Annotated in this window: 230 protein-coding genes, 18 tRNA genes, 9 rRNA genes, 6 pseudogenes, 1 riboswitch and 2 other annotated features (2 of these 266 only partly in view); of the genes and pseudogenes, 215 read left to right on the forward strand and 48 right to left on the reverse strand. The window is 42.1% G+C overall.

Annotated elements, in window-relative coordinates; translation table 11 throughout:
- The 125 genes and pseudogenes from ridA to MKZ05_RS00930 form a co-directional block, all read left to right on the forward strand.
- Positions 1–228 carry the 3' portion of a 2-iminobutanoate/2-iminopropanoate deaminase gene (gene ridA / locus MKZ05_RS00310; protein WP_003217959.1) on the forward strand. Its footprint begins 150 nt before the window's first position, so 228 of the gene's 378 nt are visible here — the last part of the coding sequence; its start codon lies off the left edge, out of view; the stop codon is at positions 226–228.
- Positions 229–452: 224 nt separating this feature from the next.
- A complete protein-coding gene (gene spoVG / locus MKZ05_RS00315; RefSeq protein WP_034324487.1) occupies positions 453–749 on the forward strand; it encodes a septation regulator SpoVG in 297 nt (98 codons plus the stop codon).
- Positions 750–947: 198 nt separating this feature from the next.
- Positions 948–2,318 (forward strand): bifunctional UDP-N-acetylglucosamine diphosphorylase/glucosamine-1-phosphate N-acetyltransferase GlmU, encoded by a 1,371-nt coding sequence (glmU, locus tag MKZ05_RS00320; protein ID WP_003217924.1) that lies wholly within the window; start codon positions 948–950, stop codon positions 2,316–2,318.
- Positions 2,319–2,340: 22 nt separating this feature from the next.
- The gene (locus tag MKZ05_RS00325; protein WP_003217907.1) at positions 2,341–3,294 is read left to right on the forward strand and encodes a ribose-phosphate diphosphokinase; all 954 of its coding nucleotides are present in this window, start codon (positions 2,341–2,343) and stop codon (positions 3,292–3,294) included.
- 134 nt (positions 3,295–3,428) lie between these two features.
- Positions 3,429–4,055 (forward strand): 50S ribosomal protein L25/general stress protein Ctc, encoded by a 627-nt coding sequence (locus MKZ05_RS00330; protein WP_251191529.1) that lies wholly within the window; start codon positions 3,429–3,431, stop codon positions 4,053–4,055.
- Positions 4,056–4,194: 139 nt separating this feature from the next.
- Positions 4,195–4,761, forward strand: coding sequence for an aminoacyl-tRNA hydrolase (gene pth, locus MKZ05_RS00335; protein ID WP_212046561.1), 567 nt, complete (start codon positions 4,195–4,197; stop codon positions 4,759–4,761).
- Between the two features lie 55 nt (positions 4,762–4,816).
- Positions 4,817–5,047, forward strand: coding sequence for an anti-sigma-F factor Fin family protein (locus MKZ05_RS00340; protein ID WP_003217967.1), 231 nt, complete (start codon positions 4,817–4,819; stop codon positions 5,045–5,047).
- 67 nt (positions 5,048–5,114) lie between these two features.
- Positions 5,115–8,648 (forward strand): transcription-repair coupling factor, encoded by a 3,534-nt coding sequence (gene mfd, locus MKZ05_RS00345; RefSeq protein WP_050945793.1) that lies wholly within the window; start codon positions 5,115–5,117, stop codon positions 8,646–8,648.
- 139 nt (positions 8,649–8,787) lie between these two features.
- Complete coding sequence (gene spoVT, locus MKZ05_RS00350) at positions 8,788–9,324, forward strand: stage V sporulation protein T (protein ID WP_003217990.1); 537 nt, start codon at positions 8,788–8,790, stop codon at positions 9,322–9,324.
- Between the two features lie 193 nt (positions 9,325–9,517).
- A complete protein-coding gene (locus MKZ05_RS00355; protein WP_003217981.1) occupies positions 9,518–11,122 on the forward strand; it encodes a polysaccharide biosynthesis protein in 1,605 nt (534 codons plus the stop codon).
- On the forward strand, positions 11,112–12,596 hold the full coding sequence (gene mazG, locus MKZ05_RS00360) for a nucleoside triphosphate pyrophosphohydrolase (protein ID WP_339160919.1): 1,485 nt from the start codon (positions 11,112–11,114) through the stop codon (positions 12,594–12,596). Before MKZ05_RS00355 ends, mazG begins: the two co-directional genes overlap by 11 nt.
- Positions 12,593–12,853, forward strand: a complete 261-nt coding sequence (locus tag MKZ05_RS00365; RefSeq protein WP_003217975.1) for an RNA-binding S4 domain-containing protein — start codon at positions 12,593–12,595, stop codon at positions 12,851–12,853. Before mazG ends, MKZ05_RS00365 begins: the two co-directional genes overlap by 4 nt.
- 74 nt (positions 12,854–12,927) lie before the next feature.
- Positions 12,928–13,236, forward strand: coding sequence for a sporulation protein YabP (gene yabP, locus MKZ05_RS00370; RefSeq protein WP_339160922.1), 309 nt, complete (start codon positions 12,928–12,930; stop codon positions 13,234–13,236).
- On the forward strand, positions 13,233–13,871 hold the full coding sequence (gene yabQ, locus MKZ05_RS00375; RefSeq protein WP_003217942.1) for a spore cortex biosynthesis protein YabQ: 639 nt from the start codon (positions 13,233–13,235) through the stop codon (positions 13,869–13,871). The genes yabP and yabQ overlap by 4 nt, the downstream gene beginning before the upstream one ends.
- Before the next feature lie 18 nt (positions 13,872–13,889).
- Positions 13,890–14,264 (forward strand): septum formation initiator family protein, encoded by a 375-nt coding sequence (locus MKZ05_RS00380; RefSeq protein WP_003217952.1) that lies wholly within the window; start codon positions 13,890–13,892, stop codon positions 14,262–14,264.
- Positions 14,265–14,346: 82 nt separating this feature from the next.
- Positions 14,347–14,745 (forward strand): S1 domain-containing RNA-binding protein, encoded by a 399-nt coding sequence (locus tag MKZ05_RS00385; RefSeq protein WP_003217901.1) that lies wholly within the window; start codon positions 14,347–14,349, stop codon positions 14,743–14,745.
- 177 nt (positions 14,746–14,922) lie between these two features.
- Positions 14,923–14,996, forward strand: a tRNA-Met gene (locus tag MKZ05_RS00390).
- A 26-nt stretch (positions 14,997–15,022) separates the two neighbouring features.
- A tRNA-Glu gene (locus MKZ05_RS00395) sits at positions 15,023–15,094 on the forward strand.
- A 204-nt stretch (positions 15,095–15,298) separates the two neighbouring features.
- Positions 15,299–17,782 carry a stage II sporulation protein E gene (gene spoIIE, locus MKZ05_RS00400; protein ID WP_003217965.1) on the forward strand — a complete coding sequence of 828 codons (2,484 nt, stop codon included), beginning with the start codon at positions 15,299–15,301 and terminating at the stop codon, positions 17,780–17,782.
- A 77-nt stretch (positions 17,783–17,859) separates the two neighbouring features.
- A complete protein-coding gene (locus tag MKZ05_RS00405) occupies positions 17,860–18,594 on the forward strand; it encodes a VWA domain-containing protein (protein WP_003217969.1) in 735 nt (244 codons plus the stop codon).
- The gene (locus MKZ05_RS00410; RefSeq protein ID WP_034665743.1) at positions 18,578–19,585 is read left to right on the forward strand and encodes a serine/threonine protein kinase; all 1,008 of its coding nucleotides are present in this window, start codon (positions 18,578–18,580) and stop codon (positions 19,583–19,585) included. The genes MKZ05_RS00405 and MKZ05_RS00410 overlap by 17 nt, the downstream gene beginning before the upstream one ends.
- 96 nt (positions 19,586–19,681) lie before the next feature.
- Positions 19,682–21,085, forward strand: coding sequence for a tRNA lysidine(34) synthetase TilS (gene tilS / locus MKZ05_RS00415; protein WP_339160927.1), 1,404 nt, complete (start codon positions 19,682–19,684; stop codon positions 21,083–21,085).
- 15 nt (positions 21,086–21,100) lie between these two features.
- The gene (gene hpt, locus MKZ05_RS00420) at positions 21,101–21,640 is read left to right on the forward strand and encodes a hypoxanthine phosphoribosyltransferase (protein ID WP_003217950.1); all 540 of its coding nucleotides are present in this window, start codon (positions 21,101–21,103) and stop codon (positions 21,638–21,640) included.
- 95 nt (positions 21,641–21,735) lie between these two features.
- Positions 21,736–23,640, forward strand: coding sequence for an ATP-dependent zinc metalloprotease FtsH (gene ftsH, locus MKZ05_RS00425; RefSeq protein ID WP_034620893.1), 1,905 nt, complete (start codon positions 21,736–21,738; stop codon positions 23,638–23,640).
- A 162-nt stretch (positions 23,641–23,802) separates the two neighbouring features.
- Positions 23,803–24,579, forward strand: coding sequence for a type III pantothenate kinase (locus MKZ05_RS00430; protein WP_050945788.1), 777 nt, complete (start codon positions 23,803–23,805; stop codon positions 24,577–24,579).
- Positions 24,580–24,594: 15 nt separating this feature from the next.
- Positions 24,595–25,470, forward strand: coding sequence for an Hsp33 family molecular chaperone HslO (gene hslO, locus MKZ05_RS00435; protein WP_212046557.1), 876 nt, complete (start codon positions 24,595–24,597; stop codon positions 25,468–25,470).
- 52 nt (positions 25,471–25,522) lie between these two features.
- Positions 25,523–26,425 carry a peptidyl-prolyl cis-trans isomerase gene (locus MKZ05_RS00440; protein ID WP_223251241.1) on the forward strand — a complete coding sequence of 301 codons (903 nt, stop codon included), beginning with the start codon at positions 25,523–25,525 and terminating at the stop codon, positions 26,423–26,425.
- Positions 26,426–26,502: 77 nt separating this feature from the next.
- The gene (gene cysK, locus MKZ05_RS00445; RefSeq protein ID WP_003217917.1) at positions 26,503–27,426 is read left to right on the forward strand and encodes a cysteine synthase A; all 924 of its coding nucleotides are present in this window, start codon (positions 26,503–26,505) and stop codon (positions 27,424–27,426) included.
- A gap of 124 nt (positions 27,427–27,550) precedes the next feature.
- A complete protein-coding gene (locus tag MKZ05_RS00450) occupies positions 27,551–28,969 on the forward strand; it encodes an anthranilate synthase component I family protein (protein ID WP_339160930.1) in 1,419 nt (472 codons plus the stop codon).
- Positions 28,970–28,982: 13 nt separating this feature from the next.
- The gene (pabA, locus tag MKZ05_RS00455) at positions 28,983–29,576 is read left to right on the forward strand and encodes an aminodeoxychorismate/anthranilate synthase component II (RefSeq protein WP_339160932.1); all 594 of its coding nucleotides are present in this window, start codon (positions 28,983–28,985) and stop codon (positions 29,574–29,576) included.
- The gene (pabC, locus tag MKZ05_RS00460; protein WP_251191522.1) at positions 29,573–30,421 is read left to right on the forward strand and encodes an aminodeoxychorismate lyase; all 849 of its coding nucleotides are present in this window, start codon (positions 29,573–29,575) and stop codon (positions 30,419–30,421) included. The genes pabA and pabC overlap by 4 nt, the downstream gene beginning before the upstream one ends.
- A gap of 9 nt (positions 30,422–30,430) precedes the next feature.
- Positions 30,431–31,288 (forward strand): dihydropteroate synthase, encoded by an 858-nt coding sequence (folP, locus tag MKZ05_RS00465; RefSeq protein WP_044140415.1) that lies wholly within the window; start codon positions 30,431–30,433, stop codon positions 31,286–31,288.
- Complete coding sequence (folB, locus tag MKZ05_RS00470; protein ID WP_034620891.1) at positions 31,281–31,643, forward strand: dihydroneopterin aldolase; 363 nt, start codon at positions 31,281–31,283, stop codon at positions 31,641–31,643. Before folP ends, folB begins: the two co-directional genes overlap by 8 nt.
- On the forward strand, positions 31,640–32,143 hold the full coding sequence (folK, locus tag MKZ05_RS00475) for a 2-amino-4-hydroxy-6-hydroxymethyldihydropteridine diphosphokinase (protein ID WP_137055654.1): 504 nt from the start codon (positions 31,640–31,642) through the stop codon (positions 32,141–32,143). The genes folB and folK overlap by 4 nt, the downstream gene beginning before the upstream one ends.
- Positions 32,095–32,328 (forward strand): helix-turn-helix transcriptional regulator, encoded by a 234-nt coding sequence (locus MKZ05_RS00480; RefSeq protein WP_212046553.1) that lies wholly within the window; start codon positions 32,095–32,097, stop codon positions 32,326–32,328. Before folK ends, MKZ05_RS00480 begins: the two co-directional genes overlap by 49 nt.
- A complete protein-coding gene (gene dusB, locus MKZ05_RS00485; RefSeq protein WP_003217922.1) occupies positions 32,321–33,322 on the forward strand; it encodes a tRNA dihydrouridine synthase DusB in 1,002 nt (333 codons plus the stop codon). Before MKZ05_RS00480 ends, dusB begins: the two co-directional genes overlap by 8 nt.
- A gap of 90 nt (positions 33,323–33,412) precedes the next feature.
- Positions 33,413–34,912 (forward strand): lysine--tRNA ligase, encoded by a 1,500-nt coding sequence (gene lysS / locus MKZ05_RS00490; RefSeq protein ID WP_339160935.1) that lies wholly within the window; start codon positions 33,413–33,415, stop codon positions 34,910–34,912.
- 344 nt (positions 34,913–35,256) lie between these two features.
- Positions 35,257–36,805 (forward strand): 16S ribosomal RNA (locus MKZ05_RS00495).
- A 182-nt stretch (positions 36,806–36,987) separates the two neighbouring features.
- A 23S ribosomal RNA gene (locus MKZ05_RS00500) occupies positions 36,988–39,918 on the forward strand.
- Between the two features lie 61 nt (positions 39,919–39,979).
- Positions 39,980–40,095, forward strand: a 5S ribosomal RNA gene (gene rrf, locus MKZ05_RS00505).
- 794 nt (positions 40,096–40,889) lie between these two features.
- Positions 40,890–40,965, forward strand: a tRNA-Val gene (locus MKZ05_RS00510).
- 33 nt (positions 40,966–40,998) lie between these two features.
- A tRNA-Thr gene (locus tag MKZ05_RS00515) sits at positions 40,999–41,074 on the forward strand.
- A 37-nt stretch (positions 41,075–41,111) separates the two neighbouring features.
- A tRNA-Lys gene (locus tag MKZ05_RS00520) sits at positions 41,112–41,187 on the forward strand.
- A gap of 8 nt (positions 41,188–41,195) precedes the next feature.
- Positions 41,196–41,278 (forward strand) — tRNA-Leu (locus MKZ05_RS00525).
- Between the two features lie 30 nt (positions 41,279–41,308).
- Positions 41,309–41,380 (forward strand) — tRNA-Gly (locus tag MKZ05_RS00530).
- A gap of 12 nt (positions 41,381–41,392) precedes the next feature.
- A tRNA-Leu gene (locus MKZ05_RS00535) sits at positions 41,393–41,478 on the forward strand.
- A gap of 11 nt (positions 41,479–41,489) precedes the next feature.
- Positions 41,490–41,566, forward strand: a tRNA-Arg gene (locus MKZ05_RS00540).
- A gap of 7 nt (positions 41,567–41,573) precedes the next feature.
- A tRNA-Pro gene (locus tag MKZ05_RS00545) sits at positions 41,574–41,650 on the forward strand.
- An 8-nt stretch (positions 41,651–41,658) separates the two neighbouring features.
- Positions 41,659–41,734, forward strand: a tRNA-Ala gene (locus tag MKZ05_RS00550).
- A gap of 126 nt (positions 41,735–41,860) precedes the next feature.
- Positions 41,861–43,409 (forward strand): 16S ribosomal RNA (locus MKZ05_RS00555).
- Positions 43,410–43,591: 182 nt separating this feature from the next.
- Positions 43,592–46,522, forward strand: a 23S ribosomal RNA gene (locus MKZ05_RS00560).
- A 61-nt stretch (positions 46,523–46,583) separates the two neighbouring features.
- Positions 46,584–46,699 (forward strand): 5S ribosomal RNA (gene rrf / locus MKZ05_RS00565).
- The 16S, 23S and 5S rRNA genes sit together here with 9 tRNA genes alongside, the layout of an rRNA operon.
- Before the next feature lie 177 nt (positions 46,700–46,876).
- Positions 46,877–47,341 carry a CtsR family transcriptional regulator gene (locus tag MKZ05_RS00570; RefSeq protein ID WP_003217184.1) on the forward strand — a complete coding sequence of 155 codons (465 nt, stop codon included), beginning with the start codon at positions 46,877–46,879 and terminating at the stop codon, positions 47,339–47,341.
- 14 nt (positions 47,342–47,355) lie between these two features.
- Positions 47,356–47,913 (forward strand): UvrB/UvrC motif-containing protein, encoded by a 558-nt coding sequence (locus MKZ05_RS00575; RefSeq protein ID WP_034620770.1) that lies wholly within the window; start codon positions 47,356–47,358, stop codon positions 47,911–47,913.
- A gap of 4 nt (positions 47,914–47,917) precedes the next feature.
- On the forward strand, positions 47,918–49,009 hold the full coding sequence (locus tag MKZ05_RS00580) for a protein arginine kinase (protein ID WP_003217181.1): 1,092 nt from the start codon (positions 47,918–47,920) through the stop codon (positions 49,007–49,009).
- Positions 49,006–51,441 (forward strand): ATP-dependent protease ATP-binding subunit ClpC, encoded by a 2,436-nt coding sequence (gene clpC / locus MKZ05_RS00585; RefSeq protein ID WP_003216969.1) that lies wholly within the window; start codon positions 49,006–49,008, stop codon positions 51,439–51,441. The genes MKZ05_RS00580 and clpC overlap by 4 nt, the downstream gene beginning before the upstream one ends.
- A 92-nt stretch (positions 51,442–51,533) precedes the next feature.
- On the forward strand, positions 51,534–52,913 hold the full coding sequence (gene radA, locus MKZ05_RS00590; protein WP_034620767.1) for a DNA repair protein RadA: 1,380 nt from the start codon (positions 51,534–51,536) through the stop codon (positions 52,911–52,913).
- A 2-nt stretch (positions 52,914–52,915) separates the two neighbouring features.
- The gene (gene disA, locus MKZ05_RS00595; protein ID WP_050945822.1) at positions 52,916–53,995 is read left to right on the forward strand and encodes a DNA integrity scanning diadenylate cyclase DisA; all 1,080 of its coding nucleotides are present in this window, start codon (positions 52,916–52,918) and stop codon (positions 53,993–53,995) included.
- Positions 53,996–54,148: 153 nt separating this feature from the next.
- Positions 54,149–55,249, forward strand: coding sequence for a PIN/TRAM domain-containing protein (locus MKZ05_RS00600; RefSeq protein ID WP_003217214.1), 1,101 nt, complete (start codon positions 54,149–54,151; stop codon positions 55,247–55,249).
- Between the two features lie 13 nt (positions 55,250–55,262).
- Positions 55,263–55,952 (forward strand): 2-C-methyl-D-erythritol 4-phosphate cytidylyltransferase, encoded by a 690-nt coding sequence (ispD, locus tag MKZ05_RS00605; RefSeq protein ID WP_003217158.1) that lies wholly within the window; start codon positions 55,263–55,265, stop codon positions 55,950–55,952.
- Between the two features lie 3 nt (positions 55,953–55,955).
- Positions 55,956–56,432 carry a 2-C-methyl-D-erythritol 2,4-cyclodiphosphate synthase gene (gene ispF, locus MKZ05_RS00610; protein ID WP_003216928.1) on the forward strand — a complete coding sequence of 159 codons (477 nt, stop codon included), beginning with the start codon at positions 55,956–55,958 and terminating at the stop codon, positions 56,430–56,432.
- A gap of 94 nt (positions 56,433–56,526) precedes the next feature.
- On the forward strand, positions 56,527–57,978 hold the full coding sequence (gene gltX, locus MKZ05_RS00615) for a glutamate--tRNA ligase (RefSeq protein ID WP_003217162.1): 1,452 nt from the start codon (positions 56,527–56,529) through the stop codon (positions 57,976–57,978).
- Positions 57,978–58,209 (forward strand) — a binding site (T-box leader). Its footprint overlaps the gene before it by 1 nt.
- A gap of 81 nt (positions 58,210–58,290) precedes the next feature.
- The gene (gene cysE, locus MKZ05_RS00620; RefSeq protein WP_012008691.1) at positions 58,291–58,944 is read left to right on the forward strand and encodes a serine O-acetyltransferase; all 654 of its coding nucleotides are present in this window, start codon (positions 58,291–58,293) and stop codon (positions 58,942–58,944) included.
- A complete protein-coding gene (gene cysS / locus MKZ05_RS00625; RefSeq protein WP_253621933.1) occupies positions 58,941–60,341 on the forward strand; it encodes a cysteine--tRNA ligase in 1,401 nt (466 codons plus the stop codon). The genes cysE and cysS overlap by 4 nt, the downstream gene beginning before the upstream one ends.
- 3 nt (positions 60,342–60,344) lie before the next feature.
- Complete coding sequence (locus tag MKZ05_RS00630) at positions 60,345–60,776, forward strand: Mini-ribonuclease 3 (RefSeq protein ID WP_003217007.1); 432 nt, start codon at positions 60,345–60,347, stop codon at positions 60,774–60,776.
- On the forward strand, positions 60,760–61,509 hold the full coding sequence (gene rlmB / locus MKZ05_RS00635) for a 23S rRNA (guanosine(2251)-2'-O)-methyltransferase RlmB (RefSeq protein ID WP_003217141.1): 750 nt from the start codon (positions 60,760–60,762) through the stop codon (positions 61,507–61,509). The genes MKZ05_RS00630 and rlmB overlap by 17 nt, the downstream gene beginning before the upstream one ends.
- A 2-nt stretch (positions 61,510–61,511) precedes the next feature.
- Positions 61,512–62,024 carry a ribosome-dependent mRNA decay endonuclease Rae1/YacP gene (gene rae1 / locus MKZ05_RS00640; protein ID WP_003216949.1) on the forward strand — a complete coding sequence of 171 codons (513 nt, stop codon included), beginning with the start codon at positions 61,512–61,514 and terminating at the stop codon, positions 62,022–62,024.
- A gap of 63 nt (positions 62,025–62,087) precedes the next feature.
- Positions 62,088–62,744: an RNA polymerase sporulation sigma factor SigH gene (gene sigH / locus MKZ05_RS00645; RefSeq protein WP_003217132.1), complete on the forward strand. Its 657-nt coding sequence runs from the start codon at positions 62,088–62,090 to the stop codon at positions 62,742–62,744.
- Between the two features lie 76 nt (positions 62,745–62,820).
- Positions 62,821–62,970, forward strand: coding sequence for a 50S ribosomal protein L33 (rpmG, locus tag MKZ05_RS00650; RefSeq protein WP_012008694.1), 150 nt, complete (start codon positions 62,821–62,823; stop codon positions 62,968–62,970).
- Positions 62,971–63,005: 35 nt separating this feature from the next.
- Positions 63,006–63,182 (forward strand): preprotein translocase subunit SecE, encoded by a 177-nt coding sequence (gene secE, locus MKZ05_RS00655; RefSeq protein WP_003216942.1) that lies wholly within the window; start codon positions 63,006–63,008, stop codon positions 63,180–63,182.
- A 170-nt stretch (positions 63,183–63,352) separates the two neighbouring features.
- The gene (gene nusG, locus MKZ05_RS00660; protein WP_034323246.1) at positions 63,353–63,886 is read left to right on the forward strand and encodes a transcription termination/antitermination protein NusG; all 534 of its coding nucleotides are present in this window, start codon (positions 63,353–63,355) and stop codon (positions 63,884–63,886) included.
- 171 nt (positions 63,887–64,057) lie between these two features.
- Entirely contained in the window at positions 64,058–64,483 is a 426-nt protein-coding gene (rplK, locus tag MKZ05_RS00665; RefSeq protein WP_003216956.1) for a 50S ribosomal protein L11, read from the forward strand.
- A 99-nt stretch (positions 64,484–64,582) separates the two neighbouring features.
- Positions 64,583–65,281, forward strand: coding sequence for a 50S ribosomal protein L1 (rplA, locus tag MKZ05_RS00670; RefSeq protein ID WP_003217271.1), 699 nt, complete (start codon positions 64,583–64,585; stop codon positions 65,279–65,281).
- Between the two features lie 48 nt (positions 65,282–65,329).
- Positions 65,330–65,470: a sequence feature (ribosomal protein L10 leader region), on the forward strand.
- A 69-nt stretch (positions 65,471–65,539) separates the two neighbouring features.
- The gene (gene rplJ, locus MKZ05_RS00675) at positions 65,540–66,040 is read left to right on the forward strand and encodes a 50S ribosomal protein L10 (protein WP_003217048.1); all 501 of its coding nucleotides are present in this window, start codon (positions 65,540–65,542) and stop codon (positions 66,038–66,040) included.
- A 41-nt stretch (positions 66,041–66,081) separates the two neighbouring features.
- Entirely contained in the window at positions 66,082–66,447 is a 366-nt protein-coding gene (rplL, locus tag MKZ05_RS00680; protein WP_003216952.1) for a 50S ribosomal protein L7/L12, read from the forward strand.
- A 96-nt stretch (positions 66,448–66,543) separates the two neighbouring features.
- Positions 66,544–67,149 carry a class I SAM-dependent methyltransferase gene (locus tag MKZ05_RS00685; RefSeq protein WP_339160943.1) on the forward strand — a complete coding sequence of 202 codons (606 nt, stop codon included), beginning with the start codon at positions 66,544–66,546 and terminating at the stop codon, positions 67,147–67,149.
- A 255-nt stretch (positions 67,150–67,404) separates the two neighbouring features.
- Complete coding sequence (rpoB, locus tag MKZ05_RS00690; RefSeq protein ID WP_003217223.1) at positions 67,405–70,986, forward strand: DNA-directed RNA polymerase subunit beta; 3,582 nt, start codon at positions 67,405–67,407, stop codon at positions 70,984–70,986.
- Positions 70,987–71,047: 61 nt separating this feature from the next.
- Positions 71,048–74,647, forward strand: coding sequence for a DNA-directed RNA polymerase subunit beta' (rpoC, locus tag MKZ05_RS00695; protein ID WP_050945821.1), 3,600 nt, complete (start codon positions 71,048–71,050; stop codon positions 74,645–74,647).
- Between the two features lie 145 nt (positions 74,648–74,792).
- A complete protein-coding gene (locus MKZ05_RS00700; RefSeq protein ID WP_003216985.1) occupies positions 74,793–75,041 on the forward strand; it encodes a 50S ribosomal protein L7ae-like protein in 249 nt (82 codons plus the stop codon).
- 112 nt (positions 75,042–75,153) lie between these two features.
- Positions 75,154–75,573, forward strand: coding sequence for a 30S ribosomal protein S12 (gene rpsL, locus MKZ05_RS00705; RefSeq protein ID WP_003216962.1), 420 nt, complete (start codon positions 75,154–75,156; stop codon positions 75,571–75,573).
- A gap of 120 nt (positions 75,574–75,693) precedes the next feature.
- Complete coding sequence (rpsG, locus tag MKZ05_RS00710; RefSeq protein WP_003216884.1) at positions 75,694–76,164, forward strand: 30S ribosomal protein S7; 471 nt, start codon at positions 75,694–75,696, stop codon at positions 76,162–76,164.
- 54 nt (positions 76,165–76,218) lie between these two features.
- Positions 76,219–78,297 (forward strand): elongation factor G, encoded by a 2,079-nt coding sequence (fusA, locus tag MKZ05_RS00715; RefSeq protein ID WP_050945820.1) that lies wholly within the window; start codon positions 76,219–76,221, stop codon positions 78,295–78,297.
- 118 nt (positions 78,298–78,415) lie between these two features.
- Positions 78,416–79,606 carry an elongation factor Tu gene (tuf, locus tag MKZ05_RS00720; RefSeq protein WP_003217109.1) on the forward strand — a complete coding sequence of 397 codons (1,191 nt, stop codon included), beginning with the start codon at positions 78,416–78,418 and terminating at the stop codon, positions 79,604–79,606.
- Between the two features lie 109 nt (positions 79,607–79,715).
- On the forward strand, positions 79,716–80,675 hold the full coding sequence (locus MKZ05_RS00725) for an alpha/beta hydrolase (protein ID WP_339160948.1): 960 nt from the start codon (positions 79,716–79,718) through the stop codon (positions 80,673–80,675).
- A gap of 218 nt (positions 80,676–80,893) precedes the next feature.
- A complete protein-coding gene (gene rpsJ, locus MKZ05_RS00730; RefSeq protein WP_003156464.1) occupies positions 80,894–81,202 on the forward strand; it encodes a 30S ribosomal protein S10 in 309 nt (102 codons plus the stop codon).
- A 37-nt stretch (positions 81,203–81,239) separates the two neighbouring features.
- Positions 81,240–81,869 carry a 50S ribosomal protein L3 gene (gene rplC / locus MKZ05_RS00735; protein WP_003217069.1) on the forward strand — a complete coding sequence of 210 codons (630 nt, stop codon included), beginning with the start codon at positions 81,240–81,242 and terminating at the stop codon, positions 81,867–81,869.
- 27 nt (positions 81,870–81,896) lie between these two features.
- Positions 81,897–82,520, forward strand: a complete 624-nt coding sequence (rplD, locus tag MKZ05_RS00740; RefSeq protein WP_003217216.1) for a 50S ribosomal protein L4 — start codon at positions 81,897–81,899, stop codon at positions 82,518–82,520.
- Positions 82,520–82,807: a 50S ribosomal protein L23 gene (gene rplW / locus MKZ05_RS00745; RefSeq protein ID WP_003217016.1), complete on the forward strand. Its 288-nt coding sequence runs from the start codon at positions 82,520–82,522 to the stop codon at positions 82,805–82,807. Before rplD ends, rplW begins: the two co-directional genes overlap by 1 nt.
- A 28-nt stretch (positions 82,808–82,835) precedes the next feature.
- A complete protein-coding gene (gene rplB, locus MKZ05_RS00750; RefSeq protein WP_003217065.1) occupies positions 82,836–83,669 on the forward strand; it encodes a 50S ribosomal protein L2 in 834 nt (277 codons plus the stop codon).
- Between the two features lie 57 nt (positions 83,670–83,726).
- Entirely contained in the window at positions 83,727–84,005 is a 279-nt protein-coding gene (gene rpsS / locus MKZ05_RS00755; RefSeq protein ID WP_003216920.1) for a 30S ribosomal protein S19, read from the forward strand.
- A gap of 17 nt (positions 84,006–84,022) precedes the next feature.
- Positions 84,023–84,364 (forward strand): 50S ribosomal protein L22, encoded by a 342-nt coding sequence (gene rplV / locus MKZ05_RS00760; protein WP_007496316.1) that lies wholly within the window; start codon positions 84,023–84,025, stop codon positions 84,362–84,364.
- Positions 84,365–84,367: 3 nt separating this feature from the next.
- Positions 84,368–85,024 carry a 30S ribosomal protein S3 gene (gene rpsC / locus MKZ05_RS00765; RefSeq protein WP_003217241.1) on the forward strand — a complete coding sequence of 219 codons (657 nt, stop codon included), beginning with the start codon at positions 84,368–84,370 and terminating at the stop codon, positions 85,022–85,024.
- Position 85,025: 1 nt separating this feature from the next.
- Entirely contained in the window at positions 85,026–85,460 is a 435-nt protein-coding gene (gene rplP, locus MKZ05_RS00770) for a 50S ribosomal protein L16 (protein WP_003217039.1), read from the forward strand.
- Positions 85,450–85,650, forward strand: coding sequence for a 50S ribosomal protein L29 (gene rpmC / locus MKZ05_RS00775; RefSeq protein WP_003217155.1), 201 nt, complete (start codon positions 85,450–85,452; stop codon positions 85,648–85,650). Before rplP ends, rpmC begins: the two co-directional genes overlap by 11 nt.
- Before the next feature lie 25 nt (positions 85,651–85,675).
- Entirely contained in the window at positions 85,676–85,939 is a 264-nt protein-coding gene (gene rpsQ, locus MKZ05_RS00780; protein WP_003216906.1) for a 30S ribosomal protein S17, read from the forward strand.
- Between the two features lie 39 nt (positions 85,940–85,978).
- Positions 85,979–86,347 (forward strand): 50S ribosomal protein L14, encoded by a 369-nt coding sequence (gene rplN, locus MKZ05_RS00785; protein ID WP_003216882.1) that lies wholly within the window; start codon positions 85,979–85,981, stop codon positions 86,345–86,347.
- Positions 86,348–86,382: 35 nt separating this feature from the next.
- Positions 86,383–86,694 (forward strand): 50S ribosomal protein L24, encoded by a 312-nt coding sequence (gene rplX / locus MKZ05_RS00790; protein WP_003217151.1) that lies wholly within the window; start codon positions 86,383–86,385, stop codon positions 86,692–86,694.
- A gap of 25 nt (positions 86,695–86,719) precedes the next feature.
- Complete coding sequence (gene rplE, locus MKZ05_RS00795) at positions 86,720–87,259, forward strand: 50S ribosomal protein L5 (RefSeq protein ID WP_003217159.1); 540 nt, start codon at positions 86,720–86,722, stop codon at positions 87,257–87,259.
- A 22-nt stretch (positions 87,260–87,281) separates the two neighbouring features.
- Positions 87,282–87,467: a 30S ribosomal protein S14 gene (rpsN, locus tag MKZ05_RS00800; protein ID WP_008356542.1), complete on the forward strand. Its 186-nt coding sequence runs from the start codon at positions 87,282–87,284 to the stop codon at positions 87,465–87,467.
- A 31-nt stretch (positions 87,468–87,498) separates the two neighbouring features.
- Positions 87,499–87,897, forward strand: a complete 399-nt coding sequence (rpsH, locus tag MKZ05_RS00805) for a 30S ribosomal protein S8 (RefSeq protein WP_003217040.1) — start codon at positions 87,499–87,501, stop codon at positions 87,895–87,897.
- Between the two features lie 31 nt (positions 87,898–87,928).
- Positions 87,929–88,465 carry a 50S ribosomal protein L6 gene (gene rplF / locus MKZ05_RS00810; RefSeq protein ID WP_003217186.1) on the forward strand — a complete coding sequence of 179 codons (537 nt, stop codon included), beginning with the start codon at positions 87,929–87,931 and terminating at the stop codon, positions 88,463–88,465.
- 32 nt (positions 88,466–88,497) lie between these two features.
- Positions 88,498–88,860: a 50S ribosomal protein L18 gene (gene rplR, locus MKZ05_RS00815; protein ID WP_003216951.1), complete on the forward strand. Its 363-nt coding sequence runs from the start codon at positions 88,498–88,500 to the stop codon at positions 88,858–88,860.
- Positions 88,861–88,884: 24 nt separating this feature from the next.
- Positions 88,885–89,385 carry a 30S ribosomal protein S5 gene (gene rpsE / locus MKZ05_RS00820; protein WP_003217179.1) on the forward strand — a complete coding sequence of 167 codons (501 nt, stop codon included), beginning with the start codon at positions 88,885–88,887 and terminating at the stop codon, positions 89,383–89,385.
- A 13-nt stretch (positions 89,386–89,398) separates the two neighbouring features.
- A complete protein-coding gene (gene rpmD / locus MKZ05_RS00825) occupies positions 89,399–89,581 on the forward strand; it encodes a 50S ribosomal protein L30 (RefSeq protein WP_003217067.1) in 183 nt (60 codons plus the stop codon).
- A gap of 30 nt (positions 89,582–89,611) precedes the next feature.
- The gene (rplO, locus tag MKZ05_RS00830) at positions 89,612–90,052 is read left to right on the forward strand and encodes a 50S ribosomal protein L15 (protein WP_003216888.1); all 441 of its coding nucleotides are present in this window, start codon (positions 89,612–89,614) and stop codon (positions 90,050–90,052) included.
- A 1-nt stretch (position 90,053) separates the two neighbouring features.
- Positions 90,054–91,346 carry a preprotein translocase subunit SecY gene (gene secY, locus MKZ05_RS00835; RefSeq protein WP_012008710.1) on the forward strand — a complete coding sequence of 431 codons (1,293 nt, stop codon included), beginning with the start codon at positions 90,054–90,056 and terminating at the stop codon, positions 91,344–91,346.
- 55 nt (positions 91,347–91,401) lie between these two features.
- Positions 91,402–92,055: an adenylate kinase gene (locus MKZ05_RS00840; RefSeq protein ID WP_253621931.1), complete on the forward strand. Its 654-nt coding sequence runs from the start codon at positions 91,402–91,404 to the stop codon at positions 92,053–92,055.
- Positions 92,052–92,798: a type I methionyl aminopeptidase gene (gene map, locus MKZ05_RS00845; protein ID WP_003217210.1), complete on the forward strand. Its 747-nt coding sequence runs from the start codon at positions 92,052–92,054 to the stop codon at positions 92,796–92,798. The genes MKZ05_RS00840 and map overlap by 4 nt, the downstream gene beginning before the upstream one ends.
- Positions 92,799–92,825: 27 nt before the next feature.
- A pseudogene (locus MKZ05_RS00850) lies at positions 92,826–93,133 on the forward strand (RNA-binding protein).
- On the forward strand, positions 93,111–93,329 hold the full coding sequence (gene infA / locus MKZ05_RS00855) for a translation initiation factor IF-1 (RefSeq protein ID WP_003217190.1): 219 nt from the start codon (positions 93,111–93,113) through the stop codon (positions 93,327–93,329). Before MKZ05_RS00850 ends, infA begins: the two are co-directional and overlap by 23 nt.
- 31 nt (positions 93,330–93,360) lie before the next feature.
- Complete coding sequence (gene rpmJ, locus MKZ05_RS00860) at positions 93,361–93,474, forward strand: 50S ribosomal protein L36 (RefSeq protein WP_003156543.1); 114 nt, start codon at positions 93,361–93,363, stop codon at positions 93,472–93,474.
- 21 nt (positions 93,475–93,495) lie between these two features.
- The gene (gene rpsM / locus MKZ05_RS00865) at positions 93,496–93,861 is read left to right on the forward strand and encodes a 30S ribosomal protein S13 (protein ID WP_003217023.1); all 366 of its coding nucleotides are present in this window, start codon (positions 93,496–93,498) and stop codon (positions 93,859–93,861) included.
- Between the two features lie 20 nt (positions 93,862–93,881).
- Positions 93,882–94,277 carry a 30S ribosomal protein S11 gene (gene rpsK, locus MKZ05_RS00870; protein WP_003217231.1) on the forward strand — a complete coding sequence of 132 codons (396 nt, stop codon included), beginning with the start codon at positions 93,882–93,884 and terminating at the stop codon, positions 94,275–94,277.
- Between the two features lie 175 nt (positions 94,278–94,452).
- Entirely contained in the window at positions 94,453–95,397 is a 945-nt protein-coding gene (locus MKZ05_RS00875) for a DNA-directed RNA polymerase subunit alpha (RefSeq protein ID WP_003217009.1), read from the forward strand.
- 76 nt (positions 95,398–95,473) lie between these two features.
- Positions 95,474–95,836 carry a 50S ribosomal protein L17 gene (rplQ, locus tag MKZ05_RS00880; protein WP_003216944.1) on the forward strand — a complete coding sequence of 121 codons (363 nt, stop codon included), beginning with the start codon at positions 95,474–95,476 and terminating at the stop codon, positions 95,834–95,836.
- A 124-nt stretch (positions 95,837–95,960) separates the two neighbouring features.
- Positions 95,961–96,803 (forward strand): energy-coupling factor ABC transporter ATP-binding protein, encoded by an 843-nt coding sequence (locus tag MKZ05_RS00885; protein WP_008356549.1) that lies wholly within the window; start codon positions 95,961–95,963, stop codon positions 96,801–96,803.
- Positions 96,779–97,648, forward strand: coding sequence for an energy-coupling factor ABC transporter ATP-binding protein (locus MKZ05_RS00890; RefSeq protein ID WP_050945817.1), 870 nt, complete (start codon positions 96,779–96,781; stop codon positions 97,646–97,648). The genes MKZ05_RS00885 and MKZ05_RS00890 overlap by 25 nt, the downstream gene beginning before the upstream one ends.
- Positions 97,645–98,442: an energy-coupling factor transporter transmembrane protein EcfT gene (locus MKZ05_RS00895; protein ID WP_044139647.1), complete on the forward strand. Its 798-nt coding sequence runs from the start codon at positions 97,645–97,647 to the stop codon at positions 98,440–98,442. Before MKZ05_RS00890 ends, MKZ05_RS00895 begins: the two co-directional genes overlap by 4 nt.
- Positions 98,443–98,453: 11 nt before the next feature.
- On the forward strand, positions 98,454–99,197 hold the full coding sequence (gene truA / locus MKZ05_RS00900) for a tRNA pseudouridine(38-40) synthase TruA (RefSeq protein WP_050945816.1): 744 nt from the start codon (positions 98,454–98,456) through the stop codon (positions 99,195–99,197).
- A gap of 166 nt (positions 99,198–99,363) precedes the next feature.
- Positions 99,364–99,801, forward strand: coding sequence for a 50S ribosomal protein L13 (gene rplM, locus MKZ05_RS00905; protein ID WP_003217042.1), 438 nt, complete (start codon positions 99,364–99,366; stop codon positions 99,799–99,801).
- A gap of 20 nt (positions 99,802–99,821) precedes the next feature.
- The gene (gene rpsI / locus MKZ05_RS00910) at positions 99,822–100,214 is read left to right on the forward strand and encodes a 30S ribosomal protein S9 (protein ID WP_003217273.1); all 393 of its coding nucleotides are present in this window, start codon (positions 99,822–99,824) and stop codon (positions 100,212–100,214) included.
- 189 nt (positions 100,215–100,403) lie between these two features.
- On the forward strand, positions 100,404–100,919 hold the full coding sequence (locus MKZ05_RS00915; protein WP_335365335.1) for a GNAT family protein: 516 nt from the start codon (positions 100,404–100,406) through the stop codon (positions 100,917–100,919).
- 98 nt (positions 100,920–101,017) lie between these two features.
- Positions 101,018–101,764, forward strand: coding sequence for an amidohydrolase family protein (locus tag MKZ05_RS00920; RefSeq protein ID WP_310027180.1), 747 nt, complete (start codon positions 101,018–101,020; stop codon positions 101,762–101,764).
- 20 nt (positions 101,765–101,784) lie between these two features.
- Positions 101,785–102,258, forward strand: coding sequence for a GNAT family N-acetyltransferase (locus tag MKZ05_RS00925; RefSeq protein WP_339160961.1), 474 nt, complete (start codon positions 101,785–101,787; stop codon positions 102,256–102,258).
- A 112-nt stretch (positions 102,259–102,370) separates the two neighbouring features.
- On the forward strand, positions 102,371–103,369 hold the full coding sequence (locus MKZ05_RS00930; protein WP_339160963.1) for a serine hydrolase: 999 nt from the start codon (positions 102,371–102,373) through the stop codon (positions 103,367–103,369).
- A 37-nt stretch (positions 103,370–103,406) separates the two neighbouring features.
- On the opposite strand, the gene MKZ05_RS00935 is transcribed toward MKZ05_RS00930, so the two are convergent.
- Positions 103,407–103,976 carry a DUF4825 domain-containing protein gene (locus tag MKZ05_RS00935; RefSeq protein WP_050945811.1) on the reverse strand — a complete coding sequence of 190 codons (570 nt, stop codon included), beginning with the start codon at positions 103,974–103,976 and terminating at the stop codon, positions 103,407–103,409.
- Between the two features lie 146 nt (positions 103,977–104,122).
- Here MKZ05_RS00935 and MKZ05_RS00940 point away from each other — a divergent pair, with 146 nt between their 5' ends.
- From MKZ05_RS00940 to MKZ05_RS00950, 3 genes are all read left to right on the forward strand, one after another.
- A complete protein-coding gene (locus MKZ05_RS00940) occupies positions 104,123–104,566 on the forward strand; it encodes a YbaK family protein (protein ID WP_050945810.1) in 444 nt (147 codons plus the stop codon).
- 58 nt (positions 104,567–104,624) lie between these two features.
- On the forward strand, positions 104,625–105,338 hold the full coding sequence (gene cwlD / locus MKZ05_RS00945; protein WP_017359175.1) for an N-acetylmuramoyl-L-alanine amidase CwlD: 714 nt from the start codon (positions 104,625–104,627) through the stop codon (positions 105,336–105,338).
- A gap of 103 nt (positions 105,339–105,441) precedes the next feature.
- On the forward strand, positions 105,442–106,500 hold the full coding sequence (locus MKZ05_RS00950) for a P-loop NTPase (protein ID WP_322000600.1): 1,059 nt from the start codon (positions 105,442–105,444) through the stop codon (positions 106,498–106,500).
- Positions 106,501–106,538: 38 nt separating this feature from the next.
- Here MKZ05_RS00950 and gerD read toward each other — a convergent pair whose 3' ends face one another.
- Positions 106,539–107,123: a spore germination lipoprotein GerD gene (gerD, locus tag MKZ05_RS00955; protein WP_339160966.1), complete on the reverse strand. Its 585-nt coding sequence runs from the start codon at positions 107,121–107,123 to the stop codon at positions 106,539–106,541.
- Positions 107,124–107,213: 90 nt separating this feature from the next.
- Between gerD and MKZ05_RS00960 the strand changes: the two genes are divergently transcribed.
- On the forward strand, positions 107,214–107,816 hold the full coding sequence (locus tag MKZ05_RS00960; protein ID WP_106036292.1) for a KinB-signaling pathway activation protein: 603 nt from the start codon (positions 107,214–107,216) through the stop codon (positions 107,814–107,816).
- Here MKZ05_RS00960 and pdaB read toward each other — a convergent pair.
- Positions 107,809–108,573: a polysaccharide deacetylase family sporulation protein PdaB gene (gene pdaB, locus MKZ05_RS00965; protein ID WP_137055639.1), complete on the reverse strand. Its 765-nt coding sequence runs from the start codon at positions 108,571–108,573 to the stop codon at positions 107,809–107,811. The genes MKZ05_RS00960 and pdaB overlap by 8 nt on opposite strands.
- A 378-nt stretch (positions 108,574–108,951) precedes the next feature.
- Here pdaB and MKZ05_RS00970 point away from each other — a divergent pair.
- The 5 genes from MKZ05_RS00970 (at position 108,952) to MKZ05_RS00990 (ending at position 113,981) form a co-directional block, all read left to right on the forward strand.
- Positions 108,952–110,500 (forward strand): 16S ribosomal RNA (locus MKZ05_RS00970).
- A gap of 182 nt (positions 110,501–110,682) precedes the next feature.
- A 23S ribosomal RNA gene (locus tag MKZ05_RS00975) occupies positions 110,683–113,613 on the forward strand.
- 61 nt (positions 113,614–113,674) lie between these two features.
- A 5S ribosomal RNA gene (gene rrf / locus MKZ05_RS00980) occupies positions 113,675–113,790 on the forward strand.
- A gap of 42 nt (positions 113,791–113,832) precedes the next feature.
- Positions 113,833–113,907 (forward strand) — tRNA-Asn (locus MKZ05_RS00985).
- A gap of 1 nt (position 113,908) precedes the next feature.
- Positions 113,909–113,981: transfer RNA gene (locus MKZ05_RS00990), tRNA-Thr, on the forward strand.
- A 531-nt stretch (positions 113,982–114,512) separates the two neighbouring features.
- On the opposite strand, the gene MKZ05_RS00995 is transcribed toward MKZ05_RS00990, so the two are convergent.
- Positions 114,513–114,635: a hypothetical protein gene (locus MKZ05_RS00995; protein ID WP_267875493.1), complete on the reverse strand. Its 123-nt coding sequence runs from the start codon at positions 114,633–114,635 to the stop codon at positions 114,513–114,515.
- A 212-nt stretch (positions 114,636–114,847) separates the two neighbouring features.
- Here MKZ05_RS00995 and MKZ05_RS01000 point away from each other — a divergent pair, with 212 nt between their 5' ends.
- From MKZ05_RS01000 to MKZ05_RS01015, 4 genes are all read left to right on the forward strand, one after another.
- Entirely contained in the window at positions 114,848–115,015 is a 168-nt protein-coding gene (locus tag MKZ05_RS01000) for a hypothetical protein (RefSeq protein ID WP_212046752.1), read from the forward strand.
- A gap of 6 nt (positions 115,016–115,021) precedes the next feature.
- Positions 115,022–115,987: a flagellin Hag gene (hag, locus tag MKZ05_RS01005; protein ID WP_339160971.1), complete on the forward strand. Its 966-nt coding sequence runs from the start codon at positions 115,022–115,024 to the stop codon at positions 115,985–115,987.
- Positions 115,988–116,023: 36 nt separating this feature from the next.
- Positions 116,024–116,215, forward strand: a complete 192-nt coding sequence (locus MKZ05_RS01010; RefSeq protein WP_339160974.1) for a hypothetical protein — start codon at positions 116,024–116,026, stop codon at positions 116,213–116,215.
- A gap of 61 nt (positions 116,216–116,276) precedes the next feature.
- Entirely contained in the window at positions 116,277–117,242 is a 966-nt protein-coding gene (locus MKZ05_RS01015; protein ID WP_050943457.1) for a bile acid:sodium symporter family protein, read from the forward strand.
- 39 nt (positions 117,243–117,281) lie between these two features.
- Here MKZ05_RS01015 and MKZ05_RS01020 read toward each other — a convergent pair whose 3' ends face one another.
- The 6 genes from MKZ05_RS01020 to murQ are packed head-to-tail and all read right to left on the reverse strand — an operon-like array spanning position 117,282 to position 125,014.
- Positions 117,282–118,529 carry a DUF1343 domain-containing protein gene (locus tag MKZ05_RS01020; RefSeq protein WP_339160976.1) on the reverse strand — a complete coding sequence of 416 codons (1,248 nt, stop codon included), beginning with the start codon at positions 118,527–118,529 and terminating at the stop codon, positions 117,282–117,284.
- An 11-nt stretch (positions 118,530–118,540) separates the two neighbouring features.
- On the reverse strand, positions 118,541–120,460 hold the full coding sequence (locus MKZ05_RS01025) for a glycoside hydrolase family 3 protein (RefSeq protein ID WP_268459835.1): 1,920 nt from the start codon (positions 120,458–120,460) through the stop codon (positions 118,541–118,543).
- A gap of 13 nt (positions 120,461–120,473) precedes the next feature.
- Positions 120,474–121,829, reverse strand: coding sequence for a penicillin binding protein PBP4B (gene pbp4b, locus MKZ05_RS01030; RefSeq protein WP_253621920.1), 1,356 nt, complete (start codon positions 121,827–121,829; stop codon positions 120,474–120,476).
- Between the two features lie 19 nt (positions 121,830–121,848).
- The gene (locus tag MKZ05_RS01035) at positions 121,849–123,222 is read right to left on the reverse strand and encodes a PTS transporter subunit EIIC (RefSeq protein WP_050943451.1); all 1,374 of its coding nucleotides are present in this window, start codon (positions 123,220–123,222) and stop codon (positions 121,849–121,851) included.
- The gene (locus tag MKZ05_RS01040) at positions 123,219–124,088 is read right to left on the reverse strand and encodes a MurR/RpiR family transcriptional regulator (protein WP_050943449.1); all 870 of its coding nucleotides are present in this window, start codon (positions 124,086–124,088) and stop codon (positions 123,219–123,221) included. The genes MKZ05_RS01035 and MKZ05_RS01040 overlap by 4 nt, the downstream gene beginning before the upstream one ends.
- A 14-nt stretch (positions 124,089–124,102) precedes the next feature.
- The gene (murQ, locus tag MKZ05_RS01045) at positions 124,103–125,014 is read right to left on the reverse strand and encodes an N-acetylmuramic acid 6-phosphate etherase (protein WP_226804580.1); all 912 of its coding nucleotides are present in this window, start codon (positions 125,012–125,014) and stop codon (positions 124,103–124,105) included.
- A gap of 221 nt (positions 125,015–125,235) precedes the next feature.
- Between murQ and MKZ05_RS01050 the strand changes: the two genes are divergently transcribed.
- The 12 genes from MKZ05_RS01050 (at position 125,236) to glmS (ending at position 134,280) form a co-directional block, all read left to right on the forward strand.
- A tRNA-Glu gene (locus MKZ05_RS01050) sits at positions 125,236–125,310 on the forward strand.
- A gap of 7 nt (positions 125,311–125,317) precedes the next feature.
- A tRNA-Val gene (locus tag MKZ05_RS01055) sits at positions 125,318–125,393 on the forward strand.
- Positions 125,394–125,396: 3 nt separating this feature from the next.
- Positions 125,397–125,469: transfer RNA gene (locus MKZ05_RS01060), tRNA-Thr, on the forward strand.
- A 28-nt stretch (positions 125,470–125,497) separates the two neighbouring features.
- Positions 125,498–125,582: transfer RNA gene (locus MKZ05_RS01065), tRNA-Tyr, on the forward strand.
- A 4-nt stretch (positions 125,583–125,586) separates the two neighbouring features.
- A tRNA-Gln gene (locus MKZ05_RS01070) sits at positions 125,587–125,658 on the forward strand.
- Between the two features lie 135 nt (positions 125,659–125,793).
- Positions 125,794–126,705 (forward strand): arginase, encoded by a 912-nt coding sequence (rocF, locus tag MKZ05_RS01075; RefSeq protein WP_044139152.1) that lies wholly within the window; start codon positions 125,794–125,796, stop codon positions 126,703–126,705.
- 183 nt (positions 126,706–126,888) lie between these two features.
- Positions 126,889–127,452: an RNA polymerase sigma factor SigW gene (sigW, locus tag MKZ05_RS01080; protein ID WP_034664426.1), complete on the forward strand. Its 564-nt coding sequence runs from the start codon at positions 126,889–126,891 to the stop codon at positions 127,450–127,452.
- Between the two features lie 14 nt (positions 127,453–127,466).
- Positions 127,467–128,093: an anti-sigma-W factor RsiW gene (gene rsiW, locus MKZ05_RS01085; RefSeq protein ID WP_034664492.1), complete on the forward strand. Its 627-nt coding sequence runs from the start codon at positions 127,467–127,469 to the stop codon at positions 128,091–128,093.
- Positions 128,094–128,309: 216 nt separating this feature from the next.
- Complete coding sequence (cdaA, locus tag MKZ05_RS01090) at positions 128,310–129,131, forward strand: diadenylate cyclase CdaA (RefSeq protein WP_003217057.1); 822 nt, start codon at positions 128,310–128,312, stop codon at positions 129,129–129,131.
- The gene (locus MKZ05_RS01095; RefSeq protein WP_137055135.1) at positions 129,124–130,533 is read left to right on the forward strand and encodes a YbbR-like domain-containing protein; all 1,410 of its coding nucleotides are present in this window, start codon (positions 129,124–129,126) and stop codon (positions 130,531–130,533) included. The genes cdaA and MKZ05_RS01095 overlap by 8 nt, the downstream gene beginning before the upstream one ends.
- A gap of 25 nt (positions 130,534–130,558) precedes the next feature.
- A complete protein-coding gene (gene glmM / locus MKZ05_RS01100) occupies positions 130,559–131,905 on the forward strand; it encodes a phosphoglucosamine mutase (protein WP_044139154.1) in 1,347 nt (448 codons plus the stop codon).
- 572 nt (positions 131,906–132,477) lie between these two features.
- The gene (gene glmS, locus MKZ05_RS01105; RefSeq protein WP_339160982.1) at positions 132,478–134,280 is read left to right on the forward strand and encodes a glutamine--fructose-6-phosphate transaminase (isomerizing); all 1,803 of its coding nucleotides are present in this window, start codon (positions 132,478–132,480) and stop codon (positions 134,278–134,280) included.
- 1,448 nt (positions 134,281–135,728) lie between these two features.
- Here the strand turns inward: glmS and MKZ05_RS01110 are convergent.
- Entirely contained in the window at positions 135,729–136,469 is a 741-nt protein-coding gene (locus MKZ05_RS01110; protein WP_034324059.1) for an MBL fold metallo-hydrolase, read from the reverse strand.
- Between the two features lie 272 nt (positions 136,470–136,741).
- Between MKZ05_RS01110 and MKZ05_RS01115 the strand changes: the two genes are divergently transcribed.
- From MKZ05_RS01115 to MKZ05_RS01180, 14 genes and pseudogenes are all read left to right on the forward strand, one after another.
- Entirely contained in the window at positions 136,742–137,542 is an 801-nt protein-coding gene (locus tag MKZ05_RS01115; RefSeq protein ID WP_051691170.1) for an RNA polymerase sigma factor, read from the forward strand.
- Positions 137,543–137,949: 407 nt separating this feature from the next.
- A pseudogene (locus tag MKZ05_RS01120) lies at positions 137,950–138,159 on the forward strand (pentapeptide repeat-containing protein); the annotation flags it as partial.
- Between the two features lie 336 nt (positions 138,160–138,495).
- On the forward strand, positions 138,496–138,855 hold the full coding sequence (locus tag MKZ05_RS01125; protein WP_339160985.1) for a hypothetical protein: 360 nt from the start codon (positions 138,496–138,498) through the stop codon (positions 138,853–138,855).
- Positions 138,842–139,198, forward strand: a complete 357-nt coding sequence (locus tag MKZ05_RS01130; protein WP_034324064.1) for a DUF2200 domain-containing protein — start codon at positions 138,842–138,844, stop codon at positions 139,196–139,198. The genes MKZ05_RS01125 and MKZ05_RS01130 overlap by 14 nt, the downstream gene beginning before the upstream one ends.
- Before the next feature lie 165 nt (positions 139,199–139,363).
- On the forward strand, positions 139,364–139,555 hold the full coding sequence (locus tag MKZ05_RS01135) for a PLD nuclease N-terminal domain-containing protein (RefSeq protein WP_003217265.1): 192 nt from the start codon (positions 139,364–139,366) through the stop codon (positions 139,553–139,555).
- 14 nt (positions 139,556–139,569) lie between these two features.
- Complete coding sequence (locus MKZ05_RS01140; RefSeq protein WP_339160988.1) at positions 139,570–140,487, forward strand: ABC transporter ATP-binding protein; 918 nt, start codon at positions 139,570–139,572, stop codon at positions 140,485–140,487.
- Positions 140,484–141,248 (forward strand): ABC transporter permease subunit, encoded by a 765-nt coding sequence (locus tag MKZ05_RS01145; protein ID WP_339160991.1) that lies wholly within the window; start codon positions 140,484–140,486, stop codon positions 141,246–141,248. The genes MKZ05_RS01140 and MKZ05_RS01145 overlap by 4 nt, the downstream gene beginning before the upstream one ends.
- A 115-nt stretch (positions 141,249–141,363) precedes the next feature.
- The gene (locus MKZ05_RS01150; protein WP_339160995.1) at positions 141,364–141,753 is read left to right on the forward strand and encodes a RidA family protein; all 390 of its coding nucleotides are present in this window, start codon (positions 141,364–141,366) and stop codon (positions 141,751–141,753) included.
- Positions 141,754–141,952: 199 nt separating this feature from the next.
- Complete coding sequence (locus tag MKZ05_RS01155; RefSeq protein WP_050943432.1) at positions 141,953–142,675, forward strand: ABC transporter ATP-binding protein; 723 nt, start codon at positions 141,953–141,955, stop codon at positions 142,673–142,675.
- Positions 142,668–144,089: a sporulation killing factor system integral membrane protein gene (gene skfF / locus MKZ05_RS01160; RefSeq protein ID WP_339160997.1), complete on the forward strand. Its 1,422-nt coding sequence runs from the start codon at positions 142,668–142,670 to the stop codon at positions 144,087–144,089. The genes MKZ05_RS01155 and skfF overlap by 8 nt, the downstream gene beginning before the upstream one ends.
- 19 nt (positions 144,090–144,108) lie before the next feature.
- Complete coding sequence (locus MKZ05_RS01165) at positions 144,109–144,624, forward strand: HEAT repeat domain-containing protein (RefSeq protein WP_106029700.1); 516 nt, start codon at positions 144,109–144,111, stop codon at positions 144,622–144,624.
- A gap of 174 nt (positions 144,625–144,798) precedes the next feature.
- Positions 144,799–144,996, forward strand: a complete 198-nt coding sequence (locus MKZ05_RS01170; RefSeq protein WP_339161000.1) for a hypothetical protein — start codon at positions 144,799–144,801, stop codon at positions 144,994–144,996.
- 335 nt (positions 144,997–145,331) lie between these two features.
- Positions 145,332–146,459 carry a DUF418 domain-containing protein gene (locus MKZ05_RS01175; RefSeq protein ID WP_310027009.1) on the forward strand — a complete coding sequence of 376 codons (1,128 nt, stop codon included), beginning with the start codon at positions 145,332–145,334 and terminating at the stop codon, positions 146,457–146,459.
- A gap of 365 nt (positions 146,460–146,824) precedes the next feature.
- Positions 146,825–148,081, forward strand: coding sequence for an MFS transporter (locus MKZ05_RS01180; RefSeq protein WP_339161003.1), 1,257 nt, complete (start codon positions 146,825–146,827; stop codon positions 148,079–148,081).
- 53 nt (positions 148,082–148,134) lie between these two features.
- Here MKZ05_RS01180 and MKZ05_RS01185 read toward each other — a convergent pair whose 3' ends face one another.
- Complete coding sequence (locus MKZ05_RS01185) at positions 148,135–149,184, reverse strand: TauD/TfdA family dioxygenase (protein WP_339161005.1); 1,050 nt, start codon at positions 149,182–149,184, stop codon at positions 148,135–148,137.
- A 272-nt stretch (positions 149,185–149,456) separates the two neighbouring features.
- Here MKZ05_RS01185 and MKZ05_RS01190 point away from each other — a divergent pair, with 272 nt between their 5' ends.
- From MKZ05_RS01190 to MKZ05_RS01240, 11 genes are all read left to right on the forward strand, one after another.
- Positions 149,457–149,597: a hypothetical protein gene (locus MKZ05_RS01190; protein WP_339161008.1), complete on the forward strand. Its 141-nt coding sequence runs from the start codon at positions 149,457–149,459 to the stop codon at positions 149,595–149,597.
- A 626-nt stretch (positions 149,598–150,223) separates the two neighbouring features.
- Positions 150,224–150,595: a GntR family transcriptional regulator gene (locus MKZ05_RS01195; RefSeq protein ID WP_339161011.1), complete on the forward strand. Its 372-nt coding sequence runs from the start codon at positions 150,224–150,226 to the stop codon at positions 150,593–150,595.
- A 5-nt stretch (positions 150,596–150,600) separates the two neighbouring features.
- On the forward strand, positions 150,601–151,476 hold the full coding sequence (locus MKZ05_RS01200; RefSeq protein ID WP_339161013.1) for an ABC transporter ATP-binding protein: 876 nt from the start codon (positions 150,601–150,603) through the stop codon (positions 151,474–151,476).
- On the forward strand, positions 151,460–152,065 hold the full coding sequence (locus MKZ05_RS01205; RefSeq protein WP_339161015.1) for an ABC-2 transporter permease: 606 nt from the start codon (positions 151,460–151,462) through the stop codon (positions 152,063–152,065). The genes MKZ05_RS01200 and MKZ05_RS01205 overlap by 17 nt, the downstream gene beginning before the upstream one ends.
- 188 nt (positions 152,066–152,253) lie before the next feature.
- Entirely contained in the window at positions 152,254–152,469 is a 216-nt protein-coding gene (locus tag MKZ05_RS01210; RefSeq protein WP_339161017.1) for a helix-turn-helix transcriptional regulator, read from the forward strand.
- Positions 152,469–152,765 (forward strand): hypothetical protein, encoded by a 297-nt coding sequence (locus MKZ05_RS01215; RefSeq protein WP_339161019.1) that lies wholly within the window; start codon positions 152,469–152,471, stop codon positions 152,763–152,765. Before MKZ05_RS01210 ends, MKZ05_RS01215 begins: the two co-directional genes overlap by 1 nt.
- A 55-nt stretch (positions 152,766–152,820) precedes the next feature.
- Positions 152,821–153,768, forward strand: a complete 948-nt coding sequence (locus MKZ05_RS01220) for an alpha/beta hydrolase (RefSeq protein WP_339161021.1) — start codon at positions 152,821–152,823, stop codon at positions 153,766–153,768.
- Positions 153,769–154,054: 286 nt separating this feature from the next.
- Entirely contained in the window at positions 154,055–154,687 is a 633-nt protein-coding gene (locus MKZ05_RS01225) for a TetR/AcrR family transcriptional regulator (protein WP_339162324.1), read from the forward strand.
- Positions 154,688–154,737: 50 nt separating this feature from the next.
- Positions 154,738–155,421 (forward strand): bacitracin ABC transporter permease, encoded by a 684-nt coding sequence (locus tag MKZ05_RS01230; protein ID WP_339161023.1) that lies wholly within the window; start codon positions 154,738–154,740, stop codon positions 155,419–155,421.
- Between the two features lie 24 nt (positions 155,422–155,445).
- Positions 155,446–156,204, forward strand: a complete 759-nt coding sequence (locus MKZ05_RS01235; protein WP_339161026.1) for a DUF4097 family beta strand repeat-containing protein — start codon at positions 155,446–155,448, stop codon at positions 156,202–156,204.
- Between the two features lie 217 nt (positions 156,205–156,421).
- Positions 156,422–157,810 (forward strand): amino acid permease, encoded by a 1,389-nt coding sequence (locus MKZ05_RS01240; RefSeq protein WP_339161028.1) that lies wholly within the window; start codon positions 156,422–156,424, stop codon positions 157,808–157,810.
- Between the two features lie 39 nt (positions 157,811–157,849).
- Here MKZ05_RS01240 and MKZ05_RS01245 read toward each other — a convergent pair whose 3' ends face one another.
- The 12 genes and pseudogenes from MKZ05_RS01245 to fabF form a co-directional block, all read right to left on the reverse strand.
- Complete coding sequence (locus MKZ05_RS01245) at positions 157,850–158,731, reverse strand: glycerophosphodiester phosphodiesterase (protein ID WP_339161031.1); 882 nt, start codon at positions 158,729–158,731, stop codon at positions 157,850–157,852.
- A 92-nt stretch (positions 158,732–158,823) separates the two neighbouring features.
- Positions 158,824–160,158 (reverse strand): glycerol-3-phosphate transporter, encoded by a 1,335-nt coding sequence (gene glpT / locus MKZ05_RS01250; RefSeq protein ID WP_050943401.1) that lies wholly within the window; start codon positions 160,156–160,158, stop codon positions 158,824–158,826.
- A gap of 225 nt (positions 160,159–160,383) precedes the next feature.
- Positions 160,384–161,154, reverse strand: coding sequence for a SurA N-terminal domain-containing protein (locus tag MKZ05_RS01255; RefSeq protein ID WP_284905878.1), 771 nt, complete (start codon positions 161,152–161,154; stop codon positions 160,384–160,386).
- A 152-nt stretch (positions 161,155–161,306) separates the two neighbouring features.
- Complete coding sequence (locus tag MKZ05_RS01260) at positions 161,307–163,190, reverse strand: thioredoxin domain-containing protein (protein WP_339161035.1); 1,884 nt, start codon at positions 163,188–163,190, stop codon at positions 161,307–161,309.
- A gap of 35 nt (positions 163,191–163,225) precedes the next feature.
- Positions 163,226–163,381: pseudogene (locus tag MKZ05_RS01265) on the reverse strand (DUF255 domain-containing protein); the annotation flags it as partial.
- A gap of 701 nt (positions 163,382–164,082) precedes the next feature.
- Positions 164,083–164,766: a hypothetical protein gene (locus MKZ05_RS01270; protein WP_339161036.1), complete on the reverse strand. Its 684-nt coding sequence runs from the start codon at positions 164,764–164,766 to the stop codon at positions 164,083–164,085.
- 147 nt (positions 164,767–164,913) lie between these two features.
- Positions 164,914–166,356 carry a hypothetical protein gene (locus tag MKZ05_RS01275; protein ID WP_339161038.1) on the reverse strand — a complete coding sequence of 481 codons (1,443 nt, stop codon included), beginning with the start codon at positions 166,354–166,356 and terminating at the stop codon, positions 164,914–164,916.
- Positions 166,357–166,750: 394 nt separating this feature from the next.
- A complete protein-coding gene (locus tag MKZ05_RS01280; protein WP_339161041.1) occupies positions 166,751–166,849 on the reverse strand; it encodes a DUF255 domain-containing protein in 99 nt (32 codons plus the stop codon).
- A gap of 34 nt (positions 166,850–166,883) precedes the next feature.
- The gene (locus MKZ05_RS01285; RefSeq protein ID WP_339161043.1) at positions 166,884–167,693 is read right to left on the reverse strand and encodes a hypothetical protein; all 810 of its coding nucleotides are present in this window, start codon (positions 167,691–167,693) and stop codon (positions 166,884–166,886) included.
- 95 nt (positions 167,694–167,788) lie between these two features.
- On the reverse strand, positions 167,789–169,105 hold the full coding sequence (locus MKZ05_RS01290) for a serine/threonine-protein kinase (RefSeq protein WP_339161046.1): 1,317 nt from the start codon (positions 169,103–169,105) through the stop codon (positions 167,789–167,791).
- A gap of 374 nt (positions 169,106–169,479) precedes the next feature.
- Positions 169,480–169,650, reverse strand: a pseudogene (locus tag MKZ05_RS01295) (DUF255 domain-containing protein); the annotation flags it as partial.
- A gap of 150 nt (positions 169,651–169,800) precedes the next feature.
- On the reverse strand, positions 169,801–171,042 hold the full coding sequence (fabF, locus tag MKZ05_RS01300; protein WP_339161048.1) for a beta-ketoacyl-ACP synthase II: 1,242 nt from the start codon (positions 171,040–171,042) through the stop codon (positions 169,801–169,803).
- Between the two features lie 103 nt (positions 171,043–171,145).
- On the opposite strand from fabF, the gene MKZ05_RS01305 reads away from it, so the two are divergent.
- The 8 genes from MKZ05_RS01305 to MKZ05_RS01340 all read left to right on the forward strand — a co-directional run bounded on the left by MKZ05_RS01305 (position 171,146) and on the right by MKZ05_RS01340 (position 176,320).
- On the forward strand, positions 171,146–171,982 hold the full coding sequence (locus MKZ05_RS01305) for a helix-turn-helix transcriptional regulator (RefSeq protein WP_339161051.1): 837 nt from the start codon (positions 171,146–171,148) through the stop codon (positions 171,980–171,982).
- A gap of 253 nt (positions 171,983–172,235) precedes the next feature.
- Positions 172,236–172,496 (forward strand): metal-sensitive transcriptional regulator, encoded by a 261-nt coding sequence (locus tag MKZ05_RS01310; RefSeq protein WP_003217059.1) that lies wholly within the window; start codon positions 172,236–172,238, stop codon positions 172,494–172,496.
- A gap of 124 nt (positions 172,497–172,620) precedes the next feature.
- Positions 172,621–173,103, forward strand: a complete 483-nt coding sequence (locus MKZ05_RS01315) for a DsrE/DsrF/DrsH-like family protein (protein ID WP_003216959.1) — start codon at positions 172,621–172,623, stop codon at positions 173,101–173,103.
- A 14-nt stretch (positions 173,104–173,117) separates the two neighbouring features.
- Positions 173,118–173,471, forward strand: a complete 354-nt coding sequence (locus MKZ05_RS01320) for a rhodanese-like domain-containing protein (protein ID WP_050943388.1) — start codon at positions 173,118–173,120, stop codon at positions 173,469–173,471.
- A 47-nt stretch (positions 173,472–173,518) separates the two neighbouring features.
- Positions 173,519–174,079 (forward strand): sulfurtransferase TusA family protein, encoded by a 561-nt coding sequence (locus MKZ05_RS01325; protein ID WP_050943387.1) that lies wholly within the window; start codon positions 173,519–173,521, stop codon positions 174,077–174,079.
- A gap of 14 nt (positions 174,080–174,093) precedes the next feature.
- Complete coding sequence (locus MKZ05_RS01330) at positions 174,094–175,221, forward strand: MBL fold metallo-hydrolase (RefSeq protein WP_339161054.1); 1,128 nt, start codon at positions 174,094–174,096, stop codon at positions 175,219–175,221.
- Positions 175,222–175,254: 33 nt separating this feature from the next.
- The gene (locus tag MKZ05_RS01335) at positions 175,255–175,485 is read left to right on the forward strand and encodes a sulfurtransferase TusA family protein (RefSeq protein WP_284905863.1); all 231 of its coding nucleotides are present in this window, start codon (positions 175,255–175,257) and stop codon (positions 175,483–175,485) included.
- Between the two features lie 58 nt (positions 175,486–175,543).
- Positions 175,544–176,320 (forward strand): sulfite exporter TauE/SafE family protein, encoded by a 777-nt coding sequence (locus MKZ05_RS01340; RefSeq protein ID WP_339161056.1) that lies wholly within the window; start codon positions 175,544–175,546, stop codon positions 176,318–176,320.
- A 30-nt stretch (positions 176,321–176,350) separates the two neighbouring features.
- Here MKZ05_RS01340 and MKZ05_RS01345 read toward each other — a convergent pair whose 3' ends face one another.
- On the reverse strand, positions 176,351–176,527 hold the full coding sequence (locus MKZ05_RS01345; RefSeq protein ID WP_003216908.1) for a hypothetical protein: 177 nt from the start codon (positions 176,525–176,527) through the stop codon (positions 176,351–176,353).
- A 149-nt stretch (positions 176,528–176,676) separates the two neighbouring features.
- On the opposite strand from MKZ05_RS01345, the pseudogene MKZ05_RS01350 reads away from it, so the two are divergent.
- Positions 176,677–176,979: pseudogene (locus MKZ05_RS01350) on the forward strand (NucA/NucB deoxyribonuclease domain-containing protein); the annotation flags it as partial.
- A gap of 518 nt (positions 176,980–177,497) precedes the next feature.
- The gene (locus tag MKZ05_RS01355) at positions 177,498–177,788 is read left to right on the forward strand and encodes a DUF5839 family protein (RefSeq protein ID WP_034620732.1); all 291 of its coding nucleotides are present in this window, start codon (positions 177,498–177,500) and stop codon (positions 177,786–177,788) included.
- 82 nt (positions 177,789–177,870) lie between these two features.
- Here the strand turns inward: MKZ05_RS01355 and MKZ05_RS01360 are convergent, their stop codons facing one another.
- Positions 177,871–178,608, reverse strand: a complete 738-nt coding sequence (locus MKZ05_RS01360; protein WP_339162327.1) for an AAA family ATPase — start codon at positions 178,606–178,608, stop codon at positions 177,871–177,873.
- A gap of 298 nt (positions 178,609–178,906) precedes the next feature.
- On the opposite strand from MKZ05_RS01360, the gene MKZ05_RS01365 reads away from it, so the two are divergent.
- The 3 genes from MKZ05_RS01365 (at position 178,907) to MKZ05_RS01375 (ending at position 181,198) form a co-directional block, all read left to right on the forward strand.
- On the forward strand, positions 178,907–179,722 hold the full coding sequence (locus MKZ05_RS01365; RefSeq protein WP_003217246.1) for a hypothetical protein: 816 nt from the start codon (positions 178,907–178,909) through the stop codon (positions 179,720–179,722).
- A 66-nt stretch (positions 179,723–179,788) separates the two neighbouring features.
- On the forward strand, positions 179,789–180,904 hold the full coding sequence (locus MKZ05_RS01370; protein WP_003217125.1) for a hypothetical protein: 1,116 nt from the start codon (positions 179,789–179,791) through the stop codon (positions 180,902–180,904).
- Positions 180,905–180,949: 45 nt separating this feature from the next.
- Positions 180,950–181,198, forward strand: coding sequence for a DUF2651 family protein (locus MKZ05_RS01375; RefSeq protein WP_144472471.1), 249 nt, complete (start codon positions 180,950–180,952; stop codon positions 181,196–181,198).
- Between the two features lie 30 nt (positions 181,199–181,228).
- Here MKZ05_RS01375 and MKZ05_RS01380 read toward each other — a convergent pair whose 3' ends face one another.
- The 5 genes and pseudogenes from MKZ05_RS01380 to proS all read right to left on the reverse strand — a co-directional run bounded on the left by MKZ05_RS01380 (position 181,229) and on the right by proS (position 185,192).
- A complete protein-coding gene (locus MKZ05_RS01380; RefSeq protein ID WP_144523908.1) occupies positions 181,229–181,495 on the reverse strand; it encodes a YesK family protein in 267 nt (88 codons plus the stop codon).
- A 144-nt stretch (positions 181,496–181,639) separates the two neighbouring features.
- Positions 181,640–181,786, reverse strand: coding sequence for a hypothetical protein (locus tag MKZ05_RS01385; protein WP_170965961.1), 147 nt, complete (start codon positions 181,784–181,786; stop codon positions 181,640–181,642).
- A complete protein-coding gene (locus MKZ05_RS01390) occupies positions 181,773–182,939 on the reverse strand; it encodes a Rap family tetratricopeptide repeat protein (protein WP_212046263.1) in 1,167 nt (388 codons plus the stop codon). Before MKZ05_RS01390 ends, MKZ05_RS01385 begins: the two co-directional genes overlap by 14 nt.
- A gap of 152 nt (positions 182,940–183,091) precedes the next feature.
- Positions 183,092–183,619: pseudogene (locus MKZ05_RS01395) on the reverse strand (transposase); the annotation flags it as partial.
- Between the two features lie 139 nt (positions 183,620–183,758).
- Positions 183,759–185,192, reverse strand: coding sequence for a proline--tRNA ligase (gene proS / locus MKZ05_RS01400; RefSeq protein WP_339161061.1), 1,434 nt, complete (start codon positions 185,190–185,192; stop codon positions 183,759–183,761).
- A gap of 396 nt (positions 185,193–185,588) precedes the next feature.
- A riboswitch (purine riboswitch) is annotated at positions 185,589–185,688 on the forward strand.
- A gap of 77 nt (positions 185,689–185,765) precedes the next feature.
- On the opposite strand from proS, the gene MKZ05_RS01405 reads away from it, so the two are divergent.
- Positions 185,766–186,938, forward strand: a complete 1,173-nt coding sequence (locus MKZ05_RS01405) for an MFS transporter (protein WP_003217034.1) — start codon at positions 185,766–185,768, stop codon at positions 186,936–186,938.
- Positions 186,939–187,178: 240 nt separating this feature from the next.
- Here the strand turns inward: MKZ05_RS01405 and MKZ05_RS01410 are convergent, their stop codons facing one another.
- Positions 187,179–187,946, reverse strand: a complete 768-nt coding sequence (locus tag MKZ05_RS01410) for a GNAT family N-acetyltransferase (RefSeq protein WP_339161064.1) — start codon at positions 187,944–187,946, stop codon at positions 187,179–187,181.
- A gap of 216 nt (positions 187,947–188,162) precedes the next feature.
- Here MKZ05_RS01410 and MKZ05_RS01415 point away from each other — a divergent pair, with 216 nt between their 5' ends.
- From MKZ05_RS01415 to MKZ05_RS01435, 5 genes are all read left to right on the forward strand, one after another.
- Positions 188,163–188,621: a MarR family transcriptional regulator gene (locus tag MKZ05_RS01415; protein ID WP_050943378.1), complete on the forward strand. Its 459-nt coding sequence runs from the start codon at positions 188,163–188,165 to the stop codon at positions 188,619–188,621.
- Positions 188,622–188,732: 111 nt separating this feature from the next.
- Positions 188,733–188,978 (forward strand): hypothetical protein, encoded by a 246-nt coding sequence (locus MKZ05_RS01420; protein ID WP_106032890.1) that lies wholly within the window; start codon positions 188,733–188,735, stop codon positions 188,976–188,978.
- Positions 188,975–189,436 (forward strand): DUF523 domain-containing protein, encoded by a 462-nt coding sequence (locus MKZ05_RS01425; protein WP_050943375.1) that lies wholly within the window; start codon positions 188,975–188,977, stop codon positions 189,434–189,436. Before MKZ05_RS01420 ends, MKZ05_RS01425 begins: the two co-directional genes overlap by 4 nt.
- A gap of 29 nt (positions 189,437–189,465) precedes the next feature.
- On the forward strand, positions 189,466–189,882 hold the full coding sequence (locus MKZ05_RS01430) for a DUF5301 domain-containing protein (protein ID WP_212046262.1): 417 nt from the start codon (positions 189,466–189,468) through the stop codon (positions 189,880–189,882).
- A gap of 81 nt (positions 189,883–189,963) precedes the next feature.
- Complete coding sequence (locus MKZ05_RS01435) at positions 189,964–190,791, forward strand: aldo/keto reductase (RefSeq protein WP_012008778.1); 828 nt, start codon at positions 189,964–189,966, stop codon at positions 190,789–190,791.
- Positions 190,792–190,839: 48 nt separating this feature from the next.
- On the opposite strand, the gene MKZ05_RS01440 is transcribed toward MKZ05_RS01435, so the two are convergent.
- On the reverse strand, positions 190,840–191,913 hold the full coding sequence (locus MKZ05_RS01440) for an iron-containing alcohol dehydrogenase family protein (RefSeq protein ID WP_226805308.1): 1,074 nt from the start codon (positions 191,911–191,913) through the stop codon (positions 190,840–190,842).
- A gap of 189 nt (positions 191,914–192,102) precedes the next feature.
- On the opposite strand from MKZ05_RS01440, the gene MKZ05_RS01445 reads away from it, so the two are divergent.
- Positions 192,103–193,071 (forward strand): rhodanese-related sulfurtransferase, encoded by a 969-nt coding sequence (locus MKZ05_RS01445; protein ID WP_003217237.1) that lies wholly within the window; start codon positions 192,103–192,105, stop codon positions 193,069–193,071.
- A 344-nt stretch (positions 193,072–193,415) separates the two neighbouring features.
- A complete protein-coding gene (locus MKZ05_RS01450) occupies positions 193,416–195,035 on the forward strand; it encodes an APC family permease (RefSeq protein WP_339161068.1) in 1,620 nt (539 codons plus the stop codon).
- 34 nt (positions 195,036–195,069) lie between these two features.
- On the opposite strand, the gene MKZ05_RS01455 is transcribed toward MKZ05_RS01450, so the two are convergent.
- Positions 195,070–195,270, reverse strand: a complete 201-nt coding sequence (locus tag MKZ05_RS01455) for a hypothetical protein (RefSeq protein WP_050943366.1) — start codon at positions 195,268–195,270, stop codon at positions 195,070–195,072.
- A gap of 185 nt (positions 195,271–195,455) precedes the next feature.
- Here MKZ05_RS01455 and MKZ05_RS01460 point away from each other — a divergent pair, with 185 nt between their 5' ends.
- The 5 genes from MKZ05_RS01460 (at position 195,456) to MKZ05_RS01480 (ending at position 201,161) form a co-directional block, all read left to right on the forward strand.
- Positions 195,456–196,292 carry a PRD domain-containing protein gene (locus MKZ05_RS01460; protein ID WP_003217030.1) on the forward strand — a complete coding sequence of 279 codons (837 nt, stop codon included), beginning with the start codon at positions 195,456–195,458 and terminating at the stop codon, positions 196,290–196,292.
- A 235-nt stretch (positions 196,293–196,527) separates the two neighbouring features.
- Positions 196,528–198,387, forward strand: coding sequence for a beta-glucoside-specific PTS transporter subunit IIABC (locus MKZ05_RS01465; protein WP_339161070.1), 1,860 nt, complete (start codon positions 196,528–196,530; stop codon positions 198,385–198,387).
- A gap of 19 nt (positions 198,388–198,406) precedes the next feature.
- Positions 198,407–199,828 (forward strand): glycoside hydrolase family 1 protein, encoded by a 1,422-nt coding sequence (locus MKZ05_RS01470; protein ID WP_339161074.1) that lies wholly within the window; start codon positions 198,407–198,409, stop codon positions 199,826–199,828.
- 594 nt (positions 199,829–200,422) lie between these two features.
- On the forward strand, positions 200,423–200,875 hold the full coding sequence (locus MKZ05_RS01475) for a hypothetical protein (RefSeq protein ID WP_339161077.1): 453 nt from the start codon (positions 200,423–200,425) through the stop codon (positions 200,873–200,875).
- On the forward strand, positions 200,838–201,161 hold the full coding sequence (locus MKZ05_RS01480) for a hypothetical protein (RefSeq protein WP_339161079.1): 324 nt from the start codon (positions 200,838–200,840) through the stop codon (positions 201,159–201,161). Before MKZ05_RS01475 ends, MKZ05_RS01480 begins: the two co-directional genes overlap by 38 nt.
- 7 nt (positions 201,162–201,168) lie before the next feature.
- Here MKZ05_RS01480 and MKZ05_RS01485 read toward each other — a convergent pair whose 3' ends face one another.
- Complete coding sequence (locus tag MKZ05_RS01485; protein ID WP_223251399.1) at positions 201,169–201,489, reverse strand: hypothetical protein; 321 nt, start codon at positions 201,487–201,489, stop codon at positions 201,169–201,171.
- Positions 201,490–201,926: 437 nt separating this feature from the next.
- Between MKZ05_RS01485 and arr the strand changes: the two genes are divergently transcribed.
- The gene (arr, locus tag MKZ05_RS01490) at positions 201,927–202,343 is read left to right on the forward strand and encodes an NAD(+)--rifampin ADP-ribosyltransferase (RefSeq protein WP_050943360.1); all 417 of its coding nucleotides are present in this window, start codon (positions 201,927–201,929) and stop codon (positions 202,341–202,343) included.
- 58 nt (positions 202,344–202,401) lie between these two features.
- Here the strand turns inward: arr and MKZ05_RS01495 are convergent, their stop codons facing one another.
- The 6 genes from MKZ05_RS01495 to MKZ05_RS01520 are packed head-to-tail and all read right to left on the reverse strand — an operon-like array spanning position 202,402 to position 209,954.
- Complete coding sequence (locus MKZ05_RS01495) at positions 202,402–204,321, reverse strand: BglG family transcription antiterminator (RefSeq protein WP_339161082.1); 1,920 nt, start codon at positions 204,319–204,321, stop codon at positions 202,402–202,404.
- Positions 204,318–205,202, reverse strand: a complete 885-nt coding sequence (locus MKZ05_RS01500) for an ROK family protein (protein WP_284905826.1) — start codon at positions 205,200–205,202, stop codon at positions 204,318–204,320. Before MKZ05_RS01500 ends, MKZ05_RS01495 begins: the two co-directional genes overlap by 4 nt.
- Positions 205,203–205,259: 57 nt before the next feature.
- A complete protein-coding gene (gene mngB / locus MKZ05_RS01505; RefSeq protein ID WP_339161086.1) occupies positions 205,260–207,923 on the reverse strand; it encodes a mannosylglycerate hydrolase in 2,664 nt (887 codons plus the stop codon).
- 28 nt (positions 207,924–207,951) lie between these two features.
- On the reverse strand, positions 207,952–209,070 hold the full coding sequence (locus tag MKZ05_RS01510) for a PTS fructose transporter subunit IIC (protein WP_003217114.1): 1,119 nt from the start codon (positions 209,068–209,070) through the stop codon (positions 207,952–207,954).
- A 36-nt stretch (positions 209,071–209,106) separates the two neighbouring features.
- Positions 209,107–209,436: a fructose PTS transporter subunit IIB gene (locus MKZ05_RS01515; protein ID WP_099726180.1), complete on the reverse strand. Its 330-nt coding sequence runs from the start codon at positions 209,434–209,436 to the stop codon at positions 209,107–209,109.
- A complete protein-coding gene (locus MKZ05_RS01520; protein ID WP_223251400.1) occupies positions 209,433–209,954 on the reverse strand; it encodes a PTS sugar transporter subunit IIA in 522 nt (173 codons plus the stop codon). The genes MKZ05_RS01515 and MKZ05_RS01520 overlap by 4 nt, the downstream gene beginning before the upstream one ends.
- 179 nt (positions 209,955–210,133) lie before the next feature.
- Between MKZ05_RS01520 and MKZ05_RS01525 the strand changes: the two genes are divergently transcribed.
- Positions 210,134–212,803: a S8 family serine peptidase gene (locus tag MKZ05_RS01525; protein ID WP_339161090.1), complete on the forward strand. Its 2,670-nt coding sequence runs from the start codon at positions 210,134–210,136 to the stop codon at positions 212,801–212,803.
- Positions 212,804–212,910: 107 nt separating this feature from the next.
- A complete protein-coding gene (locus MKZ05_RS01530) occupies positions 212,911–213,393 on the forward strand; it encodes a hypothetical protein (RefSeq protein WP_003217020.1) in 483 nt (160 codons plus the stop codon).
- Positions 213,394–213,738: 345 nt separating this feature from the next.
- Here the strand turns inward: MKZ05_RS01530 and MKZ05_RS01535 are convergent, their stop codons facing one another.
- The 3 genes from MKZ05_RS01535 to mmuM form a co-directional block, all read right to left on the reverse strand.
- Entirely contained in the window at positions 213,739–214,359 is a 621-nt protein-coding gene (locus MKZ05_RS01535; protein WP_003216967.1) for a hypothetical protein, read from the reverse strand.
- Positions 214,360–214,482: 123 nt separating this feature from the next.
- A complete protein-coding gene (gene mmuP, locus MKZ05_RS01540) occupies positions 214,483–215,886 on the reverse strand; it encodes an S-methylmethionine permease (protein ID WP_251191186.1) in 1,404 nt (467 codons plus the stop codon).
- A gap of 46 nt (positions 215,887–215,932) precedes the next feature.
- Entirely contained in the window at positions 215,933–216,871 is a 939-nt protein-coding gene (mmuM, locus tag MKZ05_RS01545) for a homocysteine S-methyltransferase (RefSeq protein ID WP_003217053.1), read from the reverse strand.
- A 331-nt stretch (positions 216,872–217,202) separates the two neighbouring features.
- Between mmuM and MKZ05_RS01550 the strand changes: the two genes are divergently transcribed.
- The 4 genes from MKZ05_RS01550 (at position 217,203) to MKZ05_RS01565 (ending at position 219,194) form a co-directional block, all read left to right on the forward strand.
- Positions 217,203–218,033 carry a YitT family protein gene (locus MKZ05_RS01550; RefSeq protein WP_339161093.1) on the forward strand — a complete coding sequence of 277 codons (831 nt, stop codon included), beginning with the start codon at positions 217,203–217,205 and terminating at the stop codon, positions 218,031–218,033.
- A gap of 96 nt (positions 218,034–218,129) precedes the next feature.
- Positions 218,130–218,447 carry a PadR family transcriptional regulator gene (locus tag MKZ05_RS01555; RefSeq protein ID WP_012008800.1) on the forward strand — a complete coding sequence of 106 codons (318 nt, stop codon included), beginning with the start codon at positions 218,130–218,132 and terminating at the stop codon, positions 218,445–218,447.
- Positions 218,440–219,027 carry a DUF1700 domain-containing protein gene (locus MKZ05_RS01560; RefSeq protein WP_050943346.1) on the forward strand — a complete coding sequence of 196 codons (588 nt, stop codon included), beginning with the start codon at positions 218,440–218,442 and terminating at the stop codon, positions 219,025–219,027. The genes MKZ05_RS01555 and MKZ05_RS01560 overlap by 8 nt, the downstream gene beginning before the upstream one ends.
- Positions 219,024–219,194, forward strand: coding sequence for a hypothetical protein (locus tag MKZ05_RS01565; RefSeq protein WP_170966021.1), 171 nt, complete (start codon positions 219,024–219,026; stop codon positions 219,192–219,194). Before MKZ05_RS01560 ends, MKZ05_RS01565 begins: the two co-directional genes overlap by 4 nt.
- 210 nt (positions 219,195–219,404) lie before the next feature.
- Here the strand turns inward: MKZ05_RS01565 and MKZ05_RS01570 are convergent, their stop codons facing one another.
- Positions 219,405–220,619: a multidrug effflux MFS transporter gene (locus MKZ05_RS01570; RefSeq protein WP_339161095.1), complete on the reverse strand. Its 1,215-nt coding sequence runs from the start codon at positions 220,617–220,619 to the stop codon at positions 219,405–219,407.
- A gap of 213 nt (positions 220,620–220,832) precedes the next feature.
- On the opposite strand from MKZ05_RS01570, the gene MKZ05_RS01575 reads away from it, so the two are divergent.
- Entirely contained in the window at positions 220,833–221,381 is a 549-nt protein-coding gene (locus MKZ05_RS01575) for a GNAT family N-acetyltransferase (RefSeq protein WP_335365092.1), read from the forward strand.
- 45 nt (positions 221,382–221,426) lie between these two features.
- Here the strand turns inward: MKZ05_RS01575 and MKZ05_RS01580 are convergent, their stop codons facing one another.
- Positions 221,427–221,630 (reverse strand): hypothetical protein, encoded by a 204-nt coding sequence (locus MKZ05_RS01580; protein ID WP_050943339.1) that lies wholly within the window; start codon positions 221,628–221,630, stop codon positions 221,427–221,429.
- Positions 221,631–221,745: 115 nt separating this feature from the next.
- Here MKZ05_RS01580 and MKZ05_RS01585 point away from each other — a divergent pair, with 115 nt between their 5' ends.
- Positions 221,746–222,285 (forward strand): DUF402 domain-containing protein, encoded by a 540-nt coding sequence (locus tag MKZ05_RS01585; protein WP_170966022.1) that lies wholly within the window; start codon positions 221,746–221,748, stop codon positions 222,283–222,285.
- A gap of 39 nt (positions 222,286–222,324) precedes the next feature.
- Here MKZ05_RS01585 and MKZ05_RS01590 read toward each other — a convergent pair whose 3' ends face one another.
- Positions 222,325–223,938, reverse strand: a complete 1,614-nt coding sequence (locus MKZ05_RS01590; protein WP_240792667.1) for a S8 family peptidase — start codon at positions 223,936–223,938, stop codon at positions 222,325–222,327.
- Between the two features lie 187 nt (positions 223,939–224,125).
- Here MKZ05_RS01590 and MKZ05_RS01595 point away from each other — a divergent pair, with 187 nt between their 5' ends.
- From MKZ05_RS01595 to MKZ05_RS01610, 4 genes are all read left to right on the forward strand, one after another.
- The gene (locus MKZ05_RS01595) at positions 224,126–225,607 is read left to right on the forward strand and encodes an amidase (protein WP_339162328.1); all 1,482 of its coding nucleotides are present in this window, start codon (positions 224,126–224,128) and stop codon (positions 225,605–225,607) included.
- A gap of 37 nt (positions 225,608–225,644) precedes the next feature.
- Positions 225,645–226,208, forward strand: a complete 564-nt coding sequence (locus MKZ05_RS01600; protein WP_268459753.1) for a TetR/AcrR family transcriptional regulator — start codon at positions 225,645–225,647, stop codon at positions 226,206–226,208.
- 80 nt (positions 226,209–226,288) lie between these two features.
- The gene (locus MKZ05_RS01605; protein WP_137055198.1) at positions 226,289–227,311 is read left to right on the forward strand and encodes a quercetin 2,3-dioxygenase; all 1,023 of its coding nucleotides are present in this window, start codon (positions 226,289–226,291) and stop codon (positions 227,309–227,311) included.
- A 149-nt stretch (positions 227,312–227,460) separates the two neighbouring features.
- Positions 227,461–228,594, forward strand: a complete 1,134-nt coding sequence (locus MKZ05_RS01610) for a zinc-dependent alcohol dehydrogenase (RefSeq protein WP_339161098.1) — start codon at positions 227,461–227,463, stop codon at positions 228,592–228,594.
- 165 nt (positions 228,595–228,759) lie between these two features.
- Here MKZ05_RS01610 and MKZ05_RS01615 read toward each other — a convergent pair whose 3' ends face one another.
- Entirely contained in the window at positions 228,760–229,194 is a 435-nt protein-coding gene (locus MKZ05_RS01615; protein ID WP_050943332.1) for a MarR family transcriptional regulator, read from the reverse strand.
- A gap of 261 nt (positions 229,195–229,455) precedes the next feature.
- Here MKZ05_RS01615 and MKZ05_RS01620 point away from each other — a divergent pair, with 261 nt between their 5' ends.
- Positions 229,456–230,686 carry the 5' portion of an AMP-binding protein gene (locus MKZ05_RS01620; protein ID WP_106032908.1) on the forward strand. It continues 278 nt past the right edge of the window, so only the first 1,231 of its 1,509 coding nucleotides appear in the window; its start codon is at positions 229,456–229,458; its stop codon lies off the right edge, out of view.

The following is a 230,686-nucleotide window of genomic DNA, read 5'->3' on the forward strand; positions in this document are numbered from 1 at the left end:
CATCAAGTGTTCCGTAATCTTAAGGCCGTACTTGAAGCAGCAGGTGCTTCCTTTGAAACAGTCGTGAAAGCAACAGTTTTTATCAAAGATATGGAACAATTCGCAGAAGTAAATGAAGTGTACGGTGAGTATTTCCATACACATAAGCCAGCTCGTTCTTGTGTGGAAGTGGCAAGACTTCCTAAGGATGCACTCGTAGAAATTGAAGTGATTGCATTAGTAAAGTAAACAGGCAATCGTAACGAAAGCCGTTTGGTTTCATCATATGCAGGAAAAGACATCATCATGATGTCTTTTTTTCGCGCAGAGAATGTAAGCGTCGTCACGAAAATGACAAAAAATGTATAAATATCCCGATATTTCAAAAAAGTTTTAAAAAAGAGCAGGAGAATCACCACAATCGTTGAATACCTAAGTAATGCTTTTATATTGGGAAAAGGTGGTGAACTACTGTGGAAGTTACTGACGTAAGATTACGCCGCGTGAATACCGATGGTCGCATGAGGGCGATTGCATCCATCACGCTGGACCACGAATTTGTTGTTCATGATATTCGTGTGATTGATGGAAACAATGGCTTGTTTGTTGCAATGCCTAGCAAACGCACGCCTGATGGAGAGTTTCGCGACATTGCACATCCAATTAATTCAGGTACTCGGGGAAAAATCCAAGATGCTGTATTAAATGAATATCATCGCTTAGGCGAAGAGGAAGAGACAATTGAATATGAAGAAGCTGGAGCTTCTTAATGATACGTTAACCTAAAAAGGCAGCTTTAAGAGAAAATGGATGTTTTCTTTTAAATGCTGTCTTTTTTGCGTTTTTCCTCATGTGTCTTATATGTTTCATCCGTTAGAAAAATATTGTACTTCCTCATGTATCCTTGAAATCAGTCCTTATTTAGGATATATTTTTCTATGGATAATAGGGATATTGGAGGCCAATCAATGGATAAGCGGTTCGCAGTGATTTTAGCAGCGGGAAAAGGAACGAGAATGAAGTCAAAGCTATACAAAGTACTTCATCCAGTTTGCGGAAAGCCAATGGTCGAGCATGTGGCAGATGAAGCGTTAAAGCTTTCTTTAGCCAAGCTAGTGACGATTGTCGGTCATGGAGCAGAGAACGTCAAAGAGCAGCTTGGAGACAGAAGTGAGTATGCACTTCAAGAAGAACAGCTGGGAACAGCACATGCCGTCAAGCAAGCAAAGTCGTTCCTTGCGCAGGAAAAGGGAACAACCATTGTCATTTGTGGTGATACGCCATTATTGACAGCGGAAACAATGGAAGCTATGTTGAGCGAGCATCAAAAACATCAAGCGAAAGTCACTATTTTAACAGCACATGCGGATGACCCGACAGGTTATGGTCGTATTATTCGTGACGAAACTGGTGCTGTCGTGAAAATTGTGGAGCATAAAGATGCGAATGATGCGGAACGTCAAGTGAATGAAATTAATACAGGGACTTATTGTTTTTCAAATGAAGATCTCTTCCGTGTGATTGAGCAAGTGTCGAATGAAAATGCACAGGGCGAATACTATTTGCCAGATGTCATTGAAATTTTAAAGAATGAAGGACAAACGGTTGCAGCATATCAAACACCGCATTTTGAAGAAACACTTGGAGTCAATGATCGTATCGCTCTATCACAAGCAGAGCAATTCATGAAGCGACGTATTAATCATCAGCATATGAAGAATGGTGTGACCTTGATTGATCCTGAGAACACGTATATTTCACCTGATGCAGTGATCGGTGAAGATACAATGATTTATCCTGGGACGGTCATCAAAGGGAATGTGAAAATCGGTGCAGACGCCACTATTGGGCCAAACACTGAAATTGTTGACAGCATCATCGGAGACCGCACAGTGATTAAGCAATCTGTCGTCTGCGATAGTGAGGTTGGAGTCGATGTGACAATTGGGCCGTTTGCTCATATTCGCCCGTTGTCGAAAATTGGCGATGAAGTGAAGATCGGGAATTTTGTCGAAATCAAGAAAACGGTTTTCGGTGACCGCAGCAAAGCATCTCATCTAAGCTATATTGGAGATGCAGAGGTCGGAACTGATGTAAACCTTGGCTGTGGATCTATTACAGTCAACTATGATGGGAAGAACAAATTCTTAACGAAGATTGAAGATGGCGCTTTTATTGGCTGTAATTCTAATCTCGTGGCACCAGTCACTGTCGGAAAAGGGGCATATGTTGCAGCTGGTTCAACGGTTACAGAAGATGTACCGCAGGATGCATTGTCTATTGCTAGAGCAAGACAAGTCAATAAAGAAGATTATGTGAAAAATATTCATAAAAAATAATCCAAATACCCGGAGGTTTACCATGTCTAATCGTTATGCTGATGCGAATTTAAAGATATTCTCTTTGAATTCAAACCCTGAACTTGCGAAAGAAATTGCCGATCGTATCGGAGTTGATGTAGGAAAGAGCTCTGTTAAACGCTTTAGTGACGGTGAAGTCCAAATCAATATTGAAGAAAGTATCCGCGGCTGTGATTGTTATGTCATTCAATCCACTAGTGCGCCAGTGAATGAGCACATTATGGAGCTGCTCATTATGGTAGACGCACTAAAACGCGCTTCTGCGAAAACGGTCAATATTGTGATCCCTTATTACGGATATGCACGTCAAGATCGTAAGGCAAAACCTCGTGAGCCGATCACTGCGAAGCTTTTTGCGAACTTACTTGAAACAGCAGGTGCTACACGTGTCATTGCACTTGATCTTCATGCGCCGCAAATCCAAGGTTTCTTTGATATTCCAATCGATAACTTAATGGCTGTGCCAATCTTAACAAACTATTTCGAACAGAAAAACTTGAATGATATCGTCGTTGTGTCTCCTGACCACGGTGGTGTAACACGTGCGCGTAAAATGGCAGATCGCCTGAAAGCGCCAATCGCAATTATCGACAAACGTCGTCCAAAGCCAAACGTTGCTGAAGTGATGAACATCATTGGTAACATTGAAGGCAAAACGGCGATTCTCATCGATGATATCATTGATACAGCTGGTACCATTACACTTGCTGCAAATGCACTTGTGGAAAATGGAGCGGCTGAAGTCTATGCTTGCTGTACTCACCCAGTATTGTCTGGACCAGCAGTAGAACGTATCACAAATTCTAAAATTAAAGAATTAGTTGTGACAAACAGTATTCACTTAACAGATGACAAGAAAGTTGGAAAATTCATTCCACTTTCAGTTGGGCCTTTGCTTGCAGAAGCCATCATCCGTGTACATGAAGAAGAATCTGTGAGCTACCTTTTCAGCTAATTTTCTGATTAAAAAAGGCCCTAGGCATCCGCTTGGGGTCTTTTTGCTATCATTCACAGTAAATAGGTTTAAAATGATTCGGTTATGGGTAATTATGAGAGTAGTGACAAAAATGAAATAGGATGGTGCTGAATATGGCAACTTTAAAAGCAAATAAAAGAACTGATTTCAAACGTTCCACACTGCAAAAAATCCGTCATTCAGGACACGTTCCTGGTGTCATATACGGAAAAAATACAGACAACCTGGCTGTTTCACTAGACAGCATCGATTTATTAAAGACCTTACGTGATGAAGGGAAGAATACAATCATCACACTAGACGTGAACGGTGAAACAAAATCTGTGATGGTCACAGAATTACAAACAGACCCGCTGAAAAATGAGCTTGTCCATGCAGATTTCCAAGTGGTCGATTTACAGCGTGAAATTGAAGCGGATGTACCTGTTCAACTGATTGGCGAATCTAAAGGAGTTAAAGATGGCGGTGTGCTTCAGCAGCCACTATTTGAACTATCCATTACAGCGAAACCAAAAGACATCCCTCAGCATATAGAAGCAGATATTACAAACTTAGAAGTGAATGATGTCCTAACAGTCGCTGATTTGTCTGTTCAGTCATCATATCAAGTGAATAACGATCCAGAAGAAGTCGTGGCATCCATTTTACCGCCTCAGCAATCAGAGGTTCCTGAACCAGATAGCACAGAGGAACCAAAAGAACCTGAGGCCATTAAAGAAAAGGATAACGATGGAGAATAACTGGTCATTTAGAGACGTAACCCTCCCGCGGTTGCGTCTTTTGTGCTAGAATGAAAAGAATTCATACGTTTTACATGAGGCAATCCTATTGGCTCATTTTTTAGGCGTGTGCTTTGTGACAAAGGAGGTTATTGGTTTCATGCTTGCATTCGTTGGATTAGGTAATCCAGGAAAAGAATATGAAAAAACAAGACATAATGTCGGGTTTATGACAATAGATGAATTATCGAAAAAATGGGACATCCCTTTAAATCAGTCAAAATTCAATGGACTGTTTGGAACAGGGTTTGTTTCAGGGCAAAAGGTTCTACTTGTAAAGCCGCTTACATATATGAACTTATCAGGAGAATGCGTGCGTCCGCTAATGGATTACTATGATATTCCTCTTGAACATTTGAAAGTCATCTATGATGATCTTGATTTGCCAACTGGCCGGATTCGTTTGCGTACAAAAGGAAGTGCTGGCGGGCATAATGGAATCAAATCGTTGATTCAGCATTTAGGGTCACCTGAGTTTGATCGATTCCGTATTGGCATTGGACGCCCTCAAAATGGCATGAAGGTCGTCGATTACGTGCTAGGACGCTTTTCAGAAGAGGAGCAGCCTGACATTGCATCAGCCATTCAGGCGTCTGTCGAAGCTTGTGAGGCGGCTTTAACTAAGCCATTTTTAGAAGTGATGAATGATTTTAACAAAAAGGTATAAGAATGATAAGCAAAGCACATACTGATCATAAAATCTCAGCATGGGAGGATCACGTATGGCTTTGCATTATTACTGCCGGCACTGTGGTGTAAAGGTTGGCAGTCTAGATGAATCCGCTGTTCAAAGTGAAGCACTTGGATTTCATCACTTAACAAATGAGGAAAGAAACGATATGATTTCTTATAGGGAAAATGGTGATTTACATGTACAAACCATTTGTGAGGATTGCCAAGAGGCGCTCGAAAGAAATCCTGATTACCATCAGTATCATACCTTTATTCAATAAAAAGCTTTGGTGTAGATAATAGACCAAAGCGTTTTTCTGTTTTAAACAAGCAGGGAGGAGGAGCCAAATGAAAAATATACAATCATTTATCAAACAAAGTGATGATTTTCAGTCCATTTTTAATGGGCTAAAGGAAGGGTTAAAAGAACAGCTGCTCGCCGGACTATCAGGCTCCGTCAGATCTTTATTTACAGCCGCTATATCAGACGAACTTAAGCGGCCAATGTTTATTGTGACTCACAACTTGTATCAAGCGCAGAAGGTAACAGATGATCTTGCCAGTGTGATGTCAGATCGCTCGGTCCTTCTTTATCCTGTGAATGAACTCATTGCTTCAGAAATTGCCGTTGCAAGCCCTGAGCTCAGAGCACAGCGTCTAGATGTTCTGAACCGGCTGGCGAATGGAGAAAACCCCATTATCGTCACCCCGGCTGCTGCGGTGCGTCGAATGCTTCCGCCAGTTGAGCTCTGGAAGGAGAGTCAGATCCATTTAAAGCTTGGTGAAGAAATTGATTTGGAGGCGTTTTCAAAACAGCTTGTACAAATCGGTTATGACCGGACGTCAATGGTTGCTGCGCCCGGAGATTTTAGTGTGCGCGGAGGAATCATTGATATTTATTCGTTAACGGAAGATCACCCAATTCGTATTGAGCTGTTTGATACAGAAGTAGACTCAATTCGAACATTCCACTCGGATACACAGCGTTCATTAGAAACACTTCAAGAAATTAAAATCGGTCCCGCAAAAGAGCTGATTGTGAGAGGGCCTGAACGAGTAAGAGCCATTGAACAGCTTGATCAAGGACTTGCGAAGAGCTTAAAGAAATTCAACTCGGACCAGCAAAAAGAATTGCTGCATCAACATATTTCTGCTGATCGAGAGAAGCTGCTAGAGGGTATCGTGACACAGGAAATGACGAAGTACCTGTCCTATTTCTATGAAAAACCTGCTAGTTTGCTAGATTACACTTCACAGGATACGATTATTATTTTAGATGAAATTAGCAGGATTCAGGAGATGGAAGAACAGCTTGAGCAGGAAGAAGCCGATTGGACAATTAGCCTGCTTGAAGAAGGCAATATTCTTCATGATTTATCCCTTTCTTTCCCGTTCCAACAACTGATCAATCAGCAATCGCGGTCGATTCTGTACTACTCCTTGTTCCTGAGACATGTCCAGCAGACAAATCCGCAAAATATCGTCAATGTATCTAGTAAGCAAATGCAGAATTTCCACGGGCAGATGAATGTGCTTGCAAGTGAAATTGAACGCTACAAAAAACAACAATATACAGTTGTCTTCTTAGGTGCGGATGAAGAGCGGACAGACAAACTGTCTTCTGTCTTACATGATTATGACATTGAAGCCGCTCTTGCCAAGCCGGACGCAGAGCTTGTAAGCGGGCAGGTTTATATTTTACAAGGTGAGCTGCAAACAGGCTTTGAACTGCCGTTATCGAAAATTGCCGTGATCACAGAAGGCGAGCTCTTCAAGAAACGTGTGAAGAAGCAGGCGCGTAAGCAAAAGCTGACCAATGCAGAGCGAATTAAGAGCTATTCAGAGCTTCAAGTCGGCGATTACGTGGTGCACATTAACCACGGGATCGGTAAGTATTTAGGAATTGAAACGCTTGAAATCGGCGGCATTCATAAAGATTATTTAAATATTCATTATCAAGGAAGCGACAAGCTTTATGTACCGGTTGAACAAATTGATCAGGTACAGAAATATGTTGGATCAGAAGGTAAAGAACCAAAGCTGTACAAACTAGGCGGCAGCGATTGGAAACGTGTGAAGAAAAAAGTAGAGTCCTCTGTACAGGACATCGCAGATGATCTCATTAAGCTGTACGCAGAGCGTGAGGCAAGCAAAGGGTATGCCTTCTCGCCTGATCATGAGATGCAGCACCAGTTTGAATCAGCGTTCCCTTACCAGGAAACAGATGATCAAATCCGTTCGATTCATGAAATCAAACAAGACATGGAGCGGGAGCGTCCAATGGACCGCCTGCTTTGTGGAGATGTGGGATACGGAAAAACAGAAGTGGCGATTCGAGCCGCCTTCAAAGCGATTGCTGACGGGAAGCAAGTTGCTCTACTCGTGCCGACAACCATCTTAGCGCAGCAGCATTTTGACACGATTATGGACCGATTCCAAGACTATCCGGTCAAAATTGCTCAGCTGAGCCGTTTCCGTACAAGAAAAGAAACAACCGAAACGTTAAAAGGGTTGAAAAATGGAACGATTGATATGGTTATTGGTACACACCGTTTGCTTTCTAAAGATATTGTCTATAAAGACTTAGGTTTGTTGATTATTGATGAAGAGCAGCGTTTTGGTGTGACCCATAAAGAGAAAATTAAACAGATGAAAGCCAATATCGATGTACTGACATTAACGGCTACGCCAATTCCGCGTACGCTGCATATGTCTATGCTTGGCGTACGGGATTTATCGGTTATTGAAACACCGCCTGAAAACCGTTTCCCTGTTCAAACCTATGTGGTCGAGTACAATGGCGCTTTAGTCAGAGAAGCGATTGAGCGAGAACTAGCACGCGGTGGTCAAGTGTACTTCCTGTACAACCGTGTCGAGGATATTGAACGAAAAGCAGATGAAATCTCTATGTTAGTTCCAGATGCGAAAGTCAGCTATGCACATGGGAAAATGAGTGAGAACGAGCTGGAATCAGTGATGATCAATTTCCTTGAAGGTGAATCAGATGTATTGGTCAGTACCACCATCATTGAAACGGGAGTCGACATTCCAAATGTGAACACGCTCATCGTCCACGATGCGGATAAAATGGGGCTTTCTCAGCTGTACCAGCTAAGAGGACGAGTAGGACGCTCGAATCGTGTCGCATATGCTTATTTCACGTATCGAAAAGATAAAGTTCTTTCTGAAGTAGCAGAGAAGAGACTTCAAGCTATTAAAGAATTCACAGAGCTCGGATCAGGATTTAAAATTGCGATGCGTGATTTAACTATTCGAGGAGCAGGAAATTTACTTGGTGCACAGCAGCATGGATTCATTGATTCTGTTGGATTCGACCTCTATTCTCAAATGCTGAAAGAAGCCATTGAGGAAAGAAGAGGCGATACAACGGCTCAAGATAAATTCGAACCGGAAATCGATCTGCAAATCGATGCTTACATCCCGGACACTTACATTTCGGATGGGAAGCAAAAGATCGAGATGTATAAACAGTTCAGAGCGATTGGATCAATTGAAGAGCGAAAAGAGCTTCAAGATGAGATGATCGACCGATTCGGTGAATATCCGCAAGAAGTGGCGGACTTGTTCACGATTGCGACGATGAAAGTATACGCAGTGCAGGAACGTGTCGAACTGATCAAGATGGAGAAAGGCATTGTCAGGCTCACCCTTGAAGAGCAATCAAGCAGTGAAATCGACGGTCAAAAATTATTTGCCCTCGGCAGTAAATATGGCCGTGATATTGGCTTAGGAATGGAAGGCAGCAAGCTAATTATTTCTGTCCAAACGAAAGGCAAGAAGACAGGGGAATGGCTTGAAATCGTTCTGAATATGCTTCGGGGTCTTCAAGATGTGAAAAAAGAAACCATTCCATCTTCATAAAAATTTGTTTGTCTCTCGTGTATATTACGGTTGATGTGACGGATACTAATCTCAGGGTCAAGTGGTGAATGTTGCATAAAGTGGACGCTTTTGCTCCATTCACCCAACACATCATCAAACGAAAGAGAGGCAGCAGTGAATGAAAGCAACTGGAATTGTACGCCGCATCGATGATCTAGGTAGAGTGGTTATTCCGAAGGAGATTCGCAGAACATTGCGCATCCGGGAAGGAGATCCGCTTGAGATTTTCGTCGACCGCGATGGAGAAGTCATTTTGAAGAAGTATTCGCCGATTAGTGAGCTAGGAGACTTTGCGAAGGAATATGCTGATGCATTATTCGACAGTTTGGGTCATTCCATCCTGATTTGTGATCGAGATACGTATATTGCTGTATCCGGCAGTTCGAAAAAAGAGTACTTAAACAAATCCATCAGTGATTTACTTGAACGAACAATGGACCAGCGCAATTCTGTATTAGAAGAAAGCAAAAAAGAAATTCAACTTGTCGATGGTATTGATGATGACGTATCTGCTTATACCATTGCACCTATTGTTGCAAACGGAGATCCGATTGGCGCCGTCGTCTTATTTTCTAAAGAGCGTTCAATGGGGGAAGTGGAGCATAAAGCGGCAGAAACAGCAGCTGGCTTCCTAGCCCGTCAAATGGAACACTAGGTCTAATAATTCTATATCATTTTGATGAAACGAAAGAATGCCGATGAAATCATTTGATTTTGTCGGCGTTTTTTATATGGAATGAAACAAAACGAGAAATGTGCCGTCTACTCCTTAGAAAGAAACGGCTTTTCATTCACGTATGATATAATGAGTGCGTTTAACTGTAGATCTATTTTTAAAGGAGTCATCCATGAAAAATGCTGTGAATCAGCCGCATTGGCTTTTCCAGGGTGCGGTGATTTTGACCATCGCAGGCTTGTTATCAAAGGTACTAAGTGCCGTTTATCGTGTTCCGTTCCAGAACATCGTAGGAGACACAGGGTTTTATATTTATCAGCAAGTGTACCCCTTCCTAGGTATTGCGATCATGCTCGGCACCACAGGGTTTCCTGTCATGGTGTCCAAGCTTTTGAGTGAGCATGGGGAGGAGAATCGACGAATTATTACAAGGGTATCCTTGGTCTATATCACTTTACTGAGCCTGGTCTTATTTCTTTGTCTTTACATAGGAGCAGGCAGTATTGCGAGCCTTATGGCGGACAGTCAATTAATCCTGCTCATCCAAATGAGTGCTTTCGTGTTTTTATTTCTGCCGCTTACCGTGATGCTGAGAGGCGTTTTTCAGAGTGACGGTATGATGCTTCCAACAGCTGTTTCTCAATTGGTTGAGCAGCTCATCAGGGTAGGCGTCCTGCTTGTTTTATCCTTCTATTTCGTCAGGCACGGCTATTCGCTTTATGAAACAGGGGCGGGTGCAGTCTTCTCCTCCATAGCGGGAAGCGCGGCCTCGCTTATACTGCTTCTTTTCCTTTGGCTGACTTACCGAAAACAGTCTTCTGCACCTATGACAGTCAAGCGGGCGACACTTCGGAAAAAGGATGTTTTGAAGAGTTTGGTGCTGTATACATTCACGATTTGTGTCAGCGGATTGCTCATTTTATGGATGCAAATGATTGATGCCTTTCATCTGTATGCGTTGCTGCGCAGTGAGGGACTGAGTGAAGCCGCGGCAAAGGCGGCAAAAGGTGTGTATGACCGAGGGCAGCCGTTTTTACAGCTAGGGACAGTGTTTGCCATTAGCATCGGGACCTCTCTTGTGCCATTTTTATCTGCTGCCATGAGGAATGGAGAGCATGAAGCGATCAGGCAAAAAGTACGTACATCGTTTAAAACCACGTCAGTTTTAGGGATTGGTTCCGCAGTTGGGCTGATTTGTATTCTTTCGTCAGTCAATACCATGCTTTTTCGTAATGATTTAGGTACCGATGCGCTGCAAATATTCTGTATTTCCATCGCATTTACATCGATTGCGATTACGCAAGCAGCTTTACTTCAAGGGCTTGGGCATACTGTGTATCCGGCTGTTGTGGTGCTTCTCAGTGTGCTAGTGAAATGGATACTCACGCTTGCACTTGTGCCGCTATTTGGCATCTACGGTGCCGCATGGTCAACCGTGTGCGGTTTTCTCGCTGCCGCTCTGCTCAATGCCGTTTATTTGAGGCATAAAGGATGGATTTCGTTGAGAGAGCTGTTTCCAGTGAAAATTCTTTTATCGGCCGCTTTCATGGCCATTGTCTTAATAGGGTATCAGGCACTGTTTTCTTGGGTCATTCCCTTTGAAAAACGTCCTTTTTCCGTTTTAGAGAGCCTGACGTCAGTTTTTATTGGTGGTTTCGCCTTTTTATATAGTATTCTTAAGCTAGAAGTATTTACGGACGAGGAATGGAGACTCATTCCATTAGGAGAAAAGATTTTATATTTTAAACAGATGAGAGGGAATCAAAATGGCAGGTAAGATTACCGTCGTCGGTCTTGGGGCAGGCGACATGGATCAGCTGACGCTCGGTGTATACAAGCAGCTGAAGCAGGCGAAAGAAGTATTTATGAGAACGCAGGACCACCCGCTTACCGCAGAGTTGATGCAGGAGGTTCCATCGCTGACCTTTTTTGATGAGATTTATGAAAAGCACGATCAGTTTGATTCGGTCTATCAGGATATCACGGAAATTTTATTTACAGAGGCTGCGGAAAAGGAGATTGTGTACGCAGTACCAGGTCACCCATTTGTCGCTGAAAAGACCGTCCAGCTATTAGTTTCTCAGCAGCAAGAGCGCGGGATTGAGGTGTCCGTTGCTGGTGGACAAAGCTTTTTGGATGCGACGTTTAACTCCCTGCAGATCGACCCCATCGAGGGATTCCAATTCGTTGATGCAGGAGATATGAGAGCGGACGATCTGAAATTGACCCAGCATGTCCTCATTTGTCAGGTATATGATCAGCTCACCGCTTCGAATGTGAAACTCACGCTGATGGAAAAGCTTCCAGACGATTATGAAGTCTATATTGTGACTGCGGCTGGAAGCAGCTTGGAACAGATTACTGCCGTTCCTTTATTTGAACTTGATCGAGATGTGTCGATAAATAACTTAACGAGTGTTTATGTGCCTCCGATTCAAGATGAAAAGCTGCTTTACCAACAATTTGACACCTTCCGTGACGTCATCCGTACATTAAGAGGTCCGGGCGGCTGTCCATGGGATCAAAAACAAACCAATGAGTCACTTAAACCCTATTTAATTGAAGAATGCTATGAACTGCTTGAAGCGATAGATGAAGATGATCCAGACCACATGGTGGAAGAGCTCGGAGATGTGATGCTGCAGGTGTTACTTCATGCTCAAATTGGTGAAGATGACGGCTTTTTCTCAATTGATGACGTCATCCAGCATGTCACAGAAAAAATGATTCGTAGACATCCCCATGTGTTTGGCGACACAAATGTTTCTGAAGCAGAAGAAGTGGTCGTCAACTGGGAAAAAATCAAGCAGCAGGAGAAGCCGGAGCGGGCAGCCTCTATGTTGCAATCCATCCCGGCGACGCTTCCAGCACTAACAAAGGCATATAAGCTCCAAAAGAAAGCCGCCAAAGTAGGCTTTGATTGGACAGATGTGAAAGATATTTGGAACAAATACGAAGAAGAAAAGCAGGAATTTCTCGTTGAAGTGGCAGAGAAGCCGGACGAAAGTGCAACGAAGCAGATGAAAGACGAATTTGGAGATCTTTTGTTTGTTCTCGTCAACATTGGAAGGTTCTATCAGCTAGAGCCTGAAACGGCGCTCGCTTCCGCCAACACAAAATTCATGCGTCGCTTTCAGCATATCGAACAAAAAGCAAAGGACATGGGACGTTCATTAGAGGACTTAACGCTAGAGGAAATGGACGATCTATGGAACGATGCCAAACGTATAGAAAGAGGTGAGCATACATGAGATTAGATAAATTTTTAAAAGTGTCCCGTTTAATCAAAAGAAGAACATTGGCAAAAGAAGTCGCTGATCAAGGCAGAATTTCGATTAACGGCACACAGGCGAAAGCCAGCTCTGATGTGAAAGAAGGAGACGAGCTTAAAATCCGTTTTGGTCAAAAACTAGTGACGGTTCAAGTCAACGAGTTAAAGGACACAACGAAAAAAGAAGAAGCCGCTGGCATGTATACTGTGCTAAAAGAAGAAAAAACAGCAGAATAGGGCTTGTTCTAAATGATCCTCCTGTCACATACAATGCAGTAACAATGCAAGTATGAGATATGGGGGATGTATAAATGAATCAATATTATAATCAACCTCAAGGCACGAAGCTGTCATCAGAAGCGGAACACAATATCACAATGCGAAACAGAAAGCATTTAGATATTACCGGCGTCAAACAGGTGGAAAGCTTTGATAATGAAGAATTTCTGCTTGAGACGGTCATGGGGATTCTCGCTATCCGTGGAGAAAATCTGCAAATGAAAAACCTAGACGTCGAAAAAGGCGTTGTGTCGATTAAAGGACGTGTCTTTGACATAATTTATGTAGATGAGCAGCACGGGGAGAAAGCTAAAGGATTTTTTAGCAAGCTGTTTAAATGACGCTGACAGTCCAGTTTTATACGATGCTTTCGATGGTAGCGATGGGCATCTGGCTGGGCGCATCGCTTGATACGTACAAGCTGTTTGTGAATCGGGAAAAGACAGCAAAATGGCTTTTGATTATACACGATCTCCTTTTTTGGCTGGTACAGGGTCTCTTATTCTTTTATGTTCTGCTGCTGACAAATGAGGGAGAATTCAGGCTTTATATCTTTCTAGCCGTTGCACTAGGGTTCTCGATGTATCAGGCATTGATGAAACAGCTGTATATGAACATTCTCAAATTTATCACGATGTGTATTTATCAAACCGTTCTCATCCTTAAAAGGCTGGTCATGTCGATCGTCTTCCAGCCGATCCGTTGGATTGTCACAATGGTCATAAGTGTTATACTGTTCTTGTTCCACTCGCTCTTACGTCTTGTTCGTTTTACGTTTCGGCTCGTGTGGAAGGTGCTGTCCATTGTTTGTTATCCGCTCATCTGGTTACTTAATGTGACCATTATTCATCGGATTCCCGAAAAATGGCGAACATCAATGAGATTGTTTTTCTCTAAAGGAGCAGGAATTTTACAAGGGACCAAGAAATTATCTGGTACCATCAAAACGAAATGGAAACAATTCTGGACAAAGTAAGAGAGGAGGCCTTCAACCTTGAACAAGAGAAAAAGAAATATCGCACAAATTCAAAATGATTACCAAAAACAAATGGAACAGCAAGCACAACGCTTAAAACGCAAACGCCGTGGACTCCTTAGAAGGCTTACCGTGTTTGGTGTGATCGTGCTCATGTTTGCTGTCTTGGTGACAAGTGCCCTCTGGTCGCAATCGTCCTCATTAAAGGAAAAAGAAGAGAAGAAGGTTGCGCTCGAAAAAGAATTAAAGCAATTACAAACAAAGCAGGAAGATATTTCTGATGAAATTAAAAAGCTGAAAAGCAAGGAATACGTACTCGAACTGGCACGACGAGACTATTATATGTCCAAAAAAGGCGAAAAAATCTTTGATGTGGGCAATAAGAGCGATTAGCCTTGTTGACACTTAAAATTCAGTTTATGTATAATTGAACAAATGAGATTTTTTTATAAGTCTAAGGAGGAGCACTTTTTTTATGTCGATTGAAGTTGGCAGCAAGTTACAAGGGAAAGTTACGGGCATTACAAATTTTGGAGCTTTTGTGGAGTTGCCAGGCGGTTCAACTGGTCTCGTTCATATCAGTGAGGTAGCCGATAACTATGTAAAAGATATTAATGAGCATTTAAAAGTCGGTGAACAAGTTGAAGTGAAAGTGATTAACGTTGAAAAAGACGGTAAAATCGGCTTGTCCATTAAAAAAGCAAAAGATCGTCCTCAACAACAACAATCAAGACCGAGCAGAAATGATTTCCGTCCGAAGGAATCGTTTGAGCAAAAAATGAACAAATTCTTAAAAGATAGTGAAGACCGCTTAACATCTTTAAAACGTAACACGGAATCAAAACGTGGGGGACGCGGAGCAAGAAGAGGTTAACTTGTTGCTGCTTTCTATATATCTTTCACAACAAAGCACCTGCTGTCCGCAGGTGCTTTTTTTCTTGATCCATACGACATTTTTTGAGATTTCGTCATTTAATTTAAAACTTCCTATTGACGGACAAGCGATTCCTTTGTATTATAGATCTTGTGCTTCTTAGCGCATTTTTATTATGGCGGTGTAGCTCAGCTGGCTAGAGCGTACGGTTCATACCCGTGAGGTCGGGGGTTCGATCCCCTCCGCCGCTATCCTTTTTATTAGAACATAAAAGCAAGGCCCGTTGGTCAAGCGGTTAAGACACCGCCCTTTCACGGCGGTAACACGGGTTCGAATCCCGTACGGGTCATCTTCGAAAACAGCTTTCTTTAGGAAAGCTGTTTTTTTGTGTCTTCGTAAAATTCTGATGAAAGACATCGACTTTCATGAAAGTATGCCTTTTTGACGAATAAAGCGTCGAACGTTTTATGGAAACGACAACTTCTTTTGACAAAATTTCTTTTTCACCTTCGCTATAATGACAAGCAACGAATATCAGGTGGGGGATGAAAAGATGGAAAAACTAGAAAGAAGAACTGATTTAACAGGAGCGGGGTTTGAAAGAATCAGTGCAGGGTTAAAAAAGATGAAAAACCTGTTTCTTCATCATACGCATTCTCTTTTTTTCTATAAAGGGTTTATTTATGTCGTTCTTGGTTTTTTATTAGGACGAGCCTTTATATTATCTGAAATTATGCCGTTTGCTCTGCCTTTCTTTGGCTCGATGCTACTTATCAAAAGAGATAAGTCCATGCTTGCTTGTCTCGCTTTACTTGCTGGAGCCATGACGATATCACCTCAAAATGCATTGTTTGTGTTTGCGTCGCTGATCGTATTCCTTCTTATGTCCAAGGTGGTTTCTTTCATCATCAAAGACCCAGTGAAAACATTGCCGGTTGTCATTGTGCTGTCAATGCTGATCACCAGAGGAGCGTTTGTTTACCTAGAGCAAGGTGCTGTGCAAAGCTACGATTACGTCATGGCGGGTGTCGAAGCAGGACTTGCCTTCATTTTGACACTGATTTTCCTTCAAAGCCTGCCGATTTTTACAGTCAGGAAAATCAAACACTCCTTAAAGGTTGAAGAAATTATTTGCTTTATGATTTTGATTGCCTCAGTTTTAACAGGTCTGGCAGGCATCACATTTCAAGGAATGCAGGCAGAGCATATTTTGTCACGATATGTAGTGCTGAGCTTTGCCTTTATTGGAGGAGCGAGTATTGGTTGTACAGTGGGTGTCGTGACTGGATTAATTCTCGGTCTCGCTAACATCGGAAACCTTTATCAGATGAGTCTTCTTGCCTTTTCAGGTTTATTAGGGGGATTGCTGAAAGAGGGGAAGAAAGCAGGTGCAGCCATTGGCTTAATTGTGGGTTCCTTACTTATTTCCTTGTACGGAGAAGGATCAGCAGGACTCATAACCACGCTATATGAATCATTGATTGCGGTTGCGCTCTTCTTGCTCACGCCACAATCAGTGACCTCTAAGGTAGCGAAATATATTCCTGGTACGGTAGAGCATGTACAGGAACAGCAACAATACGCCCGGAAAGTACGAGATGTGACAGCAAAAAAGGTAGACCAATTTTCTAACGTATTTCATGCGCTGTCTGAGAGTTTTGCGACATTTTACGATTCCATTCCTGAAGAAAAGAAACAGGAAGAGGATGTAGATCTTTTTTTAAGTACGATCACAGAACGATCCTGTCAAACGTGCTATAAGAAAAATAAATGCTGGGTGCAGAACTTTGATACAACCTATGAACTGATGAAACAAGTTATGCATGAATCTGATGAAAAAACCTACGAGCAAAACCGGAAATTGAAGAAGAAATTTAGCCAGCACTGCTCAAAATCAAAACATGTCGAGGAATTGATTGAAGAGGAGATCGCTTACTATAAAGCCAACCAGACTCTGAAGAAAAAAGTCCAAGACAGCAGACGACTGGTAGCTGAACAGCTGATGGGTGTCTCACAAGTGATGGAGGATTTTTCCCGGGAAATAAAACGGGAAAGAGAACAGCATTTTATTCAAGAAGAGCAGATGATAGAAGCACTGCAGCACTTTGGAATTGAAATTCAGCAAGTAGAAATTTATAGCTTGGAGCAGGGGAATGTCGATATTGAAATGAGAATCCCATATTGCCAGGGCCATGGTGAATGTGAAAAAATCATCGCCCCTATGCTCTCAGATATTTTAGAAGAACAGATTTTAGTCAAAGCAGAGCAGTGTGCAGAGCACCCAACAGGCTATTGCCACGTTGTATTTGGCTCTGCAAAATCATATCGAGTGGCTACAGGCGTAGCGCATGCAGCAAAAGGCGGAGGATTAGTGTCTGGAGACAGCTACAGCATGATGGAGCTGGGTGCGGGCAAATATGCCGCGGCTATTAGTGATGGAATGGGCAATGGAGCAAGGGCTCATTTTGAAAGCAATGAAACGATTAAGCTGTTAGAAAAAATATTGGCATCAGGCATCAATGAAAAAGTGGCGATTAAAACCATTAATAGTATTTTATCTTTACGAACGACAGATGAAATCTATTCAACGTTAGATTTGTCCATTATTGATTTACAGGATGCGAGCTGTAAATTCCTTAAGATCGGTTCAACACCCAGCTTTATTAAACGGGGTGATCAGGTGATGAAGGTACAAGCGAGCAACTTACCGATTGGGATTATTGATGAATTTGAAGTGGAGGTTGTGAGTGAACAGATGAAGGCAGGAGATCTGCTGATTATGATGAGTGATGGCATTTTCGAAGGACCAAAGCATATTGAAAATCATGATCTCTGGGTGAAACGCAAAATGAAAAGCTTTAAAACAGAAGATCCGCAAGAGATTGCTGATTTATTAATGGAAGAGGTCATTCGAACAAGATCGGGTCAAATTGATGACGATATGACGGTTGTTGTCATCAGGCTTGATCACAATACGCCTAAATGGGCATCCATTCCGACTGGTACATTCTATCTTGAGAAACAAGAGATTTCTTGAAATATCGTATAATATGAATTTCTTCTGGCGATGATGGGGATATAAAGCATTCAGTTACGATCCCAGGAGGAATGAAGATGCGAAAAGGTCACGTAAACCAAATCTTATTGATTACAGATGGCTGCTCAAATCACGGGGAAGATCCACTTGCGATTGCCTCATTGGCAAAGGAACAAGGGATTACAGTCAATGTCATTGGCATTATGGAGGAAAACAGACACGATCATGAAGCAATGAAAGAAGTTGAGGGGATTGCTCTAGCAGGCGGAGGCATTCATCAAGTTGTCTACGTCCAGCAGTTATCTCAAACGGTACAAATGGTTACAAAAAAAGCGATGACACAAACCTTGCAAGGTGTTGTGAATAAAGAATTGCAGCAAATCCTTGGTAAGGACACTGAAATAGAAGAGCTTCCGCCTGATAAGCGCGGGGAAGTGATGGAAGTAGTCGATGAGTTAGGAGAGACGGTTCACCTTCAAGTACTTGTGCTTGTTGATACAAGTGCAAGTATGAAACCGAAGCTGCCGACCGTTAAAGAAGCACTCATTGACCTCTCCATTAGTTTAAATTCAAGAATTGGTGAAAATCAGTTTGGAATGTGTATATTTCCCGGGAAAAACTCAGATGCTGAAATTGTGTTGAATTGGACGCCTCGATTCGATTCACTGTCATCTATTTTCCCGAAACTGACCACGGGAGGAATTACTCCAACTGGACCAGCGCTTCGAGAAGCACTCCAGCATTTCAAATCAGTTCGTTCACGTAAAGGGCTGCTTGAAGCAAAGGAAGAGCATGATGAATTCGGCTTCTAACATTCCGTTAGGCACGGTGATTCAAGGGAAATGGCATCACCATCATTACCGCATCGTAAAAGAGCTAGGAAAAGGGGCGAACGGTATTGTCTATCTAGCCGAATCGCCAAATGGTCAAGTAGCCCTTAAAGTGAGTGATGACAGTATGCTCATTGCATCTGAAGTCAATGTGTTAAAATCCTTTTCTAAGGCTCCTGTGAAAACCATGGGGCCTTCTTTTTATGATATGGATGATGCGATTTATCCCGGCATGCTTCAAAAGCGTTCCTTTTATGTGATGGAGTATGTCAGAGGCCCATTACTACTTGAATTTGTAAAACAAAAAGGTGATGAGTGGATCGTTGTTTTAATGGTTCAACTTTTATCTAACCTGGCTCATTTACATCAAGAAGGCTGGATTTTTGGTGACTTGAAGCCAGATAATCTCATCGTGTCAGGTCCCCCGGCAGCGATCCGGTGCATTGATGTAGGGGGAACGACAAAAGCAGGCAGGGCAATCAAGGAGTATACCGAGTTTTTTGATCGAGGCTATTGGGGATTCGGCACAAGAAAGGCAGAGCCATCCTATGATCTGTTTGCCTTAAGTATGGTGATGGTGAACTGTGCGTATAAGAAAGAATTCAAAAAAGGAGCAGAACCGGAAAAGCAGCTTTACAGAGCCATTGAAGGACATCCTTTATTAAAGCGTTATGAGCGGGTGTTAAAGGCTGCTCTACAAGGTAAATACCAATCAGCGGCGGCTATGAAGAGTGCAATGCTGAAAGAAGGACAGCTGATCGCTTCAAGAAAAGCGAGTCAAAAGAAGCAGCAGCAAAAAAACGGGCAAAAGCCCGCTGTTCAACAAAATCAACAGGTGACTTCACGATCGAGAGTTGCAGCAGCAAAAAGAACACCAGTACGCAAAAAATCAGGCGGGCTTTTTGAAACTGTTCTTATCGTGTGCAGTGTACTTGCTCTTTACTGTGCATATGTAGTTTTGTTCCTGCTATAGACCTGTAAAAAAGCAGGCTTCATCTTTGCTTGGAGCTACTGAAAGTGATAGGATATGTATATCTTTAAATTACCTGCTCTTTGTGAGGAGGAAGTTGTGAATAGAATTGAATCATTTTTGAAAAAACATGATGTTTACCTTGAAAATACGACAGTCATTGTCGGGGTTTCTGGCGGACCAGATTCCATGCTTTTACTGCACGAACTAAACAAACGTCGAAAAGGTTCCTTTCAGCTGATTGCAGCCCATGTAGATCACATGTTCAGAGGAGAAGAATCCTTTGCTGATTTGGCATTTGTTGAGGCATACTGCAAGGAGCAAGGAATTCCTTTTGAATCGGCCCGCATACAAGTTGCCCAATATGCAAAAGAAAACCACTTAAACAAACAGGCAGCTGCAAGAGAGTGCAGATATGCTTTCTTTCGTCAATTGATGGAGCAATACAACGCTCAATTTCTAGCGCTTGCACATCATGGAGACGACCAAGTAGAAACAATGATGATGAGGCTTGTGAGAGGGACAGTTGGAATAGGACTCGCAGGTATCCAAGCAAAACGTCCTTATCAAGATGGATGGCTGATTCGGCCGCTCATTGGATATTCCAAGGATGACGTGCTGACCGCTTGTGAAAAAGAACATATTCCCTATGTCATTGATCAAAGCAATCACACAGATGACTACTTGAGAAACCGGATAAGAAGACACATTCTTCCCGTGTTAAAAGAAGAGGCACCTCATGTACATGAAAGCTTTCAGTTTGTAAGTGACATGCTGACTGAAGATGAGCAATATTTGCAGGCATTAACAAAGGAACAAATGAACCAAGTGATAACGAATCAATCGCCTAAGCAAATTAAGATCAAAACGAAGCCTTTGCTTGACCTGCCTTTGCCTTTACAAAGAAGAGGCATTCAACTAATATTAAACTATCTTTATGAAAACACTCAATCAGCGTTTTCAAACCAGCATATTCTAGGGACTTTGGACTGGTTATCTCATACCGAACAACCGTCTGGATCATTAGATTTGCCAAAAGGTTTACAAGCTGTCAAGTCTTATGATTACTGTATGTTTACCTTTGAACGATCGCTTGTACTAGACCAGACTTATGCTCTTCACTTAAAGGGTGAGCTTGGAGAGAAGCTTTTCCTTCCAAATGGGCAGTCTATCGTGGTATCAAATCATATTCCGAAGGATGCACGGAACGGAAACCATTTTTTCTTGCTTCAAAAAGATCAAGTTCGTTTCCCTTTGATCATTCGCTCACGAAAAAATGGTGATCGAATGAAACTTAAAGGGATGAATGGATCAAAAAAGGTGAAGGATATATTTATTGATAAAAAAGTGCCTCTTGCAGAAAGAGACAGCTGGCCGATCGTCACTGACTCGGATCATCAAATCATCTGGATCCCAGGTCTGAAAAAATCCGTTTTTGAAGAAATTGATATGACAAACAGCGATCTCATTGTATTACAATATAGACAGCATGAAAATTTGTAGGGGGCAAGCAAAAGCATGAAACAAGATATTGAAAAGGTTTTGATCTCAGAAGAAGAGATCCAGCAAAAAGTGAAGGAACTGGGTGCAACATTAACCAGCGATTATGATGGTAAATTTCCCCTGGCTATTGGTGTTTTGAAAGGGGCTCTTCCATTTATGGCAGACCTGATCAAACACATTGATACATATTTAGAACTTGATTTTATGGATGTATCTAGCTACGGAAAATCTACCGTATCTTCAGGAGAAGTAAAGATCATAAAAGATCTAGATACTTCTGTTGAAGGAAGAGATATTTTAATTATGGAAGATATCATCGACAGTGGGTTAACTTTGAGCTATCTGGTAGAGCTTTTCCGATACCGTAAAGCAAACTCCATAAAAATTGTGACATTGCTTGATAAACCAAGCGGTCGTAAAGCAGACATCAAAGCAGATTATGTTGGATTTGAAGTGCCAGATGCATTTGTTGTCGGCTATGGATTGGATTTCGCTGAACGTTACCGAAACCTCCCGTATATTGGAGTGTTAAAACCATCTGTTTACGAAGGCTAATCAGCATACGTATACATGAGGTTATTGGTTGTATTGGAATGATTTTCTATGATACTATTGAACATAGTTGTGCTTACTGTGGGAGGAGGTAAGGAATGAATCGGGTTTTTCGTAATACGATTTTTTATATACTTATTTTATTACTTGTGATAGGGGTAGTCAGTTGGTTAGGATCCCCTAATCAAAAGCCTGAGAACATGTCTTACAGCAAATTTTCGCAAAATCTAAGTGCGGGAAAAGTGGAGAGTATCTCCATTCAGCCTGTAAGAGGGGTTTATGAAATTCGTGGTCAATTAGATGGCGCGAAGAAAGATGAATACTTCATTACCCATGTTCCAGATGGTCAAGGTGTTGACCAGATTTACAGTGCACTAAAGAATACAGATGTAAAAGTAGAACCAGCACCTGAAACAAATGGATGGCTGCAAGTTCTGACAACCATCATTCCGTTCATCATCATCTTTATCCTGTTCTTCTTCTTACTGAACCAAGCTCAGGGCGGTGGAAGCCGTGTTATGAACTTTGGTAAGAGTAAGGCGAAGCTTTACACAGAAGAGAAGAAACGTGTGAAATTTAAAGATGTTGCCGGTGCAGATGAAGAAAAGCAAGAGCTTGTAGAAGTGGTAGAATTCCTGAAGGACCCACGTAAATTCGCAGAGCTTGGCGCAAGAATTCCTAAAGGGGTTTTACTAGTAGGACCTCCAGGTACAGGTAAAACATTGCTTGCGAGAGCATCTGCAGGAGAAGCAGGCGTTCCTTTCTTCAGCATCAGTGGTTCTGACTTCGTCGAGATGTTCGTCGGTGTCGGTGCATCACGTGTACGTGATTTATTCGAAAATGCGAAAAAGAATGCACCATGCTTAATCTTTATTGATGAGATTGATGCAGTGGGTCGTCAGCGTGGAGCCGGTCTAGGCGGTGGTCATGACGAGCGTGAACAAACGCTTAACCAGCTTCTTGTTGAAATGGATGGTTTTAGTGCGAACGAAGGTATTATTATCATCGCTGCAACGAACCGTGCAGATATCCTAGATCCTGCATTGCTGCGTCCGGGACGTTTTGACCGTCAAATTACGGTTGACCGCCCAGATGTCATTGGCCGTGAAGAAGTACTGAAGGTTCATGCGAAAAACAAACCGCTTGATGATACAGTGAATTTGAAAGCCATTGCAAGCAGAACACCTGGGTTCTCTGGAGCAGATCTTGAGAACTTACTAAACGAAGCAGCACTTGTTGCTGCCCGTCATAACAAAAAGAAAATTGATATGCGTGATATCGACGAAGCGACTGACCGTGTCATCGCTGGGCCGGCGAAGAAAAGCCGCGTCATTTCGAAGAAAGAACGTAATATCGTGGCTTACCATGAAGCAGGTCATACCGTCATTGGTCTTATCCTAGACGAAGCGGACATGGTGCATAAAGTAACGATCGTTCCTCGTGGTCAGGCAGGCGGATATGCGGTCATGCTTCCAAGAGAAGACCGTTATTTCCAAACGAAGCCAGAGCTTCTTGATAAAATTGTCGGCTTGCTCGGCGGTCGTGTTGCAGAGGAAATTACGTTTGGTGAAGTAAGTACAGGTGCTCACAACGACTTCCAGCGTGCAACTGGCATTGCAAGAAAAATGGTTACAGAGTTCGGTATGTCTGATAAACTTGGTCCACTTCAATTCGGTCAAGCACAAGGAGGTCAAGTATTCCTTGGCCGTGACTTTAACAACGAGCCGAATTATAGTGAAGCGATCGCTTACGAAATTGACCAAGAAATTCAGCGTTTCATCAAGGACAGCTACGAACGTGCGAAACAAATTCTCACTGAGAATAAAGATAAGCTAGAAATCATCGCACAAGCTCTTCTAGAAGTTGAAACATTAGATGCTGAGCAAATTAAATCTCTTTACGAAACTGGAAAGCTTCCAGAGCGTGTATACGCAGATGACGAAGAGAAAAACGATGATGTGAAAGTGAACATCAAGAAAAAAGAAGAAGATGAGGAGATCTAATCTCCTTCTGTGAAAGCTGCCGGGATCATCGGCAGCTTTTTTTATTTCGATTCCTGAATGGATCGGTTTCGAATTGTTTACAAATGGAACTCAATTCGTGTATGGTATGATAGAAAGTCGAAAAATGCTCTTTTTGAGAAACTATTCAAAGTGGTGATGAAGTTGTTACTCGTGATAGATGTAGGGAACACAAATACCGTTTTAGGTGTTTATCATAATGGCGATCTAAACTACCATTGGCGAATTGAAACAAGCCGTCATAAAACAGAAGATGAATTTGGTATGGCCATCAGGTCTTTATTTGATTATGTCGGGCTGATGTTTGACCAAATAGAAGGAATTATCATCTCGTCTGTTGTCCCGCCAATGATGTTTGCATTAGAAAGAATGTGCGAGAAGTACTTTCACATAACTCCCCAAATTGTAGGGCCTGGGATGAAGACTGGATTAAACATTATGTGTGACAATCCAAAGGAAGTCGGGGCTGATCGAATTGTGAATGCAGTAGCGGCGATTCATCTATATGGAGCACCTCTCATTGTCGTAGACTTTGGCACAGCGACAACCTACTGCTTTATCAATGAACAAAAACAATACATGGGTGGGGCAATTGCACCTGGTATTACCATCTCAACAGAGGCTTTATATACAAGAGCGGCGAAGCTGCCGAGAATTGAAATTGTCCGTCCAGATCACATTGTTGGAAAAAACACCATCAGTGCGATGCAATCCGGCATCCTTTATGGATATGTTGGGCAAGTCGAGGGAATAGTGAAACGGATGAAGCAGCAAGCGAAACAAACACCGAAAGTCATTGCAACAGGCGGTTTGTCCACATTGATTGGAAATGAATCAGACTGCATTGATATTGTTGATCCGTTCTTAACATTAAAAGGACTTCAACTCATTTATGAACGTAATCGTGTCGGTGTACTATAGGAGGTTTAAAATCGAATGGACTACTTAGTTAAAGCGTTAGCATATGACGGAAAAGTCCGAGCATATGCTGCAAACACAACAGATACAATCAACGAAGCACAAAGAAGACACCATACATGGCCAACAGCATCAGCAGCGATTGGCAGAACAATGACAGCTACAGTCATGATGGGTGCTATGCTGAAAGGTGAAAATAAGCTAACGGTCAAAATTGAAGGCGGTGGACCAATCGGTGCCATCATTGCTGATGGAAACGCAAAGGGCCAGGTGCGCGGATATGTCTCAAACCCACAAGTCCATTTTGACTTAAATGAACATGGCAAGCTGGATGTTAGACGTGCAGTCGGGACATCTGGAACGTTAAGTGTTGTTAAAGATATCGGGCTGAAAGATCACTTTACAGGACAAACGGAGATCGTTTCAGGTGAAATTGGAGATGACTTCACTTATTACCTTGTCTCTTCTGAGCAAGTGCCTTCCTCTGTAGGTGTAGGGGTTTTGGTCAATCCAGATAACTCGATCCTTGCAGCAGGCGGTTTCATCATTCAATTACTGCCTGGAACAGAAGATGCTGTCATTGAAAGATTAGAAAAGCGGCTCTCAACCATTGAACCCATTTCTAAACTCATTGAAAAAGGGATGGCACCAGAAGAAATTTTAGAAGAAGTACTCGGAGAAAAACCTCAAATTTTAGAAACTGTACCTGTCGAATTCTCTTGTAACTGCTCAAAAGAACGTTTTTCTAATGGCATTATCAGCCTAGGAAAAGCCGAAATTGAAGACATGATTGAACAAGACGGACAAGCAGAAGCTCAATGCCATTTTTGTAACGAAACGTATGTATTTACAAAAGAAGAGCTAGAAGAGCTACGTGAAGAAATAACCCGCTAAGCTCTAAGCAGCGGGTTTTCTTTTTAGAATGGAAAGGAGACGAAAGATGAGACTGAAAGCAAGAGTGGTATGGACATTTATTCTCGTGTTGCTTATGATCAATGCCGTTGTCATTGCATATGTATTAACAAAGTCGCAAATGTCACAGGCTTCTTCAAACGGGAAGAGCGGTGAAGAAATTGCGTCGATTGGAAAAGAGAAGGTGACACGTCAAGAATGGTTAAAGAAGATGGAAGACCGCTATGGAAAGGCAACACTTGAGCAAATGATTAATCAGAAGGTGGTCGATCAGCTTGCGAAAGAAAACAAGCTTGAGGTGTCCTCAAAAGAAATCAATCGTGAATTGCTGATGCTTAAAGCGGTATCAAATAATTTCTACGAAGATGGACATACGAGTGAAAAGGACTGGACAGAACAGATTCGTTATCAAATATTATTAGAGCAGCTTTTAACGAGAGATGCTGTCGTTTCTGAAAAAGAAGCGAAATCCTTTTATGAAAAAAACAAGGACTTATATCAATATGATGATTCATACCGTATTCGTCATATCGTCGTGAAGACAAAGGGCGAAGCTGAAAATGTATTGAAGGATCTAAAAGGCGGATCTAGCTTCGAAGCGGTGGCAGCTGAACGCTCCATTGACCGCTACACCTCTCCATATGGCGGAGATCTTGGGTTTGTCACAGAAGAACAAGAAAGTATCCCAGCCCTATACATACAGGAAGCTCAAAAGCTTCAGCCAGATCAATGGACAAAAGAACCGATCGAGACCAAAAACGGGTATGCCATTATTCAATTGAAAGAAAAATTAGATGGTCGCTCCTTCTCGTATGAAGAAGTCAAAAATCAGATCAAAAGGCAGATTGCCATGGAAGATCTAGGTGAAAAGGCGAATGTTAAAACCCTGTGGAAAGAAGCAAAAGTCACATGGTTTTACGATGGCGAGCAGGACTAAAAGCATTGACAAAATTTTTTGAAATTGATAATTTAATATTAATACAATAAAATTACTCGGAGATAGAGGTGTTAGTGATGGCTCGTATTGCAAATTCAGTTTTTGAACTAATAGGAAATACACCAGTCGTTAAATTAAACCGTTTAGTAGATGAAGACAGTGCGGATGTCTACTTGAAACTTGAATATATGAACCCGGGCAGCAGTGTAAAAGATCGTATTGCGTTAGCGATGATCGAAGATGCTGAAGCGAAAGGTACTTTAAAAGCCGGCGACACGCTCATCGAACCAACAAGCGGAAACACAGGGATCGGTCTTGCAATGGTAGCGGCAGCTAAAGGAATTAACGCAATTCTAGTGATGCCAGACACAATGAGTCAGGAGCGTCGCAACCTTTTACGCGCTTATGGTGCAGAGCTTGTATTAACACCAGGTGCAGAAGGAATGAAAGGTGCCATCAAAAAGGCAGAAGAATTGGCAGAAGAGCACGGTTACTTCATGCCTCAGCAATTTAACAACGAAGCCAATGCGGAGATTCACCGTCGTACTACAGGAAAAGAAATTCTTGAACAGTTCGACGGCGAGCTTGATGCATTTATTGCAGGTGTTGGTACGGGCGGCACAATTACGGGTGCTGGTGAAGTCCTCAAAGAAGCCATCCCATCGATTCAGCTTTATGCGGTAGAGCCGACAGATTCTCCTGTATTATCAGGCGGAAAGCCAGGCCCGCATAAAATCCAAGGGATTGGGGCAGGTTTTATCCCTTCCATCTTGAACACGGAAGTATATGATGGCATTATCCAAGTGAAAAACGAAGATGCATTTGAGCTTGCAAGAAAAGCAGCGAAAGAGGAAGGAATCCTTGGCGGTATTTCTTCAGGAGCAGCTATTTACGCAGCACTTCAAACAGCGAAGAAGCTTGGTAAAGGGAAAAAGGTTCTCGCAATCATCCCAAGTAATGGGGAGCGTTACCTCAGCACACCTCTTTATCAATTCGATTAAACTGATTACCCCAGCATTTGCTGGGGTTTTTTTATGAAATCTGTAGATGGAAAGCAAATACTATTTTCTAAATAAATTGGATTGCATTACAATAAGATTAATGAAAATGAAAAAGGATGATAACATGACACAACGCAGGCCGATTGGCATCAAAATTCCTTTTACGAAAGATGCATTCTTGAAAAGATACGAACAATTAACTGCTGGCGAAACACACCATGTTCTACTTGAAAGTGCTCGCGGCGGTTCATACAGCATTGCTGGCATTCACCCAATCGCTAAAGCGAAGGGAAAAGACGGGATGACAACCATCCATTATCAAGATGAGGTGCTGTTCAAAGAAGGCGATCCATTTAGAGCGTTTACGGATTGGTTCCAAACCCTTCGAACCGAAACGAATGAGGAATACCCTGATTTTCAAGGTGGGGCGATTGGATTTTTAAGCTATGATTATGCTAGATATATCGAGCATTTTAAGATGCTGTCCATTGATGACCTGAAAACACCTGACCTTTATTTTCTTGTGTTTAATGATGTTGCAGTCTTTGATCATGAAGAAAACGTGCTGTGGCTGATCACTCACACAGAGGGAGCGGAATCTGTGAGTGTCACTCATCAAAGACTTGAAGATTCGAAGCAAAAGTGGACAAGCTCTGCAAAAGAATCAGCGCAATCACCTGTTCATGAACCTTCTGTAGAATGTGTACCAGCAGCACCTTTTACCGAAGAAACCTTTGGAGAAGCAGTAGAGAAGATTAAGCAATATATCGCAAGCGGTGATGTGTTCCAAGTGAATTTGTCCATCAGACAAGATGAACAGCTCCACACCCACCCTTATGATTTATACAAAACGTTACGTCAAGTCAATCCATCTCCTTATATGTCTTATCTGCACACGCCTGATTTCCAAATTGTTTGTGGATCTCCAGAGCTGCTGATTAAGAAAAAGGGGACTCAATTAGAAACAAGACCGATTGCGGGTACAAGATCAAGAGGCAAAGACGATGCTGAGGATCAAGCGCTGGCAAAAGAGCTCATTGAAAATGAAAAAGAACGCGCGGAGCATGTGATGCTCGTGGATCTTGAGCGGAATGACCTTGGACGCGTGTCCACTTATGGCTCAGTAAGAGTGAACGAATTTATGGCGATTGAGAAATATTCACACGTGATGCACATTGTATCCAACGTACAAGGGGAACTGCGTGATGATTGTGATGCAGTAGATGTCATGAGAGCTGTATTCCCAGGCGGCACAATTACAGGTGCTCCAAAGGTGAGAACAATGGAAATCATAGAAGAGCTTGAGCCGACAAGGCGTGGGCTTTATACTGGATCTATAGGCTGGTTTGGATTCAATCAAGATATGCACTTTAACATCGTCATTCGTACGGCGTACTGCACTGAAGGCAAAGCATTTATGCAATCGGGTGCTGGGATCGTCATCGATTCTGTACCAAAGCACGAATACAAAGAATCGATTAAAAAAGCCTATGCAGTAAAAAAAGCATTACAGTTGAGCAAAGAAGAGACTATTTTGAGTTAGAGGTGAGCAGAGCATGATATTAATGATTGATAATTATGATTCATTTACGTACAACCTGGTCCAGTATTTAGGTGAGCTTGGAGAAGAATTGATTGTGAAACGGAATGATCAAGTAACCATTCAAGAAATCGAAGAACTCGAGCCAGATTTTCTCATGATTTCTCCAGGGCCATGCAGTCCTGATGAAGCGGGAATTAGTATGGAGGCAATCAAGCACTTTGCGGGAAGTATTCCGATCTTCGGTGTGTGCCTGGGGCATCAATCCATTGCGCAAGTCTTTGGAGGGGATGTCGTTCGTGCTGAGCGCTTAATGCATGGTAAAACGTCAGAGATTGCTCATGACGGAAAAGGTGTCTTCACTGGACTCCAAAATCCGCTCGTCGCAACGAGATATCATTCATTAATTGTCAAAAACGAGACGCTGCCGGAGTGCTTTGTCGCAACAGCCAGCACAAAGGAAGGCGAGCTCATGGCCATTCGCCATAAAGAGCTACCAATTGAAAGTGTACAGTTTCATCCTGAATCGATTATGACGTCCTTCGGAAAAGAAATGCTGAAAAATTTCATTGAAACCTATCGTAAAAAGGGGCATGAAGTAAACGCATGATCATTTATCTGAACGGTCAGTATATAGAGGAGAAAGACGCCACTCTTTCTCCTTTTGATCATGGTTTTCTATATGGCATCGGTGTATTCGAAACATTTACCAGCCTGGCAGGACAAGTCTTTCTGTTAGATTGGCACCTTGAAAGGCTCAATCAATCATTGCGTGACCTTTGCATCGAATCCACAATAGAGAAACCATTTGTACTCGACATCATTCATACCTTACTAAATAAAAACGAAATAGCCGGTGGTCATGCGAGAATTCGCTTCAATGTTTCTGCAGGCAGAGGCAATGGATTTTCTGCAGATCCTTATGAAGAGCCTGTCGTGTTTGTCATGATCTCTCCATTCCGGCCCGAATCTATTTTAGATGAGAAGCAGGGAGTCATTCTTCAAACGAGAAGAAATACGCCGGAAGGTTCAAGGCGCCTCAAGTCTCATCATTATATGAACAACCTGCTGGCTAAAAGAGAAGTGGGGAATGATCCGTCGTTAGAAGGCATCTTTTTAACAAAAGAAAATGATGTGGCAGAAGGCATTACCTCCAATGTATTTTGGCGAAAAGGCGATGTGATTTATACACCGTCACTTGATACAGGCATTTTAAATGGGGTCACTCGTCGATATTGTATCGAAACACTCCAAGCGATGGAGGCGTCGCTAAAAGTAGGGCGATACCCGGTCTCCCATTTGCTATCAGCTGATGAGGCATGGATGACCAATTCTGTTCAAGGGATTGTGCCTTTCGGAAGTATAGGGGAAATCTCCTTGCACCAAAACAGCCGGATCATCTCAACGAAATTGAGAACACAATATACTAAAGAACGTCTAGAACATAAAGAGTAGGTGGACACAATGACACAACAAGTGATAAAACAGCCTAAAATCATACAAGCCAAGCACCACACCCTTAGTTATGAAGAAAAGACATTGGTCATGGGCATTTTAAATGTCACACCTGACTCTTTTTCAGATGGAGGAAAGTTTAATCAAGTGGATAAAGCGCTGGCTCATGCAGCGCAGCTGATAGAGGACGGGGCACATATCATTGATATAGGCGGAGAATCGACTCGTCCTGGAGCGGCGTTTGTCTCAGAACAAGAGGAGCTTTCAAGAGTCATTCCCGTCATTGAAAAGATCACAAAAGAATTGGATGTACCGATTTCCATTGATACGTATAAAGCCCATGTGGCAGATGAAGCAGTGAAAGCCGGAGCTTCCATCATCAATGATGTATGGGGAGCGAAGGCAGATCCTCAAATGGCGCATGTGGCAGCGAAGCACAATGTGCCGATTATTTTAATGCACAATCGGCCAGAGCGAAACTATACACATCTAATTTCAGATATGATCGCAGATTTGAAAGAAAGTGTTCAAATTGCGAAACAAGCGGGTGTCCGTGATGACATGATCATATTAGACCCAGGTGTAGGGTTTGCGAAAAATAAAGAGGACAACCTGATGGTCATGAATGAACTCGAACATTTTTGTCACCTTGGGTATCCACTGCTCTTAGCTACATCTCGAAAACGATTCATCGGAGCTGTCTTAGACCTGCCACCGGAAGAACGTACTGAAGGAACGGGGGCTACGGTCTGCCTTGGGATTCAAAAAGGCAGTGCGATGGTTCGTGTACATGATGTAAAAGAAATCGCAAGAATGGCAAAAATGATGGATGCCATGTTGAATAAAGGAGGCGCTTATCATCGATAAAGTATATGTAAATGGAATGGAATTTTACGGCTACCATGGCGTATTTGCAGAAGAAAATAAATTAGGACAGCGGTTCCGTGTGGATTTAACAGCTTCACTTGATTTAAGTAAAGCCGGACAAACGGATGACCTCAATGAGACGATCAATTATGCAGAGCTCTACCATATCTGCAAAAGCATTGTAGAGGGTGAATCAGTCAACCTCGTTGAAACACTGACAGAAAGAATTGCGAGCCAAGTGTTAAAGGACTTCCCGACAGTTCAGGAATGTACAGTGAAGGTGATCAAACCAGATCCGCCAATTCCAGGACACTATCAGTCCGTTGCCATTGAAATGACGAGATCGCGCGCATGAACAATACCGCATACATCGCTTTAGGTTCGAACATAGGGAAAAAGGAAACCTATTTAAAAGAAGCCGTCAAAAAACTGCACGAACATCCAGAGGTTCAAGTAGAATCAATCTCATCTATATATGAAACAACACCTGTAGGTTACGAAAACCAAGATGACTTTTTAAATATGGCTGTGAAAATTTCCACCTCGCTTCGTCCGCATGAACTACTGACACTTACTCAGAAAATCGAGCAAGAGTTAGGCAGAACAAGAGAAGTGAGATGGGGACCGCGAACGGCTGACCTTGACATTTTACTTTATAATCGTGAAAATATTGAAACAGAACAGCTTGTAGTGCCACATCCTAGAATGTACGAACGTTTATTCGTTCTCGTTCCGATGAGTGAGATTTGCCCAGAAATCGGCGAAGTACAAATAAATGCCGTAACAGACCAAGAAGGTGTAAGCATATGGAAAAAGATATGTGGGGTAGAAGAATTCGTGCATACCGAAAGCTAAAAGGGTATACTCAGGAAGGGTTCGCGAAAAGACTGGGCATCTCTGTCTCTGTCTTAGGAGAAATTGAGCGAGGCAATCGATTACCAACAAACCAATTGGTTGATCAAATAGCAGATGCTTTAAATATAACGGTGGAAGAACTTTCGCCAATTCTTGAAGAAGAAAGGAGGGGAAATGATGTTTAAAATCGGAGATATCGACATTAAAAACAAAGTGGTGCTCGCACCTATGGCTGGTGTGTGCAACTCTGCCTTCAGACTGACAGTGAAAGAGTTTGGAGCAGGTTTAGTCTGCGCTGAAATGATCAGTGACAAGGCGATCCTGATCAACAATGCAAGAACAATGGGTATGCTATACATTGATGAACGGGAAAAGCCTTTGAGCCTTCAGATATTTGGAGGTGAAAAAGACACTCTCGTTGAAGCAGCAAAGTTTGTAGACCAGAATACCACAGCGGACATTATCGATATCAACATGGGCTGTCCTGTACCGAAGATTACGAAATGTGATGCAGGAGCGAAATGGCTGCTTGATCCAAACAAGATTTATGAAATGGTCTCTGCTGTTGTAGATGCTGTAGATAAACCTGTTACGGTGAAAATGAGAATGGGCTGGGACGAAGATCATATCTTCGCTATTGACAATGCCCGTGCTGTTGAACGAGCAGGTGGACAAGCGGTTGCGCTTCACGGACGGACACGTGTGCAGATGTACGAAGGAACAGCGAATTGGGATATTATAAAAGAGGTCAAACAATCTGTTTCCATTCCTGTCATCGGCAATGGAGATGTTAAAACCCCTCAAGATGCAAAACGTATGCTTGATGAAACGGGTGTAGATGCTGTCATGATCGGAAGAGCCGCACTAGGAAACCCGTGGATGATCTATCGAACGGTTCATTATTTAGAAACGGGTGAACTGAAAGAAGAGCCAAATGTACGTGAGAAGATGTCAGTGTGCAAGCTTCACTTAGACAGACTCATTGATCTAAAAGGCGAGCATGTGGCTGTCAGAGAAATGAGAAAGCACGCAGCATGGTACTTAAAAGGTGTCCGAGGCAATGCGGACGTGAGAAATCAAATCAATCAAAGTGAAACGAGAGCGGAGCTTGTACAAGTTCTTGATGACTTTACGATCGAAGCCGAGGCAAAAGAGCTTCAAAGTATAAAAGTAGGATAAGACTATCTTTCTTTTTGTAGCTCACTGCTAGTGCATGTACTGGCAGTTTTTCTGCTTTTCTCTGCAAAATACATTATTGGAGTGATATAAATGAGTAATGAAGGGCTTAATAACGAAGAATTAAATGACCAATTCCAGGTCAGACGTGACAAAATGAATAAAATGAGAGAAGAGGGTATCGATCCATTCGGTGAACGATATGACCGTTCTCATCAATCTGCACAAATTATTGCAGAATACGATGAGTTTTCTAAAGAAGACTTAGAAGAAAAGTCTGCCCAAGTGACAATCGCTGGACGTATGATGACAAAGCGTGGAAAAGGGAAAGCTGGCTTTGCGCATATACAAGACTTAGAAGGACAAATCCAAATATACGTTCGTAAAGATAGTGTAGGAGAAGAAGCTTACGAGTTATTCAAAAGCTCAGACCTAGGCGATATCATCGGTGTAACAGGAACGGTGTTTAAAACGAATGTAGGAGAACTTTCTATTAAAGCAACTAGCTTTGAGGTTCTTACGAAAGCACTTCGCCCGCTTCCTGATAAATATCATGGATTAAAAGATGTTGAACAACGCTATCGTCAACGCTACCTTGACCTAATTGTAAATCCAGAAAGTAAGCAGACGTTCATTATGCGAAGCAAGATCATTCAATCCATGAGAAGATACTTAGATTCTAAAGGATATTTAGAAGTTGAAACACCAACGATGCACAGCATCCCTGGTGGTGCATCAGCACGTCCTTTCATTACTCATCATAATGCACTGGATATGCCGCTCTATATGCGTATTGCGATTGAATTGCACTTAAAACGCCTCATTGTCGGTGGCCTAGAGAAAGTATATGAGATTGGCCGTGTATTCCGTAACGAAGGTGTATCAACTCGTCATAACCCAGAATTCACTATGATCGAGCTGTACGAAGCTTACGCAGATTACAAAGACATCATGAACCTAACTGAAAACCTGATTGCTCATATTGCCGAAGAGGTACTAGGGACAACCACGATTCAATATGGAGAAGATGAAATTGATCTCAAGCCTGAATGGAAAAGACTCCATATGGTTGAAGCGGTCAAAGAAGCAACTGGTGTAGACTTCTGGCAGGAGATGTCTATAGAAGAAGCGAAACAGCATGCAGCTGATCACGGAATTGAAATTACGAAAAACATGACAGTAGGTCATATCATCAATGAGTTCTTCGAGCAAAAAGTTGAAGAAACATTGGTGCAGCCTACCTTTATTTACGGACACCCAGTGGAGATTTCTCCATTAGCTAAGAAAAATCCTGAAGATCCTCGCTTCACTGATCGCTTTGAGCTATTTATCGTACGCCGTGAACATGCTAATGCATTCACAGAGCTAAACGATCCAATCGATCAACGAGAACGATTCGAAGCTCAATTAAAAGAACGTGAAGAAGGAAATGACGAAGCGCATCTAATGGATGACGATTTTGTTGAAGCATTAGAATATGGTATGCCTCCAACAGGCGGACTAGGAATCGGTATCGACCGGTTAATCATGCTATTAACAAATTCTCCATCAATCAGAGATGTACTGCTTTTCCCACAAATGAGAAACCGCTAATACATCAATTAAAGCGCCATTTTAACTATGGCGCTTTTTATTTTTCATAAAATGAAACTTTTTTTAAAAAAACTATTGCAAGGAAAGAATCAAGGTGGTATATTATTATTCGTTGCCGCAAAACAGCAACGAGGTTAAAAAAAGAAATTGAAAAAACTTCTTGACTTTAACCAATACGAAATGTTAAGATATTAAAGTCGCTTACGAGTGATAACGAAAATGATCTTTGAAAACTAAACAAGACAAAACGTACCTGTTAATTCGAGTTTTTATAAAAAAATCCTATGTTATATCATAGGTAGTCAGTCAAACGCTGACGAAAAACAAAACTTCGGTTTTGTACTTTTTCGGAGAGTTTGATCCTGGCTCAGGACGAACGCTGGCGGCGTGCCTAATACATGCAAGTCGAGCGAACAGAAGGGAGCTTGCTCCCGGATGTTAGCGGCGGACGGGTGAGTAACACGTGGGTAACCTGCCTGTAAGACTGGGATAACTCCGGGAAACCGGAGCTAATACCGGATAGTTCCTTGAACCGCATGGTTCAAGGATGAAAGACGGTTTCGGCTGTCACTTACAGATGGACCCGCGGCGCATTAGCTAGTTGGTGGGGTAATGGCTCACCAAGGCGACGATGCGTAGCCGACCTGAGAGGGTGATCGGCCACACTGGGACTGAGACACGGCCCAGACTCCTACGGGAGGCAGCAGTAGGGAATCTTCCGCAATGGACGAAAGTCTGACGGAGCAACGCCGCGTGAGTGATGAAGGTTTTCGGATCGTAAAGCTCTGTTGTTAGGGAAGAACAAGTGCGAGAGTAACTGCTCGCACCTTGACGGTACCTAACCAGAAAGCCACGGCTAACTACGTGCCAGCAGCCGCGGTAATACGTAGGTGGCAAGCGTTGTCCGGAATTATTGGGCGTAAAGGGCTCGCAGGCGGTTTCTTAAGTCTGATGTGAAAGCCCCCGGCTCAACCGGGGAGGGTCATTGGAAACTGGGAAACTTGAGTGCAGAAGAGGAGAGTGGAATTCCACGTGTAGCGGTGAAATGCGTAGAGATGTGGAGGAACACCAGTGGCGAAGGCGACTCTCTGGTCTGTAACTGACGCTGAGGAGCGAAAGCGTGGGGAGCGAACAGGATTAGATACCCTGGTAGTCCACGCCGTAAACGATGAGTGCTAAGTGTTAGGGGGTTTCCGCCCCTTAGTGCTGCAGCTAACGCATTAAGCACTCCGCCTGGGGAGTACGGTCGCAAGACTGAAACTCAAAGGAATTGACGGGGGCCCGCACAAGCGGTGGAGCATGTGGTTTAATTCGAAGCAACGCGAAGAACCTTACCAGGTCTTGACATCCTCTGACAACCCTAGAGATAGGGCTTTCCCTTCGGGGACAGAGTGACAGGTGGTGCATGGTTGTCGTCAGCTCGTGTCGTGAGATGTTGGGTTAAGTCCCGCAACGAGCGCAACCCTTGATCTTAGTTGCCAGCATTTAGTTGGGCACTCTAAGGTGACTGCCGGTGACAAACCGGAGGAAGGTGGGGATGACGTCAAATCATCATGCCCCTTATGACCTGGGCTACACACGTGCTACAATGGACAGAACAAAGGGCTGCGAGACCGCAAGGTTTAGCCAATCCCATAAATCTGTTCTCAGTTCGGATCGCAGTCTGCAACTCGACTGCGTGAAGCTGGAATCGCTAGTAATCGCGGATCAGCATGCCGCGGTGAATACGTTCCCGGGCCTTGTACACACCGCCCGTCACACCACGAGAGTTTGCAACACCCGAAGTCGGTGAGGTAACCTTTATGGAGCCAGCCGCCGAAGGTGGGGCAGATGATTGGGGTGAAGTCGTAACAAGGTAGCCGTATCGGAAGGTGCGGCTGGATCACCTCCTTTCTAAGGATATATGGAGCAGTGTGCGTTTTCGTCTTGTTTAGTTTTGAAGGATCATTCCTTCAAGACATGTCTCTAGCGAGACAGGATTGTTCTTTGAAAACTAGATAACAATAAGTAATACATTCACATTGAATGCAATGCAAAGTTCATCACACATAGTGATTCTTTCTAAAGTAAGAAATGGTTAAGTTAGAAAGGGCGCACGGTGGATGCCTTGGCACTAGGAGCCGATGAAGGACGGGACGAACACCGATATGCTTCGGGGAGCTGTAAGCAAGCTTTGATCCGGAGATTTCCGAATGGGGAAACCCACTGCTCGTAATGGAGTAGTATCCATACTTGAATACATAGAGTATGAGAAGGCATACCCGGGGAACTGAAACATCTAAGTACCCGGAGGAAGAGAAAGCAAATGCGATTCCCTGAGTAGCGGCGAGCGAAACGGGAACAGCCCAAACCAAGAGGCTTGCCTCTTGGGGTTGTAGGACACTCTATACGGAGTTACAAAGGAACGATATAAGCGAAGAGGTCTGGAAAGGCCCGCCAAAGAAGGTAACAGCCCTGTAACTGAAATGTTGTTCTCTCCAGAGTGGATCCTGAGTACGGCGGAACACGTGAAATTCCGTCGGAATCCGGGAGGACCATCTCCCAAGGCTAAATACTCCCTAGTGACCGATAGTGAACCAGTACCGTGAGGGAAAGGTGAAAAGCACCCCGGAAGGGGAGTGAAATAGATCCTGAAACCGTGTGCCTACAAGTAGTCAGAGCCCGTTAAAGGGTGATGGCGTGCCTTTTGTAGAATGAACCGGCGAGTTACGATCCCGTGCAAGGTTAAGCAGAAGATGCGGAGCCGCAGCGAAAGCGAGTCTGAATAGGGCGCATGAGTACGTGGTCGTAGACCCGAAACCAGGTGATCTACCCATGTCCAGGGTGAAGTTCAGGTAACACTGAATGGAGGCCCGAACCCACGCACGTTGAAAAGTGCGGGGATGAGGTGTGGGTAGGGGTGAAATGCCAATCGAACCTGGAGATAGCTGGTTCTCTCCGAAATAGCTTTAGGGCTAGCCTCAAGGTAAGAGTCTCGGAGGTAGAGCACTGATTGGACTAGGGGCCCCTACCGGGTTACCGAATTCAGTCAAACTCCGAATGCCGATGACTTATCCTTGGGAGTCAGACTGCGAGTGATAAGATCCGTAGTCGAAAGGGAAACAGCCCAGACCGCCAGCTAAGGTCCCAAAGTATACGTTAAGTGGAAAAGGATGTGGAGTTGCTTAGACAACCAGGATGTTGGCTTAGAAGCAGCCACCATTTAAAGAGTGCGTAATAGCTCACTGGTCGAGTGACTCTGCGCCGAAAATGTACCGGGGCTAAACGTATCACCGAAGCTGCGGACTGTTCTTACGAACAGTGGTAGGAGAGCGTTCTAAGTGCTGTGAAGTCAGACCGGAAGGACTGGTGGAGCGCTTAGAAGTGAGAATGCCGGTATGAGTAGCGAAAGACGGGTGAGAATCCCGTCCACCGAATGCCTAAGGTTTCCTGAGGAAGGCTCGTCCGCTCAGGGTTAGTCGGGACCTAAGCCGAGGCCGAAAGGCGTAGGCGATGGACAACAGGTTGATATTCCTGTACCACCTCCTCACCATTTGAGCAATGGGGGGACGCAGGAGGATAGGGTAAGCGCGGTATTGGATATCCGCGTCCAAGCAGTTAGGCTGGGAAATAGGCAAATCCGTTTCCCGTAAAGGCTGAGCTGTGATGGCGAGCGAAATTTAGTAGCGAAGTTCCTGATTCCACACTGCCAAGAAAAGCCTCTAGCGAGGTGAGAGGTGCCCGTACCGCAAACCGACACAGGTAGGCGAGGAGAGAATCCTAAGGTGATCGAGAGAACTCTCGTTAAGGAACTCGGCAAAATGACCCCGTAACTTCGGGAGAAGGGGTGCTTCTTAGGGTGTTAAAGCCCCGAGAAGCCGCAGTGAATAGGCCCAGGCGACTGTTTAGCAAAAACACAGGTCTCTGCGAAGCCGTAAGGCGAAGTATAGGGGCTGACGCCTGCCCGGTGCTGGAAGGTTAAGAGGAGCGCTTAGCGTAAGCGAAGGTGCGAATTGAAGCCCCAGTAAACGGCGGCCGTAACTATAACGGTCCTAAGGTAGCGAAATTCCTTGTCGGGTAAGTTCCGACCCGCACGAAAGGCGCAACGATCTGGGCACTGTCTCAACGAGAGACTCGGTGAAATTATAGTACCTGTGAAGATGCAGGTTACCCGCGACAGGACGGAAAGACCCCGTGGAGCTTTACTGCAGCCTGATATTGAATGTTGGTACAGCTTGTACAGGATAGGTAGGAGCCTTGGAAACCGGAGCGCTAGCTTCGGTGGAGGCATCGGTGGGATACTACCCTGGCTGTATTGACCTTCTAACCCGCTGCCCTTATCGGGCAGGGAGACAGTGTCAGGTGGGCAGTTTGACTGGGGCGGTCGCCTCCTAAAATGTAACGGAGGCGCCCAAAGGTTCCCTCAGAATGGTTGGAAATCATTCGCAGAGTGTAAAGGCACAAGGGAGCTTGACTGCGAGACCTACAAGTCGAGCAGGGACGAAAGTCGGGCTTAGTGATCCGGTGGTTCCGCATGGAAGGGCCATCGCTCAACGGATAAAAGCTACCCCGGGGATAACAGGCTTATCTCCCCCAAGAGTCCACATCGACGGGGAGGTTTGGCACCTCGATGTCGGCTCATCGCATCCTGGGGCTGTAGTCGGTCCCAAGGGTTGGGCTGTTCGCCCATTAAAGCGGTACGCGAGCTGGGTTCAGAACGTCGTGAGACAGTTCGGTCCCTATCCGTCGCGGGCGCAGGAAATTTGAGAGGAGCTGTCCTTAGTACGAGAGGACCGGGATGGACGCACCGCTGGTGTACCAGTTGTTCTGCCAAGGGCATCGCTGGGTAGCTATGTGCGGACGGGATAAGTGCTGAAAGCATCTAAGCATGAAGCCCCCCTCAAGATGAGATTTCCCATTCCGCAAGGAAGTAAGATCCCTGAAAGATGATCAGGTTGATAGGTCTGAGGTGGAAGCGTGGTGACACGTGGAGCTGACAGATACTAATAGATCGAGGACTTAACCTATATTCTAATGTGAAGCTTGAACATTGTTATCTAGTTTTGAGAGAACATTCTCTCCATCAGGTTTGGTGGCGATAGCGAAGAGGTCACACCCGTTCCCATACCGAACACGGAAGTTAAGCTCTTCAGCGCCGATGGTAGTTGGGGGTCTCCCCCTGTGAGAGTAGGACGCCGCCAAGCTTGTATAAGGATCAGTTCCATACGGAACTGGTCTTTTTTGTGTTTTTGAAAAAATTACTTCTATTAAATCACTTTGTAAAGTGAGAAGTGATGATGTAGTAAGCCTCATCGATCAATTAATTTTTCTGTTCGTCTCACTTTCATGTATTCTCATTGAACAACGCAGCTGTTGTGTGGATCGGTCGTTCAATTTGTTTAGGATGAAGATCAAAAGCATAGAAAGCAGCCAATAAGAATTTTCTTTGGCAACCAGATACAGAGGGCTGTTTAGAGACACACTAGATAACTGAGTATTGCCAAAGAACATATAGCACCTTCAGTCAATTTTTTCGCCCGCTCTAAGTAAGAACAAGAAAGAATCAATAACTAACTTGTTAACCAAGATAACACTTTAATATTGAAGATGGTAAAGAACAGCATCATTTACGGATATTTTTGCATGAAAATGATTTCTCAGAAAAATAAAATAATAAAAGAATCCCTTCTCTAGATGATTTGTATGAGAAGATATATTGAAGAAAACAAGCATATAAAAAGCATGAAAAGGGTCATTTCACACTAATAAAGCTTTATTAGAGCGCTTTTTAACAAAAAAACATAAAAAAAATGAAAAAAAGACTTTTAAAATGATGAGACAAGTGGTAAACTTCTTTAGGTGCCTTAACGAAAAGATGAAAAAAACAACGTTAAAATAAATTCAAAAATTATTTTAAAAAAGTCTTTACAAACAATATCTTATCGTTATATAATACTACTTGTCGGATCGAGAGACATTCGAAATGACAACACAATATGGAGGATTAGCTCAGCTGGGAGAGCATCTGCCTTACAAGCAGAGGGTCGGCGGTTCGAGCCCGTCATCCTCCACCATATTTATTCTTACATAATGTTAGGATAGATAAAGCCGGTGTAGCTCAACTGGTAGAGCAACTGACTTGTAATCAGTAGGTTGGGGGTTCAAGTCCTCTTGCCGGCACCAGTTTCATATGGTAAGATAGACAAGTCGCTTTTAAAGCGAGCCATTAGCTCAGTTGGTAGAGCATCTGACTTTTAATCAGAGGGTCGAAGGTTCGAGTCCTTCATGGCTCACCATGTTTCATGCGGGTGTGGCGGAATTGGCAGACGCGCTAGACTTAGGATCTAGTGTCTTTATGACGTGGGGGTTCAAGTCCCTTCACCCGCATTGCCAAATAAAATGAAGAAATCCTGTAATGCGGAAGTAGTTCAGTGGTAGAACACCACCTTGCCAAGGTGGGGGTCGCGGGTTCGAATCCCGTCTTCCGCTTATACCATCCACGCCGGGGTGGTGGAATTGGCAGACACACAGGACTTAAAATCCTGCGGTAGGTGACTACCGTGCCGGTTCAAGTCCGGCCCTCGGCATTATACAATAAGCGCCCGTAGCTCAATTGGATAGAGCGTTTGACTACGGATCAAAAGGTTAGGGGTTCGACTCCTCTCGGGCGCGCCATTAAGATCGGGAAGTAGCTCAGCTTGGTAGAGCACTTGGTTTGGGACCAAGGGGTCGCAGGTTCGAATCCTGTCTTCCCGACCATCTTTTATGGGGCCTTAGCTCAGCTGGGAGAGCGCCTGCCTTGCACGCAGGAGGTCAGCGGTTCGATCCCGCTAGGCTCCACCAATATGATCTTTGAAAACTAAACAAGACAAAACGTACCTGTTAATTCGAGTTTTTATAAAAAATCCTATGTTATATCATAGGTAGTCAGTCAAACGCTGACGAAAAACAAAACTTCGGTTTTGTACTTTTTCGGAGAGTTTGATCCTGGCTCAGGACGAACGCTGGCGGCGTGCCTAATACATGCAAGTCGAGCGAACAGAAGGGAGCTTGCTCCCGGATGTTAGCGGCGGACGGGTGAGTAACACGTGGGTAACCTGCCTGTAAGACTGGGATAACTCCGGGAAACCGGAGCTAATACCGGATAGTTCCTTGAACCGCATGGTTCAAGGATGAAAGACGGTTTCGGCTGTCACTTACAGATGGACCCGCGGCGCATTAGCTAGTTGGTGGGGTAATGGCTCACCAAGGCGACGATGCGTAGCCGACCTGAGAGGGTGATCGGCCACACTGGGACTGAGACACGGCCCAGACTCCTACGGGAGGCAGCAGTAGGGAATCTTCCGCAATGGACGAAAGTCTGACGGAGCAACGCCGCGTGAGTGATGAAGGTTTTCGGATCGTAAAGCTCTGTTGTTAGGGAAGAACAAGTGCGAGAGTAACTGCTCGCACCTTGACGGTACCTAACCAGAAAGCCACGGCTAACTACGTGCCAGCAGCCGCGGTAATACGTAGGTGGCAAGCGTTGTCCGGAATTATTGGGCGTAAAGGGCTCGCAGGCGGTTTCTTAAGTCTGATGTGAAAGCCCCCGGCTCAACCGGGGAGGGTCATTGGAAACTGGGAAACTTGAGTGCAGAAGAGGAGAGTGGAATTCCACGTGTAGCGGTGAAATGCGTAGAGATGTGGAGGAACACCAGTGGCGAAGGCGACTCTCTGGTCTGTAACTGACGCTGAGGAGCGAAAGCGTGGGGAGCGAACAGGATTAGATACCCTGGTAGTCCACGCCGTAAACGATGAGTGCTAAGTGTTAGGGGGTTTCCGCCCCTTAGTGCTGCAGCTAACGCATTAAGCACTCCGCCTGGGGAGTACGGTCGCAAGACTGAAACTCAAAGGAATTGACGGGGGCCCGCACAAGCGGTGGAGCATGTGGTTTAATTCGAAGCAACGCGAAGAACCTTACCAGGTCTTGACATCCTCTGACAACCCTAGAGATAGGGCTTTCCCTTCGGGGACAGAGTGACAGGTGGTGCATGGTTGTCGTCAGCTCGTGTCGTGAGATGTTGGGTTAAGTCCCGCAACGAGCGCAACCCTTGATCTTAGTTGCCAGCATTTAGTTGGGCACTCTAAGGTGACTGCCGGTGACAAACCGGAGGAAGGTGGGGATGACGTCAAATCATCATGCCCCTTATGACCTGGGCTACACACGTGCTACAATGGACAGAACAAAGGGCTGCGAGACCGCAAGGTTTAGCCAATCCCATAAATCTGTTCTCAGTTCGGATCGCAGTCTGCAACTCGACTGCGTGAAGCTGGAATCGCTAGTAATCGCGGATCAGCATGCCGCGGTGAATACGTTCCCGGGCCTTGTACACACCGCCCGTCACACCACGAGAGTTTGCAACACCCGAAGTCGGTGAGGTAACCTTTATGGAGCCAGCCGCCGAAGGTGGGGCAGATGATTGGGGTGAAGTCGTAACAAGGTAGCCGTATCGGAAGGTGCGGCTGGATCACCTCCTTTCTAAGGATATATGGAGCAGCGTGCGTTTTCGTCTTGTTTAGTTTTGAAGGATCATTCCTTCAAGACATGTCTCTAGCGAGACAGGATTGTTCTTTGAAAACTAGATAACAATAAGTAATACATTCACATTGAATGCAATGCAAAGTTCATCACACATAGTGATTCTTTCTAAAGTAAGAAATGGTTAAGTTAGAAAGGGCGCACGGTGGATGCCTTGGCACTAGGAGCCGATGAAGGACGGGACGAACACCGATATGCTTCGGGGAGCTGTAAGCAAGCTTTGATCCGGAGATTTCCGAATGGGGAAACCCACTGCTCGTAATGGAGTAGTATCCATACTTGAATACATAGAGTATGAGAAGGCATACCCGGGGAACTGAAACATCTAAGTACCCGGAGGAAGAGAAAGCAAATGCGATTCCCTGAGTAGCGGCGAGCGAAACGGGAACAGCCCAAACCAAGAGGCTTGCCTCTTGGGGTTGTAGGACACTCTATACGGAGTTACAAAGGAACGATATAAGCGAAGAGGTCTGGAAAGGCCCGCCAAAGAAGGTAACAGCCCTGTAACTGAAATGTTGTTCTCTCCAGAGTGGATCCTGAGTACGGCGGAACACGTGAAATTCCGTCGGAATCCGGGAGGACCATCTCCCAAGGCTAAATACTCCCTAGTGACCGATAGTGAACCAGTACCGTGAGGGAAAGGTGAAAAGCACCCCGGAAGGGGAGTGAAATAGATCCTGAAACCGTGTGCCTACAAGTAGTCAGAGCCCGTTAAAGGGTGATGGCGTGCCTTTTGTAGAATGAACCGGCGAGTTACGATCCCGTGCAAGGTTAAGCAGAAGATGCGGAGCCGCAGCGAAAGCGAGTCTGAATAGGGCGCATGAGTACGTGGTCGTAGACCCGAAACCAGGTGATCTACCCATGTCCAGGGTGAAGTTCAGGTAACACTGAATGGAGGCCCGAACCCACGCACGTTGAAAAGTGCGGGGATGAGGTGTGGGTAGGGGTGAAATGCCAATCGAACCTGGAGATAGCTGGTTCTCTCCGAAATAGCTTTAGGGCTAGCCTCAAGGTAAGAGTCTCGGAGGTAGAGCACTGATTGGACTAGGGGCCCCTACCGGGTTACCGAATTCAGTCAAACTCCGAATGCCGATGACTTATCCTTGGGAGTCAGACTGCGAGTGATAAGATCCGTAGTCGAAAGGGAAACAGCCCAGACCGCCAGCTAAGGTCCCAAAGTATACGTTAAGTGGAAAAGGATGTGGAGTTGCTTAGACAACCAGGATGTTGGCTTAGAAGCAGCCACCATTTAAAGAGTGCGTAATAGCTCACTGGTCGAGTGACTCTGCGCCGAAAATGTACCGGGGCTAAACGTATCACCGAAGCTGCGGACTGTTCTTACGAACAGTGGTAGGAGAGCGTTCTAAGTGCTGTGAAGTCAGACCGGAAGGACTGGTGGAGCGCTTAGAAGTGAGAATGCCGGTATGAGTAGCGAAAGACGGGTGAGAATCCCGTCCACCGAATGCCTAAGGTTTCCTGAGGAAGGCTCGTCCGCTCAGGGTTAGTCGGGACCTAAGCCGAGGCCGAAAGGCGTAGGCGATGGACAACAGGTTGATATTCCTGTACCACCTCCTCACCATTTGAGCAATGGGGGGACGCAGGAGGATAGGGTAAGCGCGGTATTGGATATCCGCGTCCAAGCAGTTAGGCTGGGAAATAGGCAAATCCGTTTCCCGTAAAGGCTGAGCTGTGATGGCGAGCGAAATTTAGTAGCGAAGTTCCTGATTCCACACTGCCAAGAAAAGCCTCTAGCGAGGTGAGAGGTGCCCGTACCGCAAACCGACACAGGTAGGCGAGGAGAGAATCCTAAGGTGATCGAGAGAACTCTCGTTAAGGAACTCGGCAAAATGACCCCGTAACTTCGGGAGAAGGGGTGCTTCTTAGGGTGTTAAAGCCCCGAGAAGCCGCAGTGAATAGGCCCAGGCGACTGTTTAGCAAAAACACAGGTCTCTGCGAAGCCGTAAGGCGAAGTATAGGGGCTGACGCCTGCCCGGTGCTGGAAGGTTAAGAGGAGCGCTTAGCGTAAGCGAAGGTGCGAATTGAAGCCCCAGTAAACGGCGGCCGTAACTATAACGGTCCTAAGGTAGCGAAATTCCTTGTCGGGTAAGTTCCGACCCGCACGAAAGGCGCAACGATCTGGGCACTGTCTCAACGAGAGACTCGGTGAAATTATAGTACCTGTGAAGATGCAGGTTACCCGCGACAGGACGGAAAGACCCCGTGGAGCTTTACTGCAGCCTGATATTGAATGTTGGTACAGCTTGTACAGGATAGGTAGGAGCCTTGGAAACCGGAGCGCTAGCTTCGGTGGAGGCATCGGTGGGATACTACCCTGGCTGTATTGACCTTCTAACCCGCTGCCCTTATCGGGCAGGGAGACAGTGTCAGGTGGGCAGTTTGACTGGGGCGGTCGCCTCCTAAAATGTAACGGAGGCGCCCAAAGGTTCCCTCAGAATGGTTGGAAATCATTCGCAGAGTGTAAAGGCACAAGGGAGCTTGACTGCGAGACCTACAAGTCGAGCAGGGACGAAAGTCGGGCTTAGTGATCCGGTGGTTCCGCATGGAAGGGCCATCGCTCAACGGATAAAAGCTACCCCGGGGATAACAGGCTTATCTCCCCCAAGAGTCCACATCGACGGGGAGGTTTGGCACCTCGATGTCGGCTCATCGCATCCTGGGGCTGTAGTCGGTCCCAAGGGTTGGGCTGTTCGCCCATTAAAGCGGTACGCGAGCTGGGTTCAGAACGTCGTGAGACAGTTCGGTCCCTATCCGTCGCGGGCGCAGGAAATTTGAGAGGAGCTGTCCTTAGTACGAGAGGACCGGGATGGACGCACCGCTGGTGTACCAGTTGTTCTGCCAAGGGCATCGCTGGGTAGCTATGTGCGGACGGGATAAGTGCTGAAAGCATCTAAGCATGAAGCCCCCCTCAAGATGAGATTTCCCATTCCGCAAGGAAGTAAGATCCCTGAAAGATGATCAGGTTGATAGGTCTGAGGTGGAAGCGTGGTGACACGTGGAGCTGACAGATACTAATAGATCGAGGACTTAACCTATATTCTAATGTGAAGCTTGAACATTGTTATCTAGTTTTGAGAGAACATTCTCTCCATCAGGTTTGGTGGCGATAGCGAAGAGGTCACACCCGTTCCCATACCGAACACGGAAGTTAAGCTCTTCAGCGCCGATGGTAGTTGGGGGTCTCCCCCTGTGAGAGTAGGACGCCGCCAAGCTTGTATAAGGATCAGTTCCATACGGAACTGGTCTTTTTTGTGTTTTTGAGAGGTTTGACACCATATAAATGTGGAAATAATATTCTTAGTTGAGCGATTATCTTGAAAAATCGACCGAAAAAATTTATAGTAAGATTAAAGTCAAATATAGTCAAAGTCAATGGAGGAGGAGGCGGAGTGGCACAAAATATTTCTGATATCATCGAGCAGTATTTGAAAGAAGTCTTGGATCAGAATGGTCGAGAAATATTAGAAATTAAGCGCAATGAAATTGCAGATAAGTTTCAATGCGTACCTTCACAAATTAACTATGTTATCAATACACGCTTTACGAGCGAGAGAGGCTATATCGTTGAAAGTAAGCGTGGCGGCGGTGGCTATATCCGCATCATTAAAGTCAAAATGAATGATGAAGTCGACTTATTGAACAATATTATTTCCCAAATATATCATCGTTTATCACAGGCTGCCTCTGATCATATCATCATGCGTCTTGTCGAAAATAACATTTTATCTGAAAGAGAAGCAAAGATGATGATCAGTGTCATGGACCGTTCTGTTTTGCACATTGATTTACCTGAACGGGATGAATTGCGGGCTCGGATGATGAAAGCGATGTTAAATGCTTTGAAATTAAAGTAAAGCGGGTGAAAAGATTGATTTGTCAAGAATGCAATGAGAGACCAGCCACTTTTCACTTTACGAAAGTTATAAATGGAGAAAAACAGGAAATGCACATATGTGAACAATGTGCAAAAGAAAACAGTGATTCATATGCTATGAGTGGAAACCAAGGTTTCTCGATTCACAACTTATTATCGGGTTTATTGAATATTGATCCTAGCTTTACCACAAGTGCGAATAAGGGATCATCTATTTTTCAAGAAGCGAGAGAAGTCGATCAATGTCCTAAATGTGGCTTAACCTTTCAACAATTCAGAAAAACAGGCCGTTTTGGCTGTGCAGAATGCTATCGTTCATTTGATCAGTATCTAAACCCTGTTTTACGGAAAGTCCATAGTGGAAATACAGTCCATCATGGAAAAGTGCCTAAACGGATTGCCGGCAGTCTTCATGTGCGCCGGAAACTTGAGTTGATGCAGCAAGAGCTGAAGCAGTTAATTGAACAAGAAGAGTTTGAAAAAGCAGCGGAAGTTCGAGATCAAATTCGTGCTTTAGAGCATGAGCAATCTCAGCAGAGGGAGGGAGATTAACAATATGTCGCTCCAGCATTTTATTCAAGACGCTTTAAGTCAATGGATGAAACAAAAAGGACCCGAAAGTGACATTGTTCTAAGCAGTCGAATTAGGCTAGCGCGCAATCTAGAGCATGTTCGTTTCCCAACTCAGTTTTCTCAGGAAGAGGCTGAAGCTGTTCTCCAGCAATTCGAGCAAAAGTTTGCTAGCCAGGAAGTGAAGGACATCGGAAACTTTGTTCTGATTCGAATGAATGAAACACAGCCTTTAGCAAAGAGGGTACTTGTTGAAAAGCATTTGATCAGCCCAAACTTAGCAGAATCAAGATTTGGCGGTTGTTTGCTTTCTGAAAATGAAGAAATCAGTGTGATGCTGAATGAAGAAGACCATATTCGGATCCAATGCTTATTTCCAGGATTCCAACTAGCCAATGCACTGAAAGCAGCTAACCAGATAGATGACTGGATTGAAGAGCAAGTGGATTATGCGTTTTCTGAAAAGCGAGGATACTTAACAAGCTGTCCAACGAATGTAGGAACAGGTATTAGGGCTTCGGTCATGATGCATTTACCAGCTTTAGCTCTCACAAGACAAATGAATCGGATTATTCCGGCGATTAATCAATTAGGTCTTGTAGTCAGAGGGATTTATGGTGAAGGCAGCGAAGCAATAGGGAACATCTTTCAAATTTCAAATCAAATGACACTTGGTCAATCAGAAGAAGACATTGTAGATGATTTAAATAGTGTGACCGCTCAGCTCATTGAACAAGAGCGATCTGCACGAAAAGCGTTATATCAAACATCTAAAATTGAACTTGAGGACAGAGTGTATCGTTCGTTAGGGATTTTGTCCAATTGTCGTATGATTGAATCAAAGGAAACAGCAAAGTGTTTGTCAGATGTGCGCCTTGGAATTGATTTAGGTATCATTAAGGGGCTTTCAAGTAATATACTGAATGAACTCATGATTTTGACACAGCCTGGCTTTCTTCAACAATATTCAGGAGGAGCTCTGGAGCCAAATGAACGAGATATAAAACGAGCAGCGATTATTAGAGAAAGGCTGCGTTTAGAAATGCATAGGAATGGACAGGAGGATGAAACGATATGATGTTTGGAAGATTCACTGAAAGAGCTCAAAAGGTATTAGCACTTGCACAAGAAGAAGCCATTCGCCTAGGCCATAAGAACATTGGTACTGAACACATTTTACTTGGTCTAGTTCGTGAGGGTGAGGGCATCGCCGCAAAAGCGTTAGAAGCACTGGGCCTTGTTTCAGATAAAATCCAAAAAGAAGTCGAAAGCTTGATTGGAAGAGGGCAAGAGGTGTCTCAAGCTATTCCTCATTATACGCCTAGAGCGAAGAAGGTCACTGAGCTTTCAATGGATGAAGCAAGAAAGCTAGGTCATTCCTATGTAGGGACAGAACATATTCTATTAGGTCTTATTCGCGAGGGAGAGGGTGTAGCTGCCCGCGTGTTAAATAACCTCGGAGTGAGCTTAAATAAAGCACGTCAGCAAGTCCTACAGCTGCTTGGCAGCAATGAAACAGGTGCATCTGCCGCTGGCTCTAACAGCAATGCAAATACACCAACATTAGATAGCTTGGCAAGAGATTTAACAGCGATTGCGAAAGAAGATAGCTTGGACCCTGTCATTGGACGAAGCAAAGAAATTCAGCGTGTCATCGAGGTTCTAAGCAGAAGAACAAAGAATAACCCTGTGCTGATTGGTGAGCCTGGTGTTGGTAAAACAGCCATTGCTGAAGGTCTGGCACAGCAAATTATTCATAATGAAGTGCCTGAAATCCTGCGCGATAAACGAGTGATGACGCTTGATATGGGAACTGTTGTAGCGGGAACGAAATATCGTGGTGAATTTGAGGATCGCTTGAAAAAAGTCATGGACGAAATTCGTCAGGCAGGAAATATCATTCTCTTCATTGATGAGCTTCATACATTGATTGGTGCTGGTGGAGCAGAGGGTGCGATTGACGCATCTAATATTCTCAAACCATCCTTAGCACGTGGAGAGCTTCAATGTATTGGGGCGACAACGTTAGATGAGTACCGTAAATATATTGAAAAGGATGCTGCGCTTGAACGACGTTTCCAGCCAATTCAAGTAGATCAGCCATCTGTTGATGAAAGTATTCAAATTTTAAGAGGACTTAGAGATCGTTATGAGGCACATCACCGTGTGTCCATTACAGATGAAGCGATTGAGGCGGCGGTGAAGTTATCTGACCGTTATATATCTGATCGTTTCCTTCCAGATAAGGCGATTGATTTAATTGATGAGGCAGGGTCGAAAGTCCGCTTACGTTCTTTCACAACACCGCCTAACCTAAAAGAACTAGAACAAAAGCTAGACGAAGTACGCAAGGAAAAGGATGCGGCTGTTCAAAGTCAGGAATTTGAAAAAGCAGCTTCTCTTCGCGATACAGAGCAGCGTTTGCGTGAAAAAGTAGAAGTCACAAAGAAATCTTGGAAAGAAAAGCAAGGTCAGGAGAATTCAGAGGTATCAGTGGATGATATCGCAATGGTTGTCTCTAGCTGGACAGGAGTGCCTGTTTCAAAAATTGCCCAAACCGAAACAGATAAGCTTCTAAATATGGAACAATTACTCCATTCTCGTGTAATTGGGCAGGATGAAGCAGTTGTCGCTGTAGCAAAAGCTGTGAGACGTGCGCGTGCTGGCTTAAAAGATCCAAAACGTCCAATCGGCTCATTTATCTTCTTAGGCCCAACAGGAGTTGGTAAAACGGAGCTTGCAAGAGCACTCGCAGAGTCTATTTTCGGTGATGAAGAAGCGATGATCCGTATCGATATGTCTGAATACATGGAGAAACACTCTACATCTAGACTTGTTGGGTCACCTCCAGGCTATGTTGGCTATGAAGAAGGCGGACAACTGACTGAAAAAGTGAGAAGAAAACCTTATTCTGTTGTGCTTTTAGATGAGATTGAAAAGGCGCATCCAGATGTATTCAACATCTTACTGCAAGTGTTAGAGGATGGTCGTCTGACTGATTCTAAAGGGCGTACTGTTGACTTTAGAAACACGATTTTAATCATGACATCCAACGTTGGAGCTAGTGAACTGAAGCGAAATAAATATGTTGGCTTTAATGTGCAGGATGAAGGTCAAAATTACAAGGATATGAAAGGCAAAGTGATGGGCGAGTTGAAACGTGCGTTTAGACCAGAATTCATCAACCGTATTGATGAAATCATTGTCTTCCATTCTCTTGAAAAGAAACATCTAAAAGAGATCGTGTCTCTCATGTCTGATCAATTGACGAAACGATTAAAAGAACAAGACCTTTCAATCGAATTGACAGAAGCAGCAAAAGCGAAGATTGCCGACGAAGGTGTAGACCTTGAGTACGGTGCGCGTCCGTTAAGAAGAGCGATTCAAAAGCATGTGGAAGATCGACTTTCTGAGGAGCTTCTGAAGGGCAATATTGAAAAAGGTCAACAAATCGTATTAGATGTGGAAGATGGAGAAATTGTCGTAAAAACGACGGCTGCTACGAACTAATATAGTAAGAAAAAAGTGTGAGGCATACCAGTCAGGTGTATGCCTCCCTTTACTTATTTCTGACCATTATAAGGAGTTGTATTCTTCAATCTATGGCTAAGACAAAATCAAAATTTATATGCCAATCGTGCGGTTATGAGTCAGCCAAATGGATGGGGAAATGTCCAGGCTGCGGCACGTGGAACAGTATGACAGAAGAGGTCGTTCGCAAAGAGCCGGCAAACCGTCGAAGTGCTTTTAATCATTCTGTTCAAACCATTCAAAAACCTTCACCTATATCTGCAATTGAAACATCTGATGAACCCCGAATCAAAACGAATTTAGAAGAATTTAACCGAGTATTAGGAAGTGGAATTGTCAAAGGCTCTCTTGTTCTCATTGGCGGAGATCCTGGGATTGGGAAGTCCACATTATTATTACAAGTATCAGCACAGCTCTCAGACAAAAATCAGAATGTATTATACATATCTGGTGAGGAGTCCATTAAACAAACGAAGCTAAGAGCGGACCGCCTTGGCATAAAAAGCACCTCTTTACATGTTTTGGCTGAAACCGATATGGAGTATATAACGTCTGCTATACAAGAGATGAAACCCGCTTTTGTCGTGGTGGATTCGATTCAAACCGTTTATCAAAGCGATATTACGTCAGCTCCTGGGTCTGTATCTCAAGTGAGAGAATGTACAGCACAGCTGATGAAAATTGCCAAGACAAATGGGATTCCAATATTTATCGTTGGTCACGTGACCAAAGAAGGCTCGATCGCAGGTCCACGCCTTTTAGAGCATATGGTGGACACGGTTCTTTATTTTGAAGGCGAGCGTCATCATACGTTTCGTATCTTGCGTGCGGTGAAAAATCGATTTGGTTCGACGAATGAACTAGGGATTTTTGAAATGAGAGAGGAAGGGCTCACGGAAGTATTAAACCCATCCGAAATTTTCTTAGAAGAACGTTCGGCAGGTGTATCTGGTTCGTGTGTTGTTGCCTCAATGGAAGGAACAAGACCTGTTCTTGTCGAGATACAAGCATTAATTTCACCGACAAGCTTTGGGAATCCGCGTAGAATGGCCACTGGTCTTGATCATAATCGAGTGTCACTGCTCATGGCGGTTTTAGAAAAACGTGTCGGACTGCTGCTGCAAAACCAGGATGCGTATTTAAAGGTCGCAGGCGGTGTGAAGCTTGACGAACCGGCGATTGACTTGGCCATTGCGGTCAGTATTGCATCAAGCTTTAAAGACGCAGCGCCGCATCAAGCGGATTGTTTTATAGGAGAGGTCGGTCTGACGGGAGAAGTCAGAAGAGTATCAAGAATTGAACAGCGTGTGCAGGAAGCTGCGAAACTTGGATTTAAGCGAATGTTTATTCCTCAGGCGAATATAGATGGATGGAAAAAGCCGAGAGGGATTGAGTTAGTCGGTGTAGAAAATGTAGCGGAGGCACTTCGAATTTCACTAGGGGGATCATAGAAATGGAAAAAGAGAAAAAAGGAGCGAAAGAACTCGATCTCTTAGATATCGTACAGTTTGTGGCACCAGGGACACCTCTTCGGGCTGGGATTGAAAATGTCCTGAGGGCAAATACTGGCGGGCTCATTGTTGTTGGTTATAACGACAAAGTAAAGAGTGTTGTAGATGGAGGGTTTCATATTAACTCTGCCTTCTCTCCAGCACATTTATATGAATTGGCTAAGATGGACGGGGCCATTATTTTAAGCGATTCTGGTCAAAAAATCTTGTATGCGAATACACAGCTCATGCCAGATGCAACGATCCATTCATCGGAAACGGGCATGAGGCACCGTACAGCTGAACGTGTAGCGAAGCAGACAGGCTGCTTAATCATTGCGATATCTGAACGGAGGAACGTCATTACCTTATACCAAGGGAATCGTCGTTATACGCTGAAAGATATTGGCTTTATTTTAACGAAGGCCAACCAAGCGATACAAACACTTGAGAAATATAAAACCATTTTAGATCACGCCATTTCTACGCTAAGCGCCCTAGAATTTGAAGAGCTTGTGACCTTTGGTGATGTATTATCCGTGCTCCATCGTTACGAGATGGTGCTCAGAATCAAAAATGAAATCAATATGTATATCAAAGAGCTCGGAACAGAAGGGCATTTGATCCGTCTGCAAGTCAATGAATTGATTACAGATATGGAGCAGGAAGCGGCTTTATTTATTAAAGATTATGTGAAAGAAAAGATTAAAGATCCATATGTTCTGCTTAAGCAGCTCCAAGATATGTCGAGCTTTGAGCTTTTAGATGATTCCATTCTGTACAAGTTACTTGGCTATCCAGTTTCTACAAATATTGACGAATATGTGTACACAAGAGGTTACAGACTGCTTCACAAAATCCCTAGACTGCCTATGCCAATCGTCGAAAACGTGGTTGAAGCGTTCGGTGTGTTAGATCGAATTATGGAAGCGGATGTACAAGATTTGGATGAAGTAGAAGGAATTGGAGAAGTAAGAGCGAAAAAGATAAAAAAAGGATTAAAAAGGCTGCAAGAAAAACATTATATCGACCGACAGCTGTAAGAAGAGAAATTTTTCTTAAACACGGTTAAAAATGGATGAATATGGGTATATTAATGATGCTTTTGTTTTCTATTGATTATGATAGGAAACTTAAACATATATCAATGTCAGGTGAGGGTGGATTGACAGATGAAAAATAAAGGAGGTGAAGGTATGTTAAAAAGAATCGTTCAGGCGTTTTTTATCATTTTTGGTGCAGTTGTAGGGATTTTTATCATTCCAGAGTTATTTCTGCTGTTAAATGTAAAGGACATACCTTTCATAACAAATGCTTACTCTTCAGCACTAATAGGAGCCGCTGTGTTCTTTATCATCGGCAAATGGTGCACAGGCTATGTGGTTAATTGGGTGAAATGGATCGAGGATTCTCTATTAAAGGCGCCTCTTCCTGATCTTATTTCTGGAAGTTTCGGATTAGTATTTGGACTTATTCTAGCATATCTTATTGTAAACGTGATCCCGCTAAACAATATCCCATATCATATTTTTGGTACCATTATTCCGATTTTCCTGGCTTTCTTTTTAGGATACCTTGGATTTCAGGTAGGCTTTAAGAAGAAGGATGAAATGATGGGGCTGTTCTCCCGATCTGCAAAGGTCACCAAGAAAAAAGGAGCAGCCGATGATGAACCTGAAATAGAAGATAAAAAGCTGAAAATTTTAGACACAAGTGTTATCATTGATGGAAGAATCGCAGATATTTGTCAAACTGGATTCTTAGAAGGCGTCATGGTCATTCCTCAATTTGTGCTCGAGGAATTACAGCATATTGCAGACTCTTCTGATGTATTAAAGAGAAATAGAGGCCGAAGAGGTCTTGATATTTTAAATCGTATTCAAAAAGAATTAGATATCAAAGTTGAAATTTACGAAGGTGACTTTGAAGACATTCAAGAGGTTGATAGCAAGCTTGTGAAGCTCGCTAAATTAACTTCAGGTGTTGTTGTGACAAATGATTTTAATTTAAATAAAGTATGCGAACTTCAAAAAGTAGCAGTGTTAAACATCAATGATCTAGCCAATGCGGTGAAACCGGTTGTGCTGCCTGGGGAAGAAATGAAGGTACAGGTCATTAAAGATGGGAAAGAGCATAACCAAGGTGTTGCGTACTTAGATGACGGTACGATGATTGTGGTCGAAGAAGGACGCAATTACATTGGAAAAGACATCGATGTGCTCGTCACAAGTGTGCTGCAGACTGCTGCTGGAAGAATGATTTTTGCGAAGCCAAAACTTCTGGAGAAGGCGCTCTAAAGGGAGAACGAACATGTATTATGAAGTAGTTATTCCGGCTGCGGGGCAGGGGAAACGAATGAAGGCCGGCCGCAATAAGCTTTTTATTGAGCTGAAAAGAATGCCGGTTATTATTCATACACTAAAGGTGTTTGACGCTCATGCTCAATGCAAACGCATGATCCTAGCGATCAATGAAGAGGAGCGTCAAGACTTTGAAAGGCTACTCAAGGTACACGCTTTTCAAACGCCTGTTTCACTTGTCACTGGCGGCGAAGAACGTCAGCAAAGTGTATACGAAGGATTAAAGGCTGTGAAAGATGCGGACATCGTGCTTGTTCATGATGGGGCAAGGCCTTTTATTAAGCATACACAGATTGACTTGCTCGTTAAAGCAGCGATTGAAAAAGGCTCCGCAGTTGTAGCGGTACCAGTGAAAGACACAATCAAACGCGTTCAAGAAGGCAAAGTGGAACAAACCATTGAACGTCAGAGCTTGTGGGCAGTCCAGACCCCACAAGCTTTTCGTCATTCTATTTTAAAAGAGGCGCATGAATATGCAGAGCGGACCGGTTTCCTTGGAACAGACGACGCCAGTCTTGTGGAACAATTACATGGTGAAAACGTGTATATTGTCCAAGGAGATTACACCAATATTAAGCTGACGACACCGGATGATTTATTGGTTGCCAAGGCAATTATGGATGCGGAAAGAGGGTACTAGATCATGTTGAGAATAGGACAAGGCTTTGATGTACATCAATTAACAGAGGGAAGACCTTTGATTATTGGCGGGGTCACCATCCCTTATGAAAAGGGGCTGCTTGGGCATTCAGACGCTGATGTACTGCTTCACACAGTGGCAGATGCCTGCCTAGGTGCGATTGCTGAAGGAGATATCGGCAGACATTTCCCAGACACAGATCCTGAGTTTAAGGATGCGGATTCTTTTAAATTACTGCAACATGTGTGGGCACTAGTAAAGGAAAAAGGCTACACACTTGTGAATATTGATTGCACCATCATGGCGCAAAAGCCCAAAATGGCACCTTACATTCAACCGATGTGTGAGAAGATTGCAGAAGCGCTTGAGGCAGATGTCACACAGGTGAATGTGAAAGCAACAACGACAGAGAAACTCGGATTTACAGGAAGAGGCGAAGGAATTGCCTCTCAGGCAACTGTTCTTCTTCAGAAAAAGTAAAACTCATTTTGATGAGAATGGGATTTGATGATAAAATACGTTTATAAAAAATTGGTGTCAGACAACATGATGCAGATGAAAGGAAGTTAAACTCATGGGAAATGAAGTGCGTGTTCGTTATGCACCGAGTCCAACTGGTCATTTACATATTGGGAATGCTAGAACGGCTCTTTTCAACTATTTGTTCGCACGCAGTCAAGGCGGCAAATTTATTATTCGAATCGAAGATACGGATCAAAAGCGCAATGTAGAGGGCGGAGAAGAAAGCCAGCTTCGCCACCTGCAATGGCTCGGTATTGATTGGGATGAGAGCATTGATAAAGATGGCGGCTACGGCCCTTACAGACAATCAGAGCGTAATGATATTTATAAAAAGTATTATGATGAGCTGCTAGAGAAGGACTTGGCGTATAAGTGCTATTGTACGGCTGAAGAGCTAGAGGAAGAGCGTGAAGCACAAATCGCCCGCAGTGAAATGCCTCGATATTCTGGTAAATGCAGTCATTTATCAAAAGAAGAAGAGGACAAGCTGATTGCTGAAGGAAGAGAGCCAAGCATCCGCTTCCGAGTGCCAAAAGGAGAAATTATCAAATTTGACGACATGGTCAAAGGCGATATTTCATTTGAGACAGACGGCATCGGTGACTTTGTCATTGTGAAGAAAGATGGTACGCCAACTTATAACTTCGCTGTAGCAGTGGATGATTATTTGATGAAAATGACTCACATTCTCCGCGGAGAGGATCACATTTCGAATACGCCTAAACAAATCATGATCTTCAATGCATTCGGCTGGGATGTTCCGCTATTCGGACATATGACGCTGATTGTGAACGAGAACCGCAAGAAATTAAGCAAGCGTGATGAATCCATTATTCAATTCATCGAGCAATATAAAAACTTGGGCTATTTACCAGAAGCCCTATTCAACTTCATTGCACTACTTGGATGGTCTCCAGTGGGCGAAGAAGAACTGTTTACAAAAGAGCAATTCATCGACATTTTCGATGTAAACCGACTTTCTAAGTCACCAGCTCTATTCGATATGCATAAACTAAAATGGGTGAATAACCAATACGTGAAGGCACTTGATCTTGATCAGGTTGTTGCGTTAACGCTTCCGCATCTTCAAAAGGCAGGCAAGGTAAGCGAGCAGCTGTCAGACGAAGAAAACACGTGGGTACGCAAGCTGATTGCTCTGTATCATGAACAATTAAGCTATGGAGCAGAAATTGTTGAGTTAACAGAGTTGTTCTTTAAGGAGCAAATTGAGTATAATCAAGAGGCAAAGGAAGTTCTAGCAGAGGAGCAAGTACCAGAAGTCATGGCATCTTTTGCTGGTCAGCTTGAACGACTTGAATCTTTCACACCTGATGAAATCAAGGCTGCTATTAAAGCGGTACAAAAAGAAACAGGGCATAAAGGCAAGAAACTATTCATGCCAATTCGTGTGGCTGTCACAGGACAAACGCATGGCCCAGAACTTCCGCAAAGTATTGAACTACTAGGTAAAGAAACGGTATTAAACCGCATTAAACAAATATAAGGAAATCGTTGCGAGGGAGAAGTACAATGTTTTCGTCCATCACAGAAAGAGTCTTCACCGGCTGAAAGAGACTTATGGGCAGACGTTGGAAATGCACCCTCAAGACCCTTGAGGAACACGAGTACGTTAGTATGCAAGGGCGGTACCCTCCGTTATGGGATTAAGTTGAGAAGGCTGCGAAATGAGGGCTTTCTAAACAGAGTGGAACCGCGTTTTCAAAACGTCTCTGTCATATGGCAGAGGCGTTTTTTATTTGTCCAAAAAAGAGAGCAAGTCCGAAGAGAGATTGATGGGGAAGAACGGGGGGAGCATGTGTTTTTCAAAATGCTGAAAGAAGATATTGATACTGTGTTTGATCAAGATCCTGCTGCTAGAAGCTATATTGAAGTAGTGCTAACCTATTCAGGGCTTCATGCGATTTGGGCTCATCGTATCGCGCATGCATTTTATAAGCGGAAGCTGTACTTTCTTGCGCGGATCATTTCTCAGGTCAGCCGGTTTTTCACAGGGGTTGAAATTCACCCTGCGGCAACCATTGGCAGGCGCTTCTTCATTGACCACGGTATGGGAGTGGTGATTGGGGAAACATGTGAAATTGGAGACAACGTCACTGTTTTCCAAGGCGTGACATTAGGGGGAACAGGGAAAGAAAAGGGAAAGCGGCACCCGACCATTTTAGACGATGCGCTCATTGCGACAGGTGCAAAGGTGCTTGGTTCCATTACAGTCGGAAAAGGAGCCAAGATTGGAGCGGGGTCGGTCGTGTTAAAGGACGTACCCGACCATTCTACTGTTGTCGGTATACCTGGGCGAGTCGTCGTTCAAAATGGTAAGAAAATCAATCGTGATCTCAATCATCAAGATTTGCCAGATCCAATTTCCGATCGTTTCAAAGAATTGGAACGAGAAATGGAAAAGCTAAAAGGTGAGCTGGCTTCATTGAGCAGAAAGGAAGAACAATCATGACAATCAATATTTATAATACATTGACACGTAAGAAGGAAGAATTCGTCCCGCTTGAGCCAGGAAAGGTCAAGATGTATGTGTGCGGACCAACCGTTTATAACTACATTCATATCGGGAATGCAAGGCCTGCTATTGTTTATGACACTGTACGTAAGTATTTAGAATACAGCGGCTATGATGTGAACTTTGTCTCAAACTTTACAGATGTGGATGATAAACTCATCAAAGCAGCCAATGAACTCGGGGAAGATGTCCCGACGATTGCTGACCGCTTTATTCAAGCCTACTTTGAAGACGTCAGTGCACTAGGCTGCAAAAAAGCTGACCTTCACCCGCGAGTGACGGAAAATATGGATGATATCATTGCATTTATTGCGACATTGATTGAAAAGGGCTACGCCTATGAAGCGGATGGCGACGTGTATTACAGCACACGCTCATTTGAAGGCTACGGAAAGCTTTCTCACCAGTCGATTGATGAACTGAAGACAGGTGCCCGTATTCGTGTAGGTGAGAAGAAACGAGATGCGCTGGACTTTGCTTTATGGAAGGCTGCAAAGGATCAAGAAATCTCATGGGATAGCCCGTGGGGCGAAGGACGACCAGGCTGGCACATCGAATGCTCGGCCATGGTTAAAAAATATTTAGGTGATACGATCGACATTCATGCTGGCGGACAGGATTTAACCTTCCCTCACCATGAAAATGAAATCGCTCAATCTGAGGCTTTGACAGGGAAACCTTTTGCAAAGTATTGGATGCATAACGGATATATTAATATTGAGAACGAAAAAATGTCAAAATCACTAGGCAACTTTGTGCTTGTGCATGACATTGTGAAAGAACAAGATCCTGACGTGCTTCGCTTCTTTATGTTGTCGGTTCACTACCGTCATCCAATTAACTACTCAATGGATTTACTAGAAAGTACTAAGAGTGCGTTTAACCGACTCAAAACGTCGTATGCCAATTTACATCATCGCCTCGAGAGCAGCACGAATATCACAGAAGACAATGCTGAATGGCTGGCGAAGGTTGAAGAGCAGCGAGCGACATTTATTTCTGAAATGAATGATGACTTCAATACGGCAAATGCGATCTCTGTTTTATTCGAACTTGCGAAACAGGCGAATTATTATATGGAAAATGATCATACTTCGGAGGAAGTGATCAATGCATTTATCGGCTTGTTCCAAGAAATCACGTCTGTTCTTGGCTTTTCATTAGAAGAAAAGCATACGCTCGATGAAGAAGTAGAAGCGTTAATTGAAAAACGCAATGAGGCTAGAAGAAATCGTGATTTTGCGCTATCTGATCAAATTCGTGACCAGTTAAAGAGCATGAATATTGTATTGGAGGACACTCCTCAAGGTACTCGCTGGAAAAGAGGAGAATAGGTCATGTTGAATTTTGAAAAGCTGAAAGATGGTAAACAGTTAAACGGACTTGCGCTTGCTTACATGGGTGATGCCATTTTTGAAGTCTATGTGAGGCATCACCTCCTCCAAACGGGGGCGACAAAACCAAATGAGCTGCACAAACGAGCAAGCAAAATTGTTTCAGCTAAATCTCAGGCAGCTATTTTATTTACGCTACAGCAGCAAGGCTTTTTCACTGAAGCAGAAGAAGCGGTGCTGAAAAGAGGAAGAAATGCAAAATCAGGCACAGTGCCTAAAAACACAGACGTTCAAACGTATCGTTATAGTACGGCGTTTGAAGCGCTCATGGGTTATTTATTTATTGAAAAGCAGGACGAACGCTTAGAAGAGCTGATTAGTCAGGCGATTGAAATCGGAACGTCAGGGAGGAAGACAAATGAGTCAGCAACATGATTATGTGATTGGGAAAAATGCAGTGATTGAAACACTGAAGTCAGATCGGGAGTTATACAAGCTCTGGATGGCAGAAAACACTGTAAAAGGACAAGCCCAGCAGGTCATTGAACTCGCAAAAAAACAAAATATCACCATTCAGTATGTTCCGAGGAAAAAGCTTGATCAAATGGTAACAGGTCAGCACCAGGGAATCGTTGCACAAGTAGCAGCATATGAATATGCAGAATTGGACGATCTATATCAAATCGCTGAACAGCGGAATGAACAGCCATTTTTTCTTATCTTAGATGAAATTGAAGACCCGCATAATTTAGGTTCCATTATGCGTACAGCAGATGCTGTAGGTGCACATGGGATTGTGATTCCGAAAAGGAGAGCGGTCGGCTTAACGACAACCGTTGCCAAAGCATCCACTGGGGCAATTGAACATATTCCTGTTGCCAAAGTCACCAACCTTTCAAGAGCTCTTGATGAGATGAAAGAAAGAGGAATCTGGGTTGCGGGAACAGATGCGTCTGCCAAACAGGATTACAGACAATTTGATGGCACGATGCCGCTTGCTCTCGTGATTGGCAGTGAAGGAAAAGGGATTGGCCGATTGATCAAAGAAAAGTGTGATTTTCTGATTAAGCTGCCTATGGCCGGGAAGGTCACTTCGTTAAACGCATCAGTTGCCGCTAGTCTATTGATGTATGAAGTGTATCGAAAACGTTATCCGTTAGGAGAATAGAGATGGACATCCTCTTAGTCGATGGATACAACATGATAGGTGCTTGGCCACGGCTGCAGCACTTAAAGGAAAACAGCTTTGAAGAAGCCAGAGACATACTGATTCAAAATTTAGCAGAATATCAAGCATACACAGGGTATCGAGTCATTGTCGTATTCGATGCCCATATGGTCAAAGGAATCGAAAAAAAGCGGATCAATCACCGAGTAGAGGTCATCTTTACGAGAGAGAATGAAACAGCTGATGAGCGGATTGAAAAGCTTGCCCAGGATTTGAATAATATTCGGACGCAGATTCATGTGGCGACCTCAGACTTTACAGAACAATGGGCAATCTTTGGACAAGGAGCTCTTCGAAAGTCGGCCCGAGAGCTTTTAAGAGAGATTGAAGTGATCGAACGAAAGATTGAAACGAGAGTCAAAAAGATTACTTCTGATAAACCAGCATCCAAGATTGAATTGTCAGAAGATGTATTGAAAACGTTTGAAAAATGGCGGCGTGGGAATCTAGAATAGCTTGACGATATTTCAACCATTAATGTATAATATTTCTATCTAGGTGCGGTCGGGGGGATCGAAGTGAATCTAAACAACAGCAAGGATAAATCCATCAGAGAGCAATTTTGCCAGTTGGAAGATGAACAAGTCATTGAAAGGGTTCATGTCGGAGATAGTGATGCGCTAGATTACTTAATAACGAAATACCGCAATTTTGTACGTGCAAAAGCAAGATCTTATTTCTTGATTGGAGCGGATCGAGAGGACATTGTTCAAGAGGGGATGATCGGACTTTATAAGTCTATCCGCGATTTCAGAGAGGACAAGCTTACTTCATTTAAGGCTTTTGCAGAATTATGTATTACCCGCCAAATTATCACCGCAATTAAAACAGCTACTCGCCAAAAACATATCCCGTTAAATTCCTATGTATCATTAGATAAGCCAATATATGATGAAGAATCAGACAGAACATTATTGGACGTCATTTCCGGTGCTAAAGCGCTTAACCCAGAAGATTTAATCATTAGCAAAGAAGAATTTGATGATATCGAAATGAAGATGGGTGAACTACTAAGCGAGCTGGAAAGAAAGGTTCTTGTGCTTTACCTTGATGGCAGATCCTATCAAGAGATTTCTGAAGATTTAAACCGTCATGTGAAATCAATTGATAACGCACTCCAAAGAGTAAAGAGAAAATTAGAGAAATATTTAGAGCTTCGCGAGATTAGTCTCTAATCAAACCTATATTGACAGCTTTTTCGACACTGTGATAAGGTACTAAGGAAATGATGTCGAGAAAATAGGTGTAAATATGAGGAAAAAGATTACTCTAGCCTGTAAAGACTGCGGAAGCCGCAATTATACGACAATGAAAAGTGATGCTTCAGCAGCTGAAAGATTAGAAGTTAAGAAATATTGCAAGACTTGTAATTCACATAAAACACATTTAGAAACGAAGTAAGATTTGCGTTCTTTAATCTGTGGAGGTCTTTTACAATGCGTATTATCAGTTTCTTAAAAAGTGTCGGGAAAGAAATGAAGAAGGTCAGCTGGCCAAAGAAAAACGAAATGATTCGTTACACAATCACTGTTATTTTAACAGTCGTATTCTTTGCAATCTTTTTCTCTTTTCTTGATATAGGAATCTCACAATTAATCGAATTAATTCATTAATACTTGAATAATGGTCTGCTGAACGTGCTATAATAGATCATAATATGACTTGCCAAAAAACCCGTTTTACGGGTTTTTTCAATTGCTTGAAAATATTTACCGGTACTCGAGATTCGTCAAATAGACATTACGAAATGTGGGGAGGGAAGGACTAAATAGTCCTGAACGAAATGGAAAAGAATTGGTATGTTGTGCATACGTACTCTGGCTATGAAAACAAAGTAAAAGCGAACTTGGAAAAGCGTGTTGAATCAATGGGCATGCAAGATAAGATCTTCCGCGTTGTTGTACCAGAAGAAGAAGAAACAGATTTTAAAAATGGTAAGAAAAAAGTTGTCAAAAAGAAAGTATTCCCTGGCTATGTCCTAGTGGAAATCGTGATGACTGACGACTCTTGGTATGTTGTTCGTAATACACCAGGTGTCACAGGATTCGTTGGATCAGCTGGATCAGGCTCAAAGCCGACAGCGCTTTTGCCAGGCGAAGCTGAAACCATTCTGAAGAGAATGGGTCTTGAAGAACGCAAAACAGAAATCGACTTTGAATTGAAAGAAACAGTCAAGGTCATCGACGGACCATTTGCGAACTTCACAGGCTCTATCGAAGAGATTGATTACGATAAAAGCAAAGTCAAAGTATTCGTTAATATGTTTGGTAGAGAAACACCCGTGGAACTTGAGTTCACGCAGATCGATAAATTGTAATTCAAAAGAGCTTGAAATGAGTGTATAGAAGTGGTAATATAGCAAAGGTACGTCTTGAGTTCGCTCAAGATCGCTAGCTAGTTATTTCGTCATTCATATAAAGAATGAAGTTGTTGAGTGGGAGGGGGATTCCCCTATTACCACATCACGGACTTTAAGGAGGTGTGTCTCGTGGCTAAAAAAGTAGTTAAAGTTGTTAAATTGCAAATTCCTGCTGGAAAAGCTAACCCAGCTCCACCAGTTGGACCTGCACTAGGTCAAGCCGGTGTTAATATCATGGGATTCTGTAAGGAGTTTAATGCTCGTACAGCTGACCAAGCTGGTCTTATCATTCCTGTTGAAATTTCGGTTTTTGAAGACCGTTCATTTACATTTATTACTAAGACTCCACCTGCTGCAGTTTTACTTAAAAAAGCAGCTGGTATTGAGTCTGGTTCTGGTGAACCTAACCGTAATAAAGTGGCAACTGTTAAGCGTGATAAAGTACGCGAAATCGCGGAAACAAAAATGCCTGACTTAAACGCTGCTAGCGTTGAATCAGCTATGCGCATGGTTGAAGGTACTGCACGCAGTATGGGTATTGTCATCGAAGATTAATTTATTGTCTTGTTGGGTTGCGAGTTTGGTTTTGACAAGTTCGCAACCCTTATTCGTGGGAGGTTATTCCGCTAAAACCACATAAGGAGGATTTTTATAATGGCTAAAAAAGGTAAAAAGTATGTAGAAGCTGCTAAGCTAATCGAACGTACTAAAGCGTATGATGTAGCTGAAGCTGTTTCTCTTACAAAAAAAGCAAATACAGCGAAATTTGATGCGACTGTAGAAGTTGCTTTTCGTTTGGGCGTAGACCCTCGTAAAAACGACCAACAAATCCGCGGTGCAGTTGTACTTCCTAACGGAACTGGTAAAACTCAACGCGTTCTTGTGTTCGCTAAAGGCGAAAAAGCAAAAGAAGCAGAAGCTGCTGGAGCAGACTACGTTGGAGATTCTGATTACATCACTAAAATCCAACAAGGCTGGTTCGATTTCGATGTAATCGTTGCAACACCTGACATGATGGGTGAAGTTGGTAAGATCGGTCGTGTACTTGGACCAAAAGGTCTTATGCCAAACCCTAAAACAGGAACTGTTACATTCGAAGTAGAAAAAGCAATCAATGAAATCAAAGCTGGTAAAGTAGAATACCGCGTTGATAAAGCTGGGAACATCCACGCGCCAATCGGAAAGGTTTCTTTCGAGGACGAAAAGCTTGTTGAGAACTTTGCAACAATCTATGACACAATCCTTAAAGCAAAACCTGCAGCGGCTAAAGGTGTATACGTGAAAAACGTTTCTGTTACATCTACTATGGGCCCTGGTGTGAAAGTGGATCCATCTTCTTTCTCTGCAAAATAAATCTTGACTTATCACAATCATTTTGATAATATCAAAATGTTGTAAAATAGAATATGTCCATTTATACCGTAGACAGCAGGGGCCTTATGGCTTAATTAACCCGCCGAGGTGTATATGTCACAGTCTTACGTTAACGTATGCTTGTATATACAGCCTCCATGTCTTAATGGAGGCTTTTTATATGGAGAACCGTTCGTTAGGAACGTGATGGCCTGATCGGTATAAGTGTTACACAAACAATGTACAGGAGGTGTAACCATGAGCAATGCAATCGATACAAAAAAAGTTGTCGTTGATGAAATTACTTCTAAATTTAAAGATAGTATGTCTACTGTAATTGTAGATTACCGCGGTCTTTCAGTTTCTGAAGTGACTGAACTTCGTAAACAGCTTCGTGACGCTGGCGTAGAATTCAAAGTTTACAAAAACACTTTGACTCGCCGTGCAGTTGAACAAGTTGAACTAACAGGTTTAAACGATTTCTTAACAGGTCCAAACGCTATCGCATTCAGTAACGAAGATGTTATCGCACCTGCGAAAATCATCAACGAATTTGCGAAAAGCCACGAAGCTTTAGAAATCAAAGCTGGTGTCATCGAAGGAAACGTAGCGACTGTAGAAGAAGTGAAGGCTCTTGCGGAACTTCCGTCTCGCGAAGGCTTACTATCTATGTTGCTTAGCGTTCTTCAAGCTCCAGTTCGTAACCTTGCTCTTGCTACTAAAGCAGTTGCAGATCAAAAAGAAGAACAAGGCGCTTAATGCGTACTTAACGTAAAAAACTTAAAATGGAGGAATTACAAATGGCTTTAAATATCGAAGAAATCATTGCTTCAGTTAAAGAAGCAACTGTACTTGAGTTAAACGACTTAGTAAAAGCAATCGAAGAAGAATTTGGCGTAACTGCTGCTGCTCCTGTAGCTGTAGCTGCAGCTGGTGGTGCCGCTGCTGAAGAGAAAACTGATTTTGATCTAGTACTTGCTGGTGCTGGAGACCAAAAAATCAAAGTTATCAAAGTGGTTCGTGAAATCACTGGTCTTGGCTTGAAAGAAGCTAAAGAACTTGTTGACAACACTCCAAAACCACTTAAAGAAGGTATTGCTAAAGAAGAAGCTGAAGAACTTAAAGCTAAGCTTGAAGAAGTTGGCGCTTCTGTAGAAGTTAAGTAATCTTCGCCTAATCTTTTGGGAAAGCTCGCTTTTACTGGCGGGCTTTTTCTTTTCTATTCTCCTGAAACGATTGAATCCAGAGGAGGTCCATTCACCATGAGTGACCACTATTATACGGAAAAGCCATCAGTGAAAAGCAATAAACAGACATGGGACTTCACCTTGAGAAACCGTACCTTTACTTTTACAAGTGACAGTGGAGTGTTTTCTAAGAAAGAAGTCGACTTTGGTTCAAGGCTTTTAATTGAAGCTTTTGAAGAACCTGATGTGGATGGCGATATCTTAGATGTCGGTTGCGGTTATGGACCGATTGGCTTATCGTTAGCAAGCGAAATGACGAGCCGCACCATTCATATGATTGATGTGAACGAAAGAGCAGTCGAACTTTCAAAGGAAAACGCTAAACATAATCGCGTTGATAATGTCCGCATCTATCAAAGTGATTTGTTCTCGAATGTTCATTCATCAGCTGCTTTTGCCTCTATACTGACCAATCCCCCAATACGGGCAGGGAAGAAAGTTGTACATGCGATCTTTGAAAAAAGTGCTGATCATTTATTGCCGGAAGGTGAGTTGTGGGTGGTTATTCAGAAAAAGCAGGGCGGACCATCTGCGATTGAGAAATTAGAACAGCTCTTTGGAGAAGTCGAAGTTGTATTGAAAAAAAAGGGCTACTATATTATCAAAGCTAAAAAAGTTTGACGCAGTTTCCTAGCTGTGTTAACATTATAAAATGCCAATGTGTATATTTTGCTTAATAGGCTTAAAAAACAACTGTTTTGTATAAATTATGCATATTTGGGAAAACTAATAAAATCGGTATTTGTTTTTGGATGTGGTTTTCTTATTTTAGAAACCCTTTTTTCTTTTGTCTTGTAAAAGTATTTCTTTACTGACATTTGAAAGGCTGAAATACTTTTTACACATATAATACGCATGATTTGAGGGGTGAATCAGTTGACAGGTCAACTAGTTCAGTATGGACGACACCGCCAGCGCAGAAGCTACGCACGCATAAGCGAAGTGTTAGAATTACCAAATCTCATTGAAATTCAAACCTCTTCTTATCAGTGGTTTCTTGATGAGGGTCTTAGAGAGATGTTTCAAGATATATCCCCAATTGAGGATTTTACTGGTAACCTTTCTCTTGAATTCATTGATTACAGCCTAGGGGATCCTAAGTATCCTGTAGCAGAATCAAAAGAACGTGATGTAACTTACTCTGCTCCACTAAGAGTAAAAGTTCGTTTAATTAACAAAGAAACTGGAGAAGTAAAAGACCAAGATGTGTTCATGGGTGATTTCCCAATCATGACAGACACAGGTACTTTTATCATTAACGGTGCGGAACGTGTAATCGTTTCTCAGTTAGTACGTTCTCCAAGTGTATATTTCAGTGGTAAAGTAGACAAAAACGGTAAAAAAGGTTTTACTGCGACTGTCATTCCAAACCGTGGCGCATGGTTAGAATACGAAACTGATGCGAAGGATGTAGTCTATGTACGCATCGATCGCACACGTAAGTTGCCGGTTACGGTTCTTTTGCGTGCTCTCGGCTTCAGCTCTGATCAAGAGATTCTTGACCTCATTGGCGAGAATGAATACTTACGCAACACGCTGGAAAAAGACAATACAGAGAATGCGGATAAAGCACTTCTCGAAATCTACGAGCGCCTCCGTCCTGGAGAGCCGCCAACTGTTGAAAATGCGAAAAGCCTGCTAGACTCTCGCTTCTTCGATCCGAAGAGATATGACCTAGCAAATGTTGGACGCTACAAGATTAATAAAAAGCTTCATATTAAAAATAGACTGTTCAATCAAAAATTGGCTGAAACGTTAGTTGACCCTGAAACAGGTGAAATCCTAGCAGAAAAAGGTCAAATTTTAGACAGAAGAGTTCTTGATAAAGTTCTTCCATACTTAGAAAACGGCATCGGATTTAGAAAGCTTTATCCAAATGGTGGCGTAGTAGAAGATGAAGTAGAACTTCAATCTATTAAGATTTATGCACCGTCTGATCAAGAAGGCGAGCAAGTGATCAACGTGATCGGGAATGCATACGTAGAGGAAGCTGTGAAAAACATCACGCCTTCTGACATCATTGCATCGATCAGTTACTTCTTCAACCTTCTTCATGGTGTAGGTGACACAGATGATATCGATCACCTTGGTAACCGTCGCCTGCGTTCTGTAGGTGAGCTTCTGCAAAACCAATTCCGTATTGGTTTAAGCAGAATGGAGCGTGTTGTTCGTGAAAGAATGTCGATCCAAGACACAAACACGATCACACCTCAGCAACTGATCAACATCCGTCCTGTGATCGCTTCTATCAAAGAGTTCTTTGGTAGCTCTCAGCTTTCTCAGTTCATGGATCAAACAAACCCGCTTGCTGAATTGACGCACAAACGTCGTCTGTCAGCGCTTGGACCTGGTGGTTTGACACGTGAGCGTGCAGGAATGGAAGTTCGTGACGTTCACTACTCTCACTATGGTCGTATGTGTCCGATTGAAACACCAGAGGGTCCAAACATTGGTTTGATCAACTCTCTATCTTCATTTGCAAAAGTGAATCGCTTCGGCTTTATTGAAACACCTTACCGCCGGGTTGATCCTGAAACAGGTAAAGTGACACCAAGAATCGATTACTTAACTGCGGATGAAGAGGATAACTACGTAGTAGCACAAGCGAACGCTATATTAGGTGAAGATGGTTCGTTTATCGATGATAATATCATTGCTCGTTTCAGAGGAGAAAACACCGTTGTTCCTCGAAACCGCGTTGACTACATGGACGTTTCGCCAAAGCAGGTTGTTTCTGCAGCGACAGCATGTATCCCATTCCTAGAAAACGATGACTCTAACCGTGCTCTAATGGGAGCAAACATGCAACGTCAGGCTGTGCCTTTGATGCAGCCGGAATCACCGATTGTTGGTACAGGTATGGAGTATGTATCAGGTAAAGACTCTGGTGCTGCTGTCATCTGCCGTTACCCAGGTGTTGTAGAACGTGTTGAAGCTAAAAATATTTGGGTTCGCCGCTATGAAGATGTCGACGGACAACAAGTCAAAGGAAACCTAGACAAATACAGCTTGCTGAAATTTGTCCGCTCTAACCAAGGGACTTGCTACAACCAGCGTCCAATCGTAAGTGTTGGAGATGAAGTCGTAAAAGGAGAAATCCTTGCAGACGGTCCTTCAATGGAAAAAGGTGAATTGGCTCTAGGACGTAACGTCATGGTCGGCTTCATGACTTGGGACGGTTATAACTACGAGGATGCGATCATCATGAGTGAGCGCCTTGTAAAAGATGACGTCTACACGTCTATCCATATTGAAGAATATGAATCAGAAGCTCGTGATACAAAGCTTGGACCGGAAGAAATCACTCGTGATATTCCAAACGTTGGGGAAGATGCTTTGCGCAACCTTGACGAGCGTGGAATCATCCGTATCGGTGCAGAAGTAAAAGACGGAGACCTTCTTGTAGGGAAAGTAACGCCTAAAGGTGTAACAGAACTAACAGCTGAAGAACGTCTATTACATGCAATCTTCGGTGAAAAGGCTCGTGAAGTACGTGATACATCTCTACGTGTTCCACACGGCGGCGGCGGAATTATCCACGATGTCAAAGTCTTTAACCGTGAAGATGGAGATGAATTACCTCCAGGTGTTAACCAATTAGTCCGCGTATACATCGTTCAGAAGCGTAAAATTTCTGAAGGTGACAAAATGGCTGGACGACATGGTAACAAAGGGGTTATCTCTAAAATCCTTCCAGAAGAAGATATGCCGTATCTTCCAGATGGAACACCGATTGATATCATGTTAAACCCTCTAGGGGTACCATCTCGTATGAACATCGGTCAGGTACTTGAGCTTCATATGGGTATGGCTGCACGTTACCTTGGCATCCACATTGCGTCACCAGTATTTGATGGTGCGCGTGAGGAAGATGTTTGGGAAACGCTTGAAGAAGCAGGTATGTCCCGTGATGCGAAAACAGTCCTTTATGATGGTCGAACTGGTGAACCATTCGATAACCGTGTATCAGTCGGAATCATGTACATGATCAAACTGGCTCACATGGTTGACGACAAACTTCACGCTCGTTCAACTGGACCATACTCACTTGTTACGCAGCAGCCACTTGGCGGTAAAGCACAGTTTGGTGGTCAGCGTTTCGGAGAGATGGAAGTATGGGCACTTGAAGCTTACGGTGCAGCATACACACTTCAAGAGATCTTAACAGTTAAATCGGATGACGTTGTGGGTCGTGTGAAAACATACGAAGCCATCGTCAAAGGGGATAACGTCCCTGAACCAGGTGTCCCTGAATCATTCAAAGTGTTAATTAAAGAACTTCAAAGTTTAGGTATGGATGTCAAAATCCTATCTGGCGATGAAGAAGAGATAGAAATGAGAGATTTAGAAGACGATGAGGAAACGAAGAAAGCAGACGGATTAGCGTTATCTAATGACGAAGATGCTGCAGACCTCGCACCTGTCGATCTTGAACGTGACGCAGTCACAAAAGAATAGCAGAAACGATTAGAGCAAGTGACTAGGGTATAACCCGAAGATTAAAAGGGAGGTAGGCCCCTTGCTAGATGTGAACAATTTTGAGTATATGAACATCGGTCTCGCATCACCTGATAAAATCCGTTCTTGGTCTTTTGGTGAAGTGAAAAAGCCTGAAACGATTAACTATCGTACACTGAAACCTGAAAAAGATGGTCTCTTTTGTGAACGTATCTTCGGACCACAAAAAGACTGGGAATGTCATTGTGGAAAGTATAAACGCGTTCGTTATAAGGGTGTTGTATGTGACCGTTGTGGTGTAGAAGTAACACGGGCAAAAGTCCGTCGTGAGAGAATGGGGCATATCGAACTGGCTGCCCCAGTTTCCCACATTTGGTATTTCAAAGGTATCCCAAGCCGTATGGGTCTTGTTCTTGATATGTCACCACGTGCGTTAGAAGAAGTGATTTACTTCGCTTCATACGTCGTGACAGATCCTGGCAACACACCGCTTGAGAAGAAACAACTTCTTTCTGAGAAGGAATTCCGTGCTTATTTAGATAAATACGGTAATACATTCCAAGCAGCTATGGGTGCAGAAGCAATCAATAAACTTCTTCAAGATATCGATCTTGTAAAAGAAGTAGATGCACTGAAAGAAGAGCTGAAAACTGCTCAAGGACAGCGTCGTACTCGTGCGATTAAACGCCTTGAAGTGCTAGAAGCCTTCCGTAACTCAGGAAACAAACCATCATGGATGATTCTTGATGTACTTCCGGTTATTCCGCCAGAATTACGTCCAATGGTTCAGCTTGATGGTGGACGTTTTGCTACTTCTGACTTAAACGACCTTTATCGTCGTGTCATCAACCGTAACAATCGTCTGAAACGTTTATTAGATCTTGGCGCGCCAAGCATCATCGTTCAGAACGAGAAGCGTATGCTTCAAGAAGCTGTCGATGCCTTGATTGATAATGGACGTAGAGGCCGACCAGTAACAGGACCAGGAAACAGACCATTGAAATCTCTTTCTCATATGCTGAAAGGGAAACAAGGACGTTTCCGTCAAAACTTGCTTGGTAAACGTGTTGACTATTCTGGACGTTCCGTTATCGTCGTAGGACCACATTTGAAAATGTATCAGTGTGGACTTCCGAAAGAAATGGCTCTTGAATTATTCAAACCATTCGTGATGAAGGAGCTTGTTGAAAAAGGTTTAGCTCACAACATCAAGAGTGCGAAGCGTAAAATTGAGCGCGTGCAGCCGGAAGTATGGGATGTTTTAGAATCAGTGATTCGTGAGCATCCAGTCTTACTAAACCGTGCACCGACTCTTCACAGACTTGGTATTCAAGCGTTTGAACCTACACTTGTGGAAGGACGCGCAATTCGTCTGCATCCACTTGTATGTACAGCCTACAACGCTGACTTTGACGGTGACCAAATGGCGGTTCACGTACCATTATCTGCTGAGGCTCAAGCTGAAGCTCGTATCTTAATGCTTGCTGCTCAAAACATTTTGAACCCGAAAGATGGAAAACCTGTTGTTACGCCATCTCAGGATATGGTGCTTGGTAACTACTACCTTACACTTGAGCGTAAAGGTGCTATCGGAGAAGGTATGATCTTCAAAGATACGAACGAAGCCCTTCTAGCTTATCAAAATGGGTATGTGCATCTTCATACACGTGTAGCTGTTGCAGCTAACTCGTTGAAGAATGTGACATTCACTGATGAACAGCGTTCTAAATTGTTGATTACAACAGTTGGAAAACTAATCTTTAACGAAATCTTACCGGAATCATTCCCTTACATGAATGAGCCGACAAAGAGCAATATTGAAGAAAAAACGCCTGACCGCTTCTTCCTTGAAAAAGGTGAAGATGTCAAAGCTGCGATTGAGAAACAAGAAATCAATGCGCCGTTCAAAAAAGGTATTTTAGGTAAAATCATTGCGGAAATCTTTAAGAGATTCCATATCACTGAGACATCTAAAATGCTTGACCGCATGAAAAATCTTGGTTTCAAATACTCTACTAAAGCGGGTATTACGGTTGGGGTGTCTGATATCGTCGTATTAGATGATAAACAGAAGATCCTCGAAGAAGCGCAAGCAAAAGTAGATAACGTCATGAAGCAATTCAGACGTGGTTTGATTACTGAAGAAGAGCGTTACGAGAGAGTCATTTCGATCTGGAGTTCTTCTAAAGATGTCATCCAAGGTAAACTGATGAAGTCCCTTGATGAAGTCAACCCAATCTACATGATGAGTGACTCTGGGGCGCGTGGTAACGCATCTAACTTCACTCAGCTGGCTGGTATGCGTGGTCTGATGGCCAACCCGGCTGGACGTATCATTGAACTTCCGATCAAATCTAGTTTCCGTGAAGGTTTAACCGTATTGGAATACTTTATTTCCACTCACGGAGCGCGTAAAGGTCTTGCCGATACAGCCCTTAAAACAGCTGACTCAGGTTACCTCACGCGTCGTCTCGTCGACGTTGCACAGGATGTTATCATCCGTGAAACAGATTGCGGTACAGACCGTGGTATCTTGGCAAAGTCCATTAGAGAAGGAAATGAAATTATTGAGAAACTTGAAGAACGTCTAATTGGACGTTTTGCAAGAAAACCAATTGTTCATCCTGAAACGGGCGAAGTCATTGTTGGCGAAAACGAACTAATTGATGAAGATAAAGCACTTGAAGTAGTTGAAGCAGGAATTGAGGAAGTATGGATCCGTTCTGCATTTACATGTAACACGCCTCATGGTGTATGTAAACGATGCTACGGCCGTAACCTTGCAACTGGTACTGACGTTGAAGTCGGTGAAGCAGTTGGAATCATCGCTGCTCAATCAATCGGTGAGCCAGGAACACAGCTTACAATGCGTACGTTCCACACCGGTGGGGTAGCAGGAGACGATATCACACAAGGTTTACCTCGTATCCAAGAGCTATTTGAAGCGCGTAATCCGAAAGGGCAAGCGACGATTTCTGAAATTGATGGTGTCGTTGCTGAAATTAACGATGTTCGTGACAAGCAGCAGGAAATTGTGGTTCAAGGCGACGTTGAAACTCGCTCTTACACAGCTCCTTACAATGCACGTCTGAAAGTTGTTGAAGGTGACAAAGTTACTCGTGGTCAAGTACTGACAGAAGGTTCGATCGATCCGAAAGAACTTCTTAAAGTGACTGACATGACAGCTGTTCAAGAATATCTGCTTCATGAAGTACAAAAAGTATACCGTATGCAAGGGGTAGAAATCGGAGATAAGCACGTTGAGGTAATGGTTCGCCAAATGCTTCGTAAAGTGCGTGTCGCTGATGCAGGGGATACAGATGTATTACCAGGCACACTTCTTGATGTACATCAATTCACTGAAGCGAACAAAAAAGTACTATTCGAAGGCAAGCGCCCTGCAACAGGCCGCCCAGTTCTTCTTGGTATTACAAAAGCATCGCTTGAAACAGACTCATTCTTGTCTGCAGCATCCTTCCAAGAAACGACTCGTGTCCTAACAGATGCGGCGATCAAAGGAAAACGTGATGAACTGCTTGGCTTGAAAGAGAATGTTATCATCGGTAAACTTGTTCCAGCTGGAACAGGAATGCCAAACTACCGTAAAGTTAAGCCGGTTTCACAAGTGCAACCGTCTGACGATATGGTGCCTGTAGAGTAATCTTTCTCGTGAGATTCCTATAAAATCATCAAAAAATGGTGAAGGATGTCAAGATAATCTGTCATATGATATTGACATCCTTCTGCCATGATGATAATATAACCAAGGTGCTCAAAATAAAACCTGTTACTTTGGAGGATATTCGATGTCTTATGATAAAGTATCACAGGCTCAATCCATTATTATTGGTACGAAGCAAACAGTAAAAGCTCTGAAACGAGATTCAGTAAAGGAAATCGTCGTAGCGAAAGATGCTGATCCTGCTTTAACAGCTAGTGTAACAAAACTAGCGCAAGAGAAGGGTGTAGACATTTTAGTGGTAGATTCCATGAAAAAGCTCGGCAAAGCCTGCGGAATTGAAGTTGGGGCAGCAGCTGTTGCCATTATGTTATAGCGTACTTGTTTTGTTTTTGCATGTGTAAATGCAAAAGCATTGTTTTTTGCCTTTTAATGAACCACCTGGGTATGTGGGTTATAAAAAAAGCAACGAAGGGAGGAATAACAACATGCCTACAATTAATCAGCTAATACGCAAAGGACGCGTGAGTAAAGTTGAAAACTCAAAGTCTCCTGCACTTAACAAAGGATACAACAGTTTCAAAAAAGAGCACACTAACGTAACATCTCCACAGAAGCGCGGGGTTTGTACTCGTGTCGGCACAATGACACCGAAAAAACCAAACTCAGCACTACGTAAATATGCTCGTGTACGTTTGTCTAACCTGATTGAGGTAACAGCTTACATTCCTGGTATCGGACATAATCTACAAGAGCACAGTGTAGTACTTATCCGTGGCGGACGTGTAAAAGACTTACCGGGTGTACGTTACCACATCGTTCGTGGTGCGCTTGATACTGCCGGAGTTGACGGTCGTATGCAAGGACGTTCTAAATACGGAACAAAACGCCCTAAACAAAGTAAATAATACAAACAAACATAAGGGTTTTTAGAAGTTGATATCAAATCAGTGGAGTCAGGCAACTGACAATGATATTGAGATGAGAGACAGATAGAAATCCTTTTAAATGAGAAGGGAGGCTATCAGATGCCACGTAAAGGTCCTGTAGCAAAAAGAGACGTATTGCCAGATCCAATTTACAATTCTAAACTTGTATCTCGTTTGATCAACAAAATGATGATCGACGGTAAAAGAGGAAAGTCACAAACAATTCTCTACAAGTCATTTGATATCATCAAAGAACGTACTGGTAATGAAGCGATGGAGGTTTTCGAACAAGCCTTGAAAAACATCATGCCAGTTCTTGAAGTTAAAGCACGTCGTGTAGGTGGAGCTAACTACCAAGTTCCTGTAGAAGTTCGCCCAGACCGTCGTACTACTTTAGGTCTTCGCTGGTTAGTAAACTACGCTCGTCTTCGTGGAGAAAAAACGATGGAAGAGCGTCTTGCTAACGAAATCCTTGACGCAGCTAACAACACTGGTGCTGCTGTTAAGAAACGTGAAGATACACACAAAATGGCAGAAGCGAACAAAGCATTCGCTCACTACCGCTGGTAGGATTTATACCAAACTAAAAAAACTATTCCCTAATAAGGAAGGAGAAATTACCCAATGGCAAGAGAGTTCTCCTTAGACAAAACTCGTAATATTGGTATCATGGCTCACATCGATGCTGGTAAAACGACAACGACTGAGCGTATCTTATACTACACTGGTCGTATCCATAAAATTGGTGAAACTCACGAAGGAGCTTCCCAAATGGACTGGATGGAGCAGGAGCAAGAACGTGGTATTACAATCACTTCTGCTGCTACTACAGCACAATGGAAAGGTTACCGTGTAAACATCATCGATACACCAGGACACGTAGACTTCACTGTTGAAGTTGAACGTTCTTTACGTGTACTTGATGGTGCGGTAGCAGTTCTTGATGCACAATCAGGTGTAGAGCCACAAACTGAAACAGTTTGGCGCCAAGCAACAACTTACGGAGTACCTCGTATCGTATTCGTTAACAAAATGGATAAAACCGGTGCGGACTTCCTTTACTCTGTAGGCACATTAAGAGATCGTCTTCAAGCGAACGCTCATGCAATTCAATTGCCGATCGGCGCTGAAGATCAATTCGAAGGAATCATCGACCTTGTAGATAACGTAGCATACTTCTACGAAGATGACCTTGGAACTCGCTCTGATGCACAAGAAATCCCTGCTGAGTATAAAGACAAAGCTGAAGAGCTTCGCAACAGCCTTATTGAAGCTGTCGCTGAGCTTGATGAAGAGCTTATGGAAAAATACCTTGAGGGTGAAGAAATTACAATTCCTGAATTGAAAGCTGCAATCCGTAAAGGAACGTTGAATGTTGAATTCTACCCAGTTCTTGTTGGATCTGCTTTCAAAAACAAAGGTGTTCAGCTTGTACTTGATGCTGTGCTTGATTACCTTCCTGCACCAACTGATGTTGCTGCAATCAAAGGTATCCTGCCAGATTCAAATGAAGAGGTTGTTCGTGAGTCTACTGATGACGCACCATTCGCAGCTCTTGCATTTAAAGTTATGACTGACCCTTATGTTGGGAAACTTACTTTCTTCCGCGTATACTCTGGAACACTTGCTTCAGGTTCATACGTGAAGAACTCTTCTAAGAACAAGCGTGAGCGTGTTGGACGTATCCTTCAAATGCACGCAAACAGCCGTGAAGAAATCTCTACTGTATATGCAGGAGATATCGCAGCAGCTGTTGGTCTTAAAGATACATCTACTGGTGACACTCTTTGTGACGAGAAAGATACTGTTATCCTTGAGTCTATGGAATTCCCAGAGCCAGTTATCGATGTAGCAATCGAGCCTAAATCAAAAGCTGACCAAGATAAAATGGGTATCGCTTTAGCTAAACTAGCTGAAGAGGATCCAACATTCCGTACACAAACAAACCCTGAAACTGGTCAAACGATCATCTCTGGTATGGGTGAGCTTCACCTTGATATCATTGTTGACCGTATGAAGCGTGAGTTCAAGGTTGAAGCTAACGTAGGTGCTCCTCAAGTTGCGTACCGTGAAACATTCCGTTCTGGTGCAAAAGTTGAAGGTAAATTCGTACGTCAGTCTGGTGGACGTGGTCAGTTCGGACACGTTTGGATCGAATTCGAACCAAACGAAGAAGGCGCAGGCTTCGAATTCCAAAATGCAATCGTTGGTGGGGTTGTTCCTCGTGAATACATTCCAGCTATTCAAGCAGGTCTTGAAGATTCACTTGAAAATGGTGTATTAGCTGGATTCCCATTAATCGACATCAAAGCTAAATTATTTGATGGATCATACCACGATGTTGACTCGAACGAAATGGCGTTTAAAATTGCTGCATCTATGGCGTTGAAAAATGCTGTCAGCAAATGTAACCCAGTTCTACTTGAGCCAATGATGAAAGTGGAAGTCGTTATCCCTGAAGAATACATGGGAGACATCATGGGTGATATCACATCTCGTCGTGGACGTGTAGAAGGTATGGAAGCTCGCGGTAACGCTCAAGTTGTTCGCGCAATGGTTCCACTTTCTGAAATGTTCGGATATGCAACTTCACTCCGTTCTAACACACAAGGACGCGGTACTTTCACTATGCACATGGATCACTACGAAGAAGTGCCTAAGAGCATCAGTGAAGAAATCATCAAAAAAAATAAAGGTGAATAATTGATTTTGCCTTTAAACTAAAGTATAACTACTATTGAAGATCAGAAAGTGAGAGGTAACTCTTCACTTTCTATCACTCTATACCAAATACAATGAACCTTTAAGGAGGATTTTTAGAATGGCTAAAGAAAAATTCGACCGTTCCAAATCGCATGCTAACATTGGTACAATTGGACACGTTGACCATGGTAAAACAACTCTAACTGCTGCTATCTCAACAGTTCTTCATAAGAAGTCTGGTAAAGGATCAGCTATGGGATATGACCAAATCGATGGTGCTCCAGAAGAGCGCGAGCGTGGAATCACAATCTCAACTTCACACGTCGAGTATGAAACAGACACTCGTCACTATGCACACGTAGACTGCCCAGGACACGCTGACTACGTTAAAAACATGATCACTGGTGCTGCTCAAATGGACGGCGCGATCTTAGTAGTATCTGCTGCTGATGGTCCAATGCCACAAACACGTGAGCACATCCTACTTTCTCGTAACGTAGGTGTACCATACATCGTAGTATTCCTTAACAAATGTGACATGGTTGACGATGAAGAGTTACTTGAACTTGTTGAAATGGAAGTTCGTGACCTTCTTTCTGACTATGACTTCCCTGGTGATGATGTTCCAGTTATCAAAGGTTCTGCTCTTAAAGCTCTTGAAGGAGATGCTGATTACGAAGCAAAAATCTTTGAACTTATGGATGCGGTTGATGAGTACATCCCAACTCCAGAACGTGACATTGAGAAGCCATTCATGATGCCAGTTGAGGATGTATTCTCAATCACTGGTCGTGGAACTGTTGCTACTGGTCGTGTTGAGCGTGGACAAGTTAAAGTCGGTGACGAAGTTGAAATCATCGGTCTTCAAGAAGACAATGGTAAAACAACTGTTACAGGTGTTGAAATGTTCCGTAAACTTCTTGACTATGCTGAAGCTGGTGACAACATCGGTGCACTACTTCGTGGTGTATCTCGTGAAGATATCCAACGTGGTCAAGTACTTGCTAAACCAGGTACAATCACTCCACATAGCCGTTTCAAAGCTGAAGTTTATGTACTTTCTAAAGAAGAGGGTGGACGTCACACTCCATTCTTCGCTAACTACCGTCCGCAGTTCTACTTCCGTACAACTGACGTAACTGGTATCGTACATCTTCCAGAAGGTACTGAAATGGTTATGCCTGGCGATAACACTGAGATGGAAGTTGAACTTATCTCTACTATCGCTATCGAAGAAGGAACTCGTTTCTCTATCCGTGAGGGTGGACGTACTGTAGGTTCTGGCGTCGTTTCAAATATCATTAAGTAATAAACATATAAAAGAGACTCCTTGCAAAAGGGTCTCTTTTTTTGCTTTTCCAGATCAGAACGGCTACTATAAGCTATAGAATCTAAATGGAACCGAGAGGATCACTGGAATGGCGAAGACATATTTGAAGAAATGGTTAATCGGCGGGGTTGACCAATGGATTATGATCAAAGAAGATCACACAAGTGAAGCGAAGCCTGTTCTATTATTTTTACACGGTGGGCCCGGCTCCGCTCAAATCAGCTATATCGACTCATTTCATGAGGAACTTAATCGAGATTTTACAGTTGTTCATTGGGATCAGCGAGGCGCGGGACTTTCCTATCAGAAGAACCTCCCCAATACTTCCATGACCATTCAGCAATTTATTGAAGATACGATTGAACTGACAGAGAAAGTCCTTTCATATCTAGGTCAATCAAAATTGTACATCGCCGGATATTCATGGGGGTCATTAATCGCCATACAAGCAGTACATAAGCGCCCAGATCTATATCACGCTTATTATGGAATTAGTCAGGTAGTAGATGTAATAAAAGAAGATATTGTGTCATACAAGCTTCTTTTAGAGAAATGCGAACGAAATCGGTTGTTTACTTGGTGCCTGCGATTACTGACGCCTCCTCCGTGGAAACGAATATCAGCTCATGCTCTGTTCTCTCTATATAAAGAGCTCGGAAGCGTAGGTCTCACACATAGGTGGAAGCCGCTGATTCAAATGCTACGCGGGTTTCTTTTTAGTAAGGAATATCAGCTCAAAGATAAGTGGAATTTCCTTAAAGGACAGAAGCTTAGTCAGGACATGCTATGGGATGAATTGATGAATGAGAGCATTGAATACCGAGTTTCTACTATATTAATACCTTGTTACTTTATCATTGGTGAATATGACATGATTACACCAGCTGCTGTATCAAAACCTTATGTTGAGCAATTAACAGCACCAGTCAAAGAATGGTTCACCTTTAAAGAATCTGCACATTCCCCGCATCTAGAAGAACCAGAAGAATTTATTCGTACCATAAAAAAGACGGCTGTACATCATCTTCAGGGAAAGCTTGATTTATAGGCTGAACCCCTGTATAATATGAAAAGTGTGCAAATCATAAATTTATCCGATTTATTATTGCAACACGCAGGCCAATTTGGTACAATAGTGCATGTTGGTCTTTGACTGCGATGAAGTGAGAGGTTGCTGACACACCCGGCCGCTTTGCCATGGCAAGGTGATCAGGTTTTTCTCACGGAGAACTGTCTAACGTAAGTAGGCGAAAAGGAGGGAAAATAATGGCAAAACAAAAAATTCGTATTCGTTTAAAAGCATATGATCATAGAATTCTTGATCAATCTGCTGAGAAGATTGTTGAAACGGCTAAGCGTTCTGGTGCTAGTGTATCTGGTCCAATCCCGCTTCCAACTGAAAAATCAGTTTACACAATCCTTCGTGCGGTGCATAAGTACAAAGATTCTCGTGAGCAATTTGAGATGCGTACTCACAAACGTCTAATCGACATCGTGAATCCAACTCCACAAACAGTTGATGCACTTATGCGTTTAGATTTACCATCTGGTGTAGATATCGAAATCAAACTTTAATTCAAATAGAAAACACATATTATAGGAGGTGTGACTAATGACCAAAGGAATCTTAGGTAGAAAAATTGGTATGACGCAAGTATTCGCAGAAAACGGTGATCTTATCCCTGTAACTGTTGTTGAGGCTGCTGCTAACGTTGTTCTTCAAAAGAAGACTGCTGACACGGATGGCTATGAAGCAATCCAAATCGGTTTTGACGACAAACGTGAAAAGCTTTCTAACAAACCAGAGAAGGGCCACGTTGCTAAAGCGGAAACTGCTCCTAAGCGCTTCGTAAAAGAATTACGCGGTGCGGAGTTAGATGCGTATGAAGTTGGTCAGGAAGTCAAAGTTGATATTTTCGCAAATGGAGATATCGTAGATGTAACAGGAACATCAAAAGGTAAAGGATTCCAAGGGGCTATCAAGCGCCACGGACAATCACGCGGACCAATGACTCACGGTTCACGTTACCACCGTCGTCCTGGTTCAATGGGACCTGTTGATCCAAACCGAGTATTCAAAGGTAAACTTCTTCCAGGTCGTATGGGCGGAGAGCAAATCACTGTCCAAAACCTTGAGATCGTTAAAGTTGATGCAGAACGCAATCTTCTATTGATCAAAGGAAATGTACCAGGAGCTAAAAAATCTCTAGTAACTGTAAAGAGTGCAGTTAAATCTAAATAACTCTCTTAGGAAAGGAGGAAACAAGTCATGCCAAAAGTAGCATTATTTAACCAAAACGGTTCTACTAACGGTGAAATCGAATTAAACGCTTCTGTGTTTGGAATCGAGCCAAACGAAAGCGTAGTATTCGATGCTATTCTTATGCAAAGAGCTTCCTTACGTCAAGGAACTCACAAAGTAAAAACTCGTTCTGAAGTACGTGGCGGAGGTCGTAAGCCTTGGAGACAGAAGGGTACTGGTCGTGCTCGTCAAGGTTCTATCCGTTCACCACAATGGCGCGGAGGCGGTATCGTATTCGGTCCAACACCACGCAGCTATTCTTATAAATTACCTAAAAAAGTTCGCCGCTTGGCTATCAAGTCAGTATTGTCTTCTAAAGTAATCGACAACAACATCATCGTTCTTGAAGATCTGACTCTTGATGCAGTGAAAACGAAAGAATTCGCAGGCATCCTTAAAGGATTATCTGTCGAGAAGAAAGCGTTGATCGTCACTGCGGATGCAAACGAAACAGTTGCTTTATCTGCTCGTAACATCCCTGGAGTAACAGTTGTTGAAGCTAACGGTATCAACGTTCTTGACGTTGTCAACCACGAGAAACTTCTGATCACTAAAGCAGCGGTTGAAAAAGTAGAGGAGGGACTTGCATAATGAAAGATCCTCGTGATGTTCTAAAGCGCCCTATCATTACTGAACGTTCTGCTGATCTAATGACAGAGAAGAAGTACACGTTCGAAGTTGATGTCAGAGCTAACAAAACAGAAGTGAAAGACGCTGTTGAAGAAATCTTTGGAGTGAAAGTTGAGAAAGTCAACGTTCAAAATTACAAAGGGAAATCTAAACGCGTTGGACGCTACACTGGTATGACTAGCCGTCGCAGAAAAGCGATCGTGAAATTAACAGCTGACAGCAAAGAAATCGAAATTTTTGAAGCGTAAATCTTAAAAAGAAGGAGGGAAATTCAAAATGGCGATTAAAAAGTATAAACCAACCAGTAATGGTCGTCGTGGCATGACTACTTCAGATTTTGCTGAAATCACGACTGACAAACCAGAAAAATCGTTGCTTGCGCCGCTTCACAGAAAAGGCGGACGTAACAACCAAGGTAGAATGACTGTTCGTCATCAAGGTGGCGGTCATAAACGTCAATACCGTATCATCGACTTTAAACGTGATAAAGACGGTATACCTGGACGCGTTGCTACAATCGAGTATGATCCAAACCGTTCAGCGAACATCGCTCTTGTAAACTATGCAGATGGTGAGAAACGTTACATTCTTGCTCCGAAAGGAATCCAAGTTGGTACTGAAGTTACTTCTGGACCAGAATCTGACATCAAACCAGGTAATGCTCTTCCACTTATCAACATCCCAGTTGGTACAGTTGTGCATAACATTGAATTAAAACCAGGTAAAGGTGGACAATTAGTTCGTTCTGCTGGTACTTCTGCTCAAGTTCTTGGTAAAGAAGGTAAATACGTTCTTGTACGTTTGAACTCAGGAGAAGTTCGTATGATTCTTTCTGCTTGCCGTGCGACTATCGGTCAAGTTGGAAACGAGCAACACGAATTAATTAACATCGGTAAAGCTGGACGTTCACGCTGGAAAGGCGTACGCCCAACAGTTCGTGGTTCTGTAATGAACCCTAACGATCACCCACACGGTGGTGGTGAAGGACGTGCTCCAATCGGACGTAAATCACCAATGTCTCCATGGGGTAAACCGACTCTTGGATTCAAGACTCGTAAGAAAACCAACAAGTCTGATAAATTCATTGTACGTCGTCGTAAAAACAAGTAACGGGGTTGTCTACGGTTCATTTAGGACCGTAGTTCAATCACGAAGGGAGGTTCCACAATGGCTCGCAGCTTAAAAAAAGGACCATTTGTTGATGATCATTTGATGGCTAAAGTCGAGAAATTGAATGAAACTGACAAAAAGCAAGTCGTAAAAACTTGGTCTCGTCGTTCTACAATTTTCCCACAATTCATCGGTCACACAATCGCTGTCTATGACGGACGCAAACATGTACCTGTTTTCATTTCTGAAGATATGGTAGGTCACAAATTGGGCGAATTCGCACCAAGCCGTACTTACAAAGGTCATGCTAGTGACGATAAAAAAACAAGACGCTAATGAGAGGAGGCTTTTAAATGCAAGCTAAAGCTGTCGCAAGAACAGTCCGTATTGCTCCTCGTAAAGCACGTCTAGTAATGGACCTGATCCGAGGTAAGCAAGTAGGAGAAGCAGTTTCTATCTTAAACCTTACACCTAAGGCTGCTTCACCAATTATTGAAAAAGTATTAAAATCTGCTATCGCAAACGCTGAGCACAACTACGAGTTGGACGCTAACAGCCTAGTGATTACTCAAGCATTCGTTGACGAAGGTCCAACACTTAAGAGATTCCGTCCACGTGCTATGGGTCGTGCGAGCGCAATTAACAAACGTACTAGCCACATTACAATCGTTGTATCAGAAAAGAAGGAGGGATAATCCGTGGGTCAAAAGGTAAATCCAGTAGGTCTTCGTATTGGCGTCATTCGTGATTGGGAATCTAAATGGTTCGCAGGAAAAGATTACGCTGACTTCTTACATGAAGACTTGAAAATCCGTGAATTCATCAGCAAGCGTTTGTCTGACGCGTCTGTTTCTAAAGTAGAAATCGAACGTGCTGCAAACCGCGTAAATATCACAATCCACACGGCTAAACCAGGTATGGTAATTGGTAAAGGCGGATCTGAAGTTGAAGCACTTCGTAAAGCTCTTAACAGCCTAACTGGCAAACGTGTACACATCAACATCCTTGAAATCAAAAGAGCAGATCTTGATGCTCAGCTAGTTGCTGAAAACATCGCTCGTCAACTTGAAAATCGTATTTCATTCCGTCGTGCACAAAAACAAACAATCCAACGCACAATGCGTGCTGGAGCACAAGGAATCAAAACAATGGTTTCTGGTCGTCTTGGCGGTGCAGATATTGCTCGTTCTGAATATTACAGTGAAGGTACTGTTCCGTTGCACACACTTCGTGCTGACATCGACTATGCTACTGCTGAAGCTGACACTACTTATGGTAAGCTTGGCGTAAAAGTATGGATCTATCGTGGAGAAGTCCTTCCAACTAAGAAGAATACTGCGGAAGGAGGAAAATAATATGTTATTGCCAAAACGCGTGAAGTATCGCAGAGAACATCGTGGAAAAATGCGTGGACGTGCAAAAGGTGGTACTGAAGTACATTTCGGTGAGTACGGTATCCAAGCTCAAGAAGCTTCTTGGATCACGAACCGTCAAATCGAAGCTGCTCGTATTGCTATGACTCGTTACATGAAACGTGGCGGTAAAGTTTGGATTAAAATTTTCCCTTCTAAGCCATACACAGCTAAACCTCTAGAGGTCCGCATGGGTTCCGGTAAAGGTGCTCCAGAAGGATGGGTGGCTGTAGTAAAACCAGGCAAAGTTTTATTTGAAATTTCTGGTGTGTCTGAAGAAGTTGCTCGTGAAGCTCTTCGTCTTGCATCTCACAAATTGCCAATTAAAACGAAGTTCGTAAAACGTGAAGAAATTGGTGGTGAATCAAATGAAAGCTAATGAAATTCGTGACCTTACCACTGCTGAAATTGAACAAAAAGTAAAGTCTCTTAAAGAAGAACTTTTCAATCTTCGTTTCCAATTAGCGACTGGGCAGCTTGAAAACACTGCTCGCATTCGTGAAGTGCGTAAATCAATCGCACGCATGAAAACTGTGATTCGTCAAAGAGAAATCGCTGCTAATAAATAATAATTAGAGGGGAGGCCCCGCAAACATGAGCGAACGTAACCAACGTAAAGTGTATCAAGGTCGTGTTGTTTCTGACAAAATGGATAAAACCATCACTGTTGTAGTTGAAACATACAAAAAGCATTCACTTTATGGCAAACGTGTAAGATACTCTAAAAAGTTCAAAGCACATGATGAAAACAACCAAGCAAAAATCGGAGACATCGTAAAGGTCATGGAAACTCGTCCTTTATCTGCGACTAAACGCTTTCGTCTAGTTGAAGTTGTCGAAGAAGCCGTTATTATCTAATAAAGTTCGGATTTCTTTTTCCGAAAGGAGGTAACATTAATGATTCAACAGGAGACTCGTTTAAAAGTAGCTGACAACTCTGGCGCACGCGAAGTACTAACGATTAAAGTTCTTGGTGGCTCTGGACGTAAGACGGCTAACATCGGTGATGTCATTGTTTGTACGGTTAAACAAGCAACACCAGGAGGCGTTGTCAAAAAAGGTGAAGTTGTGAAAGCAGTTATCGTTCGTACAAAGAGCGGAGCTCGCAGAAACGATGGATCTTACATCAGCTTCGATGAAAATGCATGTGTCATTATCCGTGACGACAAGAGCCCACGTGGAACTCGTATCTTCGGACCAGTAGCACGTGAACTTCGTGAAAACAACTATATGAAAATTGTTTCTCTAGCACCAGAAGTACTTTAATGAATACAATCCGCGACTCAAGGAGGTGCGATTAAATGCATGTTAAAAAGGGCGATAAAGTAGTGGTTATCTCTGGTAAAGATAAAGGTAAACAAGGAGTCATCCTTGCTGCTTTCCCTAAGAATGACCGTGTTTTAGTAGAAGGTATTAACCTTGTGAAAAAACACTCTAAACCAACCCAAGCTAACCCTCAGGGCGGAATTTCTGAACAAGAAGCGCCGATCCACGTATCAAACGTAATGCCGCTTGATCCTAAAACGGGTGAAGTGACACGTGTTGGGTATAAAGTTGAGGACGGAAAGAAAGTCCGTGTAGCGAAAAAATCTGGGCAAGTTCTAGATAAATAGTAAATAAGGAAGGGAGGTCTTTCTCATGAACCGCCTTAAAGAAAAGTATGTAAAAGAAATTACACCTGCATTAGTTTCTAAGTTTGAATACAAATCAGTAATGCAAGTGCCAAAAATCGAAAAAATCGTGATCAACATGGGTGTTGGTGACGCCGTTCAAAACGCTAAAGCAATCGATACTGCTGTTGAAGAATTAACGTTTATCGCTGGTCAAAAACCTGTCGTTACTCGTGCGAAGAAATCTATTGCTGGATTCCGTCTACGTGAAGGAATGCCAATCGGTGCGAAAGTAACACTTCGCGGAGAGCGCATGTACGATTTCCTTGATAAACTTATTTCTGTATCTTTACCACGTGTACGTGACTTCCGCGGGATTTCTAAGAAATCTTTCGACGGTCGTGGAAACTACACGCTTGGTATTAAAGAACAGTTAATCTTCCCAGAAATTGATTACGATAAAGTAACAAAAGTCCGCGGTATGGATATCGTTATCGTTACGACTGCCAATACGGACGAAGAAGCACGTGAGTTATTAACTCAAGTAGGTATGCCGTTCCAGAAATAATCAATGAAAGGGAGGCGAAATCGTGGCTAAAAAGTCTATGATTGCGAAACAACAACGCAAACAAAAGTTTAAAGTTCAAGAGTATACGCGCTGCGAACGTTGTGGACGTCCACATTCAGTAATTCGCAAGTTTAAACTTTGCCGTATTTGTTTCCGCGAACTTGCATATAAAGGACAAATTCCTGGCGTTAAAAAAGCCAGCTGGTAATCCCCATAAATGGGAAGGAGGTTATTAAATAATGGTTATGACAGATCCGATTGCAGATTTGCTGACTCGTATTCGCAATGCGAACATGGTACGTCATGAGAAGCTAGAAGTACCGGCTTCAAAAATCAAAAGAGAAATTGCTGAAATCTTAAAGCGTGAAGGTTTTATCCGTGACGTTGAATATGTAGAAGACAGCAAACAAGGAATTATCCGTATGTTCCTTAAATATGGCCAAAACAACGAACGTGTTATCACTGGTCTTAAAAGAATCAGTAAACCTGGTTTACGTGTATATGCGAAATCAAATGAAGTACCACGTGTACTTAACGGACTTGGAATCGCAATTATTTCTACATCACAAGGTGTTTTATCGGACAAAGAAGCCCGTGCTAAACAAGCTGGTGGAGAAGTACTTGCTTACGTATGGTAAAAAAAGTTTAAGATGAATGGAGGTGCTTGGTATGTCTCGTATAGGTAAAAAACTAATCGAGATCCCTTCAGGAGTTACTGTGACAAACAACGATAACACAGTGACAGTAAAGGGACCAAAAGGTGAACTAACTCGTACATTTCACCCTGATATGGAAATTAAAATTGAGGACAGCGTCTTAACTGTAAGCCGTCCGTCTGATCATAAAGAACACCGTGCATTACATGGTACAACACGTAGCTTAATTGCAAACATGGTTGAAGGTGTATCTAAAGGTTTCGAAAGAGGTTTAGAACTTATCGGTGTCGGTTACCGTGCAGCTAAATCTGGAAACAAACTTGTTCTTAACGTTGGATACTCTCATCCAGTTGAAATCGTTCCTGAGGCTGGAGTTGAAGTCGAAGTTCCATCTCAAACGAAAGTAGTCATTAAAGGTATCGATAAAGAGCGTGTGGGAGCTCTAGCTTCTAACATCCGCGCTGTCCGTTCTCCAGAGCCTTACAAAGGTAAAGGAATTCGTTACGAAGGTGAATTCGTTCGCCGTAAAGAAGGAAAAACTGGTAAGTAAGATCGCTTAATGTGAAGAAAGGAGTGACTCGGATGATTACGAAAACTAGCAAAAACGCTACTCGTCTTAAAAGACACGCTCGTGTTCGTGCGAAACTTTCAGGTACTGCTGAAAGACCTCGCCTTAACGTTTTCCGTTCTAACAAGAACATCTACGCTCAAGTAATTGATGATGTTAACGGTGTAACACTTGTAAGTGCTTCTACTCTTGATAAAGAGTTAAAGATCGAGAATAGTTCTGACGCTGCAGCTGCTACTAAAGTTGGCGAACTTGTTGCAAAACGTGCTGTTGAAAAAGGAATCTCTAACGTGGTATTTGACCGCGGAGGATACTTATATCATGGACGTGTAAAAGCTCTAGCTGAAGCTGCTCGTGAGGCTGGACTTAAATTTTAATAAAAGAAGGAGGGACACATCCGAATGAGTCGTATTGACCAAAGCAAATTAGAGTTAGAAGAACGCTTAGTTACGGTTAACCGCGTAGCGAAAGTTGTTAAAGGTGGACGTCGTTTCCGTTTTGCAGCTTTAGTTGTTGTCGGTGACAAAAACGGTCATGTAGGTTTCGGTACTGGTAAAGCACAAGAAGTACCAGAAGCGATCCGCAAAGCTGTTGAAGATGCGAAAAAGAATTTAATTGAAGTACCAATGGTTGGAACTACAATTCCACATGAAATCATCGGTCGATTCGGTGCAGGAAACGTTCTATTGAAGCCTGCTTCAGAAGGTACAGGAGTTATCGCTGGAGGCCCAGTGCGTGCGGTTCTTGAGCTTGCTGGTCTAGCTGATATCCTTTCTAAATCTCTAGGTTCTAATACACCGATCAACATGATCCGCGCAACACTTCAGGGTTTAAGTGAACTTAAACGTGCTGAAGACGTTGCGAAGCTTCGTGGAAAATCTGTAGAAGACCTGTTAGGATAAGGAGGGAACATTAATGGCAAATAAATTAGAAATTACCCTCAAACGCAGTGTAATCGGTCGCCCAGAAGATCAGCGTGTCACTGTTCGTACTCTTGGTCTTAAGAAAACAAACCAAACAGTCGTACATGAAGACAATGCAGCGATCCGCGGCATGATTAACAAGGTGTCTCATTTAGTTTCTGTTAAAGAACAATAAAACATTTTTAATCGATAAGGAGGTGCCCAAATGAAACTTCATGAATTGAAGCCTTCAGAAGGTTCACGTAAAGTACGCAACCGTGTTGGTCGTGGTATTGGATCAGGTAACGGTAAAACTTCTGGTAAAGGTCATAAAGGTCAAAACGCTCGTTCTGGCGGCGGTGTACGCCCTGGTTTCGAAGGTGGTCAGATGCCTTTATTCCAACGTCTTCCAAAACGTGGTTTTACAAACATCAACCGTAAAGATTACGCGGTAATCAACTTAGACAGATTAAACAGTTTTGACGAAGGAACGGAAGTAACTCCTGAACTTCTTCTAGAGACTGGTGCAATAAGCAAGTTAAAAGCAGGAGTAAAAATTCTTGGCAACGGTAAATTAGAAAAAAAATTAACTGTAAAAGCCAATAAATTCTCTGCTTCTGCGAAAGAAGCTATTGAAGCTGCTGGCGGTACAGCCGAGGTGATCTAACTTGTTTAAGACAATCTCCAATTTTATGCGCGTGAAAGATATACGGAATAAGATTATATTCACTCTTTTAATGTTAATCGTCTTTCGTATAGGTGCTTTCATCCCTGTGCCTAATGTGAACGCCGAAGTTCTCCAGGCACAGGATCAAATGAGTGTTTTCGGGATCCTCAACACGTTTGGGGGCGGGGCACTTTTCCAATTCTCCATTCTTGCAATGGGGATTATGCCGTATATCACCGCTTCGATCATCATTCAGCTCTTGCAGATGGATGTTGTTCCGAAGTTCACTGAGTGGTCAAAGCAAGGAGAGGTTGGCCGCCGAAAATTAGCACAATTCACAAGGTATTTTACAATTGTTCTAGGTTTTATCCAGGCGTTAGGAATGTCATATGGATTCAACAATATGGCAGGAGGCATGCTGATTGAAAACCCAGGTGTTTCAACGTACCTCTTAATTGCGGTCGTACTCACTGCGGGAACAGCATTTTTAATGTGGCTGGGAGAGCAGATTACTGCTCACGGTGTTGGTAACGGTATTTCGATTATTATCTTTGCCGGGATCATCGCAGGTATCCCTCAAACATTAAAACAAGTGTACGCTCAGCAGTTTGTAGGTGGAGATGGACAGTTGTTCATGCAAATCCTGAAAATTGCCCTTATTGTCATTGCTATTCTTGTCATTGTTATTGGTGTTATTTACATTCAAATGGCAGTGAGAAAGATTGCGATTCAATATTCAAAAGGAACTGGCCGTGCACAAATGTCTGCTAGTCAAGCAACGCATCTTCCATTGAAAGTGAATCCAGCAGGGGTGATTCCAGTCATCTTTGCCGTTTCTTTCATTATTACTCCGCAGACGGTCGCATCGTTCTTCGGAACCAATAATGTGACAACTTGGATAACCAACAACTTTGACTATACTAAGCCAATCGGTATGACGATTTATGTAGCACTGATTGTTGCTTTCACATATTTTTATGCCTTTGTCCAAGTGAATCCTGAACAAATGGCTGAAAATCTGCAAAAGCAGGGTGGCTATATCCCGGGAGTTCGTCCAGGGAAAATGACTCAAGATAGAATTACGAGCATTTTGTACCGACTCACGTTTGTGGGCGCCATTTTCTTAGCCGTGATTTCAATACTTCCTATCTTTTTCATTCAATTCGCTGGATTACCTTCCGCTGCACAAATTGGCGGCACAAGTCTTCTCATTGTTGTAGGTGTTGCACTTGAAACAATGAAACAGCTTGAAAGCCAATTAGTGAAACGAAACTACCGTGGATTTATGAAATAAAACAGAGGGCTGGGCTCCTGCCCAACCTCTCTAAGTAAGGAAGGGGAAATCCGAAATGAACTTAGTCTTAATGGGGCTTCCGGGTGCTGGTAAAGGCACTCAGGCAGAACGAATTGTTGATGATTATGGGATCCCTCATATCTCAACAGGAGATATGTTCCGCGCTGCTATGAAAGAGGAGACACAACTTGGGCTCGAAGCAAAATCCTTTATCGATAAAGGAGAGCTTGTTCCTGATGAGGTCACAATCGGTATTGTTAGAGAAAGACTTGGCAAAAATGATTGTGAACAAGGTTTTCTTCTGGACGGATTTCCGCGAACAGTCGCTCAGGCTGAAGCTTTAGAAGACATTCTAAAGGACCTTGGCAGAACGATTGATTATGTCATTAATATTAAAGTCGATAAAGATGCATTGATGGAGCGTCTGACTGGCCGAAGAATTTGCAAAAATTGCGGAGCAACCTATCATTTAGTATTCAATCCACCTGCGAAAGAAAATGTTTGCGATAAGTGTGGAGGCGAGCTTTATCAACGTGCAGATGATAATGCAGAAACCGTTTCGACTAGACTTGAAGTAAACTTAAAGCAGACTGAACCTTTACTGAACTTCTATTCAGAAAAAGGATATCTTGCAAACATTGATGGTGCAAAACACATTAATGATGTATATGCAGATATCAAGGGCCTGCTTGGGGGATTAAATAAATGATTATCTGTAAAACTCCTCGCGAGCTTGAGATTATGAGAGAAGCTGGACGCATTGTCGCACTGACTCATGAAGAGCTGAAGAAACACATAAAACCAGGTATTTCGACAAAAGAATTGGATCAAATTGCCGAACGTTTTATTACAAAGCAGGGTGCAATCCCATCTTTTAAAGGGTATAATGGTTTTCGCGGGAGCATTTGCGTTTCGGTGAATGAAGAACTCGTTCACGGTATTCCTGGTAAACGGGTTTTACGTGATGGTGACATCATTAGTATCGATATTGGCGCAAAGTTAAATGGCTATCATGGTGACTCTGCTTGGACTTATCCAGTTGGGGTAATCAGTGATGAAGACCGCAAATTACTGGAAGTCACAGAGGAATCTCTATATAAAGGCTTACAGGAAGCAAAGCCAGGCGAACGTCTGTCGAACATTTCCCATGCCATACAAACGTATGTAGAAAACGAGAATTTCTCAGTTGTTAGAGAATATGTTGGACATGGGGTCGGACAGGATCTTCATGAGGACCCTCAAATTCCTCATTATGGTCCGCCCAACAAAGGCCCGCGGCTAAAACCTGGAATGGTGTTGGCCATCGAACCGATGGTGAACGCAGGCAGCCGATATGTGAAAACATTGGCTGATAACTGGACGGTTGTAACGGTTGATGGGAAAAAGTGTGCTCACTTTGAGCATACGATTGCGATTACAGATACAGGTTTTGATATACTGACTAAGATTTAGGTCTTCACTGAAGCCTTTCAGGCCCAAATCGGGCAGGTTGTCTGTATAGTCCAAAGGAAAGAACAAGATCAGTATACAGGTGTCATCGGCATGTTCGGTGGCTGCCATGTACTAATCGCAGACGGAGAAAAGCGTAAATTTCATTCTCCTAAGAAAAAATATCAATCATATAACCTTTTATGGTTGCGTATCTCCGGAAGTTCAGAACAGTATATTCAAAACAGGTCGGGTGATAGATGGACAATTGAGATAAACTCATTTGGACATTTGTCAGAGAGCAAGTTACTGATTTGAAGAAGGGAGAACACTTGAATGGCGAAAGACGATGTAATTGAAGTGGAAGGTACTGTAGCAGAAACTTTGCCAAATGCAATGTTCAAAGTTGAACTAGAGAATGGTCATACAGTTTTGGCTCATGTATCAGGAAAAATCCGTATGCACTTCATTCGCATTTTACCTGGAGACAAAGTTACGGTAGAATTATCTCCATATGACTTAACTCGTGGTAGAATTACGTACCGTTACAAATAAAGCAACTCCGGAAGAAGGAGGTTGGAAACACATGAAAGTGAGACCATCTGTTAAACCTATCTGTGAAAAATGTAAAGTTATTCGCAGAAAAGGAAAAGTAATGGTGATCTGTGAAAACCCAAAACATAAACAAAAACAAGGCTAATAACAAGGAGGTGCCCAAATCATGGCTCGTATTGCTGGTGTAGATATTCCACGTGATAAACGTGTTGTCATTTCTTTAACATATGTTTTTGGAATTGGTCGTACGACTGCGCAACAAGTCCTTAAAGAAGCAGGTGTTTCTGAAGACACTCGCGTTCGCGATCTAACTGAAGACGAACTTGGTAAAATCCGTGATATCATTGACAAACTTAAAGTAGAAGGTGACCTTCGTCGTGAAGTTTCACTTAACATTAAGCGTCTAATTGAAATCGGAAGCTACCGCGGAATCCGTCATCGTAGAGGACTTCCTGTTCGTGGACAAAACACAAAAAACAACGCGCGTACTCGTAAAGGTCCGCGTCGTACTGTAGCTAACAAGAAAAAATAAGTAAAGGAGGTAGTTAAAGAATGGCTGCTGCTCGTAAACAAAATACGCGTAAACGTCGCGTGAAAAAGAATATTGAAGCTGGAATCGCTCATATTCGTTCCACTTTCAACAACACGATTGTAACGATTACTGATGTTCATGGAAACGCAATTTCTTGGTCAAGTGCTGGTGCATTAGGATTCAGAGGTTCTCGTAAATCTACTCCTTTCGCTGCACAAATGGCTGCTGAAACTGCTGCTAAAGGTTCTATCGAACATGGTCTTAAAACACTTGAAGTAACTGTTAAAGGTCCTGGTTCTGGTCGTGAAGCTGCAATTCGTGCACTTCAAGCTGCAGGTCTTGAAGTTACTGCAATCAGAGACGTAACTCCAGTTCCTCATAACGGATGCCGTCCACCAAAACGTCGCCGCGTGTAATTTGTTTGTATAGATTTTGTGTCCCTGTCAATAATGGGTTATGATACAGTTATTTATGAGACGAATACACGACTCGTTGCCTGAGCACATACGGGACTAAACAATGAGGAATTTCGGATGGAATCTCATATGATTCTATTCGAGGTTTCGACGTTTTGAAGGAGGGTTTTATTAGATGATCGAAATTGAAAAACCAAAAATCGAAACGGTTGAAATCAGCGACGATGCCAAGTATGGCAAGTTTGTCGTAGAGCCACTTGAGCGTGGATATGGTACCACTTTAGGGAACTCCCTTCGTCGTATCCTTTTATCCTCACTTCCTGGTGCAGCTGTAACATCGATCCAGATAGATGGTGTCTTACACGAATTCTCAACGATCGAAGGCGTGGTTGAAGATGTTACAACGATTATCTTAAACATTAAAAAGCTTGCACTCAAAATCTACTCTGAAGAAGAGAAGACGCTTGAAATTGATGTACAAGATGAAGGTACTGTAACAGCTGCTGATATTACACACGACAGCGATATTGAAATCTTAAATCCAGATCTCCACATCGCAACTCTTGGCAAGAATGCGAGCTTCCGTGTTCGCTTAACTGCACAAAGAGGTCGCGGGTATAATCCTGCTGATGCAAACAAAAGAGACGATCAGCCAATCGGTGTGATTCCGATCGACTCAATCTATACACCTGTCTCTCGTGTGACTTATCAAGTGGAGAACACCCGTGTTGGGCAAATCACAAACTATGATAAATTAACACTAGATGTATGGACTGATGGGAGCACAGGACCGAAAGAAGCGATCGCTCTAGGTTCTAAGATTTTAACTGAACACCTGAATATTTTCGTTGGGTTAACTGACGAAGCTCAGCATGCTGAGATTATGGTTGAGAAAGAAGAAGACCAAAAAGAAAAAGTGCTTGAAATGACAATTGAAGAGCTTGATCTTTCTGTTCGTTCTTACAACTGTTTGAAGCGTGCGGGTATTAATACTGTTCAAGAGCTTGCTAACAAGACAGAAGAGGATATGATGAAAGTTCGTAACCTTGGACGTAAATCTCTTGAAGAAGTGAAAGCGAAACTAGAAGAACTTGGACTGGGTCTTCGTAAAGACGATTGACTAGTTTCATTGTGAACTAGGATTTTCGTGTGTTTTTTATTCATACAGCATTCTCTAACTAAGGAGGGGACATCACATGGCATACAGAAAGCTAGGACGCACTAGTGCACAACGTAAAGCAATGCTTCGTGACCTAACGACTGATTTGATCATCAACGAACGCATCGAAACAACTGAAACACGTGCGAAAGAACTTCGCTCTGTAGTTGAAAAAATGATCACTCTTGGCAAACGCGGAGATCTTCATGCTCGCCGTCAAGCTGCAGCTTACATTCGTAATGAAGTAGCTAACGCTGAAACAAACCAAGATGCACTTCAAAAATTATTCGCTGACGTTGCAACTCGCTACGAAGATCGCCAAGGTGGATACACTCGTATCATGAAGCTTGGACCTCGTCGCGGCGATGGCGCACCAATGGCTGTCATTGAATTAGTTTAATCACATAGCGTGTATCTAAGAAAGGGCGGGACAGTTCATAACTGGATCTATGCCCTTTTTTAGATACTACGGCTTTTTAGCAAGAAGCAAAGAAGAGGTTGAGCTGAGAGGAGGTCCGGTAGAGATGGGGAAGACATTAATTGACGTAAAGGACATTGTATTTCGTTATCACAAGGATGCGGACAAGCCCGCTTTAGATCAAGTGTCATTGCATGTGAATCAAAATGAATGGCTCGCCATTGTTGGTCATAACGGTTCAGGTAAATCCACTCTTGCCCGTGTACTGAATGGGCTCATTTTACCGGATGCTGGAACGGTCAAGGTTGGAGAGATTGAGCTGAAAGAAGAGAGTGTCTGGGATATTCGCAAAAAGGTCGGAATGGTCTTTCAAAACCCAGATAACCAATTCGTTGGCTCAACGGTTCGTGATGATGTGGCTTTTGGTTTAGAAAATAACGGGGTTGAGCGGGAATTGATGATAGAACGTGTAGATTGGGCTGTCAAACAGGTCAATATGCAGGAGTTTCTTGATCAAGAGCCGCACCATCTATCAGGCGGGCAAAAGCAGAGAGTCGCCATTGCAGGTGTACTTGCCGCAAGCCCTGACATCATGATCTTGGATGAAGCAACATCAATGCTTGATCCGATTGGCCGTGAAGAAGTGTTAGAGACTGTTAGACTATTGAAGGAACAAGGGACGGTCACAGTCATTTCCATTACACATGATTTAGACGAGGCCGCCAAGGCAGACCGGGTCATTGTCATGAATGGCGGGAAAAAATTTGCCGAGGGAACACCAGAGGAAGTATTTGAACTAGACGAACAGCTAGTTCAAATTGGACTTGATCTGCCATTCTCCTATCGGTTGAGCAAACAATTGAAGCAGCAAGGTGTACCGCTTGCAAATGCCCATTTGACACAAGAAGGATTGGTGAAAGAGCTATGGACATTACGATCAAAGAATTAGAGCATCGTTATCAAATGAAAACGCCGTTTGAGCGTCTCGCTTTGTATGATGTCAATGCTTCCATCCAAGAGGGCAGCTATGTCGCTGTCATTGGTCATACGGGCTCTGGCAAGTCCACGTTGCTGCAGCATTTAAATGGCTTGCTCAAACCAACGAAGGGGAGCATTGCGCTTGGGGATACCATCTTACAAGCCAATAAAAAGCAGAAGGATTTAAAGTCACTTCGGAAAAAAGTAGGCATCGTGTTTCAGTTTCCTGAGCATCAGCTCTTTGAAGAAACGATCCTTAAGGATATCTGCTTTGGTCCGATGAATTTCGGTGTTCCTCAGGAGAAGGCAGAAGCAAAGGCGAAGGAAATGCTGAAGCTAGTTGGTCTTCCTGAATCCTTATTATCTCGATCTCCCTTTGAACTAAGCGGCGGTCAAATGAGACGTGTGGCGATTGCAGGTGTTCTAGCGATGGAGCCAGAAGTGCTTGTGCTGGATGAGCCGACTGCAGGATTAGATCCACGCGGACGTAAGGAAATCATGGACATGTTCTATGAGCTTCATCAAAAGGCAAACCTCACCACGATTCTGGTTACACACAGTATGGAGGACGCCGCTCATTATGCGGATCAAATGATTGTGATGCATAAAGGAACTGTGAAGGCGACAGGTACGCCGAGAGAATTGTTTGCCAATCGTACAGACATGTCTTCGTTTGGTCTCGACCTCCCAGAAACGATTAAATTCCAGCAGACTGTAGAAGAAAAGCTGGGCATTACGTTTCCAAGGCCGCTTCTGACCATGGATGAAATGGCAGAAGCCTTAACAGCTCTTTATCAGGAGGACACGACATCATGATGGATAGTATGATTATCGGCAAATATGTGCCAGGTTCATCCTTTGTCCATCGTCTTGATCCAAGGACAAAGCTGTTATCAATTTTCTTTTTTGTCTTTATTGTCTTTTTTGCTAATAATTACATCACTTACGGGCTTTTAGGTGTCTTTACCCTCCTTGTGGTGATGGTTTCTCAGGTGCCGCTATACTTTATTCTCAAAGGAATGAAGCCGATCCTATGGATTGTCCTGTTTACCTTCATACTGCATATCTTCATGACAAAGGATGGCGCCTTGCTATTTCACTTTGGTTTTTTAAATATTTATGAAGAAGGTCTAAAGCAGGGGATTTTCATTTCTCTCCGTTTTGTCTATCTCATCATGATGACGACACTTCTGACGTTAACCACAACGCCTATAGAAGTGACAGACGGTATGGAAAAGCTGCTTCACCCATTCCGTAAAATCAAACTGCCCGTTCATGAGCTTGCTCTCATGATGTCCATCTCTCTTCGGTTCATTCCAACTTTACTAGAAGAGACAGACAAAATCATGAAGGCACAAATGGCAAGAGGTGTTGATTTTACAAGCGGACCTCTTAAAGATCGCATGAAAGCCATCGTTCCTTTACTTGTCCCGCTTTTCGTCAGTGCGTTTAAGCGTGCAGAGGAACTGGCGACCGCTATGGAAGCGAGAGGCTACCGCGGAGGAGAAGGGCGGACGAAATACCGTCAGCTTGTCTGGGGCATGAAAGACACGTTCACACTGCTCCTATTCATCCTGTTAACAGCACTCCTTGTGCTTCTGAGAAATTAGGTGATTCCTAGATGAAGGTCAAATGTACCGTATCCTACGATGGAACACATTTTAAAGGCTATCAGGTGCAGCCTGGGCAGCGAACTGTTCAGACGGAGATCGAGTCGGCTCTTGCAAGAATGCATAAACAGGATGAACTGATTCCGATTGTGGCTTCTGGCCGGACGGACAGTGGCGTCCATGCGAAGGGGCAGGTCATCCATTTCGACACGCCGCTCTCGATTCCGATGGAAAGATGGCCTTTTGCCCTCAACAGTCTCTTGCCGGATGACATCCGGGTTCTAAAGGCTGAGGAAGTGGATGAGTCGTTTCATGCACGTTTTAGTGTCGTTTCGAAGGAGTACCGTTATAAGGTCTCAACGGAAACGCACCAAAATGTGTTCACGAGACAGTATGCCTGCCACTTTCCTTACCGGCTGGATGCAGACAAAATGAGAGAAGCCGCTGGGCACCTCATTGGCACACACGATTTCACAAGCTTTTGTGCGGCCAATACAGAGGTTCAGGACAAGGTGAGGGAGATTTACACCCTTGAGTGGAAAAACGTCTCAGACGGGCTTGAAATGCGTGTGAGAGGAAATGGCTTTTTATACAACATGGTGCGAATTATCGCTGGAACGTTACTTGAAATCGGATCTGGTAAATTCCACCCTGATGAGATAAAAGCCATGCTTGCCGCCCGAAATCGCGAAGCGGCAGGCAAGACTGCGCCTAGTCACGGACTGTATTTATGGGAAGTTTTCTATGACAACTAAACCAGGTGTAACATGTTCTTGACACAGGAAGCAGAAAGTTATAAGATATCATATGGTATGTATTTCAACCCCACAAATAAGCCCCGGAAGACTTATCTTGTGTTTTGAAATAGAACGTAGCATTTGATTCAAGGAAAAATCATTGATTTATTTAGGAGGGAAACTCATGCGTACAACACCAATGGCGAACGCAAGCACAATTGAGCGCAAATGGCTAGTTGTTGATGCGGCAGGCAAGACTCTAGGTCGTCTTTCTACTGAAGTAGCATCACTTTTGCGCGGTAAGCACAAACCAACTTATACACCACACGTTGATACAGGTGATCACGTCATCATCATCAATGCTGAGAAAATCGAACTAACAGGTAAGAAATTGACGGACAAAATTTACTACCGTCACACAATGCACCCAGGTGGTTTGAAACAAAGAACTGCTCTTGAGATGCGTACAAACTACCCTGAAAAAATGTTGGAGCTTGCTATCAAAGGTATGCTTCCAAAGGGTCCATTAGGCCGTCAAATGTTCAAAAAATTAAATGTGTACCGTGGTTCTGAGCATCCACATCAAGCACAACAACCTGAAGTTTACGAACTTCGCGGTTAATTATAAGGGAGGTTAACAATTTGGCACAGGTTCAATATTACGGTACAGGTCGTCGTAAAAGTTCTGTAGCGCGCGTTCGCTTAGTTCCAGGTGAAGGCCGTATCGTCGTTAATAATCGTGAAATTACTGAATACATTCCATTCGCTGCTTTAATCGAAGACGTGAAACAGCCTTTGAACATCACAGAAACAGCTAACAGCTACGATGTTCTTGTAACTGTTCACGGTGGTGGATTCTCTGGTCAAGCTGGAGCAATTCGTCACGGTATCTCTCGTGCTCTTCTAGAAGTAGATCCTGAGTACCGTACATCACTTAAACGTGCTGGACTTCTTACTCGTGACCCTCGTATGAAAGAGCGTAAGAAATACGGTCTTAAAGGCGCACGTAGAGCTCCTCAGTTCTCAAAACGTTAATCAATTTTATATTGTATGGACGTTTTACAAAGGTTTGTTACAAACAAACCTTATAAAAAAAGCATCAGCTTCGTGCTGGTGCTTTTTTTTGTGCTTTTTATGTGATAGATCATAACTGGTCTCTTCCTCTTGAATACGTATAAAATATGAGTATAGAAGTTTTCTGTTAAAAAAGATGGAGGTTGTCCTATGAATCTAACGACAGAAAGATGTCTCATTCGTCCATTTGCTGATGATGATTGGCAGGATGTCTATGCATATACATCTGATCCGGTAGTGATGAAGTATATTCCGGAAGATGTATTTTCTAAAGAAGATGCGAAGGAATTTGTCAAAAATAATCGTCATGAAGATGCTAAGTATGTCGCTGTCCTATTAAAAGAAGATCATACATGCATCGGGCATATCGCATTTCATCCTTACTTTGGTGATCACACGTATGAAATTGGCTGGGTCTTCAATCCTGTATATCAAAACAAAGGCTATGCATCTGAAGCAGCCTATGCTGTACTGCATCATGGCTTTCACACAATGAATTTACATCGGATCATTGCCACTTGTCAGCCTGAAAATGTGCCATCGTGGAGAGTGATGGAGAAAATGGGGATGAGAAGAGAAGGATATTTTGAAAAATGTATCCCACAAGGAAATGAGTGGTGGGATGAGTTTTACTATGCCATCTTAAGTGAGGAATGGAAAACTTGATAAGTTTTCATGATATGAAGTAATTCGTCATTCCAAATATCCCTTGGCTTTCGCTATTGATATAATCAGATCAAATAAGCAGAAGAGGGGCGCCAAGCATGAGGATCTTTGATGCACATTTTCATATCATTGATTTTGATTTTCCCATTCAAGAAAACCAAGGGTATACACCCCCTAGTTATGTGGTGAATGATTATAGGAGAGAGACGGCTGATCTGGGGATTGTAGGTGGAGCCATCGTCTCAGGGTCATTTCAAGGCTTTGATCAAGGCTATTTGTTGAAAGCGCTAGATGAACTGGGGCCAGATTTTTGCGGCGTGACTCAATTACCTTTTACGGCAACTGATGATGAGATTGTTCATTTGGATCAACATGGGGTGAAGGCTTTACGTTTTAATGTGAAGCGTGGCGGTTCGGAGGATATTTCGAAGCTCGATTATTTTGCGAGAAGGGTGTATGAACTGGCGGGCTGGCATAGTGAGCTCTACATAGACGCTAAGCATCTCCCTGACATCTCATCTACGCTTGAACAGCTACCAGCCGTTTCGATTGATCATTTAGGCTTATCGGAAGAAGGTTTGCCGCATTTGCTCAAGCTGGTTGATAAAGGAGTTCGGGTAAAAGCAACAGGTTTTGGACGTGTCGATTTAAACGTTGAACATGCGTTGACATCCATTTATCAAACGAATCCTGATGCACTGATGTTTGGTACAGACCTTCCATCCACAAGGGCGAAGCGTCCATTTGAATACGGTGATGTTGGGTTGATTCAGCAGCTCTTTGATGAAAAAGCAGCTGATCATATCTTATATAAGAACGCACATCAATGGTATTTTGGTCAATAATTTCATAGGAGGTGTGTTCAATGGGGTTAAGTCAACTGACATTCAGAGAAGCCAAGCTGGATGATCTCGATAAAATCGTCTTCATGCTCGCGGATGATATGTTAGGTCAAAAAAGAGAGCGTTACACGCAACCATTGTTAGAAAGCTATATCGAAGCCTTTCATTCAATAGATGCTGATCCAAATATTGAACTCATTGTTGCGTGTGATCAGGAAGAAGCTGTAGGTGTTCTCCAATTGACCATGACGCCATTTCTTACACATCAAGGAGGATGGAGAGCTTCAATAGAAGGAGTTCGTACGGCCTCGTCTCATAGAGGGAAAGGAATTGGCACGATGTTGATAAAAAAGGCTATTCAGCACGCAAGCGACCGCGGTTGTCATATGATTCAGCTAACAACAGACAAACAGAGGCCGGATGCACGCCGTTTTTACGAAAAGTTGGGCTTTGAAGCTACGCATGATGGGATGAAGCTGCAACTGCCTCATGAATAAAATCATTAAGAAGCGGAGGGGATTCACAAACCACTTCTTTTTTTGTGCCTTTATTTCAAATATTTGTTATATTAAAGATGAGAATCTATAGTGGTTGGGAAAGGAGAAACATTTGAATAAAACAAAGGAAGATCTTTTGACATTTGTCACGAAAAACAAAAAGGACGTATCAGTGACAATTATTGAAAATGAAGATGTGAGATTAGATTGGAATGGTGATCAAAAAACACCACTTGCAAGTACGGTGAAATTAATGGTTTTATTTCATTTTGTTAAAACCGTCTCTAGCGGTGACATCAAGCTAGATGAAAAAGTGGCATTGGCGGACATAGAGCGGTTTTATATTGATAGAACAGACGGTGGTGCTCATACATACTGGCTGGAGATCAACGATTTTTCTGAGCATGCAACTTTATTAAATGTTGCCAAAGGGATGATGCAATTCAGTTCGAATGCTTGTACTGATTATTTGATTGAACGTCTCGGCTTAGATAAGATCAATGATCGAATGAAACAAGCGGACCTTACAGAACATGGTGAAGTCATGCCACTGACACCCAAGCTGTTGTGGCCAGCCTATATATCTGATCATGAGCGGGATGCATTCAAGCAAATGAGCGATGTAACTGATGGACAATACAAATCTCTGATGATTGAGATTTTTAATATCATGAAAAATGACCTAGAGCATAAAAAGGCGTTAGAAGAAAAATTGATGAAAAAAGACTTGTTAAGCTTGCGTATTCAATCATTACTGACGCAAAAAATGACAAGGTCTACAACTAATCAATATGCACATTTTATGAAACGTCTACAGGATGAGCTGTTAACAACAGAAGAAAAGCGTCTTTTTAGCCAAATTGTGCTGGGAGAAACATTCAAGGCGGAAACAGATCAATATCTTTGGTATAAAAGCGGAGCAACATTGTTTGTTTTCACAGCTGCTTTATATCGAAGAACAGATACATCCTCTATATCCATCTCTCTTTTTATCAATGATCCGAAAGCGAACAATTCTCACTGGATTGAGGAAGTATTCAATGAATTTATGCTTACTGCAGCAGTGGATCAAAACTTTAGACAACGTTTAATTAAGGCTTTTACTACATAATCATCAAAAAAACAGAGGGAGATACCCCTCTGTTTTATTATTTCTGCATTGGAAACACTTTGTATACATCTTGGCGTTTCTCTTTTGACTTCACAACTCCAACAACCAGTTCCTTCTGCCAAAGCGCTACATCGTCTTGGTACTCTTTAAATGAGTGAGGCAGCTTTTTTTCTAGCTCTTGTCTTTTAAACGTGACGGATTGTTTGTCGTTAGAGTTCATCTTGAGTGTCACTTGCTCAGCATTATCGATAAGAATAAAAAGTGCCAATGCGTTATATAAGTAGTTTTTTTCAATGGTATCCTTCTTGTCAAACCAAAATGTATCAAATTGTTCTTCTGTATCATTGGCATTTTCTTTCACGCCATATGTCACTTTTAGCTCTTTTTCATCTACGATTTCATACTCACGAATCACGTTACCTGGAAGATCTGATAAAATAGCGCCAATTGCTCCGTTGTCTCCAATATAAGAATTTTTGTGCTTAGAAAGCTGTTTTAATGATATGTCTTCTATTCCTTTTATGTCGCTCTTCTGCTCGGTCGCGTGACTGCTGCATCCAGATAAGACGACTGTTAGTAGCAGTAGGATATACATCCACTTCTTCATGAATTTTGCCCCTTTTCCATTCTTTCTATATATAAGTGTTTATTTTATCACAATTTTCCAACCCATTAGCTCATTGATTTCCATTTACTGAACTGCATGTTTTGTTCAAACCAACGAACAATACAAAGAAAAAAGGAGTTCAGTCCATGGCAGAGGTTCTTTCATTTTATCAATTGAAAACAAAACGAGATGTCACGCTTGAAAAGAAGCTGTTGCGTACATTGTCTCTTCAACAGGTGACGGTCGCTTCCGAGAAATTCACGAAGAAGCTGTTCCCATTTGCAGATGATCCAGCTGGGATTATGAGTGATGGCTGCATCGATTTCGCCATTGAAGCTTTTTTAGCAGGTGGGAGATACGGTGAGTCGAGCAAGTACGGTGAATCGTTCGATGATATAAAGAAGCGGTCAGTTCATGAAGAAGATGAGCTGGTTGAGGAGCTAGCGGGGTGTTTGCAATCGTGGGGGAATATGTTCCGAATGGAGCGGAAGATGTCGTGTCTGTATCCATTTGCGAAGGATTTTTTAAGCATGTGGTGGCAGGAAGGCTTTCGGGAATCAGAAAAAAGGCATAAGCTTCGGCTGCATTAAGCATATTTCCAGTCCTTGTCCCATATCTATAAAATAATGGTGTATGGGAGGGACAGGGATGAAAAGAAAGCTGAAATGGACAGGGTTTTTAATCGGGTTTATTGTCCTCTTATTCTTATTCAGGTTTCAATTTCTAAATGATGATTCGTGGAAATCGTGGAACTTGCCTCTGAGCGGCAAGATCATCTATTTAGATCCGGGTCATGGCGGTCCAGATGGCGGGGCTGTAGGAGGAGAGCTGCTTGAAAAAGAGATTGCACTGGATGTATCCATGAAGATACGTGACTATTTGCAGGAGCAGGGAGCGCTTGTTCTCATGACCCGCGAGGATGATTCTGATTTATCATCAAAGAACACAAAGGGATATGCCCGGAAGAAAGCGGAAGATTTAAGAAACCGCGTAAAAGTCATCAATGAGTCTGAAGCGGATCTCTATTTAAGTATTCATTTAAATGCGATCCCATCGAACAAATGGAGCGGCGCGCAGACGTTTTTTTACGGAAAGTATGAAGAGAATGAAAAGGCAGCGAAGTTCATACAAGATGAATTACGCAATAATCTTGAAAACACAGATCGAAAGGCGAAGCGGATCAATGGCATTTATTTAATGCAAAATGTGACAAAGCCAGGAGCTCTTGTGGAGATTGGGTTTCTCTCCAATCCGAAAGAGGCCGGTCAGCTGGCAACACCTAAATATCAAGATCAAATAGCCGCATCCATTTATAAAGGCATTTTAAGATATTTAACAGAGCAAAAAGAGCCGCCTGAATAAGGGGCTTTTTCCTTTTGAACGCAGGCAAACAGGACAGACATTGTAAGGATATGTATGATATACTTGGATTGTAAACGAATTCAATAAAGGGTGAGGTTCTGCTATGATCGGACAAGATGATGTGAGAAAACTAGTTGGGAAGATGGACGAACCTTTCCTTCATATACCGCTTGGTGAGCTGGATGCCATCAAGGAAATCAGCCTAAAGCCTGAAAAAGACCATGTGAGCTTAAAGGTGGCTATTGCCAAAACGGGTACTGCTGAGCAGATGAAGCTGCAGCAAGACATCGTACAAGCCTTGAAAGCAGAGGGTGCTAACACAGTAGGACTTCGTTTTGAAGAACTGCCTCAGGAAACACTTGAAAGGTTTATGCCTTCACAAGATGAGGAAGAAAACCTGCTCAATTCTAAAAATCCGCCTGAGTTCTTAGCGATAGCGAGCGGAAAGGGCGGCGTTGGGAAATCCACCGTGTCTGTTAACCTTGCTGTAGCGCTTGCTCGTCTAGGGAAAAAAGTCGGACTGATTGATGCAGATATTTATGGCTTTAGTGTACCGGATATGATGGGAATCACCGTCAGACCAACGGTTAAAGGGGAAAAAATTATTCCTGTGGAACGCTTTGGTGTCAAAGTGATTTCAATGGGCTTTTTTGTTGAAGAAAATGCACCGGTCATATGGAGAGGACCGATGCTTGGTAAAATGCTAAATAACTTCTTCCACGAAGTCGAGTGGGGAGAATTAGATTACTTACTATTAGACCTTCCGCCTGGAACGGGAGATGTGGCGCTTGATATTCATACAATGCTTCCAAGCTGTAAAGAAATCATTGTCACAACACCGCATCCTACAGCTGCCTTCGTTGCTGCTAGAGCAGGCGCAATGGCACTGCAAACAGATCACGAAGTGCTAGGGGTCGTTGAGAATATGAGCTATTATGAAAGCAAAAAAACAGGTGAAAAAGAACATGTCTTTGGAAAAGGGGGCGGGGACAAGCTGGCAGAAGAACTGCGTGTATCGGTCCTTGGCCAAATTCCTTTAAGACAGCCTGATTGGAATGAAGAGGATTTTGCTCCATCCGTCTATGATGCGAGTCATCCGACGGGAGAAGTGTATCAACACATTGCGAATAAAGTCATTGAACAATTAGCAGTAAAAGCATAATGAAAGCCCGAGTGGATGTATGTCCACTCGGGTGATGTTTAACTGCCGCTTTCTTCGCTGCCTTTTGATCCGGAATCACTGCTTTCAGATGCTGCATTTTTAAGCTCATCTTCGAATTTCTTCTTATAAAGAGGACTGCTTAATGTTTCCGTAATAACTTTTTCTAAATGCTTTCTGAACTCTTTGCTTTTCACCAGTTCACCGTATTTCTTTTCCATTTCAGGATCCTTGAGAATATCCATCATCAATTGCTGATAGTCAGGGTCCTTCATTAATTGTTTTAACATCTTTTCATGCTGTTGCTGCATGGATTTTGCGAAAGTCTCGGCAAATTTAGAATCCTCAAAGACCTTCTTCCAGAACTCTTTGCCTTTATCAGAAGTCAGTGTTTTCTCTATCGTTTTTTTCACAGTTTGTTCATCCATTACCAAAGCTTCATTCATTGCCTCGTCATTTAATAACTGTTGAATGGCCTTTTTACCGTCATCTGTCTTCAATATATCGACGACCATTTTCTTTGTTTCGTCATAGTCCATATTAGATGAGGATTGGGTTTTGGGAGCACAAGCTGTTAGAGATAAAAGGAGAAAACAGCTCATTATACGCAAGATGCCTTTTGACATACTGTGGCTCCTTTCGTTACATGTCTTACTTTTAATATGAATGTTTCACGTGAATTTATACATAACAAAAATAGGGGTTGGGTCAATTCAATGAAAAGTCGGGATTTAGTTCGTTTTTTCTTCTCTGTGCTAGCTGTTGGAGCGGTCATTACAAGCGTGGTAGGCTTTGCGCTGGAGTGGGGGAAATATCAGAAGCTTTTTATATCGTTTGAAATACTAGAAATCGCATCTGTGTTATTTTGGTTCATTGGTGTGGGGATGATTTTTAGTGTCATTAGTCAGATGGGGTTTGTTGTCTTTTTGACGGTGCACCGGTTTGCGCTAGAGATATTCCGGTCACATTCTTTATGGAATACCATTCAGCTGTTTCTGGTGATCTTTGTGCTGTTTGATTTAGCTTACTTGCGATTTTTGTTTTTCGGGGAGAATGAATCATTTCTTCCATACCTATGGCTGCCTGTCTTTATCGGTGTGTTCGCATTGATCGTGGCGTACTTTAAACAGCAGCAGTCCTCTAAGAAAACATTTGTTTCCGCAATGTTTCTCATGGTCGTCATCACGTCGCTAGAATGGTTCCCGGCGCTCAGAGTCAATGAAGAGGACTGGCTGTATTTAATGCTATTACCGCTATTAGGCTGTAATGCGTTTCAGTTATTAGCTATGCCGCGGTTTTCAAAGGCAAAAGCTACTTAACTTCCGATGACCTTGTTTTAGTATTGGAGATCAGTTCGCCAACCGTCACATTCTTTAAATTCTTTTCTTTGATTTGTTTCAAAATAGCTGGTAAGGCTTGAGCGGTTTGGGTTGCTGAATCTGAGGCATGGAGGAGAACAATGTCTCCGCTTTTCATTCGATCATTTACATTCTGAACAATCTGATCGACGCCTGGATTCAGCCAATCCTGTGAATTGACGCTGTAATGGACAACGGTATAACCGTACTGTGTGGCAATTTTTAAAGCTTTTTCGTTAAATTGCCCAGTTGGCGGTCTTAATAGTTGAATGTCATCTAGTCCAAGCTTTTGAAATGAATTTTGTGCCCGGACAAGATCTTGCTTGATTTCACTATCTTCAAGCTGGCTATAATTTTTATAAGCATAGCCAAGGCTGCCGATTTGGTGACCGTCCTCTCTAATTTGTTTGACGATATCAGGATGACGTTCAGCCCAAGAAGCAGACAGAAAGAAAGTAGCGTTCTTTATATCGTACTCTCGAAGGACATTTAAAATAGGAACTGCCTTCTCATCTCCCCAGCCGATATTAAAAGTAAGGGAGACATGTTTTGAGGAAGTCTCGCCTTTATAAATGGCTCGGGGTCCGTGTTCTGTTTTAAATACCGACAGCGGCGGTGCCTTTTGTACATAAAAAAAGGTTGCAGCTGCAAGGGCTGCTACAAGAATAATGACAACTTGCTTCAGCCGTTTAATAGGCAACACATATAATCGACTCAATTCAAACACTCCTGCCTTGTCCGAGATTGTTACTTGATTGTATGCAGGACAAGGGTTTGAGATGCACGATAAAACTATTTCAAAAAAAGTTTTGAAAAGGCGTTGACCAATAGAAAGTTTTCGTGATATATTATTAATCGTCGCTGACACACAGTGACAAACACAAAACGCTTCGGGAAATAAACTTGAAAAAAGTTGTTGACATAAGATGAAGCGAAATGTTATATTATTAAAGCCGCTAAGAACGGCGAAGATGATCTTTGAAAACTAAACAAGACAAAACGTACCTGTTAATTCGAGTTTTTATAAAAAAATCCTATGTTATATCATAGGTAGTCAGTCAAACGCTGACGAAAAACAAAACTTCGGTTTTGTACTTTTTCGGAGAGTTTGATCCTGGCTCAGGACGAACGCTGGCGGCGTGCCTAATACATGCAAGTCGAGCGAACAGAAGGGAGCTTGCTCCCGGATGTTAGCGGCGGACGGGTGAGTAACACGTGGGTAACCTGCCTGTAAGACTGGGATAACTCCGGGAAACCGGAGCTAATACCGGATAGTTCCTTGAACCGCATGGTTCAAGGATGAAAGACGGTTTCGGCTGTCACTTACAGATGGACCCGCGGCGCATTAGCTAGTTGGTGGGGTAATGGCTCACCAAGGCGACGATGCGTAGCCGACCTGAGAGGGTGATCGGCCACACTGGGACTGAGACACGGCCCAGACTCCTACGGGAGGCAGCAGTAGGGAATCTTCCGCAATGGACGAAAGTCTGACGGAGCAACGCCGCGTGAGTGATGAAGGTTTTCGGATCGTAAAGCTCTGTTGTTAGGGAAGAACAAGTGCGAGAGTAACTGCTCGCACCTTGACGGTACCTAACCAGAAAGCCACGGCTAACTACGTGCCAGCAGCCGCGGTAATACGTAGGTGGCAAGCGTTGTCCGGAATTATTGGGCGTAAAGGGCTCGCAGGCGGTTTCTTAAGTCTGATGTGAAAGCCCCCGGCTCAACCGGGGAGGGTCATTGGAAACTGGGAAACTTGAGTGCAGAAGAGGAGAGTGGAATTCCACGTGTAGCGGTGAAATGCGTAGAGATGTGGAGGAACACCAGTGGCGAAGGCGACTCTCTGGTCTGTAACTGACGCTGAGGAGCGAAAGCGTGGGGAGCGAACAGGATTAGATACCCTGGTAGTCCACGCCGTAAACGATGAGTGCTAAGTGTTAGGGGGTTTCCGCCCCTTAGTGCTGCAGCTAACGCATTAAGCACTCCGCCTGGGGAGTACGGTCGCAAGACTGAAACTCAAAGGAATTGACGGGGGCCCGCACAAGCGGTGGAGCATGTGGTTTAATTCGAAGCAACGCGAAGAACCTTACCAGGTCTTGACATCCTCTGACAACCCTAGAGATAGGGCTTTCCCTTCGGGGACAGAGTGACAGGTGGTGCATGGTTGTCGTCAGCTCGTGTCGTGAGATGTTGGGTTAAGTCCCGCAACGAGCGCAACCCTTGATCTTAGTTGCCAGCATTTAGTTGGGCACTCTAAGGTGACTGCCGGTGACAAACCGGAGGAAGGTGGGGATGACGTCAAATCATCATGCCCCTTATGACCTGGGCTACACACGTGCTACAATGGACAGAACAAAGGGCTGCGAGACCGCAAGGTTTAGCCAATCCCATAAATCTGTTCTCAGTTCGGATCGCAGTCTGCAACTCGACTGCGTGAAGCTGGAATCGCTAGTAATCGCGGATCAGCATGCCGCGGTGAATACGTTCCCGGGCCTTGTACACACCGCCCGTCACACCACGAGAGTTTGCAACACCCGAAGTCGGTGAGGTAACCTTTATGGAGCCAGCCGCCGAAGGTGGGGCAGATGATTGGGGTGAAGTCGTAACAAGGTAGCCGTATCGGAAGGTGCGGCTGGATCACCTCCTTTCTAAGGATATATGGAGCAGCGTGCGTTTTCGTCTTGTTTAGTTTTGAAGGATCATTCCTTCAAGACATGTCTCTAGCGAGACAGGATTGTTCTTTGAAAACTAGATAACAATAAGTAATACATTCACATTGAATGCAATGCAAAGTTCATCACACATAGTGATTCTTTCTAAAGTAAGAAATGGTTAAGTTAGAAAGGGCGCACGGTGGATGCCTTGGCACTAGGAGCCGATGAAGGACGGGACGAACACCGATATGCTTCGGGGAGCTGTAAGCAAGCTTTGATCCGGAGATTTCCGAATGGGGAAACCCACTGCTCGTAATGGAGTAGTATCCATACTTGAATACATAGAGTATGAGAAGGCATACCCGGGGAACTGAAACATCTAAGTACCCGGAGGAAGAGAAAGCAAATGCGATTCCCTGAGTAGCGGCGAGCGAAACGGGAACAGCCCAAACCAAGAGGCTTGCCTCTTGGGGTTGTAGGACACTCTATACGGAGTTACAAAGGAACGATATAAGCGAAGAGGTCTGGAAAGGCCCGCCAAAGAAGGTAACAGCCCTGTAACTGAAATGTTGTTCTCTCCAGAGTGGATCCTGAGTACGGCGGAACACGTGAAATTCCGTCGGAATCCGGGAGGACCATCTCCCAAGGCTAAATACTCCCTAGTGACCGATAGTGAACCAGTACCGTGAGGGAAAGGTGAAAAGCACCCCGGAAGGGGAGTGAAATAGATCCTGAAACCGTGTGCCTACAAGTAGTCAGAGCCCGTTAAAGGGTGATGGCGTGCCTTTTGTAGAATGAACCGGCGAGTTACGATCCCGTGCAAGGTTAAGCAGAAGATGCGGAGCCGCAGCGAAAGCGAGTCTGAATAGGGCGCATGAGTACGTGGTCGTAGACCCGAAACCAGGTGATCTACCCATGTCCAGGGTGAAGTTCAGGTAACACTGAATGGAGGCCCGAACCCACGCACGTTGAAAAGTGCGGGGATGAGGTGTGGGTAGGGGTGAAATGCCAATCGAACCTGGAGATAGCTGGTTCTCTCCGAAATAGCTTTAGGGCTAGCCTCAAGGTAAGAGTCTCGGAGGTAGAGCACTGATTGGACTAGGGGCCCCTACCGGGTTACCGAATTCAGTCAAACTCCGAATGCCGATGACTTATCCTTGGGAGTCAGACTGCGAGTGATAAGATCCGTAGTCGAAAGGGAAACAGCCCAGACCGCCAGCTAAGGTCCCAAAGTATACGTTAAGTGGAAAAGGATGTGGAGTTGCTTAGACAACCAGGATGTTGGCTTAGAAGCAGCCACCATTTAAAGAGTGCGTAATAGCTCACTGGTCGAGTGACTCTGCGCCGAAAATGTACCGGGGCTAAACGTATCACCGAAGCTGCGGACTGTTCTTACGAACAGTGGTAGGAGAGCGTTCTAAGTGCTGTGAAGTCAGACCGGAAGGACTGGTGGAGCGCTTAGAAGTGAGAATGCCGGTATGAGTAGCGAAAGACGGGTGAGAATCCCGTCCACCGAATGCCTAAGGTTTCCTGAGGAAGGCTCGTCCGCTCAGGGTTAGTCGGGACCTAAGCCGAGGCCGAAAGGCGTAGGCGATGGACAACAGGTTGATATTCCTGTACCACCTCCTCACCATTTGAGCAATGGGGGGACGCAGGAGGATAGGGTAAGCGCGGTATTGGATATCCGCGTCCAAGCAGTTAGGCTGGGAAATAGGCAAATCCGTTTCCCGTAAAGGCTGAGCTGTGATGGCGAGCGAAATTTAGTAGCGAAGTTCCTGATTCCACACTGCCAAGAAAAGCCTCTAGCGAGGTGAGAGGTGCCCGTACCGCAAACCGACACAGGTAGGCGAGGAGAGAATCCTAAGGTGATCGAGAGAACTCTCGTTAAGGAACTCGGCAAAATGACCCCGTAACTTCGGGAGAAGGGGTGCTTCTTAGGGTGTTAAAGCCCCGAGAAGCCGCAGTGAATAGGCCCAGGCGACTGTTTAGCAAAAACACAGGTCTCTGCGAAGCCGTAAGGCGAAGTATAGGGGCTGACGCCTGCCCGGTGCTGGAAGGTTAAGAGGAGCGCTTAGCGTAAGCGAAGGTGCGAATTGAAGCCCCAGTAAACGGCGGCCGTAACTATAACGGTCCTAAGGTAGCGAAATTCCTTGTCGGGTAAGTTCCGACCCGCACGAAAGGCGCAACGATCTGGGCACTGTCTCAACGAGAGACTCGGTGAAATTATAGTACCTGTGAAGATGCAGGTTACCCGCGACAGGACGGAAAGACCCCGTGGAGCTTTACTGCAGCCTGATATTGAATGTTGGTACAGCTTGTACAGGATAGGTAGGAGCCTTGGAAACCGGAGCGCTAGCTTCGGTGGAGGCATCGGTGGGATACTACCCTGGCTGTATTGACCTTCTAACCCGCTGCCCTTATCGGGCAGGGAGACAGTGTCAGGTGGGCAGTTTGACTGGGGCGGTCGCCTCCTAAAATGTAACGGAGGCGCCCAAAGGTTCCCTCAGAATGGTTGGAAATCATTCGCAGAGTGTAAAGGCACAAGGGAGCTTGACTGCGAGACCTACAAGTCGAGCAGGGACGAAAGTCGGGCTTAGTGATCCGGTGGTTCCGCATGGAAGGGCCATCGCTCAACGGATAAAAGCTACCCCGGGGATAACAGGCTTATCTCCCCCAAGAGTCCACATCGACGGGGAGGTTTGGCACCTCGATGTCGGCTCATCGCATCCTGGGGCTGTAGTCGGTCCCAAGGGTTGGGCTGTTCGCCCATTAAAGCGGTACGCGAGCTGGGTTCAGAACGTCGTGAGACAGTTCGGTCCCTATCCGTCGCGGGCGCAGGAAATTTGAGAGGAGCTGTCCTTAGTACGAGAGGACCGGGATGGACGCACCGCTGGTGTACCAGTTGTTCTGCCAAGGGCATCGCTGGGTAGCTATGTGCGGACGGGATAAGTGCTGAAAGCATCTAAGCATGAAGCCCCCCTCAAGATGAGATTTCCCATTCCGCAAGGAAGTAAGATCCCTGAAAGATGATCAGGTTGATAGGTCTGAGGTGGAAGCGTGGTGACACGTGGAGCTGACAGATACTAATAGATCGAGGACTTAACCTATATTCTAATGTGAAGTTTGAACATTGTTATCTAGTTTTGAGAGAACATTCTCTCCATCAGGTTTGGTGGCGATAGCGAAGAGGTCACACCCGTTCCCATACCGAACACGGAAGTTAAGCTCTTCAGCGCCGATGGTAGTTGGGGGTCTCCCCCTGTGAGAGTAGGACGCCGCCAAGCTTTTTGTTTATATCCTTCCAATGGAAGAAGTTACTTTATCATTCCGCAGTAGCTCAGTGGTAGAGCTATCGGCTGTTAACCGATCGGTCGTAGGTTCGAGTCCTACCTGCGGAGCCATGCTTCCATAGCTCAGTAGGTAGAGCACTTCCATGGTAAGGAAGAGGTCAGCGGTTCGAGCCCGCTTGGAAGCTTTCCTCTAAATGTTGATCTGACAAGGTTTCTCGATGATGAGAAGGCTTTTTTTTATGTCCTTTTTTAATTGCTTGGGGACAAATTAGGGGCCAATTATCGAATTTGCAATAAGTTTGTTATAGCTTCCGCATGACCTAAACGCTGAGAGACAGATTTGATATTAAACCCAGGTATTTTACCGATTTGATTTATTAGCATAGCAGCATGAGTATGATGCATATCTTGCAAATGAATTTTCTTATATCGTGCCTTTTTACGAATCGCTCCCACCATGTATTTAAATTTGAAAAGGTAGTTGAGAGAACGCACAATGCTAATTCGTCCAGCTGATGACAGAGCAAGGCATTTCATTGGCCAACGTTGTGCCACATAAGAGATGGAACGGATCGAAAACAAAAGCAGCTCTTCAAAAAGCATTGAAAAAATGAAAAAAGTAAAGCCCCTGACCATAGAGAATAGGGGCTTTTTTGATGTTTATTTTTCATCGTTTGAAAATCCGTGGAGCTGCAATTCTTTTGCTTTCGCAACTTTCATTGTTCTTCTTTTGAAGTGAATCCTTCTCTTAAAATCCTTTTTCTTTTCTCTGTTACTTTATCGAGTGATTCTAGTGTATACGAAAAAGTGTTGTTTCCACACGGTTTTACACTAATCATGTTTCTCCTCCTGTTTTCGTAATATATTATTTTCATTTTACTTAATATTCCATAAAACGCAGTTGGTTAAATTTTATCATCCTTATATGCTTGTTAAATGTGTCGAATTTGTGAAATTAATAATTTCCACAAACTAAAATATGTGGTAGGTCTGTCTATAGTAGGTAACACAATACTCATTGTTATGGTGAGCATCAATAGAAGGAGATTTCATGATTATTGCCATAACTGGTGTTACATATGGTAGTAAAGTTAGAGAGCCAAAAGGTGCTCTGCGTTACTACTATACACATGCCTTAGAAATCGGAAATTCTAAGGAAGAGCTTCTCATCCAAATGGACTTAACAGATAAGCTCTCGAAAAAAATTACATGGAGGTAATAAGAAATGAGAATTAACCACAACATCGCAGCACTTAACACTTTAAACCGTTTATCTGCAAACAACGGTGCGAGCCAAAAGAACATGGAGAAGCTTTCTTCTGGTCTTAAAATCAACCGTGCAGGAGATGACGCAGCAGGTCTTGCCATCTCTGAAAAAATGCGTGGACAAATCCGCGGATTAGAAATGGCTTCTAAAAACGCACAGGACGGTATCTCTCTTATCCAAACAGCTGAGGGTGCATTGACTGAAACTCACTCAATCCTTCAACGTGTACGTGAACTAGTGGTTCAAGCTGGAAACACTGGTACGCAGGATAAAGAGTCTGACCTTCAATCTATCCAAGATGAAATTGAAGCTTTACAAGAAGAAGTAGATGGTATCTCAAATCGTACAGAGTTTAACGGTAAAAAATTATTAGATGGTACGTTTAAAGGAACCTTAGGAACACCGGCAATTCCGGGAGATCCAGATGATCCAGATGATAACGGTACACCTGCAGTCCCAGCAAGTGGTAATGCTTTAGTGTTCCAAATCGGTGCTAACGCAACTCAACAAATTTCAGTTCATATTAATAAAATGAGTACAGATGCATTGGGAGTTAAAGATGCTAATGGGATTGTAGCGAATCAAGCTATTAAAGACATCGATGTAAGAAAGTTTGCTGATAATGCAGCAGATGCTACTGATGTTGGTTTTGATACTCAACTAAGTATTGTTGATGCAGCTATTAACCAAGTATCTGCTCAACGTGGAAAACTTGGTGCAGTACAAAACCGTCTAGAGCACACTATTAACAACTTGGGTGCATCTGCTGAAAACTTAACTGCTGCTGAGTCTCGTATTCGTGACGTTGACATGGCTAAAGAAATGAGTGAATTCACTAAGAACAACATTCTTTCTCAAGCTTCTCAAGCTATGCTTGCACAAGCGAATCAACAGCCACAAAACGTACTTCAATTATTACGTTAATAAACCAAAAGCCCCTTTATATAGGGGTTTTTTTGTTTGTCTTTATTCAGTTCGATGTTTCATTTTATTGATCGTTCTAAAAGACGCTTCATCCAAGTGTTCATCAGGGAAAGATCTTCAGCGATAGAACGTGTAAAGGAAAAGTTTCAAGCAGCTGGCGTACAAGTAGACGTAGTTGGAATGGATACACAAAGTCGAAATCTTGTGAAACAGGCGAATGGTTCTTAATAAGTTCTTTCTGTTTGTTACAATAGAAAAGGTAAGAAAGTGAAGGATGGAGGTGGCCGGCATGCTTGTGCGTTTGAACCAAGTGCTCGGCCGGATGATGCCGCTTATTACACCTATTAGTGTGTTATTCGGTGTTTTATTGGCGGCCTATTTAAAGGATTTTACGTTTTTGGTGCCATGGGTATTTGCTGTTATGACCTTTGCAGGGAGTTTGTCTTCTACTTTTTCGGCTTTAAAGCATACGGTAATGCACCCATTGCCTTTGATTTTATCGTTTATGATTTTGCATGTGCTGATGCCTCTTTATGCTTGGTCAGCGGGGCATTTGATATTTGCGGGCGATTCTATGACGATCACCGGTTTGACTCTTGCGATGGTGATTCCAACAGGTGTGTCTAGTTTAATATGGGCGGCGATGTATAAAGGGAATGTCGGGTTAACGCTATCTATCATTTTAATTGATACATTGCTTTCGCCATTGATTGTTCCAGTAAGCTTGTCACTTTTCGTCGGTACACAGGTCCATATGGACATGGTGGCGATCATGAAAGGGCTGTTCGGTATGGTGGTGCTACCCTCTATTTTAGGGATGCTCGTTCGTCAGTATGCAAAGCCATCGGTGACGAAAACAATGAGTCAGACCCTGGCTCCTTTTTCAAAATTAGGCTTGTTTGTTGTCGTATCGATTAACAGTTCTGTTGTCGCCCCATATTTGCGTGAACTGGATGCTGCATTTTTTAGCAAAGCAGCAACTGTCTTTTTCATCGCGATGAGTGGGTATGCTTTTGCGTGGTTGATTGGAAAGGTGATGAAATGTACTCAAGGGGAAATTGTGGCCATTGTGTATACGGGCGGCATGAGAAATATTAGTGCTGGGGCTGTGCTTGCTATTAGCTTTTTCCCGCCTGCTGTTGCTGTCCCTGTTGTGATTGGCATGCTGTTTCAGCAAGTACTTGCTGCCTTGTTTGGTTTTTTACTCAATCGATTTGAGCTGAAAGCACCTGCTGTGACTAAATCTTTATCATGAAAAGACCTCCATCCTATGAGATGGAGGTCTTTTTGCGAATTAATAGATGAGATATTTCTTCCGTTTCTTTTCGAACGATTTGAGGTCGTGATGATAATGCTTCATGAGGTGTTTGACAGAAGTACCTTGGTTGATTTCTTCTTTGATCCAACCATTCCCGATGAGTTTATCAAAGCTGCCTGTTTGAAGGAACTCAAAGTCTTTTGGATATAAATCATGTATGGCTTTAATGATGGATAACCCTGTTTTTACCGCTTCGAATGAAGAGCGGTCTGTGACGTATAGCTGCACACCGTGTGATAGCTTCCCTGCATGTTTAGAAAAAGTGGGGGTGAATGATACGGGTCTAAATTTCACACCCTTTAGTTTTAATTGATTTAGATGATCTGCTAGCTCATTGCTATTGATATACGGAGCGCCAATGAGCTCGAACGGTTTTGTTGTTCCTCTGCCTTCAGAGACATTTGTGCCTTCAATTAATCCTGTGGCGGGATATACAAAGGTACTATCCACTGTCGGCATGTTAGGTGAAGGAAGGACGAACGGTAGCTTCGTGTCATCAAACGTCATGGAACGCTTCCAATTTTTCATTTTGATGACTGTGACATCAGCATTGATATGAAACTCTTTGTTAAAGAATGTTGCTAGTTCACCAGTGGTCATCCCATGTCTTAATGGTATTGGATAGAGCCCTACAAATGAAGCGTGCTCAGGTTCTAATACAGGGCCTTCTACTTTTAGTCCGCCAATAGGGTTTGGACGGTCTAGGACAACAAAGGGAATGTTGTTTTCTTTAGCGGCCTCCATCGCATAGGCCATCGTGTAAATATAGGTGTAATAACGAGTGCCAACATCTTGGATATCAAACAGCAAGACATCTACATTTTTGAGCATGTCAGGCGTTGGTTTTCTTGTTTTTCCATAGAGGGAGTAAACAGGAAGACCTGTTTTTTCATCGGTATAGGATTCGACGCCTTCTCCTGCTTGTGCATCGCCGCGCACACCATGTTCAGGTCCATATAGAGCAGTAAGCTTAATATTTGGATGCTCAAATAGGAGATCGACACTGCTTTTCATATTTGCATCAATACCAGTTGGGTTCGTAATGAGGCCGACCCTTTTCCCTTTTAACCATGAAAGGTTGCCTGAGAGTAGTGTTTCAATCCCTGTTTTGACTGTTGCTTTTTTTCCTTTTGTATCTGTTCGTTCTTGGCTTGCGGGGGAGGCGGCGGTCAATGTGCTCATAATGAGAATGCTTGCGAGTATGAAGCTTGCTGTTTTTTTCAAGAGAATCCCTCCTATTTGATCTGTTTCCCTTTCAAGTTGAGTCCATAGCCGAATGGATATAGGGTTTGATTTTGATGAGTGACAGATGGGATATCTACAGGCAGTTTGCCTTTAGGTGATGCAGTGCCAAATATAACTTCTAACCCAGCAGGAATATTTGGCTGGTTGAATTGTCCGTTTGAGTAGCCCTTAAAACCGTAAACAGCTAGTAAGGCATCCGCCTCCTCAAAATTTGCAGCATCGTAAGGGTTTCTTAGGCTCATGATGACCATTTTTTTGTTTTGTGCTGCAGCTTCTTTCATGACAGCACGCGGGAAAGCAGTAGCCCATTTTTTCGGGTCCTGTACATTGTCATCAATCACACCATCATTCACAGCTGGATCATTTTGGACAACGTATGAGCCGGTAATCACATAGTCAGCATCTTGTATGAGTCTGGCTGTTTCTTTGTTGAAGGTCTTATCCGCAAAAGCATATGATTGGATACGTACAGGTTTGATCTTTTTTTGTTTGATCAGAGAGTCAATTGTGACAGACATGGCTTTTGTTTGATCTTCGTAAGGTGCCATGACCAAGATTTTATCATTCTTTTTAGGCTTGAAGGGTAGGGTCTTATCGTTGTTTTTAAGCAGGGTGATCCCTTCACGCGCCATTTTTTGTTCTGCTTTCCGGTGCGATTTTTTCCCAACGACTTGAGTGGCTTTTTTGATTTTTTTCTCAAGGGTGATAGGTTTTTTGGAAGAAATGATGCCTCGTTTGATCTTCAATTGAAGAATTTTTTCAACAGATTCGTTGATTTGAGACATCGGAATTTCTTTCTTTACAATTGCCTGTTTTACAGCATTGAACACATTCTCAAGGTTTTTCTCAGTTTTAAGAGAGGTGACTGGTGCTGGCATGAGGGCGATGTCGACGCCAGCCTTAATGGCCATCACTACGGCTTCTTCCTGTCCGAAGTTATCTGCAATCGCTTTCATATTTAGGGCGTCTGTTACGACAACACCTTGAAAGCCCATCTCTTCTTTTAATAAGTGTGTGATGACTTTTTTCGATAAGGTTGCTGGAACCATAATGTCCTCGCCATCTTTTTTGCTTTTATATGTTGTATCATCAATGGCGGGAAATTGAACATGAGCGGTCATGACCATATCCGCACCAGCGTTGATGGCTTGTTGAAATGGATAGAGTTCAACTTTTTTTAAACGATCTAGATCATGTTCTACGAGCGGCAAGCCGTAGTGACTATCGACGGCTGTATCACCATGTCCTGGGAAATGCTTGAGTGTCGAAATCGTCTTCTCCTTTTGAAGTCCCTTCATGGTTTGAAGGCCAAGCCTTGTGACAAGGGCAGGGTCAGAGCTAAAGGAACGGACACCAATGACGGGGTTGTTTGGGTTATTATTCACATCTAGCACAGGAGAGAAGTTTGTATTGATCCCTAGTGCGTTTAATTCCTTACCGATGATTTTCCCTGTGTCGTATGCATTTTTCGTGCTTCTAGAGGCACCAATCGACATATTTCCTGGGAAATGTGTTCCCTTTTGTAATCTTGTGACGATTCCACCTTCTTGATCAATTGAAATGAGTAATGGAATCTTTGGTGATGCTTTTTGAAATTCATGGGTGAGTTTGACGGTTTGTTTCGTATCAACGACATTCTCCGCAAATAAGATGACACCGCCTAGATGATATTTTTCTACAAGATGGGATACTTCTTTATTCATCTTTGTTAAGCCTGTAGGTGCGGATTCATCTTTTGTTTGCCAATTACGAAAGTCTGGCATAAGCATTTGACCTATCTTTTCATCCAAAGACATGTTTTGTACCATTTGTTTTGCGGTTGAAAGAGGGGCAGAGCTAACCTTTTCCGTTGGAATGGAAGAGGTTAGCAGAGCTAAAACCAAAGCAGCGGGGAAAAGTGCTTTTAACATCGAATTCCTCCTTTTACTTAAAAGATTCGTAGATGGCGGTCATGATGCTTCCATAAGTGCCAGTTGGGAAAAGGTCACCTTCAAATTGATTTGGGTTGGTTTCAGGTGAAACGACAGGCGAATGTTTCTTATTTGTCAGCAAGACGATACCTAGATTATGTTTTGGATCAATCAATGTCATCGTTCCGGTCCAGCCAGTATGTCCATAGGCTTCGTTACTTGCATATTTTCCAAACATCCATTCCATGTCAGTATGACCGTTTTTTCGCCAGCCTAGCCCGTATGTTGGGTTTGTATCAGAAGAGGCTGTAAAGAGATCGATAGAAGCTTGATCAAAGATGGTTGTTTTTCCATAGCCTCCTTTGTTCAGCATGAGCTGGAGCAGCACGGCCATGTCTGATATGTTAGAGAAAAGTCCAGCATGACCAGAGATACCTGCCATTGAGTAGAATGCTTTTTCATCATGGACTTCGCCTAGCAGGGTGTATCTGCGAATGTTTTCAAAATCAATGACACCATCTCGCGAATTACCTAAACGTTCGGTTGCTGCAAAATGCTTCGGTTTGAATCCTTTTTGCAGTGGATTGAACATTGTGTGCTTGAGACCTAGCGGCCGATAGATTGTTGACTCTACATATTGATCAAGAGGCATGCCTGTTTTTTTCTCAATGATCATGCCTAACAGCATGTAATCAATGTCACTATAAATGTGCTGGGTGCCTGGTTTGTATTGCAGAGGCACCTTCGGCAGCCATTTCATCGTTGTCTTTCTATCTTGAGAGAAAAAGGTGCCGGCTGCTTCTTTGCTATAAAATAAAACACTGGAAGGGAGTCCGGCAGAATGGGTCAGAAGATCTTTTACACGGAGCTGATCTTTGCCGGTTACCTTTGCATCTGGTTCATCTTTAAAATCTGTCAGGATGGCTTGTATTTTTTCGTTCACATTCAGTTTTTTCTCGTAGACAAGCTTTTGCAGGGCATAGTTGGTCGCATACATTTTGGTATTGGATGCTAAGTCGAACAGAGTATTCTTTTTCATTTTCTTATAGGATTTGAGTTCCGTTGTGCCTTCGTATTTTTGCCTGTAGCCATAGGCTTTTTGGTGGACGATTTTTCCGTCTTTGATAATGATGAGTGCGGCTCCTGGAAACCCTGCTTTGATATCGTTTTGAATCATGTGATCAACCTTCCTAAGCTGCCTAGAAGAAAAACCAACTTGTTCCGGTCGTTTTGCCTTTTTTAAGACGGGATATTCTTCAGGTGCTGTTTTAGACAAAGACGATACAGGATGGGAGCTAGTTGCAAATGTTTGTGCTGGTAATCCAAGGAGCATGAGCAGACTTGTCATTAAGAGAAAGTATTTCTTCAAGAGTTAGACCTCCTATTGCTTATTTTTCCTCAAATTCAACAGCCATATCATCATGAAAACCAAATAAGTATGTGAAAATAAATCCAGCGACATATGCAATAAAGAGTCCGATTAAGTAAAGAAGCATTTGATGTGCGTGAACAATAAAGGTTAATGGGAGACCTGATACACCAATCGCCTTCGTTGCAATTTGGAAGTAGGCTTGAAATGCTCCGCCGATTCCAGCGCCAAGACAAGCGGTGAGAAATGGTCGTCCCAGCGGGAGTGTGACACCGAAAATGAGTGGTTCACCAATGCCAAGCATCCCTGAAGGAAGTCCACCTGCGATGGCCCTTTTGAGTTTTTTCTTTTTTGTCTTCATATAAATGGCGAATGCCGCACCTACCTGTCCTGCACCGCCCATAGCGAGAATCGGCAAAAGCGGGTCATCTCCTATGGAATTAATGAGTTCCATATGAATCGGTGTCAGTCCTTGGTGAAGTCCTGTTACAACAAGTGGAAGGAAGGTCGCACCAAGAATAAATCCAGCGAAGATTCCGCCCATATTTAATAGATAAGTTAATCCTGAGGTAATGGCATCAGATATAAATCCGCCGACTGGCATGAAGACAACGTACGTAAAAATGCCTGTAATGAGTAGTGTGATGGTTGGTGTGACGATGATATCAAGTGATTGCGGGACGAAGCGTCTGATTCTTGTTTCCACAAGCGCCATAAAGATGGCAGCTAGAAGAACACCGATGAGACCGCCTCTGCCTGGTAGAATATTTGTGCCAAATAGCATAATATCTGCGGAGGCTGGATTAATAATGAGGATACCAGCTAATGCGCCTAATGCAGGAGAGCCCCCAAACTCCTTTGCGGCATTTGTTCCGACTAATATACCGAGATATGCGAACAAGCCTGAACCAATAACGGTTAAAATGATCGCTGCTTGAGACTTTCCATCAAGCCAGCCCGCTTGCACGATTGCTTTTGTAATCCCTGTAATAAGACCTGATGCAACGAGTGCTGGAATGATAGGAATAAAAATGCTGGCAATTCGTCGTAAGAACAGCTTGAACGGTGTGCGGTTCTTTTGTGAAATGGCTTGCTTGTTTTTTTGTGCTTCGTTGTTTAAATCATAGGAGCCAGAGGCATTTAGCAGTTGTTCAAATGCACTTGATACTTGGTTGACAACACCAGTACCTAAGATAATTTGCAGCGTTTCTGCCTCGACGACTCCAATGACGCCATCGAGTTCTTTGATTGCATTGATCTGAACTTGTTCATTGTCAATCGGTGTAATTCGGAGACGCGTCATACAATGTGTATGGGAAGAAATGTTTTCAGAACCACCACAGAGAGAAAGAATGTCTTTCGCCAACTGCTGATATTTCGTTTGATGACTCATGTTGAATCCCCCTTTGTTTTTCGTTTCATGGAGCGGATGGCATGTCTTGTTTTATCAATATATTGCGCTGTCTCTTCATATTGACGGGAAGCTAAGCTGAGGAACAAGACATCAATTAAGTAGAGCTGTGCCATTCTAGAGGAAGTGGCTGCACTGCGAAAAGGTGCTTCATTGGAACCGGACGTCGATAGGTGAACGTCACATAAGGCAGAAACGCTTGTTTGACCTGGATGCGTCAAGGCAATGGTTTTGACTTGATTGTCTTTTGCGAGCTGAAGGGCTTGAATGATGTCTAACGTTTCTCCTGAAAAGGATATACCGAACACGATGTCATTCTTTCCTGCATTTGCGATAACCGTTGATGCGATGTGCATGTCAGTGAAGGCAGTCGCTGCATAATTGATTCTGAGAAATTTCTGCTGGGCATCCGCTGCGACGATGCCAGATGCACCGACGCCGATAAAATGGATTTGGTTTGCATGCAGCAGTAATTGAACAGCCTTTTCTAACGCATCTGCATTTAAAATAGAAGCAGTATCCTTAATCGATTGAATCGAGTTTCCTGCTGTTTTTTGAATAATGGACTGAATTGGTTCATCTTGTTCGATATCACGGTAGCCTTGTTTATCGTTATGCATCAAGTCTCCAGCGATTCGCATTTTTAAATCGTGATAGCCATCTAGACCGAGAGATTTACAAAGGCGGATGACTGCAGAGCTGCTTGCACCGGCTGCCTGACTGATCTCATGTACTGTGCTTTTAATGACTTTGTCAGGATGGGCAAGGATATAGTCTGCAATGATTTTTTCAGATTGGGGGAGCTTTGCTTTCATTGTGTGTAGTAGGGTGAGTCCACCTGCTGACATGAGCTCTGCCTCCTTTAGGATTGATGGTGTGAGATGGCTTTGTCGATATGACCATTCGTTTTGTTGAGCAAATCCTTGGCTGTTTTCTTATCTGTGTTTGTTTGGAGCATGACGATGGCAGTTTTGACTTCTAAGTCTGCCGCTTCAAGCGTTTTCACGGCTTGTTCGTAGGGAGCGTTTGTCACATGTTGAATGATGGTGATGGCGCGTTCTTTTAATTTATGATTGCTGACTTTTACATCAACCATCAGGTTTTCATATACTTTTCCTTGTCTGATCATGACAGAGGTGGAAAGCATATTTAAAATCATTTTATGAGCGGATGCGGCTTTCATTCGTGTTGACCCGGTGATGGCTTCAGGTCCTACAATGACTTCAATGGCGCAGTCTGCCAGTTCGCTAATTTTTGCTTGTTCATTACAGCTGAGGGCTACTGTTTTTGCGCCGATGGATTTAGCGTAGTTTAAAGCGCCGATGATGTAGGGTGTCCTACCGCTGGCGGCGATACCGACGACTGTATCTTTTGATGTCAGGTGAATGTGTACTAAATCCTGTTTGCCGGCTTCTTCACTGTCTTCCACATCTTCGGCAGCATGTGAAAAAGCAGAGTCTCCGCCTGCCATGATGCCGACAATCACATCAGGTGAGACACTATAGGTAGGGGGACATTCGACAGCATCCATCACGCCTAGTCTGCCGCTTGTCCCGGCCCCTAAATAAACGAGTCTGCCCCCATTTGAGATGGATTCATAGGCGAAGTCACTTGCTGTTTTGATATGTGGTAGGACACGGTTGACTGCTTGAGCGACCTTCATATCTTCTTCATTAATCATTTGGAGCATTTCGAGTGGATCTGCTTGTGATATTCCCATTGTGTTAGGATTTCTTGATTCTGTTGTCAAAGAACGCAATTGAGATGGCTGCATGCGACATTCCTCCTTATTTCTTCATTTTCAGTATATTCAGTATGATATGAAATTTCAACATTATATTTAAATACTGAAATTATATTTCAGTGAAAAAGTGGTGCTAATCAAAGGTAAATAGTTAGAAAATAAAAAAAATAAAAATCCCCTTTACAAAAGGGGGACAACCTGTATATAATAACTTTTGTCAGCTTCACGGAAACAGTCAAACTTGACAAATTGGCCCGTTGGTCAAGCGGTTAAGACACCGCCCTTTCACGGCGGTAACACGGGTTCGAATCCCGTACGGGTCACCATTGATGTGGAGGATTAGCTCAGCTGGGAGAGCATCTGCCTTACAAGCAGAGGGTCGGCGGTTCGAGCCCGTCATCCTCCACCATATGCCGGTGTAGCTCAACTGGTAGAGCAACTGACTTGTAATCAGTAGGTTGGGGGTTCAAGTCCTCTTGCCGGCACTGTTTTTTCTTTATCAATTTCATATGTGGAGGGGTAGCGAAGTGGCTAAACGCGGCGGACTGTAAATCCGCTCCCTCCGGGTTCGGCGGTTCGAATCCGCCCCCCTCCACCATTCTTGGGCTATAGCCAAGCGGTAAGGCAACGGACTTTGACTCCGTCATGCGTTGGTTCGAATCCAGCTAGCCCAGTTAAGACACCTTTTTCAAAAAGGTGTCTTTTTTATGTTGGCAGGCGGAATGTATAACTATTCAAAATATTGTTGAGTTGAGTCAGAAGGCACCGAGAAAGTAAAATATAAGCATGAACGGAAAGGGGATGTACATATGGGAGATCAAAAGAAGGTCACGCTTGTCGGGGTTCCGATGGATTTGGGTCAAATGAGAAGGGGCGTCGATATGGGACCAAGTGCGATTCGGTGTGCAGGCGTAAAAGAAAAATTGGAATCGCTTTCATTTGATGTGGAGGATCTCGGGGATATCCCGGTTGAACAAAGAGATGATGAAAAGGGTTTATATACAAGTGAAAAGCTAAAGAATTTAACGGAGAATGCTGGTGCGAATCAGCTGCTGGCTGAGAAGGTTGACAGTATTGTGCAATCAGGCTCATTCCCGCTCATTTTAGGCGGTGATCACAGCATTGCCATTGGCACACTTGCGGGGGTATCGAAGCACTATGAAAACTTAGGTGTCATTTGGTATGATGCACACGGTGATTTAAATACAGAGGAAACCTCTCCTTCTGGAAATATACATGGTATGCCGCTTGCAGTCAGTCTTGGCCTTGGCCATGCGGATTTAACGAATATTGGCGGCTATTCTCCAAAATTGAAGCCAGAGAATGTTGTTTTAATTGGTGCTCGATCCTTAGATGAAGGAGAGCGGGCATTGATAAGAGAGAAAGGCATTAAAGTGTATACGATGCATGAAATAGATCGTTTAGGAATGACAAGGGTGATGGAGGAAGCCATTTCATATTTAAAGGAAAGAACAGATGGTGTCCACCTGTCGCTTGATTTAGATGGATTAGATCCAGCCGAGTGTCCTGGTGTAGGAACTCCTGTGGCAGGCGGCATTAGCTACCGGGAGAGTCATCTTGCTATGGAGCTTTTAGAAGAAGCCGGTATTTTGACTTCAGCTGAATTTGTTGAGGTGAACCCGGTTTTGGATGAAAAAAATAAAACAGCCGAAGCAGCTGTTGCATTAATTGGATCGTTAATGGGCGAAAAGCTATTGTAGAGCGGGATTTGTTCCCGTTCTTTTTTATTTTCGGAAAATTTAAGGATATATTAAGGTTTTTACCAGTGGATATGCGTAACACGCTGTCAAAAATTTGTTACACTATTTTTTAGAGGAGAATGAAACCTTTTGGAAAGAGGTTCGTATACATAAAGACCGGTGAAGGCAGAGGTTGAATATACTATGGACACAATGATTAAAAAGAGAATTAAGCAAGTGAAAAAAGGCGACCAGAACGCATTTGCAGACATCGTAGACCTGTATAAAGACAAAATTTATCAGCTGTGCTACCGTATGCTTGGGAATGCACACGAAGCAGAGGATATTGCACAGGAGGCGTTTATTCGTGCCTATGTGAATATTGAAAGCTTTGATGTGAATCGTAAGTTTTCTACGTGGCTGTACCGCATTGCAACCAACCTGACCATCGATCGTATTCGCAAAAAAAAGCCGGATTATTATTTAGATGCAGAGGTGGCAGGAACAGAAGGATTGAATATGTATTCTCAAATTGCTGCTGATGGCATTTTGCCAGAGGAAGAGGTGGTGTCTCTTGAATTATCGAGTACCATTCAGCAAAAAATTCTAAGATTACCCGATAAATATCGTTCGGTCATCGTATTAAAGTATATTGATGAACTCTCGTTAAAAGAAATTAGTGAGATTCTAAATATACCTGTTGGTACGGTGAAAACGAGAATACACAGGGGTAGAGAGGCTCTCCGGAAACAGTTGAGAGACCTTTGAGTGAGGTGATTTTGATGAGCTGTCAGGAAAAAATCGTCCTGCTTATGCATCAGTATTTAGACGGGGACATTGAGCCCCAAGACGAAAAAGAATTAAAAAGCCATCTGCAATCGTGTGAGGAGTGCCGTACTCATTTTCAACAAATTGAGAAATCCATCGCGCTTGTGCAGAGTACATCTCATATAGAAGCACCGACTGATTTCACTGCAAAGGTGATGGCAGGTCTTCCAAAGGAAAAAAAGCGTGTGTCGGTTCAAAGATGGATCAAAGCTCATCCGCTGATGGTGGCCGCTGCCCTCTTTCTCATTTTGATGGGAGGCAGTCTGTTTACAAGCTGGAATACGGATCATAATTTCAGTGTGTCGAAGCAGCCGAATCTCGTCGTTGTAAATGATACAGTGACCGTACCTAAAGGGGAAACCGTAAAAGGTGATGTCACTGTCAAAAATGGCAAGTTGATTGTAGAAGGCAAGGTTGATGGAAATGTCACCGTCGTCAATGGGGAACAGCTGACTGCTTCTGCCGGACAAGTCACTGGTCAAATTAATGAAATTAATGAAGTGTTTGATTGGATTTGGTACAAAATGAAATCTACAGCACAAAATGTGATGCGGGTCATTGGACCAGAGGAGCAAAAGTAATTATACGGGTCGAGAGCAGTCTCTTTAGGAGCTGCTCTTTTTCTATATTATAGGTCAGAATGTATGCGAGCTAGCAGGCCAGCCATATATGGCAACTGTTTTCCTTGCTGAAACAAAATGTGATATAATAGCCACGCTATGTATTTACACATAGGCTCTTTTTTTATCAAAAATGCATCAAACGAAGAATAACTGAAAATTCTGGAGGACGAGGAAATGGCTTTAGGGGATATTCCTATTTTGCAGTACCTCGGTAATGCTGTTGATATTCTCGTTGTTTGGTATGTGATATATAAATTAATGATGGTCATCCGCGGAACAAAAGCGGTTCAGCTTTTAAAGGGAATTGTGGTCATTGTTCTCGTCAGGATGGGAAGTGCGTATCTCGGTCTTAACACACTTCAATGGCTGATGGATCAAGCGATTACGTGGGGATTCCTTGCGATCATTATTATTTTTCAGCCAGAGCTAAGGAGAGCGCTTGAGCAGCTTGGGCGCGGCCGTTTCTTCTCAAGAAGCGGGACACCTGTAGAGGAACAGCAGCAGAAAACGATCGAGGCAATTACAAAAGCAATTAACTATATGGCAAAACGCAGAATCGGCGCGCTGCTGACAATTGAGCGTGATACTGGGATGAATGATTACATAGAGACTGGAATTCCTTTGAATGCAAAGGTGAGTTCAGAGCTGCTCATTAATATTTTCATTCCAAATACACCGCTTCATGACGGTGCTGTCATTATGAAGCGTGATGAGATTGCAGCTGCGGCTTGTTATTTACCGCTGTCAGAAAGTCCTTTTATCTCTAAGGAACTAGGGACGCGTCACCGGGCGGCAGTCGGAATTAGCGAAGTGACAGACAGCTTGACCGTCATCGTTTCTGAGGAGACAGGCGGCATTTCTGTCGCGAGAAATGGTGATCTCCACCGAGAATTGACAGAAGAAGCGCTTGAAGAAATGCTGATTGCTGAATTTAGTAAGAACAGCAAAGATGCTTCCTCGACCAAATGGTATTGGAGGGGCAAGAAAAATGGATAAGATTTTGAATAATCGCTGGGCCGTAAAGCTTTTTGCATTGGTCTTCGCTTTATTGCTGTATGGTGCAGTCAATTCAGCGCAAGCGCCCACGCCGAAAAAAATCGGTGAATCCTTTTTCCCAACATCGACGACAGATGAAGCGACCTTAACCGATATTCCTGTTAAAGCGTATTATGATGACGAGAAGTACGTCGTCACTGGTGTGCCGCAAACAGTCAATGTGACGATTAAAGGGTCAACGAGTGCTGTGAAAACAGCAAGACAAACAAAGAACTTTGAAATATATGCAGATATGCAGAATTTATCCACAGGTACTCATAAAGTGGAGCTGAAGGCAAGAGATGTATCAAAGGGACTCACGCTATCGATCAACCCATCTGTGACGACGGTGACGATACAAGAAAAAACAACAGCAGAATTTCCTGTTGAAACCGAATTTTATAATCAAAATAAAATCAAAGACGGCTATTCACCTGAACAGCCTATTGTGAATCCGAAAAAAGTCACAGTCACAGGTTCAAAAGACGTGATCGACAAAATTTCTGTCATTAAAGCATTTGTGAACCTAGAGGATGTCGATCAGCAAATTGAAAAGGAAGCGAAGCTCACTGTGTATGATAGCAGTGGGAATGAGCTGCCAGTCGAATTGAGTCCGTCTGTTGTGAATATTACAGTTCCCATCTCAAGTCCAAGCAAAAAGGTTCCGTTTAAAATAGAGCGGACTGGCAGTTTGCCGGATGGGATCAGTATCTCAAGTATTGAGACAAGCCCGAGTGAGGTCACAGTGTACGGCTCTCAAAAAGTGCTGGATTCGCTTGATTTTATTGATGGCGTCAAGCTGGACCTAAGCAAGATCAAAGATGATACGGAGATTGATGCCGATATTCCCCTGCCAGATGGTGTGAAAAAGGTATCACCCGAAACGGTGAAGATCAAAGTGAAGGTTGCTACAGCTCAAGAAAAAAAGATCGATAATGTACCAATTTCTGTCGTAGGTCTGAGCAAGGATCTCACCTCTGATTTTGTGAGCCCATCTTCTGGACGGCTTACGTTAACAGCAAAGGGATCAAAGAGTGCGATTGATAAACTAAAGGCTTCAGATGTTGAAGCCTATATCAATGTCGGGGACTTGAACGAAGGAACACATGAGGTCACAATTCAAGTGAACGGTCCTCAAAATGTGACGTGGACATTATCGAGATCAAAGGTCAAAGTGAAATTGACTTCTACTGAGACAGAAGATCAGCCAGCGTCTACAAATGATCAGAAGAAGCCATCTTCTGATGACGATGATCAGGAAGAGAAAAGCAAAGAAGAATCCACGCAAGATAAAGCAAAGAAAGAATCAAGTCAAAGACAGCGGATCAAAGAAGATAAAAAAGAGGACGAAGCGTCCTCTTGAATGGTAAAAAAGGAGCGATTGAAACATGGGCAAGTACTTTGGAACTGATGGTGTAAGGGGTGTGGCGAATAGCGAATTAACGCCAGAGCTCGCATTTAAAATTGGGAGATTTGGCGGCTATGTGCTCACGAAGGATAAAGAACGTCCAAAGGTACTCGTTGGGCGAGACACACGTGTATCCGGTCATATGTTAGAAGGAGCGCTCGTTGCAGGCTTACTTTCAATTGGGGCTGAAGTAATGCGTCTGGGTGTGATCTCAACACCTGGAGTGTCTTATTTAACGAAAGCAATGGACGCAGAAGCGGGTGTCATGATCTCTGCTTCTCACAATCCAGTTCAAGATAACGGAATTAAATTCTTCGGCGGTGACGGCTTTAAGCTGTCTGATGAACAGGAGAATGAAATTGAGCAGCTGATGGATCAGCCGGTCGATCAATTGCCACGCCCAGTTGGAGCGGATCTTGGAACAGTAAATGACTACTTTGAAGGCGGTCAGAAATACTTGCAATTCTTGAAGCAGACAGCAGACGAGGATTTCACAGGTATTCACGTGGCGCTTGACTGTGCACACGGTGCAACCTCTTCTCTAGCGACACATTTATTTGCAGATTTAGATGCGGATGTGTCCACAATGGGAACATCACCAAACGGATTGAATATCAATGATGGTGTAGGCTCAACTCATCCAGAGGCGCTTTCTGCTTTTATGAAGGAGAAGGGTGCAGATATTGGTCTTGCGTTTGATGGTGACGGTGACCGTCTGATTGCTGTCGATGAAAAAGGTGATATTGTAGACGGCGATCAAATTATGTACATATGTGCACGTTATTTGAAGGGCGAAGGCCGATTAAAGGATGACACCGTCGTGTCTACGGTCATGAGTAACCTAGGTTTCTATAAAGCGCTCGAGAAACAAGGCATTAAGAGCATCCAAACCGCTGTTGGTGACCGCTATGTGGTTGAAGCGATGAAAAAGGATGGGTATAATGTCGGCGGTGAGCAATCAGGCCACTTGATTTTCCTTGATTACAATACGACAGGTGATGGCATGCTTTCTGCAATCATGCTTGTCAACACACTCAAAGCAACAGGAAAAACATTGTCAGAGCTTGCAGCTGAAATGGAGAAATTCCCGCAGCTTCTAGTGAATGTGAAAGTGTCTGATAAATATAAAGTAGAAGAAAATGAAAAAGTAAAAGCAGTAATTCAAGAGGTTGAAAAAGAGATGAATGGTGACGGCCGTATTCTTGTTCGTCCATCTGGAACAGAGCCGCTTGTACGTGTCATGGCAGAGGCGAAAACAAAAGAGCTATGTGATGAATATGTGACTAGAATTACCGCTGTTGTGAAGGAAGAAATGGGTATTGAGTAATAGATAGCAAAGCAAATCGCTAGTAGCGGTTTGCTTTTTTTCGAATAAACGTCATAAATGGATGGATTTGTACGAATCTTATACGCGAGGGCAATTAACTGTTGTCTTCATACATAGGAGAGCACATCAAAGGTAGAACGTGACAAGCCTCATCGCATATAGTGTATGGAGGTCTTACTTTCTTGAAAGGGATCACCCGCTAAATTGTGATTGACGGAGGTCAGACCTTATAGTACAATCATCCTTGTGTTACTGGATTTTTATTCTATCAGGAAAGGCAGGGTAGATGTTCAGAAACTCTCTTATAATTATAGCGCCCGAACTAAGCGATCGGACGAAAGATGCTTAGTTGACGAGGATGGAGGTTATCGAATTTTCGGCGGATGCCTCCCGGCTGATCAAAAAAGAGATCACAGCCGTAAGTGTTTCTTTAAAGCAAAGAGGTGACTCTTTGTACAAAGGGAATACACATGATCTCCCAAATTAAACATGTAGAGAGGGACGAAGAAATGTCCCTTCTATTGTAGTAGGCTTTCTTTGTCCCTTTCACATGATCGGGAGGAAGAATATTTATGTGTGGAATCGTAGGTTATATTGGTCAGAATGATGCGAAGGAAATCTTATTAAAAGGTTTAGAGAAGCTTGAGTACCGCGGGTATGACTCAGCAGGTATCGCTGTGGCAAACGAAGAAGGCGTGCATGTGTTCAAAGAAAAAGGACGTATCGCTGAGCTTCGTGAAGTTGTTGATGCAAACGTAGCATCTTCAGCTGGAATCGGACATACACGCTGGGCAACACACGGTGTACCAAGCCATCTAAATGCGCATCCACATCAAAGTGCTTCTGGCCGTTTTACGCTTGTTCATAACGGTGTCATCGAGAACTATGTACAATTGACACGCGAATATTTACAAGACGTCACACTAAAAAGCGACACAGATACAGAGGTTGTTGTTCAAGTCATCGAACAATTTGTGAACAGAGGTCTTGATACAGAGGAAGCTTTCCGTCAAACGCTTCTTCAACTAAAAGGCTCTTACGCAATTGCCCTTTTCGATAACGAAAACAAAGAAACAATCTATGTGGCGAAAAACAAAAGCCCATTATTGGTTGGTTTCGGAGAAGATTTCAACGTTGTCGCTTCTGACGCAATGGCGATGCTTCAAGTAACAAACGAATATGCGGAATTAATGGATAAAGAAATGGTCATTGTCACAAAAGACGAGGTGATCATCAAAAACCTTGACGGTGATATCATGACACGTCCTTCTTATATCGCTGAGCTAGATGCAAGCGACATCGAGAAAGGCACATATCCTCACTACATGTTAAAAGAAACGGATGAGCAGCCGCTTGTCATGCGCAAAATCATCCAAGAATATCAAGACGAAAACGGCAAGCTGTCAGTCGCTGGCGATATCGCAAGCGCAGTAGCAGAAGCAGACCGCATTTACATCGTGGCTTGTGGAACGAGCTATCATGCAGGACTTGTTGGTAAACAATATATTGAAGACTGGGCAAAAGTACCTGTAGAAGTCCATGTAGCAAGTGAATTCTCTTACAACATGCCGCTTCTATCGAAAAAACCGTTGTTCATCTTCCTTTCTCAATCTGGGGAGACTGCGGACAGCCGTGCTGTACTTGTTCAAGTCAAAGAGCTTGGTCATAAAGCATTAACAATCACAAACGTACCAGGATCTACGCTTTCTCGTGAAGCGGATTTCACATTGCTTCTTCATGCAGGACCAGAAATCGCAGTGGCTTCAACAAAAGCTTACACAGCGCAAATCGCTGTTCTTGCGATCCTTGCATCTGTTGCAGCTGAATTAAATGGTCAATGTCTTGACTTTGATCTTGTGAAAGAGCTTGGGATTGTAGCAAACGCAATGGAAGCCCTTGTCGATCAAAAGGATGAAATGGAACAAATCGCTCGTGACTTCTTCACAGTGACACGTAACGCATTCTTTATCGGAAGAGGACTTGATTACTATGTGTGCCTTGAAGGTTCACTCAAACTAAAAGAGATCTCTTACATCCAAGCAGAAGGCTTTGCTGGTGGAGAACTCAAACACGGCACGATTGCTTTAATTGAAGAAGGCACTCCGGTCATTGCCCTTGCAACGCAAGAGCACGTGAACCTCAGCATTCGCGGTAACGTCAAAGAAGTCGTTGCACGTGGTGCAAACCCATGTGTCATTTCACTAAAAGGCCTAGAAGACGAAGGCGACCGTTTCGTCCTTCCAGCTGTACACCCAGCACTTGCACCACTTGCATCTGTTGTTCCATTACAGCTAATCGCTTACTACGCAGCCCTTCACCGCGGGTGTGATGTGGATAAACCACGTAACCTTGCGAAGAGTGTGACGGTGGAGTAGGGTTAAATAGATTATTCACTTTTATTGATGTTAATAAAGTTGTTAGAGCTGTCAGCCTGGGAACACTTACTTACTCAGAACCCGCTGACAGTTTTTTTCTATTGGGATAAAGTTTGGATATGGATTATACAGTGTTTAATTTAGAGAAAAAAGAAAGTTTAACAACATATTCAGTTGTTAAATTAACGTTTCGTGGGGATAATGAGAATTAGTACTTTTAATATGATTTTAGAATGTGCTTTCAAGAAATAAAATTGACAAACACCACATCGCTATTTTAATAATAAAATGATGACCATTCACGATCCTTGTTACCCTTTAATGATCTGTCATTCATTGATTAAGACATGTTGAAATCCAACTTTTTAACATATTTTCCATCTTGACATGGTCAATCATTTGTGACTTTAAAATGAAGTTGCACCATTTTAAAAAAAGATGAACGGATTATAAAAAAGTTGCACTGTTTTACCCCTTTAGAGATACGTCTAAAGGGCTATTTAAGTCATAAGTGTTTTAAAAAGAGTTCCCACTATCTTTTTCTATGCGAGAGTCAAGATAGATTTGTCTAGATTGTGAGAATCTTTAATAGGTACAGAACAAAGAAGTAAAATGACCTAACCTTAACTATTCACTTTGTTGTTGGATAACAAGAGTGTTCACCAATTAATGACAAAATGATAAGAAAATGTACTGGTTCCCTTCCTATGTATTCCCTGTTCTTAAATAATAACAAGGTTCATGACTCTCCCTAATGGCCATGAACCTTGTTACGACGATGATGAAAAATCCTAACGATGTTAATTTCTGAACTGGATGCCGCATCATTAGTATAACTTTCCTAATCAAACGACCTTTGAACGTTCACCCTAGCAGATGATCCCTCCCACACGCTCATCAGATGAAACATAAGCTATTAGATGGACGAGTGTTAGAGAAATTCGAGATTGAGCGTGAAGATCGTTCACTATCCATACTTATTTTATCATCTAATAAGATTAAAGAATGGAATTATATATACAAGAGTTTACTTTTAAATCTCGTAAATAGTAGTGGGGTTTGGTCAAGCCAATTTTTGCAAAACCTTGAAAATAAGGGCGTAAACTTTAGGAAGATGAAACATAGTAAGAAAAATAGTAGACACCGAGCAGAACTATTGCTGAATAAGTTGATATAAACAATATGTGAATTGCTCTGAAATTAAGGCGGTAGTATACAGTAGGATTTCATTTTTTAATGAAATCCTCTATTTAATGACAAAAGGAGCTATCTCATAGGACGCTTGTTTTGTCACCGCCGTAAGCGATAAGAGTTTCTATAATCTGTAACAATAATACAACACAAGAAGGTACACCAAACGCAACTTTTACTAAATACGTACCATAAACATCCCTCGTCTGTTTATGGTTGAATGCTAAATTAGTAGCCCATTCCAATGCTTTAAGCTGTTACTCCTTTTCAACTATGCCTTTAAGCTGTTCTTTAACATTATTTTTACTTAATCCTCCGTGGTAACAAATCACTTTTTCAATATCGAAATCCAAATAGCTTGCTATGGAACGGAATGCTGTATCCATATCCGGAGTGGATGGTGGATGAGGTCCTTGCAAAACACCTTCTACACTATACATTGCATCCCCTACAACAAGGGTTTTGCTTTGCTTCAAATAAAGGCTAATATGCCCGGGTGTATGCCCGGGTGTAAAAATAACGTGGATTCCTCCGCAGAATGGGAGATCCTCTCCACCAAACAATGTTTTGTCAACTTTAGCCCTTGGGGAATTGTTAACTTGAGCCACTATTACCCGACGTTTATCATCTGAAAGGCCGTCTAATTGCCAAGCCATACTTTCAAGGTTTGCCTTTAAGAGGGGGAATTCACCCTCAATATAGGGCTTATCAATTTCATGAGCGTAAACTTTAATATGCGAATCAGATTCCTGCAAGATTTCAGGAAGGCTACCAATATGGTCAATGTCCTGATGTGTTAGAATAATAGCTTTTAATTTTTCAAAAGAGACTCCAGCATCATTCATTGCTGTTCGTATTTGCTCCAATTGACCAGGTGTTCCAGTATCAATCAGAACAGCAGTCTCATCATCCCAAATAAGAGTAGGATTCAATTCTTGACGACCACCAAAGGCTTCAATCTGTAGTTCAATCATTTTTACTCCATTCGAAATTTCCATATTTCTTTCTCCCTTCTAGTTTTAATACGTTAAATATTCTGAGGGTCGGTTACTTAGTGGATCAGTAATTATAAGGATAATGCCTGTTTAAGATGAATTTGATATCCATATTTTTAATAAGGTGGCCTTGAAAAATACAGCTCTCAATTAACAAAACGAAAAAGCGTTATAAATAGTTACGGGGATGTCGATATTTTTTGTATTCGCAGTCCCTTTTTGATCTCATATTTCGTTTATAATAAATGAAAAGCAAAAATAAAGGAGGGATTTCAATGCGAGCGATTGATCAAAACGCTACTACTGAAGCGAATAAAAACTTCGAAAATGCCGTTAAACCCTACATGAAAGACTTGAAGAACTATTGCCGTTCCCTGATGAAATCGACTTGGGATGGAGAAGACCTGATGCAAGATACATTGACGAAGGCATATAAAAGTTACTCAACAACATTAAATCCAGTTTCCAAATCTTATTTGTTCCGAATTGCAAGCAATACATGGATTGATGGAAACCGGAAACAAAGGCTTAACGAAGACTTTAATAAAGATGTTTCAGAACTAGCCGATAAAAAAACAAATTCAGATATTCTTATAGAAGGAATGCAATTATTGTTGGAGGAACTTTCGCCAAAACAGCGTATAGCAGTGTTACTCGTTGATGGATTTAATTACACAATGCAAGAAACTTCAATTATGATGAGGACAACTGAGGGGGCCGTAAAGGCGGTTCTTCATCGGGCCCGAAGGAAAATAAAACAAGTAAGAAATCAAGCTACTATTTATTCGGAGGACGACAACGTCAAAACGTATATTACCGCATTCCAAAGTGGAAAACCTGAAATGATTGTCGATCTTTTCCGGAAAGAAATTGGTGAACCACGTATGGTGGAAATAAGTACCCTATCAGGTTCTAATCCAAAGATGACAATTCAACCAATTGTTGGATTCGGAACTTCATACGTAATTGTTACGCTCAGGAAAAAAGATGGAAATTTAGTTTGTATACCATTTTATAGGTCAGAATGGCTAGCTTTCTTCACTCAATTGAAAGAAGAACTTTTTTTGGCAACATAATAAAAAGGGGTTATCTGAATAGTTATTGTGATTCCACTTTTCGTTGATGCTTTATTGAAATAAAGTTCTTTAGTGGGTAAAAAGAAGCAACAATATCATCTTTTATCTACTGTTTCTTCAGGGGAATTTTGGAAACGTTTTTTTGTTTATGAGGTTCAGTATGTCCATGGCTGATCATTTGCTGGTCATTTTATGGCTGAAAACGAAAAACGGATGACCAGTGACGTCGAAATAAAGTTCGATCATGTATAAAAGTCTGATCGTTTATAATAAAGTTTGATCAAAAATCCTGCGGTAATGAAATGCAGTTTTTTTTCTTGTTGCGCAATCAGACCATGTAATGGAGTAAGTCTTCTTATAAAAAGAAAAGAGTAAAGAAAGATCTAGATTACGTAGAAGCAAACCTAAAAGGGTTGGACTTACAAGGCCGAGGTTTTAGAGGAACATTAATGATTGCAGCAAATTTAAGCCATAGTAATTTGAGAAGGTCTGATTTTATTGTAGCTGACCTAAGAGACGCAGAGATAAGTGGCGCTAACTTGAAAGAAGCTCCTTTTCTAACACAGACACAAATCAATTCCGCAAGAGGAGATGATCAAACCCAAATTTCCGATTAGTTAGAAAGTCCAAACCATTGTCTAAACTAAAAGATTACCACGCAGTTTTAGTCAACTTTTCAACGCCCTTATTGTACTATAAAGGGCTTTTAATAACGTCTTTGAAACGATCTTCAGCAAAGGGGCGCAATTGTGGAAGACTAAAGGTAAAAATGATCAATCTTTTTTATAAAACTGAAACTTAAATTTGCTAGATGGGAATCTATTTTGATCAAACTTTTTTCAAAATGGATTCTTCTTATTTGCCGAAAATACGGATTTGTGAGGTATTTTTAATCAAACTTTATTCCAAAGCAACATTTGATACTAGATATAATTGTCTAAAGGGATATTTTTGTGTCTAAAGAACTAATTAAAATGAAAGATAGATTCGATAAGATCGTACATCTTCAAGAGAGCGGAGTCATTATGAGTGAATATTTAAAAAAGGAAAAATGGGGAATTACTTTTTTCTTCATCGTTTATATCGCATTGTTTATTAGCTCTTATTTGTTGATTGGTGGTCCTGCTACCGTCGAAGGACCGATTTGTGTATTTCTAGGATTCTGTTTCGTTCAATTTCATAAATATAGATCTTTCAAAAAAGATGCAGGTAATAAAAAGAGAATAGGCATACTAAGAGAGCAGCATGTAGAGAAGGCCATACAGCTTGAATATTTAACAAAGAAAGAGAGAAAAACACATGAACAAACCTAAAATCTATACAATGAGCTTCGCAAAAGTCTATCCTCTCTATATCGCAAAGGTGGAAAGAAAGGGAAAAACGAAGGCTGAAGTCGATACGATTATTTGTTGGTTAACAGGGTACAGTCCAGAAGAGTTACAGGAACAGTTGAACAAACAGATAGACGTTGAAACCTTTTTTTCTGAGGCTCCTGAGCTGCATCCTTCCCGCAGTTTAATCAAAGGGGTCATCTGTGGTGTTCGAGTGGAGGATATTGAGGAAGAAACCATGAAAAACATTCGTTATCTGGATAAGCTAATTGATGAATTAGCGAAAGGAAAGAAGATGGAAAAGATTTTGCGAGGTTCATCATAAACATCTATAACACGTAAGCCCAGTGAAGGTGCCTTCACTGGGCTTTTTTATATCTTATAGACCATTCGATCGATAAAAATAAAATCCATTTGAACGAATTCCCTCTCCATGTCGTCAAAAGAAGTGATATCAAAAAAATTGGTGTTTGAAAAAGGAGTGGCGTGGATGGATATGAAAATGATATTACCTCTTATTTTACTGCAAGCGATTTTGATGGTGATTGGTTTGTTTGATTTGCTGAAAAGAGATCCGTCGAGAATCAGGGGAGAAGTGAAGTGGGTTTGGGCTTTGGTGATTGTGTTTGTGGCGAGTGCCGGTCCTATTGCGTATTTCATTTTTGGTCGTAAACAATCTTAGTAGGGGGGATTCGCTTGAATATGTTGGAGTGTCACGGGCTGACGAAATCGTATGGCCCGAATGAAGTTTTAAAAAATGTCTCGTTTTCTGTTGGGGAGGTTGGATGTGTCGGCTTTTTAGGAGCCAATGGTGCGGGGAAGACAACGACGATTCGGATTTTGACGGGGCTTGCTCGTCCTACGTCTGGTGTCGTGAAGGTGGCGGGTATGGATGTGACGAAGGACATGGATGACATCAGTCATGTGATTGGCTATTGTCCGCAACAGCCTGCATTTTATCAAGATATGACGGGGCAGGAGTGGATGCATTGGGTTGGTGGGTTATTTCAATTAGAGAAAAACATCATTCGATCCAAAACAGATGAATTGTTGAAGCTTTGCCGCATATACGAGGCGAAGGATCGTTCCATTGGCAGCTATAGCGGAGGGATGAAGCAAAGGCTCGCCATTGCACAAGCGCTCATCAACAGCCCGAAGGTTCTTATTCTAGATGAGCCTGTGTCTGCACTTGATCCAATGGGAAGGAAAGATGTCCTGACTTTGATTGAGCGTCTGAAACAAGAGATGCTGATCTTTATGTCGACCCATATTTTAGATGATATTGAACGTGTGGCGGATCATATTATTATGATCAACAGCGGCAAAATTGAGATGTCCTCTTCGATGAAACAGATCAAAGAAGACTATATCCAGCCAGTGATTGAATTTCAATTAGAACAACAGAATACGAAACTAGTGGCTTTGTTAAAGGAGCGGGATTGGGTGGAGGAATGCATTGAAACAGGAGACGCTTATCAGGTGCGAGTCAACGATCAACAAATGGCATTGAAGGAGCTGCCTCGTCTCATCACTGAAGCTGGCGGTGTTCTCCTCCATTATCGACTATCTAAGCTGACGCTTGAAGATATTTTCATGAAGGTTGTGACGGCGTGATGATGTTTAAAAAGGAATTTAGGGAGTTATTCACTAGTTATAAAATGTTATTTGTGCCGATTATTTTTACGATTTTAATGATCACACAGCCTATTACACTCAAAATGCTGCCGGATCTTTTGTCGAAATCAGCGAATTTACCTGAAGGCTCCACATTTTATATACCAGAGCCAAGCGCTGGAGAGGCTTTAGCGAGTGCGTTGAGTAAATTCGATTCGCTTGGCGTTTTTATTCTCATTATGATCGTGATGGGGACGATCGCAGGAGAGCGTGCCTCTGGGGTGACGGCGATGATTATGGTGAAACCGATCAGTCGAATGAGTTACTATGTCTCGAAAATATGCGCCTATGCTTGTTTGACCTTGTTTAGTTTGGTAGTGGCAGTGCTTGCCTCCGTTTATTATGTGGACATCCAATTTGGGCATGTGGATTGGGGCAATGTGGTAAAAGGAACGCTTCTTTATTACCCCAATTTATTGCTGATTGTGGTATCGACCATTTGTGCTTCGGCATTCTTTACGCGTTCCGTCACAGCTGGCGGTGTATCGCTTTTGATCAACCTTATTCTATTTACCGTTCCTTCATTTTATGAGGATACATTAGGGAAGTTTGCGCCTAAAGGCGTGACAAGTGCGGCCGAGGAGATGATTCATAGAGGGACTTATTCGGATCAGGCACTTACAAGTTTTCTAGGTGTATCGGTATTGATTGGTTTCTTTTTTCTCATCGGATGGTTTCTTTTTAGAAAACAAGAATTATAGCAGGCGGTTGCGATTGTTTCTTCAGGTTTACTATGAGCATAAAAATCTGAATACCGTTGAAAGTTTGATAAGATGATAAAAATTGACTGTATTTTCAGAAAAGGGGTTTTTATCAATGAGAACATCACGTAATCCGGAGACCATTCACCCGCCAGTTGCACCATATACTCATCAAATAGAAACAACAGGACCACAGCGGTGGTTAACCCTATCAGGTCAAGTAGGGATGGAGACGGATGGAACAATTCCAGAGAGTCCATTAGAGCAGCTCCAACTAGCATTAGAGAATGTGAAGCGAAACATAGAAGCGGCAGACATGGCGGTAGAAGACATAACGAAATTAGTATTTTATCTCGTAGGAGAGTTCGATGCGGAGAGCAGAAAACGAATCATGGGGCAGTTTTTAGGCGAGCATCTGCCTTGTATGACGATGATTTATGTGGTGGCATTGGCTTCACCTGATCTTAAGGTAGAGGTGGATGCTTGGGCGAGTCAGGAGATTTAATCGGTAAAAGATTGGGTGATTGATGCTCAATCTTTTTTGTTTTGTGAAATTTTAAGAAATTACCTCTATACCCTTATTTTGTTATTGTCTGTATGGTAATATCAGGGTAAATATTGAGTGGGTCTAATTACATTTACATGTCATCGTAAAAAACACCATTGATAAGCATACATCACTCTAATAGTAAGGGAGAGATTTGATGCCATTCATGGAGGTTCAGAATATAAGCAAACGATATAGCAATGGTGATGGGATAGAGGGTCTGTCATTTTCCATCGAAGCAGGTGAGGTTGTGGCGCTACTCGGGCCTAATGGTGCCGGGAAGACGACAACGATTCGGTGTTTAACGGGGCTATATAAACCAGATGGAGGGGAAATTCTCATTGAGGGTTTCCCGCCTGGTCATTCCCATGTCCAAAAACAAGTAGCTCTTATTCCTGATCAGCCGTATTTGTATCCAGACTTAACGGCTGCTGAACATGTTCAATTCCGTGCTCGAGGATATCATAAAGGCTTAAAACAGATCAAGGAAAAGGTATATGGGGCGTTGAAAGAAGTACATATGGAAAAAAAGATGAACGAACTGTGCGGAAGGCTGTCAAGAGGTCAAAAGCAGCGTGTCGTCTTAGCAGGGGCCATTGTTCAAGATGCCTCCCTTTTTATATTAGATGAACCGACTGTCGGGTTAGATATTCCATCAAAACAGTGGCTGTCGGATTGGCTGAGACAAAAAAGCAGTCAAGGTGGGTCGGTCTTTGTGTCGACTCATAGTCTGGAGTTCGTTCTCGATACGGCCAGTAGGGTGGTATTGATTCGAGACGGTGCCATCATGAAGAATATGGATGTTCCTCAATTAAAGGAAGAACAGAGTGAGTGGAGGGCAGAAGTCATTCAACTTCTGGGGGAGTGGTCAAGTGAATAACACACTCTCCCTTTTATGGATGAAATCTCAAAGGCGCTTGATCAGTAAAAATCAAGAAAAGAAAATGCCTTTTCTGATCTTACTTCTTTTCATTGCGGCAATTGGTTTTCAGCTAAGCGCAGTTTCAAGTATGGGTGATTGGAATGCGGTTGCAGCTGGGTGGATCATTGTCTGTTTGTTTGTTCTCTATACGGGGTTTGGCTTGTTTACAAATCGGCTGCCTAGTCAAATGAACGATATCATTTGGTTATATGGAAATGGCGCTTCTCTATGGACAGTTGTCATCAGTGTATGGTTATATCACATTTTTTGGCGAGGGGCTCTTCTTATTGTCTCTGCTTTGGCTGCGGATTTACTTCTGTTTTTTATGACGCAGCAGTACCCGTTTCTCCTTGGAAGATCACTCATTCTCACAGGGCTGTTATGTTTGGTTGAAACTTGGATGATTGCGATGTCTTGTGCTAGAACCATTCGAGTATATAAGCGCCTGTTCATACTTAGTTTTGTATTGATGTTTTGCTTCTTTGCACTGCTTGTTTTGAATCAATTCATGATGAAACAGCTCTTCTTGATGAAAATGGCTGATTCTTTGATGTTTCAAGCTGGACGTATGATTGAAGAGTTCTCCATTCTTTCTTTCTTCATCTTTATTGGAGTAATGTTCCTATCTTTCATGATGATGTACAAGGCTAGTCATCGTTTAGAGATGAAGGAGTCTTTAGTCAAGGAGGCAGTATTTTGGGAAGAATTTGAGGGGAAACACATTCAATCAAGTCCAATCGTTCAAAAAAAGGGCAAGACATGGTGGGGGCTTCCGTCATTAACGGGTAGCTGGGCTTTTCTTTGGATTGAATTATTGCTGCTAAAAAAGTATGCGGCCTTTCATTTGTTATCTACCATGCTGTTAATTGGTACTTACTATGTCGTCCTTACTTATTTTTCTGATTGGCTGAATCTATTCTTAATCGTCATCGCTTCATCCGTTCTTTTTAGTTCATATTATGCTGGGATTGTAAGACACGCACAAACAGGAGTGCTCTATCTTTTTCCAGGTGCTTTATATCAAAAAATCATCCTGTTAGAAGTGTTTCAAACCTTTTGGCTGTATGCGTTCTACTTGATTTCTCTTTATTTAATTGAGATTCAGGATGTATTGTATTGGACCTTATTTGGTGGAGGAGTTTATATATGGTTTTTGGCCATACGGCTCTTTGCCTTTATGCAGCCCCTGAGACGAGAAAGGAGTTTTGCTTTGGCCGCCTATTATCGATCATTGCTATTTGCGTCTGTGATTAGTGCTATGGTTATGATTAGCATTCATCTAATCACTGATGGCTTGTTGACAACAATTGTATCCCTAGTGGCTGGAGCAGGATTTTATGTGCTTTGTTATCGATACCGTGCGGTTCATTAAAAAGAGGAGTTGATTGTCAATGAAACCAGAAAATAAGCTGTCTCAATCAGTTCAACAATTGGCAAATACAAATGAAGTAACGATCGTTCAAGCAATAGGGGAATTGAGAAAGTTCGGAAAAGATGCAGTGCCCGTCCTTGTTGAGGCTTTAAAAGAAAAAGGATCTCTGCGGAACATTGCAGCAGCTGTACTTGGTGAATTTGGAGCAGATGCGGGAGAAGCAGCTGAGCCACTAGCGCAGCTATTAGAAAGTGAAGAAGAGGATACAAGAATGGCCGCTGCCATGTCACTCATGAGGATTGGACAGCCTAGCTTGCCATTCCTTCTGGCACTGGCTAAACGTTATGAGGGACCTACTTGTTTCTGGGCATCATGGTGTATCTCTTGGATTGATCCATCAAAAATTGAAAAAAACATGTACGAGTGCTTAAAACAAGAACAAGAAAATCCAACAGGCAGCGTCACTCCTTTTGCTGCAGAGGAAGCATTAGGGAAGATTATTGCTTTTCAGCTAAAGGAAAAGGGGGATAAATAGTGGAAACGCAAAAGCTCAATTGGCCTGAGCACCTCCCTTGGATTTTTCCTTCAGATCAAAGGAGTTTTAGGGAAATTTAATAGATCGGAAAATGGGAGATAGCGGCTTGGGAAAAATATTGAAAAAGATAGAAAAACATTCAATTAGTTAGTAAGTATCAGGGAGGAGAGAGTGTTGTTTCAATCAAATAAAGAATTAAAAAGAAACATCATTTTTTTCGCAGGGGTTGGAGCGGTTTTGTTGATTTTAATGATATTGAAATGGTTTCCGATTTCTGCAGACTGGGAGGTGACGTTGATTTTATTCGGATTGGGGATTTTGTTTTATGTGAAGCGTGTGATGAGGAAAGAAGAAAGTCATCATTCATTATGATACCTAGAATGTATATTCTAGGTTCAGCGTGTAGACAAACCCTCGCATTCGTTGTCAGGTCTGCGCGCTGGTGCTCACGAATGTCAAATTCGCTCCGCGCCAGTACTCGTCCTTCCTAGGGCTGCAAAGGTTTTCTATCACGCTGAAAAGAAGACAAAGGGCTAAAATCAAGATCATTTTAGCCCTTTGTCAACAATCTGTACCTAGAATGTATATTCTAGGTTTTTTTATTAAATTTACCTTAAAACGCATGTTTTTACATGGGTGTAGAGACCAATTTTTTAAAAGTGTGGTAGGATAAATATGCTTTTATATTTTCCGAAGGAGCTGTCGAGTTGAAGGGGTCTAGGGTTGAGTTAATTGATAGTTTGCGTGGTTTTAGTTTATTAGGTATTTTGATCGTGAATATGCTTAATTTTCAATATGATTATGATTTTGAGAAAATGTTTGATTCGAGTTTTTGGGGGCAGGAATTTGGCGTTTATGTAACGGAAATTTTGTTCCAGGGGTCGTTTTATCCGATTTTCTCCTTTTTGTTTGGGTATTCTTTTATCAAGCTGATTGAATCTACGAAAGCTAAGGGACTAAATACGAATGCCATTGTCGTCCGCCGTGGTTTTGGTCTGATTGTGCTTGGAATGCTGCATTACATCTTTATTTGGAATGGTGACATTCTTCTTTATTATGGAGCTTGTATGCTTTTCTTGATGATGTTTATGAGCAGCCGGATCAAAACAATGCTGATTTGGTCGGGTGTGTTAGGTGCATTGTCATTAGTCGTTTCCCCATACATAATGAAACTTGTTCATGGGACTGATGAATTATTAACCGATGTGTATGCGAAGGGTGATTATGCTGATATTTTGCTCAGCCGGATTACGGTTGAAGACGATATGATGATTGTGACCATTATTTTGGCGATCGTGAGCATTACGCTTATGCCGATACTAGGGTTTCTTTTCGGTACGATGACGGTGGGGCCGTTCGCCTTGCTAGGCATGGTGATTGGTAAACGAGGGCATCTCACAGAAGAAGATCGAGGGATGGCCTATCGCAAAGGCTGGGTCTGGGTCATTGTCGTCGGCCTTGCACTAAAATGTGCGACGTTCATTGATGCGCCTTGGAGTCAATTCGTTATGGTTCTCGGTGGATATGTGCTGGCGATCGGGTATATTCAAGCGTTTATTGTTTTTTACTATTCGAAGGCAGCCGAAGGCTTCAAACGTCTGCTTGCAGGGCTTGGCCGTTTGTCTCTATCAAACTATTTGGCGCAGTCGATCATTTGTACAACGATTTTCTATTCTTATGGACTTGGTCTATTTGGACAAATGGGATCAATATTTGGACTGCTGCTCGCTGTCGGACTGTATACAGCACAGTTGTTCATCAGCTATCTCTATTTGAAAAAATGGAGAAGAGGTCCGGTGGAGTGGATGATGGGAAAATGGGTGTATTGGAGATAAATGTTTTATTAAAACGTGAACAGGTAAGGAGTTTACTATTGAGAATAGAGCACTTTAAGACTGTAATCTCCTATGACTCTTTTAGGAATCCTTAAAATTAATTTTTACTGATCATGAGTATTGGAAAAAATAAATATGTATAAGTACGGGTTCCATTTTAATTGAATCTAAGAACTATCCCTACTAGGGTGATGATTGAATTTTATGATTTTCTCTGACACTTATACAGGTCACCGTTATATAACATTCATCCAGTATATTTTAAATTGGATAGAAAATTTTAAAAATCCCATTCAAACTTCTTTTTATTTTTGAGATAATGACATAAAGTTTGCATATTTGGAATAAAAAGAGAGGTGGGTTACGTGTCACAAATTAAAGCTAATCATGAAAAGGGGCGCTATAGATGGGTTATACTCATAATAGCTACCTTTTCACAAACATGTGCAACGTTTGTAAATTACGGAGTAGGCCCTTTAGCAACATTTTGTCAAGAAATATATAACTTATCACAATTTCAAACAGGTTTAATTGTATCAGCTGTAAATATTGGTCCTATATTCTCTATGCTAATATTCGGTAACATAATGGATAAATACGGTGAGCGTTGGGTTGTAGGAATAGGATCAATTTTATTAGGACTTACCATGTTAATAACACTTCCTATTAATGAATATGTATACCTTTTGATTGTTCTCGCTTTTGTCGGGGTTTGGTATGGGACGGCTCAACCAGGGGGGAGCAGCGCAATCATCAATTGGTTCCCTAAAAATAAAAACAGAGGACTTGCAATGGGGATTCGTCAAACCGGAATACCACTTGGTGGTGCTTTAGCTTCCACAACTCTACCTTTTTTCTTTTATAATTATGGTTTATCTTCAGCTAAATTAACACAAGCTATTGTAGCAATTGCAGGTGGTATAATCTTTTCAATTTTCTACAAAGATCATGGAATGACTGCGCAAAGACAACAAAATGATCGTTTTTTGGAAAAAATTAATAAAATCAAAGCAAAATCGAGTCTTTATCCAGTATTTTTTATTGGAATGAGTATGATTTCTTTACAATTAATCATATTAGCTCACCTGATGAGTTATCTAAGCAATACCTTACATATATCATTAAGTATTTCTGGAACGTTGTTAAGTGTGGTTTTAATTGGCGGTGCAATTGGAAGGATATTGTTAGCATGGATCAGTGACAATTTGTTTAATGGAGATAGAAGTAAGCCATTACAACTTACAATATTATTAACTGTCATTATTTTAATTGTTCTAGTCTATTTTTTGAATTATCTTCCATTATGGGGGGGTTATATAATTTGTTTCATTTTAGGTTTTTTAGGAGTGGGATGGTACAGTTTATTTATTGTGTTAATGTCTGAAAAAGCAGATAAAGAGTTTATCGGATTAACTGTAAGCTTTGGATTAACTTTAAATCAAATTTTTATTGTGCTGGCACCCTCTCTATTTGGCTTATCAGTGGATTATTTTAATGGATATAAACTACCGTTCTTCCTATTAATATTGTTTATATCACTAGGGGGTATATGGCTTAACTTATCCGAAAGAAACAATAAATTTCAAACGCAAAAAGAAACTGAAAACGTATCTCTAAAATAGAAAAAAACGCCATAGAATGACCTTATTTTCATTCTATGGCGTTTTCACACTCGTTAGTGATTTAAAGCAAGTTTAAAAACTCGATCTTTAACAGGTTCTAGAGTACGATGATTCCATAAATCAGGTGCTATAAAAATCCGCTGCAACCACCGAATTGGGTTACCTGATTTATCCAAAGTAGGTTTGAAGGCATCTCTTGAATGAAATGTAAATCGATTATTAATATACACTAGACGACCTGGAGTAACATCAATACCAAATGAAACTTTACGAATCGCATTTCTAAAATTCTCTAATGATGTAGCTGCTAAGTTATTAATAGGTGCTACCATGTCTGGATAAAAAGCAGCTGTAACCTCTGGTAAATCAATTGTTCCTTTTATAATTGGTGAAGGACTTGTCTCTTGTAATTCGACCGGCGTTGAAACCCTCCAGCGATACGGGACTTTAATTCGATAAAGAGGGTGACTTAATTGTTCAATATCTTGCTCGGACAAAAGTCTTAATGCTTTCCGTGCGTCAGACAAACGTGTAAGAGGCTTTTTTGGATCGTTATTTACACCTGTAAGAAGTAATCCAGATGGTGAAAAATTATTAGTTCCCATAAACTTTAATGCAGCATTTTCAATATGAAAATCCAACTCAAACTCAGAGCCAAGTCCTGTATATTCTTTTTTTGCTTTTAGGCTGGGTATTAAGTTATTAACAATATTTTGGCCTTCATGAAACATGGAATAAGGTTCTCCAATTAGTGATCCAATCGCAATTATGAGGTTTTCACTTATAAATCCTGACTTAGCCTCTAGGGGGATATCTTGAGAATCTGGTGTGAATCTAACTTCTTTATCTGTTGGAAGATTTTCGAAAATAATATATGGAGCTGGTTTCAATGAGGTTTTCTGTTGATTGAGAAATTTCACAATTCCTTTCGGAAGAGCTCGCATTGCTGCCATTCGAACTTCTGTTATGTAATCTGTATTTCCTGTTGGATCGTACTGAATCTGATTTAATTCGTTAAATAAAAAGTTTCGTTCCTTATCACTTAGAGTGAAGATAAATGATTTGTTAACAGAATTTTCTTTACTAATTACAGAAGGGTTCATAATTACCAAGCACCTTTCCATTATTTTGTATAAAGGGATTTATTTCTATAAATCCCAAATATATTGTATTCTAATTTATTAGAATTTTCAATGTTTGTAGATAATTTCAATGAAAAAATATAGAAATATTTATAGGAGAAGATTTATTACGCATATCTTGATAGTTTAAAAGTAAACGTTAGTTAATAATTACCCTTTTTATAGAAATTCCACAAAATGAGGTGCAATCATCCAACAAAAGGTTAAAAAAGGAAGATTTTTATGGCTCCTGTATGGCTATGGAAATCAATATCGGTCAAACCAAGATGGAAGCTATATTAGGTATTACCTATCATCAGATGGCGAATGAAACACAATGGAGGAAATATGATGATGTCATGAATCCAGGCTACGATTCTAAAATTTCAACATAAACTTGCTCTTTCCTCTTTATGGGTGGACGACGACGGGAGCATCTGTTCTTCTAATGGTAGGTGTGTACAAGTTGATATTTCTTCATTAAACGCTGATGGAGATCCAATGTGATGATAAGAGGAGGAGTCACCATTTTTCAGTTTTCTAATGACTCATTTCCCTTTTTTTGTATAAATTTCTTTAATACAAACACCGGAGTGAATTGTTGTAATCGTAAACACTAAGGGGAGCAAGTCCAAATACAGAGCAACAAAAGCCATAGACAGTGAAAAATTTAGAGACTAATTTTATCAAGTGACGCCAAAGCAAAAAACAAAGTTAAAAAAGAATAATTGTTCAGCGATAAGCCCTAGTATTAACTCAAAATAAGTAGAGAATTCCACATTACGTATAACAATATGCTCATTATTTACACTCATTGCTCGGCGAATGAACTCAAATGCAAAAGAGAAAAGAACTGCATGGCTTAAGGGCTGTGCGGTTTTTTAATTGCAATCTATTTTAAAAAAATGAGGAGAACGTTTTTAAAATGGTTGATTATTCTTTCAGTGTGTATATAATGTATATATAGTGTATATACAATATTTCGTTCCAAACACCAGTACAGAAAAAAAGAGGTTTTTATATGCAAATTACGATTTCAAACCACTCTAAGGAGCCCATCTATGAGCAAATTACGAATCAAATTAAATCGATGATTTTAACGGGTGAGCTGGCGGAAGGGGTGGCACTACCGTCTATTCGTAAGCTGGCGAAGGATTTACAAATCAGCGTCATCACAACAAAGCGAGCATATGAAGAGTTAGAGAAGGCAGGATTTATTTATTCGATTGTCGGTAAGGGATCATTTGTTGCCGAGCAAAACCTAGAGGTGATGAGAGAGAAGAAATTGAAGGTGATTGAGGAACAGCTTGGAGCAGTTGTTACAAACGGCAAGGAATTAGGCTTATCTTTTGATGAATTGCAGCAGTTATTAAAGTTCTTGTATGAGGAGTGAGATGAGTGGAGCACGTGATTGAATTCAAAGGAGTATCAAAACGATTCAAGGACTTTTCTGTTCAGAATCTTGATTTACAGGTCAAAAAAGGCTTTGTTACAGGGTTTATTGGAGAAAATGGCGCTGGTAAGTCGACCACGATTAAAATGATTATGAATTTATTAAAACCAGATTCGGGTGAGGTTAAAATCTTCGGATTAGATTATTGCACCCATGAAAAAGAGATTAAGGAACGAATCGGCTTTGTTTACGATGCTAACGTTTTTTTCCCAGGATTGAATTTAAAGGACATCAAACGAATTGTGGCACCTGCCTATAAACGCTGGGATGACAAGCTTTTTTATCAATATATTGAACAGTTTGGTCTGCCGCTGAATAAAGCGATCAAAACATTTTCAAAAGGGATGCAGATGAAGGCGTCACTTGCGATTGCACTGTCGCATCATGCCGAGCTGATTATCATGGATGAACCAACTGCTGGGTTGGATCCGGTCTTTAGAAGAGAGCTACTCGGCACGTTACAAGAATTGATGATTGATGGAAATCGAACGATCTTTTTCTCGACGCATATGACGACTGATTTAGATCGCATCGCGGATTATATTGCGTTTATACAAAATGGAAGATTGGTCTTTCAACAGTCGATACATGAGGTAGCGGAGAATTATGCGCTGGTGAAGGGGAGCCTAGATTTGTTGGATCGAGACACAGAAAAGTCATTTATCCATATTCAGCGCACGGCAGCCGGATTTGAAGCATTAACAGATCGAATTGATGAGGTGAAACTTATTTTTGGGGATGCTGTTGTGATTGAACCGGCGTCGCTTGAGGATATCATGTTTTATTTGAAAGGCGGGGTTGCGCATGTTTCATTTAATTAAGCGTGATGTGATTTTGCAAAAGAAGCAGTTACTTATTTTTATTCCGTTTATCTTATTTTTTATTTTCATGGATGTCCATCCAGTATTGACGTTTCTAGTCGCTAGTGTCTTCATTCCATTTAACACATATGCGTACGATGAGAAGGCAGAAACGAATATCCTATTAAATTCTTTGCCTTATACACGGAATGAAATTATTGCATCCCGTTATCTTGGTGCCGTTTTTTATATGGTCATTGCGATCGGGCTGACAAGTGCTGCTTTATTTAGTTTTGGGAAGCTGTTTTCGATGACGGATATTGCTCTTGGCAGCGGGTTGTTTTTATTGTTCGCGGCGTGTACGTTTCCATTGTTTTATATCTTAAAGCCTGGTTATATCACAACGGTAGTGCTCATTGGCTTTATCCTATTATCTGCTATGGGACCGCCTGTTGTTGTCTATTTAGCAGAGCAATTTAGTGGGATCACTGATTTTATGATGAATTTATCGATCCCTATTTTATATACGGGATCAACTGTGCTGATTATGCTCATCTACTTGCTGTCTTGGGGACTTTCTACTGCGATTTATCAGAGGAAAGTGTTTTAATTCAGATGATCACATCATTTTTAGAGAATCATTCATTTTGAGGTAGGACTTTCAAAATGGATGATTCTTATTTTTTTGCATCCGGTGAAATTGACATACAGAAGAAAAGAGGTTATTATTATTTAACATAATGTTAATAAATTTTAACATATTGTTAAATAAATCATCCTTTAAGAAAGGGATTTCAAATGGAGATTAAAAATCGAATTAAGGTATTACGGGCAGAAAGAGACTGGACACAAAAGGATTTGGCAGAGAAGTTAGGTGTGACTCGTCAAACTGTGGCAGCGATTGAAAATGGTAAATATTCTTTGTCTTTAAAATTAGCCTTTCAAATTGCTAGGACATTTGAAGTTGATTTGTATGACGTATTTCAAGAGATCGACAAGGAGGAACCACAATGATGACGAAGATCATACTTTATTCTTTGATTATCCTTTCTATTTTAAGCACGGCCTTTCAATTTAAGAAAAACCGTGAATATAAACATGATGAACGAGGTCAATTTATTTTAGCGAAAGCAGGAAGTTTTTCCATTATAGGTGTGGCTTTAGCATATATATTGGTTGCTGTCGTTCAATCTATGGTCCATCAATTCTCATCTCCAACAGAGTGGTTTTATATAGCGATTACTTTTATGTATGTATCAAGTGTTTGCGCAAATACAATTGGCATCATCTATTGTGAAAGAAAATATTAATTTTCATCGATGGATGTAAGCTAGAGTTCCTCATCATGAAGGGAAGAGAAAACCAATGAAAAAAATATTGAGAATCATGCTGATCTCCATAGGCACCATTATCACGGTCATGGTTGTTTTTCTAGCTACTGTTTATTTTGTAAACCTCATTAGTAATGAACGGGAGAAGGGGAAAATAGAAGCTTATGGGCAAAAGGTCTTGGTGGATGGGAAGCAAATGAATGTGCTCATTCAAGGCGATGGGAAAGAAACGATTGTACTTCTCCCAGGCTATGGAACTGCTTCACCAGTGCTAGATTTCAAGCCTCTAGTAGATGAATTATCACCTTATTATAGAGTCGTAGTGATTGAACCATTTGGATATGGTTTAAGTGACGATACAGATAAAGTACGGACAAGTCAAAACATTGTAGATGAGATTCATGAATGTTTGCAGAAGCTCAACATTAAAAAGTATACGTTGATGGGTCATTCGATCTCTGGCATTTATGGATTAGAATATGTGAATCAATATGAAAAAGAAGTCCAAGCGTTTGTTGGAATTGACAGCAGTGTTCCTAAGCAGGAGGATGCAGATGAATTGCCAGTCTCCAGCTTACAGCTGCTTCATCAATCCGGCTTTTACAGATTGATAGTGAAAGTGAATCCAGACCAACTGGTGATGCCTAAAGTGGATGATCAAACGAAAGATCAGATCAAAATGCTGACCTTTCAAAATTTCTTGAATGAAAGCCAAGCTAGTGAGGCAGAAAACTTTAGAAACAATTTTAAAAACGCTCAACGCATACATTTGCCTAAGAATCTCCCCGTTGTTTTCTATCTAGCGGATCAAACGGAGGAAGATACACCAAGCTGGAAACCAATGCATGAAGATCTACTGAAAAATGTAGATCAAGGAAAAGTAGTTACTTTCAAAGGCGGCCATTATTTGCATCATACGAAATCGAAGGAACTCGCAGCTGATTTTAGAGAATTTTTATCTAACATCGAGAGTCACCGTTAACATCTAGAGTTACCCAAGGTTATTGAATCAAAACAGGCGTGTTGATTTGTTTTATGATTAAGAACAGATGAGGTGGGTGCCTGAGATAGTGGGGGAAGTGAGGATTTGGCATTGCCGGATGTTCCTGTGAATTTATCGCTTGAGAAGACCGTGTGAGCGGTCTCTTTTTTATTCTATACAAATCATTAAGAACAGTTTATAATGAAAAATACAAATATACATACCGACGGTCGGTATGTAAAAGGAGGCGTTTTATTTGGCCAGAAATAAATATCCAGAAAAGACAATCAAGCAAATTTTAGATGTGTCGACAAAGCTGTTTCAGGAAAAAGGATTCGAAAAGACGAGTTTGCAGGATATCATCCAAGAATTGAACATGTCTAAAGGGGCTATTTATCATCATTTCAAATCGAAGGAAGAAATATTACGTGCCGTGATGGAGAGGCAATTTCGTCATGCGACTGAGAAGCTTGAAGATCTGATTGAGCATACAGTGGCAGCGCATGCAAAAGAGAAGTTGCAGCGTATTTTAGAGCAGCTAGTGGCAGATCCAAAATCTCATTCGATTGATGGGATCTTGGTTGACCAGATCAAAAACCCGCAATTTGTGGTTGAAGGGATGAAGGCAGGAGTCAATCAGGATGCGCTTAAAATCAAACAGCTGATTCTTGAAGGAATTGATGATGGTTCGATGACAACTGCTTTTCCTGGTGAAGTGGCAGAAGTGTTTATGCTTCTCGTGAATATATGGCTGAACCCAACGTTATTTGCTCGTGATGAGCAGGAAACTAGTCAGCGTTTACTGTTTTTACAACAGATGATGAAAGGTCTCGGAGTGGATGTGGTGAGTGATCTATTTATTCAAAAGGTCACAGCGCATTATGCTGGGATTGGTGGATATGATCAGCCTGAAACCTAAATGGCCAGAAAAGAGTCAAAAGCAAAATTCATTTCATAGGAGGATCCCTTATGCTTCGCTTCGTAAAACTTGAGCTAAGAAAAAGTCATATGAAACATTATATTCAAGCTAGTATGATTATCAGTATTGTACTGCTGGTGTTTATTTATTTTGTCGCGTTTGTTGCACAGGTTGAACAGGAAATAGGTTTTCAGCAATATCCGAATATTTATTTGTTGACGAGTATAGTATGGATGATCTTTTTTTCGATCGTCACAGCCATGATGTATTGTCGAGTAATAGTGACCGCATTGAAAGAACATGAATCTCATTCATTAAGTATGAAGTCATCCCTCCTTTCGAGAATGGTTTGGATGCTGTGCTTTTCTACAATTGTCATGCTGTGTAGTATCATTCCTTCATTTGTTGTGTTTAGTGTCACTGAAACATTCTTCCCTATTGTTCAAGATGCACTGACAGCGGATGTGATGCTCACTGTGATCAAAACGTACCTAGTGTTTACTTGCTGTATCAATGGTATTGGCATGATTGCGATGAGAGTGGGGGTAATGAAAATGTCTACTTTCATGACCATACTGACTGCGATTGTTCTATGTGCTGTTTTAGGAAACGTATTAATCGCTGTTTATGGAAATGATCAAATGAATGTCATTTTGTCAGGAGTCATGATGATAGCTGTCCTCATAGTGATCTTGGAATTATGGGGCCGCATGACCCGGATTCAAGCGAGATAAGCGAGTATACAAGGAGGGAGACATATGGAGCATACGATTCAAATTGAAGAATCAGTCGCAGAATTATCGTTGGATTGGTTGCTCGGAGAGGTGTGTATTCAACACCATGATCATCCTTATTTCATCATTCGTCAAACGACCAATCAAGTGTTTCCAAAGCGTTATTTGATGCATCATCAGGTAAAAGATGGACGATTGTTCATTCAAGATAGACGGAAAAAAATACTCAGCTTTGGGCTTCAACTTTATAAAATCGATGTCGCTATTTTTCTCCCTAAACAACAATTACAGTCCATTTCCATTCGTTGTAAAGGAGCAAATCTTCAGGCAGAGAGATTGAAGGTGGAAAATGTCTCTTGTCATTTAACGTCTGGAAAAGCAATGCTATCAGGTGAAATCAAGCATCTCCATTTAGAGACAGTAGGTGGGCTTATTTCTAGTCGGCAACTGACCGCAAAAAGATTATTACTGCACGCCACATCGTCAAAATTTGAGTTGTCGGGTGCCTTTTCTGACGTTGATCTGCATGTAACAGGTAGAAGGATGCAGATTCATTCTACAAACATGCTAAATTCACTTAAATCTACTTCAACTGGAGCAAATGTTAAAGTGACGATACCGGAAAATGATGGGTTTACTTGTTATGTAAAGAAAAGATCCGGTGCTTTCCGGAATGACTTTTCTTGTCATCGAGAGAAGGAAAAAATGGTGCATAAAAATGGACTGCGATCCTTTGAGGTTGATATAAGAGGCGGTCAGTTTTTATTACGTCATCAGCTTTGAAATGACTTTCATCCCTTGATTCAATATATCAATATAAAACAATTTGAGCATCTCTTTATGTCGGAATATTTTATAATAGTGTTTCTCTCAAAAAAACAATTGTTTTTTAAGGGTAGATTTATTATGATAATATACATCGAAAGATTGATGTTTCTCAATCAGAATGAACATTCTGATTTTTATTTTTTATGTTGTTTGTTGATGAGGGGGAAGAAAAGTGGCTCAAAAGGAATTAAAGAGAGGGTTAAGTGCCCGCCATATTCAAATGATCGCACTTGGCGGCACGATTGGTGTTGGCTTATTTATGGGGTCAGCCAAGGCCATTCAATGGACAGGTCCATCGGTTCTTTTCGCGTACGCAGTATGTGGTATCTTTATCTTTTTTATTATGCGTGCGATGGGAGAAATGTTATACGTTGAACCGAGTACAGGTTCATTTGCTACATTTGGTCATCAATATATTCATCCGCTTGCGGGGTATATGACAGCTTGGAGTAACTGGTTCCAGTGGGTCATTGTCGGGATGTCGGAAATTATTGCCGTAGGCGCTTATATGAAATATTGGTTTCCGGAGCTACCAGCGTGGATTCCAGGATTAATTGCGATGATTATTTTGGGAGCGGCCAACTTGATTTCGGTTAAATCGTTCGGTGAGTTCGAATTTTGGTTTGCAATGATCAAGATTGTGACGATTATTTTAATGATCATTGCAGGTCTAGGCATCATTTTCTTTGGATTTGGAAATGGCGGGACGCCTATTGGCTTGTCTAATCTGTGGGCGCACGGCGGGTTCTTTACAGGTGGATTTAGCGGATTCTTGTTTGCGTTGTCGCTCGTCATTGCTGCCTATCAGGGTGTAGAGCTGATTGGGATTACAGCAGGTGAAGCACAAAATCCAGAAAAGACGCTGACCAATGCCATCAAAAGTATCATCTGGCGTATTTTGATTTTCTATATCGGTGCGATCTTTGTCATTGTGACAGTGTATCCTTGGGATCAGCTGAATACCCTTGGCAGTCCATTTGTGGCGACGTTTGCGAAAATTGGGATTACAGCAGCCGCTGGTATTATTAACTTTGTCGTCATTACAGCAGCGATGTCCGGCTGTAATAGTGGGATTTTCAGTGCGGGACGTATGCTTTATACATTAGGTGTGAATGGACAGGCGCCTGCTTTCTTCACCAAAATTTCGAAGAATGGTGTGCCGTATTTTGGGACATTCGCTGTGCTGATTGGTCTAGCGGTAGGAGTTGTCCTCAATTATGTTGCGCCACCAAACATTTTCGTCTATGTGTATAGTGCGAGTGTACTTCCTGGTATGGTGCCATGGTTTGTGATTTTGATTAGTCATATCGGCTTTAGAAAGGCGAAGGGAGCTGCGCTTGATCAGCATCCATTCAAAATGCCGCTAGCTCCGTTTTCTAATTATCTTACAATCGGTTTCTTATTGATGGTGCTTGTATTTATGTTCATTAATCAGGATACGCGTATTTCTCTGATTGTGGCCATTGGGTTCTTAATTGTAGTAGCGCTTAGCTTCTATGTCTTTGGGATCGGGAAACGGAAACCGATCGAAACAGCTTCTTCTGATCAAACGGTAAAATAATCAAAGGCCTTGCGGGATGGACCGCAAGGCTTTTTTTGTTTAGAGTGAAACTTTTACACGGTTAAAGACATCTGGAAAGTTGGTGAAAAGACCGGTGACGCCGTATTGCAGTAAACGGGTCATGTCGGCTTCATTGTTGACCGTATATGGGTGGAGGAGGAGTCCGTGGCTTCTGACCTGTTGTACGTTTTCAAGTGTCAATGCTCTGAAATTCGGTCCGACACCCACTGCATAAGATTTGATGAAATCGAGCTGATCATCTGTGATGGACGTCATTTGTGTTCTGTCTAAAAGCTGTACTTTTGGAAGGCGTGGAGCTAATGTCTGTAGCTTTAGCAGGCTGTCTTGACTAAAGGATTGGATGATGACCTGCCCTTTTCTTGCGTGTTTCCCGAGGAGGTGATGTTTTTTTAGGGTCGCCAGTAGCTTTTCTTCCATTTGCGGATAGATGTCTGGTTTTTTTGTTTCAATATAATAATTTTCTCGTTTGCCGAAATAGCGCAGCACTTCATCTAATGTGAGGACCCGCTGTCCGATATAGTTGGCATTTTGTCTGTCGGGATTGACTTCATTAAACCAAGTACCGGCATCAAGCTGTTTGATTTCGGCAAGTGTGAGGTCTTTGACCCAGCCTGTTCCGTTTGTGGTGCGGTCAACGGTTTCATCGTGCATGACGATGAGATGTCCATCCTTTGTCATTTGAAGGTCGAGTTCGAGGTAATCCGCATTCATCTTTGTGGCGAGTTTGTAAGAAGCCAGGGTATGCTCTGGTGCATACCCTGATGCTCCGCGATGTGCAACGGTTAGAATACGATCTGGAGATAAAAGATGTTCATGTGCCGATACGGTGGCCGGCACCCACGCAATAGACAGTAAAGCAAAAGAGAGCAACACGAAAGCAAGTAATCTACTTTTCTTCATATTTTATCCTCCTTTAACGGTAACTGTCTTCATCATAAGAAATAGATGTAAAGGGCATGTTGGGTGGATATGAATCTTTTATATGATTTTCATTAAGCTTGCTCTACGCGCTTCCCTGTATTCCAAGTCATCGCTAGGAAGACAATCGCAAGCACACAAGAACCAACCAATAAAATGAAGCCTCCTGTCCAGTCGTAATGATCCACGACGACGCCCATCATCGCATTGGCGAAGGCAGAGCCGCCAATATAGCCGAAGAAGCCTGTGAGTCCAGCCGCAGTGCCAGCCGCTTTTTTCGGAGCGAGGTCAATGGCTTGAAGTCCAATGAGCATGACAGGTCCGTAAATTAAAAAGCCGATGCTGATGAGGGCGATGTTATCGACCATTGGATTGCCAGCAGGGTTTAACCAGTAAACAAGCACCGCAATTAACACCCCAGCCATAAAGAGGACGCCTGCTGGTGCACGGCGGCTTCTAAAGAAGCGGTCACTGATCCAGCCGCACAATAATGTGCCAGGAATGCCTGCATATTCATAAAGAAAATATGACCAGCGCGAATGCTCTGGTGAAAAGCCCTTTGCTTCTGTTAAGTAGGTCGGCGCCCAGTCCACGACACCGTAACGGACGAAGTACACAAAGACGTTGGCAATGGCGATATACCAAAGGAATTTATTGTTGAGTACATACTTAAATAAAATCTCTTTCACTGTTAATTCTTTTTCTTGATCTTCATACTGCTGTGCCGGATAGTCATTGCGATATTCCTCAATTGGTGGAAGACCAGCGGATTGCGGAGTATCCCGGACGAGAAGAATGATCACGAAGGAGACGATAATAGCAATGATGGCAGGGAAGAAAAAGATACTTTTCCACGTCGCAAACAGCACGATCCCTAAGGTGATGAGCGGTGCAAGAATTCCCCCGCCAATATTGTGAGCGACGTTCCAAATGGACATTTTCGTTCCACGTTCACTAACCGAAAACCAATGCGCCATCGTCCGTCCGCATGGCGGCCATCCCATGCCCTGGAACCAGCCGTTTAAAAACATGAATAAGAACATGATCCATACACTTGACGTCACCCATGGAAATGAGACAAATAGGATATTGATAAGGGCTGATAGAAAGAGTCCGGTGGCTAAAAAGTATCTTGGGTTACAGCGGTCTGAGATCATCCCCATGATGAATTTACTAAAGCCATAGGCGATAGAGACAGCTGCGAGTACAAAGCCTAATTCACTTTTCGTGAACCCTTCTTCCTGTAGATAAGGAATAGCAAAAGCGAAATTTTTTCGTAGCAAATAGTAGCCCGCATACCCGATAAAGATGCCTAAAAAGACTTGCAGCCGCAGCCGCTTATACGTCTCATCTGTCTTGGCATCATCGAGCCTGTCGATATGCGGAGCGGGTTTAAACCATTTGAACATAAAGATCCTCCTCTTGTCGTTGTCCGATTGACTGAAGCAAAAGTACGAGATCAGCGTTTGATCTTGTACTTTTTAAGAGACAAAAGAATTGATAACGCTTTCTTTTGTACTCCCATCATATCGGATGGAAGAGACGTTTATGATGAGGCTTTTGTCATTATTTTGGAAAAATAGTTCATCAAGTAACGAAAAAAAATCCGCACAATGGCGGATTTTTCTTAGCTGTTACAGAGACACATTAATTTTCGCAGATTTCTTTAGTTTTTCAATTTCTTTTTGTACTTCTTTCTGCTTTTCTTGGGATTCTAGCTGTTTTTTAATTTGTGATTTAACCTCTTTGTACTCTGGTGCTTTTTGCTTTTGTTTTTTCATTTCATCCGCGTATTGATCATAGTACGCTTTGACATCCTTTTCAGAGACGGAGGCTGATTTGATTTCTTTGTCGACATACTGGCTGTATTTGATGCTGTCGGCAATGTCACTTTTCAGCTGATCCATTGTGAGTCCGCTTTTCTTAAGGGCTTCTTCAAATTGAGCGTTGTCTTTGAATTGTTTCTTTTCTTCTTTTAGCTGTTTATCTACCTGCTTGTCAGAGGCTTTGATGCCTTTCTTCTCAGCATCTTGCAGGATAAGCTCTTGACCTACGAGCGCATCAATGGTTTGTTTCTTAACTGCTTTTGCGCCTTCTTTAGATGTTGGGTCTTGCCCAGATTGCTGAAGCTGTCCTTGAATGGTTGATAGAGCGCTATTATATTCATTACCTGTTATTTTGTCTTGGTTGACGGTCGCAACGACCTTTTGATCATCGATTTTTTGTGCGTCTAATTTCTTTTGCATCTCTTCCATTTGCTTTTGCTGTTCTTTTTGGTCAGCCTGTGTTGTTTCCTTGTTTTTGGCTGCATCGTTTTGCTTATCTTGTTTGGCATCGTTTGACGAGCAGGCTGCAAGCCCAACAGATAACAGACAAGCGATGAGTGTGTATGATACCTTTTTCATCATTTTCTCTCCCTTCGGTATGAGAACATCTAGTGCGCATTCTAACCGTTTTTTAGGAAAAATAAAACCGTACAGACAATTTGTTAGCGGATTGACATGTTTTTTATCTGTTTGTCCTCATTTTGTCTTCTCATAGTCATCTTATGACAGACTCAATCGTGGAATAATTGTTCCATCGCTTCGTCGATATTGGTGATTGGCTGGCGGCAGCTGTAGTTTTCACAAATATACACGGTGGTTTTGCCATCGATCGTTTTGTAATCTTTTGTAAAGGGCGCGAGTTTTGCTAATTCCTCCCCTGTTTCGGCAGTCAATATGATATCAAAGGGCATGAATCGTTTTTGAAGCGCCTGTAAAAGCTGTTCTTTTTGAGGGTCGCCGTTTTTCCCGAGAATGATGATTTCTCTTTTCGTTGCATATTGACCGAGGAGCCCTTGCAGAAACGCTGTGTGCCCGCTTGGATAGGAAGAGACATCGACATAAAAGGCTTTGAACATTTGCTCTAATGTGTCCAGCCAATCCTGACGTCCGGTCAGTCTGCTTAGCATGAGAAGCTGCTTGAGTGCGGTGCTGTTACCAGAAGGCATGGCGCCGTCGTATACTTCTTTTTCTCGAACGATGAGCGCTTCCGCATCTGATCCTGAGAAGAAAAAGCCCCCTTTTTCCTTATCCCAAAACAGCTCAAACATGTTCTCGGCAATGGCTGTCGCTTTTTCCAGCCATTCTAATTCAAATGTCGCTTCGTATAAAGACATATACGCTTTTAGCATATGCGCATAATCCTCGATAAAGCCGAGATGCTTTACGTCTCCTTCTCTATAGCGGACCATGAGCCGCTCATGTTGGACGAGGTGTGTTTCTAGAAAAGACATCGCCTGTTTCGCCATACGGATCGCTTCCTCTGCACCAAATACCCTTCCTGCTTTGGCGAGCGCAGAGGTCATCAGTGCATTCCATGATGTGAGTACCTTGTCATCGACAAGCGGTGCAGGTCGCTGCTGTCTGACAGATTGTAAAATGTGACGGGCTTCTTGCAGCTTAGACTGTAGCGTATGGTCATCAATCGAAAAAGAGGCTTTAATGTCATCAAAAGAGGTTGAAATGGTATGAGGGATGTTCGCCCCTTCAAAGTTCCCCTCTTCTGTGATGTGATAGACAGCGCAGAATAATGCGCCGAGATCCTCGCCTAAATGAGTCATGATCTCATTTTTTGACCAAACGTAATATTGTCCTTCTTTCCCTTCAGAATCTGCATCTATCGCTGAATAAAAGGAGCCGCTCGGATTCATCATATTTCGCTTGATAAAGTGGATCAGGCGGTGGACAAGCTTTTCATATTCAGGTTGTTGAGTGAGCTGATACGCTTCTGTGTAAGCTTCCATCAGCAAGGCGTTATCATACAGCATTTTTTCAAAATGAGGCACAAGCCATTTTTCGTCTGTTGAATAACGAGAAAAGCCTGAACCGACATGGTCGTATATACCGCCATTTGCCATTCCATCTAACGTTTTTGTGACTGCATATAGCGCATTTTCCTGCCCAGTCCATTCGTAATAGCGCATCAAGAATGAAAGCATATGAGGTGCAGGAAATTTTGGCGCAGAGCCGAATCCGCCGTGCAGCGTATCAAAGCTGCTCATGAGCTGATAATAGGCTTTGTGAATCGCTTCTTGAGATAGCGTGTTTTCCGTCTGTCCTGCTGCTTTGATCCGCAGATTATTTGTCGCCTTCTCGGCCAATGATTCGATATGATCGCGATCGTTGTGATATGCGTCCAGCAATTGTGTCAGTACCTCGATGAAGCCAGGACGCCCGTAAGCACTTCTCTTTGGAAAATACGTCCCCGCATAAAAAGGCTTTTGATCAGGCGTGACAAATACGTTGAGCGGCCAGCCGCCTTGCCCCGTCATCATCTGACAAACAGACATATACATCGAGTCGATATCTGGACGCTCCTCACGATCAACTTTGATTGAAATGAAATGCTCATTTAAGATGTCAGCAACTTGCTGATCTTCGAAGCTTTCGTGCGCCATGACGTGGCACCAGTGGCAAGTTCCTTTGGCTATCCATACCCAATAGATAAGAGAACAGGTTTATTCTCTCGTTTCGCTTTTTCAAATGCTTCATCACACCAAGGATACCAATCCACGGGATTATAAGCATGTTGGAGTAAGTATGGTGACTTCTCAGTGATTAATCTATTGGGTTCTTTTCTATTTGGCATGGGATCACCTACTTTCTGTTTAATTTAATTTTAGGTTATCACAATGATTTAATAAGATACAAAACTGAGAAGATCTACGGATTTAATGGAAATGTGTGGTATGATTTTGAGTTAAAGCAAAGGTGAGAATTTATGAAAAAGTTTTTTGTCATTTTATTGAACAATATTTCAGTTTCAGCAATTGGAAGTCTGGTCACTCCCGTAGTAGTTAGTGTGGCTTCGAAATAAGTTACTGGTAGTTGGACTGAATTGTTATTCACTTATCCTGTAATTATTTCCATTGCGGTTATTGTTGTATGGTTTTTTGCATGTTTAATCTATAAAATAATAACGTTTAGAAAAAGCAATAGTCCTTTTTTAATTTTTTTACCCTCAGGGGGTAAAAAAATTAAAGAACATGAATACAAAGATGTCGTATGGGATATTTCCGGTGAAATAGACGTCTACGGTAGAGTATTTATTGGATCAGTTTATGCAAAAGAAATTGCAAAGTGTCCAAATTGTAAAATCGAATTAGAGGAAACATCTACTTTTTGAGTTTCTTATAAGTGGAAATGCATCGCCTGTTTAAAATTCAAAAAAACTAATAAGTTTCCGCTTTATGAGGAAGCACAAAGGGTAACAAAAATAGCTAAAAGAGAGGTTGAGAAACGCTTGGAAAGTGCCTGAAGAATAAGGATAACCACTGGGTTATCCTTATTTTAATCTACAAACATTTCTTCACTATATTTTGAAACCTTAAAATTTATAGAAATAAAATATACAGTTAATTCAATTAGATTTTTTAAATCCTTCAAGTCCTTATTTTTCCATTTTTTCACATAGTGTGTTTCGTCATTTCCTAACCATATAGCTCTTTCTGTCATCGCCTTTATATTTGGATCGGTAATAAATTTTTTAAGACATTGCTGTAAAGGCATCCTTTTTATCTTTTCAATATCTTCAGGTGATTGCTTTAGAGCAAAGTCTTTTATTAAATACTCGAGTGCTTTCCTGTAACCAACCCCACAGATTAAGTTGAGTTTCTCTTGTTCTGCAACATAAGCCTGATTGTATATCTCTATGAAGTCTGGAGAAAGAGGATAGATTTCATCAGGGAAAAGTTTTTCTTCTCTACTTAAAGGAGTGAAGTGATCTAAAGAATACTCCGAAGTTTCAGATGGGCATTCCTTATATACAGCAAAGAAAAGAGATTTGCATTTATTATTTGGGCAAGAACATAGAAGCTCTTGATGTCCATTAAATTTAAAATAGATTAAAATAAATTCAGGATTAATAGACTTCTTACATATAGGACAAAAATCAGGTAAGGGATAAGCGTCTAGTAAAGCAATATCTTCAAAAGTATCATTTCCTAAATATCTTATATGTGAATTAATGTCCATAGTGATTTAAATCTCCTATCTAATATTTACTTTCCGTATCTAATTGACTCTTTGCTAATATTTTATCTCGTGATTTATGAAGTTAGCTATACAAGTAATCCTTTCATGGAATGCCAATTAACATCACCCTCTTAAGGAATTGTTATATTATATTTTTAACCTTAATTCTTCATTACCGAAAATATAAATATCACCATCCTCAGAAATTTTTACGGATAAACAATTTTTAGAAGAAAACCTTGCGGCTGTAGTCCCTGTGCCATAAGTTTGGGGGTAATGCTTGCCTTCGGTATTGATTATTTCACCAAAACTTACAATTCTCATGTCGGCATCCAATACAAGGGCTCCATCAACCGAAGAAATAGACTCAATAAGATAATAGTCAGCATTAGAAATTTTCATATTGAGATTTTTGTTTTTTATAACACTTAAATAAGTTGGTGCTGGAATTTTGGAGTTGTTCTTAAGAACTGCGTTAACCTCCAGTTGTTCCAATTTCTTGCGCCGTTCCCTGTAAGATTTTTTTTTAGTTGAATCTAACAAGATGATTGAACTTACGTTATTATCAGAGAGTCTCAATAAAGTCTCGACAAAGTTGTCTGTATCATTAATTATGGATTGGAAAGTTTTAAACATTATTTTACTTTCTGAGGCAACAACTGATTTAACTAAAGGCTTAATCTTTGCAAGAAAAAGGTGATTTACGATAATAGATCGTATGAAATTATAGTGTTTTAATTTCCAGTCCCCATTATGATAAGTTAATACAAAATCGTTTTTGGAGAATATATTTATTTTGTTAGACTTTATTGAGAGATAAACATATTCTGGGCACCTTATTGATTGCTCAGGATAAAGTCTATTGAAGTCCATTTTTAAGTTATTAACATTTATATCAGGCACAACACCTTTGAGCATTTCAAAGAAAAAGTTTATAATTGTATTGTGGAGTTTGTCTTTTAAATATGAGTTAAATTCTTTTTCTAGAATAAAATTCAAACTTTTCCCTTTACTCCTTTTCCGTAATAAAGCTATTACATTAAACTCCGAGTCTATTATAAGTGCTAGTGACATATTATCAACTAATCTTAAAAACGGCTTTTCCTCATTAAAAAATGTAGTGATTGGTTTTTTTTTCGGTAGCTTTACAATGTCTGCTTTTAAGTCCTCTAATTGAGTCAAGGATTTAGTGTTTGGACAATACAAAACACCAATATCTACATTTTTTCCTTCATAACTTCTTGCTCCGATATTTTTCAATTGGTTAATTAAATTTTCATACTTATCGCCATACTCATTAAATATGAAATAAAGAGATAAGTCTTTAATTATATTATTTATAAGATTTACATCAGGAACGCTATATAATTCTATGTATTGATCAATTATTTCTGTTAGCTTTTGCACAAGATTCTCGGTAAGAGGTTCATAGAAATGGGGGGGTAATCCTAGAGATTTTATACTCATAGTATTTAAATTTTTAATCCTTTGTTTTTGTTTAAGTTTATAAAGTTTTTTTGGCATAATACGGAATCCAAAATACTCACTCAATTTATGTCCTAATTGTTCTAAAAACTCAACTTCGACCATGTTATACACTCCATTGTAATCTAATTTCTGTTATATATTTACTATATCATTTTGTTAGGCAAAATTGTAAATTCAACAAAAAGTGTTATGCAACTTTTTAAAATAAGAGTAGTGCACTTTTCACTAAGATACCCGTAACCAATAAACAAAAGATCAGGCTTATTCTCCATCATTACAACACGGATACAAAATCGTTGGGTTATAAGCATGTTGGGTTAAGTATGTTCCCATTTTAGAAATTAATCAGGTACTACTTTAATTGGAATAGCCTAAAGTATCAGTATTGTTCAACTCGAGTTGATTATCCCAGTCCACCAGTGGCATGTTCCTTTAGCTACCCATACCCAATCGATATGAAAACAGGTTTGTTTTCAAGTTTCGCTTTTTTAATGCTTCATCTGACCATGTACCAGTTGACTGGATTATATGCGTGTTGGAGTAGGTAGGGGGATTTTTCAGCGATTAATCGGTTGGGTATTTTTTTGTTTGGCATGGGATCACCTTCTTTCGTATATAAAAATTATTATTTAATCAATTATGTGCGATCTTCCTAATTTTATAACGTAATTCCAACGATAACTTTCATGAGGGTATTCTTTACTTAAATCTTTGCATATTATGTCTAATAGCGTGAAAGTTCTTCTATAAGTAAAATTCCAATAAAATTTACTGAAAAAAAGCAGTCTGAAAGCAAAAACGCTATGGAAATTATTATCGATGTTTTCAATCCATTTAAGCAACTTAAAACATTTTTTCCTACGGTTACCATGTACTCTGATAGCAAAGTTAGAAAAATTATAGAGATTGTCCTCAATTGCACGAACACCGCACTTTTTTAGAATCTGATAAAAGTGAAAATGAAATATTATATCTTCTGTTATTTCAGGCATTTTTATTTTTAAATCATTAGATATTTTATTAAAGTTTTTGCAAAACTCGTACATTAATTGGAATTTCAAGTGGTTGGCTTGTATCCAATTTTCACACTGGTGGAAATTTCTTGTGATATGAAATTGACTTATTAAATCATGTTCAGCATATTTTAAATTTTGACTAATGATTTTCATTATTCCTTGGAATTTTTCATTTGGATCATTAAGTTTGTGAATTTCTTCTTCTGTAACTCTATCTAAATTCATAAGTTTACTTTTATAAATTTCGTTCTCATAATAATCATTTATAAGTAAAATTAAAGGGGAGTAAAGGTTTTGAAAGCATTCTTTTTTGTATTTTATAATTTCTCTTTTGTTTGTTAGAGCATGAGCTATTATTTGTGCCAATGTAGCTGCCAAAAGAGGTATTGAAACAGGTATTAAAATGGACCAGTCTATTTGCATTTATTACACTCTTTTCTTATAGATTTATATGCAACTTTGAAGATGCTTCTTTTTTCTCTTTTACAGCATTACTTTTCAATCGAGAACATGTTTTATTATGAGTTTGATTGAAGACTTATTACAGCACGTTTAATGGAAGCTGACTTTATCAATCTATTATTTAAGGAATTTAATTTTCTAAAAGTTCTTCCAGTTTCGAGCATGTAATAAGCCATGTGGTCTGCTAAAGTTTTATCTTGGATTTTATTACCTTCGATAAAAGATATTACTCTATCTTGAATTTTCCATCTATCTTCTATTGCAGCCCAATCCCAAAGGAGTTCTAAAGCCTCTTTGCGGATGGAACTATATAAATGACTTCCCATATAAAAGTTTTCAGCAAAGATTCCTATTTTATAATCATCGTTATACGGCCAGCCTATGCTCTCCATTTCACTTAATCGTACTCTAAATAGCTTAATAAAAGATAATGCAGCATCTTCTCCTATTAGTTCAACATACTCATAAATTGCGTTCATATCTTTAAGTTTCTCCATTGCGGGTTCAATAAAATCAAACCAGTCATGCTCAATAACATTGCATTTCATTGCTATCTCATGAAATTCAATCCAAGAAATTTTTGGGTTTGAATTTAGTAATTCTCCTAGTGTTAGGTTGAATTTATTATCTTGGCCTAAAATACTCTGTATTTGTTTTGCCTTTTCGTATGCTTCTTTAAAATCTATGGCATCTTTATATCTTTGGTCAGGATGATAAGAGGAGGCACGTTTTATTAGTGTTTCAAACCTATCAATTGAATTTATCACATCGGGTTCTTCTCCGGTCAAAATAAAATATAATAGTCTTCCTAGAGAATATACATCACTTTTTTTTGTTGCATTTGATAGTTTTCTTAATTGTTCGGGTGCAACATACGAGGCTGTTCCGTGACCAGCTATAGATGATTTTCCACCTATTGATCTGGCATCGTAATCTTTTCCTAAGCCGAAGTCAGCTATCCAAACTGTAAAATTATCAGTGATTAATATATTGTTAGGAGATAAATCTCTGTGAAGTACATCTTTAGAATGAGCAAAAAAAAGAGCTTCAACTATTTGATCAAATAAACTAATTTTTATATCATCAGTTAACTCAATAGAAGACTCTAAAATAAATTCTTTTAAATTACACCTAGCTCTTTTCATTACATATGCATACTCTTGCTTATCCTCATTAATTCTCTCTTCTACCAAAGGAACAATATTAGGGTGTCCACTAAGTTTTTTTAACATTTCTACTTCTTTTTTGAATCGATGAGTATAATGTTCATTTTCTTTATACTGTTCAAGAATTCTTTTGACAGCTACTTCATCTCCTTTTTCGTTTATTTCTGCTTTGACTTCTGCAAAGGCACCTGATCCTATTTTATTCATGATAGTTTCTCCTTTTTAAAGATAAAGTATATACGAATTGCAATGTAGGTGTTTTCTTATAGTTGATTATATCATGCACTGCTTGTATAACTTTGGGAAATTGATACAGAAGAGGCAACAAGTCTTCATTAATCAAAGAAACATCTTCATCGGAAAAATATAGTCCCTTTAGCAATTTGAATTTGGCTTGGAGCTGTCTCACTTCTAATACAACATGTAAGTTGTCATCTGCATCTTTTTCTAGCATCTAATACCGAAGTAGATACTTTTAATATAATAAATGAAACTTATACTACAAATATTAAGTAATAGATTGTATTAAAAAGATGGTTCAAAACGATGATTGGAATTCTTTCTTAAAGTATGTTGTGGCACCAGTGACAAGTGGCGTAACCGATGCTGACAAGCACTGGTTTATTTTCACGCTTGGCTTTGTCGAAGGCTTCTTGCCCCCATGGGTACCAGTGAACTGGGTTGTGGGCGTGTTGAAGGAGGTATGGTGATTTTTCCGTGATGAGGGGGTTGGGTGTTTGGTTGTTTGGCATGGGTCACCTGCTTTCTAAATATTTTTTCGTATTTTCTTTTCTCCATTTAATATATCAGATTGCTGAGGCACGTCATAATTTGTCTGTAAGGTATTCCTAAAATGAAAAAAACAAGGGCTATAAACCCTTGATCGATTCTTTATTTCATCTTTAACTACTTCTATTGTAATGTTTTAACAAGATGGCTGAATTATGTCCTCCAAAACCAAAAGAATTGGATAGCCCGTATTTCAAAGGAAGCTGTCTCGCTTCTAATACAACGTCTAAGTTGCAATCTGGATCTTGCTTCTCTACATTAATAGTGGGTGGAATCATTCCCCGTCTCAAACTTTCCACTAAAGCAATGGCTTCTACTCCACCGGCAGCACCAAACATATGCCCAGTCATTGACTTGTTCGCCGTTGTTGGAATTTCACCTGAACGTTCACCAAATAATGTCTTAATAGCTAGAACTTCTGAATGATCCCCTACTTGAGTACTTGTTGCATGAGCGCTAATAACATCGATTTCATCCGTTGATATTTTTGCACTTCTCAATGCTTTTTTCATGGCTAAGTAGGCACCCTTACCTTCTGGGTGTGATGCTACCATATGATGAGCATCTGAACTAGCTCCGTATCCCACTACTTCACATAGTATCGGCGCATCTCTAAGAATCGCGTTTTCTAATGATTCTAATACTAAGATACCTGCACCTTCACTCATAACAAATCCATCTCTATCTGTATCGAATGGACGGCTGGCTCGACTTGGGTCTTGGTTTCTAGTAGATAGTGCATGTGCGTTTCCAAAACTAGCTAAAGATATCTGTGAGACGGCAGCTTCTGCTCCACCAGCAAATATAATATCTGCATCATCATTTCGGATCGCATTGAAAGCTTCACCGATAGAGGTGTTCCCAATAGAACAAGCAGTGACTGGTGACATTGATGGCCCTTGTGCCCCTAATTTTATGCTGATTTGGGCAGCAGCTGCATTTGAAATCATCATGGGGACAAGGCTGGGGCTTACTCTCGATGGACCTCGTTTATCTAATACATTCACCTGATCAACAAGCGATTGTATGCCCCCGATTCCTGAACCAACATATACGCCTAAACGTTCAAGATCTACTTGATCTAACTGTAATTGTGAATGTTCTAATGCTTGTTCGGCGGCTGCTAAGGCAAACTGACTAAAACGATCTAATCGTTTTGCTTCTTTTCTCCCTAATATTTCATCTGCATCGAAATCACGAACGATTCCAGCTATTTTTGTTTTATAATCAGTCGTATCAAAAGAATCAATGAGAGATATTCCCGATTGTCCTTTAATGAGTTGATTCCAAAAGCTATCTATATCATTTCCAAGTGGAGAAATAACTCCCATTCCAGTAATGACAACTCTTTTCATAATCATTCCCTCCTTGTTTTTATTAACTTTAGCCATTGTGTTATCCTATTACAAGTTGTTGTTTATCCTAGTATAATGAATAATATTTTAAAGGGTGATCATATTGAAACCTGAAACAAGACTTCAAGCATTATCAGAATTTCTAAAAAACCAACGTTCAAAAATAACGCCTCAAATGGTTGGTTTACCTGTAGGAACCCGCAGAAGAACACCAGGGCTCAGAAGAGAAGAAGTAGCTCAACTAGCCGGTGTAAGTCTTACTTGGTATACATGGTTAGAGCAAGGCAGAGATATAAAAGTATCTACTTCGGTATTAGATGCTATTTCTAGTGCATTACAATTAAATAACGATGAAAGGAGATATTTGTACGCTTTAGCGTTAGAGGAAGGTGTGAAACAATCCTATATCATTGAGAATGAGAAGGAAATCAGTCCGGCTTTAGGGAAAATGTTGCAGGAACTTCGTTATTGCCCAACGATTATATCTGATAGAAGAAGTCAGATTGTTGGGTGGAATCAAGCAGCATCTAATGTATTTTTGGACTTTGAACAAATCATCCCGGCAGAAAGGAATATCATCCGCTTACTATTCGCAAGAAAGGAATTTAAAAGTTTAGCCGTGAATTGGGAGCATTTTGTTAGAGGATATATCGCCATATTTAGAACGTATTATGGACAGTATGTGGCTGATGACTGGTATGAGCAATTTATAGAAGAAATGGAGCAGGCATATCCTGAGTTTCGTAAAATATGGAATGAAAATGAGATCAGCTATGCGCCTGAAGTATTAATTGAATTTCGTCATGCTAAGGCAGGTAAAATGTTGTTTAATCTCACTTCATTACAAGTGTATGGGGATACTGATTTAAGATGCAGCGTCTATACTCCAGTTGAGGATACTGAAACTGAGCTTAAGTTAAAACGTTTAATTGAAGGCTAGCTATTGTTTGGAGTGTATAATTGATTTGAGGGATACTTCCTTCACAGTGGTTAGATTATAGTGGTTAACTACGGTAATGATAAGACAACGAAGTATTCAATACCAATAGAGATTTTTGAAAAAGTTTACGAAGATTTATAAAGAGGTAATTGAGATTTTCTACTTTCTCTATAAAAGAAGGGCAAGTCGTTTGACTAAATACCTCTTAGGGTATACTATCTGTCATAGAAAGAATAGAAAGGAGTCCTTATTCATGGAGTATAATCAGCAGATGAAGAATCGTCTTCGCCGGATTGAAGGGCAGATTAAAGGGGTTCTTGCGATGATGGAGCAAGGCAAGGATTGCCGCGAGGTGGTCACGCAGCTGTCTGCATCACGTAATGCCATTGATCGGGCAATGGGTGTGATTGTGAGTACAAACCTTGAGCAATGTGTTCGTGAAAGTCTTGAACAAGGCAAGGATACGGAAGGTCTTGTGAAAGAGGCAGTTGAGCTATTGGTGAAAAGCCGGTAAGAAATTCCTCAGCCTTTGGAGGTTGACGGATTTTTTCACTTGATGTAATATACCCTTACCGGTATATGTATATATTTTTTATTTTCTATATACCCCCATAGGTAATTATTGAAGGAGGAGCAGAATGGAAGAACAGAAAAAACGCACGACGATTGTGTTATTTAGTGGAGATTATGATAAAGCGATGGCGGCTTACATTATTGCTAATGGTGCAGCGGCCTATGATCATGAGGTGACGATTTTTCATACGTTTTGGGGGCTGAATGCCTTGCGTAAGGATGAGATGGTGCCGATGAAAAAAGGATTTTTAGAAAAAATGTTCGGCAAAATGATGCCGCGCGGTGCTGATCGTATGGGGCTGTCAAAGATGAATTTTGCAGGAATGGGTCCGAAGATGATTAAGCATGTGATCAAAAAGCACAATGCCATGACATTGCCGCAGCTCATTGAGATGGCGAAGGAGCAGGATATTAACCTCGTGGCATGTACAATGACGATGGATCTTTTAGGATTACAGGAGAAAGAATTATTAGATGACATTCAATATGCTGGTGTAGCGGCATATTTAGCAGAGGCTGAAATTGGACGTGTGAATTTATTTATCTAGTGAGGTGAAGCAGGATGGTGCAGACGATTTTACTCATCATCGTAATTGGATTACTCGTGAGCCGCTTTCTGCCGGTTCGAGGTGTGAAGCAAATGGATGCAGCTCATATGAAAAAGAAGCTGAAAAGCAGAGGTCAACAGCTCATTGATGTGCGCTCTCCTAGTGAATTTCAAACAAATCATATCAAAGGCTTTCAAAACATTCCGTTGCCTCATTTGAAGAATCGAGCTTCTCAGCTTGAGAAAAATGAAGAGGTTTATGTGATATGTCAAAGCGGGATGAGAAGTATGCAGGCAGCGAAAATATTGAAGAAGCAAGGATTTACTCAGATTACAAACATCAAGGGTGGCATGAATGCTTGGTATTAAATGCGCAACAAAATATACCCCCACCCCTATATGAAGGAGGACATGACATGCAGCAACCAACTGTCATTTTAGATGCAAAAGGACTGGCATGCCCGATGCCGATTGTGAAAACAAAAAAACAAATGAATGAGCTCTTACCAGGAGACGTACTTGAAGTGCAGGCTACCGATAAAGGGTCAGCAGCGGATCTAGCGGCATGGTCAAAAAGTGCCGGTCACGAATTTTTAGGGACAAAAGTAGAAGGTCAGGTGCTTCATCATTTGATTCGTAAAGGCGGAGAACAAGAGAAAGAAGGGAAGTCCATGATTTCGGAAATGTCTTTGGAGACTTTTCAACAGAAAGTAAAAGAAGATCCATCTTTGTTTATTTTAGATGTGCGAGAGCTGGATGAATACGAGGCGGGGCATATTCCAGGAGCTGTTCATATTCCTCTTGGTGAGGTTGAACAACGTGTGGAGGAATTGAGCCGGGAGACGGACATTTACCTGATCTGTCATTCAGGCAGAAGAAGTGAATTAGCTGCGCAAAAGTTAAAAGAAAAAGGATTTCATCAATTGATGAATATCGTGCCAGGCATGAATAGCTGGACAGGAGCGATTGAAAAATAGGAGCTGAATGAAACATGACGGTAACAGCGATGAACGCAGAGCAGTTAACAAAAAAGATCGTGAGCAAGGAACCGCTCTTTTTGCTAGATGTGCGAAATCAAGCGGATGTTCAGGATTGGAAGATCGAAGGGGAAGCAATCGTTCATATGAATGTGCCTTATTTTGATCTCCTTGAAGGAGTAGAGGGCATTTTGCATGACATTCCTCATGATCGTGAAGTGTTGGTGGTTTGTGCCAAGGAAGGCTCCTCTATTATGATCGCGGAGATGCTGTCAGAGGCGGGTAGAACGGTCCATTATTTAGAAGGTGGCATGAAGGCGTGGAGTGAGCATCTAGAGCCAGTGAAGATAGGGGATTTAAGCGGCGGTGGAGAGTTGTATCAATTTGTGCGGATGGGCAAAGGCTGCCTGTCCTATATGATCATGTCAAATGGAGAAGCCGCAATTGTAGATGCAGCTAGAATGACGGATGTCTATATCCATTTTGCTAAAAAGCACGATGTCACTGTGACGCATGTGCTCGATACTCATCTTCATGCAGATCATATTTCTGGTGGGAAAAAACTGGCTGAACAGACTGGTGCCAACTACTGGCTGCCACCAAAAGATGCAGAAGAGGTGACCTTTGAATATAAACGGCTTGAAGATGGACAGCGGATGACAATTGGAGCGGCTACCATTGACATTCATCCCCTTTACTCACCGGGGCATACGATTGGGTCAACATCTTTTATCGTGGATCATCAATATCTTCTTTCAGGTGATATTTTGTTCGTGGATTCGATTGGAAGACCTGACCTCGCTGGAATGGCGGAGGACTGGGTAGGTGATTTGAGAGAAACACTTTATGACCGATATGGAGCACTTTCGAAAGAATTGATTGTGCTACCAGCGCATTTCATGATCATGGATGAAGTCAATGAAGACGGAAGCGTTTGGAAGGAGCTAGGCGTTCTATTTGAAGAAAATCATGGACTGAATATTGAAGATGAAGACGTATTTAGAGAAATGGTCACGAAGAATCTGCCTGCACAGCCAAACGCCTATCAAGATATTCGTCAAACCAATATGGGGAAGCTGAGTCCAGATGATGAAGCGCAGCGTGAAATGGAAATTGGTCCAAACCGTTGTGCGATTCGGTAATGTCCAATAAAATAAGAAGAGAGGAACAATCAAATGACATCAGATCAAATGTTAGACGTCAAAGGGCTTGCATGCCCAATGCCGATTATTCGGACGAAGAAAAAAATGAATGACTTGACGGAGGGTCAAGTATTAGAAATACATGCAACAGATAAAGGGGCTAAAGCTGACTTAGCAGCATGGGCGAAGTCAAGCGGACATGAATTGATCATGCAGACGGATGAAGGACATGTGCTGAAGTTCTGGGTGAGAAAAGGGTCCTAAAGGATGTAGGGGTATCTGCTGAAGATCCCCTTTTCCTTTTGCAAAGGAGGAGACCAGCGTGGATTTTGCGTTTTTGATTACACTTTTTATCATCGGAGGTATTGGTTCCTTCTTATCAGGAATGGTGGGGATCGGGGGGTCTGTGATCAACTATCCTATGCTGCTTTATATCCCGCCAATTGTTGGTGTGATGGCACTTTCGGCACACGAGGTATCAGGAATTGGCGCCATTCAAGTGCTTTTTTCGACGCTCGGTGGGGTATTGGCCTACCGAAAAAGCGGATTTTTACATCGGTCGTTGATTTTATATATGGGGAGCAGTATATTGGCGGGCAGCTTATTAGGCAGTTATGTCTCTCACTTTATGCCAGAGAATGGGATGAATCTCGTCTATGGATTGCTTGCAATTGTGGCTGTGGTCCTCATGCTGATTCCAAAAAAGGGACAGCGTGCAGATGCAGAGGGAGAAGTCACTTTTCATAAAGGACTTGCGGCAGGTATTGCCTTTGTGATTGGCAGTGTTTCCGGGGTGCTAGGCGCGGGTGGAGCATTTATATTGGTACCGGTGATGCTGTCTATTTTAAAAATTCCGGTCCGGATGACGATTGCGTCCTCACTTGCGATTACGTTTCTATCTGCGATAGGTGCATCAACTGGAAAGATATTGACGGGTCAAGTCATGCTTCTTCCTGCGGTTGTGCTGATGCTGGCAAGTTTAATAGCCGCTCCGATTGGTGCTAAGATCGGTCAGAAAATCAATGCCGTCTACTTGCAATGGGCACTTGCTGTGATGATTACAGCGACAGCGATCAAAATTTGGCTGGATTTATTATAAATAAAGGACCAGCAAACGTGTTGGTCTTTTTTATTTGACATCATCGTGCTCGATATATGTTTCAAGGGCTGGGTGAAACTCTTTTTGATAATGAAGGTTGGGGCATGTTTTCACGACTTTGCCTTGCAGGGCATTGGACTTAGAGACTTCTAATGCTGTTTTACATTTAGGGCAGCGTTCGGCAAACAGTGAGGGCCAGCGCTTCATATATCACCACTCCAGTTAAAGTCTTAAAAACCGATTATATTAATATGAATTATAGGGGATCGTGCTGGTGAGGTCAATGGGTGTTTGGGTCTTTTTAACAAAAAAGAAGCACCGTGAAGGATGCTCAGTATGATGTGAAATTGAAGTTTCCGGCTGATAAGTATCCAGAAACAGCACGACACATAAAAAATGCTATAAAGAAGGGAGCTTCAGATGTCTGCACGATTGATAGAGAAGGTGCCGATGAAAATAGAGAAGAATCACTGAAAAACATACCAACAAAAAGAGGATATGACCGAGACGAGTTCCCTATGGCAATGTGTGAAGAAGGCGGCGCAGGAGCCGATATAGAATACATATCTCCAGCAGATAATCGAGGTGCGGGATCTTGGGTATCTCATCAACTAAGTGAATACGAAGATGGAACGGCCGTATTGTTTGTTGTTGATTAGGGTTATGAAACTTTGAATCAAGCCAAAGCGTATGTAGAATATGACTTTGCAACAATAGGTAACACAAAGAAAAAGAAATGAGGTGAATCATTTGTTTGTAGAGGTAGTAATCAATCTGTATGAAATAGGACTACTCATTCTAGGGGTATCCGCTTTAATGTTAATTAAAGCAAATGAGGAACGAAAAAGAAGCAGGGAGAGCTAGCCTGCTTTTTTATTTTGAATATTTTCTATTGCTCATTTGCTTTTAAAAGTTCTATGATGATGTCGTTTTGTTTCTCAATGTTTTGTAATCTCTTTTCGATCGTGGAACTTGAAATACAGATCACAATGAGAATCTCAATGCCCACAAATAACAAATCCCTCCTAAAGCTCAATTGGGCAATCATTTAATGTCGACTAACATTTGCAACATAGTAACATTAATTGAAATTTATAACTACTTGCGTAATTCTTGTTTGTTTCGCGTGTGAATTTCTATTATCCTTAGTGTAAAAGCGCAGAGGGAGTGTGTGTACATGACCAATGAAAAAAATACAATTACAGCGTTCCATTGTTGGAGAAGGAACGGTGAATTGAAGGTTAAACCAAGGCCTTTCAAGTGGCATATTCCCAAAAGACTAAGAGGACAGATACAACAAGGTGACATTGTCTTGGTTGAATCTCAAGACAAAAAGAAACCTGTCCTAGTAATTGACGTTTCAAGGGAAGAGCTAGAGGAAACGGGGCGCTATTACAAGCGAGTCATCAAGATGCTGGATCGAGTAGATAAAAGGGATGAACAGCCTGCAACATCAGTGCGAGTATAATAGAAATAAACCCCATTCTCATTTTAAGAATGGGGTTTATTTCTTAAAAGGCTGGTAATAATTAAAGCAATAATTGAAAAATTCAATCTTCATTTAACAAATGGTCTAACATAGCTGTACGGTTTTCTAAAAAATATTTGGTAATTTGATAATGCTCAGTCATTTCATAGCGTATTTCCTCTATTTTCTTTCCATCAAAATTTAAAATGGTTGCTTCCGGATATCCTAACAAAATTGGAGAGTGGGTAGCTATTATAAATTGAGAGTTACTCTTTGTAGAAAGGTCATGAATAATCTTCAATAATCCTAACTGCCTTGCTGGAGAAAGTGGAGATTCTGGTTCATCAAGTAAATAAAGAGCACTTTTTCCGTTAAAACGATTATTAAACAAAGATAAAAAGGATTCTCCATGAGACTGCTTATGCAGTGGTGTACCTCCGTAAGGAGCATAAACATCTTCACCGCTTTCTTGATTTAAAGTATCTAAATATGCAGCGAAGTTATAGAAAGATTCAGCTCTTAAAAAGAAACCGTTTGTTAATTTAGGTTGCCAAGATAAACGCAAATGGGAACCTAGTGTAGTCTCATCTATATTATTAGTATACAAATTATTTCTGCCACCACCATTTATATTAAAACCACAACTATCTGCAATAGACTCTAGTAAAGTTGACTTTCCTGATCCGTTTTCACCAACAAAAAATGTTACATTGTTTGTGATTTTGATTTCATCTAAATTTTTTATTACCGGAACACAAAAAGGATATTCATTATAGGACGCCACTTTATCTTTAAGAAAAGTTATTTTTTGTAAAGTTATAATTATTCACCTCTTACTTTTCAAATTATGTAATCGTCAATGAAATCACAGTGATTAATGGATATATGTTTAATTTCTCATACATTTCGGTATCAAGACAAGAAAAAGCGTCCTTTATGTTCAAAGGGAGACTATTACGAGTAGTCTCTTTTTTAATGTAAAAATTCACTCAAATTTAACATGTCAATTGATCAGATATTAAAATATCCTTAAAATTCTAGTAATGTTTACATGATCCATATTAACCATTATTATGGTAAATGTGGACCATGCTAAAAAAGGAATTGGAGGTAATAATATGAAAAAACGAAACGTTATTGTCACATCCTTGTTGTCAGCATCTGTATTATTCACTGGGTTTGGATTGGAGGGAAATGCGCAAGCGAAAGAGGTATACCCTTCTATGAACAATGAAAGAGCCAAGCAAGAAATAGAAGAAATGAAAGCAGAGGGAATGACCTCTGAACAGATTAATGAGCTTTATGAGATGAGCAAAAAGGAGTATGACTCTGTATCTACGGAAGCAAAAGCAGAAGCTATATTCGAAGAGTCGCAGAAAGATATCGATCAATACATTAAAGATGGAGTGATCGATGAGTATCTACCTAAGTACAATGAAGAGAAAGATAAGATGAATGTTAATGCAAAGTCCAAGGCATTAGGAACTAAGGGAGATGTGTTGGTTAGTTATGACTTAAATTCAGGCAGTTCTGCAATTGGCTTGGGACATGCCGCAATTGTCTCTCAAGAAAAAAAACAGACAGTAGAATCTTGGCATAAGCTTTGGAGTCCAATTAAACAGCATGGAGTCAGAAAATACAATAATACATGGGCTGCTAGAAAGAAGGTTTATGGGCTTTGGGTGAAGAAGTCTAATAACACGAAATATATTAATGCGGCTAAATATGCCGAGAAACAAGCTAAAGAGAAGAAGCCATACAATTTGAACTTCTTTGACAAGAAAACTACAAAAAAGTTCTATTGCTCTCAATTAGCTTGGAGAGCTTGGAAAAATCAAGGTCATGATATTGACCATAATAAAAAAGATTCAGTCGTGTCGCCGATGGAATTAGTTAACTCTAACAACACGAAGGTCTTTCATCATAAAAAGTAAGTTAATAAGCAGTCGGGGATTCTCCCCGATTGCTTTGCTTGTTTAAAATTAAAAGGAGATGATTGAATGAAATACTTTAAGTTGCTTTTATCAGCTTGTGCCATAGCATTAATATGTACAGCATGTTCAAAGAAAGAAGAGGTTGTGGGAGACCCTTCTAAGGGAGAATTGAGCAATATGAAAGATAGTAAATTTGCTGTAATTCATTCAAAGATGATGGATAGGGGATGCGAGATAGTAAACTATAACGATACAGGGAGTAAGCTATCAAGCGTGTCATTAAAAGACTGCGTGGGATTCACTTCGTCTACTCAGAGTGATAATAATATGTACTTCTCATCTAATAGGTCTAATTATCATGTATCGATAGATAAGAATAATGGAAAGGTAAAACATCTACAAACAAAATCACTTTCAAAATCTACAGAAGACGAGGGAGCATTTTTTATTAACTATTCGAATGGCTATGTTTTACATGATGTAAACGTTGGCTATGTAGAAGATGGATTAGCAGGAGAGTTAGTTTATTGGGAAGAAGACAGTGAAAGTAAAGAGCAACTCAAATTCAACGGAGAATTGAGGACAGCTATATTTGACAATAAAAAAATATATGCCATTTTGAACAATGATGAAAATATCATATTATCCTCTATAGACCCAAAAAGTCATAAGGATAAAAGAAAGACACTAGACGTTGACTCTGTTTTCTATCCTGAAAACAATGAATCATTAAATAATTTAAACGATAAAGAATTAATGATTGCTCTGAATGACGATGTTGATAGTAAGAAAAACTCTATTCTAATCATACTTGACAAAAAAACTCTCGATACGAAAAGAGAAATTGTAATGGATAAGGGATTCACTATCTACAAGACTCATGTAGATAAAGATAAAATCACGATAATATCCCATGAAGGAGAAGTTAAAATGTTTAACAGAGACTTCAAAGAGATATCGTCTGAAAAAATTCCACTTAATTTTAAATCAGATGACGAACGTTTAGAAGAGGTCAAGATTTTAGACGGCAAGATTTATGCATTGGTAAGAATGTTTGATAGAGATAAGGATGGAGTTATTGGCAGAATTATTGAATATAATATTGAAAGCAAAGACTCTAAAGAGATATCCCTAAAATCTGATAGGGATTGGGAAATGACAAGCTTGGAAGTTGTAAAATAACTGACGAGGAGTGTGGAGTAAATTAACTTACATTATCTTGAACCCATGAGGCTTGTGTTATTTACATTGCCATTATTGTATTTAGCTTGGGGGATTATTGGCTATGTAATCTTTAAGAAGGTTTATGTGGTTTTAACTATCACATTTATAACTTCAACCATTTTTATATTTGCCTATACTGGGTTTGACATGTCAAATATGTATTGGGTAGGGGTGGTGACTTTTTTATGCATGTGCACCTCTGTAATTACAAAAATTATTCGAGACATGTATATTCGCTATAAAAAAGCATAATCAACAAGCTTATGTCCACAAACATAAGCTTTATTTTTGTTTCATACCACTAAAATAACTCAAAATGCTTGTAATAATTAAAGCGATAACTGACGCAATCAGCAAAGAAACGCTGATCGCTCCTAACCCTAAACCTTCCCATCCTCCCACAAAAAAGCTTATGAGCAATAAGATGATACTTACCAGCATTAAAACTGATGGAAATCCATACTGGAAAGATGACTTCTTTTTTTTAAAGATTAAAGAAACACCTAGTATAATAACTGTAAGGATGGTTGTGAGTAGCCAGAAAGACATTTGTCTTGCCCCCTTGAAAGAAGAACCCTAATGAATAATTATATGTTTTTCAATATCGTACCACTGATTTAAGTTGTTTACAAAAGCAGTTAGTTAAAAAAACGGTTCTATGACAATGGATGTCACAGAACCGTTTCTTTGATCTTATATTGTATTTCCAGCTTCTTTCCCTACACTCGATGTAATCACTTTGTCAGCCACTTCATGTGAGACAGCAGCAGAATGAAAAATTGGTAACGCTAATGCTACAGTTACAAGCATGATGGGAACAAAAATTCTACTCTTCAACATTTAACAATTCCCCTCCTTGAATTAACGACTTTGCTTCAAGTGCTCTTTCATAAAAAACGACAGCAATTTCCAACTGCCTACTTTTATTATAGTATTGCGCAGCTTCAAAAGCTAGTTGGTACACATCTTCGTAAAGATTTTTGCTTTGTATATTGTCAAGACAACGTTTTAACTCTGTGATCGCATTTGGTGTCTTAGATTGAAAATAAAGGCAATATAAAAATTTCATTTCTTCTTCATAAATTTTGTCATTCAGTTGTTGGGCTGCCGAGACTCCTTTCTCATATGTTTCGGCTGCTGGAACAACCTGTCCTAATTTCAAGAGGGTGTATAGCTTGTTAAAATAGGCTTTTGGAACATGTGATGTTTCATTCTTTTCAAAAAGTTCACAAGAAGTATCAAAGTGGGACAGGGCATCTGTATATTTTTCTAAGTGGAAATAACACTTGCCTAAGTTAAAGATCGTAGAGGATATAAGGTATTCGTTTTTCGTCTGCTGTGCAAAAGAATGGGATTTTTCAAAGTAAGTAAGTGCATCAGCGTATTGTAGTTTAGACAGATAATTTCCAGCGATGACTGAATAACACCAGGCTATTTTTTCTTGCATTAATGGTTGCTCTGTAAATAGACTCAATGCTTTATGTGCATACATGACAGAAATTTGATACTGATCTATGTGGTAGTACACTTCTGATAATTTGTAGTAAAATTCAGCCTTTTCAGTAGGGTCTTCAATATCCAGGAGAACTTTTTCAGCAGATTTATAAGAACTGATCGCCTCGTCAAATTGCTTTTTCCTAAATTCGTGCATTCCTTTAAAAAACCAAAAATAAAAATCTAACATCTTTTCAATTTGATCTTTGTCTTCATGAAGTGATTGATCAATCTTATGTTTCTGCTCATTGATCTGAACCATATATTCATCTAATTCTCGGCTAGATAACTTAGGTTTGAGGTAACTTAGCATTAAGTCATGTCGAAAATCCAGCAGACTAAAATATAATAATACGGTTTGATTTTCTTCCATACTGTCAAAGAGTCGTTGAACATCTGCTTTTAAAAATTCTGCATCAGTTATTTGATCTTTTTTGATGGTTGAATACCATTCATTCAGTTTGATCGCCACTTCGTCATAAGTGATAGAAGCACCCATATATATTCCCCCTTCAAATTCCTATAAAACCATTTATATACAATATTTTAACATGTCTAACTATTCTAAAATCGAACATATGCGCTCTATATGTAAATTTTCGGTATACCGCAAAATCAAGCCTACTTTAAGAGGAAAATGAGTGATTCAACATCTAATTCTTTCATATAGTTCTGAGTATCTTGTTCGATCGTTTTTCTTGTATATTTATGTTTATTTGCATTCGCTTTAAGATGGGTTGAATCAGTAAAAAGGACGCGCCCTCCAACCATATCGTGATTGATGGCTTGAAGCACAATCTCGTCAAAAATATCTTGAAAAATCGTTGTATCTTTAAATCGAGTACGACGATTCCAACTAATGGTCGAGTGATGTGGAACGGGGTCATTGATGTTTAAACCTAAAAACCATCTATACGCCATGTTATAGTAAATTTCTTTTTCAAGTTGTCTTTCAGAACGGATACCGTACAGGTATCCGATAAACATCATTTTGAACAAAATAAGTGGATCAAGAGAAGGACGACCTTTATTCTCGCTATAATACGGTTTTACTTTATCTACGATAAATGAAAAATCAATGTACTGATCAATTTTACGAAGCAGGTGATCCTCTTCGACCAGTTGATCTAGCAATACAAATTCGGCTTCGTGCTGAGAAGAATTTCTAGTGTGGAACATGAGAAAAAACACCTTCCTTTAGTATGCTTTTCTCTATTATAAAACGGGGGAATGGAAACTTTAAGGGAAAAAATAAAGCTGTCGAGATTTTCTCGACAGCCTGAGCATCGTGAGGGATGCTTCTCTTTCGTTTCTATTCTCAATAAGCTTTTGCCCAGAAAACCATATCAGATGCAGGCTTTCCGCAGCAGACACATGTATCAGAGACAGATTCCTGTTCAAATGGGATACAGCGTGAGGTCGCCCCTGTTCTTTCTTTAATGTCGTTCTCGCAGGCTTCGTCACCACACCACATGGCTTTAATCAATCGGTTTTCTTCTGAAAGAATGTGCTCAATGTCTTCGATGGTGTGAGCTCTTGATGTTTTTTCATGTAATCGTTCTTTCGCCTTTTCGTACATCGTCCGTTGAATATCTTCAAGCGTGGATGTGATGGTTTGTTCAAGTGCATCTAATGTGACAGCTTGCTTTTCACCAGTGTCTCGTCTTGCGAGCATCACCTGTCCTTTTTCGATGTCCTTTGGTCCCACTTCAACACGTAGAGGAATGCCCTGCATTTCACATTCGTTGAATTTCCAGCCTGGCTGTTTATCGCTTGCATCAATGTCAGCACGTGCGATGCGGGCGAGTCGTTCTTTCAACTCGTAGGCATGATCGAGTACACCTTCTTTATGAGAGGCGATTGGCACGATCCGCACTTGGGTTGGTGCAATGTTTGGCGGAAGGACGAGTCCTCTGTCATCGCCGTGCACCATGATCATGGCACCGATGATTCTTGTGGTGAAGCCCCAAGAGGTTTGCTGGACATGCTCTAGCTTTCCTTCGCGGTTTAAGAATTCAATGCCAAATGCTTTGGCAAATCCGTTTCCGAAGAAGTGAGAAGTGGCCGTTTGCAGCGCTTTTCCATCATGCATCAGGCTTTCAACTGTATAGGTGAAGCGGGCACCAGCGAATTTTTCCTTCTCTGTTTTTCTCCCTTTAATGACAGGAATGGCAAGGAGCTCTTCGCAAAGAGAAGCGTAAATGTGAAGCATTCTTTCTGTCTCCTCAATCGCTTCTTGCTCAGTCTCATGACATGTGTGTCCTTCCTGCCATAAGAATTCAAGCGTTCTAAGAAATGGACGTGTGGTCTTTTCCCAGCGAACGACATTCGCCCATTGGTTATAAAGCTTCGGTAAATCACGGTAGGAATGAATGATATTTTTGTAATGCTCAGCGAACAGTACTTCAGAGGTTGGTCTGACGCAGAGCCTTTCCTGTAATTCGGATTCACCGCCATGTGTGACCCACGCCACTTCAGGAGCGAAGCCTTCGATATGGTCTTTTTCCTGCTGCAGCAGACTTTCTGGGATAAAGAGCGGCATATACACATTCTCATGCCCTGTTTCTTTGATTTGGCGGTCAAGTTCGTCGCGAATATTCTCCCAGATTTTAAAGCCGTATGGCTGAATGATCATACTGCCTCTGACGCTTGAATAATCGACGAGGCGTGCCTTTGTGACAACATCTGTATACCACTGGGCAAAATCGTCTTCCATGCTTGTGATTTTTTCAACAAATTGTTTCTTTGGCATTGCATATTCCTCCTTTTAAAATGCAAAAAAGCTGTGCTTTAAGTTAGGGACCATTCCTGGTGGTACCACCCTAATTTAAAGCACAGCTTTACACTCGATCATGATAACGGTATGAACCGCTGTATGAAACAGAACTAAATCGGCAGGTTCACTTGAAGATGTCAGTAGGAACTTCTCAGCACCGTTCCCTCTCTGTTAAAGGTCAATTCAAGCTACTATTCCAGATCTACGTTGATCAATGTTCGTTGATTTTTCATCAGTTTACCTGTAAATGCAGGAGAAAGCAAGTTGTACTGGGGTTTCTTTTCATGCTGTTCTGAGTGCTTTGTTTGATCGTGAATTTGCAGTCATTTCCTATTTTTATAGCTTGCCAGTTATGTAAGCATATGCTACTATATTTGAAGAAAAAAATAGACTTGTATAACCTCAATAATATGGTTTGAGGGTTTCTACCAGGATCCGATAAATCCTGATTACAAAAGCGTGCTTTCCTTTTTTGTAATCAGGGTTTTTTTGTTTGTCTTCACCCTGTATCAAAAGTGAAAGCGATGATATAGAGAAGGGATGTTAGACATGAACTGGAGAGTATATTTATTAGCCGTTTCTACTTTTGCGGTTGGATTAGTTGAGCTTGTGGTCGGGGGCATTTTGCCAAGCCTTGCAGAGGATTTGAATGTATCTCTTGCGACAGCTGGGCAGCTTATCACCGTATTTGCCATTGTGTATGCCATTTCAGCACCTGTGCTGCTGACTGCCACAGCTAAAATTGAACGAAAGCGTCTTTATTTAATCGCGTTATTGGTGTTTACAATAGGGAATGTATTCACATATTTTAGTTCGACCTTTGCTCTTGTCATGATCTCTAGGGTATTGATCGCAATGAGTACAGCGCTAGTGGTGGTGTTATCATTGACGATCACTGCTAAGTTGGTGGAGCCAGCGCATCGTGCGAAGGCATTAGGTCTGATTTTTATTGGGATTAGTTCTTCACTTGTTCTCGGTGTACCGATCGGTATTTTTATTACAGAGAGCTTTGGCTGGAGAGTGATGTTTTTAGGAATCAGTATTTTATCAGCGATATCGATGGTGCTAATTTATTTCCTATTAGAGAAAATGCCTGTTGAAAAAGTGACACCTCTTAGAGAGCAAATTCGTGCTTTAGGGCATCCGAAAATTTTTAGTGCACACTTGATCAGTTTGTTTATGCTTGCAGGTCATTATATGCTTTATTCTTATTTCACTCCATTTCTAATGGAAGTTCTGCATATGACCCCGTTCTGGATTAGTATTTGTTATTTGGTCTTCGGGCTTGCATCTATTGGCGGGAATGGGTTAGGCGGTTGGCTTAGTGACAAGCTGGGTTCAGGGAAAGCCATTTTGCTGGTGACAATTGCATTTGCGGTTGTGTTGTTTATCATTCCTTATACAGCGGGTGTGTTTGTCCTCTTTATGATCATGGTTGTCCTATGGGGAGCTCTTAGCTGGGCATTAACGCCTGCCTTGCAGAGCTATTTGATTCAAACAGATCCTGTGACGTCTGATATTCAGCAAAGCTTAAATACATCGGCGTTGCAAATTGGTATCTCAATTGGATCAGCAGTTGGCGGTGTCCTGTTTACGATGACCGGTTCATCTGTTGATCTGGCGAAATTCGGTGCAGTGTTTGTGCTGATTGCGTTTAGCTGTGCGGTGATTTCGTTGAAGAGACCACCACTTTATATGGATCGTCAGCATCGTGCTGAATAGCTGCCTAATGATAGGCAGCTTCAGCGTGTAGACAAACCCTCGCATTCGTTGTCAGTCCTGCGTGCTGGTGCTCACGAATGTCAAATTCGCTCCGCGCCAGTACTCGTCCTTCCTAGACTTCAAAGGTTTTCTATCACGCTGAAAAGAAGACAAAGGGCTAAAATAAAAATCATTTTAGCCCTTTGTCAACAATCTGTAGCTGCCTATGATAGGCAGCTTTTTTTTATGTTCTATTTTACTCTATTCAAAAACAACCATTTCGCCGATTGGTTGAAAGCCGGCACGTTGGTAAATATTTTTGCCGTCCGCCGATGCTTGTAACAGGACGCGCTTCTGTTTGTTGTCTGTCTGGGTCAGAAGGTAATGAAACATGTCACTGCCAAGTCCCTTTCCGCGGTGATCTGCCTTTGTGATGACATCATAAATACCGTAGCTATCGGTTGCTTCGAGTAATAAGCCTGTTGTGACCGGTTTGTGGTCTGCATATCCGACGAACATGCGAGCGCGTGATTGTATAGCTTCAAGCGAAAAACGCTGGAAATAGTTCTCTAAGGCGATAGCCTCCGGTGACTCTTTGAATAGCTCGATAAAGATATTTTTGTAATCAAGCAGTGTCTGGTCATCAAGTACTTCTTTGATTGTAAGTGGTGAAGATGTAGCTGGGTCAATGCCTTCTGTCTGTTCAAGCATCATGATGGTATTGCGTTCAACCTCTTCAAGCTGATATTCCTTCAGCAAATCAGTCCAATCAGGATGAAGCAAGCGGTGATCCACCCATGTGCTAAATAATAGTTTCTGTGACTGCAAGTATTCGATGGTTGCTTTCACTTTTTGCGGATCTTTAATTTGCGCTGATGTCGGTAATAGCAAATTGAATGTGTCTGTCGATATGTGAGTATTGGATAGTACGAAATCGTCCGTTGCGAGGAAGGTTCCGTCCACAGCTGAAGAAAACAGGTGGATCTTTTCTTCTAATTGGCGAATGGCGATGTGTTGTTCGGTTTTCATTAGCTCACCTTTTTCATCAAAAATTGGATGTCATCCCCTATGAATTATAGCAAATAAAAGAAAGAGGAGCTGTGACATCATAGATCATCTAGTAGAAAAGTACATATACCATTTTCAGGTCTGATGGCCTATTATTTTTATCACACTGACATTTCTTTTGACTCCTATCTTAATTATTAGTACCATTTTATTAACCAGTTAAGAGTGGAGGTTCAGATGGAGACTAAAGAGCAGATTGTATTAAAAGCGATTCAAGATCTGATTATTCATAGAGAAAAGAGAAGGAATGATCCAACAGATCCACTGATTACCACGACTGATACACTCAAACAAGATTGGACACTCACACAGCTTCACATTTTATCGATGATTCAAGCCAATCCAAACGAATCAAATAATACATTTCTTTCTCAACAACTGAAACTATCAAAGCCCGCTATTACAAAGGCTGTGAAAAAACTAATTGATAAAGGCATGGTGGGCTATTGCCACCGGCAAGGGGATAAAAAATCTGTCTACTATTCATTGACAGAGAAAGGCACGCAATTGGCGGCACTGCATGATGAATTACATGAGAAAGCTGTCGCGTCCTACTTAGAATTTCTCCAGCAGTTTCATGAAGATGAATTACAAGTGATTGAGCGCTTTTTGAAGGCATGGAAAGAAAAAATATAGATTAAAAAAACCGAAACCATCGTAGAAAACGAGATGATTTCGGTTTTTTATATGGTAAAATTAACATATATTGACGTTATTCGTGATCATGTTAAAAGGGAGGGAGCTTCTTTGGGGAAAGAAATGATGGAAAATTTTAAAAAGTCCGCAACCATCATGCCGTTCGTGGGATTGTTTGTCAGCTTGCTATTATTTGTTTACTTTTTTGGTATCAAAGGAGTTGAAGGGTCGATTTGGGCTGCTGCTTTATATTGTGCTCTGCCCTTTTTAGGGTACACGATCTTCTATCTGCCTGTATGTATTTATTTTAAAGTCAGTAAAAAACGTTCAATCCATAAAAATGAGGAACAGACGTGATTGTGGTCAGCGCTTGTCTTGCTGGGTTGAAGGTCCGGTATAATGGTAGCCATCGATTAGATCAGCGAATCGAAGAGCTTGTGCAGGAAGGAAAGGCTGTGACAGTTTGTCCTGAACTGCTTGGCGGCTTTTCTACGCCAAGACCTCCGGCAGAAATCATTGGTGGAGATGGACATGATGTATTACGAGGGCAGGCTGCTGTTGTCGATGTTCATGGAACTGATGTCACAGAGATGTATGTAAAAGGTGCGAAAGCGACACTGGAACAGGTTCAGTCACTGAAAGCAACAGCGGTTGTGCTAAAAGAGTACAGTCCTTCTTGCGGGAGCCAGCTGATTTACTTGGGAGAGTTTAACGGCAAGACAAAAGCTGGAGATGGTGTGACGTCCGCCTTGCTAAAACAGCACGGGATTCAAGTGTTCTCTGAGGAGGATGATTGGACTTCGGTGTTTCAATAGGCGTGGCGTGAATAGAAGGAGGAGTTAGGTTGAAAAAGTGGATCATTGGTGTAGTTGTCGTTATTTTAATCGGAATGGGTATTTATTTTATGATCCATGCCAAAACATACTCTTTTGATGATGTGGTCTCGATTGATCGAAACAAAGTGACATCCATACAAATTGAGCATGATAATGAACGTGCTGTTTTGAAGAAAAAAGAAGACATTCAAAAGCTGTTGAAGGAACTTTCAGATGTGAAATTAAAGAAAATGAACGAAGCCAAAAAAGCTTCAAAAGAATCTTATTGGATCAGAGTGTACGAGAATGAAAAGGAAACTTATGGTCTGACTTTTTATGACCAAAGCTTTTTAGAGACATATGATTTTTCTAAAAAGAAAGATCAAACAAGCGAATACCAAATCGTTGACGCCAATCAAGTCGATATAGGACAATATATCAAATAACACAAGCGAAAATTCATGCATGATCAATCGAAAATTCGGGTATAGTGCTTGGTAAGCAAAAATGAAGCGGAGGTTTGTTTGATGAGTGGATTAACAGATACAGTCACATTAGCAAACGGAGTAAAAATGCCGAAGCTAGGCTTCGGTGTATGGCAAGTAAAAGATGGGGATGAGGCTGTAAATGCAGTCACAGACGCTCTTGAAGCGGGCTACCGCAGCATTGATACAGCAGCAGCCTATCAAAATGAAGAAGGGGTAGGCAAAGCCATTCAGCAATCAGGTATCTCTCGCGATGATCTGTTTATTACGACAAAGGTGTGGAATCGTGATCAAGGCTATGAATCAACACTTGAAGCCTTTGAAACAAGTATGAACAAGCTTGGGCTAGATGTATTAGACCTTTATTTAATTCATTGGCCAGTTGAAGGCAAATATAAAGAAACTTGGAAAGCACTAGAGAAGCTGTATAAGGATGGACGCGTTCGAGCCATCGGTGTGTGTAACTTCCATCAGCACCATCTAGATGATCTATTAGAAGAAGCAGAAGTTGTGCCAATGGTCAATCAAATCGAGCTGCATCCAAAGCTGACGCAGGAGCCTTTACGAGACTACTGCAAGGAGAAAGGGATTCATGTAGAAGCGTGGTCACCATTAGGCAGCGGGAAGCTGCTGAACCATCCTGTTCTTCAGGATATTGCGAAAAAACATGACAAATCCGTGGCTCAAGTCATTCTTCGCTGGGACTTGCAGCATGGCATTATCACCATTCCAAAATCTGTGACGAAGAGCCGAATCATCGAAAACACACAAGTCTTCGATTTCGAGCTGTCCGCACATGAGATGGGTGTCATCGATCAGCTCAATGAAGATGAGCGCACAGGTCCAGATCCAGATAACTTTGATTTTTAATCGAAAGAAAAGCACAGGTGGCATGCCTGTGCTTTTTATTGAACGATTTTACGAGGCTGATACGGTTTCAATGACTTGAATGGCGTCGACCATTTGCTCTTTGGAATAGTCTCCAATCAAGCAAAAAGTTTCATCTATACGTGCAGCATGGCTTGCCACTGTTTTTGCGGCTTCTTCTAGCTGAGCTGTGATGCCAAGCTCACGCATATTTCTAGGTAATCCGAGTGTTTCATAAAGCTCAAGTAATTCTTCTACTTCGCCCATTCGATTTTCTGCGGCAAGCTGAACAAGAATGCCGTATGCCACTTTTTGACCATGTAACATATGGTGCGTTTCCTCAATAAACGTCAATCCGTTATGGATGGCGTGGGCTCCTGCCATTCTTCCGTAGCGTCCTCCGTAGCCGCCGACCGTGCCAGCTAATGTAATAATGGTATCCGTTACATCTGCAAATGCTTGCGAAAGCTGACCCGTTTGCAAGCTGTGGACAGCTTCTTCGCTATGGGAAACAAGAATATCCCTCACGTATACCGCCTGTTTTAGTGCTGCATGCACCATGAGCGGCAAGGAATCCTTTGCATTTCGAATAATGGCTTCCGCTTCATACCATTTGGCCAGCGTATCTCCAATCCCACTTTGAAGGTAGGAAAGAGGAGAAGAGAGCAAAAATGTATGATCAATGAGCGTGAGGTAGCTGGACCGTTTATGGTAATCGACTCTCATGAAATTCCCCTTGTCATCATAAATGACGCTAAGCGGTGTAGATGCAGCACATGTCCCCGGGATGGTTGGAACCATGATCACTTCAATTTGAAGAGCCTCTGCTACTGACTTGGCGGTGTCTAAAATCGTGCCGCCTCCAATCCCAATCACCACATCTGCCTCTTTCAGTTCTTCTGCAATTCGAGTGATTGCATTGGGTGAACTGTATCCTTTGTGCTGGACAACAGACCAATGAGACGGAAGCTTTGTATACTGTGAAAAAGCATGAAATGAATCATATCCTGTCACGACAGCGGGTGACCGGAAGGATGGAGAAACAAGTGAATCGAGTTCATGATAAATGCCTTTTTGAGAAATAAATTGGTTTGGACCGCTTCTGACGATATCTTCTGGCTGTATCATTGCGTTCTGCTCCTTTGCAATATCATATTTGATAAATCATCTCATTTTACAGAAAGTTCTGTCAAATATGAGAAGAAAGACCCTTCCGTTTTATGGAATTGAGCCGCTGTCATTGCCTTTAGGTATGTATTTCCTGTATGATAAAGAACGGTATGTTTTGATTAAATTTAAGAGGTGTTTATATATATGGAAAAACAATATCGTGTCTTACTTTACTATCAATATGTCCCCATCGAGGACCCAGAGACGTTTACAGCAGAGCATCTAGCATTCTGTAAGGAGCTTGGTTTGTTAGGTCGTATCCTTATCTCAGCAGAAGGCATAAACGGAACGGTTTCTGGTACCATTGAGCAAACGGACAAGTACATGCAAGCATTAAAGGAAGATCCGCGCTTTGCGTCTATGCCGATCAAAATTGACGAAGCAGACGGTCATGCTTTTAAAAAAATGCACGTCCGCCATCGAAATGAACTAGTGAATCTGAGCCTTGAAGATGATGTGAACCCGTTAGAATTAACAGGTAAGCATCTTAGCCCGGTTGAATTTTACGAGCAAATGCAATCACCTGATACCGTTGTGATTGATGCACGTAATGATTACGAGTTTGATGTCGGCCACTTTAGAGGGGCAGTTCGTCCTGATATTGAGACATTCCGCGAATTACCGGAGTGGATTCGTGACAATAAAGAGATTCTTGAAGGGAAAAAAATCCTGACGTATTGCACAGGCGGCGTACGCTGTGAGAAATTCTCAGGCTGGTTAAAGCGTGAAGGCTTTGAAGATGTCTCTCAGCTTGACGGCGGAATAGTCACGTATGGAAAAGATCCAGAAGTTCAAGGGAAGCTTTGGGATGGTCAATGCTATGTGTTTGATACTCGCTTAACAGTGCCTGTAAATCAAACAGAGCATGTGGTTGTCGGAAAAGATTTCTTCACTGGTGAGCCTTGCGAGCGTTATGTGAACTGTGCAAATCCTGCATGTAACCGCAAAATGATTGCAACAGAAGAAAGCGAGCATAAATATATGCGCAGCTGCAGCCATGAATGTCGTACGAGTGAACGTAACCTTTATGTGAAACAGCACAATCTGTCTGAAGAAGAAGTGCAAGAAAGACTAGCTGTGATTGAACAAGAACAAGCGATCTCACAAGGATAGAGGGAACCCCCCTTTATCCTTTTTTTCTATTCATGATAGGGCTCAGAAGGAAGAGGGATTCATTTCCTCTTTCTTTTTTGTTTTGTTTTTTTCAAAATAAGGGTAAAGGTAGTTATTCAGTCTAATAGATTGCATCATTGAAAAAGCGCTTTCTTAAGAAATAAGCATGTTCGACTATTTCAGAAAATGGAGAATTGAGAGATAATAAAACAGGCGAAAAAATGAACAAGGGTAAAGATTCAGTTGAAGAAATATTTGTCAATTGAATGAAAAGTGAGCTGCAATGAAAGAAAGGTGCTTACTTAGGCACATGCTTTGTAATTTAATCGAAAGGTGTTATGAACATGAATCATTTACATCGTAGAATGGGAACTTTCGCTTTAATGATGGTAGGTCTTGGCTCAATCATTGGTTCAGGTTGGCTATTCGGTGCTTGGCGTGCCGCTCAAATTGCCGGCCCTGCTGCTATTTTATCCTGGTTGATTGGGATGGTCGTAATTTTATTTATCGCTTTGTCTTATAGTGAACTCGGATCAATGTTTCCAGAGGCAGGCGGGATGGTGAAATATACGCAATATTCACACGGCTCTTTTATCGGGTTTATTGCTGCTTGGGCAAACTGGATCGCCATTGTCTCCGTCATTCCGGTTGAGGCGGTGGCTTCTGTCCAGTATATGAGCTCATGGCCTTGGGAATGGGCAAAGTGGACAACCCATTTGGTCACAAAAGGGGTGTTGACGACAGAAGGGCTCATGGTCGCCAGTGTGCTCCTTGTGATTTACTTTCTGCTCAATTATTGGACCGTTGGGTTATTTTCAAAAGCGAATACATTCATTACCGTGTTTAAAATTGTCATTCCAGGATTAACAATTGGTGCGCTCTTATTCGTAGGTTTTCATAGTGAGAATTTTACTTCTGGAACAAGTATTGCTCCTAACGGCTGGGCGAGTGTGCTGACAGCTGTTGCGACATCAGGAATTGTGTTTGCCTTCAATGGCTTCCAAAGCCCGATTAATATGGCGGGTGAGGCGAAAAATCCAGGCAGATCCATTCCGATTGCTATTGTTGGATCTATTTTGATTGCGACTGTGATTTATGTGCTTTTACAAATCGCCTTTATCGGTGCTGTCGATCCGTCCATGATTGTGAATGGATGGGGTCATTTGAATTTTAATTCGCCATTTGCCGACCTTGCCATTGCGCTTGGGATTAACTGGCTGGTTCTGATTTTATATGCAGATGCGTTTGTATCACCTTCTGGTACAGGGATTACGTATACGGCGACGACATCCCGTATGATTTATGGAATGGAAAAAAACAAATACATGCCAAGTGTACTTGGTCGTCTGCACCCTATTTATGGCGTGCCTCGTCCAGCGATGTTTTTTAACTTAGCCGTATCGTTTATCTTTCTGTTTTTATTTAGAGGCTGGGGTGTACTTGCAGAAATCATATCTGTTGCGACACTTATTTCTTATCTGACAGGCCCAGTAACTGTCATGACACTGAGAAAGACAGGGACAGATTTATATCGTCCGCTGCGAATAAAAGGACTCAGCATCATTGCTCCTCTCGGCTTTGTCTTTGCGTCATTGACGCTGTATTGGGCGAGATGGCCGTTAACAGGTCAGGTGCTGTTCATTATTATAATCGGTCTTCCGATCTATTTTTACTATCAAGCAAAAGCGAAATGGAAAGGCTTCGGCCGCAACTTCAAGGCGGGTGCTTGGATGGTCGTGTACTTGCTTGTGATGATGACGATTTCCTGTCTGGGCAGTGACAAATTCGGCGGCTATAACGTCATTCATTATGGCTGGGACATGGCTCTTATTACAGTGGTTGCTCTGCTATTTTATATGTGGGCACTCAAAAGTGGATTTGAAACAGAATTTCTAGAGGATGCGAAAAAAATCAATGATGAGCTGCGTACTTCTTCGCAAGAAGCCGCATCATCCAAAGAATAAAGGAACGGCTGCCTGAATATCATGGGCAGCCGTTTTATTTTGATAAATGATGCATCACGTGTTGCCTCAGCCAAGTGGTGACACCGCGCAAAACGGCTGCTGTGACAAATGAGATGAGCACATACTTCCAAAGCAGATTCATACCTTGTCCACTAAGCAAAAACACGATTCCTAGAAAGACGAGTGTGAATAGAAGCACGAATAAAAATGATGCAGACCAGAAAAAAGCCTTCACTGAAGGTCACCTCCTTGGAGTATTGTATGCAGGCAATTGAAGGATCAGACCAGCTATGACGGGGTAGAATTATGGTGAAATCTATTGCAAAAGTCAGATAAAAACACCAAGTGATTTGACAGTTGTGTTAAGATGAGAGCATATTTTGAGTGAAGATTGTGGTTCATAGACGGAGGTGTTTGGGGTTGCAGATACAAAAAGTTCTAAACAATAATGTCATTAGTGTGATAGATGAACAAGGAAAAGAAATCGTCGTCATGGGAAGAGGTATCGCCTTCCAGCGGCGGCCTGGGGATCCGGTAGACGAATCGTTAATCGATAAAGTTTTCCGCCTGGAGGATCATTCCGTTCATGAGCGGATGAAAATGCTGCTTCTGGAGGTTCCGTATGATGTGGTCAAGGTAACCGAAGAAATGATTCAATATGCACATACAAAGCTGAACCGAAGATTAAACGAAAGTCTGCATGTATCGCTTGCAGACCATATTCATTACGCCATCGAACGACTGAAGAAAAATCATCTCATTGAGAATTCGCTCATTTGGGAGATTAAACGCTTATACAAAGATGAATTTCTTGTGGCAAAGGACTGTCTTGAGATGATTAGAGAGCGTCTTCATATTGAATTGCCTGAGGATGAAGCAGGCTTTATTGCCATGCATATCATTAATGCAGAGCTCAATGAGGACATGAATACAACGGTCAATATTACAAAAGAAGTAAACGCCATCCTCACCATTGTGAAATATCATCTCAATATGGAATTTGATGAAGACTCACTCAACTTTTATCGTTTTCTCACACATTTACGCTTTTTCGTCCAGCGTCTGATAAACGAAACAATGCTTGTCAGCGAAGATCAGGATTTGTATCAGCTGATCAAGGTAAAATATCCGAAGGCATACGAATGTGCAAAGAAAATCGCAGAATACGTCTATCAAACCTATCACCGAGATCTCACATCAGAGGAGATGCTGTATCTATCCATTCATTTGAATCGATTGATCAAACGAGAAAAATAAAGGTAGTTTTCAAAGGAAAGCGTTGACATGAGAAAAGCTGAGTGGTACTATTTGCTCATAAACATAAAAGAATACGGTTTCACAATGATCGTCTTAGAGGATTGTGACTGTTCGGCAGGCAAAACCTAAACGTTCACTGAAAAAGCGCAATAGCAAGTTGCGACTATTTTTGGTGCCCGTTTAGGTTTTTATTTTGCCCAAAAACGTATTTTTTTGAAAAAAAGGGGATTTTTGTATGAGCTATCGTCAATTAGCAGAAGACATTATCAAACACATTGGCACAGAGAAAAACATTCATTCACTGGTCCATTGCGCTACAAGACTTCGCTTCACATTAAATGACCGATCAAAAGCAGACAAAGCAGCCATTGAAAAATTAAATGGCGTTGTGACCGTTATGGAAAGCGGTGGCCAATTTCAAGTAGTCATTGGCAATACCGTACCAGAGGTTTATCGAGAGATTGGGGAGTTTACAAATTTATTAGAGGATTCCACTTCTTCATCTGCAAAATCAGGTGGAGAGAGCACAAGCCTTTTCGGAAAATTCGTTGACATTGTCTCTGGTATTTTTACACCACTTCTCGGTGTCATGGCAGGTGCTGGTATTTTAAAAGGTCTACTAGGTATCTGTATCAATGCAAAATGGTTATCACCTGAAGATACGTCGTATCAAATTTTATTTGCTGCGTCTGACAGCTTGTTCTACTTCCTGCCATTACTGCTCGCATTCACTTCGGCGAGGAAGTTTAAAGCGAATCCATTTGTGGCTGTGACGATTGCTGGTGCACTCATTTACCCAACCATTCAAGAATTGTCAAAAGGCGGCGGAGATGTGACCTTCTTCGGTATTCCAGTCGTCTTAATGTCTTATACATCAACGGTTATTCCAATCATTTTGGCAGTGTTTGTCATGGGATATATCGAACGTTTCTTTAACAAAGTCATTCATGAAAGTGTCAAAAACTTTATTACTCCACTGATTTTACTTGTCACGGTTGTTCCGCTGACACTCATTGTATTCGGACCATTTGGTGTGTATGCAGGGAACGGCATTGCCGCTGTCTTGCTGAAAGTATTCTCCTTTAGTCCTACACTTGCAGGTGCTTTAATTGCGATGGCATGGCAGGTTCTTGTGATCTTCGGTATCCACTGGGGTCTAGTGCCAGTGATTTTAAATAATATTGCCGTCCACGGAAAAGATCATATCAAGCCGGCGACTGCGCCAGCTGTATTTTCACAAGCCGGTGCTTCCATCGGTGTTATGCTGAAAACAAAGAATAAAAAGCTGAAATCATTGGCTGGATCGACAGCGGTTTCTGCCGTGTTTGGGATCACAGAGCCAGCTGTATACGGGGTCACGCTTCGTTTGAAAAAACCATTTATTGCAGCCGTTATCTCTGCTGGAGTCGGCGGTGCGATCATTGGTTATTCACAAAGTATTGCGATTGCGTCAGGGCTTCCAAGTTTACTGACACTTCCGATTTTCTACGGACAAGGGTTTACAGGGTTCATCATCGGAATCTCGGTCTCATTTGTTCTATCCATCGTCTTGACTTATTTGATTGGATTTAAGGATCCAGTAGATGAAGATGAAACCCCAGCACCGGTTGCCGCACCAACAATGGAAAACGAACATGGGGTCAAAGCAGCTCATGTGAAAAGTCCTTTAAAGGGTGAGGTAATCAAGCTGGAGGAAGTACAGGATAAGGCATTCTCATCTGGTGCACTAGGAAAGGGCGCAGCCATCATTCCATCAGAAGGCAAGCTGTTTGCACCAGTATCAGGAGTCGTGACAACGGTGTTCCCAACAGGTCATGCGTACGGTCTTACTTCTGAAAGCGGAGCAGAAGTGCTCATTCACATTGGACTGGATACCGTACAATTAGGCGGTCAGCATTTTACCCCGAAGGTCGTACAGGGGCAAACCATCACTGAGGGCGAATTGCTTGCGGAGTTTGATATTGAAGCCATCCAAGCTTCCGGCCTGTCCGTCACAACACCAGTGATTATTACCAATTCAGGTGAGTTTAGCGATATCATAGAAACAGAAGAGAAACAAATCACACCAGGACAATCATTTTTACATCTCGTTTAATCAAGAGGAGGAAGAAACTATGAGATATTCAACACTAGCACCATTTCCAAAGGACTTTTTCTGGGGCGGATCTACATCCGCCTATCAAGTAGAAGGTGCGTGGAACGAGGATGGCAAAGGACCATCTGTCATTGATATGAGAGCAAGTTACCCTGAAGGAACAACAGATTTTAAAGTCGCAAGCGATCACTATCACCGCTATAAAGAGGATGTGAAGATGTTTGCAGAAATGGGTTTGAAGGCTTATCGTTTCTCTATTGCATGGACACGGATCATTCCAAATGGAGATGGGGAGATCAATCAAAAGGGGATTGAATTCTATCATTCTCTCATCGATGAATTGCGCCGCTATGATATTGAACCAATCGTGACGATGTATCATTTTGATCTGCCTCATGCACTTCAAGTAAAAGGCGGTTGGTCAAATCGTGCGACAGTAGATGCGTTTGAACGGTATGCAGAGGTTCTATTTCAGGAGTATGGCGAGAAGGTGAAATATTGGCTGACCATTAATGAACAAAACATGATGATCTTACATGGATCAGCGCTCGGTACACTTGATCCAAATTTAGAAAATCCGAAAAAAGAACTGTATCAGCAGAACCATCATATGCTCGTCGCTCAGGCAAAAGCTATGACGCTTTGTCATCAAATGCTGCCTGAAGCGAAAATTGGACCAGCACCAAACATTGCGCTCATTTATCCGGCTTCTCCAAAGCCTGAGGATGTACTTGCTGCGGCGAATTACAATGCGATCCGCAACTGGCTGTATCTTGATATGGCAGTCTTCGGCCGTTATAACAACCTTGCTTGGGCGTACATGAAAGAAAAAGACATTCTTCCTGTGATTGAAGAGGGAGATATGGATATTTTGAAAAATGCGAAGCCGGACTTCATTGCCTTTAACTACTACACATCTCAAACGGTTGAAGCGAGTAAAGGAGATGGCAAGGATGAATTTGCGCGCGGCGGAGACCAGCATTTGAAATCTGGTGAAGATGGCATATACAAAGGCGGCAACAACCCGTTCCTAAGTAAAAATGCGTTTGGCTGGGAGATTGACCCTGTCGGCTTCCGATCAACGATGCGTGAGATTTACGACCGTTATCAGCTGCCTCTTATTATCACGGAAAACGGATTGGGTGCTTTCGACAAATTAGAAGAAGATGGATCGATTCAAGATGATTATCGAATTGACTATTTAGAAAAGCATATCGAACAAATCAAATGGGCGATCACAGACGGCGTCGAGGTCTTCGGATACTGCCCGTGGTCCGCTATCGACTTAATCAGCACACACCAAGGATGCTCCAAGCGCTACGGATTCATTTACGTGAATCGCGATGAATTTGACCTAAAAGACCTGAAGAGAATTCGTAAAAAGAGCTCTTACTGGTATGAAACATTAATTCAGCAAAATGGAGAGAAGATCGGGGGGTAACAAATAAAAAAGCCAATCACCTTATGCGGGTGGTTGGCTTTTTTTCGTTCACTCTATTGGCAAGATTATATTGTTCGAATTGTTTTTTAAAAAGATAGCCTGATTTTAACAGCCTAATAAACTGCTTTCTTTTATAATCCAAAGAAATTTTGCTGTTTCGAATGCTACATCAGGTGGAAGGCCTGCCTGTATAAAAATTGCGCTACTTTGTAAAAACCTGATTTAGCTTTCTTTGCATATTTCTTGTCTATTACTTTCAATAAAGGGTTTTTCTAAATATGTGCCTGACTTGTGAAGAGCCTGAACAGCAAGTTTTTTTGCTATTGTAGTGACGATATTTTTAGTTTGGGCTTCTTTAGATTGTGGTGGGAATATCGTGCACCATTGTTTAGGAACATATGCATTTCGGCTTGTGTCATTTGTCTACCACAGAAATTTTCATCAAAACGAAGTTCTAAAAAATAAAAAAATGATTGCGGACACCGCAACCAAAAAAGTAATTTTCTTAAATCTATCTTAAATACATTGATAGACTCATTTTGATTTGATAACCTTAATTTTGGAATTTAATCCAAAAGGAGGAATATAAACAAAATGTTCAAAAAAACACTTTTAACCCTAATTACCCTAGCTCTTGTCATATCGATATGGACTCCATTTTCATCAGAAGCATCAGCAAAAACACACTCTATCAATTCACAAGAATTAGAAGCGTTAGTAACACCAACAGTTCTACAAAATGAACAAACTACCAAAGAATTAGACGAACTTGAAATGAAAATGGGGGAATACATAGAAAACCTTCCATTTACAGAAAAAGAATTTGAAAACATGACAGAGTCAGAACAAAATAAAGTGATCGATCAATATTTCAACAATGAAGAATTTTTAGCTTTAGAAAACCGAATGAAACAACTTGACTCCAAAAGTAGTCAGAGTGAAATCACAACACAAGCACTACCAGTATTCTTCATACCTATCGCAATGACCGTAGTTAAGAGTTGCTTTAATGGCTATCAGATCAAAAGGCGCAAGAACTGCACTTAAATATCTAAAAAATCGAATAAAAGGATTCGGTAAAAATTACAAAATTAAATGGGATGTAAGAAATGATAAAGGACAACTTAGAAGTTTAGTTGTCGTCCTACACAAAGGAAAGAAAAAAACAACAAGAGTATTTGCTGTAGACAATGGAAAAATCCCTTTAATACCAAAAACCTCAACTTGGTATTGGCATTTCCATGTAGCTCCAAAAGATAAAATACACCATGCTCTCAGAGCATCAGTACCAAAGAAATACAAAGCAAGTCCAGGAGAAACAATATTACACTAAAAAACCCCTAATTTTCAGGGGTTTTTTTCTCTTCAAGACTTGTAACTATATCAACTGGATGTATCAAGTTTTCATCATCATTATCCTCATCAATGTAAGGCATAATAAGTGAATCCAACTCTTCTTTATCATCAACTAAAGCAACGTAAGTTGTATAATCCTCTAAATCTGATGGAAACAATTCAGCTTGACCAACATTACTTTTCAATGCTTGGTCAATAGCACTCTTTAATTCTATTAAACCCTCACGATTACCAATAATATAAGAATCCATATGCCAACTTTTTTGAGCATATATATGACAAATCTTATCTCTATCTTTCATCATCTCATTACACCCTTCCTGAAAAATTTAATTGATTATGTGCCAACACGCCAACCAGCTATAACATCAAACGTCTCATTGGCTACTTTATCCTCATCTTCTTCAATCCTGATCAGATCTCCTTCCTAGGCATCAATACGCTATTTCCAAAACTGCCACCAACATTTTTTTGTCCTTCTTTTCCACCTGCTCAATTGCCGCAATTAATTTTTTAGTTTCTTGAGTTTCTCTTTATGGCCTCTAACAGCTTTTTATCTCTTTCAAGAAGACTGCTTTGTATGTATTCTTGCTGCTTTTTCAACTTGCTGGAGTTTACAAATCACATCTTACTCTCTACTATCATCATACCCCGAATTCAATCTCATTTATAGACTGTTTTCCGCCCAGATCAGGCCGTATACTGTTATACGCAAGTCAAAAACGATAAGGGGCGTGGCTGTATGAATGACAATGAGCAGGTTTTAGACCCTGGTCCATTTTTTCATGGGACGAAAGCGGAATTGAAGATTGGAGATCTGCTTGAACCGCAGTATTTATCGAATTATCAGGATCAAAAATCAAACCATATCTATTTCACCGGAACATTAAACGCAGCCAAATGGGGTGCTGAGTTAGCAAGATCTGATGCGAAAGAGAGAATTTATGTTGTAGAACCGTTAGGCGAGTTTGAAAATGATCCGAATTTGACTGACAAAAAATTTCCGGGTAACCCAACACGTTCTTATCGGTCAAAATCCCCTTTGAAAATCGTCGCAGAATTAGGTTCGTGGGAAAGACATTCCGATGAAGAAATCGATCATATGCTGAGCTCTTTAAAGAAATTAAGTGAAGAAGGGAAAAATGTCATATACGATTGATGATTCTCAATCACACGAAGGCCGCCTCATCAACAGCTGGGCGGCCTTTTGTTTGATCTTATTGAAACAACGCATTCATCAGCTCATCGAATGTTTTTGATTGATTCATAGAGTGAATGCGGTTTGGATTATCCAGTAAATCAACGGCTTGTTCAAAGAATTGATTCATGCAGGCTGCGTCATCTTTATGAATGGCTAATAAAAAGACAAGTGATACTTGGTTTCCCTGCCAGTCAATCGGCTGTTTTAAGTGTGCGATGGCTACGCAGGATGTGCCTTCATTTGTGATGAGCGGGTGCGGCATGGCAATTCCTTTTCCGAGGTAGGTAGACGACATTTGCTCCCGTTCAAGCACCGAGGACCGAAAAGATGACGATACTAGCTGATACGTTTCTAAATGGCTGCATAGTGTGTCTAATACCTCGTCCTTACTGGATAGGTCAGCGTTCAATAAGGTTAATCGTTCTTGAAAAAACGCCATCAGTTCTTGCGAGGGAGTCCCGTGTCCATTTAATAAATGAATGACCTCATTCACCCGCTGTACATCATGTTGTTCAAAAAAGGCGCTAACCTGTATCACTGGTTTTCCCTTTGATGCGAGCGGGACGGTTGTAATGATAACGTCACAGGGAAGGGTGGTGCTCATGAGATAATCCTGATAGGAATAAAGCTCGACGATGTCCAGTTCGTGCTGAAAGGCTGCCTTCAATTTAATTTCAAGCAGTCTTGCCGTCCCTAGTCCAGACCCGCACACGATAATGACTTTCTTTTTTTGCGAGGTATCGAGCTGACTTCTTTCAAATGAAGCAGCGATATGCAGGGCAACATATGCCGCCTCGTCTTCATTTGGCGTCCGCACCAGCTGTAAGGCATTCAGTCCGCTGACAGCTAAATCAAACGGGTATGGATAGGACGCTTTGATTTCATGCAACAGCGGATTTTGTAAGGATACGCCATATTGGATTCGATTTAATAATGGCTTCATATGAAGCATCAAGTCTTGCTGCAGGATGTTGTCATCTGCAAAGTGGTGACCGCTCATTTTCTCAATGTGCTGTAGAAAGACCGCAACCGCCTGCTGAACTTCCACTGTCGTCTGATGCTGGGCGGCTTCTTTCCACGTTTGATTTGCCAATAGATGCATGACTAAGTAATCTGTTTCATCCTCTGATAAGGTGACATGAAAGGTGTCACTCACCTGCTGTATGATCTTTTGGGCAATTCTCATCAAGACGGGTGATCGTTGTGTACGAGTGGTACTGGCGGGTATCCGCTGGTTTTTTCGTGTTTGCTGAATCGCAATTGCTAAGTGAATGACTAAGTTTTTTAAGGCAATGTCTTTAATGAGCAATGACTCTTGATGCAGGTTCGTCAGGACAATAGATCGAATGGTTTCAAGAGAAATATCGGGAAAATGGAGCTGCTCCCGCTCGGTGATATGAGAAAGTGCAGGCTCTTCTTCAAGGAGTAAGTCTGCATAGCATGTTCTTTTTTGCAATTCGTCTCCCTCAATTTTTAAGCCAAATCCAGGCTTTGACACAAGGGTCATACCGTAACGGGCTAACAGCTCTCGTCCTTTTTTCAAATCACTGCTGACCGTCATGCGGCTGATGAACAGTTCTTCAGCCAGCTGGTCAATTTTTAAGTAATCCTGTTGAAGCAATAGCTTCCTCATGATAAATCGTACACGCTCTTCTGGCATGACGGGGACGAGAGAGCGGGCAGGAAGCTTTTGTTGATGAAGCCAAAGCAGGAAGGCATCTTGGTCACTCGTTAATAGGGTGTATCCCTTTCCGCGGATCGTTTTAATCTTGGCTCCAGCTTCCTTTAATTGCTCATTTGCTTCTTTGATTAAATGACGGATGGAGCGGTCAGATAAGCGAAAAGAGGCAGTGAGCTCCTCCAGCTTCACGAACCCCTTCGTTTCAAATAGCTGCTGAATCAGCTGATAGGTTCGAGGATCTGCCGTCATCATCATTGCGCGGCTCCTTGCGCCTGTAAGGCATCAGTACCAAGAGCGATGGCGCCCATTAAACCTGATAATCCATCAAAGGATGGCTTGGTGATAATTTCATTTAAAGGCTTTGGTAGTTGTAAATACCCATGAAGCCGCTTTTCTGTTTCATCAAGAATGAGCGGCAGCATAGCGGGCTGTTTCATCACACCTCCACCGAGAATGATGCGCTCTGGCGAAAGGGTGAGTAATAAATTGGCGGTCATCTGTCCGAGATAGTAGGCATGAAGTGACCAGGCAGGATGATCCTCTGGCAGTATTTGTGCCAGTGTATGATAGCGCCCTTCTATGGCAGGTCCTGATGCCAGTCCCTCTAAACAGTCATGGTGTATAGGGCAGCAGCCACCGTAGGAATCATGAGGGTGCCGCTGCACTGTGATATGACCCATTTCTGGATGCAGCAACCCGTGAATGAGGCGGTGTTCAATATAGGCACCGCCGCCTATTCCGGTTCCAACAGTGATATAGACCAAAGAAGCAGGCTTTTCTGCTTCAACCGAAAAGCGGGCTTCCCCGAGTGCTGCACAGTTCACGTCTGTATCAAGCTTCATAGGGAGTCCAAGGGCTTGTTTTAAAGTAGAAAGGAAAGGGAATTGGCGCCAGGCTGTTTTGGGTGTCTCTAAAATCGTCCCATAGCTTGGGCTTTGTTCTTTTACATCGACAGGCCCGAATGCCCCAATGCCAATGGCATCGACAGGATGCTTTGTAAAGTAATCGATTACTTGCCGGCATGTTTCATCTGGATTACCTGTTGCAAAGGAAGTCGTGTGTTCAATCGTTCCATCTGTTGTACCGTAGCCGCAGACAAATTTTGTTCCGCCTGCTTCAATGCCTCCAATTCGCATGATCAATGCCCTCCATTAAAGAGGGGCGGAATCCAAATGGACCCCGCCCCTACATGTTCATTTTTTCTTTACAATGTAGGTTTGTACCTGACAAGGTGTGAGCGGTTCAATGTGTAATGATCCATGTTGTGCTTTGAGTATATGTCCTTCAGGTGTTTCGCCTAAATTCGCTGTTTCTCCGTGCTGTAGAGATGAACTATTGATTGAAGCGGCTGTTTGACGCGTTAAAAATGGATTGAAGAGACGGATGACAATGCCTGTTCCATGCTCTTCTTTTTTCAGAGCGCTTAGAATGGCTCCGTCTGTCTCAATGTCAAGCAGGCTATAAGTAGATTGTAAGTCTTCTTTTTCATCTCGGAAAGAGAAAATTAAACGACCGTTTAAAAAGTCTGCCCGTTCGTAGCATTGAACTGGGGTTGTATACCGCTTGGCAAGCTGCGCTAAGTGCCCCTCGCTGACAGCATCCTTGCTATAGTGCATGCCAAATGAGAACGACAGTGCATCTTGTAGCTGAGCGTCAGGTGTCTCAACAATTTTTTCACCAGATGCGCGTCCTGGACGGTAAAGAAGATTTTCTTTCCCCATTTTTCCGAAACAGCGGAAAAGCGTATACGCAATCGTTGTGTAGCTTTCTCCTGTGATCTGGTATTCTCTCACGCAGTCCGTCAATAGAGCGACACCATATGCTTCATCACGAAGTGCAGTAAAGGATTGCATCGGTTCAATGGTGATCGGTTTTTCTTCCCAATGCTCATTGCTCCACCATTCAAGCTCTTGCGTGAGCTCTGTCGGGCGTTCGATGGTTCCAAACTGCTGATCGCTCAGTGATACCTTTGATGCGATGCCTGTATCAAAGAGGACACGCAGACGATGGTCTAACGCATGATTGTCGACATCGACATGAAAACGAATGACAGGCTCATCTTTATTTAATGCTACCTTCGCTGTAATCGGGAGTGAAGTCGTGACTGATTGCTGAGAGCGCTCTTCTAAGTCATAAGGGACAGTAAGAGTAAGCTGGACGGTGAGCTCTTCTTGCAAGCCGCTTTTAGATACTGTGATGTCTGCTGAAGAAAGGTCCTTGGATGACACATACAGATCCTCACGCGGCGGTGAATAGTTGTATGAATCCCCATCGTCTCCATTGTCTTCAAAGATCATTTGCTCAGAGAATGTCCGGCCAGTTTGTTTATCTGTGATCTCCAGCGATCCATTGTCATTTGCCGCAATGCGGTAATACGTATTTTCAATCGCGTGTTCTTCTGTTTGTTCCCATACAGATTCGCTTGATTCATCGAAAACCATGCTGACTTGTGTATAACCAACGGACGGTAAGTCGGCGGCTTCAATCAGCAGAACGGCTTTCCATACTTGTTTTGGCATGTACACATCTTTACTTGGGTTAAGAGAAATTTGCTGTGCCAGCACATAATCTGTGACATCAGTTTTGCTTTTTACTGTGTAGTGAAGCGTTTTTCCATTGGCATCTTTTAGTGTAAAAGGACGTTCTGTGATAAAGGTTTCAACTTCAATAACTTCAGAACGCTTTGAAGGCAGTGTATTAAATAAAGTAAACGTGATTTCTTGCTCTGTTTGCAGTCGAATGGCGATGAGGCGCATGTGTAAGTCCACAAGGTTCTCAGCAATTTCCTTTGCCTGCTTGTAGCGGAAGAAGACATCTTGATTCGTCGTATCACTATTACAGCCGCCAATGCTGTCATGTGCTGCATTTTCAAACATGAGGTACCAAATATCACGAACCGTATCATGCGGATAGTCGTGTCCGAGTGAATAGCTCATCGTGAGGATAGGCTCCATCACATTGACGAGATAGTTTTCAATTTGATTGTTTAAGATTTTTAAATCAGCTCGTGTTGAAAAAATAGATTTGTGAATCCGCATATGCTTCGCATGAATGAGCTCTCCTTTTAAAGTTTCAAAAGACGTCCGCTCTTTTTTCACTGCTGCGATGTAATCTTCTAAACTGCTGATTTGATAGTGGTGCTCGTCCAGTTCATTGGCTTTTTCTAATAAGTCAGGCAGGTTTTTGCGGATCGGTGCCTGATCAAAGCCATTTGGGAAATAGACATTTTTTGTGGTTGCTTTTGCTTGCAGCGCACCGATTTTTTCAGATAAAAAGGCTTGTAAGTCCTCATCTTTTTCGGGAATATTTCCACCGTAGTAGTAGCCAAATGGCAGGTTCACCGCAAAGACTTCACTGCCGTCAGCCCCTTGCCAATTGAATTCAGTGTGATTCGTCATATGGTCTGAAACGCCGCGCCAAAAAGCTGTATCCACAATGCCGAAGCCGCGGTAAATTTGAGGCATTTGTGCGGATTGACCAAAGGAATCAGGGACATAGCCGACTTTCATCACATGACCGAACTGCTGACAGCGTTCAATTCCATATTGCAGGTTCCGTACAATGGATTCACCTGAAATGACGAGCTGGTCGGTTTGGGTATACCACGGGCCGATGATGAGACGTTTGGCTGTGACGAGCTTTTTGATTCGATTCTCATCCTCTGGACGCCATTTGAGGTAATCATCCAGTAAGGATGCTTGGGCATCGAGCATGAAGTAATGGAACCTTTCATCTGTTTCAAGAGTGTCTAAAATGTCCATTACGCTTTTCATTAAGTAGATACGGGAGCGGGAGGTGGTGAAATACCATTCCCGGTCCCAGTGAGTATGTGGAATCACATGTACATTAACAGTCATTGAGTAACGACACCTTTCTTTGTTCAAATTATCCTTCTAGCACAAGGTCAAAATCGTCTTCTTCTTTCTGCTTCTGATCATGTTCCGGCGTTTTTGGTTCTTTTTTCTCAGAGAAATTGACAAGCAGGTTGGCGCCAATACCGATGACGAGTGCGCCAGTGAGAGCTCCAATTAAATAAGCCCACCAGTTTCCGACTGAGAAGAAGCCGTATAGCCCGCCAATTGGCGGCATGATGTCATGGACACCTAATAATGCAGCAACCCCGCTTCCAGCAGCACATGCGACAACATTGAGCGGAATCAATTTCAATGGATTGACGAGGGTAAAAGGGATCGCCCCTTCCGTAATACCGATAATGCCCATGACAAGGCCGCCACGTCCTGCTTCTCTAAAGGTTGGAGAGAAATTGCGTTTTCGAATCAATGTCGCAAGCCCGTATCCAAGCGGCGGAATGACAATCGCAATATTGACGAGAATGGCAGGGAGGTAGACGCCTGATAGGAAGAGCGCGTTACCTGCCATCCAAGCAGATTTATTCACTGGTCCGCCAAGGTCAAAGCCAATCATCGCACCTAGAATGAGAGCGAGTGCGAGTGTGCTTGTCCCGTCAGCGACCATGCCTTTGATCCATTCAATTAATGCTGTGTTCAAAGCACCTAATGGCCCGCCCAGCAGAACGGACATGAGAAGTCCAGTTAAGCCAACGGTAATGAGCGGTAAGATGAGCAGAGGAACAAGTCCGGCTGCGGAGCCTTTAATTTGAATTTTTCGTTTCACAAAAAGAGCGACATATCCTGCGAAGAAGCCTGCAATAACGGCACCGATAAATCCAGCATTCGTTGAGCTGGCAAGGGCACCACCGATGAAACCGGCCGAAAGCCCTGATTTATCCGCAATCGAATAGGCGATAAATCCAGCGAGCAGGACGTTCATTAAGCCAATCCCTGTCCAACCAACCTGCTCCATTAAATAGGCGCCGTGCAGTATGCCACCAGCATCCTTATAGGCGTTTAAATCTGAAACACCAAATCCTAATCCGACTAGTTTTGCTAAACCAACGATAAGGGAGGCACCGATGATTACAGGAAGAATATAAGAAATACCGGTCATGAGATGGCCTTCAATGACTTTTAATTTTGCTTTCATTTTGCTTTGCTCCTTTCTATATGGCATTGCTCACGTTTATTGAGATTCAGATTTTTTCTTTTCAACAAGTGCTACAGCTTTTGTGATGATTTGCTCGGCATTTTTTAAGGCGCGTCCGATCTCGACACGTACTGTGGGAATGCCTGAAAAACGTTCCGCATCGTTGATATGCTGATTGGAGGCAATGATACAAAGGTCTGCCTGTCTTGCTTCCTCTGCGGTAATGCCATTTACCTGTCCCATAATTCCTTGCTGCTCGATTTTGATCTCGTGACCGAGCTGTTTACCCGCATTTTCTAACGCTTTTGCTGCCATTGGTGTATGAGCTAACCCTGCTGGACATGAAGTGACACCGACAATTTTCATTGTGTAATCCCCTCTTTCAATTGTTGTTCAATGACTTCGTAATAATAGTCAGCGGTTTGACCTGGTTGAATCTTTTCGATGAAAGCAGGTTCCATGAGGCTTGTCGCAATGCCTGACAGTAATTTCAGGTGTGTGATGTTTGCTTCTTCTAATGGAACGAGCAGTGTAAATAAATAGCTTGTGGGTAAATCGTCAAAGCTTCCCCATTCAATCGGTTGTTCTAGCTCTAAAAAAAGAAGTGAAGCCGTTTGTACAGCGGAGCTTTTTGTATGAGGAATGGCGAAGCCTTGCTGAAGTCCTGTTGAGACTTCATCTTCGCGAGTCAACAAATCTGATAATAACCCCGCCTGATCGTTTGTAATCTGAAGGTCTTCAGCTTTCTCGGCAATGTATTGTAAAATCTCATTCTTTGATCGTCCGTCTACTTGTGTGAAAACATGATCTTTTTGGAACAAGCTGATCCCTTCTCTCTTGTTTGTTAAGCGCTTACAAGTTGATTGTAATGTACTTTTCGACATGGTTAAATAGCATCATTTTCCGTTTGAAATGGCAAAAAGTTTATGAAGCTATTCGTCTTGCTGCCTGTATATCTCAAATCCTAGCTTAAAACGAGTTTAATTATGTAAAAAACAGATTCTACTAAATGCATTTCTGTGATATTCTTCCAAGGTATTACAAAAGATAAGGGGGTCTTTTCATGTTCAAAAAGCAGGTCAAATCCTGTGTGATCGTACTCATGGCCATCATTCTCTGTATGGCGGCATTACCTGGATACGAGGCAGCAGCTGCCAGTAAAGGAACAAATGTCAATGAAGCCATTGGGTTAAAAAATGGTGAAGTCATCTCAGGGACATTACAGAATGAAATGGAAGAGTCATGGTACCAAATCACGCCATCAGCACAAGAGGTGGCAAAACATACACATATGAAAATTTCTGTGAAAAGTAAACAAGTATTATCCGTATCGGTCTATCCAAGTAAAGACAGAGCGATGAAGGATGACACTTATTCGAGATATCGTGTGGACACTGCAAGTGGAGAGACAGAGATCGACTTCCCTCATGCATGGTCAGGTCCTTACTTTGTCAAAGTGCTCTATTTAGGGTCAGAGGAAGACAGCCGTGATGAGGAAGAGGATGCGGCTTATACAATCGGGTATAAAGGAGCTAACCTTCCGCCCTCTGAACCCGTTTTCCCTGAAGACGATGAGCCTGGTATCATTATTATTGAGAAAAAGTACGGGCGAGAAATTCTCCAATCGATTCGTACAATCGAAGATAAACGTTTTAATGAAACACCAAATGGTCAGAAGCTGAGCCGTGTGCTCCAAAAAACAAAGCCATTTCTCAAATCGAAGCTCATCAAACAAAAAAATGAGCAGCAAAAGGTATACAATCATCTGCTTACATTAAAGTCACTGCTAAATGACGTAGAGAAAAATGGTGCATTTAGTGGTCATATTGTGACAGAGAAAGAACAACAGGCGATCAGGTCCCTTTTTGATATGCTCAAAGAAGCAAGTCCGGCTTATTTAAAAAAGGAATTAGAAGCCGTCAGTCAAAAAATTGGCATCAATCAGCTTGAAGGAAAATCGATCGGTTATGTATTAGAAAAGCAAAAGCTTGTAAAAGAAGAGAAAGTGAAGACGAATAAGATCATTTTTAAATTAAAGGATGGCCACACGCTTCAATCTGCGAAAAAGAAGATGAAAAGCTATGGCATCCAAGAAAACCATGTGACATCACAGTCAGTCAGTCCTTTATTTAAAGGAATGTATGTCTATGATGTGCCAGCAGGGCAAGAATCAGCTGGAAAGACTTTAAAAGCAGGCAAAGCTGTCATCAAAAGCACTGCAAGAAAGCTGTCCAGCATGCCGAATGTTGAATTTGCGGAGCCTGTTCAAACCTATCGTGCACTAAGCAATGACGTGCAGTATGGTTACCAGTGGCCGCTGAAAAACAGTGCACAAAACAGCGGAAAAAAAGGCGCTGATGTGAAGTTTGAACAAATGAATACACTGATTGGCACAAGCAAAATGAAGCAAACATTAATTGCAGTTGTGGATACAGGTGTAGACAGCCGTTTGACTGATTTAAGCGGGACTGTTCGTACGGACTTAGGTGCGAATCTCATTGGAAGAAACAAAGATGCGATTGATGACAATGGACACGGTACGCATGTGGCGGGCATCATTGCCGCAAAAGTCGATAATCATTACTCGATGGCAGGTCTTAACCAACATACGGGCATCATTCCTGTGAAGGTGCTGGATGCCTATGGCTTTGGAGATACAGAGCATATTGCACTTGGAATTAAGCATGCAGTAGATAAAGGCGCAAAGGTCATCAACATGAGTCTTGGTGGCTACTACAGCCGGGTAATTGAATATGCAATGAACTACGCGGCTCAAAGAAATGTACTAGTGGTTGTGGCGAGTGGAAATGATGGCGTTCCAGAAATGGGCTATCCTGCGACATCAAAATACGCAATGGCCATTGGCGCAAGCAACCGTATGGATATTGCCGCTGAATTCTCAAGCTTTGGTAAAGGACTGAGCATGTCTGCACCAGGATCTGATATTCCAAGCTTAATGCCAGATGGGAATGTCTCATACCTGAGCGGGACATCAATGGCGACACCATATGTGGCAGCGGCAGCAGGATTACTTCTTTCTAAAAATCCAACCTTGAAGCCGAATCAAGTAAGGAATATCTTGCAAAGCACAGCCGATAATATCTCCTTTACTTCTGTTGATGGAACAGATGACGTTTTCTATGATGAAAACGATGAGCCAATTGTCGATCCGAAAATTCCAGGGATCGATTGGATGACAGGACATGGCAGACTGAATGCATTTGCTGCTTTAAGTGCTGTCGAACTGAACGCATCTGTGAGCAAAGTGGAGGATCAGCATCAAAAGGTGACAGGTAAAGCAAAGGCTGGCGCTGCTATTTCTGTGTATAGAGGCAAAACACTGCTTGGAAAAGGCACAGCAGGCAAAAATGGAACCTTTAGCGTGAAGATCAAGCATCAGAACAAAAACAAAGTCCTTCACATTAAGATTTCAAAAGGAAAGGCCGCTACAACGCTCAAAACAGTCGTCAAAAAAGGCAAAGCACCAGCTAAGCCGAAAGTGGGCAAAGTAACGGTTAAAAGTAAAACGGTCAAAGGGACTGCGGGTGCAGGATTGACCATTAAAGTGAAAAATAAATCAAAGAAAGTCATCAAAACGGTAAAAACAAATAACAAGGGCGCATTTACTGCCCAAATAAAACCGCAAAAAGCCAAAACAGTCTTGTATGTGACCGCTTCTGATGTGAGAAAAAGAGAAAGCAAAGCGGTGAAGGTTGTTGTTGTGAAAAAGTAAGAGGAGAGCTTCCCTTTCTAAAGAAGGGAAGTTTTTTTGCTTGTTACTGGAAAAATACCAATTAATGTCGATAGTAATATAGCAGGAAAAAAAAGGAGGATTTATCGATGAAAAAAATCATGTTTGCTTTCTTTCTATCATTGCTTCTCGTATTCCCAACCTTTGCACATGCAGAGGAAACAGGGGCAGTACCAGCTTCCGTTCAAGTAACAAGTGTCACCGCAGCCGATAGTGGATTAGTGAATTACGGCTATGGCAGTAAATATCGCGTGGGTTCTTATTATCCAGCTACGTTTAAAGGAACACTAAAAGATACAAGTGGAAATCTCATGCCTAATCAGCCGATTCAGCTTTATTTTGAAGCAGCAATTAAATCATATGCTCAAACAGCGACAGGCACAACAGACGTAAATGGACAATTTTCACTGACGTTTCAAGTTCCTGCAGGTGCAGGCTACCAAACATACAATAATGCAGGCTGGTCTACACATTACTACGATATCGTTCCAGTGACGTTCACTTCAAACGACATCAAGCTATCTTCAAATGTCACAAGTGTGTACCATTTGGCATATACATCCCGTTACTAATCTGCTGGAAGAAGCGACTTGGCGAAAGCCTTGTCGTTTTTTTTCATAGAAAAAAGGATGTCATCAAGTGACATCCTTTTCTTTTTGTTAGCAAACCTGCTGGGCGGCAACCGAAAGAGTCGATAAACAAACACTCATGAGCCGTGACTCCCAGATTCGATCGAGCGTTGACCTTTTAATTCTGAGCTTTGATGGATAAGAACTTTTACACTTGAACGTTGATCCTTGAACGTTCAGCGTTGAGCTTTTATCAAGGATCATCCAGAGATGATCAGATGAGGAGGGAATGACCTTTCCCTCGGAGGTGTTTAGTTCTATCGATTTTCGGCTCACTAACAAAATTGATTAATCGATCTGTATTTTTGTTAGTGTATTGCTTTCTGACAAGGAAAAATCAACTTCCATTTGAAAATCCTCAATCTCGGTCGAAAGCTTTTCAATCTTCACTCGAAGACGAAGCGGATCGATGATCGTCGCCTCATTTTCAGCGAGGAACGACTTGACGATCTCTTGGTTGGCAGCCGCTTGTGTTTTTCCGTCTTTTCCAAACAAGGTTTCTAAATGCTGGTCGAGCCTCTTCTTCACATCTTCATTGGTTTGTTCTGCTTTGTCTACTAGCTCTGTGTACACCTTTTTCAATTTCCGTAAATAACGAATATCGTATTCTATCGACGTCTTCCGTTCAATCGCTTCTGCCACCGTCATGCTGACACCCGCAACATCAATCGTTGTCGTCGCATTCGACACAACGATGGCTGATTTGATGGCATTCCGGCGCTTGATTAATGCTTGAATCGATTGGTCATCAGCCTTCGCCTTCTTTTCGATGTCTTCTTGATGTTGAAACCCGTGCTGTATATGTTTCCCGATCATCAATCCACCAAGTACGGCTTCATCAACGGTTCGGTTGATTCTCTTATCTAACATTTTCAGTTCACTTAATGCTCTTGTAATGGTCATTTCCATATTAGTGACAACTCCCTTGATTCATCCTGAAAATCATAGATTCCTATCATATACCAAAGTGCGCTTCTTTTACTAGCGATATCCTTTTTTGTCAAATTGTTTTCGATAGAAAAAAACCTGGCGTTATACACCAGGTTCTTCACGTTTTTTCTGAATCCAAGCTGTCACATAATAGGCAGCATAGCAGAGCGCGATGAAAGGAATGCCGCAGATAAGGGCAATCCGCTGATTTGGATCAAAGGCAATGCCAATCACAGAGGCAAGACACAGGAAGAAGGCAGCAATCGGAACCACTGGATAGAGCGGGGTTCGAAAGGAAAGATCATGGAGCTGTCCGCCTTCCTGTAAAAAACGTTTCCGAAACATAAATTGTGAGGCAGCAATCCCCATCCACACGATCACAACGGCCAGTCCAGAGATCGAAACAAGGACAAGGTATACCGTTTCTGGTGCGATGACACTTGAGAACAAAGAAAGAATCCCACCGATCATACTTAAAATCAGTGCGTTCAAAGGAATTCCTTTAGATGTCAGCTTCGCCAGTTTCTTAGGCAGTGTCCGTTCCTCAGAAAGTGACCAGAGCATACGGGATGACGCGTATAGTCCAGAGTTTGCGGCAGATAAGATCGCTGTCAAAATGACAAAATTCATGAAATCTGCGGCATATGGAATCCCGATGCGATCAAACACCACAACAAATGGACTTTTGATCAACCCGGCTTCTTCCACTGGGATCAAGCCGGCTAAGACCACGATCGTTCCAACGAAAAACAAGACAAGACGCAGTACGGTTGTGCGAATCGCTCTTGGAATGGTCTCATCAGGATTGACGCTTTCACCCGCAGCAATCCCAATTAACTCCGTACCTGAAAAAGCGAAATTGACGGCAAGCATCGTCATTAAAATCGGTAAAAAGCCGTTTGGGAAAAGACCGCCTTCCCCGGTGAAGTTAGAAAGGAACGGAGCGGCCTCACCGCCTTTTAACGGAATCAAGCCAAACATCGCAGCTCCGCCAAGAATAATAAAGAGAATAATAGCCATTACTTTAATGCTGGAAAACCAAAACTCTGATTCTGCAAAAAATTTAACTGTAAACGCATTGAGTAAAAAGATAAGAAGAGCAAAGACACCGCTCCACATCCAAACCGATGTGTCCGGGAACCAGCGCTGCATTAAAAGCCCTGCCGCTGTAAATTCCGATCCGAGCGCGACTGTCCATGTCAGCCAGTAGAGCCAAGCGACTGTATAGCCTGTGCCGGGTCCAATATACTTTGTTGCATACGTATGAAAGGCCCCTGTAACCGGCATTGCCACAGACAGCTCACCTAAACAGAGCATCACGAGGTACACAATTAATGCCCCGACAAGATAGGCAAGGATCGTCCCCGCGGGTCCTGCTTGATTGATGGTATACCCAGAGCTTAAAAAGAGCCCTGTTCCAATGACGCCGCCTAGAGAAAGCATGAACAGGTGGCGGCTCGTCATTTTTCGTTGATATTGTTGTGACTGATCTTTTGCTTGTTCCATGTCTTCCCGCCCTTTTGCTTAGAAGTATGTGTGATGATTCATGGTGCTATGCTGTGGTAAGTTTTAAGATGTCCGTGATATCTTCTGGGGTCGTCCGGCAGCAGCCGCCGATGATATGCGCGCCGTCTTGATACCATTGATGCGCACATTCACCAAATGTATGCTGAAGCGTATCTCCGCTCCATACCTTTTCTTCAGGATCATACAATTCCCCTGAGTTTGGATACACGACAATCGGTTTGCTCGTCCCCTTTTTCATCTCTTGAATGAGAGAAGAGATAAATTGCGGCGGCGTACAGTTTACACCCACAGCAGCGATCTGTTCATAAGGTTCCAGTGCTTGTACACATTCTCTGAGCAAATCTCCTTCACTAATATGAAGGTCGTCCTTCGCGCTGAATGTAATCCAAGCAGATACACCATTGAATTCATCTTGCAGCAGCTTTGCAATGGCCGTTGCTTCAATGAGACAAGGGATCGTTTCACACGCAAGAATATCTGCACCAGCTTCTACTAATGCCTGAATCCTTGGTCTATGAAAATCAATGAGTGTCTGCTCTGTGAGTCCATAATTTCCTTTATATTCTGAACCATCAGATAAATAAGCGCCGAATGGCCCCACAGATCCTGCAACAAATGGTTTTGTCCGCCCTTTACGACGCGCTTCATCCTGCCAAAAAAGATCGCGTGCCTCTTTTGCTAAAGTGACAGATCGTTTCATTAGTTCAATGGCTTCTTCTTTTGAATAGCCTTTTTCAGCGAAGCCATCAATCGTTGTTTGGTAGCTCGCTGTTGTGGCACAGTCAGCTCCGGCTTTGAAGTAATCCAAGTGTACTTGCTGAATCAATTCTGGCTGTTCAATCAGTATTTTGGCTGACCATAAACTGTCGTTTAAATTGCAGCCCTTTCGTTCAAGCTCTGTTGCAAGTGCACCGTCTAAAATTAAAGGTGCGTGAGCTTGTAAACGGCTTTGAATAGGATTCATCGAATGGAACACCCTCCTTTTTAGTCGGAAATGATGGATATGATATGAGGCAGTAGTTTAAATGACTAAAGTGTTTTTGTCAAGGAGAGGAAAAAGCATGTGACCGCGGAAAAACCCTGAAAACATGCGGGTTTCCATGCATAAACATGCAGTCAAAATAATAGAAAACCAAGTCATTGACAGCCTCTAAAAAGAGATATATATTATGGAAAGGTTCATTTCAGAAAGCTTCGTCAAAAGGCGCTGTCTTTTGATTTTTTTGTTCAACGACTGTCTTCTTTCGTGCAGAAAGAGGGTTTTTTATATGCTTAAAAAAGGAGGAAAGAAGAAATTGAAAAAATGTGTAAAAGATATCGCAATGATTCTAATTGGTTCTTTTTTATTTGCCGCCGCAGTGAACATGTTTGTCATTCCGCTTGAATTTGGTGAAGGCGGTGTAACGGGGCTGTCCATCATTTTCTATTATTTGTTTGAAATTGCACCATGGCTGACGAACCTAGTGTTTAATGCCATTCTGCTGCTTGTGGGGTATAAATATTTGGACAAGAAGACGACGATTTATACTGTGGTTGCCGTCGCAAGTAACTCCCTATTTTTACACCTGACCACAACATGGGTCGTGAGTGTTCACGAATTGATCATTGGGGCCATTTTCGCAGGAATCATTATCGGAATTGGGATTGGTCTTGTGCTAAGAGCAGGCGGTACAACGGCGGGTTCTGCCATACTCGGAAGAATTGCCAACAAGTATTTAGACTGGAACGTGAGCTACGCCATCTTGTTCTTTGATCTGATCGTCGTATTTGCTTCCTACTTTATTATTGGTGCGGAAAAATTAATGTTCACGATTGTGATGCTGTACGTGGCGACAAAGGTGATGGACTTCGTGATAGAAGGGCTTAACACGAAAAAGGCAGTGACGATCATTTCTTCATGCAAAGATGATATTGCCGAAGAAATCAATCACACCTTGGATCGAGGCGTGACGATTTTAAACGGACGCGGTCATTATTCAAAGGAATCGAAGGAAATTCTCTATGCAGTCATTCAAAAACAAGAGCTTATGCGTCTAAAGAAAATCATTAAGAAAATTGATCGAGACGCATTCGTTGTTGTCCATGACGTGCGTGATGTGTTCGGAGAAGGATTTGTGAATATATAAAAACGAAAGGACCCCAAAAGGGTCTTTTTTTATATTTATACCTCTTGTCACATGATACTATGTAATGTATAGTATAGATGGTTAGGAGTTGTAATCATGAATGCACAATTAAAAAAAGGTTTACTGGAATTCTGTGTACTGGCGGTATTAAAGAAAGGCGATTCCTATGGTTATCAAATGATTAAAGATATGTCCCATTGTATTGAGATTTCAGAATCGACATTATATCCGATATTAAAGCGATTAGAGCAAAACAATTATGTGGAGACCTATTCCCAGGAACATAATAGTCGATTAAGAAAATACTACCGGATGACACAAAGCGGCCGTGAGCATATGGCGCAGTTTTTAGCGGAATGGGATCAAGTGATGGCGATTTACGACTTTATTTCTGGAGGACAGGGCAATGAATAAAAAAGAATTTTTAGCCAGCTTAGAGAAGCACCTGCATCGTCTAGGCGAAAAAGAAAGTGACCGGTTCATCGAGTATTACGATGAAATGATCGAGGATTATCAAGAAGATGGATACAGTGAACAGGAAGCGGTCGATCAAGTCGGGCAGCCTGCTATCATCGCTGAAGGGATTTTGAAGGAACAAGGAATTAAAACCGTTCAGGTGCCGACGTTTGGAGAAAAAGCCACAAGGCTCTCCATCCTCATTTTAGGCTTTCCATTATGGGGCAGTATTCTAGCAACAGTCTTCCTACTGATTCTTTCTGTGTATATGGTGATTTGGTGCATTCCGCTCGTGACAGGTACAGTGACGCTAGTTGGTCTGCTCGGAGGTTTTTGGAGCATCATTGGTTCTCCATTTATCTTTCAGGACGGTTTGCATGTGGTGGTGACGCAAATTGGCGTTGGTATTCTTCTATTAGGTGTCGGATTATTATGCGGCATGGCCACGGTGTATTTGACAAAGCTATTTGTTCAAATGACTGTTCAAACCACTAAGGCATTCATGGGAATGTTTAAAAAGAAGGTCGTGAGAATATGAATGTGAATGATTTAAAAAAGCAATGCATCAAATGGGGGATCATCTTCACCGTTGCCGGAGGAATGATCATGGCAATCGGTTTTGGACTATCGGGCTTTGACCTAGATGCATATCACAACAATGACCAGAACAATGTGTTCCGCACTATCAATTGGAGCAAGCCATAAATGAAAAACCCGCTTATGCGGGTTCAGCGTGTAGACAAACCCTCGCATTCGGTGTCAGTCCTGCGTGCTGGTGCTCACGAATGTCAAATTCGCTCCGCGCCAGTACTCGTCCTTCCTAGACTTCAAAGGTTTTCTATCACGCTGAAAAGAAGACAAAGGGCTAAAATCAAGATCATTTTAGCCCTTTGTCAACAATCTGAAAAAACCCGCTTATGCGGGTTTTTTTGCTCTGGCTACAAAGAAGAAATAACAGCAAAGTGCACCTAGTTCACAAAGCATAATGATCAGGCCCATTGGAAAGGCTGTTTGGCTTCCGGCTAGTCCGACAAGAGGTGTCATGCAGGCGCCTAGCAGCATTTGTGCCACACCGATCAGGGCAGCCGCACTTCCTGCATGTGCGCCGTGATGCTGCATCGCAAGAGACGGGGCAGAGGTGCCGACAATTCCAACGCTTGAGACCACAAAAAAGAGCGGAATGAGAATGCCATATAATCCAGCATCAATGGAGATCATCAAAAATAAGGTGATGCCGCCTAAGGCAGCTGTCAGCAATCCAATGCGAAGAACCTTCTCTTCGCCGATTTTAGCAGCGACGCGGGCAAATACTTGTCCAGCTGTGATGATCCCAAGACTATTCACTGCAAAGGCAGCACTGAATCCTTGTGGAGAAAGGTGAAAAAGCTCCTGAAGCACAAACGGTGAGCCAGAAATATAAGCAAACATCGCTGCGAATACAAGACCTTGCGAGAGGGCATACCCAACAAAGAGACGATCACTCGCTAAAATTTTCATGGCACTTACAATCTGTTGAAAGCCTCCTGTCTGTCTGCGCTCCGCAGGTAAACTTTCTTGAAGTGAAAAAATAGATCTCAGCAGCATCAAGGCCCCGAGAATGCCTAATAGAACAAATACACCCTGCCATGTGGTAAAGCGTAACATCTGTCCACCCACGATAGGTGCTGCTGCCGGAGCAACCCCATTGACCAACATGAGCAGTGCAAAGAATTTCGTCATTTCTGAGCCTTCATAATGATCTCGCACAATGGCTCGTGCAATGACAATGCCTGCTGAACCAGCGAGTCCTTGAATCAATCTTAAGAGGATGAACATCCAAATTGACGAGACCACCGTGCATAAAAGAGAGGAGGCGATAAAAATAATTAAGCCGATCATCAGCGGTTTTCTTCTGCCGATCGTATCACTAATAGGACCTGCAATCAGTTGTCCAAGCGCGAGTCCAATCAGACAAGCCATCAGACTTAATTGGGACAAAGCAGTGCTTGCTTCAAAATCTCGTGCAATATGAGGCAATGCAGGTAAATACATATCCATTGCAAGCGGTGCAAGGGCGGTTAAAGAACCAAGCAATGCAGCAAGGAGAAATCGGTTTTTTTTCGATTCTTGGGGATAAGATAAAGAACTCATATGACATTACACTCCTCGTATACTTCCTCAAAACAGCATAATGAATCGAGCGTCCCTTTTCAATGGAAATTTTCAAAGAGGATTCCGTGCAAAATAATTGATCTTTCGAAGGAGACTCTTTACATTGAATGAGTAGAGAAAAGAACAAGGTCATCGACATGCAGTATTTGCATGATACGTATATCTGGCAATTAAACAACAGGAGGTGCTGACATGGAGCAGCAAGAGCTGATCATTCGTCAAGCAGTCAAAGAAGATCATGAGGCCATTAGACACGTACTAATCAAATCCTATTCACAGTATGAGCCTCAATTTACAGAGGAAGGCTGGCAAAATTATTCTGCTGCGCTTGCAGCAGCTGTAGATAATCCAAACATGGAGCTGATGCTTGTGGCGGAGCTTGAAGGTCAGGTCGTAGGGACGCTTCAAATGTTCCGGTCATCAGCGCAAGCGTATGACAAACCCGAAATGGGCATTACATCAGCCATCGTCCGGTTTTTAGGAGTAGATCCCGATGTCAGAGGAAAAGGAATTGCAGAGTCATTGTTACGTAAAAGTATTGAGCTCACGCAATCATGGGGCGAAAATGTTCTGTACCTTCATACCTCTGATAAAATGCAGGCTGCCATTCGTCTTTATGAAAGAATGGGCTTTGAGCGTGCTCCAGATAAAGAATTTGTGAATCAAAATGGGACGCATGTTAAAAGCTATCAATATGTCATCCAGAAAGAACAACCAGCTGGTTCATCACATCACGCATAATAAAAGGAAGAGCACGTCCTCGATGGACAGCTCTTCTTTTTTTATTTACGCCCACAGTATAAGCGCCCAATATGATATCCCCCACGAGATTAAACCGAACATAACAAAGAATTTTAACATGCGCTCATAAGGAGAAAGCTTTCGTTCTCTCTTCGTTTTCACCAGCCGCCAATAAAGGGCATAGCCGCAAAAAATGAGGATGATTTGTCCAAGCTGTGTAAGGTTTTCAAGAATCGTGATTCCGTTCATTTATTTCACCTCATCAATAGGTCTTCCATATGTGAATGCAGCAACCCTTTATTTTTTCAAAAAAAATCGGTGTATACTGGAAAGAGAGAATCTAGATGCAAGAGGGAGTTGTGACATGGTGTTTTCGCTACATGCGGATCGGTGGGATGAAGTAATCGAGAGAAAAATCAAATACGATCAGAAGATTGTGGAACATACGTGTCAGCTGTTAGACGCACAGGGACAGCAGGCTGTGCTGTTTCACAAGATTGAAGACACGTTTACGATGAGGGCAGGTGATGGTGCTCTGACGATTCCAAAAGGGAGCTATACGACCGCTTATTATTGGAAGGATCGTCCTTACAATATGTATTTCTGGAGAGATGATCAAGGGAAGGAACTAGGTTCTTATTTTAATATTGTGGGGAATACATCGTTCAACGGCCAGCTGGTCATGTTTGAAGACCTCATTGTTGATCTTCTCGTTCTTCCGAATGGTGATTTTTTTGTATTGGATGAAGATGAGTTGCCAGAGAGTTTAGTGGATTTTGAACAAGGTTCAGTGCACCGAGCATTAGAGAGTGTGATGGCTTCGTTAGAAAACATACTTGATCAAGTGAGGGCAGATGTTGATGGAAAATATCATCACAGCTTGTTTGCACCGCTGTTAAAATAGAAAAAAACGATTCCTTTCAGCGAGGAATCGTTTTTTCTGTTACACCTTGATACGGTTTAATCGTTTTTGTAAACTGGTTTTCGTTTTAGAAGCTTTTAGCTGTTTGACAGCGGTTTGCGCTACTGCTTTTGTTTTCTTCGTTCGTTTGGTTTCCGCTTTTTTGACCTTTTGTTTGGCGTCTGTCACTTTCTTTTGATAGGCGACCTGTTTTTTGACTTTGTCGAGCCGATTTTGCAGGCTTGTTTTTTCTTTGCCTTTGTTTAACTTTTTGATGGCCGCTTGTGCGCTTTTAATGGCGCCTTGTGTTTTGCTTTTTTCGGCTGTTTGAACCTTTGCACGTGCCAAGCGGATATCAATGGTTCCTTGTACCTTTTTCACCCGTTCAGTGAGTGCTGTTTTTTGCTTACTTGCAGTGAGTCGGCCAATTCTCGTTTTGGCTTGATTGACATCTGCCTGCTTTTTAGAAGTTTCGGCTGTTTTGACAGCGCTAGTCGCAGCCTTCAAAAAGCTTGATTGTGGTATATATTGCACGCGGCCATAGCCGAATTGTGGATCTTTTCCTTTTGCGCCAAGATCCACTGTATAGCTGCGCAATAAGGTGCGAAGCTGAACATTTGTTTTCTTCGGATGAAGCTGCTTCAACAGTGCCAGCATGCCTGTGACATGCGGTGCGGCTTGTGATGTACCTGTTGCATACCAATATTCATTTTTTAAATAAGTGCTGATGACGTTCTGACCAGGGGCAGAAAATTCAATACCTTTCCCTGTATTTGAGATAGAAGCGAGTTTGTCTTTGTCCGTCGTTGCAGAAACGGCAATGACGCTATTGTAGGCGGCAGGATAGCTGATATGATTCTTCTTCCCATCATTCCCGCTTGCAGCGACCACAAGCAGTCCTCTTTTGTATGCTTCATCCACTGCTGAACGCAAAATAGGGATATTGTCTTCAAAACCTAGACTTAAATTCATAATATCCATCTTGTTGCTAATGGCCCAATCGATTCCTCGAAGCAGACTGTACAAGTCGCCTTCTCCCTTTTTATCTAACACTTTCACAGCATACAGCTTCGCGCCAGAAGCGACGCCGACTGTGCCGTAATCGTTATTGAGGGCACCAATCGTTCCTGCGACATGTGTGCCGTGTCCTTCATCATCTTTATAGGAGGAAGTGTAGTTCACGAATGATTTACCGCCGGATATCTTTAAATCCTCATGGGGAGAAATACCAGTATCCAAAACGGCTACCTTCACATTTTTCCCCGTGACGCCTTCTTTTATCGCTTGCTTTACATTCAGCTTTTGCAGGTTGTAAGATTTTTGAACCAATGCATCCTGATTCGTAGAGGCAGCGGTTTTTTTCATCGTAGAAGAAGCGAGTTTGACCTTTATGTTTTTTGAGACATACGCGATGTTAGGGTCTTTTTTGAGTGACGTGACCGCTTGTTCATCTGCTGTCACAGCGACAGCGGGAAGATGTATGTACTGTGCGTTCACTTTTTCACTTTCTTCAATCGCTGTTTGCTTTCCTTTTTGGTTTTTATAGACGATGATGACATCTGTTTCTTTTGGCGGTGCAGCTGCCTGCGAATGGTAAGGCAAGGCAGTTGTCAACGCAAGAAGAAACGCGATGACTACGAATATTTTCTTTTTCAAGGCGATAGCCCCTTGCATACGATGACCTCCGTCTTTTTTTCTCTATTATATCGGAGAAATGAGAAGGATGGTTAGAAGAATCATATTGTTTGTCAGAAAGTTTTTTTTACAAGTAACCTGAAATTGAAATTCATACAAATCTAGTAGACAATAGAGAGAACATAATAAGAGAAAGTAGGATATGCTGATGAACGTAAAAGAGTATATGACGTATGATGCGATTGGCTTGGCGGCACTTGTACGGAATAAGCAGGTAACGCCAGACGAGCTTGTACAAGCTGCATTTGCTAGATTGAATGAGGTCAATCCTGAACTAAATGCGTTGATTCAGACAAGACAAGATCAAGTATTAAAAGAAATCAAGACATTACATACGAATCAGCCGTTTGCGGGCGTTCCATTTGTACTGAAAAGTATATCGCAAGGGCTGGAAAATGAACCGCTGACAGCAGGAGCTGCATTATTAAAGGATGTAAAGGCAAAAACGGACTCCCACTTTGTCCAGCGATTGAAGCAGGCTGGATTTCTCATGATGGGACATACAAACACACCAGAATTCGGATTAAGAAATGTAACAGAACCTGCTTTACATGGTCCAACGAGGAACCCTTGGCATCCTGACTATTCTCCTGGCGGTTCAAGCGGCGGGACGGCAGCAGCTGTTGCGAGCGGCATCGTACCTGCTGGTGGAGCAAGTGATGGTGGAGGGTCCATTCGGATTCCAGCATCCTTTACAGGTTTGTTCGGTCTCAAACCAACAAGAGGAAGAACGCCGGTAGGGCCAGGCGCAGGAAGGCAGTGGCAAGGGGCATCCATTGACTTTACACTTACAAAAACAGTGCGGGACAGTGCAGCCCTTCTTGATCTACTTCAAGTCATTCAGCCTGAAGCGGCTTTCCAAACGCCATTATACGACGGCAGCTATCAAGAAGATCTAGAGAAACGTACATCTTCTATGCGAATTGCTTACAGTGTAGAATCTCCAGTTGGTACGAAGGTCAGTGAGGAAGCGAAGCAGGCGGTGCAGCAAACAGTGAAATGGCTGAGTGATCAAGGGCACCAAGTAGAAGAAGCAGGGCCTGCAATCGATGGAATTCATCTGATGCAGCAATACTACGTCATGAACAGCGGAGAAATGTCTGCACTATTCACGTCCTTGAATCGTTCATTAGGACGTCCAGTCAATCCGGAGGAAACAGACATCGTGGCATGGGTGTTGGCAGAGGCTGGCAAGAATGTAACCGCTGCTGCTTACACAGAAAGTCTTGATGCATGGGATATGGCGGCTGCACAAATGGCGTCATTTCATCAAACCTATGATCTCTTTGTGACACCAGCGACTGCCTATTCAGCTCCTAAGGTTGGTGAGTTGATGCATTCGAAAGAAGAAATCACAGAACTTTTACGTGTGTCATCTCTCTCAATGCAAGCGCAGCAGGATCTCATTTATGACATGTTCTTAAAGAGTCTGACCTACACACCATTTACACAGCTTGCCAACTTAACGGGTCAGCCTTCTATGAGCGTTCCTGTTCATCTCACTAAGGCGGGCATGCCTTTAGGGGTACAGGTCACAGCACCTAAGGGGAAAGAGGATTGGCTGCTTCGGCTTGCAGCAGAGATGGAGACATCCTCGATTTGGAAAGGAACAAATCAACTCATACGTTGAAACGACATTTGTCTATGGAGGGAAAGGAGTGTCACACGTGAGTACGAAGGATAGAATTATTCAAACGGCCGCACTTCTTTTACGCAAACAGGGGTATCATGCGACAGGATTGAATCAAATCATTAGAGAGAGCGGCACGCCTAAAGGATCTCTTTATTATTATTTTCCAAACGGAAAAGAAGAGCTAGCCATAGCAGCCGTTGAATATATTAGTCAAAAGGTCATCAATCGAATTGAAGAAAGCTTTGCCTATTCGGATGATCCTTATATCGCCATCGACCGCTTTATGACAAACATCATCCGGGGATTTACGGAGCAAGAAAATGAAAGAGGCATTCCGATTGTCTTGCTGGCGGCAGAATCCAAGCCAGAACATACGCAGCTTCATACTGCATGTAAGCAAGAAATGATCCGCTGGCAAAAGCTTGTGAAAGAAAAGCTCATGAGCAGCGGATATGAAGAAAACAAAGCGGATGAGCTGGCTTCTCTCCTTCATTCAATGGTGATTGGGGGTCTATCGATGACCACCGCACTCAAACAAACGACTCCGTTAGAACATGTGAAATGTTACCTTAGACACTTATTTATGCGAGAAGAGTAAAATCTCTCGCATATTGTCTATCTATTATATCAATTGGTCTATATAATAAAGATAGTCAATTAGTCATGAGGAGTGATGGGATGTCGGAGCAACCGCAATCGATCAAGCAATCCGAAGGTACCTCTTTTTATACCGTGTCTGGTTCAGGGAAACTGTATGGGCTGGAAAATCAGCTTGTTCATGTGCTGGCAGAAGTAAATCAAACGAATGAGCTGTTTGAGCTTGTCTTAATCACAGGTGGGAAAGGAGCTTATTTTCCACTTCACTGTCATGAGCACTTATTTGAAACCATTTTTGTGCTGGAAGGAAAGCTTGAAGTGATCTTGGACGGTAAAAAATATATGGTCACAGCCTTCGATTATATTCATATCCCACCCAAAACGATCCATGGCTACAGAATGCATAGTCACAAAACAAGATTTATTTCATATACATTGGGCGGACAAATGACAGATGTCTATCAGCAAATTGGGAAAAGGCTTCAGCGGAACGAATGGCCGATGACCGATCATGCTTTCGATGCAGACAGCTTTGAACAAGCTGAAAAAGAAAGCGATATCATATTGATGCATGGTATCCGGCAGTTGTCAAATACAACTAAGCCCTCCGTTTTATTTCATAGTCAGCTCCCTCAGGCGGTGCAGCCCTACGTATTAGAGGCTGGTGAAGGGAAGCAATACATTATTGATGGTCAGCTTCATGAGCTGATCGCAACAACAGAAACAACTGGAGGCGGGTTCAGTCATTTTGTGATTGAAGGCGCGAAGGGAAAGTATTTTCCTCCGCATTATCATCAAGTACATACAGAAGCACTCTATTGCGTTGAGGGAAAAATGAATCTGCAATTGAACGGAGAAGATATATGCCTGATGCCGGGTGACTTTGCCTATATACCGCCGGATACAATTCACTCTTCTGAACTCGTGTCCCATTCTAATAAATTTTTGCTATTGCTGCTTCCTGGAAAGATTGAGCAGTTGTATGAGCAGTTTGAAGAATCACAAAGCCCGAGTATATGTCCTTATTTTATTCAAGAAGGGAACTTGATGATTGATCGAGAGACTTCCTCTCAATATGATTTGGTCTTTATTGAAAAAGGATAAATAGGTAACGCGTTACACATGATTGTATAAGTGCCTGTCGAACCGATCGACGGGCTTTTTTGTTTTTTAATAATCCTGATCTGATGCATGAACCATCCATTCAAGGTGAAGCTATGTACAGATGATTTTCGCTAAAGGAGGAAATGCATGTGAGAGCTGTTACTTATCAGGGGAAAAATAGCATTGCAGTGAAGAAAGTAGATGCGCCATCTATTCAAGATCGGGAAGATGTGATCATCCGAATCACATCAACAGCAATTTGTGGATCTGATTTACATTTGTATCAGCGGAATTTCCCGCTTCCAATCGGCTACGTGATTGGGCATGAGCCAATGGGGATTGTGGAGGAAGTTGGCCCGGATGTCACGGCAGTAAAAAAGGGAGACCGTGTCGTTATTCCATTTACCGTTGCATGTGGTCAATGCCAATATTGTCATCACCACTTAGAAAGCCAATGCGACAACTCAAACCCGCACTACGATTCGGGTGGACTTTTTGGATATAGTGAGAAATATGGGAACTACCCTGGAGGACAGGCAGAATATTTACGCGTGCCTTTTGGGAACTACACTCCGTTTAAGATCCCAGATGATTGTGAGCTGGAGGATGAACAATTGCTGTTCTTATCGGATGTTCTTCCAACTGCTTATTGGAGCGTGGAGCACGCCGGTGTGAAAAAAGGTGATACGGTCATTGTGTTAGGCTGTGGACCTGTTGGATTAATGGCACAGCAATTTGCATGGCAAAAAGGGGCAGACCGTGTGATTGCGGTCGATTACATTGATTACCGTCTGCGACATGCAAAACGGATGAGCGGCGTAGAAGTATTTGATTTTACAGAAGATCCCGACATGGGAGAAACGTTAAAGGAGCTGACCAAGGGTGGAGCCGATGTTGTGATCGATTGTGTGGGAATGGACGGGAAGAAGTCGCCGCTTGAAAAAATTGAGCAGAAACTTAAGCTACAAGGTGGAACGATCGGACCGATTCAAATTGCCACAAAAGCCGTCCGTAAATGTGGAACGGTGCAGATGACGGGTGTGTACGGCGGCCTATATAATATGTTCCCATTAGGTGCCTTTTTCGCAAGAAACGTCACCCTGAAAATGGGGCAGGCCCCGGCGAGAGGCTACATGTCAAAGCTCTATCAAAAAGTGACAACCGGTGAAATTAATCCTAAAGCGATCATCACACACCAATTGCCGTTAGATGATGCCGCTCATGCGTATCACATATTTAATGATAAGAAGGATGATTGTATAAAGGTCATCTTAAAGCCATAAAAAAGAAGGCTTAGGAATTCTCCTAAGCCTCAGCGTGTAGACAAACCCTCGCATTCGGTGTCAGGTCTGCGTTCCGGTGCTCACGAATCTAAATTCGCTCCGCTCCGGTACTCGTCCTTCCTAGACTGCAAAGGTTGAAAAGAGGACAAAGGCTTAGGAATGTTCCTAAGCCTTTAATGGCTCGTCCATCATTTTTTCGATTAATTCAAAAAATGTTTTTTTATCTTCTTCTGAAAGGTGGTTGAACAGCTGATTGACAAGCAGCTGGCGGTTGTCGATCATTTGTTTTGCAATTTGTTCACCTGATTCAGAGAGTTCAATCCATACAGTGCGGCGGTCATTATTATTTCGAGAGCGGATAATCATCCCTTCATCTTCTAAGTGATTGAGAGCGGTTGTTGTTGCAGAGGGAGATAATGAAACTTCCTGCAGAATATTTTTCACAGTACATGATTGATGACGATAAATGATGCGTAAAATAAACCCTTTCACATTCGTGACGTTTTTCGGAATGTTCTCTTCATCTATTTGTTTCGTCGCCTTTAAATACTTTGTCAGCGCATGGTCTAATAAACTTGCCTCTAGCTCGAAATGTTGCATTCTCCATACCTCTTTTCCTATTGCATTCGCATTTTCCGATCAATTACTAGGTCTATCTTATCATAATAGTTATCATCATTTAAACCAAAATGGAAGACGGCTATAAAATTACCTATATTATCAATTAATATAAAGAACAATTCCAAATTGAAATGATTTTACTTTCAGCTGGTTTTATTTTAGAATGTGAATGAGATAAAATCTGCCAACCCATTCACTGGAAATTGGCTATTGTAAATCAAACGTTTGGAGATGAAGATATTGAATACATTACAGGCATTACTTAACGACAGAATGGAACGCTCTTCACAAATTGAAGCGGTAACTGGCGGGGGTGTGTCTTATACATTTGAAGAATATGCAAAGCGTATTGACCAGCTCGCTCATTACTTACATCAAAAGGGGATTCGAAAAGGGGACCGTGTTTGCTTTATTTGTCAAAACCATCATCACTTTTCAACGATTATGCTGGCAGCCATTAAAGCAGGTGCAGTCGCAGTTCCGCTTAGCTGGCAGCTTACTTCTTTTGAGCTGGAAGGTATTTTGAAAAAAGCAGAGCCAAAGGCTTTATTTTTTGACCGTGAATTCCGTGACATCATTGCGGCAGTGAATGTGTCTTTAGAAGATTGTCTGATGGTGGAATCCGGTGCCAATGCGAATACAACACAGCTGTTTGAAGACATGTTGGCTTCAAATGATGGAAGTAACCTTGCTGAAGAGGTATCAGAAGAGGATCTAGCGATGATTTTATTCACCTCTGGGACAACGGGAAATCCAAAGGGCTGTATGGTCGGACATGGACGAATCTATCAATTTTTAACAAGACATGGGAATCGAGGATTCGATCTGAAAGGAAAACGGTACTTGGCGAGTCACCCTCTGTATCATATGAGTTCGATTAATCACCTGATCGCAGCTGCGATTGAAGGATATACGCTTGTCTTCTTACATGATGCAACACCGAAGCGCATTTTAGAAACGATTGAGAAAGAAAGAATTACGTTCATGATGGCTTTCCCATCAGCTTACACGTACATGCTAGAAGAAATGAAACGCGGTTCGTACGATCTCTCATCTTTTGAAATTGCGATTTCTGGCGGTACGAAGGTACCGGTACGCTTAATTAAAGATTACAAAGAAGTAGGCATTCAGATGATGCATGGCTATGGAAGTACCGAAGCATGGGTTGTGAGTGCGTGGCATCCAGCGATGGGCGAGGATAAAATGGGCTCTGCAGGTAAAGTGGATCCGGATGTAGAAGTGAAAATCATGCACCCTGAGACAGAGGAGACATTGCCAGCTGGAGAAATTGGCGAAGTCGTTATGAGAAGCCCATTCTATTTTCTAGGCTACTATCATCAGCCTGACGCTACAGAGAAGGTGCTGAAAGATGGCTGGTTCCATATGGGAGATGCAGGCTATCTAGATGAAGACGGTTTTCTTTTCATCACAGGGAGATACAAAGATGTGATTCTGTACGGTGGGGATAATA

Source organism: Bacillus sp. FSL M8-0277 (assembly GCF_037975305.1).
Taxonomy (GTDB): Bacteria; Bacillota; Bacilli; order Bacillales; family Bacillaceae; genus Bacillus; species Bacillus pumilus.

Excerpts from the sequence above, each read along its gene's own strand:
- glmU (WP_003217924.1), top strand. The coding sequence starts at position 948 with ATGGATAAGCGGTTCGCAGTGATTTTAGCAGCGGGAAAAGGAACGAGA.
- MKZ05_RS00325 (WP_003217907.1), top strand. The coding sequence starts at position 2,341 with ATGTCTAATCGTTATGCTGATGCGAATTTAAAGATATTCTCTTTGAAT.
- MKZ05_RS00330 (WP_251191529.1), top strand. The coding sequence starts at position 3,429 with ATGGCAACTTTAAAAGCAAATAAAAGAACTGATTTCAAACGTTCCACA.
- pth (WP_212046561.1), top strand. The coding sequence starts at position 4,195 with ATGCTTGCATTCGTTGGATTAGGTAATCCAGGAAAAGAATATGAAAAA.
- MKZ05_RS00340 (WP_003217967.1), top strand. The coding sequence starts at position 4,817 with ATGGCTTTGCATTATTACTGCCGGCACTGTGGTGTAAAGGTTGGCAGT.
- mfd (WP_050945793.1), top strand. The coding sequence starts at position 5,115 with ATGAAAAATATACAATCATTTATCAAACAAAGTGATGATTTTCAGTCC.
- spoVT (WP_003217990.1), top strand. The coding sequence starts at position 8,788 with ATGAAAGCAACTGGAATTGTACGCCGCATCGATGATCTAGGTAGAGTG.
- MKZ05_RS00355 (WP_003217981.1), top strand. The coding sequence starts at position 9,518 with ATGAAAAATGCTGTGAATCAGCCGCATTGGCTTTTCCAGGGTGCGGTG.
- mazG (WP_339160919.1), top strand. The coding sequence starts at position 11,112 with ATGGCAGGTAAGATTACCGTCGTCGGTCTTGGGGCAGGCGACATGGAT.
- MKZ05_RS00365 (WP_003217975.1), top strand. The coding sequence starts at position 12,593 with ATGAGATTAGATAAATTTTTAAAAGTGTCCCGTTTAATCAAAAGAAGA.
- yabP (WP_339160922.1), top strand. The coding sequence starts at position 12,928 with ATGAATCAATATTATAATCAACCTCAAGGCACGAAGCTGTCATCAGAA.
- yabQ (WP_003217942.1), top strand. The coding sequence starts at position 13,233 with ATGACGCTGACAGTCCAGTTTTATACGATGCTTTCGATGGTAGCGATG.
- MKZ05_RS00385 (WP_003217901.1), top strand. The coding sequence starts at position 14,347 with ATGTCGATTGAAGTTGGCAGCAAGTTACAAGGGAAAGTTACGGGCATT.
- spoIIE (WP_003217965.1), top strand. The coding sequence starts at position 15,299 with ATGGAAAAACTAGAAAGAAGAACTGATTTAACAGGAGCGGGGTTTGAA.
- MKZ05_RS00405 (WP_003217969.1), top strand. The coding sequence starts at position 17,860 with ATGCGAAAAGGTCACGTAAACCAAATCTTATTGATTACAGATGGCTGC.
- MKZ05_RS00410 (WP_034665743.1), top strand. The coding sequence starts at position 18,578 with ATGAATTCGGCTTCTAACATTCCGTTAGGCACGGTGATTCAAGGGAAA.
- hpt (WP_003217950.1), top strand. The coding sequence starts at position 21,101 with ATGAAACAAGATATTGAAAAGGTTTTGATCTCAGAAGAAGAGATCCAG.
- ftsH (WP_034620893.1), top strand. The coding sequence starts at position 21,736 with ATGAATCGGGTTTTTCGTAATACGATTTTTTATATACTTATTTTATTA.
- hslO (WP_212046557.1), top strand. The coding sequence starts at position 24,595 with ATGGACTACTTAGTTAAAGCGTTAGCATATGACGGAAAAGTCCGAGCA.
- cysK (WP_003217917.1), top strand. The coding sequence starts at position 26,503 with ATGGCTCGTATTGCAAATTCAGTTTTTGAACTAATAGGAAATACACCA.
- MKZ05_RS00450 (WP_339160930.1), top strand. The coding sequence starts at position 27,551 with ATGACACAACGCAGGCCGATTGGCATCAAAATTCCTTTTACGAAAGAT.
- pabA (WP_339160932.1), top strand. The coding sequence starts at position 28,983 with ATGATATTAATGATTGATAATTATGATTCATTTACGTACAACCTGGTC.
- pabC (WP_251191522.1), top strand. The coding sequence starts at position 29,573 with ATGATCATTTATCTGAACGGTCAGTATATAGAGGAGAAAGACGCCACT.
- folP (WP_044140415.1), top strand. The coding sequence starts at position 30,431 with ATGACACAACAAGTGATAAAACAGCCTAAAATCATACAAGCCAAGCAC.
- folK (WP_137055654.1), top strand. The coding sequence starts at position 31,640 with ATGAACAATACCGCATACATCGCTTTAGGTTCGAACATAGGGAAAAAG.
- MKZ05_RS00480 (WP_212046553.1), top strand. The coding sequence starts at position 32,095 with ATGGAAAAAGATATGTGGGGTAGAAGAATTCGTGCATACCGAAAGCTA.
- dusB (WP_003217922.1), top strand. The coding sequence starts at position 32,321 with ATGTTTAAAATCGGAGATATCGACATTAAAAACAAAGTGGTGCTCGCA.
- lysS (WP_339160935.1), top strand. The coding sequence starts at position 33,413 with ATGAGTAATGAAGGGCTTAATAACGAAGAATTAAATGACCAATTCCAG.
- MKZ05_RS00580 (WP_003217181.1), top strand. The coding sequence starts at position 47,918 with ATGTCGCTCCAGCATTTTATTCAAGACGCTTTAAGTCAATGGATGAAA.
- clpC (WP_003216969.1), top strand. The coding sequence starts at position 49,006 with ATGATGTTTGGAAGATTCACTGAAAGAGCTCAAAAGGTATTAGCACTT.
- radA (WP_034620767.1), top strand. The coding sequence starts at position 51,534 with ATGGCTAAGACAAAATCAAAATTTATATGCCAATCGTGCGGTTATGAG.
- disA (WP_050945822.1), top strand. The coding sequence starts at position 52,916 with ATGGAAAAAGAGAAAAAAGGAGCGAAAGAACTCGATCTCTTAGATATC.
- MKZ05_RS00600 (WP_003217214.1), top strand. The coding sequence starts at position 54,149 with ATGTTAAAAAGAATCGTTCAGGCGTTTTTTATCATTTTTGGTGCAGTT.
- ispD (WP_003217158.1), top strand. The coding sequence starts at position 55,263 with ATGTATTATGAAGTAGTTATTCCGGCTGCGGGGCAGGGGAAACGAATG.
- ispF (WP_003216928.1), top strand. The coding sequence starts at position 55,956 with ATGTTGAGAATAGGACAAGGCTTTGATGTACATCAATTAACAGAGGGA.
- gltX (WP_003217162.1), top strand. The coding sequence starts at position 56,527 with ATGGGAAATGAAGTGCGTGTTCGTTATGCACCGAGTCCAACTGGTCAT.
- cysS (WP_253621933.1), top strand. The coding sequence starts at position 58,941 with ATGACAATCAATATTTATAATACATTGACACGTAAGAAGGAAGAATTC.
- MKZ05_RS00630 (WP_003217007.1), top strand. The coding sequence starts at position 60,345 with ATGTTGAATTTTGAAAAGCTGAAAGATGGTAAACAGTTAAACGGACTT.
- rlmB (WP_003217141.1), top strand. The coding sequence starts at position 60,760 with ATGAGTCAGCAACATGATTATGTGATTGGGAAAAATGCAGTGATTGAA.
- rae1 (WP_003216949.1), top strand. The coding sequence starts at position 61,512 with ATGGACATCCTCTTAGTCGATGGATACAACATGATAGGTGCTTGGCCA.
- rpmG (WP_012008694.1), top strand. The coding sequence starts at position 62,821 with ATGAGGAAAAAGATTACTCTAGCCTGTAAAGACTGCGGAAGCCGCAAT.
- secE (WP_003216942.1), top strand. The coding sequence starts at position 63,006 with ATGCGTATTATCAGTTTCTTAAAAAGTGTCGGGAAAGAAATGAAGAAG.
- nusG (WP_034323246.1), top strand. The coding sequence starts at position 63,353 with ATGGAAAAGAATTGGTATGTTGTGCATACGTACTCTGGCTATGAAAAC.
- rplA (WP_003217271.1), top strand. The coding sequence starts at position 64,583 with ATGGCTAAAAAAGGTAAAAAGTATGTAGAAGCTGCTAAGCTAATCGAA.
- rplJ (WP_003217048.1), top strand. The coding sequence starts at position 65,540 with ATGAGCAATGCAATCGATACAAAAAAAGTTGTCGTTGATGAAATTACT.
- rplL (WP_003216952.1), top strand. The coding sequence starts at position 66,082 with ATGGCTTTAAATATCGAAGAAATCATTGCTTCAGTTAAAGAAGCAACT.
- MKZ05_RS00685 (WP_339160943.1), top strand. The coding sequence starts at position 66,544 with ATGAGTGACCACTATTATACGGAAAAGCCATCAGTGAAAAGCAATAAA.
- MKZ05_RS00700 (WP_003216985.1), top strand. The coding sequence starts at position 74,793 with ATGTCTTATGATAAAGTATCACAGGCTCAATCCATTATTATTGGTACG.
- rpsL (WP_003216962.1), top strand. The coding sequence starts at position 75,154 with ATGCCTACAATTAATCAGCTAATACGCAAAGGACGCGTGAGTAAAGTT.
- rpsG (WP_003216884.1), top strand. The coding sequence starts at position 75,694 with ATGCCACGTAAAGGTCCTGTAGCAAAAAGAGACGTATTGCCAGATCCA.
- fusA (WP_050945820.1), top strand. The coding sequence starts at position 76,219 with ATGGCAAGAGAGTTCTCCTTAGACAAAACTCGTAATATTGGTATCATG.
- tuf (WP_003217109.1), top strand. The coding sequence starts at position 78,416 with ATGGCTAAAGAAAAATTCGACCGTTCCAAATCGCATGCTAACATTGGT.
- MKZ05_RS00725 (WP_339160948.1), top strand. The coding sequence starts at position 79,716 with ATGGCGAAGACATATTTGAAGAAATGGTTAATCGGCGGGGTTGACCAA.
- rpsJ (WP_003156464.1), top strand. The coding sequence starts at position 80,894 with ATGGCAAAACAAAAAATTCGTATTCGTTTAAAAGCATATGATCATAGA.
- rplC (WP_003217069.1), top strand. The coding sequence starts at position 81,240 with ATGACCAAAGGAATCTTAGGTAGAAAAATTGGTATGACGCAAGTATTC.
- rplD (WP_003217216.1), top strand. The coding sequence starts at position 81,897 with ATGCCAAAAGTAGCATTATTTAACCAAAACGGTTCTACTAACGGTGAA.
- rplW (WP_003217016.1), top strand. The coding sequence starts at position 82,520 with ATGAAAGATCCTCGTGATGTTCTAAAGCGCCCTATCATTACTGAACGT.
- rplB (WP_003217065.1), top strand. The coding sequence starts at position 82,836 with ATGGCGATTAAAAAGTATAAACCAACCAGTAATGGTCGTCGTGGCATG.
- rpsS (WP_003216920.1), top strand. The coding sequence starts at position 83,727 with ATGGCTCGCAGCTTAAAAAAAGGACCATTTGTTGATGATCATTTGATG.
- rplV (WP_007496316.1), top strand. The coding sequence starts at position 84,023 with ATGCAAGCTAAAGCTGTCGCAAGAACAGTCCGTATTGCTCCTCGTAAA.
- rplP (WP_003217039.1), top strand. The coding sequence starts at position 85,026 with ATGTTATTGCCAAAACGCGTGAAGTATCGCAGAGAACATCGTGGAAAA.
- rpmC (WP_003217155.1), top strand. The coding sequence starts at position 85,450 with ATGAAAGCTAATGAAATTCGTGACCTTACCACTGCTGAAATTGAACAA.
- rpsQ (WP_003216906.1), top strand. The coding sequence starts at position 85,676 with ATGAGCGAACGTAACCAACGTAAAGTGTATCAAGGTCGTGTTGTTTCT.
- rplN (WP_003216882.1), top strand. The coding sequence starts at position 85,979 with ATGATTCAACAGGAGACTCGTTTAAAAGTAGCTGACAACTCTGGCGCA.
- rplX (WP_003217151.1), top strand. The coding sequence starts at position 86,383 with ATGCATGTTAAAAAGGGCGATAAAGTAGTGGTTATCTCTGGTAAAGAT.
- rplE (WP_003217159.1), top strand. The coding sequence starts at position 86,720 with ATGAACCGCCTTAAAGAAAAGTATGTAAAAGAAATTACACCTGCATTA.
- rpsH (WP_003217040.1), top strand. The coding sequence starts at position 87,499 with ATGGTTATGACAGATCCGATTGCAGATTTGCTGACTCGTATTCGCAAT.
- rplF (WP_003217186.1), top strand. The coding sequence starts at position 87,929 with ATGTCTCGTATAGGTAAAAAACTAATCGAGATCCCTTCAGGAGTTACT.
- rplR (WP_003216951.1), top strand. The coding sequence starts at position 88,498 with ATGATTACGAAAACTAGCAAAAACGCTACTCGTCTTAAAAGACACGCT.
- rpsE (WP_003217179.1), top strand. The coding sequence starts at position 88,885 with ATGAGTCGTATTGACCAAAGCAAATTAGAGTTAGAAGAACGCTTAGTT.
- rpmD (WP_003217067.1), top strand. The coding sequence starts at position 89,399 with ATGGCAAATAAATTAGAAATTACCCTCAAACGCAGTGTAATCGGTCGC.
- rplO (WP_003216888.1), top strand. The coding sequence starts at position 89,612 with ATGAAACTTCATGAATTGAAGCCTTCAGAAGGTTCACGTAAAGTACGC.
- MKZ05_RS00840 (WP_253621931.1), top strand. The coding sequence starts at position 91,402 with ATGAACTTAGTCTTAATGGGGCTTCCGGGTGCTGGTAAAGGCACTCAG.
- map (WP_003217210.1), top strand. The coding sequence starts at position 92,052 with ATGATTATCTGTAAAACTCCTCGCGAGCTTGAGATTATGAGAGAAGCT.
- infA (WP_003217190.1), top strand. The coding sequence starts at position 93,111 with ATGGCGAAAGACGATGTAATTGAAGTGGAAGGTACTGTAGCAGAAACT.
- rpmJ (WP_003156543.1), top strand. The coding sequence starts at position 93,361 with ATGAAAGTGAGACCATCTGTTAAACCTATCTGTGAAAAATGTAAAGTT.
- rpsM (WP_003217023.1), top strand. The coding sequence starts at position 93,496 with ATGGCTCGTATTGCTGGTGTAGATATTCCACGTGATAAACGTGTTGTC.
- rpsK (WP_003217231.1), top strand. The coding sequence starts at position 93,882 with ATGGCTGCTGCTCGTAAACAAAATACGCGTAAACGTCGCGTGAAAAAG.
- MKZ05_RS00875 (WP_003217009.1), top strand. The coding sequence starts at position 94,453 with ATGATCGAAATTGAAAAACCAAAAATCGAAACGGTTGAAATCAGCGAC.
- rplQ (WP_003216944.1), top strand. The coding sequence starts at position 95,474 with ATGGCATACAGAAAGCTAGGACGCACTAGTGCACAACGTAAAGCAATG.
- MKZ05_RS00885 (WP_008356549.1), top strand. The coding sequence starts at position 95,961 with ATGGGGAAGACATTAATTGACGTAAAGGACATTGTATTTCGTTATCAC.
- MKZ05_RS00890 (WP_050945817.1), top strand. The coding sequence starts at position 96,779 with ATGGACATTACGATCAAAGAATTAGAGCATCGTTATCAAATGAAAACG.
- MKZ05_RS00895 (WP_044139647.1), top strand. The coding sequence starts at position 97,645 with ATGATGGATAGTATGATTATCGGCAAATATGTGCCAGGTTCATCCTTT.
- truA (WP_050945816.1), top strand. The coding sequence starts at position 98,454 with ATGAAGGTCAAATGTACCGTATCCTACGATGGAACACATTTTAAAGGC.
- rplM (WP_003217042.1), top strand. The coding sequence starts at position 99,364 with ATGCGTACAACACCAATGGCGAACGCAAGCACAATTGAGCGCAAATGG.
- MKZ05_RS00915 (WP_335365335.1), top strand. The coding sequence starts at position 100,404 with ATGAATCTAACGACAGAAAGATGTCTCATTCGTCCATTTGCTGATGAT.
- MKZ05_RS00920 (WP_310027180.1), top strand. The coding sequence starts at position 101,018 with ATGAGGATCTTTGATGCACATTTTCATATCATTGATTTTGATTTTCCC.
- MKZ05_RS00925 (WP_339160961.1), top strand. The coding sequence starts at position 101,785 with ATGGGGTTAAGTCAACTGACATTCAGAGAAGCCAAGCTGGATGATCTC.
- MKZ05_RS00935 (WP_050945811.1), bottom strand. The coding sequence starts at position 103,976 with ATGAAGAAGTGGATGTATATCCTACTGCTACTAACAGTCGTCTTATCT.
- MKZ05_RS00940 (WP_050945810.1), top strand. The coding sequence starts at position 104,123 with ATGGCAGAGGTTCTTTCATTTTATCAATTGAAAACAAAACGAGATGTC.
- cwlD (WP_017359175.1), top strand. The coding sequence starts at position 104,625 with ATGAAAAGAAAGCTGAAATGGACAGGGTTTTTAATCGGGTTTATTGTC.
- MKZ05_RS00950 (WP_322000600.1), top strand. The coding sequence starts at position 105,442 with ATGATCGGACAAGATGATGTGAGAAAACTAGTTGGGAAGATGGACGAA.
- gerD (WP_339160966.1), bottom strand. The coding sequence starts at position 107,123 with ATGTCAAAAGGCATCTTGCGTATAATGAGCTGTTTTCTCCTTTTATCT.
- MKZ05_RS00960 (WP_106036292.1), top strand. The coding sequence starts at position 107,214 with ATGAAAAGTCGGGATTTAGTTCGTTTTTTCTTCTCTGTGCTAGCTGTT.
- MKZ05_RS00995 (WP_267875493.1), bottom strand. The coding sequence starts at position 114,635 with ATGATTAGTGTAAAACCGTGTGGAAACAACACTTTTTCGTATACACTA.
- MKZ05_RS01000 (WP_212046752.1), top strand. The coding sequence starts at position 114,848 with ATGATTATTGCCATAACTGGTGTTACATATGGTAGTAAAGTTAGAGAG.
- hag (WP_339160971.1), top strand. The coding sequence starts at position 115,022 with ATGAGAATTAACCACAACATCGCAGCACTTAACACTTTAAACCGTTTA.
- MKZ05_RS01015 (WP_050943457.1), top strand. The coding sequence starts at position 116,277 with ATGCTTGTGCGTTTGAACCAAGTGCTCGGCCGGATGATGCCGCTTATT.
- MKZ05_RS01025 (WP_268459835.1), bottom strand. The coding sequence starts at position 120,460 with ATGTTAAAAGCACTTTTCCCCGCTGCTTTGGTTTTAGCTCTGCTAACC.
- MKZ05_RS01035 (WP_050943451.1), bottom strand. The coding sequence starts at position 123,222 with ATGAGTCATCAAACGAAATATCAGCAGTTGGCGAAAGACATTCTTTCT.
- MKZ05_RS01040 (WP_050943449.1), bottom strand. The coding sequence starts at position 124,088 with ATGTCAGCAGGTGGACTCACCCTACTACACACAATGAAAGCAAAGCTC.
- murQ (WP_226804580.1), bottom strand. The coding sequence starts at position 125,014 with ATGCAGCCATCTCAATTGCGTTCTTTGACAACAGAATCAAGAAATCCT.
- rocF (WP_044139152.1), top strand. The coding sequence starts at position 125,794 with ATGGGAGATCAAAAGAAGGTCACGCTTGTCGGGGTTCCGATGGATTTG.
- sigW (WP_034664426.1), top strand. The coding sequence starts at position 126,889 with ATGGACACAATGATTAAAAAGAGAATTAAGCAAGTGAAAAAAGGCGAC.
- rsiW (WP_034664492.1), top strand. The coding sequence starts at position 127,467 with ATGAGCTGTCAGGAAAAAATCGTCCTGCTTATGCATCAGTATTTAGAC.
- cdaA (WP_003217057.1), top strand. The coding sequence starts at position 128,310 with ATGGCTTTAGGGGATATTCCTATTTTGCAGTACCTCGGTAATGCTGTT.
- MKZ05_RS01095 (WP_137055135.1), top strand. The coding sequence starts at position 129,124 with ATGGATAAGATTTTGAATAATCGCTGGGCCGTAAAGCTTTTTGCATTG.
- glmM (WP_044139154.1), top strand. The coding sequence starts at position 130,559 with ATGGGCAAGTACTTTGGAACTGATGGTGTAAGGGGTGTGGCGAATAGC.
- glmS (WP_339160982.1), top strand. The coding sequence starts at position 132,478 with ATGTGTGGAATCGTAGGTTATATTGGTCAGAATGATGCGAAGGAAATC.
- MKZ05_RS01110 (WP_034324059.1), bottom strand. The coding sequence starts at position 136,469 with ATGGAAATTTCGAATGGAGTAAAAATGATTGAACTACAGATTGAAGCC.
- MKZ05_RS01115 (WP_051691170.1), top strand. The coding sequence starts at position 136,742 with ATGCGAGCGATTGATCAAAACGCTACTACTGAAGCGAATAAAAACTTC.
- MKZ05_RS01130 (WP_034324064.1), top strand. The coding sequence starts at position 138,842 with ATGAACAAACCTAAAATCTATACAATGAGCTTCGCAAAAGTCTATCCT.
- MKZ05_RS01135 (WP_003217265.1), top strand. The coding sequence starts at position 139,364 with ATGGATATGAAAATGATATTACCTCTTATTTTACTGCAAGCGATTTTG.
- MKZ05_RS01150 (WP_339160995.1), top strand. The coding sequence starts at position 141,364 with ATGAGAACATCACGTAATCCGGAGACCATTCACCCGCCAGTTGCACCA.
- MKZ05_RS01155 (WP_050943432.1), top strand. The coding sequence starts at position 141,953 with ATGCCATTCATGGAGGTTCAGAATATAAGCAAACGATATAGCAATGGT.
- MKZ05_RS01165 (WP_106029700.1), top strand. The coding sequence starts at position 144,109 with ATGAAACCAGAAAATAAGCTGTCTCAATCAGTTCAACAATTGGCAAAT.
- MKZ05_RS01185 (WP_339161005.1), bottom strand. The coding sequence starts at position 149,184 with ATGAACCCTTCTGTAATTAGTAAAGAAAATTCTGTTAACAAATCATTT.
- MKZ05_RS01190 (WP_339161008.1), top strand. The coding sequence starts at position 149,457 with ATGGCTATGGAAATCAATATCGGTCAAACCAAGATGGAAGCTATATTA.
- MKZ05_RS01195 (WP_339161011.1), top strand. The coding sequence starts at position 150,224 with ATGCAAATTACGATTTCAAACCACTCTAAGGAGCCCATCTATGAGCAA.
- MKZ05_RS01205 (WP_339161015.1), top strand. The coding sequence starts at position 151,460 with ATGTTTCATTTAATTAAGCGTGATGTGATTTTGCAAAAGAAGCAGTTA.
- MKZ05_RS01210 (WP_339161017.1), top strand. The coding sequence starts at position 152,254 with ATGGAGATTAAAAATCGAATTAAGGTATTACGGGCAGAAAGAGACTGG.
- MKZ05_RS01215 (WP_339161019.1), top strand. The coding sequence starts at position 152,469 with ATGACGAAGATCATACTTTATTCTTTGATTATCCTTTCTATTTTAAGC.
- MKZ05_RS01220 (WP_339161021.1), top strand. The coding sequence starts at position 152,821 with ATGAAAAAAATATTGAGAATCATGCTGATCTCCATAGGCACCATTATC.
- MKZ05_RS01230 (WP_339161023.1), top strand. The coding sequence starts at position 154,738 with ATGCTTCGCTTCGTAAAACTTGAGCTAAGAAAAAGTCATATGAAACAT.
- MKZ05_RS01235 (WP_339161026.1), top strand. The coding sequence starts at position 155,446 with ATGGAGCATACGATTCAAATTGAAGAATCAGTCGCAGAATTATCGTTG.
- MKZ05_RS01245 (WP_339161031.1), bottom strand. The coding sequence starts at position 158,731 with ATGAAGAAAAGTAGATTACTTGCTTTCGTGTTGCTCTCTTTTGCTTTA.
- glpT (WP_050943401.1), bottom strand. The coding sequence starts at position 160,158 with ATGTTCAAATGGTTTAAACCCGCTCCGCATATCGACAGGCTCGATGAT.
- MKZ05_RS01255 (WP_284905878.1), bottom strand. The coding sequence starts at position 161,154 with ATGAAAAAGGTATCATACACACTCATCGCTTGTCTGTTATCTGTTGGG.
- MKZ05_RS01260 (WP_339161035.1), bottom strand. The coding sequence starts at position 163,190 with ATGGCGCACGAAAGCTTCGAAGATCAGCAAGTTGCTGACATCTTAAAT.
- MKZ05_RS01270 (WP_339161036.1), bottom strand. The coding sequence starts at position 164,766 with ATGGACATTAATTCACATATAAGATATTTAGGAAATGATACTTTTGAA.
- MKZ05_RS01275 (WP_339161038.1), bottom strand. The coding sequence starts at position 166,356 with ATGGTCGAAGTTGAGTTTTTAGAACAATTAGGACATAAATTGAGTGAG.
- MKZ05_RS01280 (WP_339161041.1), bottom strand. The coding sequence starts at position 166,849 with ATGCCAAACAAAAAAATACCCAACCGATTAATCGCTGAAAAATCCCCC.
- MKZ05_RS01285 (WP_339161043.1), bottom strand. The coding sequence starts at position 167,693 with ATGCAAATAGACTGGTCCATTTTAATACCTGTTTCAATACCTCTTTTG.
- MKZ05_RS01290 (WP_339161046.1), bottom strand. The coding sequence starts at position 169,105 with ATGAATAAAATAGGATCAGGTGCCTTTGCAGAAGTCAAAGCAGAAATA.
- fabF (WP_339161048.1), bottom strand. The coding sequence starts at position 171,042 with ATGAAAAGAGTTGTCATTACTGGAATGGGAGTTATTTCTCCACTTGGA.
- MKZ05_RS01310 (WP_003217059.1), top strand. The coding sequence starts at position 172,236 with ATGGAGTATAATCAGCAGATGAAGAATCGTCTTCGCCGGATTGAAGGG.
- MKZ05_RS01315 (WP_003216959.1), top strand. The coding sequence starts at position 172,621 with ATGGAAGAACAGAAAAAACGCACGACGATTGTGTTATTTAGTGGAGAT.
- MKZ05_RS01320 (WP_050943388.1), top strand. The coding sequence starts at position 173,118 with ATGGTGCAGACGATTTTACTCATCATCGTAATTGGATTACTCGTGAGC.
- MKZ05_RS01325 (WP_050943387.1), top strand. The coding sequence starts at position 173,519 with ATGCAGCAACCAACTGTCATTTTAGATGCAAAAGGACTGGCATGCCCG.
- MKZ05_RS01330 (WP_339161054.1), top strand. The coding sequence starts at position 174,094 with ATGACGGTAACAGCGATGAACGCAGAGCAGTTAACAAAAAAGATCGTG.
- MKZ05_RS01335 (WP_284905863.1), top strand. The coding sequence starts at position 175,255 with ATGACATCAGATCAAATGTTAGACGTCAAAGGGCTTGCATGCCCAATG.
- MKZ05_RS01345 (WP_003216908.1), bottom strand. The coding sequence starts at position 176,527 with ATGAAGCGCTGGCCCTCACTGTTTGCCGAACGCTGCCCTAAATGTAAA.
- MKZ05_RS01355 (WP_034620732.1), top strand. The coding sequence starts at position 177,498 with ATGACCAATGAAAAAAATACAATTACAGCGTTCCATTGTTGGAGAAGG.
- MKZ05_RS01365 (WP_003217246.1), top strand. The coding sequence starts at position 178,907 with ATGAAAAAACGAAACGTTATTGTCACATCCTTGTTGTCAGCATCTGTA.
- MKZ05_RS01370 (WP_003217125.1), top strand. The coding sequence starts at position 179,789 with ATGAAATACTTTAAGTTGCTTTTATCAGCTTGTGCCATAGCATTAATA.
- MKZ05_RS01375 (WP_144472471.1), top strand. The coding sequence starts at position 180,950 with ATGAGGCTTGTGTTATTTACATTGCCATTATTGTATTTAGCTTGGGGG.
- MKZ05_RS01380 (WP_144523908.1), bottom strand. The coding sequence starts at position 181,495 with ATGTCTTTCTGGCTACTCACAACCATCCTTACAGTTATTATACTAGGT.
- MKZ05_RS01385 (WP_170965961.1), bottom strand. The coding sequence starts at position 181,786 with ATGTTGAAGAGTAGAATTTTTGTTCCCATCATGCTTGTAACTGTAGCA.
- MKZ05_RS01390 (WP_212046263.1), bottom strand. The coding sequence starts at position 182,939 with ATGGGTGCTTCTATCACTTATGACGAAGTGGCGATCAAACTGAATGAA.
- proS (WP_339161061.1), bottom strand. The coding sequence starts at position 185,192 with ATGCCAAAGAAACAATTTGTTGAAAAAATCACAAGCATGGAAGACGAT.
- MKZ05_RS01405 (WP_003217034.1), top strand. The coding sequence starts at position 185,766 with ATGAACTGGAGAGTATATTTATTAGCCGTTTCTACTTTTGCGGTTGGA.
- MKZ05_RS01410 (WP_339161064.1), bottom strand. The coding sequence starts at position 187,946 with ATGAAAACCGAACAACACATCGCCATTCGCCAATTAGAAGAAAAGATC.
- MKZ05_RS01415 (WP_050943378.1), top strand. The coding sequence starts at position 188,163 with ATGGAGACTAAAGAGCAGATTGTATTAAAAGCGATTCAAGATCTGATT.
- MKZ05_RS01435 (WP_012008778.1), top strand. The coding sequence starts at position 189,964 with ATGAGTGGATTAACAGATACAGTCACATTAGCAAACGGAGTAAAAATG.
- MKZ05_RS01445 (WP_003217237.1), top strand. The coding sequence starts at position 192,103 with ATGGAAAAACAATATCGTGTCTTACTTTACTATCAATATGTCCCCATC.
- MKZ05_RS01450 (WP_339161068.1), top strand. The coding sequence starts at position 193,416 with ATGAATCATTTACATCGTAGAATGGGAACTTTCGCTTTAATGATGGTA.
- MKZ05_RS01465 (WP_339161070.1), top strand. The coding sequence starts at position 196,528 with ATGAGCTATCGTCAATTAGCAGAAGACATTATCAAACACATTGGCACA.
- MKZ05_RS01470 (WP_339161074.1), top strand. The coding sequence starts at position 198,407 with ATGAGATATTCAACACTAGCACCATTTCCAAAGGACTTTTTCTGGGGC.
- MKZ05_RS01475 (WP_339161077.1), top strand. The coding sequence starts at position 200,423 with ATGTTCAAAAAAACACTTTTAACCCTAATTACCCTAGCTCTTGTCATA.
- MKZ05_RS01480 (WP_339161079.1), top strand. The coding sequence starts at position 200,838 with ATGGCTATCAGATCAAAAGGCGCAAGAACTGCACTTAAATATCTAAAA.
- MKZ05_RS01485 (WP_223251399.1), bottom strand. The coding sequence starts at position 201,489 with ATGATGAAAGATAGAGATAAGATTTGTCATATATATGCTCAAAAAAGT.
- arr (WP_050943360.1), top strand. The coding sequence starts at position 201,927 with ATGAATGACAATGAGCAGGTTTTAGACCCTGGTCCATTTTTTCATGGG.
- MKZ05_RS01495 (WP_339161082.1), bottom strand. The coding sequence starts at position 204,321 with ATGATGATGACGGCAGATCCTCGAACCTATCAGCTGATTCAGCAGCTA.
- MKZ05_RS01500 (WP_284905826.1), bottom strand. The coding sequence starts at position 205,202 with ATGCGAATTGGAGGCATTGAAGCAGGCGGAACAAAATTTGTCTGCGGC.
- mngB (WP_339161086.1), bottom strand. The coding sequence starts at position 207,923 with ATGACTGTTAATGTACATGTGATTCCACATACTCACTGGGACCGGGAA.
- MKZ05_RS01510 (WP_003217114.1), bottom strand. The coding sequence starts at position 209,070 with ATGAAAGCAAAATTAAAAGTCATTGAAGGCCATCTCATGACCGGTATT.
- MKZ05_RS01515 (WP_099726180.1), bottom strand. The coding sequence starts at position 209,436 with ATGAAAATTGTCGGTGTCACTTCATGTCCAGCAGGGTTAGCTCATACA.
- MKZ05_RS01520 (WP_223251400.1), bottom strand. The coding sequence starts at position 209,954 with ATGTCGAAAAGTACATTACAATCAACTTGTAAGCGCTTAACAAACAAG.
- MKZ05_RS01525 (WP_339161090.1), top strand. The coding sequence starts at position 210,134 with ATGTTCAAAAAGCAGGTCAAATCCTGTGTGATCGTACTCATGGCCATC.
- MKZ05_RS01530 (WP_003217020.1), top strand. The coding sequence starts at position 212,911 with ATGAAAAAAATCATGTTTGCTTTCTTTCTATCATTGCTTCTCGTATTC.
- MKZ05_RS01535 (WP_003216967.1), bottom strand. The coding sequence starts at position 214,359 with ATGGAAATGACCATTACAAGAGCATTAAGTGAACTGAAAATGTTAGAT.
- mmuP (WP_251191186.1), bottom strand. The coding sequence starts at position 215,886 with ATGGAACAAGCAAAAGATCAGTCACAACAATATCAACGAAAAATGACG.
- mmuM (WP_003217053.1), bottom strand. The coding sequence starts at position 216,871 with ATGAATCCTATTCAAAGCCGTTTACAAGCTCACGCACCTTTAATTTTA.
- MKZ05_RS01555 (WP_012008800.1), top strand. The coding sequence starts at position 218,130 with ATGAATGCACAATTAAAAAAAGGTTTACTGGAATTCTGTGTACTGGCG.
- MKZ05_RS01560 (WP_050943346.1), top strand. The coding sequence starts at position 218,440 with ATGAATAAAAAAGAATTTTTAGCCAGCTTAGAGAAGCACCTGCATCGT.
- MKZ05_RS01565 (WP_170966021.1), top strand. The coding sequence starts at position 219,024 with ATGAATGTGAATGATTTAAAAAAGCAATGCATCAAATGGGGGATCATC.
- MKZ05_RS01570 (WP_339161095.1), bottom strand. The coding sequence starts at position 220,619 with ATGAGTTCTTTATCTTATCCCCAAGAATCGAAAAAAAACCGATTTCTC.
- MKZ05_RS01575 (WP_335365092.1), top strand. The coding sequence starts at position 220,833 with ATGGAGCAGCAAGAGCTGATCATTCGTCAAGCAGTCAAAGAAGATCAT.
- MKZ05_RS01580 (WP_050943339.1), bottom strand. The coding sequence starts at position 221,630 with ATGAACGGAATCACGATTCTTGAAAACCTTACACAGCTTGGACAAATC.
- MKZ05_RS01585 (WP_170966022.1), top strand. The coding sequence starts at position 221,746 with ATGGTGTTTTCGCTACATGCGGATCGGTGGGATGAAGTAATCGAGAGA.
- MKZ05_RS01595 (WP_339162328.1), top strand. The coding sequence starts at position 224,126 with ATGAACGTAAAAGAGTATATGACGTATGATGCGATTGGCTTGGCGGCA.
- MKZ05_RS01605 (WP_137055198.1), top strand. The coding sequence starts at position 226,289 with ATGTCGGAGCAACCGCAATCGATCAAGCAATCCGAAGGTACCTCTTTT.
- MKZ05_RS01615 (WP_050943332.1), bottom strand. The coding sequence starts at position 229,194 with ATGCAACATTTCGAGCTAGAGGCAAGTTTATTAGACCATGCGCTGACA.